Origin of the sequence: Pseudomonas sp. CCI1.1 (assembly GCF_034348165.1) — a bacterium.
Classification (GTDB): Bacteria; Pseudomonadota; Gammaproteobacteria; order Pseudomonadales; family Pseudomonadaceae; genus Aquipseudomonas; species Aquipseudomonas paracarnis.
The window spans coordinates 345306-575991 of the sequence record NZ_CP133780.1 but is presented as its reverse complement, the minus strand read 5'-3'; the positions used below and the strand labels follow the sequence as shown (position 1 = coordinate 575991).

Annotated in this window: 195 protein-coding genes and 5 pseudogenes (2 of these 200 only partly in view); 101 read left to right on the top strand and 99 right to left on the bottom strand. The window is 61.2% G+C overall.

The window, feature by feature from the left end:
* The 8 genes from uvrA to RHM69_RS02530 all read right to left on the bottom strand — a co-directional run.
* A protein-coding gene (gene uvrA, locus RHM69_RS02565; protein ID WP_200601235.1) for an excinuclease ABC subunit UvrA crosses the window boundary here: on the bottom strand, positions 1–784 show its 5' end (the start). 1736 nt of this gene lie to the left of the window's left edge; 784 of the gene's 2520 nt are visible here — the first part of the coding sequence; its start codon is at positions 782–784; the stop codon falls past the left edge of the window.
* Positions 781–2493 (bottom strand): ATP-binding protein, encoded by a 1713-nt coding sequence (locus RHM69_RS02560; protein WP_058410953.1) that lies wholly within the window; start codon positions 2491–2493, stop codon positions 781–783. Before RHM69_RS02560 ends, uvrA begins: the two co-directional genes overlap by 4 nt.
* A gap of 101 nt (positions 2494–2594) precedes the next feature.
* Positions 2595–5666: an error-prone DNA polymerase gene (locus RHM69_RS02555; RefSeq protein ID WP_038449907.1), complete on the bottom strand. Its 3072-nt coding sequence runs from the start codon at positions 5664–5666 to the stop codon at positions 2595–2597.
* A 35-nt stretch (positions 5667–5701) separates the two neighbouring features.
* Entirely contained in the window at positions 5702–7117 is a 1416-nt protein-coding gene (locus tag RHM69_RS02550; RefSeq protein WP_014718176.1) for a Y-family DNA polymerase, read from the bottom strand.
* 7 nt (positions 7118–7124) lie between these two features.
* Entirely contained in the window at positions 7125–7739 is a 615-nt protein-coding gene (gene imuA / locus RHM69_RS02545) for a translesion DNA synthesis-associated protein ImuA (RefSeq protein ID WP_003191873.1), read from the bottom strand.
* Complete coding sequence (gene lexA, locus RHM69_RS02540) at positions 7739–8356, bottom strand: transcriptional repressor LexA (protein WP_020301598.1); 618 nt, start codon at positions 8354–8356, stop codon at positions 7739–7741. Before lexA ends, imuA begins: the two co-directional genes overlap by 1 nt.
* Before the next feature lie 243 nt (positions 8357–8599).
* The gene (locus RHM69_RS02535; RefSeq protein WP_080643517.1) at positions 8600–9901 is read right to left on the bottom strand and encodes an IS4 family transposase; all 1302 of its coding nucleotides are present in this window, start codon (positions 9899–9901) and stop codon (positions 8600–8602) included.
* A gap of 481 nt (positions 9902–10382) precedes the next feature.
* The gene (locus RHM69_RS02530) at positions 10383–10970 is read right to left on the bottom strand and encodes an NUDIX domain-containing protein (RefSeq protein ID WP_034125680.1); all 588 of its coding nucleotides are present in this window, start codon (positions 10968–10970) and stop codon (positions 10383–10385) included.
* A gap of 165 nt (positions 10971–11135) precedes the next feature.
* Here RHM69_RS02530 and RHM69_RS02525 point away from each other — a divergent pair, with 165 nt between their 5' ends.
* Positions 11136–12062, top strand: a complete 927-nt coding sequence (locus tag RHM69_RS02525) for an alpha/beta hydrolase (protein ID WP_032903886.1) — start codon at positions 11136–11138, stop codon at positions 12060–12062.
* A 192-nt stretch (positions 12063–12254) separates the two neighbouring features.
* Here RHM69_RS02525 and RHM69_RS02520 read toward each other — a convergent pair whose 3' ends face one another.
* Positions 12255–13415, bottom strand: a complete 1161-nt coding sequence (locus tag RHM69_RS02520) for an alpha-hydroxy acid oxidase (RefSeq protein WP_020302077.1) — start codon at positions 13413–13415, stop codon at positions 12255–12257.
* 120 nt (positions 13416–13535) lie between these two features.
* Here RHM69_RS02520 and RHM69_RS02515 point away from each other — a divergent pair, with 120 nt between their 5' ends.
* Complete coding sequence (locus RHM69_RS02515; protein ID WP_014718171.1) at positions 13536–14321, top strand: DeoR/GlpR family DNA-binding transcription regulator; 786 nt, start codon at positions 13536–13538, stop codon at positions 14319–14321.
* 509 nt (positions 14322–14830) lie between these two features.
* Here RHM69_RS02515 and RHM69_RS02510 read toward each other — a convergent pair.
* Positions 14831–15736: a LysR family transcriptional regulator gene (locus RHM69_RS02510; protein ID WP_106111836.1), complete on the bottom strand. Its 906-nt coding sequence runs from the start codon at positions 15734–15736 to the stop codon at positions 14831–14833.
* A gap of 213 nt (positions 15737–15949) precedes the next feature.
* On the opposite strand from RHM69_RS02510, the gene RHM69_RS02505 reads away from it, so the two are divergent.
* From RHM69_RS02505 to RHM69_RS02490, 4 genes are all read left to right on the top strand, one after another.
* Complete coding sequence (locus RHM69_RS02505) at positions 15950–16561, top strand: cysteine dioxygenase (RefSeq protein WP_038449899.1); 612 nt, start codon at positions 15950–15952, stop codon at positions 16559–16561.
* Positions 16558–18141 (top strand): rhodanese-related sulfurtransferase, encoded by a 1584-nt coding sequence (locus tag RHM69_RS02500; RefSeq protein ID WP_200601269.1) that lies wholly within the window; start codon positions 16558–16560, stop codon positions 18139–18141. Before RHM69_RS02505 ends, RHM69_RS02500 begins: the two co-directional genes overlap by 4 nt.
* Before the next feature lie 82 nt (positions 18142–18223).
* Positions 18224–19198: an ABC transporter substrate-binding protein gene (locus RHM69_RS02495; protein WP_020302880.1), complete on the top strand. Its 975-nt coding sequence runs from the start codon at positions 18224–18226 to the stop codon at positions 19196–19198.
* Between the two features lie 10 nt (positions 19199–19208).
* Positions 19209–20549, top strand: coding sequence for an LLM class flavin-dependent oxidoreductase (locus tag RHM69_RS02490; RefSeq protein WP_014718167.1), 1341 nt, complete (start codon positions 19209–19211; stop codon positions 20547–20549).
* A gap of 446 nt (positions 20550–20995) precedes the next feature.
* Here the strand turns inward: RHM69_RS02490 and RHM69_RS02485 are convergent, their stop codons facing one another.
* The 6 genes from RHM69_RS02485 to RHM69_RS02460 form a co-directional block, all read right to left on the bottom strand.
* The gene (locus RHM69_RS02485) at positions 20996–21937 is read right to left on the bottom strand and encodes an IS110 family transposase (RefSeq protein WP_397388902.1); all 942 of its coding nucleotides are present in this window, start codon (positions 21935–21937) and stop codon (positions 20996–20998) included.
* Between the two features lie 858 nt (positions 21938–22795).
* Positions 22796–23551, bottom strand: a complete 756-nt coding sequence (locus RHM69_RS02480; RefSeq protein WP_014718166.1) for an energy transducer TonB — start codon at positions 23549–23551, stop codon at positions 22796–22798.
* Positions 23548–23994 (bottom strand): protein TolR, encoded by a 447-nt coding sequence (tolR, locus tag RHM69_RS02475; protein ID WP_014718165.1) that lies wholly within the window; start codon positions 23992–23994, stop codon positions 23548–23550. Before tolR ends, RHM69_RS02480 begins: the two co-directional genes overlap by 4 nt.
* A gap of 15 nt (positions 23995–24009) precedes the next feature.
* Positions 24010–24702: a protein TolQ gene (gene tolQ, locus RHM69_RS02470; RefSeq protein ID WP_014718164.1), complete on the bottom strand. Its 693-nt coding sequence runs from the start codon at positions 24700–24702 to the stop codon at positions 24010–24012.
* A 47-nt stretch (positions 24703–24749) separates the two neighbouring features.
* Positions 24750–26615, bottom strand: a complete 1866-nt coding sequence (locus RHM69_RS02465; protein ID WP_038449892.1) for a phytase — start codon at positions 26613–26615, stop codon at positions 24750–24752.
* 35 nt (positions 26616–26650) lie between these two features.
* A complete protein-coding gene (locus tag RHM69_RS02460; protein ID WP_032903517.1) occupies positions 26651–29161 on the bottom strand; it encodes a TonB-dependent receptor in 2511 nt (836 codons plus the stop codon).
* Positions 29162–30045: 884 nt separating this feature from the next.
* On the opposite strand from RHM69_RS02460, the gene RHM69_RS02455 reads away from it, so the two are divergent.
* Both RHM69_RS02455 and RHM69_RS02450 read left to right on the top strand, forming a co-directional pair.
* Entirely contained in the window at positions 30046–30960 is a 915-nt protein-coding gene (locus tag RHM69_RS02455; protein ID WP_137271605.1) for a GGDEF domain-containing protein, read from the top strand.
* Position 30961: 1 nt separating this feature from the next.
* A complete protein-coding gene (locus RHM69_RS02450) occupies positions 30962–31999 on the top strand; it encodes an AraC family transcriptional regulator (RefSeq protein WP_072434451.1) in 1038 nt (345 codons plus the stop codon).
* On the opposite strand, the gene RHM69_RS02445 is transcribed toward RHM69_RS02450, so the two are convergent.
* The 4 genes from RHM69_RS02445 to RHM69_RS02430 form a co-directional block, all read right to left on the bottom strand.
* Complete coding sequence (locus tag RHM69_RS02445) at positions 31986–32867, bottom strand: LysR family transcriptional regulator (RefSeq protein WP_200600871.1); 882 nt, start codon at positions 32865–32867, stop codon at positions 31986–31988. The two genes, RHM69_RS02450 and RHM69_RS02445, sit on opposite strands and share 14 nt — an antisense overlap.
* A 197-nt stretch (positions 32868–33064) precedes the next feature.
* Positions 33065–33682 (bottom strand): isochorismate family cysteine hydrolase YcaC, encoded by a 618-nt coding sequence (gene ycaC / locus RHM69_RS02440; RefSeq protein ID WP_003191905.1) that lies wholly within the window; start codon positions 33680–33682, stop codon positions 33065–33067.
* Between the two features lie 29 nt (positions 33683–33711).
* A complete protein-coding gene (locus RHM69_RS02435; protein ID WP_014718157.1) occupies positions 33712–35550 on the bottom strand; it encodes an amidohydrolase in 1839 nt (612 codons plus the stop codon).
* Positions 35547–36137 carry an antibiotic biosynthesis monooxygenase gene (locus tag RHM69_RS02430; protein ID WP_200600874.1) on the bottom strand — a complete coding sequence of 197 codons (591 nt, stop codon included), beginning with the start codon at positions 36135–36137 and terminating at the stop codon, positions 35547–35549. The genes RHM69_RS02435 and RHM69_RS02430 overlap by 4 nt, the downstream gene beginning before the upstream one ends.
* Before the next feature lie 178 nt (positions 36138–36315).
* Here RHM69_RS02430 and RHM69_RS02425 point away from each other — a divergent pair, with 178 nt between their 5' ends.
* The 4 genes from RHM69_RS02425 to argE are packed head-to-tail and all read left to right on the top strand — an operon-like array spanning position 36316 to position 39912.
* A complete protein-coding gene (locus RHM69_RS02425) occupies positions 36316–37647 on the top strand; it encodes a flavin-containing monooxygenase (protein WP_161981182.1) in 1332 nt (443 codons plus the stop codon).
* A 23-nt stretch (positions 37648–37670) separates the two neighbouring features.
* Positions 37671–38081 carry a RidA family protein gene (locus RHM69_RS02420; protein WP_014718154.1) on the top strand — a complete coding sequence of 137 codons (411 nt, stop codon included), beginning with the start codon at positions 37671–37673 and terminating at the stop codon, positions 38079–38081.
* A gap of 11 nt (positions 38082–38092) precedes the next feature.
* Positions 38093–38770, top strand: a complete 678-nt coding sequence (locus RHM69_RS02415) for a DUF1028 domain-containing protein (protein WP_014718153.1) — start codon at positions 38093–38095, stop codon at positions 38768–38770.
* A complete protein-coding gene (gene argE / locus RHM69_RS02410) occupies positions 38767–39912 on the top strand; it encodes an acetylornithine deacetylase (RefSeq protein ID WP_200600876.1) in 1146 nt (381 codons plus the stop codon). Before RHM69_RS02415 ends, argE begins: the two co-directional genes overlap by 4 nt.
* Positions 39913–40125: 213 nt before the next feature.
* Here argE and RHM69_RS02405 read toward each other — a convergent pair whose 3' ends face one another.
* The gene (locus tag RHM69_RS02405; RefSeq protein WP_014718151.1) at positions 40126–41037 is read right to left on the bottom strand and encodes a LysR substrate-binding domain-containing protein; all 912 of its coding nucleotides are present in this window, start codon (positions 41035–41037) and stop codon (positions 40126–40128) included.
* A gap of 250 nt (positions 41038–41287) precedes the next feature.
* Between RHM69_RS02405 and RHM69_RS02400 the strand changes: the two genes are divergently transcribed.
* From RHM69_RS02400 to RHM69_RS02385, 4 genes and pseudogenes are all read left to right on the top strand, one after another.
* Positions 41288–42703 carry a purine-cytosine permease family protein gene (locus RHM69_RS02400; protein WP_014718150.1) on the top strand — a complete coding sequence of 472 codons (1416 nt, stop codon included), beginning with the start codon at positions 41288–41290 and terminating at the stop codon, positions 42701–42703.
* Between the two features lie 82 nt (positions 42704–42785).
* A pseudogene (locus RHM69_RS02395) lies at positions 42786–42881 on the top strand (fructose-bisphosphate aldolase); the annotation flags it as partial.
* 639 nt (positions 42882–43520) lie between these two features.
* Positions 43521–44012, top strand: coding sequence for a GNAT family N-acetyltransferase (locus tag RHM69_RS02390; RefSeq protein ID WP_014718149.1), 492 nt, complete (start codon positions 43521–43523; stop codon positions 44010–44012).
* 329 nt (positions 44013–44341) lie between these two features.
* On the top strand, positions 44342–44740 hold the full coding sequence (locus tag RHM69_RS02385) for a hypothetical protein (RefSeq protein WP_014718148.1): 399 nt from the start codon (positions 44342–44344) through the stop codon (positions 44738–44740).
* A gap of 121 nt (positions 44741–44861) precedes the next feature.
* On the opposite strand, the gene RHM69_RS02380 is transcribed toward RHM69_RS02385, so the two are convergent.
* A complete protein-coding gene (locus RHM69_RS02380; protein WP_020301862.1) occupies positions 44862–46055 on the bottom strand; it encodes a TPM domain-containing protein in 1194 nt (397 codons plus the stop codon).
* A gap of 132 nt (positions 46056–46187) precedes the next feature.
* On the opposite strand from RHM69_RS02380, the gene RHM69_RS02375 reads away from it, so the two are divergent.
* Together RHM69_RS02375 and RHM69_RS02370 are read left to right on the top strand one after the other, a co-directional pair.
* Positions 46188–47003 carry an alpha/beta fold hydrolase gene (locus tag RHM69_RS02375; RefSeq protein WP_014718146.1) on the top strand — a complete coding sequence of 272 codons (816 nt, stop codon included), beginning with the start codon at positions 46188–46190 and terminating at the stop codon, positions 47001–47003.
* Positions 46993–48129, top strand: coding sequence for a PAS domain-containing sensor histidine kinase (locus tag RHM69_RS02370; RefSeq protein ID WP_014718145.1), 1137 nt, complete (start codon positions 46993–46995; stop codon positions 48127–48129). Before RHM69_RS02375 ends, RHM69_RS02370 begins: the two co-directional genes overlap by 11 nt.
* Here RHM69_RS02370 and dapF read toward each other — a convergent pair.
* A complete protein-coding gene (gene dapF, locus RHM69_RS02365; protein ID WP_032903523.1) occupies positions 48126–48929 on the bottom strand; it encodes a diaminopimelate epimerase in 804 nt (267 codons plus the stop codon). The two genes, RHM69_RS02370 and dapF, sit on opposite strands and share 4 nt — an antisense overlap.
* Positions 48930–49085: 156 nt before the next feature.
* Between dapF and RHM69_RS02360 the strand changes: the two genes are divergently transcribed.
* Positions 49086–49583: an AAA family ATPase gene (locus RHM69_RS02360; protein ID WP_014718143.1), complete on the top strand. Its 498-nt coding sequence runs from the start codon at positions 49086–49088 to the stop codon at positions 49581–49583.
* Positions 49584–49625: 42 nt separating this feature from the next.
* On the opposite strand, the gene RHM69_RS02355 is transcribed toward RHM69_RS02360, so the two are convergent.
* The 3 genes from RHM69_RS02355 to RHM69_RS02345 are packed head-to-tail and all read right to left on the bottom strand — an operon-like array spanning position 49626 to position 51881.
* Positions 49626–50036 (bottom strand): SRPBCC family protein, encoded by a 411-nt coding sequence (locus RHM69_RS02355; RefSeq protein WP_032903525.1) that lies wholly within the window; start codon positions 50034–50036, stop codon positions 49626–49628.
* A 25-nt stretch (positions 50037–50061) separates the two neighbouring features.
* Complete coding sequence (locus RHM69_RS02350) at positions 50062–50859, bottom strand: SDR family NAD(P)-dependent oxidoreductase (RefSeq protein WP_020301857.1); 798 nt, start codon at positions 50857–50859, stop codon at positions 50062–50064.
* Positions 50860–50870: 11 nt separating this feature from the next.
* Complete coding sequence (locus tag RHM69_RS02345; protein WP_200600878.1) at positions 50871–51881, bottom strand: aldo/keto reductase; 1011 nt, start codon at positions 51879–51881, stop codon at positions 50871–50873.
* Between the two features lie 112 nt (positions 51882–51993).
* Here RHM69_RS02345 and RHM69_RS02340 point away from each other — a divergent pair, with 112 nt between their 5' ends.
* On the top strand, positions 51994–52890 hold the full coding sequence (locus RHM69_RS02340) for a LysR substrate-binding domain-containing protein (protein ID WP_200600880.1): 897 nt from the start codon (positions 51994–51996) through the stop codon (positions 52888–52890).
* Between the two features lie 159 nt (positions 52891–53049).
* Here RHM69_RS02340 and RHM69_RS02335 read toward each other — a convergent pair whose 3' ends face one another.
* Genes RHM69_RS02335 through RHM69_RS02325 form a run of 3 tightly spaced genes read right to left on the bottom strand, consistent with a single transcriptional unit; the run spans position 53050 to position 56811 of the window.
* Positions 53050–54342 (bottom strand): NAD(P)/FAD-dependent oxidoreductase, encoded by a 1293-nt coding sequence (locus RHM69_RS02335; protein WP_014718138.1) that lies wholly within the window; start codon positions 54340–54342, stop codon positions 53050–53052.
* On the bottom strand, positions 54339–55427 hold the full coding sequence (locus RHM69_RS02330) for a polyamine ABC transporter substrate-binding protein (RefSeq protein ID WP_200600882.1): 1089 nt from the start codon (positions 55425–55427) through the stop codon (positions 54339–54341). The genes RHM69_RS02335 and RHM69_RS02330 overlap by 4 nt, the downstream gene beginning before the upstream one ends.
* Before the next feature lie 25 nt (positions 55428–55452).
* The gene (locus RHM69_RS02325) at positions 55453–56811 is read right to left on the bottom strand and encodes a glutamine synthetase family protein (protein ID WP_200600886.1); all 1359 of its coding nucleotides are present in this window, start codon (positions 56809–56811) and stop codon (positions 55453–55455) included.
* Between the two features lie 137 nt (positions 56812–56948).
* Here RHM69_RS02325 and RHM69_RS02320 point away from each other — a divergent pair, with 137 nt between their 5' ends.
* Positions 56949–57845: a helix-turn-helix domain-containing protein gene (locus tag RHM69_RS02320; protein ID WP_200600888.1), complete on the top strand. Its 897-nt coding sequence runs from the start codon at positions 56949–56951 to the stop codon at positions 57843–57845.
* Positions 57846–58047: 202 nt separating this feature from the next.
* Entirely contained in the window at positions 58048–60210 is a 2163-nt protein-coding gene (locus RHM69_RS02315) for a TonB-dependent siderophore receptor (RefSeq protein ID WP_200600890.1), read from the top strand.
* Here RHM69_RS02315 and RHM69_RS02310 read toward each other — a convergent pair.
* A complete protein-coding gene (locus RHM69_RS02310) occupies positions 60200–61330 on the bottom strand; it encodes an MFS transporter (RefSeq protein ID WP_072434438.1) in 1131 nt (376 codons plus the stop codon). The two genes, RHM69_RS02315 and RHM69_RS02310, sit on opposite strands and share 11 nt — an antisense overlap.
* Before the next feature lie 98 nt (positions 61331–61428).
* Between RHM69_RS02310 and RHM69_RS02305 the strand changes: the two genes are divergently transcribed.
* The gene (locus tag RHM69_RS02305; protein ID WP_038449861.1) at positions 61429–62199 is read left to right on the top strand and encodes an AraC family transcriptional regulator; all 771 of its coding nucleotides are present in this window, start codon (positions 61429–61431) and stop codon (positions 62197–62199) included.
* A gap of 5 nt (positions 62200–62204) precedes the next feature.
* Here the strand turns inward: RHM69_RS02305 and RHM69_RS02300 are convergent, their stop codons facing one another.
* The 4 genes from RHM69_RS02300 to RHM69_RS02285 all read right to left on the bottom strand — a co-directional run bounded on the left by RHM69_RS02300 (position 62205) and on the right by RHM69_RS02285 (position 66496).
* The gene (locus RHM69_RS02300) at positions 62205–62642 is read right to left on the bottom strand and encodes a carboxymuconolactone decarboxylase family protein (protein ID WP_019817347.1); all 438 of its coding nucleotides are present in this window, start codon (positions 62640–62642) and stop codon (positions 62205–62207) included.
* A gap of 93 nt (positions 62643–62735) precedes the next feature.
* The gene (locus RHM69_RS02295; RefSeq protein WP_032903534.1) at positions 62736–64181 is read right to left on the bottom strand and encodes a mechanosensitive ion channel family protein; all 1446 of its coding nucleotides are present in this window, start codon (positions 64179–64181) and stop codon (positions 62736–62738) included.
* A 166-nt stretch (positions 64182–64347) separates the two neighbouring features.
* A complete protein-coding gene (locus RHM69_RS02290) occupies positions 64348–65214 on the bottom strand; it encodes a pirin family protein (RefSeq protein ID WP_014718126.1) in 867 nt (288 codons plus the stop codon).
* 76 nt (positions 65215–65290) lie between these two features.
* Positions 65291–66496 carry a multidrug effflux MFS transporter gene (locus RHM69_RS02285; protein ID WP_014718125.1) on the bottom strand — a complete coding sequence of 402 codons (1206 nt, stop codon included), beginning with the start codon at positions 66494–66496 and terminating at the stop codon, positions 65291–65293.
* Between the two features lie 100 nt (positions 66497–66596).
* Here RHM69_RS02285 and RHM69_RS02280 point away from each other — a divergent pair, with 100 nt between their 5' ends.
* The 3 genes and pseudogenes from RHM69_RS02280 to RHM69_RS02270 form a co-directional block, all read left to right on the top strand.
* Positions 66597–67703, top strand: a complete 1107-nt coding sequence (locus tag RHM69_RS02280) for an efflux RND transporter periplasmic adaptor subunit (protein ID WP_200600892.1) — start codon at positions 66597–66599, stop codon at positions 67701–67703.
* Positions 67704–67705: 2 nt separating this feature from the next.
* Positions 67706–70780, top strand: a complete 3075-nt coding sequence (locus RHM69_RS02275) for an efflux RND transporter permease subunit (protein ID WP_200600894.1) — start codon at positions 67706–67708, stop codon at positions 70778–70780.
* A gap of 110 nt (positions 70781–70890) precedes the next feature.
* A pseudogene (locus RHM69_RS02270) lies at positions 70891–75300 on the top strand (RHS repeat-associated core domain-containing protein); the annotation flags it as partial.
* Between the two features lie 148 nt (positions 75301–75448).
* Here the strand turns inward: RHM69_RS02270 and RHM69_RS02265 are convergent.
* Positions 75449–76426, bottom strand: a complete 978-nt coding sequence (locus RHM69_RS02265; RefSeq protein ID WP_033902000.1) for an IS5 family transposase — start codon at positions 76424–76426, stop codon at positions 75449–75451.
* A 100-nt stretch (positions 76427–76526) separates the two neighbouring features.
* On the opposite strand from RHM69_RS02265, the gene RHM69_RS02260 reads away from it, so the two are divergent.
* From RHM69_RS02260 to RHM69_RS02250, 3 genes are all read left to right on the top strand, one after another.
* Positions 76527–76931 carry a hypothetical protein gene (locus RHM69_RS02260; RefSeq protein ID WP_259642953.1) on the top strand — a complete coding sequence of 135 codons (405 nt, stop codon included), beginning with the start codon at positions 76527–76529 and terminating at the stop codon, positions 76929–76931.
* 196 nt (positions 76932–77127) lie between these two features.
* Positions 77128–78090, top strand: a complete 963-nt coding sequence (locus RHM69_RS02255) for an IS30-like element ISPpu17 family transposase (RefSeq protein ID WP_004577240.1) — start codon at positions 77128–77130, stop codon at positions 78088–78090.
* A 122-nt stretch (positions 78091–78212) separates the two neighbouring features.
* Positions 78213–78422: a hypothetical protein gene (locus RHM69_RS02250; protein WP_322255469.1), complete on the top strand. Its 210-nt coding sequence runs from the start codon at positions 78213–78215 to the stop codon at positions 78420–78422.
* Between the two features lie 244 nt (positions 78423–78666).
* Here the strand turns inward: RHM69_RS02250 and RHM69_RS02245 are convergent, their stop codons facing one another.
* From RHM69_RS02245 to RHM69_RS02225, 5 genes are all read right to left on the bottom strand, one after another.
* Positions 78667–79896, bottom strand: a complete 1230-nt coding sequence (locus tag RHM69_RS02245; RefSeq protein ID WP_020303175.1) for a M20/M25/M40 family metallo-hydrolase — start codon at positions 79894–79896, stop codon at positions 78667–78669.
* Between the two features lie 48 nt (positions 79897–79944).
* The gene (locus RHM69_RS02240; protein ID WP_014718118.1) at positions 79945–81003 is read right to left on the bottom strand and encodes a diguanylate cyclase; all 1059 of its coding nucleotides are present in this window, start codon (positions 81001–81003) and stop codon (positions 79945–79947) included.
* A 79-nt stretch (positions 81004–81082) separates the two neighbouring features.
* Positions 81083–81715: a LysE family translocator gene (locus tag RHM69_RS02235; RefSeq protein WP_014718117.1), complete on the bottom strand. Its 633-nt coding sequence runs from the start codon at positions 81713–81715 to the stop codon at positions 81083–81085.
* A gap of 69 nt (positions 81716–81784) precedes the next feature.
* Positions 81785–82654 (bottom strand): sugar phosphate isomerase/epimerase family protein, encoded by an 870-nt coding sequence (locus RHM69_RS02230; RefSeq protein WP_014718116.1) that lies wholly within the window; start codon positions 82652–82654, stop codon positions 81785–81787.
* Between the two features lie 27 nt (positions 82655–82681).
* Complete coding sequence (locus RHM69_RS02225; RefSeq protein WP_014718115.1) at positions 82682–82864, bottom strand: rubredoxin; 183 nt, start codon at positions 82862–82864, stop codon at positions 82682–82684.
* 158 nt (positions 82865–83022) lie between these two features.
* Between RHM69_RS02225 and RHM69_RS02220 the strand changes: the two genes are divergently transcribed.
* Complete coding sequence (locus tag RHM69_RS02220) at positions 83023–84453, top strand: PLP-dependent aminotransferase family protein (RefSeq protein ID WP_019817295.1); 1431 nt, start codon at positions 83023–83025, stop codon at positions 84451–84453.
* A 493-nt stretch (positions 84454–84946) separates the two neighbouring features.
* Here RHM69_RS02220 and RHM69_RS02215 read toward each other — a convergent pair whose 3' ends face one another.
* On the bottom strand, positions 84947–85417 hold the full coding sequence (locus RHM69_RS02215; RefSeq protein ID WP_014718112.1) for an Lrp/AsnC family transcriptional regulator: 471 nt from the start codon (positions 85415–85417) through the stop codon (positions 84947–84949).
* Positions 85418–85540: 123 nt separating this feature from the next.
* Here RHM69_RS02215 and RHM69_RS02210 point away from each other — a divergent pair, with 123 nt between their 5' ends.
* Positions 85541–86785, top strand: a complete 1245-nt coding sequence (locus RHM69_RS02210; protein WP_106111773.1) for a methionine gamma-lyase — start codon at positions 85541–85543, stop codon at positions 86783–86785.
* A gap of 230 nt (positions 86786–87015) precedes the next feature.
* Complete coding sequence (locus RHM69_RS02205) at positions 87016–87687, top strand: helix-turn-helix domain-containing protein (protein ID WP_072435738.1); 672 nt, start codon at positions 87016–87018, stop codon at positions 87685–87687.
* A gap of 141 nt (positions 87688–87828) precedes the next feature.
* Here the strand turns inward: RHM69_RS02205 and ltrA (RHM69_RS02200) are convergent, their stop codons facing one another.
* Together ltrA (RHM69_RS02200) and RHM69_RS02195 are read right to left on the bottom strand one after the other, a co-directional pair.
* The gene (gene ltrA, locus RHM69_RS02200) at positions 87829–89250 is read right to left on the bottom strand and encodes a group II intron reverse transcriptase/maturase (RefSeq protein ID WP_011805433.1); all 1422 of its coding nucleotides are present in this window, start codon (positions 89248–89250) and stop codon (positions 87829–87831) included.
* Between the two features lie 473 nt (positions 89251–89723).
* Entirely contained in the window at positions 89724–101111 is an 11388-nt protein-coding gene (locus RHM69_RS02195; RefSeq protein ID WP_200600138.1) for an autotransporter-associated beta strand repeat-containing protein, read from the bottom strand.
* Between the two features lie 271 nt (positions 101112–101382).
* Here RHM69_RS02195 and RHM69_RS31010 point away from each other — a divergent pair.
* From RHM69_RS31010 to RHM69_RS02185, 3 genes and pseudogenes are all read left to right on the top strand, one after another.
* A pseudogene (locus RHM69_RS31010) lies at positions 101383–101496 on the top strand (outer membrane lipoprotein carrier protein LolA); the annotation flags it as partial.
* 26 nt (positions 101497–101522) lie between these two features.
* Entirely contained in the window at positions 101523–103334 is a 1812-nt protein-coding gene (locus RHM69_RS02190) for a monovalent cation:proton antiporter-2 (CPA2) family protein (protein ID WP_038449849.1), read from the top strand.
* Between the two features lie 72 nt (positions 103335–103406).
* Positions 103407–103961 (top strand): hypothetical protein, encoded by a 555-nt coding sequence (locus tag RHM69_RS02185; protein WP_014718107.1) that lies wholly within the window; start codon positions 103407–103409, stop codon positions 103959–103961.
* A gap of 647 nt (positions 103962–104608) precedes the next feature.
* Here RHM69_RS02185 and RHM69_RS02180 read toward each other — a convergent pair.
* The 8 genes from RHM69_RS02180 to RHM69_RS02145 form a co-directional block, all read right to left on the bottom strand.
* The gene (locus RHM69_RS02180) at positions 104609–105325 is read right to left on the bottom strand and encodes an alpha/beta hydrolase (RefSeq protein WP_019817300.1); all 717 of its coding nucleotides are present in this window, start codon (positions 105323–105325) and stop codon (positions 104609–104611) included.
* 10 nt (positions 105326–105335) lie between these two features.
* Complete coding sequence (cobF, locus tag RHM69_RS02175; RefSeq protein ID WP_019817301.1) at positions 105336–106091, bottom strand: precorrin-6A synthase (deacetylating); 756 nt, start codon at positions 106089–106091, stop codon at positions 105336–105338.
* Positions 106092–106149: 58 nt separating this feature from the next.
* A complete protein-coding gene (locus RHM69_RS02170; protein WP_019817302.1) occupies positions 106150–107100 on the bottom strand; it encodes a hypothetical protein in 951 nt (316 codons plus the stop codon).
* Positions 107097–108584 (bottom strand): AAA family ATPase, encoded by a 1488-nt coding sequence (locus tag RHM69_RS02165; RefSeq protein WP_130175625.1) that lies wholly within the window; start codon positions 108582–108584, stop codon positions 107097–107099. The genes RHM69_RS02170 and RHM69_RS02165 overlap by 4 nt, the downstream gene beginning before the upstream one ends.
* A 135-nt stretch (positions 108585–108719) precedes the next feature.
* Entirely contained in the window at positions 108720–109268 is a 549-nt protein-coding gene (locus RHM69_RS02160; RefSeq protein ID WP_019817304.1) for a histidine phosphatase family protein, read from the bottom strand.
* A 143-nt stretch (positions 109269–109411) separates the two neighbouring features.
* Positions 109412–110731, bottom strand: a complete 1320-nt coding sequence (locus tag RHM69_RS02155) for an MFS transporter (RefSeq protein WP_137271403.1) — start codon at positions 110729–110731, stop codon at positions 109412–109414.
* 33 nt (positions 110732–110764) lie between these two features.
* Positions 110765–112294: a class I adenylate-forming enzyme family protein gene (locus RHM69_RS02150; protein WP_200600137.1), complete on the bottom strand. Its 1530-nt coding sequence runs from the start codon at positions 112292–112294 to the stop codon at positions 110765–110767.
* Between the two features lie 3 nt (positions 112295–112297).
* Positions 112298–113476, bottom strand: coding sequence for an acetyl-CoA acetyltransferase (locus tag RHM69_RS02145; protein WP_200600136.1), 1179 nt, complete (start codon positions 113474–113476; stop codon positions 112298–112300).
* A gap of 130 nt (positions 113477–113606) precedes the next feature.
* On the opposite strand from RHM69_RS02145, the gene RHM69_RS02140 reads away from it, so the two are divergent.
* From RHM69_RS02140 to ltrA (RHM69_RS02120), 5 genes are all read left to right on the top strand, one after another.
* On the top strand, positions 113607–114179 hold the full coding sequence (locus tag RHM69_RS02140; RefSeq protein WP_019817306.1) for a LuxR C-terminal-related transcriptional regulator: 573 nt from the start codon (positions 113607–113609) through the stop codon (positions 114177–114179).
* Positions 114180–114417: 238 nt separating this feature from the next.
* Positions 114418–115314: a VOC family protein gene (locus RHM69_RS02135; protein ID WP_019817307.1), complete on the top strand. Its 897-nt coding sequence runs from the start codon at positions 114418–114420 to the stop codon at positions 115312–115314.
* Entirely contained in the window at positions 115311–116702 is a 1392-nt protein-coding gene (locus tag RHM69_RS02130) for an alginate export family protein (protein ID WP_137271405.1), read from the top strand. Before RHM69_RS02135 ends, RHM69_RS02130 begins: the two co-directional genes overlap by 4 nt.
* 93 nt (positions 116703–116795) lie before the next feature.
* The gene (locus RHM69_RS02125; protein ID WP_014718098.1) at positions 116796–117614 is read left to right on the top strand and encodes an alpha/beta fold hydrolase; all 819 of its coding nucleotides are present in this window, start codon (positions 116796–116798) and stop codon (positions 117612–117614) included.
* 478 nt (positions 117615–118092) lie between these two features.
* Positions 118093–119514, top strand: a complete 1422-nt coding sequence (gene ltrA / locus RHM69_RS02120) for a group II intron reverse transcriptase/maturase (protein WP_011805433.1) — start codon at positions 118093–118095, stop codon at positions 119512–119514.
* Positions 119515–119586: 72 nt separating this feature from the next.
* Here ltrA (RHM69_RS02120) and RHM69_RS02115 read toward each other — a convergent pair whose 3' ends face one another.
* The gene (locus tag RHM69_RS02115) at positions 119587–119973 is read right to left on the bottom strand and encodes a DoxX family protein (protein WP_014718097.1); all 387 of its coding nucleotides are present in this window, start codon (positions 119971–119973) and stop codon (positions 119587–119589) included.
* Positions 119974–120156: 183 nt separating this feature from the next.
* On the opposite strand from RHM69_RS02115, the gene RHM69_RS02110 reads away from it, so the two are divergent.
* Positions 120157–121155, top strand: coding sequence for an NAD(P)H-quinone oxidoreductase (locus tag RHM69_RS02110; RefSeq protein ID WP_032903454.1), 999 nt, complete (start codon positions 120157–120159; stop codon positions 121153–121155).
* 185 nt (positions 121156–121340) lie between these two features.
* Here the strand turns inward: RHM69_RS02110 and RHM69_RS02105 are convergent, their stop codons facing one another.
* Positions 121341–122471 (bottom strand): alkene reductase, encoded by a 1131-nt coding sequence (locus tag RHM69_RS02105; protein WP_058410443.1) that lies wholly within the window; start codon positions 122469–122471, stop codon positions 121341–121343.
* A 78-nt stretch (positions 122472–122549) separates the two neighbouring features.
* Positions 122550–123227 carry a type 1 glutamine amidotransferase domain-containing protein gene (locus tag RHM69_RS02100; RefSeq protein ID WP_019817311.1) on the bottom strand — a complete coding sequence of 226 codons (678 nt, stop codon included), beginning with the start codon at positions 123225–123227 and terminating at the stop codon, positions 122550–122552.
* 166 nt (positions 123228–123393) lie between these two features.
* Between RHM69_RS02100 and RHM69_RS02095 the strand changes: the two genes are divergently transcribed.
* The gene (locus tag RHM69_RS02095) at positions 123394–124338 is read left to right on the top strand and encodes a GlxA family transcriptional regulator (protein WP_019817312.1); all 945 of its coding nucleotides are present in this window, start codon (positions 123394–123396) and stop codon (positions 124336–124338) included.
* On the opposite strand, the gene RHM69_RS02090 is transcribed toward RHM69_RS02095, so the two are convergent.
* On the bottom strand, positions 124316–124954 hold the full coding sequence (locus tag RHM69_RS02090) for a GNAT family N-acetyltransferase (protein WP_137271406.1): 639 nt from the start codon (positions 124952–124954) through the stop codon (positions 124316–124318). The two genes, RHM69_RS02095 and RHM69_RS02090, sit on opposite strands and share 23 nt — an antisense overlap.
* A 47-nt stretch (positions 124955–125001) precedes the next feature.
* On the opposite strand from RHM69_RS02090, the gene RHM69_RS02085 reads away from it, so the two are divergent.
* Positions 125002–125874 (top strand): undecaprenyl-diphosphate phosphatase, encoded by an 873-nt coding sequence (locus RHM69_RS02085; protein ID WP_014718091.1) that lies wholly within the window; start codon positions 125002–125004, stop codon positions 125872–125874.
* Here the strand turns inward: RHM69_RS02085 and RHM69_RS02080 are convergent.
* From RHM69_RS02080 to RHM69_RS02060, 5 genes are read right to left on the bottom strand one after another with little or no spacing between them, the layout of a single operon-like run.
* On the bottom strand, positions 125871–126833 hold the full coding sequence (locus tag RHM69_RS02080) for a Dyp-type peroxidase (RefSeq protein ID WP_019817314.1): 963 nt from the start codon (positions 126831–126833) through the stop codon (positions 125871–125873). The two genes, RHM69_RS02085 and RHM69_RS02080, sit on opposite strands and share 4 nt — an antisense overlap.
* A 48-nt stretch (positions 126834–126881) precedes the next feature.
* Complete coding sequence (locus tag RHM69_RS02075) at positions 126882–127700, bottom strand: sugar phosphate isomerase/epimerase family protein (protein ID WP_020303161.1); 819 nt, start codon at positions 127698–127700, stop codon at positions 126882–126884.
* 2 nt (positions 127701–127702) lie between these two features.
* Positions 127703–128902: an NAD(P)/FAD-dependent oxidoreductase gene (locus tag RHM69_RS02070; RefSeq protein WP_200600134.1), complete on the bottom strand. Its 1200-nt coding sequence runs from the start codon at positions 128900–128902 to the stop codon at positions 127703–127705.
* Positions 128899–129225, bottom strand: coding sequence for a MocE family 2Fe-2S type ferredoxin (locus RHM69_RS02065; RefSeq protein WP_019817317.1), 327 nt, complete (start codon positions 129223–129225; stop codon positions 128899–128901). The genes RHM69_RS02070 and RHM69_RS02065 overlap by 4 nt, the downstream gene beginning before the upstream one ends.
* Positions 129222–130316: a fatty acid desaturase family protein gene (locus RHM69_RS02060; RefSeq protein ID WP_014718086.1), complete on the bottom strand. Its 1095-nt coding sequence runs from the start codon at positions 130314–130316 to the stop codon at positions 129222–129224. Before RHM69_RS02060 ends, RHM69_RS02065 begins: the two co-directional genes overlap by 4 nt.
* Before the next feature lie 161 nt (positions 130317–130477).
* On the opposite strand from RHM69_RS02060, the gene RHM69_RS02055 reads away from it, so the two are divergent.
* On the top strand, positions 130478–131527 hold the full coding sequence (locus tag RHM69_RS02055) for a LacI family DNA-binding transcriptional regulator (RefSeq protein WP_038449824.1): 1050 nt from the start codon (positions 130478–130480) through the stop codon (positions 131525–131527).
* Between the two features lie 18 nt (positions 131528–131545).
* On the opposite strand, the gene RHM69_RS02050 is transcribed toward RHM69_RS02055, so the two are convergent.
* Positions 131546–133507 carry a sigma-54 interaction domain-containing protein gene (locus tag RHM69_RS02050; RefSeq protein ID WP_200600132.1) on the bottom strand — a complete coding sequence of 654 codons (1962 nt, stop codon included), beginning with the start codon at positions 133505–133507 and terminating at the stop codon, positions 131546–131548.
* 187 nt (positions 133508–133694) lie between these two features.
* Between RHM69_RS02050 and RHM69_RS02045 the strand changes: the two genes are divergently transcribed.
* From RHM69_RS02045 to RHM69_RS02035, 3 genes are read left to right on the top strand one after another with little or no spacing between them, the layout of a single operon-like run.
* On the top strand, positions 133695–134714 hold the full coding sequence (locus RHM69_RS02045) for a Gfo/Idh/MocA family oxidoreductase (protein WP_019817321.1): 1020 nt from the start codon (positions 133695–133697) through the stop codon (positions 134712–134714).
* Positions 134711–135490 carry a TIM barrel protein gene (locus RHM69_RS02040; RefSeq protein ID WP_014718082.1) on the top strand — a complete coding sequence of 260 codons (780 nt, stop codon included), beginning with the start codon at positions 134711–134713 and terminating at the stop codon, positions 135488–135490. The genes RHM69_RS02045 and RHM69_RS02040 overlap by 4 nt, the downstream gene beginning before the upstream one ends.
* Before the next feature lie 19 nt (positions 135491–135509).
* Entirely contained in the window at positions 135510–136436 is a 927-nt protein-coding gene (locus RHM69_RS02035; protein WP_019817323.1) for a sugar ABC transporter substrate-binding protein, read from the top strand.
* 122 nt (positions 136437–136558) lie between these two features.
* On the opposite strand, the gene yghU is transcribed toward RHM69_RS02035, so the two are convergent.
* Positions 136559–137389 carry a glutathione-dependent disulfide-bond oxidoreductase gene (yghU, locus tag RHM69_RS02030; RefSeq protein ID WP_020303155.1) on the bottom strand — a complete coding sequence of 277 codons (831 nt, stop codon included), beginning with the start codon at positions 137387–137389 and terminating at the stop codon, positions 136559–136561.
* Positions 137390–137484: 95 nt separating this feature from the next.
* Here yghU and mug point away from each other — a divergent pair, with 95 nt between their 5' ends.
* A complete protein-coding gene (mug, locus tag RHM69_RS02025; protein ID WP_102666798.1) occupies positions 137485–138018 on the top strand; it encodes a G/U mismatch-specific DNA glycosylase in 534 nt (177 codons plus the stop codon).
* Positions 138019–138048: 30 nt separating this feature from the next.
* Positions 138049–138645 (top strand): glutathione S-transferase family protein, encoded by a 597-nt coding sequence (locus tag RHM69_RS02020; protein WP_038449817.1) that lies wholly within the window; start codon positions 138049–138051, stop codon positions 138643–138645.
* A 134-nt stretch (positions 138646–138779) separates the two neighbouring features.
* Here the strand turns inward: RHM69_RS02020 and RHM69_RS02015 are convergent, their stop codons facing one another.
* On the bottom strand, positions 138780–139547 hold the full coding sequence (locus RHM69_RS02015) for an SDR family NAD(P)-dependent oxidoreductase (RefSeq protein WP_014718077.1): 768 nt from the start codon (positions 139545–139547) through the stop codon (positions 138780–138782).
* A 138-nt stretch (positions 139548–139685) separates the two neighbouring features.
* Between RHM69_RS02015 and RHM69_RS02010 the strand changes: the two genes are divergently transcribed.
* On the top strand, positions 139686–140834 hold the full coding sequence (locus tag RHM69_RS02010; RefSeq protein WP_073454270.1) for an aldose epimerase family protein: 1149 nt from the start codon (positions 139686–139688) through the stop codon (positions 140832–140834).
* Between the two features lie 115 nt (positions 140835–140949).
* On the opposite strand, the gene araH is transcribed toward RHM69_RS02010, so the two are convergent.
* The 7 genes from araH to RHM69_RS01975 are packed head-to-tail and all read right to left on the bottom strand — an operon-like array spanning position 140950 to position 149255.
* Positions 140950–141918 carry an L-arabinose ABC transporter permease AraH gene (gene araH / locus RHM69_RS02005; protein ID WP_014718075.1) on the bottom strand — a complete coding sequence of 323 codons (969 nt, stop codon included), beginning with the start codon at positions 141916–141918 and terminating at the stop codon, positions 140950–140952.
* A 9-nt stretch (positions 141919–141927) separates the two neighbouring features.
* Positions 141928–143430 (bottom strand): L-arabinose ABC transporter ATP-binding protein AraG, encoded by a 1503-nt coding sequence (gene araG, locus RHM69_RS02000; protein WP_200600130.1) that lies wholly within the window; start codon positions 143428–143430, stop codon positions 141928–141930.
* Positions 143427–144413 (bottom strand): substrate-binding domain-containing protein, encoded by a 987-nt coding sequence (locus RHM69_RS01995; RefSeq protein ID WP_038449809.1) that lies wholly within the window; start codon positions 144411–144413, stop codon positions 143427–143429. Before RHM69_RS01995 ends, araG begins: the two co-directional genes overlap by 4 nt.
* Before the next feature lie 39 nt (positions 144414–144452).
* Entirely contained in the window at positions 144453–145316 is an 864-nt protein-coding gene (locus RHM69_RS01990) for an SMP-30/gluconolactonase/LRE family protein (protein WP_038449806.1), read from the bottom strand.
* A gap of 16 nt (positions 145317–145332) precedes the next feature.
* On the bottom strand, positions 145333–146913 hold the full coding sequence (locus RHM69_RS01985) for an aldehyde dehydrogenase (NADP(+)) (RefSeq protein ID WP_020302091.1): 1581 nt from the start codon (positions 146911–146913) through the stop codon (positions 145333–145335).
* Between the two features lie 10 nt (positions 146914–146923).
* A complete protein-coding gene (gene araD1 / locus RHM69_RS01980) occupies positions 146924–147916 on the bottom strand; it encodes an AraD1 family protein (RefSeq protein ID WP_014718070.1) in 993 nt (330 codons plus the stop codon).
* A gap of 16 nt (positions 147917–147932) precedes the next feature.
* Positions 147933–149255: an MFS transporter gene (locus tag RHM69_RS01975; protein ID WP_003190554.1), complete on the bottom strand. Its 1323-nt coding sequence runs from the start codon at positions 149253–149255 to the stop codon at positions 147933–147935.
* Positions 149256–149446: 191 nt separating this feature from the next.
* Between RHM69_RS01975 and RHM69_RS01970 the strand changes: the two genes are divergently transcribed.
* Complete coding sequence (locus RHM69_RS01970; protein ID WP_019817288.1) at positions 149447–151183, top strand: IlvD/Edd family dehydratase; 1737 nt, start codon at positions 149447–149449, stop codon at positions 151181–151183.
* A gap of 48 nt (positions 151184–151231) precedes the next feature.
* A complete protein-coding gene (locus RHM69_RS01965; RefSeq protein ID WP_003190551.1) occupies positions 151232–151954 on the top strand; it encodes a FadR/GntR family transcriptional regulator in 723 nt (240 codons plus the stop codon).
* 490 nt (positions 151955–152444) lie between these two features.
* Here the strand turns inward: RHM69_RS01965 and RHM69_RS01960 are convergent, their stop codons facing one another.
* On the bottom strand, positions 152445–154574 hold the full coding sequence (locus tag RHM69_RS01960; RefSeq protein WP_200600128.1) for a TonB-dependent siderophore receptor: 2130 nt from the start codon (positions 154572–154574) through the stop codon (positions 152445–152447).
* Positions 154575–154762: 188 nt separating this feature from the next.
* On the bottom strand, positions 154763–155854 hold the full coding sequence (locus RHM69_RS01955; protein WP_014718067.1) for an NADH:flavin oxidoreductase/NADH oxidase: 1092 nt from the start codon (positions 155852–155854) through the stop codon (positions 154763–154765).
* A gap of 90 nt (positions 155855–155944) precedes the next feature.
* Here RHM69_RS01955 and RHM69_RS01950 point away from each other — a divergent pair, with 90 nt between their 5' ends.
* The gene (locus RHM69_RS01950; RefSeq protein ID WP_003190545.1) at positions 155945–156244 is read left to right on the top strand and encodes an ArsR/SmtB family transcription factor; all 300 of its coding nucleotides are present in this window, start codon (positions 155945–155947) and stop codon (positions 156242–156244) included.
* A gap of 10 nt (positions 156245–156254) precedes the next feature.
* Here RHM69_RS01950 and RHM69_RS01945 read toward each other — a convergent pair whose 3' ends face one another.
* Complete coding sequence (locus RHM69_RS01945) at positions 156255–157283, bottom strand: GGDEF domain-containing protein (protein ID WP_014718066.1); 1029 nt, start codon at positions 157281–157283, stop codon at positions 156255–156257.
* Between the two features lie 2 nt (positions 157284–157285).
* A complete protein-coding gene (locus tag RHM69_RS01940; RefSeq protein ID WP_172832686.1) occupies positions 157286–158137 on the bottom strand; it encodes a hypothetical protein in 852 nt (283 codons plus the stop codon).
* A gap of 329 nt (positions 158138–158466) precedes the next feature.
* On the opposite strand from RHM69_RS01940, the gene RHM69_RS01935 reads away from it, so the two are divergent.
* The 5 genes and pseudogenes from RHM69_RS01935 to RHM69_RS01920 all read left to right on the top strand — a co-directional run bounded on the left by RHM69_RS01935 (position 158467) and on the right by RHM69_RS01920 (position 165458).
* Entirely contained in the window at positions 158467–159357 is an 891-nt protein-coding gene (locus RHM69_RS01935; protein WP_003190542.1) for a bestrophin family protein, read from the top strand.
* 138 nt (positions 159358–159495) lie between these two features.
* Positions 159496–160575: pseudogene (locus RHM69_RS31005) on the top strand (cache domain-containing protein); the annotation flags it as partial.
* 327 nt (positions 160576–160902) lie between these two features.
* A pseudogene (locus tag RHM69_RS31000) lies at positions 160903–161439 on the top strand (methyl-accepting chemotaxis protein); the annotation flags it as partial.
* A 290-nt stretch (positions 161440–161729) separates the two neighbouring features.
* Positions 161730–164138 (top strand): glucose/quinate/shikimate family membrane-bound PQQ-dependent dehydrogenase, encoded by a 2409-nt coding sequence (locus tag RHM69_RS01925; protein ID WP_019817284.1) that lies wholly within the window; start codon positions 161730–161732, stop codon positions 164136–164138.
* 57 nt (positions 164139–164195) lie between these two features.
* A complete protein-coding gene (locus RHM69_RS01920; RefSeq protein ID WP_019817283.1) occupies positions 164196–165458 on the top strand; it encodes a carbohydrate porin in 1263 nt (420 codons plus the stop codon).
* Here RHM69_RS01920 and RHM69_RS01915 read toward each other — a convergent pair.
* A complete protein-coding gene (locus tag RHM69_RS01915) occupies positions 165455–166630 on the bottom strand; it encodes a XylR family transcriptional regulator (protein ID WP_019817282.1) in 1176 nt (391 codons plus the stop codon). The two genes, RHM69_RS01920 and RHM69_RS01915, sit on opposite strands and share 4 nt — an antisense overlap.
* Before the next feature lie 139 nt (positions 166631–166769).
* Between RHM69_RS01915 and xylA the strand changes: the two genes are divergently transcribed.
* From xylA to RHM69_RS01880, 7 genes are all read left to right on the top strand, one after another.
* Positions 166770–168086, top strand: a complete 1317-nt coding sequence (xylA, locus tag RHM69_RS01910) for a xylose isomerase (RefSeq protein ID WP_014718060.1) — start codon at positions 166770–166772, stop codon at positions 168084–168086.
* Positions 168087–168187: 101 nt separating this feature from the next.
* Entirely contained in the window at positions 168188–169189 is a 1002-nt protein-coding gene (gene xylF, locus RHM69_RS01905; protein WP_200600126.1) for a D-xylose ABC transporter substrate-binding protein, read from the top strand.
* A complete protein-coding gene (gene xylG / locus RHM69_RS01900) occupies positions 169186–170739 on the top strand; it encodes a D-xylose ABC transporter ATP-binding protein (protein WP_200600124.1) in 1554 nt (517 codons plus the stop codon). The genes xylF and xylG overlap by 4 nt, the downstream gene beginning before the upstream one ends.
* Positions 170740–171876 (top strand): sugar ABC transporter permease, encoded by a 1137-nt coding sequence (locus RHM69_RS01895; protein WP_014718057.1) that lies wholly within the window; start codon positions 170740–170742, stop codon positions 171874–171876.
* A gap of 224 nt (positions 171877–172100) precedes the next feature.
* Complete coding sequence (locus RHM69_RS01890) at positions 172101–173048, top strand: ornithine cyclodeaminase family protein (RefSeq protein WP_122299648.1); 948 nt, start codon at positions 172101–172103, stop codon at positions 173046–173048.
* Positions 173049–173061: 13 nt separating this feature from the next.
* Positions 173062–174195, top strand: a complete 1134-nt coding sequence (locus tag RHM69_RS01885) for an NAD(P)/FAD-dependent oxidoreductase (protein ID WP_122299650.1) — start codon at positions 173062–173064, stop codon at positions 174193–174195.
* Positions 174195–174821, top strand: a complete 627-nt coding sequence (locus tag RHM69_RS01880) for a helix-turn-helix transcriptional regulator (RefSeq protein WP_003190517.1) — start codon at positions 174195–174197, stop codon at positions 174819–174821. The genes RHM69_RS01885 and RHM69_RS01880 overlap by 1 nt, the downstream gene beginning before the upstream one ends.
* 155 nt (positions 174822–174976) lie before the next feature.
* Here RHM69_RS01880 and RHM69_RS01875 read toward each other — a convergent pair whose 3' ends face one another.
* Both RHM69_RS01875 and RHM69_RS01870 read right to left on the bottom strand, forming a co-directional pair.
* Entirely contained in the window at positions 174977–175753 is a 777-nt protein-coding gene (locus tag RHM69_RS01875; RefSeq protein WP_014718054.1) for an ABC transporter substrate-binding protein, read from the bottom strand.
* Positions 175754–175927: 174 nt separating this feature from the next.
* Positions 175928–177427 carry a CoA-acylating methylmalonate-semialdehyde dehydrogenase gene (locus tag RHM69_RS01870; RefSeq protein WP_020303231.1) on the bottom strand — a complete coding sequence of 500 codons (1500 nt, stop codon included), beginning with the start codon at positions 177425–177427 and terminating at the stop codon, positions 175928–175930.
* A 108-nt stretch (positions 177428–177535) separates the two neighbouring features.
* Here RHM69_RS01870 and RHM69_RS01865 point away from each other — a divergent pair, with 108 nt between their 5' ends.
* Entirely contained in the window at positions 177536–178465 is a 930-nt protein-coding gene (locus RHM69_RS01865; protein WP_019817276.1) for a LysR family transcriptional regulator, read from the top strand.
* 9 nt (positions 178466–178474) lie between these two features.
* Here the strand turns inward: RHM69_RS01865 and RHM69_RS01860 are convergent, their stop codons facing one another.
* Entirely contained in the window at positions 178475–180640 is a 2166-nt protein-coding gene (locus RHM69_RS01860) for a TonB-dependent receptor (protein ID WP_003190512.1), read from the bottom strand.
* Between the two features lie 109 nt (positions 180641–180749).
* Between RHM69_RS01860 and RHM69_RS01855 the strand changes: the two genes are divergently transcribed.
* The 11 genes from RHM69_RS01855 to RHM69_RS01805 all read left to right on the top strand — a co-directional run bounded on the left by RHM69_RS01855 (position 180750) and on the right by RHM69_RS01805 (position 194832).
* The gene (locus RHM69_RS01855) at positions 180750–181922 is read left to right on the top strand and encodes an MFS transporter (protein ID WP_014718051.1); all 1173 of its coding nucleotides are present in this window, start codon (positions 180750–180752) and stop codon (positions 181920–181922) included.
* 36 nt (positions 181923–181958) lie between these two features.
* Positions 181959–182474, top strand: coding sequence for a sigma-70 family RNA polymerase sigma factor (locus tag RHM69_RS01850; protein WP_003190510.1), 516 nt, complete (start codon positions 181959–181961; stop codon positions 182472–182474).
* Complete coding sequence (locus tag RHM69_RS01845) at positions 182475–183443, top strand: FecR domain-containing protein (RefSeq protein WP_014718050.1); 969 nt, start codon at positions 182475–182477, stop codon at positions 183441–183443. It abuts the gene before it with no gap.
* A gap of 100 nt (positions 183444–183543) precedes the next feature.
* Positions 183544–185907: a TonB-dependent receptor gene (locus tag RHM69_RS01840; RefSeq protein WP_200600122.1), complete on the top strand. Its 2364-nt coding sequence runs from the start codon at positions 183544–183546 to the stop codon at positions 185905–185907.
* Between the two features lie 20 nt (positions 185908–185927).
* Positions 185928–187067, top strand: coding sequence for an ABC transporter substrate-binding protein (locus RHM69_RS01835; protein ID WP_322255468.1), 1140 nt, complete (start codon positions 185928–185930; stop codon positions 187065–187067).
* Positions 187064–188098 (top strand): FecCD family ABC transporter permease, encoded by a 1035-nt coding sequence (locus RHM69_RS01830; RefSeq protein WP_003190501.1) that lies wholly within the window; start codon positions 187064–187066, stop codon positions 188096–188098. The genes RHM69_RS01835 and RHM69_RS01830 overlap by 4 nt, the downstream gene beginning before the upstream one ends.
* A complete protein-coding gene (locus RHM69_RS01825) occupies positions 188092–188847 on the top strand; it encodes an ABC transporter ATP-binding protein (RefSeq protein ID WP_014718047.1) in 756 nt (251 codons plus the stop codon). Before RHM69_RS01830 ends, RHM69_RS01825 begins: the two co-directional genes overlap by 7 nt.
* A 610-nt stretch (positions 188848–189457) precedes the next feature.
* Positions 189458–190399 carry an IS110 family transposase gene (locus RHM69_RS01820; RefSeq protein WP_172832683.1) on the top strand — a complete coding sequence of 314 codons (942 nt, stop codon included), beginning with the start codon at positions 189458–189460 and terminating at the stop codon, positions 190397–190399.
* A gap of 380 nt (positions 190400–190779) precedes the next feature.
* The gene (locus RHM69_RS01815) at positions 190780–191238 is read left to right on the top strand and encodes a (2Fe-2S)-binding protein (protein ID WP_014718046.1); all 459 of its coding nucleotides are present in this window, start codon (positions 190780–190782) and stop codon (positions 191236–191238) included.
* Positions 191238–193475: a xanthine dehydrogenase family protein molybdopterin-binding subunit gene (locus RHM69_RS01810; protein WP_060767475.1), complete on the top strand. Its 2238-nt coding sequence runs from the start codon at positions 191238–191240 to the stop codon at positions 193473–193475. Before RHM69_RS01815 ends, RHM69_RS01810 begins: the two co-directional genes overlap by 1 nt.
* A gap of 16 nt (positions 193476–193491) precedes the next feature.
* On the top strand, positions 193492–194832 hold the full coding sequence (locus RHM69_RS01805; protein WP_032905029.1) for a c-type cytochrome: 1341 nt from the start codon (positions 193492–193494) through the stop codon (positions 194830–194832).
* Between the two features lie 282 nt (positions 194833–195114).
* Here RHM69_RS01805 and RHM69_RS01800 read toward each other — a convergent pair whose 3' ends face one another.
* Positions 195115–195264 (bottom strand): hypothetical protein, encoded by a 150-nt coding sequence (locus RHM69_RS01800; protein ID WP_019821498.1) that lies wholly within the window; start codon positions 195262–195264, stop codon positions 195115–195117.
* A 134-nt stretch (positions 195265–195398) separates the two neighbouring features.
* A complete protein-coding gene (locus RHM69_RS01795) occupies positions 195399–195842 on the bottom strand; it encodes a DUF421 domain-containing protein (RefSeq protein ID WP_014718042.1) in 444 nt (147 codons plus the stop codon).
* A 235-nt stretch (positions 195843–196077) separates the two neighbouring features.
* Between RHM69_RS01795 and RHM69_RS01790 the strand changes: the two genes are divergently transcribed.
* Positions 196078–196296, top strand: coding sequence for a hypothetical protein (locus tag RHM69_RS01790; protein WP_073454008.1), 219 nt, complete (start codon positions 196078–196080; stop codon positions 196294–196296).
* Positions 196297–196299: 3 nt separating this feature from the next.
* Here RHM69_RS01790 and RHM69_RS01785 read toward each other — a convergent pair whose 3' ends face one another.
* Positions 196300–197139 (bottom strand): DNA/RNA non-specific endonuclease, encoded by an 840-nt coding sequence (locus tag RHM69_RS01785; protein WP_200599421.1) that lies wholly within the window; start codon positions 197137–197139, stop codon positions 196300–196302.
* A gap of 250 nt (positions 197140–197389) precedes the next feature.
* On the opposite strand from RHM69_RS01785, the gene RHM69_RS01780 reads away from it, so the two are divergent.
* A complete protein-coding gene (locus RHM69_RS01780) occupies positions 197390–197845 on the top strand; it encodes a GNAT family N-acetyltransferase (RefSeq protein ID WP_003190483.1) in 456 nt (151 codons plus the stop codon).
* Between the two features lie 90 nt (positions 197846–197935).
* On the top strand, positions 197936–198085 hold the full coding sequence (locus RHM69_RS01775) for a hypothetical protein (RefSeq protein ID WP_019821496.1): 150 nt from the start codon (positions 197936–197938) through the stop codon (positions 198083–198085).
* A gap of 27 nt (positions 198086–198112) precedes the next feature.
* On the opposite strand, the gene RHM69_RS01770 is transcribed toward RHM69_RS01775, so the two are convergent.
* Positions 198113–199636, bottom strand: a complete 1524-nt coding sequence (locus RHM69_RS01770) for a sensor domain-containing diguanylate cyclase (protein ID WP_191949209.1) — start codon at positions 199634–199636, stop codon at positions 198113–198115.
* Positions 199637–200055: 419 nt separating this feature from the next.
* On the opposite strand from RHM69_RS01770, the gene RHM69_RS01765 reads away from it, so the two are divergent.
* From RHM69_RS01765 to RHM69_RS01745, 5 genes are all read left to right on the top strand, one after another.
* Complete coding sequence (locus RHM69_RS01765; RefSeq protein WP_014718037.1) at positions 200056–200232, top strand: general stress protein; 177 nt, start codon at positions 200056–200058, stop codon at positions 200230–200232.
* A gap of 328 nt (positions 200233–200560) precedes the next feature.
* Positions 200561–200911, top strand: a complete 351-nt coding sequence (locus RHM69_RS01760; RefSeq protein WP_019821493.1) for a general stress protein — start codon at positions 200561–200563, stop codon at positions 200909–200911.
* 53 nt (positions 200912–200964) lie between these two features.
* Positions 200965–201516, top strand: coding sequence for an ATP-dependent Clp protease proteolytic subunit (locus tag RHM69_RS01755; protein WP_019821492.1), 552 nt, complete (start codon positions 200965–200967; stop codon positions 201514–201516).
* 29 nt (positions 201517–201545) lie between these two features.
* A complete protein-coding gene (locus RHM69_RS01750; RefSeq protein ID WP_019821490.1) occupies positions 201546–201779 on the top strand; it encodes a DUF2934 domain-containing protein in 234 nt (77 codons plus the stop codon).
* A gap of 211 nt (positions 201780–201990) precedes the next feature.
* Positions 201991–202200 (top strand): hypothetical protein, encoded by a 210-nt coding sequence (locus RHM69_RS01745; RefSeq protein WP_072435627.1) that lies wholly within the window; start codon positions 201991–201993, stop codon positions 202198–202200.
* Positions 202201–202255: 55 nt separating this feature from the next.
* On the opposite strand, the gene RHM69_RS01740 is transcribed toward RHM69_RS01745, so the two are convergent.
* Positions 202256–202525 (bottom strand): DUF6555 family protein, encoded by a 270-nt coding sequence (locus RHM69_RS01740; RefSeq protein WP_003190473.1) that lies wholly within the window; start codon positions 202523–202525, stop codon positions 202256–202258.
* Positions 202526–202998: 473 nt separating this feature from the next.
* The gene (locus RHM69_RS01735) at positions 202999–203313 is read right to left on the bottom strand and encodes a hypothetical protein (RefSeq protein WP_034127106.1); all 315 of its coding nucleotides are present in this window, start codon (positions 203311–203313) and stop codon (positions 202999–203001) included.
* Between the two features lie 397 nt (positions 203314–203710).
* Here RHM69_RS01735 and cyoA point away from each other — a divergent pair, with 397 nt between their 5' ends.
* From cyoA to cyoE, 5 genes are read left to right on the top strand one after another with little or no spacing between them, the layout of a single operon-like run.
* Positions 203711–204634, top strand: coding sequence for a ubiquinol oxidase subunit II (cyoA, locus tag RHM69_RS01730; protein ID WP_014718031.1), 924 nt, complete (start codon positions 203711–203713; stop codon positions 204632–204634).
* Between the two features lie 2 nt (positions 204635–204636).
* Positions 204637–206610, top strand: coding sequence for a cytochrome o ubiquinol oxidase subunit I (gene cyoB, locus RHM69_RS01725; protein WP_014718030.1), 1974 nt, complete (start codon positions 204637–204639; stop codon positions 206608–206610).
* A 3-nt stretch (positions 206611–206613) separates the two neighbouring features.
* On the top strand, positions 206614–207228 hold the full coding sequence (cyoC, locus tag RHM69_RS01720) for a cytochrome o ubiquinol oxidase subunit III (protein WP_058410192.1): 615 nt from the start codon (positions 206614–206616) through the stop codon (positions 207226–207228).
* A gap of 1 nt (position 207229) precedes the next feature.
* Positions 207230–207568, top strand: coding sequence for a cytochrome o ubiquinol oxidase subunit IV (gene cyoD, locus RHM69_RS01715; protein WP_019821483.1), 339 nt, complete (start codon positions 207230–207232; stop codon positions 207566–207568).
* Complete coding sequence (cyoE, locus tag RHM69_RS01710) at positions 207526–208422, top strand: heme o synthase (RefSeq protein ID WP_019821482.1); 897 nt, start codon at positions 207526–207528, stop codon at positions 208420–208422. The genes cyoD and cyoE overlap by 43 nt, the downstream gene beginning before the upstream one ends.
* A gap of 165 nt (positions 208423–208587) precedes the next feature.
* On the opposite strand, the gene RHM69_RS01705 is transcribed toward cyoE, so the two are convergent.
* The 4 genes from RHM69_RS01705 to RHM69_RS01690 form a co-directional block, all read right to left on the bottom strand.
* Complete coding sequence (locus RHM69_RS01705) at positions 208588–210165, bottom strand: histidine kinase famiy protein (RefSeq protein WP_183144161.1); 1578 nt, start codon at positions 210163–210165, stop codon at positions 208588–208590.
* A 108-nt stretch (positions 210166–210273) separates the two neighbouring features.
* On the bottom strand, positions 210274–210783 hold the full coding sequence (locus RHM69_RS01700) for a ferritin-like domain-containing protein (protein ID WP_019821478.1): 510 nt from the start codon (positions 210781–210783) through the stop codon (positions 210274–210276).
* 63 nt (positions 210784–210846) lie between these two features.
* Positions 210847–211731 (bottom strand): manganese catalase family protein, encoded by an 885-nt coding sequence (locus RHM69_RS01695; RefSeq protein WP_014718025.1) that lies wholly within the window; start codon positions 211729–211731, stop codon positions 210847–210849.
* Positions 211732–211896: 165 nt separating this feature from the next.
* Positions 211897–212127, bottom strand: coding sequence for a hypothetical protein (locus RHM69_RS01690; protein WP_014718024.1), 231 nt, complete (start codon positions 212125–212127; stop codon positions 211897–211899).
* A 310-nt stretch (positions 212128–212437) separates the two neighbouring features.
* Here RHM69_RS01690 and RHM69_RS01685 point away from each other — a divergent pair, with 310 nt between their 5' ends.
* The 3 genes from RHM69_RS01685 to RHM69_RS01675 all read left to right on the top strand — a co-directional run bounded on the left by RHM69_RS01685 (position 212438) and on the right by RHM69_RS01675 (position 213407).
* Positions 212438–212620, top strand: a complete 183-nt coding sequence (locus RHM69_RS01685) for a general stress protein (RefSeq protein WP_003190457.1) — start codon at positions 212438–212440, stop codon at positions 212618–212620.
* 248 nt (positions 212621–212868) lie between these two features.
* Positions 212869–213123: a hypothetical protein gene (locus tag RHM69_RS01680; protein WP_014718023.1), complete on the top strand. Its 255-nt coding sequence runs from the start codon at positions 212869–212871 to the stop codon at positions 213121–213123.
* Between the two features lie 5 nt (positions 213124–213128).
* Positions 213129–213407, top strand: coding sequence for a hypothetical protein (locus RHM69_RS01675; RefSeq protein WP_020303212.1), 279 nt, complete (start codon positions 213129–213131; stop codon positions 213405–213407).
* Between the two features lie 19 nt (positions 213408–213426).
* On the opposite strand, the gene RHM69_RS01670 is transcribed toward RHM69_RS01675, so the two are convergent.
* On the bottom strand, positions 213427–213927 hold the full coding sequence (locus tag RHM69_RS01670) for a CinA family protein (protein ID WP_019821476.1): 501 nt from the start codon (positions 213925–213927) through the stop codon (positions 213427–213429).
* A 122-nt stretch (positions 213928–214049) separates the two neighbouring features.
* Here RHM69_RS01670 and RHM69_RS01665 point away from each other — a divergent pair, with 122 nt between their 5' ends.
* Positions 214050–214448, top strand: a complete 399-nt coding sequence (locus tag RHM69_RS01665; RefSeq protein WP_060767481.1) for a low affinity iron permease family protein — start codon at positions 214050–214052, stop codon at positions 214446–214448.
* A 32-nt stretch (positions 214449–214480) separates the two neighbouring features.
* Here the strand turns inward: RHM69_RS01665 and RHM69_RS01660 are convergent, their stop codons facing one another.
* Positions 214481–215542 (bottom strand): M28 family peptidase, encoded by a 1062-nt coding sequence (locus RHM69_RS01660; RefSeq protein WP_200599417.1) that lies wholly within the window; start codon positions 215540–215542, stop codon positions 214481–214483.
* 192 nt (positions 215543–215734) lie between these two features.
* On the opposite strand from RHM69_RS01660, the gene RHM69_RS01655 reads away from it, so the two are divergent.
* From RHM69_RS01655 to RHM69_RS01635, 5 genes are all read left to right on the top strand, one after another.
* Positions 215735–216499 (top strand): OBAP family protein, encoded by a 765-nt coding sequence (locus tag RHM69_RS01655; protein WP_014718018.1) that lies wholly within the window; start codon positions 215735–215737, stop codon positions 216497–216499.
* 81 nt (positions 216500–216580) lie between these two features.
* Positions 216581–217870 carry an SDR family oxidoreductase gene (locus tag RHM69_RS01650; protein WP_200599427.1) on the top strand — a complete coding sequence of 430 codons (1290 nt, stop codon included), beginning with the start codon at positions 216581–216583 and terminating at the stop codon, positions 217868–217870.
* A 173-nt stretch (positions 217871–218043) separates the two neighbouring features.
* A complete protein-coding gene (locus tag RHM69_RS01645; RefSeq protein WP_073842821.1) occupies positions 218044–218325 on the top strand; it encodes a hypothetical protein in 282 nt (93 codons plus the stop codon).
* A 102-nt stretch (positions 218326–218427) separates the two neighbouring features.
* Positions 218428–218685 carry a DUF6555 family protein gene (locus tag RHM69_RS01640; RefSeq protein WP_102666061.1) on the top strand — a complete coding sequence of 86 codons (258 nt, stop codon included), beginning with the start codon at positions 218428–218430 and terminating at the stop codon, positions 218683–218685.
* Complete coding sequence (locus RHM69_RS01635) at positions 218682–218921, top strand: hypothetical protein (protein ID WP_166406311.1); 240 nt, start codon at positions 218682–218684, stop codon at positions 218919–218921. Before RHM69_RS01640 ends, RHM69_RS01635 begins: the two co-directional genes overlap by 4 nt.
* Positions 218922–219179: 258 nt before the next feature.
* Here the strand turns inward: RHM69_RS01635 and RHM69_RS01630 are convergent, their stop codons facing one another.
* Complete coding sequence (locus RHM69_RS01630; RefSeq protein WP_014718015.1) at positions 219180–220037, bottom strand: SDR family oxidoreductase; 858 nt, start codon at positions 220035–220037, stop codon at positions 219180–219182.
* 308 nt (positions 220038–220345) lie between these two features.
* Here RHM69_RS01630 and RHM69_RS01625 point away from each other — a divergent pair, with 308 nt between their 5' ends.
* Positions 220346–224491 (top strand): CheR family methyltransferase, encoded by a 4146-nt coding sequence (locus RHM69_RS01625; protein ID WP_200599415.1) that lies wholly within the window; start codon positions 220346–220348, stop codon positions 224489–224491.
* A 15-nt stretch (positions 224492–224506) separates the two neighbouring features.
* On the opposite strand, the gene RHM69_RS01620 is transcribed toward RHM69_RS01625, so the two are convergent.
* The 8 genes from RHM69_RS01620 to RHM69_RS01585 form a co-directional block, all read right to left on the bottom strand.
* A complete protein-coding gene (locus tag RHM69_RS01620) occupies positions 224507–225022 on the bottom strand; it encodes a hypothetical protein (RefSeq protein ID WP_060763616.1) in 516 nt (171 codons plus the stop codon).
* 14 nt (positions 225023–225036) lie between these two features.
* Positions 225037–225258: a PLDc N-terminal domain-containing protein gene (locus RHM69_RS01615; RefSeq protein ID WP_003190416.1), complete on the bottom strand. Its 222-nt coding sequence runs from the start codon at positions 225256–225258 to the stop codon at positions 225037–225039.
* Positions 225259–225571: 313 nt separating this feature from the next.
* Positions 225572–225958 carry a nuclear transport factor 2 family protein gene (locus tag RHM69_RS01610; RefSeq protein WP_014718012.1) on the bottom strand — a complete coding sequence of 129 codons (387 nt, stop codon included), beginning with the start codon at positions 225956–225958 and terminating at the stop codon, positions 225572–225574.
* Positions 225959–226050: 92 nt separating this feature from the next.
* Complete coding sequence (locus RHM69_RS01605) at positions 226051–226794, bottom strand: SDR family oxidoreductase (RefSeq protein WP_019821463.1); 744 nt, start codon at positions 226792–226794, stop codon at positions 226051–226053.
* 44 nt (positions 226795–226838) lie between these two features.
* Positions 226839–227966 carry an alkene reductase gene (locus RHM69_RS01600; RefSeq protein ID WP_200599414.1) on the bottom strand — a complete coding sequence of 376 codons (1128 nt, stop codon included), beginning with the start codon at positions 227964–227966 and terminating at the stop codon, positions 226839–226841.
* Positions 227967–228022: 56 nt separating this feature from the next.
* Positions 228023–228604: a TetR/AcrR family transcriptional regulator gene (locus tag RHM69_RS01595; RefSeq protein ID WP_072435642.1), complete on the bottom strand. Its 582-nt coding sequence runs from the start codon at positions 228602–228604 to the stop codon at positions 228023–228025.
* A 104-nt stretch (positions 228605–228708) separates the two neighbouring features.
* Complete coding sequence (locus RHM69_RS01590; RefSeq protein ID WP_122299505.1) at positions 228709–229965, bottom strand: cation:dicarboxylate symporter family transporter; 1257 nt, start codon at positions 229963–229965, stop codon at positions 228709–228711.
* Positions 229966–230077: 112 nt separating this feature from the next.
* Positions 230078–230503, bottom strand: coding sequence for a VOC family protein (locus tag RHM69_RS01585; protein ID WP_014718007.1), 426 nt, complete (start codon positions 230501–230503; stop codon positions 230078–230080).
* Positions 230504–230658: 155 nt separating this feature from the next.
* Here RHM69_RS01585 and RHM69_RS01580 point away from each other — a divergent pair, with 155 nt between their 5' ends.
* Positions 230659–230686, top strand: partial view of a LysR family transcriptional regulator gene (locus RHM69_RS01580; RefSeq protein ID WP_020303199.1) — the beginning only. 851 nt of this gene lie beyond the right edge of the window; the window shows 28 of its 879 coding nt (coding positions 1–28); its start codon is at positions 230659–230661; the stop codon falls past the right edge of the window.

The following is a 230686-nucleotide window of genomic DNA, read 5'->3' as shown; positions in this document are numbered from 1 at the left end:
GCCGAGCGCCGCTGAAGGTGCCTTGGTAGCTGGGTTCGAGCTTGCGTTTCAACGCCTCGCGGGCCTGCTGCGGGGTGAAGCCGGCGTACACCGGTACGGTGGGGGTTTCTTCGGTGAACAGAATCCAGTCGCGCTGCTTTTTCGGCAAGTCGCGCCATGGGATGTCCACGTCATAGCCCAGCGTCACAAGGATGTCGCGCAGGTTCTGGCCCTGCCACGCCAACGGCCAGGACGCCACTGCACGTTGGCGGATGGTCAATGACGGATCGGGCACCATCAGCGCCTCGGTCACTTCATACACACGGCCCAGGCCATGGCATTGCGGGCACGCGCCCTGGGGCAGGTTCGGCGAGAAGTCCTCGGCGTACAACATGGCCTGCCCTTTCGGATAACGGCCGGCGCGGGAATAGAGCATGCGGATCAAGCTCGACAAGGTGGTGACACTGCCCACCGACGAGCGCGCACTGGGTGTACCGCGTTGCTGTTGCAGGGCCACGGCAGGCGGCAAGCCTTCGATGCTGTCTACATCCGGCACGCCGACCTGGTCGATCAAGCGCCGCGCATAGGGCGCCACCGATTCGAAATAGCGGCGCTGGGCCTCGGCATACACTGTGGAAAACGCCAGGGACGATTTGCCGGAGCCAGACACGCCGGTAAACACCACTAGGGCGTCCCGGGGAATATCCACATCGACATTACGCAAGTTATGTTCACGGGCGCCACGCACCCTGACAAAGCCCGCTTGCCGGGCGGTGAGCGGTGGGATGTTGCGCTGTGAAGTCATGGGCAACCTTGTCTTGCGCTTAGCACCCTGCGCACGCGTTGGGTCAGGGCATCGGGGCTGTAGGGTTTGCTCAGCAGGTGGATATCGGCGCTGAGCAGATGATTGGAAGACAGAATGTCGCGGGTATGGCCTGAGGTAAACAGCACCGGCACCGGCGGGTTCTGCGCGCGGGCCCAGGTGGCCAGATCGGTGCTCTTGACCCGACCGGGCATCACCACATCGGTGAAGATCAGGTCCGGCGACACGCCGCGCTGCAACACTTGCATCGCGCGGTCGCCATCCTCGGCAATCAGTACGGTATAGCCCGACTGCTGCAGCAACTCGACCACCGTCAGGCGTACGCCTTCATTGTCCTCGACCACCAGGATGGTTTCCTGGCCGCCGCCTTGCAGGTCCGCATCACTGTAGTCGTCGAAGCATTCAGGCTCCAGGCAGTGGGGGAAATACATCTGCACCACCGAGCCCTTGCCCTCCTCGCTCCACATGTCCACGTGCCCGCCACTTTGGCGCACAAAACCGAACACCATGCTCAGGCCCAGGCCGGTGCCGTGGCCTTCGCGCTTGGTGGTAAAAAAGGGTTCGAATGCGCGCTTGAGGGTCGCCTCGGACATGCCCACGCCGGTGTCGGCCACTGCCAGGCGCACGTACTCGCCGGGCTTGATGCTTTTACCGATGCAATCGTCCGGGTTGAGGATGACGTTTTCTCCGGTGATACGAATCACACCCTCGCCCTGCATGGCATCGCGGGCGTTGATCGCCAGGTTGAGCAGCGCGTTTTCCAGCTGGTTGCGGTCGACATTGATGCACCAGGAGTCCTGGGGCAGTTGCACGTCGATATGAATGGTTTCCCCCAACGCCCGTTGCAACAACTCGCCCAGGCCAGCGTAGATGCGCTGCGGGTTGTACACCGCCGGAGACAAGGGCTGGCGACGCGCAAAGGCCAGCAGTTGCGACGACAGCTTGGCCCCACGTTCCACGGCGGCGATGGCCGCGGTGACGCGACGTTGCACCTGGGGGTTGTCCGGTTCATGCCTGGCGAGCAAATGCAGGTTGCCGGCGATCACTTGCAGCAAGTTATTGAAGTCATGGGCCACGCCCCCGGTCAGGCCGCCAATCGCTTCCAGCTTCTGTGACTGGCGCAACTGGTCTTCTGCGGCCGACCGCGCCTGCACTTCAGCGGCTACGCGTTGCTCCAGATTATGGGTGAGCTCCTGGCGCACCCGCTCGGACTTCACCAGTTCGGTGGTTTCCACCACGATCGCCAGCACCCCGGCCGGCTGTTGGTTGTCACCGGCCACGGGGCTGTAATAGAGGTCCAGCCATACGCTTTCCGGTTGGCCGTGACGCGATAGCACCAGCTCCTTGTTATTGAACGACAAGGTGCCGCCCGCCAGGCACGTATCCACCACATGCCGATTGAACTCGGCCACCTCCGGCCAGCCCAGTTCGACCGGAGTGCCCAAGAGGTAGGGATGGCGCCCGCCGGCAAATACCGAATAGCTGTCGTTGTAGATCATGTACCCCGCCCGCCCCCACAGCATCACCATCGGCACAGGTGAGGCGAGCATCATTTGCACGGTGCAAGCCAGGCTCGTGGACCACTGATCCAAGGGGCCAAGGTCGGTACTTGACCAGTCAAACGTGCGAATCCGCTGGGCCATTTCGCCGGCCCAGCCTTCACAGCCATGGGGGTTGGATAAAAATTGCATGATTGGGCTCTGTGCAGGGACAAGACAGTCGCAAGTTTTGGAGCGCGCCAGCGGTGGATGGTTTCATCCTGAACACAGAGGAATGCATAAACCCCTGGAACTCAATGAAAATCCCGGCTGCGCACCACCATTCCATCCAGCAGCGGCGTCAAATCGGTGAGGCGCCCCGCGATCAAATGCCGCACCTCACCCACCGCCTCCCAACGGCCGTCCACCTTGAGCAAACGCGAGCCCACCAGCGCCTGGCGCTGCCGCTCGGCCAGGTCGCGCCAGACCACCACATTGAGGTTGCCGAACTCATCTTCCAGGGTGACAAAGGTTACGCCGCTCGCCGTGCCTGGGCGTTGGCGCCCTGTGACCAGCCCGGCGATGCTCACGTTGCGCCCATGTTCCACCGCCAGCAACTCCTGGGAACTGCGGCAGCGGCGCCGGCGTAACTCGGCGCGCAACAACGCCAGGGGATGGGGCCCCAGGGTGGTACCGAGGGTGGCGTAATCGGCGTGCAAATCTTCGCCTACCGTGGGCTCGGGCAATGCCACCCGCGTCTCATCGGGGCTCGGCAGGCCGGCAAACAAGCCCAGTTGCTGATGCACACCGGCTACGTCCCAGCGCGCCTGATGGCGGTTGCCGGCCAGGGCGCGCAAGGCCCCGGCATCCGCCAGCAGCGCCTGGGCACGCGTATCCAGGCCGGCGCGCGCGTCCAGGTCAGCGATGTCGTTGAACCGCCGCTGCTGCCTCGCCGCTTCGATACGCCGCCCGTCTTCCTCGCGAAACCCCGAGATCATGCGCAAGCCCAAGCGAATCGCCGGTTGCTGGCCGTCGATGGGCTCCAGGCTGCACTCCCAGTCACTGGCCTGCACATCCACCGGGCGGATCTGCAAGCGATGGCGCCGGGCGTCCTGCAGGATCTGGTCCGGGCTGTAGAAGCCCATGGGCCAGCTGTTGATCAGGGCGCAGGCGAAGGCCGCTGGCTCATGGCATTTGAGCCAGCAACTGGCATAGGTCAGCAAGGCGAAACTGGCGGCGTGGGACTCAGGGAAACCATAGCTGCCAAAGCCCTTGATCTGCTCGAAAATCTGCGCGGCAAAGGCTTCGGTGTAGCCGTTTTTCAGCATGCCGGTGCGCAGGCGTTGCTGATGCGGCTCCAGGCCACCGTGGCGTTTCCAGGCGGCCATGGAGCGGCGCAACTGGTCGGCCTCGCCGGGGCTGTAGTCGGCGGCGACCATGGCGATTTGCATCACCTGTTCCTGGAACAGCGGGATGCCCAGGGTGCGTTCCAGCACGGCTTTCAATTGCGGCGACGGATAGGTCGTGGGCTCTTCATTATTCCGTCGACGCAAGTACGGATGCACCATGCCGCCCTGGATCGGCCCAGGCCGTACGATGGCGACCTCGATCACCAGGTCATAAAACGTCTGCGGCTTGAGCCGGGGCAACATCGACATCTGTGCCCGCGACTCGATCTGGAATACACCGATGGTGTCGGCCTTGCTGATCATGGCGTAGGTGGCCGGGTCTTCTTTGGGAATCGTGGCCAGGCTCAAGTCCCGGTGGCGATGCCGGCGCAGCAAATCGAAACAGCGGCGGATCGCGCTGAGCATCCCCAGGGCGAGGATGTCCACCTTGAGCAAGCCGACGGCATCGAGGTCGTCCTTGTCCCACTGGATAATGGTGCGCTCGGCCATGGCCGCATTTTCCACCGGCACCAGGGTGTCCAGCGGGTATTCGCTGATCACAAAGCCGCCAGGGTGCTGGGACAGGTGCCGCGGAAAACCGATCAGTTGCTGGGTCAACGTCAAGACACGCCGCAGCAGTGGGCTGTCCGGGTCGAAGCCGCTTTCACGCAGGCGCTCCAACGGCGGCGCCTCATCGCTCCAGCGCCCGCAGCAATCGGCCAAGGCGTTGATCTGGTCCGGCGGCAGCCCGAGGGCCTTGGCCACATCACGTACCGCGCCCGTGGCGTGGTAACTGCTGACCACCGCCGTCAAGGCTGCACGGGTGCGGCCATAGCGCTGGAACACGTATTGCAGCACCTCTTCGCGGCGTTCGTGCTCAAAATCCACGTCGATGTCCGGCGGCTCGTTGCGCTCCTTGGACAGGAAGCGCTCGAACAGCAGGTTGGTCAGGCTCGGGTTGATTTCGGTGATGCCCAAGGCAAAACACACCGCCGAGTTAGCCGCCGAACCACGGCCTTGGCACAAAATCGAACGGCTGCGGGCGAAACGCACGATGTCATGCACCGTAAGAAAATAGCTTTCGTAACCCAGCTCGCTGATCAGCTGCAGTTCACGATGGATTTGCTGCAAGGTCTTGTCGTCGATGCCTTCGGGCCAGCGCTGGGCGATGCCTTCTTCGGTGAGGGTGCGCAGCCAGGATTGGGCGTCATGCCCCGCGGGTACCAGCTCGCGTGGATAGTGATAGCGCAACTGGCCGAGGTCGAAGGTGCAGCGCCGCGCGATGGCGAGGGTTTCATCCAGTAAGGCCTGGGGATACAGCGCCGCCAGCGCATCGAGGCTACGCAGGTGGCGTTCGCCATTGGGGTGCAGGCGCGTGCCGGCTTCGGCCACCGGCACGTGGTGGCGGATGGCGGTCATGGTGTCTTGCAGGGCCCGGCGGCCCCGCGCATGCATATGCACATCGCCGCAGGCCACGGCAGGGATTTGCAGGCTGTGGGCCAGTTGCAAGCGCTGTTGCAGATGGCGCGCATCGTCCTGGCCGCAATGCAGATGCACCGCCAGCCACAGGCGCTGGTCGAAGGTGCGGCGCAGCCAGTCGAGGCTGGCCTGGGTGTCGCTGTCTTGCGCTACCCACAACGCCAAAAGACCGGGCAACGGTTGCTCGAAATCTTCCTGTAGCAGGCGATAGCGGCCCTTTTCAGCCCGCCGCCGGGCCAGGGTGATCAGCCGGCACAGGTGCTGGTAACCGCTCAGGCTCTCTACCAGCAGCACCAGTTTCGGGCCGTTTTCGATGTGCATTTCGCTGCCGATAATCAACGGCAAGTCTACGGCTTTGGCGGCTTGCCAAGCGCGCACGATGCCCGACAGCGTGCATTCATCGGTAATCGCCAGGGCGCTGTAGCCTTGGCGCTTGGCGCGCTCGAAAAGCTCCAGCGCACTGGAGGCGCCACGCTGGAAACTGAAATTGGACAGGCAGTGCAGCTCGGCGTAACTCATGCACCCTCCTACAGTAGGTGGCGGCCCAAGGGTTTTCATGCAAACCACCCTTGCAACCACAGCCCATCGCCTTGCCCCACCGTGCGATAGGCCCACCCCTGCTGGCCGGCGCGGGTCTGGACCAGGTAATAGTCGCGGCGCACATCGGCGCCATCCCACCAGCCGGATTCAATGCGCTCCGGGCCCATCAGGATCTGTACGCCGTGTTCGGCCAGCAAGGTCGGTTGCGGCAATAACCAGCCTGGGCGGCGGACCTTGTTCAAGCTCGGGCACGCCTGGTGGTCGGTCGTGGCCTGCCAGGCGCATTCGGGGCGATGGTCGGCCTGAAAACGCAGGCCCTGCACCGCCTCATCCCCCAGACGTGCACGCAGGCGTTCGCGCAACTGTTCCCACGGCAGGGTTTGTTGCGGGCGGTCGTCGAACAGGTCCTGGCGTTGCGGCACGAACACCGGCAAGTCCTCGGCCACCAGGCGCACCCCCCGCACCGGCGCGGTGACCTGTACCTGCTCCAGGCGCCCACGGGCCAGTTCGAACAACATCGAAGGCTCGCGCTCGGCACTGAGCAGGCCCACCTTGATCACGCTGTCGTGTGCCTGGGCGTGTTCCAGGTGCAGGTCAAAGCGCTGCACGCCACTGTCACGCCCGCACAGGAAAGCGGACAGATCGCCGGTCAAGCGCCGCAAGGGGAACAACAGCGCCTGGTGGGATTGCACGTCAAAATTCAACTCGATGCGTGCATCGAACTGGTCGGGCGGTTGATAAAAATCCAAGGCCAATGGCCGCTGCCCGCTCAGGGCGTCGAGGTGCTTGAGCAGGCTGGCGTCAAAGCGTCTCGCCAGGGTATGCCGTGGCAAGGCCTGCACCTGGGCCAGGCTGCGCAGGCCCATGCGCGACAAGGCGGTGGCGGCCTGGGGTTCAAGGCCCGCGCGGTCGATAGGCAACGATGCCAGGGCCTGCATCAGGGCGCGGTCATCGGCCACGGCCAGGCCGTCGTAGCCGTTTGCCAATATCCGCGCCGCCGCCGGGTTGGGCGCAGCGACGATGCGATGGCGAAAGCCAAGTTCGGTCAGCTCTTTGCGCAAACGCGCCTCGAGGTGCGGCCAGGGCCCGAACAGGCCCAGGCTCGATTCGATCTCGAACAACAAAGCCCGTGGGTAATACAGGCTGACCTGGGAGCTGAAACGATAGGCCCAGGCGGCCAGAAACTGCTGCAGCCGCTCGATCTCCAACGGGTCGTATTCGACACAGGCAAAGTGCTTGACCAGGGCATGGGCCGCCGTCAACGATTGCCCGGGGCGCAGGCCCAAGGCGCGGGCGGCGGCGTTGACGGTTTGCAGTACACGCCGCTGCGGCGTGCCGGCCAGCAGCGCCAGCGGCTGCTCGGGTTCGGGGTGCACACGCTGTGCCCCGTCCAGCGCCAATTGCGGGAAGACAATACACACCCAACGCATGGCAACCTCAATGCCCCGCCAGGGCAATCGGCGCCGGATGGGCCAGCCCGCCACGGCACTTGAGCACCCGCACTTGCGCGGGCCTGGCCTCGACCGCCAAGCGCAGGGCGGCGGGCGAGGCATTGATCGCCTCGCTCAAGGAGCGCCAGGCAAACGCCAGGGTCTGCCCGGTTTCCGCCGCTACCTGCAAACGCCGCAAGGCACGATCATCGGCCTTGCGCGGCCAACACAACACCGCCCCGCAACTGCCCGAACGCAGGCATTGCTCCACCGCCCACAGCGCGTCACGCTCCTCGGCCCGGATGATGGACAACTGGCGCACATCCACCCCGGCGTTCTGCCACGCATGGGGATAGGGGGTATAGGGCGGCGCCACCAGCACAATGCGCTCGCCCAGGGCCGACAAGCGCGCCAGTGTGGGCAGCACCAGTTGCAACTCGCCCACCCCGTCCTGGGCCATCAGGATTTCACTCAAGGCCGATTCCGGCCAGCCGCCACTGGGCAGCACCGCATCCAGCGCCGCCAGCCCCGTGGGATGTACGCTGGCCGGGGGCGCGGCGGGCCGGCCCTTCCAGACTCGCCCGCCATTGAACAGCGAGTCCAGGGCAACCACGGCGCCCATCAGCCTTGCCTCACCAGGCCGCAGAACACGCCTTCGATGGCCAGGTCCTGCTCGGGCCCGACCACGATGGGTTGATACGCCGGGTTGCGCGGCAACAGGCGAACCCTGTCGCCGTGGCGCTCGAATCGCTTGATGGTGACGTCGCCGTCCAGGCGCGCCACCACAATCTGCCCGTTCAAGGCTTCGGCAGTGCGGCGTACGCCCACCAGGTCGCCATCGAGAATGCCATCTTCAATCATCGAATCGCCCTGCACTCGCAGCAGGTAGTCGGGGGTTTTGGCGAAGGTGGCGGGGTCCAGTTGCAAGCGGCTGTGCACCTCGGCATCGGCGCCAATCGGCCGACCGGCCGCTACACGGCCGAGCACCGGTACATCCAGCCACTCGGGACGCGCAGGTTGATTGAGCAAGCGAATGCCACGGGCCTGGTTGGGGTTGACCTCGATAAAGCCGGCTTCGGTCAGCGCCACCACATGCTTGCGGGCGACGCTGCGCGAGGCGAAGCCGAACGCCTCGGCGATCTCGGCGAGGCTGGGAGGCTGGCCTTGTTGCGCGATGCGCTCGCGAATGAAGGTCAGGATGGCGGTGCGGCGGGGAGTCAGGTTTGTCATGGAGTACATTTGTACTCCTGTGGGAAATTTCTGACAATAACCGTCAGTCGGGGCTGGGTGTTACACCTGTGGGAGGGGGCGTGCCCCCGTGACGGCCTGACAGTCGACGCCCGCCTACCTGACACCCCATGATTCAACTGTGGGAGCTGGCTTGCCTGCGATGGCGGCCTGAAAGCCGACGCAGTTATACCGAGTACATATCCATTGCTGCGGTAACGGCCACTTAGGGTTCCGCTTTTACAGCCAGCCCTTTCAAGGTCTTTTCGTCTTGGCAGCCTTGATTATCCGGTCCGTTGAAACATGCGCATTCACCGCGGTGCCTTTAACCCATGTTTTGGGCTTGGGTACCTTGGGGCCACGGGGGCTTTTCGCAACTTGTTTAGGTTGGATATTTCTGGCAAGCGCCAATAAGTGCTGAGCCAGTTTTTCCAACGGAATGACAGGAAAATGTTCCGAGGGCAGCGCAATCTGCATTCCCTCATATCCACTCCTGACCTGAACCGCTAAATGGTAAATCGAGGCTTCCCATCCTTCAGGCTGGGTATCCCGATGAGCTTGTTCAACACTGCGTTTGAGAACAGCCAGGACGTTGTAAGCCAATACCGCCGTTGCAAACCCCAGTAAGGCAGCCTTTGGGCTGCCAAGGGTTTCGATCTCACTTTCCAGGATCGCTTCCAGTCGCTGGAACATACCTTCAATGCTCCAGCGGCGGCGATACAGTTCGGCGATCTGTTGCGCACTGACGCTCTCAGGCAGGTTGCTCCAGAACATCAAGCTGCTGTCGCCGGAGTCCGTTGGCGAATGAAGCGTCAGTTCGACACGCCGACATTGGTAACCGCCTTTGACCTGGATGATCTGCTCACGCACAGTGCCAGTTTCCACAGGTACTGGCTCTTGCCACTCACCCTCTTGAATCAAGCGTGGATGCTTGGCTTGCTGACGAATGACAAAGCAAGTTTGGACTTGCTCACAAGCCTCCATAACCGGGAGCGTGCAATAAAGCCGGTCAGCCAGCCACACTTGGCCTGGCTCGGCATTGGCCAATAAAGGCAGCACACAAACGCGCTCGCTTGCGTAGGCATCCTCACACGCCTGAAGGTCGACGACCTGATCCAGATCGGGATCGTATGCAACAACCGAAAAACCGGGACGAGCGGCGCCGCGCTCGTTGCGTAAAGCTCCCAGACGTTTTTCAGTGGATGCCAGGTGATTACCGTCCACTACCCGAACCTGCCAACCCGGCAGCATCGCCGTGCAGCCCAGCTCCCGGATGGTTGGAGCCAGGCGCTGTGCACAGCCCGTAATCAGGGCGCGCAACAGAGCAGGCTCGGTACGACTGATCTTGTCGTAGAGAGCCGCCAGGCTGACCGGAAGGTCCTCCAGTTGTCGCGCGGCGGCGTGCAGAGATGGCCTCAAGCCCAATGAAACAAGGGACATTAGCTTGATGATGGTCGAGAACAATAGCTCACGAGAATACTGCCGTTGCCGGTGTTCTTCGAAAACCTGATCAATCCACTCGGGGGCAATAGCCTGCTGCAGCGCCAGTTTGGCCATGACACTGGCAGGTGCTTTTTTTTCGAAACGCGCTAGAACTTCCGCCCACATCGTTTAGGTACCCCCTGAATGAATTTCAGGGGATTTTACAGAAGACCTTGAAAGGGCTGGCTTTTACAGCGGGTCACTTTTGGAAAAGAGCCCCAAAAGTAACCAAAAGGGCTCTTGCCCCACCACTCGGCACCTCGCTTGGGCTCGGTGTGCCCGTAATCCGCCAGTGATTTGGGGGGCCGCCGCCACGCGCCATCCATGGCGCGGGGCGGCTAAACCGGCATCCCTGCCGGTTTACCCCCCAAATCCCTGTCGAATTCCGGCCAGCGTGGTTTAACGGGGCGCCTAAGATCAAAAGCAGATCAAGAGCAAGATCAAGATCAAGAGCGGCTCGCTTCGCATCGTGGTTACCGTTGGCTGCTACAACCTCCAACGTTGTGTAGATCCCTCCCACCTCGGCCCGCGCTCATCAGCAGAGTTCCCAAGCGTCTCACCACCCCTCTTTCAACATCCGCAACTCCAGATGCTGCAACAACATGATCGTCTTGCCATCCACAATCTCCCCGCTCTGCACCATCGCCAGTGCCTGCTCAAAGCCCAGTTCCAGCACCTCGATATCCTCGCCCTCTTCTTCCAGGCCACCGCCCGCCCCCACTCGGTCGCCTGGCTGGTATTCACCGATAAAAAAGTGAATCCGCTCCGTCACCGATCCCGGGCTCATGAACGCCGCGTAGATTTTCTCCACATGCCCCACGCGATAGCCGGTCTCTTCTTCGGCCTCCAGGCGGATGCGTTCTTCGGCGCTGGCGTTATCGAGCAAACCGGCCGCCGCTTCAATCAGGTAGCCGGGGTAATCGTTGACGAACGTGGGCATGCGGAACTGGCGAATCAGCAAGACTGTGCGTTGCTCACGGTTGTACAACAGGATGGTCGCACCGTTGCCCCGGTCATACACCTCGCGGGTCTGGGCTTGCCAACTGCCGTCGCGACGGCGCAGGTCGAAGCTGTATTTCTTCAGCAGGTACCAGTTGTCCGAGAGGGTTTCTTCGGCGGTGATGCGCACGGGGCTGTTGTTCATGTGTGGGCCTTTGCAGGTAGGGCAGGTTCAAGCCGTCCACCCTATCAACCCGCACGAGGATTGTTCAATGCTGTAACACTTTCATCCGTCACAGCCGTCGCATTAATGCCTACCCGCCCAGGCCATCTGGTAAAACCCGTGCTTCATCTTTGTTCTGGAACCTTCATGTCTTCTGCTTCTATGCCCCGCCGGGGCCTGCGCTGGTTTGTCTGGCTGTGCATGGCCGTGTTGATTGTCGGCCTGCCGGTCGGTTGCGCCGTGTTGCAACACAAGGAGCGCGAACTTGTGTTTCGCATCGAGCCGGGAACCGCCGGCTGGTACACCGGCCTGCCCAAGGCGGTGCAGGAATTCGAACTCAAGCCCGCCAGTTTCAAAGCAGGGCAGAACATTCATGGCTGGTGGTACCCGGCAGCCAACAAAGACGCGCCCGCCATCCTCTACCTGCACGGGGTACGCTGGAACCTCACGGGCCAATTGTTTCGCATCGAGCAATTGCATGCCCTGGGCTTTTCGGTCCTGGCCATCGACTATCGCGGCTTTGGCCAAAGCCAGGGCGACTTGCCCTCGGAAGCCACGGTGTACGAGGACGCTCGCATTGCCTGGGAGCGTTTCCAGACCCTGCAACCAGACCCCGGCAAGCGCCTGATCTACGGGCACTCCCTGGGTGGCGCGGTCGCCATCGACCTCGCTGCCGAGTTGGGCAAGCAGGTGCCATTGCCGGTGCGCGGGCTGGTGATCGAGTCCACGTTCACCTCCCTGGCGGATGTCGCCACGGCCGTTGCCAACACCTCATTGCCGGTGCGCTGGTTGCTGTCGCAGAAGTTCGATTCCATCGACAAGATTGCCGACATCCACATGCCGCTGCTGGTGGTCCACGGCCTCGACGACCGCTACGTACCACCGCGCTTCAGCCAGCAGTTATTCGAAGCCGCCCAGCAACCCAAACACCTGTTGCTGGTGCCCGGTGCCAGCCATAACAACAGCATGAACCTCGCCGGACGCAGCTATGGCCAGGCGCTGGAAAACCTGATGCGCACGAAGATGCCTGCCCAGGTGGTGACACACTCCACAGGCCGCGATAACGCCTCGTAAATACGCTTTTCGACACTGGGTTCGCGCTTGGCTGTCAAGCGCAAACCCTGGCCATGTTGGCCCGAAATACAAGTTGATCAAATAATGATCTTCGCTGAAATCGCCAACGCTGCCGGGCCTTCGCAAAGTTATCCACAGAGATACCCACGGTTTTCGTGGACAACTCTTTTTATATTTTTACGTTTTTTTTGCTCAAGCCGTGCTTCCAGGAAAGGTACCGGGCAACAGGATTTCGCGATTTACTTCGCGTATATCCTTATAGCCACAGAGCGCCATCGACACGTCCAGTTCGCGGGCGATGATATCAAGCGCCTTGGTCACCCCCGCCTCGCCCATCGCCCCCAACCCATACAAGTGCGGGCGGCCAATCATGGTGCCCTTGGCGCCCAGCGCCATGGCCTTGAGCACGTCCTGGCCGGAACGAATACCCCCGTCGAGCCACACTTCAATGCGGTTGCCCACGGCCTCGACAATCGCCGGCAATTGGCTGATGCTCGACGGCGCGCCATCAAGCTGCCGGCCACCGTGGTTACTCACCACCAACGCATCGGCACCGCAATCGGCCGCCAAGCGCGCATCCTCCACATCGAGAATGCCCTTGATGATCAGCTTGCCGCCCCAGCACCGCTTGATCCACGCCACATCGTCCCAGCTCAGGCGCGGGTCAAATTGCTGGGCGGTCCACGACGACAGCGAACTCATGTCGGCCACCCCCTTCACATGCCCGACGATATTGCCGAAACCACGCCGCTGGGTACCCAGCATGCCCATCACCCAGCGCGGCTTGGTCATCATGTTGAGAATGTTCGGCAGGGTCAGCTTGGGCGGCGCGGACAAACCATTGATCAAGTCCTTGTGGCGCTGCCCCAGAATCTGCAAATCCAGGGTCAGCACCAATGCATCCACCCCGGCCGCCTTGGCGCGCTCGATCAACTGCTCGATAAAACCGCGATCGCGCATCACATACAGCTGGAACCAGAACGGCTGGCCGACGTGCTCGGCGATGTCTTCCAGCGAACAGATACTCATGGTCGACAAGGTGTAGCGCAGCCCGAACGCAGCAGCGGCACGGGCAGTGAGGATTTCGCCATCGGCATGCTGCATGCCCGCCAGTCCAGTCGGCGCCAGCGCCACGGGCATGGCCATGTCCTGGCCAATCATACTGGCGCGGATCGAACGCTCGTCGATATTGCGCGCCACCCGTTGACGGAACTTGATACGCGCAAAATCAGTTTCGTTGGCGCGGTAGGTGCTCTCAGTCCAGGAGCCGGAATCGGCGTAGTCGTAGAACATGCGGGGGACACGTTTTTGCGCCAGCTTGCGTAAGTCTTCGATGGTTGTGATCAACGGCATCGGGTCACCTCTCCCTGAACTGAACACAGAGAGTAACCGGCAGGAGCGTGGGCAACCAGCCGTTGCGTTTAGATGGACTGATGATTAATCTCGCACAAACCCGCAATAAAGCGCACAAACATGCATAACACTCATCAAGCCATCGACCTGCCTTCCCTGCGCAAACAAAAGATCTTGTTGCTGCTGGAACGCGACGGCAAGGTCACCGCATCTGAGTTGGTCGAGCATTTCGCCGTGTCCCAGGACACCATCCGCCGCGACCTTGGCGAACTCGCTGCCGCCGGCCTGTTGCAACGCGTACACGGCGGCGCCCTGCCCCGGCCCAAGGACACCGGCAAGGATTTCTTTACCCGTGTCGGCGAGACCAACGAGGTCAAGCGCCACCTCGCCCGCGTGGCGGCGGAGCGGGTTGAAGACGGCCAGATCGTGCTGTTCGATTCTGGCTCCACCACCTTGCAGATCGCGCAGTGCTTGCCCCATGCACTGCACCTGACCGTGGTCACGCCATCCCCCATGATCGCCATCGCCCTGGCCGACCATCCGCATATAAAAGTGATCCTGGCCGGCGGCCAACTCAACCCTGCTACGCTCTCCACCGGCGGCCATGAAGCGGTGCGCCTGATCCAGAGCGTCAAGGCCGACCTGTTGTTCACCGGAGTGTGCGCATTGCACCCGCAAGTGGGCATCACCTCGCTGCATTTTGGTGAAGTGGCCGTCAAGCAAGCCTTGCTCGACAGCGCGTCCCACGTCATCGCCGTGACCACCTCAGACAAACTCGGCGCGGTGGAACCCTTTGTGGTGGCGCCATGCAGCCGTATTCATACGCTGATTACCGAGTGGGATGCACCGGATGTGCAGGCATATAAACAGTTGGGGTTGCAGGTGCAGCGGGTGGACGTGCAGTGATACAAACCACGATGCGAAGCGAGCCGCTCTTGATCTTGATCTGCTTTTGATCTGCTTTTGATCTTGATCTTAGGCGCCCCGTTAAACCACGCTGGCCGGAATTCGACAGGGATTTGGGGGGTAAACCGGCAGGGATGCCGGTTTAGCCGCCCCGCGCCATGGATGGCGCGTGGCGGCGGCCCCCCAAATCACTGGCGGATTACGGGCACACCGAGCCTGGGCGAGGTGCCGAGTGGTGGGGCAAGAGCGTTTTGCTTACTTTTGCGCTTTTCAAAAGTGAGCCGCTGTAAAAGCGGAACCCTAAGTGGCCGTTACCGCAGGAATGGATATGTACTCGGTATAACTGTATCGACTATCAGGCCGCTATCGCAGGCAAGCCAGCTCCCACAGTTGGATTGCGGGGGTGTCTGGTAGGTAAATGTCGGCTGTCAGGCCGTCATCGCAGGCAAGCCAGCTCCCACATTGGGTTCGCCGGGGGGTCAGGTGGATAAGCGTCGGCTGGCAGAGCGTCAGGCAGCGCTGCGGATCTTGTGCAAAGCGTCTGCCACCCATTGACCAAAAGCATCCACCGGCCCTTGCAGGTTGCCGAGAAAATGCGGATAGATCAGCCACAAATCCATCACCGGCTTGAAGTCCTTGAGGGGCATCGCCGCCAACTGCTCGCGATGAGCACTGCGTTCCAGCAACGGACGTGGCACCAGGCCAAGGCCGAGGCCGTCGGCCACCAGGCCCAGTTGCAGTTCAGTGCCAAAGGTTTCCAGGTTTACCCGCAGCGCCAGGCCCTGGTCAGACAAGGTGCGCTGCAACCCCGCACGGAACCCGCAGCCGTCCGGGTTGAGGATCCAACCGCTCTGGTACACGTTCGCCAGCTTGCAAGGCTTCTTCGGCAATTGCGCCTTGGCACAGACCACCACCAACTCCATCTTGCCGATGGACTCACCGACCAGGTTGTCCGGAAAGATCTTGCCCGCGGGGAACAACGCCACCGCCGCATCCAGTTCGCCGCGTTCGATCTTGCCGACCAATTGGCTGCCCCAGCCGGTGGCAACCTGGGCACGCAAGTCGGCGTATTCGCTGCGCAGGTGTTTGAGTGCGTCCAGCAGCACCACATCGCCGATGGTCTGCGGTACGCCCAGGCGCAGCACGCCGGTAGGCGGTGCATCGGTGGCCACCAGTTCGCGCAGGGCATCCATCTCGCGCAGGATCAACCGGCATTGCTCATAGACACGCGTACCGATCAGCGTTGGCTTGAGGGGCTTGGTGTTGCGGTCGAACAGTTCCACTCCCAGAGCCTGCTCGAAGTTCTGCACGCGGCGGGTGATGGCTGGCTGGGTCAGCTGCAACGACGCGGCGGCATGGCTGATGGACTGGCAACGAATCACTTCGACAAAGGCATCGATATCGTCAATTTTCATTTGGGCCGCACATACAGATCAGTCATTAAGATGTGCGTGAAGCATAGTGGCCGCACACAGGTCTGGATAGCCCAGCCAGTGATCAATAACGTCTAACCCTATTCAAACCGGTTCTAAATTACCTCCGGCTATAAGCTAATCATTAAAAAATAGCATATTAAAAACAAACATTATGCTTAGATAAAAATACACCAACAGCCCGATGGAATGGTCATGACCCAGGCCCGACACCCCGAGAGACTCAGAGCCTTCATAGGCGCCCTGGCGGAATTGATCGACGGCAACCCGCGTGAAGGCGACCTGCTGCACCGTGGCGGCAAGTTGCTGGCGCAATTGGTCAGCCACGATGATTGGCTGCCCGACGAATTCGCCCAGCCCGACCCCGAGCGCTACCAGCAATTCTTGCTACATGCCGATTCGCGCCAGCGATTCAGCGTGGTCAGCTTTGTGTGGGGGCCAGGGCAACGCACGCCGATTCATGACCACCGGGTGTGGGGGCTGATCGGTATGTTGCGCGGCGCGGAGGTTTCCCAGGGGTTTGCCCGGGCACCGGGCGGCAGCCTGGTAGCGCTAGGCGAACCCGTGCAATTGCTGCCGGGCCAGGTCGAGGCGGTGTCGCCCAAAGTCGGCGATATCCATCAGGTCAGCAATGCCCACGGCGACCAAGTGTCCATCAGCATCCACGTATACGGCGCCAATATCGGCGCGGTGCGCCGGGCGGTGTATCAACCCGACGGCAGCGAGAAACTGTTTATCTCCGGTTATTCCAACGCCTATCTCCCGAACATCTGGGACCTGTCCAAAGAAAAGAGCCCTGCCCTATGACCACCCTATCGACCCGCAGCTTTGCGCAGATTCGCCAGGCCCTGTTGGCACGCGAAGAAGTCGCGCTGATCGACGTACGCGAAGAAGCCCCCTTTGCCGAGGCCCACCCTCTGTTCGCCGCGAATATCCCTTTGTCCAAGCTTGAACTGGAGGTGTACGCGCGCATTCCACGCCGCGATACCCAAGTCACCCTGTACGACAACGGCGAAGGGCTGGCCCAGCGCGCCGCCGAACACCTGGTTGCACTGGGCTACACCCAGGTCAGCCTGCTGGAGGATGGGCTGGACGGTTGGCGTCGGGCCGGTGGCGAGCTGTTTATCGACGTCAATGTACCCAGCAAGGCGTTTGGCGAGCTGGTGGAGAACCAGCGTCACACGCCGTCCCTGGCCGCCGAAGAGGTCCAGGCCCTGCTCGACAGCCAGGCCGATGTGGTGGTGCTCGATGCGCGCCGTTTCGACGAATACCAGACCATGAGCATCCCCACCGGCATCAGTGTGCCGGGGGCCGAGTTGGTGTTGCGCGCCCGTGAGCTGGCGCCCGATCCAGCCACGCGCATCATCGTCAATTGCGCCGGGCGCACCCGCAGCATTATCGGCACCCAGTCGTTGATCAACGCCGGCCTCCCCAACCCGGTGGCAGCCCTGCGCAACGGCACCATCGGCTGGACCTTGGCCGGGCAGACCCTCGCCCATGGCCAGGCGCGCCGCTTTGCGCCGACCTCGGAAAACCATCGCCAGCTCGCCGCCCAAAAGGCACGTGGTGTTGCCGATAAAGCCGGGGTCAAGCGTGCGACGCTCAATGACCTGCACCGCTGGCAACAGGACGCGACCCGCACCACCTACCTGTTCGATGTGCGCACCGTAGAAGAATTCGAAGCCGGCCACCTGCCGGGCGCCCGCGCCACCCCGGGCGGGCAACTGGTGCAGGAAACCGATCACGTCGCCAGTGTGCGCGGTGCGCGCCTGGTACTGGTGGACGACGACGGCGTGCGCGCCAATATGTCCGCATCGTGGCTGGCCCAGTTGGGCTGGCAGGTGTACGTATTGGATGACCTGCAAGCGGAGCACTTCAGCGAGCGCGGCGCATGGGTCGCGCCAGTACCGCCGCCGCCCCAGGCCGAACTGATCAGCCCCCACACCCTTGCCGACTGGCTCAGCCATGGCGACACGCAGGTGCTGGACTTCACGGCCAGCGCCAACTACGTGAAACGTCATATCCCCGGCGCCTGGTGGGTGCTGCGCGCGCAACTGCCCGAGGCCCTGAGCAAGGTACCGAGCGCCCAGCGCTATGTGTTGACCTGCGGCAGCAGCCAACTGGCGCGCCTGGCCGTGCCGGAAGTCGAGGCCCTCACCGGCAAGCCGGTCTTTTTGCTGCAGGACGGCACGGCCGGCTGGATCCAAGCGCAACTGCCCCTTGAGTCAGGCGAAAGCCACCTGGCGTCCCCGCGTATCGACCGCTACCGCCGCCCTTACGAAGGCACCGACAACCCTCGGGAAGCCATGCAGGCTTACCTGGATTGGGAGTTCGGCCTCGTGGAACAACTGGCCCGCGACGGCACCCATGGCTTCTACGTGATCTGATTCACCGCTGCACCGTTTCGCCCAACCGACCCCTTCTCCAGGCGGAGGTACTTTCCTTTACCTAACGCCTGGAGTTTTTCCCATGCTGTACGCCATTCCATTCAAACGCCTGTTGCTGGGCGCTGCCCTCGCCCTCGGCCTGCTTTCCACCGTCCAGGCTGGCGACCTGCAACCGCTGCGCGTGGCCAACCAGAAATCCACGATCAAGGCGCTGCTGGAAGCCTCGGGCGAAAGCCAGAACGTGCCCTACGAGATCAAATGGTCGGAATTCCCCTCGGCCTCGCCCCTGGGCGAAGCGCTGAACGCCGGCGCTGTGGATGTCGGCGCCCTGGGCGATGCCCCTTATGTGTTCGCCCTCGGCGCCGGTGCCTCGATCAAGGTGATCAGCATCATCCATGCCGAAGGCCGTAACACCACGGCGCTGCTGGTGCCCAAGGATTCACCGATCAAGACCGCGGCCGACCTCAAGGGCAAGAAGATCGTCACCGGGCGCGGCTCCATCGGGCACTACCTGGCGATCAAGGCCCTGAACGATGCCGGGCTGACCACCCAGGATGTGCAGTTCATCTTCCTGCTGCCCGCCGAGTCCCGGTTGGTACTCGACAACGGCACCGCCGATGCCTGGGCGACGTGGGACCCTTACACCACCGTGGTCACCTCACAGAGCAATGCTCGCGTGCTGGTGAGCGGCAAGCACCTGCTGAGCAATCATCTGTACTTCGCCGCTACCGGCCAGGCCATTGCCGACAAACGTGTGCAACTGGACGACTTTGTCGCCCGCATTGATCGCGCCTACGCCTGGGCCAATACCCATCCCGAGCAATACGCAGCTGCCCAAGCCAAGATCACTGGCCTGCCACTGGCCGTGCATATCGAAGTGGCCAAGGACACCCATCTTTCCCCGGTCACGATTGACGATACGGTGATCCATGGCCTGCAAGCCACCGCCGACACCTATGTAAAAGAAGGCCTGCTGAGCAAACACATCGACGTCTCCCAGGGCTTCGATTCCAGCTTCAACGCCAAGCGTATCCCCCTCGAACAAGCCTCGCGCTAAGGAGCAGAACATGAGCAAGCCACGTCAATTGAAACTCGGTGCCATGGTGCACGGTGTCGGCCACGGTTGGGGCGAATGGCGCCACCCGCAGGCACAACCCGACGCCAGCACCAATTTCGGCTTCTACAAGCAGCAGACCGCACTGGCCGAAGCCGCCCGGTTCGACTTCGTGTTCATCGCCGACAGCCTGCATATCCACCCCAAGTCCAGCCCCCATTACCTCAACCGTTTCGAGCCGCTGACGATCCTCTCGGCCTTGGCCGCGCTGACCACTCACATCGGCCTGGTCGCCACCGTGACCGTCAGCTACACCGAGCCTTACCAGGTAGCACGCCAGTTCGCCTCCCTGGACCACATCAGCGGCGGCCGCGCTGGCTGGAACGTAGTCACCTCGTGGCTGAGCGGCACCGCCGATAATTTCGGCAAGGCCGAACACCCGCCCCACGCCGTGCGTTACCGCATCGCCAAGGAGCATTTGAATGTGGTCAAGGGCCTATGGGATTCCTGGGAGGACGACGCCTTTGCCTATAACAAACACAGCGGCGAATTCTTCACCCCAGGCAAGTTGCATGCGCTTAACCACAAGGGCGAATTCTTCTCGGTCAAAGGCCCGCTGAACATCGCGCGTTCGCGCCAGGGCCAACCGGTGATTTTCCAGGCGGGCACTTCGCAGGATGGGCGTAACTTTGCCGCTGAAAACGCCGATGCGATTTTTGTGCACGTGGAAACTATCGACGAGGCCAAGGCCTACAGCGCCGATTTGAAACGCCGCGCCAAGGGCTTTGGCCGCGACCCGGACAGCCTGTCGATCCTGCCGGGTATCCGCCCGATTGTCGGGCGCGATGCCGCCGAAGTGGAAAGCCGCTACCAGCAAGCCGTGGCGCTGGTCACTGTGGAGGACGCCATCGTCGCCCTCGGCCGACCGTTCAACGACCATGATTTCAGCCAGTACCCGCTGGATGCGCCCTTTCCCGAACTGGGCGACCTGGGCGCCAACAGCCAGAAAGGTGGCTCCGAGCGTATCAAGCAACTGGCCCGTGACGAAGGCCTGACCCTGCGCGAAGTAGCCCTGCGTTTCTCACGGCCCCTGCGCGACTTTGTCGGCACCCCGCAACAGGTCGCGGATGCGATCCAAACCTGGTTCGAGAGCGGTGCCAGCGATGGTTTCATTATCAATTCGGTACTGCCGGATGGCTTGCAGTATTTCACTGAGTGGGTGGTGCCGGTGCTTCAACAGCGGGGGTTGTTCCGTACCGAGTACAGCGGCCACACCCTACGGGACAATCTCGGCCTGGAAGTGCCAGCGAACCGCTACAGCGTGATCGAACCCCACGAGAAAGCGCTGGCCTGAACACATTCCACTGTGGGAGCGGGCTTGCCCGCGATAGCGGTGTGTCAGTCACTGAATCTTCAACTGGACCACCGCTATCGCAGGCAAGCCAGCTCCCACATTGGTCATGTATTGCCCACAAAATCAGCGCCTGGCACAGATCCCCTGTGGAAGCGGGCTTGCCCGCGAAGGCGGTGTGTCAGTCACTGAATATTCAACTGAGCCACCGCTTTCGCAGGCAAGCCAGCTCCCACATTGGTCATGTATTGCCCACAAAATCAGCGCCCGGCACAGATCCCCTGTGGAAGCGGGCTTGCCCGCGAAGGCGGTGTGTCAGTCACTGAATATTCAATTGAGCCACCGCTTTCGCAGGCAAGCCAGCTCCCACACTAGTCATGCATTGCCCACAAAAAATCAGCGCCCGGCACAGATCCCCTGTGGGAGATTCTATGGTTGAGGGGCAACCCTCAACCAACCTTTGGCTGATATTCGCTTTGCCCTTTCAGTAGAGCGAATACCACCCGAGCAAGCTTGCGAGCCAATATTACCAACGCTTGAGTGGTGCTATAGCCTCGTGCCCTCTGTGCTTGATAAAACGCTTTCCATGTCTCTGTTCGGCTAGCCGCCATCGCGGCGTTATGCAGCAGGCGCCGGGCCTCTGAGTCGCCGCGCTTACTTAAACTACGACGACCATCTTTCTGTCCTGACTTGTTGACGCGCAAATCCATACCAAGAAAGGCGATAAACGCGTCTGAATTCCTGAATTCTCCCCGTTGGAAGGTGGCAATCAAGCGCGCGCCAGTCAAAAAGCCGATGCCTTCGACCTTCAAGCAACGCTTCAACTGCCCCAGCAAACCTGCCTCTTTCAGGCAATCACTGATCATCTTTTCAATTAACCCTTCAAGTCTCTGCATCGACTTCACCTGCTCGGCAAACGAGGCCTTAAGCAGTGGTTCATTCGCCCAGCTTTGCGTCAGGCTGACGCGCGCCTGAACCAAGGCTGCGCGCCGACGAAACAGGCTTAGAAGGTGGCGATACAGCGGCGATGGCGGTGTCCAGGGACGCAGTTCGTCTGCCTCCTTTCTCAAATAGCGGGCGAGCAACTGGGCATCCAAAGCATCGGTCTTGGCCCGGATCTTCAAACTTTCGCGGTAATGCTTGAGCTCATAACCTCCAACCATGTAAACCACGCAACCAGCTTCATGGGCTAGATCGGCAAACTCCAAGTGGTAGATGTTGGTGGCTTCAATTGCGATGGCCACTTTGCAGGACAGCGTTTTCAGCCATTTTTTGATAGCAGCTTTGTTGTTTGCGATCGTTTCCAGTAGATCGGCTTCAGCGTGATAAATCACCAGCTCATTCTTAGCGACATCAACGCCTACGATCGGCTTTGAGACAGAAACTGGCATTGCCATGGGGGCTTCCTCCGGGCTATGTTTTTGAGCACTTGAAGGGCTCACCCAGAGGCGCAGGCTTGTTCCTATCGTCGGTCATAGCCAGATGCATTCTTTATCGGCGCTTGGGTGAAAGGAGGAGGGGTGAAATCTCCCACGGTCTGTACTGCGTCAACAGTCAGAATCGGGCTTCGTCCCTTCTCCTCCCTTCAAGTCCTAGCATACAAGCGGGCTTGCCCGCGAAGGCGGTGTGTCAGTCACTGAATATTCAACTGAGCCACCGCTTTCGCAGGCAAGCCAGCTCCCACACTAGTCATGTATTGCCCACAAAAAATCAGCGCCTGGCACAGATCCCCTGTGGGAGCGGGCTTGCCCGCGAAGGCGGTGTGTCAGTCACTGAATATTCAACTGAGCCACCGCTATCGCAGGCAAGCCAGCTCCCACACTAGTCATGTATTGCCCACAAAATCAGCGCCTGGCACAGATCCCCTGTGGAAGCGGGCTTGCCCGCGAAGGCGGTGTGTCAGTCACTGAATATTCAACTGAGCCACCGCTATCGCAGGCAGGCCAGCTCCCACATTGGTCATGTATTGCCCACAAAATCAGCGCCTGGCACAGATCCCCTGTGGGAGCGGGCTTGCCCGCGAAGGCGGTGTGTCAGTCACTGAATCTTCAACTGGACCACCGCTATCGCAGGCAAGCCAGCTCCCACACTAGTCATGTATTGCCCACAAAATCAGCGCCTGGCACAGATCCCCTGTGGGAGCGGGCTTGCCCGCGAAGGCGGTGTGTCAGTCACTGAATATTCAACTGAGCCACCGCTATCGCAGGCAGGCCAGCTCCCACAGGTTTTGGGGAGGTGGCTGGAGAAGCTCATTTGATGCGGTAGTGGAAGGTGTTGCGCACTGCCGGTACGGCAACAGCCTTGCCATCGACGATTCTCGGCTGGTAGCGAAAAGTATTGGCCGCCGCCAATGAGGGCCGAATGAACAACGGGTGACAGCCGTCCAGCACCTTGGGGTTTTCCACGTGGCCCTGGGTGTTGACGGTGTACTCCACCGAACAGTCGCCTTCGATGTTCTTGTCCAAGGCGCGTTCGGGGTAGTCGGGGGCGGCCTTGCTCAAGGGTTGGTACTGGCGGCTGTCGAATGCAGGGGTAGGCACAGGCACGGCGGCTCGGGCTTTTTCCGAAGCGGCACGCGCCTGACTCAGACGCTGCTGTTCCAACGCCTGATTGCGCTGCTCGGTCGCCATGCGCTGCTGTTGTTGCTCGAGTTTCTTTTCTTCCACCCGCTTGCGCGCCAGCGCGGCTTTCTCGAGCTTTTGCGCCTGGACCTGCGGATCGACCGTCGGTTTGGTTGGTACCGGGATGGCAACAGGTTCTGGCAGTGCGGCAGCGACGGGTTCAGGTGTCGGCGCAGGCGCCGGCGCGGGTAAAACCACCCACTGCGTGTGCATCACCCGTGGCGCTGGCACCCCCGGTCGCTCCGTTGACCAGCCCAGCATCAACGCCACTGCCACCGCACCATGCAGCGCCACGGCCAGGCTCGCTGCCAGGCTTTTACGCCAGAAACCATCGCTGTCAGGCGCCAAGGCCAGTGCCGGACTGTGCATGATCATCACCGTCATTGTGGGGCCTCTGTCACCAGCCCAAGATTGCTGATGCCGCCCTTCTGCAGCACCGCCATGGCCGCCACCACACGGCCATAACCGGCATTGTCATCAGCGCGGATATACACCTGGGTATCGCTGCGCGCCGCCACCACCTGCATGACCTTGGCGCTCATTTCTTCCAGGGTCACCGCGCTGTCGGTCTGCTGGCGGGTATCCAGTTCGCCCCCCAGGTTCCAGTAGTAGCCACCGTCCGCCTTCACCGATAACGTCAGGATCTGCTGGCGCGTATCGGTGGCCAACGCCTCGGCGGCGACCTTGGGCAGTTCGATCTTCACGCCCTGGGTGAGCATGGGCGCGGTGACCATGAAAATCACCAGCAGCACCAGCATCACGTCGATGTAGGGCACCACATTCATCTCGGCCTTGGGCCCGTGCTTGCGTTGCGGCCTGATCAACATCGCTTTGCTCCTTGTTCAGGCGGCCACGGCCAGGTTGTTCGAGGTACCGCGCAGTGTGCGGTGCAGGTGCACTTGCAGCTCATTGCCAAAAGCGTAGTAGCGCGTGAGCAAGGTCTGGCTGCGTGCCGCAAAGCGGTTATAGGCGACCACTGCCGGAATCGCCGCAAACAGGCCAATGGCCGTGGCAATCAAGGCTTCTGCAATACCCGGTGCTACGGTCGATAGGGTGGCCTGTTGCACCTGGGACAAGCCGAGGAACGAATTCATGATGCCCCACACGGTCCCGAACAGGCCGATGTAGGGGCTGACCGACCCCACCGTGGCCAGAAACTGCAAGCCCTTTTCCAGCTCCAGCTCCTGCTCGGTGATCGCTACCTGCAAGGCGCGCTCCACACCCTCGAGCACTGCCGGATCGTGGTGGTGCAAGTGCTGGTATTCCTGCATGCCGGCAATAAAGATCGGCGCCACACCGCCCTCGCCCGCCTGCACGGTTTCGCGATACAAGGGTTGCAGGTCCGACGCCACGCGAAAGCGCGCCAGGAAGCCGTCAAGCTGGCGTTCCAGACCACGCAGCACACTGCTGCGCTGAATGATCAGGTACCAACTGAGCAAGGACGCCAGCAGCAAAGTGACCATCACAGCCTTGACCAACAGGCTGGCGTCGCTGATCAAGCTCCAGATCGTCATATGTTCCATCGTCGCGTGCATGGTGAAGCTCCTATTCGATTAAAAACGGATGACTGCGTGATGACAGCTCAGGGTAATTTCAACGCACGGCTCACCTCGGCCCAGGGCACGAACTTGAAGTTCTGGGCTTGCTCGGGCATGCGCTTGCGCCCGTCCTGCACCACCAGCATGCCTTGGCTCCATGGCCCGCCGAGGTTGACGGCAGTGACCTCCAGGCCATCGGTTTCCGAGGCGCCATCAATGCCGGCGGCCGCATTGAGGCCAACGCGCAAGGCGCCGCGCACAGCGAATGGCGGCTCGGCGTCCAGCACCAGGTAGCTGTCATTGCCTTGGCTGGAGATCACCAGGTAATCCCGTGCGGGGCTTTGATACAGCGCTAGGCCTTCGACATCCGCATGCAGTTGCGGGCCGACGTTGATCACCGAAGTGAGCATGGCCGGTTGGTCGGCACGGGCATCCATCGCCCACACGCCGACATCTTCCTCACCGATAAACAAGCGTTGGCGCTGGTCATCGGCCACACAGCCCTCGGGTTGGCTGTCGACCTTGAACTGACGCACCAACTCGCCCTGCACACGGCCAGCCGGTGCACTCAGGCGGTATTGCAGGAAGGTGCCATCCTTGTCATTGGCGAACGCGTAGAGCTCACCGCTGGCGGGCTGGTACAGGCAGATGCCGTAGATGTCCTTGAGTGGCGTGGAGACCTCACCGGCTTCACGCAGCTCGCCGCTCTGACGGTCGATGCTGAACAGGCTCAAGCTGTTGCGGTCGCGGTTACTCGCCACGGCCAGGTCGACGGTGTGCGTACCCAGTTTGAAGCCTGGGCGTAGGTCGACATTGTTCAGGCGCCCCACTGCCAGTTCCTGCAGCAGCTTGCCGTCGAGATCGTAGGCCAGCAGGCCCTGTTTCTTGTTGGTCCCCAGCACACGGCTTTTGGCCGGTGTTTCCGGGTGAATCCAGATGGCCGGGTCATCCGCCGCGTCGCCCTGGCGACCCACGGGTTCGGTCTGGCGCAGTGCAGCGACTTGGGCAAGTATCGGCGCAACCGGCACCGGCGTGGCTTGCCAGTCGAGACGGCCCTGATAGAGCTGGCCGCTGTTGTCGTCCCGCACCAGCACCTGCCGGCCCTGTATCGCCAGTTGCTCCGGTTCTTTGAGGCCCGGCAAGGCCAGGCTGGATTGCCCGACCCAACGCTCCCCGACTTGCTGGAACAGGTACAACTGCGCGGTTTTCGGGTCCAGCGCGAGCATCCCGCCCGGCACCAGCGCCATGACGCCGGCTTCGCGCTGGGGATCGTCGAACAGCGCCACGGGCGTGCGCTTCACCTCGGCTTCCGGGTGCGCCGGGTAGGCCCACCAGCCGACGTTTTGCTCATTCACCACCAATCGCTCGGTCGCATCGTCCACTTGGCAGTATTGCGCCGATGGCGGCAGTGGCAGGCTGCGAACACGCTGCGCCTGGGCCAACAGGGTCGCACCATTGCCCACCAGCCACTGTTCGCCCTTGCCCTCTTCACCGACCAGAAACACAAACAGGTTGGCCGTCGCATCGCGATAGAGGCACAGGCTGTTTACCGCAAAGTCGCGGGGCGGCAGGTACAGCGGCGTACCCCAGGTTTTGCCGGCGCCATCGAGGCCGATCAGCAAGGCCTGCTGGCGGTCGTTGTCGAGGCTGGCGATCAGCGATTGAGTGCCGGCAGTGCGTGTGTCGAGGCTGCTGAAACGGCCTTTGAAGCGGGCCAGTTCGACGCCGTTATCGTCGAGCAGCAGCAGGCCGTCGCGGGCACTGGCCGCTACGCGCTGGGTGCCGCCGGGCAGGAAGGCAACGGCTTGGGCGTTAAGGCTCGGTGCCCACGGGGTCAACGGTAGGTCAGTGGCGAACGCATTGGCGCTGCTAACCAGTACGACCAGCAGGCACAGCTTGGAAATTCTCATGAACAGACAAATCCTTCAGGATGCACGCGTTATCGTTAGAAATGGGTGAATGTCAGGCCCAGCTTGTAGGTGGGGCCGTACTCTTCGTACTGGCCGTTGTAGCTACGGTGGCCGGTGTAGACGAAGTACGACTCGTCGGTGAGGTTCTGTGCCTCGAAGCTGACCTGCAGGTTCTTGGTCAGTGAGTAGCGCGCGCTGAAATCGACGAAGGTTTGCGCGTCGACGTGCAGGTCATGGGCCTTGTCATTGATCGACGCCAACTCGTACAAATAGGCCGATTTGTAATTGGCCGACAGGCGCAGGCTGAGGGTGTCGTCTTCCCAACCGAGCATCAGGTTGCCGACCGTGTCCGATTGGTTGGGCAGGCTGATATTGCGCTTGCGATTGCGCCCGCTGGCACTGTCGAAGCCCTCGATGTCCGCGCTGGAACGGCTGAAGGTGCTGTTGGCACCGATCATCAGGCCGTTCCATGGCGCAGGCAGCCAGTCGAACTTCTGTGAGTAGGCCAACTCCAGGCCATAGAGTTTGGCGCTGTCGCCGTTGGCAAAGGTGTGCGCCTCGGCGAAGTTGGCCCAGGCCCCGGTACCGGCGACATCGGTGTTGTAGACGAAGTTCTGGATGTCTTTGTAGAACACGAATGCCGACACGGTACCGGCACGGCCCATGAAATGTTCGATGCCCAGGTCCAGGTTGCTCGACTCCAGAGGCTTGAGGTCCGGGTTGCCGAAGGTGGCTTCGTCATCGTCGATCACAAAACCTGGGGCCAGTTGGCCAAAGGTCGGACGCACCACCGATTTGGTCCAGGCGGCGCGCACTTGGGTGTTCTTGTCAATCTGGTAGCGCGCATGCAAGCCCGGCAGCCAATGGTGATAACGACGCTTGGTCTCGGTGGCGCTGAACTGGCCGTCCGTGGCGCCGGTGCCCTTGGCTTCGAATTCAGTCCCCTCGTAACGCATGCCGGCAATGAAGCGCCAGTCGTCAATATCGACGGTGTTCATCAGGTAGCCGGCGTTGATGTCTTCGCGGATGGTGAAGTCGTTGACCGTGGATTCGGTGGGGTCATAGAAGTCATCGCGATTGAGGCCGCCGATCAACTGGCGGATATTGCTCGCGCTGATGCCTGGGCCAAAGCGGCCGAGACGGTAGTCGACGCTGCCCTTCTGGAACTGAGTGAGGTTGAGTTGTTCATCGCTCAAGCCCTCTTCATCCAGGTCCTTGTAGACCCAGGCCTCCAGGTCATTGTCCTTGTGGCGTCGGCTGACTTTGCCGCCGAACTTGAACTGGGATGCGTAACCGCGCAGGTCGTAGTCGCGCGCCAGGTCCAGGCGCAGGTTTTTCTCGGTGTCCTGGGTGTGCTGTTTTTCCCAGTCGACTTTGTCGAGGCTGAAATTGGCGGGGTCGTAAAAACCACTGCCAACGATGGGCCGCGGCTTGGCCTTGTCGTAAAAGCCGCTGTCGGCAAAATCACCGCCATCGAAGGTCGCACCGGCAATATGCCCCGGGCTGTCTTCGCTGGAACGGCTGTAACCGGCCTGGCCGCTCAAGGTCCACAGGCCGAGCAGGCGTTCACCGCCCAATACGTAGGACTGGATTTGCTGGGTTTCCTCGCGGTTCTTGAGCTTGCGTTTGCCCTCGGCTTCGCCCAATTCACCGGGCGCTTGCGGGTCAGCGAACTCGAGGCTGGCGGCGTTGCGGGTTTCGGTGTCCTTGTAGCGGCTGTAGAGGGTGCGCAGATAGTAGCTGCTCAGGTCATCGGGCTTGTAATCAAAGTTAAGGCCACCACCGGCGCGTTCACGGCTGATGTCGTAGTCGCGCTGCTCGAATTCGTTGAGCCGGGCGCCGTTGGTGAAGTCCCAGGCGCCGCCAGTTTCGACGTTGTCCGAGCCGAAATCACGCTTCTGCCAACTGAGCGCCGCGGCCACGCCAAAGTTGTCGATACCGTCGCCGAGGCTGAACCGGTTACTGGCGGCGCCGGAGAATTTCGGGCTGGTCTGGTGCGTGTTCTTGTCATAACTGGCCTCGGTGCTGCCGGTGTAGAACAGGCCCTTGTGGTCGAACGCCGAGAGGCTCTTCACATCGACAGTGCCGCCGAGGGAGTTGGCGTCCATGTCCGGTGTGAGCGTCTTGATCACCGACAGCGACTGCACCAATTCCGAGGGCAGAACATCGAGGGCCACGGCGCGGCGTTCGCTCTCGGGGGATGGCACCAGGGTGCCGTTGATGGTCACGCTGTTGAGGTCCGGGCCCAGGCCGCGCACGCTGACAAAGCGGCCTTCGCCCTGGTCACGTTCAACGCTGATGCCCGGCAAGCGCTGCACCGCCTCGGCAACATTCTCATCCGGCAACTGGGCGACGCCGTCGGCATGCACCACGCTTTTGATACTGTCGGAAGAGCGTTGCTCCTTGAGGGCGCTGTCGATCGCAGCGGCTTGGCCGACCACATCGACATGCTCGGTCGCCGCTTCGGCGGCGTTGAGCCGCTCGCAGGCTATCGCCAGAGCCAAGGCGGTAAGCGTAAAGCTGACGAGCCCGGTGCGCTTGTACATGAAACCCTCCCCAAGAATCCGTTGGCGCCAGGCAAGGGGCCCGGCAACTGGGAGGGCAAGCTAGGGATGAGGCGTGACGGTTCTGTGACAGGGTTGCGGGCAGAGCCTGTCAAAGCGGGGTTTACAGGCTTCTGGAGGGTACAAATGAGCTGAAATGACCTCGGCCAGATGCGGGAGCAAGCGGGCTTGCCTGCGATAGCGGCCGGACAGCCGATGCTTATCTCTCTGACACCCCACAGTCCAAATGTGGGAGCTGGCTTGCCTGCGAAGACGGCAGTTCAATCGACAGAGAAGTCGAATGTGCCGCCCAGGTAACCACGATGCGAAGCGAGCCGCTCTTGATCTGCTCTTGATCTTGATCTTAGGCGCCCCGTCAAACCACGCTGGCCGGAATTCGACAGTGATTTGGGGGGTAAACCGGCAGGGATGCCGGTTTAGCCGCCCCGCGCCATGGATGGCGCGTGGCGGCGGCCCCCCAAATCACTGGCGGATTACGGGCACACCGAGCCTAAGCGAGGTGCCGAGTGGTGGGGCAAGAGCGTTTTGCTTACTTTTGCGCTTTTCAAAAGTGAGCCGCTGTAAAAGCGGAACCCTAAGTGGCCGTTACCGCAGGAATGGATATGTACTCGGTATAAACAGTGTCGCCTGTCAGGTCGCCATCGCAGGCAAGCCAGCTCCCACATTTGGAACGCTGACCGTCAGATAGATAGAGGCCGGCTGCCAGGCCGTCTTCGCAGGCAAGCCAGCTCCCACATGGGCTCTATGTCCAGCTAAAAAATAGGCCAAGGGCATGAGCTGATTCGACCCTCCCCGCCCGTCATCCAACCGTCACATCCATCTGCTGTGCTGGCGCCCATTACTCATTTGCCCAAGGACCCGTGGCCATGTTTTCCGTGCTCAAACCCCACCGCTGGAAACTCGCGTTGCTCCTGATCGCCGCCAACCTCGGGCTGCTCCTGCACCTGGCCTGCGGCGAGCTCAAGAGCGTCAGCGAATGGGTGTGGCTGGATATCATCGGCGAAGGCGGTTCGGCGCTGCTCGCGCTGATCTGGCTGGGCCTGGTGTTGAAAAGCCGCCCCGCCGGACGGGTCACCCAATACCTGGCGCTGGGGCTGTCGTGCATCTTTTTTTCCTGGTGGATCGACAGCCTCGACGAATTCATCCGCCTGCCTGATAGCGTGTCCTGGGATCACTGGCTGGAGTCAGGGCCAATGCCGGTGGGCATGATCCTGCTGACGATTGGCATTTATCACTGGCACCACGAACAACTGGCGATCAGCGCGCAAATGGAAAAACGCGAGCGGTTGTTTCGCGAGCACCGGCTATTCGACAAACTCACGCCCCTGGCCGGCGCCGACTACCTCAAGCGCCAACTCATCGACAGCCTGCGCGACAGCCAAGCGCAGCAACAACCACTGTCGTTGCTCGCCCTGGACCTGGATAACTTCGCCACCATCAACCAGGTCTACGGGCATGCCGAGGGCGATGCGGTGCTACAGGCGGTCAGCCACGTGCTGCTGCTCAACCTGCGCCGCCAAGACCTGTTGTGCCGCCTGGCGGGCGATCGTTTCGTGGTGCTGCTGCCCAATACCGGCGAGCGTCAGGCCCAGGGCCTGGCGCTGGAGTTGCAACACGCGGTGCAGAGCCTGGCCCACAAGACCCGGCAACAGGGCGAACGCCTGCAACTGGCGGCGACCACGGCGGTGGCAATGGCCTTGCAAGAGTCCCCCCACGAGCTGCTCACGCGGCTGAATATGGGCCTGGCCCGGGCCAAGCAACCCCTTACGAAAAGCGCCTGAAATGGCCGTGAAAACCAGCTGGTATGAAAACGACAGCCGCTTCATCCCCGGTCACTATCAACCCGCCACGTTGATCGACCTGGGCTTGTCCCGGGACATCGACAGCCATCGCCTGCTGCGGGGCACCGGCCTGTTCCACGAAGACATCCTGGCCGGCAACGCGCGGTTGAGCCCGCAACAGTTTCTGGGCTTGATCGGCAACAGCCGCAAACTACTGGACGCCGATGACAGCAGTTTCCTGTTTGGCCAACGCCTGCTGCCCGGCTACTACGGCGCCGCCAGCCATGCGCTGGGGCATGCACAGAACCTTCATCAGGCCCTGGACATCCTGATCCAGCAACAAGTGCTGCTCAGCCCGCTGGCCACGCTGCAACTGGAACTGGATGAGCACCACGCTTACCTGTATTGGTTGGACAGTTGCGGCGCCGGCGAACACTGGCGCTTTCTGCTCGAAGCCAGCATGACCTCGCTGGTTGCCATGAGCCAATGGCTCAGCGGCCAGCGCTTGCCATGGGTGTGCAGTTTCAACCATGCCGAACCTCGGTATGTCGAGCAATACTGGGTGCATCTGGGCGAGCACACGCGCTTCGAACGCCCGCTGGATATGATGTGCATCCCCCGTGAATACCTCACCCACAACTGGCCGGGCGCTTCGGCCACGGCGGGCCAGGTCGCGCGCCAGCAAGCCCTTGAACAAATCGAGCAACTGGGCTTTGCCACAAGTTTTCTGGACTGCCTCTATGCCTACCTGCGCGAACATGTGCGCCAACCACCCAGCCTGGAACAGGCCGCGCACATTTTCGCCATGAGCCCGGCCACGCTAAAGCGCAAGTTGCAACGGCACGACACCGGTTTTCAGCAACAGGTCGACCGGGTGCGCAAGCATGTGGCGTTGCACCTGTACCTGGCCAAGGGCTTAAGTAACGAGGAAGTCGCGGCGTACCTGAACTTCAACGATGCGGCGAATTTTCGGCGTTCGTTCAAGCGGTGGACGGGCAGCACGCCCAACCTGATCCGCCAACTGTTCAGCAGCCGCTAGCGAGGCGTTCGCGCAGGAACTCCACCAGCGCTTGCACCGGGCGTGAACTCTGTCGGTGCTGCGGGTACACGGCCGACAGGGTCAAGGCCTCTGGGGCGAAGTCTTCCAATACCTTGACCAAGCGACCGTCCTTCAAGGCGTCGCTGACAATGAACGTCGGTAGATAGGTAACGCCCAGACCGGCAATCGCGGTATCGCGCAGCAGGTCACCGTTATTGACGCGCATGCGCCCACTGACGCTCAAGGCTTGCACCTTGCCTTTGAAGCGCCAGTGCACCTGGCGGCCGTGGCCGTAGGGCAGGCAGTCGTGCGTGGTTAAATCCTCGGGTTTCGAAGGCGTACCCCGCAACGCCAGGTAGTCGGGGCTGGCGCAATACACCCGCTCGATAGCGGCGATCCGTCGGGCGATCAGGGTGGAATCTTCCAGGGTGCCGATGCGTAGCACCAGGTCGTAGCCTTCGCCGATCAAGTCCACCGGGCGGTCGCTCAGGTCAACTTCAACGCAGACCTGCGGATGCTGACGCAGAAACAACGGCAACAGGCAACCCAGGTGCGCCATGGCGAACGACAAGGGTGCACTGAGGCGAATGGTGCCTCGGGGCTCGCTGTTCTGGCCAGCGATGCCCTGCTCCACTTGTTCCACCTCACCGAGCAGGCGCAAGGCCGACTCGTAGTAACTCTGGCCCAGCGGCGTGACGTCCAGGCGCCGTGTGGAGCGGTTAAGCAAGCGCACGCCCAGGCGGTCTTCCAGTTGGATCAGGCGGCGGCTGACGAATTGCTTGGACAAGCCCAATTGCTCGGCGGCGGCGGTGAAACTGCCGGATTCCATGACCTGGCAGAACAGGCGCATGTCTTCGAAGGGGTTCATTGTCGCTTCTCAGGGGACGATGGGCTGTTTTATAGCCTGTCAGTGGTCACACCACAAACCAAAATGTGAACACAATCAAATGTGGGAGCTGGCTTGCCTGCGATAGCGGTGTATCAGCCAGCAATGCTGTTGACTGATGCACCGCTATCGCAAGCAAGCCAGCTCCCACAGGGTTTTGCGGTGTTTTACCGACCAGGTTACTTGGCAGCGAACGCCGAGTAGCTGTTCATCAGGTTGCGGTAGTTGGGAATGCGCGGCGAGAGCAGGTTGGCCAGGCCTTCCATGTCGTTGCGCCAGTCCACTTGCAGCTCGCAAGCCACCGAGAACCAGTTGACCAGTTGTGCACCGGCGGCGGTCATACGCGCCCAGGCGGCTTGTTGCACGGTTTCGTTGAAGGTGCCGGAAGCGTCGGTGACCACGAAGACCTCAAAGCCTTCGTCAAGGGCACACAGGGTCGGGAACGCCACGCACACGTCGGTCACCACACCGGCAATGATGATTTGCTTGCGGCCGGTGGCCTTGACGGCCTTGACGAAATCTTCGTTGTCCCACGCGTTGATCTGGCCAGGGCGCGGAATGTACGGCGCGTCGGGGAACAGTTCTTTGAGCTCAGGCACCAATGGGCCGTTGGGGCCGCTTTCAAAGCTGGTGGTCAGGATGGTCGGCAGGTTGAAGAACTTCGCCACGTCGGCCAGGGCCAGCACGTTGTTCTTGAACTCGTTGGGGGAGAAATCCTGCACCAGGGAGATCAGGCCGGTCTGGTGATCAACCAACAAAACAACAGCATCGTCTTTGTTCAAGCGCTTGTAAGTCATGGGTAACTCCTTTAGGGATGGGGTGTTCTTCAAAAGGCAAAGCAGGAGCAGCCGAACGCACCCCAGAAACCCTGGAAGTCGCTGACCGGCACGCTGGAAAGGCGCGCTTTTTCATGGCTATGGGCATGCACGCCACAGGGGCCGCTGCACTGGTGAACCTGGGCCTGCATCGGCGACGTGGGGCGCCAGTGCCCCGGCACCTTGACCACCGGCGACCAGTCCGGCAGCACCGGTACCCGTGGCGGTGCGAAATCTTCGAAGTCGCCAGCGCCGTACACGACCTTGCCGCCGACCACGGTCAGCACCGACTCGATCCACTTGATGGCTTCTTCTTCGACGCTGAAAAAGTCCGCCGACAACGCGGCGACATCCGCCAGTTGACCGACCTTGATCTGGCCTTTCTTGCCCTGCTCGGAGGAGAACCAGGCGCTGCCGTGGGTGAACAGCTCCAATGCGGTAAGGCGCGGCAAGCCCTCGGCGTGCAGCTCCAGGCCACCGACGGTGCGGCCGCTGACCATCCAATACAGCGAGGTCCAGGGGTTGTAGCTCGACACGCGGGTGGCATCGGTGCCCGCCCCTACCGGCACGCCTTCGGCCAGCATGCGCTTGATCGGCGGCGTGGCTTCGGCGGCCTTGGCGCCGTAGCGCTCGACGAAGTATTCGCCCTGGAACGCCATGCGATCCTGAATCGCAATACCGCCACCGAGGGCACGCACGCGTTCGATGTTTTTCGGGGTGATGGTTTCGGCGTGGTCGAAGAACCACGGCAAGCCATTGAACGGAATATCGCGGTTGACCTTCTCGAACACGTCGAGCATGCGCGAGATGGACTCGTCGTAAGTGGCGTGCAGACGGAACGGCCAGCGCTGTTCCACCAGGTGGCGTACCACCGGTTCCAGCTCCTGTTCCATGGTCAGCGGCAGGTCCGGGCGGGGTTCGAGGAAGTCTTCGAAATCCGCCGCCGAGAACACCAGCATCTCGCCGGCACCGTTATGGCGCAGGTAGTCATCGCCCTGGTGCAGGGTGACGCTGCCGGTCCAATGCTTGAAGTCGCTGAGCTCTTCCTTGGGCTTCTGGGTGAACAGGTTGTAGGCGATGCGCACCGTCAACTGTTGATCCTTGGCCAGTTGCTCGATCACCGCATAGTCATCGGGGTAGTTCTGGAAGCCGCCGCCGGCATCGATGGCGCTGGTCAGGCCCAGGCGATTGAGTTCCCGCATGAACTGGCGGGTGGAGTTGACCTGATATTCCAAAGGCAGTTTCGGGCCTTTGGCCAAGGTCGAGTACAAGATCATCGCGTTGGGCCGCGCCACCAGCATGCCGGTGGGGTTGCCGTTGCTGTCGCGTACGATCTCACCGCCCGGCGGGTTCGGCGTGTCCTTGGTGTAGCCCGCCACCCGCAGGGCTGCGCGGTTGAGCAAGGCGCGGTCGTACAGGTGCAGCACGAACACCGGGGTGTCCGGGGCGGCCTGGTTGAGCTCTTCCAGGGTGGGCATGCGCTTTTCGGCGAACTGGAATTCGTTCCAGCCGCCCACCACGCGCACCCATTGCGGCGTGGGCGTGCGGTCGGCCTGGTCTTTGAGCATGCGCAAGGCATCGGCCAGGGACGGCACGCCTTCCCAGCGCAGTTCAAGGTTGTAGTTCAAACCGCCACGAATCAGGTGCAAGTGCGAGTCGTTGAGGCCGGGAATCACGGTGCGGCCCTTGAGGTCGATGACCTGGGTGCCGCTGCCGCGCAGGGCCATGGCTTCGCCGTCGGTACCGACGGCGACAAAGCGCCCTTGGTGGATGGCCACGGCGGTGGCGCGTGGGTTTTCCCGGTCCACGGTGTGGAACTGGCCATTGAACAGAATCAGATCGGCGTTCATAGGGTTTCCTTTACAGAGGCTTCAAGCCAGGGAGCGAACAGGCGGGTGGCCGCCGGCATCAGCAGGTACACCACCAGCAACACGATGGTCAGGGTGACCAGGAAGGTGGAGACCACGTAGTTGGACAAAAACGGGTGCAACCGCAGGATCGGCCCCCAGATAAACGGCAGCAGCAGGGTTTGCGGCAGGATCACAAACAGGCTGACCACCGCCTGCTTCCAGCGCGGCGGCTTGGCACCGCCCTCGGCCTGGGGCGTGAACCAGAATTCATTGGCCGCGCCGATTTCCGTCTGGTCGCCATCCGCGAGCATGGGCGCGGCTTCGTCGATCAGGGCCTGGCGTTGCGGGGAGCCGAGCCACAGCTCAAGGGCGTTGGTGGAGCTATAGCGCAGCACGCAAGTGAACAGCACCATGCCGTTTTGCTGGCTGCGCACCACGTCAACGCCAAGGTGCCCAGGGCGTTCGCCCGCGATGCGCACGATGCGGCGCAGCCAGGCTTCGTACTCGACTTCAAAGCCGGGTTTGACCCGGTGCTTGACGACCAGGGTGACGACTTCGTCGGGGCGGGTGTTGGCGGTTGATTCCATGGCTGGGTGTTTCCCCGGAGCATTGAGCGATGGGGAGAGTGTGGCCGGTTGGCAGGTGTGGGGAATTGCATGTATGTGCTGTCTGGCAGGCATTCGCCGGCTCTGCATCCGATATTTATGCTCACTTCCCAACTTAATAATATTTTATTAATCCCCCCCCGCCGCCTAACTTGACGTCATGCCCGAGCTGAATCCAACTGCATTACGCAAGGATAGAGACATGACTGTAGCGATAACAAAAATAGACACGCTGGTGGTTGGCGCAGGTCAAGCTGGCGTGGCCATGAGCGAGCATTTGAGCAAGCAAGGCGTGCCGCACCTGGTGCTGGAACGCAGCCGTATTGCCGAGCGCTGGCGCACCGGCCGCTGGGACTCATTGGTCGCCAACGGCCCGGCCTGGCATGACCGCTTCCCCGGCCTGCATTTCGATGACGTCCCCGCCGATGGGTTCGCACCCAAAGAGCGCGTCGCCGATTACTTCGAAGCCTATGCCCGTAAATTCAACGCGCCGATCCGCACCGGCGTGGACGTCACCTCAGTAGTACGCAACGAGGGGCGCCCCGGCTTTACCGTGCACACCAGCGAAGGCGTGATCGAAGCCAACCGCGTGGTAGCCGCCACCGGGCCCTTTCAGAAGCCTGTGATTCCCGCTATCGCGCCTAAAGACACCGCGCTGCACCAGATCCATTCCGCCGACTATCGCAACCCTGGGCAACTGCCAGCCGGCGCTGTGCTGGTGGTGGGCGCCGGCTCGTCCGGGGTGCAAATTGCCGATGAATTGCAGCGTTCCGGTCGCCAGGTGTACCTGTCGGTCGGCGCCCATGACCGCCCTCCTCGCGCCTATCGCAACCGCGACTTCTGCTGGTGGTTGGGCGTATTGGGCGAGTGGGACCAGGCGGCGATGAAACCCGGCCGCGAGCACGTCACCATTGCCGTGAGTGGCGCCCACGGCGGCAAGACCATCGACTTTCGCGAGCTGGCCCAGCAAGGCATGACCCTGGTCGGCCTGACTCACGCCTTCGACGGCACGGTGGCAACGTTCCAACCCAACCTGGTGGAGAACCTGGCGCGCGGTGATGAAAACTACCTGGCCTTGCTGGATGCGGCCGACGCCTATATCGAGCGCAACGGCCTCGACCTGCCCCTGGAGCCCGAGGCACGTCGCGTGTTCCCCGACGCTGAATGCATCAAGCAGCCGATCCTGACACTGGACCTGGCGGAGGCTGGCATCACTTCGATCATCTGGGCCACCGGATTTGCCGTGGACTACAGCTGGTTGCAGGTAGACGCCTTCGACGCCGCTGGCAAGCCGCAACACCAGCGCGGTGTCTCCAGCGAAGCGGGCATCTACTTCCTTGGGTTGCCATGGCAATCGCGGCGTGGCTCGTCGTTTATCTGGGGCGTGTGGCACGACGCCAAATACGTGGCCGACCATATCGCCATCCAGCGTCAGTACCTTGAGTACCGCGAAGCCGCCCCGGTTGCCCGCCAGTCCCCTGTCAGCGCCTGATCATTTTTCCCAGGAGTTTTTTGATGCCTACTCACACTCGCATTCGCATGTTCAACACCAAAGAAACCTATCCCAACCAGAGCCTGGACAACGACCTATGCCAGGCCGTGCGCGCCGGCAACACCGTGTACGTACGCGGCCAGGTGGGCACTGATTTCGACGGCAACCTGGTCGGCCTCGGCGACCCACGGGCCCAGGCCGAGCAGGCGATGAAGAACGTCAAGCAACTGCTGGAAGAAGCCGGCAGCGACCTCAGCCATATCGTCAAAACCACCACCTATTTGATCGACCCACGCTATCGCGAGCCGGTGTACCAGGAAGTCGGCAAGTGGCTCAAGGGCGTGTTCCCGATTTCCACCGGGCTGGTGGTTTCGGCCCTGGGCCAGCCGCAGTGGCTGATGGAAATTGATGTGATCGCGGTTATCCCAGAGTAAGGAGGCTAGCCATGACCTTTTCTATCGTCGGCCGTTGTGCAGAGACCGGCCAACTGGGCATTGCCATCAGCTCATCGAGCATCGCCGTGGGCGCCCGCTGCCCGTGGCTGCGGCCCGGTGTGGGCGCCGTGTCGACCCAGAACATCACCTTGCCGGCCCTCGGCCCGGACGTCCTCGACGGGCTGGAACAGGGCCTGGCTCCCGCCGACGCCGTCGATAAAGCGCTCACCCGCAACGGCTACAGCCAGTACCGGCAACTGACGGCGATTGACCATCTGGGCCGCAGCGTGCATTTCAGCGGCAGTCAGACCCTGGGTACCCATCACGCGGTATCGGGCGAGCAATGCGTGGCGGCGGGCAATATGCTCGCCGCCCCTGAAGTGATCACCGCGATGGTCACGGCCTTCGAACAGGGCGAAGGCCAGCTCGCAGACCGTCTTCTGGCCGCGATGCATGCCGCCATCGCCGCCGGTGGCGAAGCCGGCCCGGTGCACTCCGCCGCGCTGGTGGTGGTGGGCGAGTTGACTTGGCCGATTATCAACTTGCGCGTGGATTGGGCCGACGAGGCGCCGATTGGCGAATTGCAAAAACTCTGGGATGCCTACCGCCCACAGGTGCAGGACTATATCGATCGCGCCCTCGCCCCCGACCGCTCCCCCGGCTACGGTGTGGCCGGAGACGACCGATGAGCCGCAGCCGCGACCTGCTGGAAACCCTGGTGGGCTTCGACACCACCAGCCGCGAGTCCAACCTGCAATTGATCGAGTATGTGCGCGATTACCTGGCCGGGCTTGGCGTCACCAGCGAGCTGGTCTACAACGCGCAACGCAGCAAGGCCAACCTGTTTGCCAGCATCGGCCCGGTGGAACTGCCAGGTATCGTGCTGTCGGGGCATACCGACGTGGTGCCGGTGGATGGGCAACCCTGGAGCCTGCCGCCGTTCACGCTGACCGAGCGCGACGGCAAGCTGTTCGGGCGCGGCACCGCCGACATGAAGGGGTATATCGCCTGCGTGCTGGCGTTGGTGCCAGCGCTGGTCAAGGCGTCATTGCGCCTGCCGGTGCACATCGCCCTGTCCTACGATGAGGAAGTCGGCTGCCTGGGCGTGCGCTCGCTGCTCGCCGTTCTTGAACAGCGTTCGGTCAAGCCGATGTTGTGCATCATCGGCGAGCCGACCGAGCTCAAGCCGGTGCTGGGCCACAAGGGGAAGTTGGCGATGCGCTGCGATGTTCAGGGCCAGGCGTGCCACTCGGCCTATGCGCCCTCGGGTGTGAATGCGATTGAACACGCCGCCGAGTTGATCGGTGAACTGGGGCGCATTGGCCAACGGCTGCGCGCGCGTCAGGACCCACGTTTTGACCCGCCGTTCAGCACGGTACAGACCGGCATGATCAACGGCGGCAAGGCCTTGAATATCGTGCCGGCCGACTGCCGCTTTGACTTTGAGGTGCGCGCCCTGCCCTCCATGGACCCGGGCGAAGTAGCTGAAGAGCTGCAGGCCTACGCGCGGCAGCAGGTGTTGCCGCGCATGCAGGCGGTCAGCAAGCAGAGTTCGATTCGGTTCACCGAGTTGTCGGCCTACCCAGGGCTGGTCACGGATGAGCGCAGCCAGGCGGCGCAATTGATTGCGACGTTTTGCGACTCGCAGGCATTCGGCACCGTAGCGTTTGGTACCGAGGGCGGGCTGTTCGATGCGGTGGGTATTCCCACCGTGGTATGCGGGCCAGGCAGCATGGACCAAGGGCATAAGCCCGATGAGTTTGTGAGCCTGGAGCAGCTCGATGGCTGCGATGCGATGTTGCAGCGGTTGCTAGGCTTTATCAGTACCTGAAGATATCGCACCACCTATGTGGGAGGGGCCAGCCCCAATGCCGATCAGTTAAGCGCAAATCCCTGTGGGAGCGGGCTTGCCCGCGAAGGCGGTGTGTCAATCACTGCATCGGTTACTGCACGACCGCTTTCGCAGGCAAGCCAGCTCCCACCTTTGAGCTTCGTTGCGTTGAGCACTGTGTTCGCTTAACTGATCGGCATTGGGGTTTGGTGTTCAGCCCAGTAGTCGCGCCAACTCTTCGCGGCAGTAGTCGACAAACAACTGCACCGGTTTGGTCAAGGGTGCGCGGCGTAGCCAGACGGCGGACAACCCCGACCCCGTGACCGTTTCCACCAAGGGAATGCACACCACTTTCTGCCCATCATAGGTGTACTCGCTGAACGGTTTGGTCACCAGGATCGAGAACCCGAACCCCCGCCCCACCATGCCCCGCACCATTTCGATGGAGGGCGAGCTAAATACAATATTCGGGGTCAGCCCGCGCTCTTCGAAGATGCTCACGAAGTAGGTACGGCTGGGCAACACGTCCAGCAAAATCATCGGCTCCAGCACCAGGTCGGCCAGGGACACCTTGGCCTGTTGGGCAAAGCGGTGGTCGGCCGGCAGCAACGCATAGGGCTGTTGCGGCGGCATCAGCGGCGTGGTCTCGATGGTGCTGCCCAGGTCGTGCTCAAACAGCATCGCCACGTCGATACTGCCCGCCGTCAGCGCCTGCACCAGCTCCTGCTGCTCGCCATCGCGGATACGGATCTCCACGCCCGGCCAGCGCGCCTTGAAACCGGCGATCAAGCGTGGCAAGTACAACGGTGCCACGGTTTCAAAACAACCGATGTCAATCTGCCCGGCCACCACATCGTTATCGGCCAGGGCGTTCTGCTCGAACTCATGGGCTACCCGCAACAGCTCCAACGCCTTGCGATAAAAGCGCGCGCCGCTGGGCGTGAGGGAAACGCCCTGGGCGTGATGGCGGATAAACAGTTGCACGCCAAAGCTGTCTTCCAGTTGCTTGATCGCCGTGGAAACCGACGGCTGGGCGATATACAGCTTGCGCGACGCCTCGGCAACGCTGCCGCATTCGGCCGTGGTCACAAAATATCTGAGCTGACGCAGGTTATAGGCTGCCATCGGCACCTCCCTAAACGTGGTTTTTTGCCCCAAACAAGTGCGCAGAAACACCGGTTTTTCAAGCCATTGACGTGCATGCAACATACCGGAGCAAAAAACCTCACGAGATACTTTTTTTAAGGTCTATAGCAACAAACTTACTAATTTACCTGCCTGCGCCCATTGCAGATGATCACTCCAACAACAAAGCGGTGCCCATGCGCCGCACAGCGAAGTACGCCCACGTACTCACCTTGCCTTGGAGCTCGTCATGGTTACCACTGCAACATCCTCCGCCCCGCTCATCGAAAAACACACGATTGGATACGTGCCCCCGGAAGATCGCCATGGAAAGGTAAGAGACCTGTTCACCCTGTGGTTCGGCGGCAACATCGCGCCGTTGCCGATCGTCACTGGCGCACTGGGTGTGCAACTGTTCCACCTCAACCTGGTGTGGGGCATTGTCGCCATCCTTGTCGGCCATTTGGTCGGCGGTGTGTTGATGGCATTGCACTCGGCCCAGGGCCCGCAAATGGGTATCCCGCAGATGATCCAGAGTCGTGCACAGTTCGGCTCCCTCGGCGCATTGCTGGTGGTGGTGATTGCCGGGGTGATGTACATCGGCTTCTTCGCCTCCAACATCGTGCTGGCCGGTAAATCCCTGCATGGCGTGGTGGACGCCGTGCCGGTGCCGGTGGGCATCGTTATCGGCGCCATCGGTTCCGGGATCATCGGCATCATCGGCTACCGCTTCATCCACGTACTCAACCGCATCGGTACCTGGGTCCTCGGCGCAGGCATCGTGCTGGGCTTTGGCTACATCTTCACCCATGTGCAGACCACCGATTTCCTCACCCGTGGCAGCTTCAACATCTCCGGTTGGCTGGCCACTGTTTCCCTGGCTGCACTGTGGCAAATCGCGTTTGCGCCCTACGTGTCGGACTACTCCCGCTACCTGCCCGCCGACGTGCCGGTAGCCGCCACCTTCTGGACCACCTACCTGGGCTCGGCGCTGGGGTCGAGCCTGGCGTTCATCTTCGGCGCCGTGGCAGTGCTCGCCACGCCGGTAGGCATGGACACCATGGACGCCGTCAAACTCGCCACCGGCGCCATCGGCCCGTTGATGCTGGTGCTGTTCCTGCTCAGCGTGATCAGCCACAACGCCCTCAACCTGTACGGCGCGGTGCTGTCGATCATCACCCTGGTACAGACCTTCGCCTACCGCTGGATCCCGACCGCGAAAAGCCGTGCGGTGATCTCCATCATCGTGCTGGCCGCCTGTTCGATTGCGGCGGTGTTTGCCTCCCAAGACTTCATCGGCCACTTCGTTGACATGGTGCTGGTGCTGCTGGTGGTGCTGGTGCCCTGGACGGCGATCAACCTGATCGACTTCTATGCCATTCACAAAGGCCAATACGACATCGCCTCGATCTTCCGCGTGGATGGCGGCATCTACGGCAAGTACAACCCCCAGGCGCTGCTGGCCTATGCGGTGGGGATCGTGGTGCAGATTCCGTTCATGAACACGCCGCTGTACGTGGGGCCGATTTCGCAGCACATCAACGGCGCGGACTTCTCGTGGGTGGTGGGGTTGGTGGTGACGTCGCCGTTGTACTTCTGGTTGGCGAGTCGGGACAGTGCGTATAAGCGCCGGATGGACAGTGGGAAGTTGGTGGGTGGGGTTTGATGCATCCTGTCGGTATGGCGGCTGTGCGTGGGAGACCTTCGGGTCTGCCGGGGGTGATTCTTCCTGGTATGCGAACCCGCGCACAGTTGCCAATACCGCCCGGATCATGGTCCAGGATGTGGCGGATGTGTTTACGGTGATTGAAAAACATGGCCTTGATTCGCCTGCTGTGCAGTAAGTTGTGAGAAAACCCGCCTCGGCGGGTTTTCTGGTTTTTGCGAAACTCAATCCTACCCGCTCCTACCCAGGCGGTAACCACGATGCGAAGCGAGCCGCTCTTGATCTGCTTTTGATCTTGCTTTTGATCTCAGGCGCCCCGTTAAACCACGCTGGCCGGAATTCGACAGGGATTTGGGGGGTAAACCGGCAGGGATGCCGGTTTAGCCGCCCCGCGCCATGGATGGCGCGTGGCGGCGGCCCCCCAAATCACTGGCGGATTACGGGCACACCGAGCCCAAGCGAGGTGCCGAGTGGTGGGGCGAGGACCTTTTGGTTACTTTTGGGTCCTTCCAAAAGTGACCCGCTGTAAAAGCGGAACCCTAAGTGGCCGTTACCGCAGGAATGGATATGTACACGGTCCAACTGTGTTGACTGTTAGGCCGTCTTCGCAGGCAAGCCAGCTCCCACATTTGGATCGCGTAGGGTCAGATAGATAGGTGTCGGCCTTCAGGCCGTCATCGCAGGCAAGCCCCACAGTTTGATTGCGCAGCACCAAAGTTGAACCTCACGCTTCACCCGTCAGGGCCGGCCTTGCGGTGCCAAAGGTGCAACGTTTCTCTATGATGTGGCCTTTCACTGAAAATCTCTGGAACGGCCCATGCCCACCCTCACCCTGCGCAACGCCCTGCCCACCGACGCAGCACGCTGCTTTGAAATCGAAACCAGCGCCTACGAGGGCGACGAAGCCGCCACGCTTGAAAAGATCACCACGCGTATCGCGCAGTATCCCGAGGGCTTTTTGATCCTGGAGGAAGATGGCGCAGTGGTGGGCTTCATCAACTCAGGGTGCGCCCATGAAGTGGTAATGTCGGACGAGGCCTTCAAGGAGTTGGTGGGCCATGTGGCCGAGGCACCGAATGTGGTGATCATGTCGGTGGTGGTCGACCCGGCCCATCAAGGCAAGGGCTATGCGAAACGGCTGATGACTGAGTTCGTGCAACGCATGCAGGCAATGGGCAAGCGCACCCTCCACCTGATGTGCAAGGCGCAGCATGTGCCGTTGTACCGAGCAATGGGCTACACCTACGTGCGCCCTTCGCCGTCGGATCATGGGGGTATGGCGTGGCATGAGATGGTGAAGACGCTTTAATGCAAGCCGTTGCACGAGTGATTGCAAAAGTGTTTCCAAGCGTGAGGCAACCAAAAGACCTGCAACGACCGAATGTGTTTCGGTGAGTGAAAAGCTGGCACTGCGCTGCGCTATCTGACAGCCAGCCTGACTTTTCGGAGCGTGGGCCGGACTGCGCCTATAGCCTTTTGACTCACTCGAAAACCAACACCTGATGCGGTTTCACGTTGTTACATCCAGCCAAAACAGACCTCGTTGAGCGCCTGCCCCAGGCGCTGTAGCCTGCGAAACGCCCTGTCAGGGCCACCCTCTGACAGGGTCAATTTCCAAGCAATCAGAGAGGTGCAATCATGTCTTCAATCAATGGCTCCGCCCCATTCGTACCCGCGTACCAGCCCGCTGCCAAACACCCTATCGATAATGATGTACCGAGGAAAAACTCTCTGGACAAACAGGCTGGAGAAGATGCCGAAGTGTCCAATGGCAAGGGCGGCTGGAAAAACATTGGCAATGCGACGCGCGACCACGCCAACCGCACTCGGCTGGATCGCAATTTCTTGCCTTCAGACAAAAAGACCGTCGATGACGCCCAGGTCAATACTAGGGCTGGATATCACGGCACCGGCACCCTGCCCGCCTTCCCAACTTGGGATGACAAGGCCTTAAACGACTCCGCGTCCAATGCCCTGCGTCAACCGATCGACTTCGAAATAAAACCTGACGGCAACGGCGGTTGGACCAAGGCGTGACAACTCCACTGTCTAAGCCGCTTTAGCACTCAGGGCTTTGCCGAACAACCAGTACCCAGGGGCTTCACCCTCAAAGGTACAGTTCAGCGGTTGTTCCGCTATGGGACAGCCGCCGAGTCATCTACCAACTGCCGGAAGCCCCCCCGCCACCGCTGGAACCGCCACCGCCCGACGAACTGCTGCTGGTGCTGGAGCCGCTGGAACCTGAGCTGGACCCGCCGCCGGAGCCAGAACCTTCGCCGACCTTGCCAAAGATAATCAGCGCAACAAACGATGCGATAGGAAATGCCAGCAACCAGGCGTCGCGATCGCCGTCCATCACCTGCCCCGCCACCCCATACACGGCCACCGCCGCCAGCAGTCGTACGCTAAAACCTGCGCGGCTGGTGCGCCAGGTCTGCCTCATGAGCAGCACCAGCACCAGGTACAACCCCAGCACCACCAAGACGCCCAGGGGCCACAGCAACCAGTGGGTGAAACTGACGTCTACGTAATGGTTTGCCACCACCAACCCGAGGATATAACCCAGCAGCCCGATCACGCCGTAAAACAGCGTGCGCACCTGCCACAACGCGCCGAATAGCGCGCCGCCAATCAACAAGGTCAGCGGCATTGCAACGAGGAACATCGGCCAGTCCCGACCACCGGCCAATACCGTCAGCAACAGCGTGGCCGCAACTGCGATGATCAAAGCTCTGCGCCAGTGCAACTTGCCAGCGGCGATCAGTGTACCGGCGAGCGCCCCCAGGACAAACGCCGCCAATATCGCGAAAAATTGGGGGTTGATCCCCGGCCCGGCCACTTCAGGCAGGTCGCCGCCGTCCACCAGGACCACCAGCGCGCTCACGCCTTGCTGGATGCCACCGGCAAAATCGCCCTGACGAAACGCTGGAGTGAGACGTTCTTCAATGATGCGATGGGCCAGCAGGTCAGTGACGATGCCTTCCAGGCCATAACCCACCTCGATGCGCACTGTGCGGTCGGCTTTGGCCACCACCAGCAGGATGCCGTCGTTGACGTCCTTGCGCCCCAGCTTCCAGGCGCGGAACAGTTGGTTGGCATAGTCTTCGATGCCGCTGCTGCCGGTGGTCGGCACCAGCAATACGGCCACTTGCGCGCCTTTGCGTTGTTCAAGGTCGGCGAGTTGTTGCTTGAGGCGCAGCACGGTGCCCGAGTCGAGGGTATTGGTCAGGTCAATAACCCGCTGATCAAGGGCAACCCCAATCGGCGAGGTGTCCGCATGAGCGGCGATGAACAGGCTGGAAAACACCAGGGCCAGTAGGCTGAACACCGATTGCCGCACAAGCACGATCATGTATGGTTACCTGAAGTCTCTCCCTGAAGACGCCGACTTTACCTTATCTGCACGCAAACGCGTGACCCAGGGCCTGCGACTATCTAAACTGCCCGCTAAGCTGCATAGCAATTAGCCATCCACGAGAACCCCATGGACCTACGTCACCGCAACAATATACATGTGATGGGCCACGGTCCCTCGACGCTGGTGTTTTCCCACGGCTTTGGTTGCAACCAGGCCATGTGGAATGCCTTGGCACCGCACTTTCTCGAGCGCTTTCGCGTGGTGCTGTATGACCTGGTCGGCGCCGGCCTGTCGGACTTGAGTGCGTTCGACAAAACCAAATACAGCCGCCTGGATGGCTATGCCCATGACCTGAACGAGATTATCGACGCCTATGCCCAAGGCCCGGTGATTCTGGTGGGCCACTCGGTCAGCGCGATGATCGGCACCCTCGCCGACCGTTTCCTCCCGGGCCGCATTGCCGCACACGTGATGATTGGCCCATCGCCACGCTATATCGATACCGAGGAATATGTCGGCGGTTTCCAGCGCGACGACATCGACGACCTGCTCGACACCCTCGACAGCAACTACCTGGGCTGGTCCAGCGCCATGGCCCCGGTGATCATGGGCGCCCCGACGCAGCCGCACCTGAGCGAGGCGCTCACCGAGAGCTTCTGCCGCACCGAGCCGGACATCGCCAAGCAGTTCGCCCGCGTGACCTTCCTCTCGGATAACCGCCAGGATGTGTTCGGCCTGACCACCCCGGTACTCATTCTGCAATCGACCGACGACCTGATCGCCCCCGTGGCCGTGGGTGAATACCTGCACGCCGTACTACCTAACAGCACTTATTGCCTGGTCGAGAATGTCGGCCATTGCCCGCATATGAGCGCCCCCCAGGCGTGTGCAACGGCGATGGACCGGTTCCTGGCCCCTTGGGCGGCTGCCGATGCCCGTTGACCCGCTGTTTGACAGCGCGGCGTGTGCCCTGGCGGTGACCCAGGAAGATGGCACGATCCTGCACGTCAACCCGCGCTTGTGCGACTGGCTGGGCTTTACTGCGGCCCAGCTGCTGGGCCGGCGTTTCCAGGACCTGCTGGCCATGGGCGGGCGGATTTTTTACCAGACGCACCTGGCGCCGATGCTGCGTATGCATGGCAGCGTCACCGAGGTGAAGCTCGACATCCGTCATTGCAACGGGCACAAAGTCACGGTCTTGCTCAACGCCAACCGGCGCCAGCAGCCCGACGGCGTGGTGTATGACTTGGCGCTGTTCGGCACCACCGACCGTGACAAGTACGAGCGTGAGCTGCTCAATGCCCACAAGCAGGCTGAAGCCCTGCTGCAGGAAAAAACTGCTACGGAACTGGCCCTGCAACAGGCCCAGGCCGAACTGAGCGAGGCCTATGCCATTGCCCAGCGCCGGGCGTTGTTTGCCGAGCAGATGGTGGCGATTGTCAGCCATGACCTGAAAAACCCACTCACCGCGATCCGCATGGCCTCCGACTTTCTCCAGCGTGGCGAGCGCACGGCCAAGGAGCGCCAGTTGTTGGGGCACATCGGCCAGTCGTCCGAACGCGCCCACCGCATGATCGCCGACCTGCTGGACTTCACCCAGGCCCGGGTCGGCCAGGGCATTACCATCAAGCCGCAACCGCTGGACCTGCACAGCGTTATTCATCGCAGCGTCGACGAACTGCGGGTGGCCTTCCCCAAGGCCACGCTGGTGCATCACGCCGAGGGCCAGGGCGACGCGTGCCTGGACGCCGACCGCGTGCAACAGATGATCGGTAACCTGGTGGCCAACAGCGTGGCCTATGGCGACTTGCTGCAGCCGATCACCATTACCTCGCGCCTGGGCGATAACACCTGCGCGGTCGCGGTGCACAACCACGGCCCGGCGATTCCCCAAACCCTGCTGGCCGGATTGTTCGAACCCATGACCCGCGGCACCGACCAGGGCAGCGACGTGCGCAGCGTAGGCCTGGGCCTGTATATCGTGCGCGAACTGGCCAGAGTACATGGCGGCGACGTGGCGGTGAGTTCATGTGCGAGCGCCGGCACCACGTTTACCGTGAAATTCTAGTACAGGTACGCGGTGCCCTGCATGATCGGCTCGACCCGGCCGGTCAATATCACCCCGCCCCGCCCGTCCCATTGCACCGTGACCGCGCCGCCGTCGCACTGGACCTCCACACGCTCATCGAGCAGCCCTCGCCGGATGCCGTTGACGACCGCCGCGCAACAGCATGAACCGGACCCCAGCGGCACACCTCCGCCACGCTCCCAGATACGCAGGCGGATATGGCCGCGGTCCAGCACTTGCACGAAATGCACATTGGTCCTGGCCGGAAACAGCGGGTGAACTTCCAGGCTCGGGCCCATGGCTTCAATATCGAGCGCCGTCACATCCTCCACAAAAAACGTGCAATGCGGGTTGCCCATGCTGCACGCCGCCGGCTGGCCGTCGATAGGCAACACGCAGGTGTCCATCGCCCTGGCCAAGGGTACCGACGCCCAGTCCAGCGAGGGTGGGCCCATATCCACCGACACGCGCTGCCCATCAGCACGTGTGCATGTCAGCAAGCCACGGTCGCTGCCCAGCACGATGCTTTGGGTGCCAGCCTCATGCATCAGGCGATCCGCCACGCCACGCGTCGCGCTGCCGCAGGTTTGCAAGCGTGTTCCGTCCGGGTTCCAGAACTGAACGCGCGCAGCAGCCTCCTCACAGTCGAGCACCACCGCCAGCTGATTGAAACCGATGCCGGTGCGGCGGTTACCCAAGTGGCGGGCAATCTGCGCAGTAATAGGGTTATCCTCGCCACGGCGGTCAATGATAATGAAGTCGTCGCCGTGGGCGTGCATCTTCACGAACGGCAGGGTCATGGGCGCTCCTGTGGGTGAAATGAGTCAAGCGGTTCTAATACCACTGTAGGAGCGAGGTTGCTCGCGAAAAACTCACAGGCGCCGCGTTTATTCAGGGAGTGCGCGTTATGGTTGGCGTTTTTCGCGAGCAGCGCGCCTACAAAGGGTTGAAGGGTCATGCTTATTGTATTCAGCGGCTTGCCCGGCAGTGGCAAGACCACGATTGCCAGGGAGCTGGCGCGACAGTTGGGCGCGGTTTACCTGCGTATCGATGTGATTGAGCAGGCGCTGCGGGAGGCTGCGGTGTTGGTAGGCGATGTGGGGGCCAGCGGCTACGCGGTGGCGAATGCGCTGGCGCTGAGTAACCTGCGCCTGGGGCAGCGGGTGATCGCCGATTGTGTGAACCCCGTGAAGGAAAGCCGCGATGCCTGGCAAGCGGTGGCGACAGCGGCCGGTGTGGCGCTGAGCAATATCGAGGTGGTGTGTACCGATCAGCAGGCGCATCGGCGTCGAGTCGAAGGGCGTGTGGGCGATATTCCCGGGCTGGTGCCGCCGACCTGGGAATCGGTGCAGGCGCATGAGTACGAACGCTGGGAAACCCCACCGTTCAGGCTGGATACGGCGCAGATGACGCCGGCAGAGGCTGTCGCGGCAGCCTTGCTCCATATAGGCTAAAACCCACCTGTGGCGAGGGAGCTTGCTCCCTCACCACATTCTTTAGAAGTTACCGCGCAACGCCTCAAGCCCGCCTTCGTAGACACCGGCAAACAATGCCTCGACTTGCGCCTCGGTGGTACCCGCTGCCGGCGTGAACACGCCGGACCAGGTCACTTTCGCCGAGGTGTCCGTCAGCGCTTCAACCTGCAAGGTCGCCAAGTAAGCACTCACCGGAAACGGCGACGCTTCAATGGTGTAGCTGTAGGTGCGCGCCACGTTGTCGAAGGTCTGCAAACGCTCGACAATCGCGCCGCCGTCAGCGGTGGTCAGGTGACGCACACGGCCACCCTCGCTCGGCTCGCTCTTGGCAATCAAAGGCAGCCAGTCAGGCAGGCTGTTGAAGCCGCCAATCAGTTGCCAGACCTGGTCGGCCGACACCGCAATTTCAATCACAGAAGACGCTGTTGCCACGATCAATACTCCAGTCAGGAAAAAATCAGATTGCCATGCTGTCGACAACGCCACCGTCGACCCGCAGCGCGGCACCGGTCGTCGCCGAAGACAGCGGTGAAGCAATGTACGCCACCAGGTTCGCCACTTCATCCACATTGGCCGCGCGCTGGATGATCGAGGTGGGCCGCGCATGGCGCACAAATACATCCGCTTCCTCTCGGGCACTGCGCCCGGATTCGGCCGTGGCGTCCTTGAGCATGTGTTCCAGGCCATCGGTAAAGGTCGGCCCCGGCAAGATAGCATTCACCGTCACCCCAGTACCCGCCAGGCGCTTGGCCAGGCCGTGGGACACCGCCAGGTTGGCGCTTTTGGTCACCCCGTAGTTGATCATGTCGGCCGGCGTCGCCACGCCAGACTCCGACGACACGAAGATCACCCGGCCCCAGCCCTGCTCGACCATACCCGGCACATAATGCCGCGCCAGGCGCACGCCGGAGATCACATTGACCTCATAGAAGCGCGCCCACTCACTGTCCGGCGCGTCGAAGAAATCCACCGCGTCGAAGATGCCCAGGTTGTTGACCAGAATGTCGGCGCGGGGTTCGGCGGCGAAAAGTTTCTGTGCGCCTTCAACGGTGCCGAGGTCGGCCACCACACCACGCAGTTGAGCAGCCGGAACCGCTTGGCGAATGCTGGCCAAGGCGTCGTCCACCTTGCCTGCATCCCGCCCGATCACCACCACCGTGGCACCGGATTGCGCCAGGGCCTGGCTGATACCCAGGCCAATCCCGGCGGTGCTGCCGCTGACAATAGCCACTTTGCCACTTACATCAATTTTCATGCTCAAGCTCCTTAACGTGAGAGAGGCAAAGGTGCACGGTCCGAGATCAAGCGGGCCTCGCGCAACGCCTGCCAGAAGGCTGCTGGAATCTGTTCAGACAACGCCGCGACGTCTTCGGCAATCCGCCCCGGACGACTGGCGCCAGGAATCACCGCTGCCACTGCCGGATGGGCCAGTGAAAACTGTAGCGCAGCGGCCTTGATACTGACGCCAAACGCCTGGGCAATTGCCTTGATCTGCTCGACCTTGGCAATGATCGCCGGGCCGGCTTGCTGGTATTCAAAGTGCGCACCGCCAGCGAGGATGCCGGAGCTGTACGGGCCACCGACAACGATCTCGACCTGCTGGGCGTGGGCCGCGTCCATCAGGCGCTGCAAGGCGCGGTCGTGGTCCAGCAGCGTATAGCGACCCGCCAGCAGAAAACCATCAGGCTGGGCTTCGGCCAGGTCCAGGGTCAACTCGCAAGGCTCGACACGATTGACGCCCAGCCCCCAGGCCTTGATCACTCCTTGCTCGCGCAAACGGGTGAGTACTTTGAAGGCACCAGTGCGGGCCTGGTTGAAGTATTCCAGCCATTGGTCGCCGTAAAAATCCTGGGCGATGTCGTGAACCCACACGATGTCCAGGCGATCGGTTTGCAGGCGTGTCAGGCTGTCTTCAATGGAGCGCAGGGTGGCGTCGGCGCTGTAGTCATTGATTATTTTATTGGGCCGGCCGTTTTCGAATACGCCGCTTTTTTCGCCAAGGTCACGGGCGGTTTCTTCGACTTCATCGAGAATCACCCGGCCGACCTTGGTGCTGAGCACGTAGTCGTCGCGGTGATAGTTGGACAGCGCTTGGCCCAGGCGAATTTCCGACAGGCCCGAGCCGTAGAACGGCGCGGTATCGAAGTAACGCACGCCCTGGTTCCAGGCGGCCTGGACGGTGGCCTGGGCTTCTGCTTCGGGGATGGCGCGGAACATATTGCCCAAGGGGGCGGTGCCAAAGCCCAGTACGCCGGGCAGTGTGTCTTTCAAGCTCATGGTGGTTCCTCAATCGGTGCGAGGTCGCTGTGACCGTTGAGCAGATGCTAGATTGCGCAGATCAGACCGTCCAAGACATACTGCGACCAACTTGAGTCCTTGAAGGTCTTACATGATTGATCTACGCCAGTTGCGCTACTTCGAAGTGGTGGCCGAAGAAGAACACGTCGGCCGCGCCGCCGAGCGCTTGCACATTTCCCAATCGCCCCTGAGTCGGCAGATCGCCCAGCTCGAGGAACGCCTGGGCCTGACCCTGTTCGAGCGCAGCCAGCAGCGCATCCGCCTGACCCGCGACGGCCAGACCTTCCTGGCCGAAACCAAGGCCCTGCTGACCCACGCCAACCGCCTGGAGTTCCTGGGCAAGCGCCTGGGCCGTGGTGAAGAAGGCGGTTTGTGCATCGGTTATATCGAGAACGCCATGCACGCCGGTGTCCTGCCCAATGCCTTGCGCATACTGCGCGACGATAGGCCCGCCGTGCACATCAAGCTGTATAACCTGCCCTCCCTGGAACAACTCGAAGGTTTGCGCCAACGCAGCCTGGACATCGCCCTGGTGGGCGAACCACCTGCCGCCGACGACCCGGACCTGACCGCCTGGCAAGTCCTCGATGACCCGATGCTGCTGGCCCTGCCCGAACAGCATCCGCTGGTTCAACAACATGAACTGTTACCCGAGCACCTGGCCGACCAACAATGGATCGGCGTGCAGCGCAAACCTGGCGCCAACCCGGCCGATGATTTCGTCGCCGCCTGTATCCGTGCCGGTTTCACCCCGCAAATCCCCATGGAGGCCAGCGAGCCCTTTACCGCACTGGGCCTGGTGGCGTCCGGGCTGGGGGTGGCGATGGTGCAAAAAGGCCTGAGCCGCAACGCACCGCCAGGCGTAGTGTTGCGCGAGCTGCCGTGGCTGGACTACACCACACCGCTGTGGGCGGCATGGCACCGCGTCAACTTGAGGCCGTTGGTGGAAACCTTTCGCAAAGTGCTGACCGAACCTGAGGCTATCTGACTGACGTCTCACAGGGTGTCTATGCCGGGTGATGATTTTGTGAGCAACGCAGAACCAGTGTGGGAGCTGGCTTGCCTGCGATAGCGGTGGTTCAGTTGAAGATTCAGTGACTGACACACCGCCTTCGCGGGCAAGCCCCCTCCCACATTGGGTCAGGAATCAGAGTGCTTCGCGCAACCGATACCACAACATCCCCAACGCCAGCAGTGGCGAGCGCAGCGCCTTGCCACCGGGAAAGGTCATGTGCGGCACCTGGCTGAAGATATCCAGGCCCTGGCTTGCACCCGCATGTACCCCTTCGGCCAGCAGCCGTGCGCACCAATGCGTCACGTTCAAGCCGTGACCGGAATAGCCTTGGGCATAGAACACATTGGGGTACTGCTTGAGCCGCCCGACCTGGGGAAAGCGGTTGGCGGTGATGCCAATCTTGCCACCCCACTGGAACTCGATAGCCGTGTTGGCCAACTGTGGGAACACCTTGAGCATTTTCGGGCGCATGTACGCGGCGATGTCCTGGGGGTCGCGCCCCGAGTAGTGGCAGGCACCGCCGAACAACAGGCGCCGGTCGGCAGTCAGCCGGTAGTAATCCAGGCCGACTTTCTGGTCGCACAGCGCCAGGTTCCGCGGGATCAACTGCTGGGCTACTGGTTCAGGCAGTGGCTCGGTGGCGATGATGTAGCTGCCCGCCGGCAGCACCTTGCCGCTCAAGCGCGGCTCCAGTTCCTCAAGATGGGCATTGCATGCCAGCACCAGGTTGGCTGCGCGCACGCTGCCGCCTGCGCAGCGCACTTGCACCGTCTCGCCATGGATCAGCTCCAGCACCGGGCTGTGCTCAAAGATGCGCACCCCAAGGGCCTCGGCCGCACGCGCTTCACCCAAAACTAGGTTAAGCGGGTGCAGATGCCCGGAACCCATGTCGACCAGGCCGCCGGCATACACCGTAGAGCCCACCACCTGTGCCATGTCTTGTGGGCCGACCAGCCGCGTTTCATGGGCATACCCCATGGCCGCCAGGTGCGCCTGTTCGCCCTTGAACGCGGCAAACTGCGCCGGGGTGTTAGCCAGTTCGCAAAAGCCCCAGCGCAGGTCACAGTCGATGCCGTGCTCGGCAATGCGCTGGCCCACCAGAGCGACCGAGTCGATACCGGCCCGCTCCATATAGCGCACGCCCTCCTCGCCCACGTATTTGGCAAACCCGGAGACATCATGGCCGATACCCCGAATTAATTGCCCGCCATTGCGCCCGCTGGCGCCCCAACCGATGCGGCGCGCCTCCAGCAGGATCACCGAAAGCCCGCGCTGGGCCAGTTCAATGGCGGTGTTGACCCCGGTGAAACCGCCGCCGATCACACACACATCGGCGCTCAGGTCTGCCTCAAGTGCGGGCCGCTGCACCATGGCATTCGCCGAAGCGCGGTAATAGGACGGGGCATGTTCATTGGACTGCATCATCGGTTGGACTTCACTTTGCTCCAGGCGCGGGTCATCACGCGCATGGTCGCCGGCGTGGGCGTGGTGGAAATATAGAGTTTGTCGAGAACCTCCTGGGGCGGATACACCTCAGGGTTGTTCACCAGTTCCGGTGCCATGAACGGCTTGGCGGCCGGGTTGGCGTTGGCATAGCCCACCGAGGCGCTGACCTTGGCAATCACCTCAGGCTCCAGCAGGTCGTTGATGAACGCATGGGCTTCTTTAGGGTTGCTCGCGTCGGCCGGAATCGCCAACAGGTCGAACCACAGGTTGGAGCCTTCCTTGGGGATCGAATACGCAATGTTCACCCCGTTCTTGGCTTCCTTGGCGCGGTTGGCGGCCTGGAACACATCGCCGGAATAACCGAAGGCCACGCAGATATTGCCGTTGGCAAGGTCGGAGATGTACTTGGAAGAGTGGAAATAGGTGATGTACGGCCGCAGCGTGAGCAACTTGGCTTCGGCCTGCTTGTAGTCCTCGGCATTCTCGCTGCGTGGGTCCTTGCCCATGTAGTTGAGGATCGCCGGGAACAGCTCATCCGCTGAATCGAGGAAGGCCACGCCGCACTCATGCAGCTTCTTGATGTTTTCCGGCTCGAACAACACCGCCCACGAGTCGATGCGGTCGATGCCCAGCACTTGCTTGACCTTGTCGACGTTGTAGCCAATGCCATTGGTGCCCCACAGGTACGGCACCGAGTGCGCATTACCGGGGTCGTTCTGTTCCAGTAACTTGAGCAGCTTGGGGTCCAGGTTCTTGAAGTTGGGCAACTGCGCGCGGTCAAGCTTGAGGAACGCGCCGGCCTTCACCTGGCGCGCCAGGAAGTGGTTGGACGGCACCACCACGTCATACCCGGTGCGCCCGGCCAGCAATTTGCCCTCCAGGGTTTCGTTGGAGTCGAACACATCGTAGATCACCTTGATGCCGGTCTTGGCCTGGAAATCCGCCGAGGTGGTCTCGCCAATGTAATCGGTCCAGTTGTAGACACTCACCGTCGGCGCCGCCTGACCGGCACCGCTGAACGCCGCGACCAGGGCCAGTGGAAGAAGCTTGTTCACAAGACGCATATCGTCACCCCTCTTATGCTTGTTTTCAGACGCTCAACAGCAGGAACTCGCGCTCCCAGGAACTGATCACCCGCTTGAAATTCTCATGCTCGGCGCGCTTGACCGCGACGTAGCCGCGCACGAATTTTTCGCCCAGGTACTGCTTGACCGGGTCGCAATCCTCCATGCGCGCCAGCGCATCTTCGAGGGTGAACGGCAGGCGCAGGTTGCGGCGTTCATAGGCGCGGCCTTCCACCGGGGCACTGGGTTCGATGTGCTCGATCATGCCCAGATAACCGCACAACAGGCTCGCGGCAATGGCCAGGTACGGGTTTGCATCGGCCCCTGGCAGGCGGTTTTCCACGCGCATCGCCTCCGGGCTGGACGTGGGTACGCGCAGGCCGACGGTGCGATTTTCTTCGCCCCATTCGACGTTGACCGGCGCCGAGGTGTCCGGCAAAAAACGCCGAAACGAGTTCACGTTGGGGGCAAACATCGGCAGCAGCTTGGGGATGTACTTCTGCAGGCCGCCGATGTGATGCAGGAACAACGGGCTCATGTTGCCGTCGGCATCGACGAACACCGGTTTGCCGGTAGCGATTTCGACCACGCTCTGGTGCAGGTGCATGGCGCTGCCGGGCTCGTCGGCCACCGGCTTGGCCATGAAGGTGGCGGCGACGTTGTGCTTGAGAGCGGCCTCGCGCAAGGTGCGCTTGAACACCGTGATCTGGTCGGCCAGGTCCAGGGCGTCGCCATGGCGAAAGTTGATTTCCATCTGCGCGGGGCCGTCTTCGTGGATCAGGGTGTCGAGGTCCAGGCCCTGGGCTTCGCACCAGTCATAGACATCTTCGAACAGCGGGTCGAATTCGTTGGCGGCATCGATGGAAAACGACTGGCGCCCGGTTTCAGCACGGCCAGAACGGCCAATCGGGGTTTTCAAGGGCAGGTCCGGATCTTCGCAGCGCTGGGTCAGGTAGAACTCCATTTCCGGCGCGACAATCGGCTGCCAGCCTTGGTCGGTATAGAGCTGCAGGACTTTCTTCAACACATTGCGCGGCGACAGTTCGATGGGGTTGCCCTGCTTGTCGAAGGTGTCGTGGATCACGATGGCGGTGGGCTCGATGGCCCACGGCACTACGTAAGTGGCGTTGGCGACCGGGCGGCAAATCATGTCGATATCGGCCGGGTCCAGCAGGTCGTAATAGATATCGTCGTCGACAAAGTCCCCGGTTACCGTTTGCAGCAACACACTTTCCGGCAGGCGCATGCCTCGCTCATGCAGGAACTTGTTGGTGGGTGCGATCTTGCCGCGTGCGATGCCAGTCAAGTCACTGATCACGCATTCGACTTCGGTAATCTTGTGTTCTTTCAGCCAGGTGGACAGCTGATCGAAGGGGGCGTTCATAAGGACCTCGTCTTGGGTGGGATGCGACGCTGGGTTGTACTCCCAGCGCATTGAGGTCTATCTTGGGCCAGCCTTGAAACGGCATCTATCCACTTTGCACGCGGCACAACGCACCAATAGAGTGCGCACGGATCACTATGACACAGGCAACCGCTTTGCGCGTACAGGCCTTCGCCACCGGCGATGTGGCCGCCCAATGCAGTGCGACACCCGGCTGGGTGCAGCAGTACCAGCAGATGTCCCCCGGGCATTTTGCCGGGCAGGTGCGCTACCTCGACCTGCACGGGGTGCAGGTGTACGAAGAGTGCATGAACACCCGGGTGGAGCAGCATTTCAACGCACCTGCCGGCGCCCTGGCGTTCTGTTTCGACGCCAGTGACAACGCGCTGTACCTGCTCAATGGCGAAAGCCGCAACACCTGGATCACCCCGGTAAACTACCGCGAAGTGGCCGTGGTGTTCGGCCCGCAGTTCGTCCAGCGCCAGGGCCTGGATATAGCCAAACTCGAAGGCTTGTTCATGGCACCGCTGACCTGTCGGCAAAATGCGCTGTTCACTCGCTGGCTGAGCGGCACCCTTACGCGCCTGTCGGCACTGACCGACCCCATCAGCCGCGATGCCCTCACCCAGCAACTGCTCGACGACTGCCTGTTTATCCTCGATAACGCCTGCGTGTGCCTGGACGGCAGTTCATTGCAAAAGCGCAATGAAGAACGCCAATTGATGGCGCGCATCGGCGAATGGGCGGCGGATGCACCGGATGAAACCGCCAACCTGTTGGAACTGGCGCAGATTGCGGGTGTGCCGTTGCGCCAATTGCAGCAAGGGTTCAAGACCTATACGGGAATGAGCCCGGCGCAGTGGTTAAGGTTGCGTCGGTTGAATGGGGCACGGCGTGAGTTGCTCAGTGGCGCTGATACCACCGTAGCCGAGGTGGCGATGAATTGGTCGTTCTGGCATTTGGGGCGGTTTTCCAACAGCTATCGTGCTTTGTTCCGGGAGCTGCCCAGCGAGACCCTGAAGCGCTTTGGTTGAAGTCCAATCCCCTGTGGGAGCTGGCTTGCCTGCGATAGCGGTGGTTCAGGCAATAATTCAGCGACTGACACGCCGCTATCGCAGGCAAGCCAGCTCCCACATTCGATTAGCGGTGTGGCAGAGCCCTGCTGCATAACTTGTAAAATCCCGCCGTTATGCCTAGCTTATGCGCCCCCCGCCCAACGCTTTAAGGCCTTTACCCATGGTTTTGCGTTTTCGCCCCGTCGTCACTTCACGTTTCGCCCTCGGCCTGTTGCTCAGTGGCGGCATCGGCAGCAGCCTGGCCGCCGAGATCGAGTTGCCGACGGTAAAGGTTCAGGGCCAGGATGAGTCGGGCTACCGCAGTGAAACCGCGTCGGTGGGCGGCTTTGATGAAGCGCCGCTGTTGGACACCCCCGCCTCGATCACCGTGATCAACGCCGCGCTGATCAAGGACCAGCAGGCACGCTTGCTCAGTGAAGTGCTGCGCAACGATGCCTCAGTGGGCGACAGTTATGCGCCTATCGGTTATTACGAGAATTTCGTGGTGCGTGGCTTTTCGCTGAACGCGGCCAGCAGTTACAAGATCAATGGGCGCACCATCACCGGCGAGCAGAACGTCGCGCTGGAAAACAAGCAGCAGGTGGAAGTGCTCAAGGGCCTGGCCGGTTTGCAGAGCGGTATTTCCGAGCCCAGCGGGGTGATCAATTACGTGACCAAACGCCCCCAGGATGTGCGCTCGGTGACGGTGTCCACCGATGATCGCGGCAGCGGTTATATCGCCACCGATGTCGGCGGCTGGTTTGGCAGCGAGCAGCAGTTCGGCCTGCGTGCCAACGTCGCCCATGAAGACCTCAACTCCTATGTGGAACACGCCAACGGCCAGCGCGATTTCGTGTCCCTGGCCTTTGACTGGAACATCAGCCCCGACGCCGTGCTGCAACTGGACGCCGAATACCAGAACAAGCAACAGCGTTCGGTACCGGGGTATCAACTGTTGGGCGGCACCGAAGTGCCCCACGGTGCTTCACCGAAGAAGCTGCTGGGGCACCAGACGGGCGGCAAGCAGGTGGGGATTGATTCGCTGAACCTCAACGGCAAGTTCGAGTACCGTTTCAGCGATCAGTGGAAAGGCAGTGTCAGCGCGGCGCGTAGCAAGGTGGTGATTGATGACTACAGCTCGTTTGCCTGGGGTTGCTATGGTTCGGCCAGTTGCAGTGCCGCCAGCGTGCCGAACTACTTCAGCCCCGAAGGCAATTACGACGTCTACGACTACCGCAGCCCGGACGACACTCGCCGCGACGACGAAATCCAGGCGGCCATGACCGGCCTCTTCGACACCGCCGGCATCGGCCACGAACTGACCTTTGGCACCAGCGCGTTTCGCCGGGTGATCGACAAACGCAAGTCGGTCAACGAATTCATCGGCACCGCCAATATCAACGAAGAGGTGCCGAGCTTTCCCCCGACCGACAAGCCGTTGAACGACAGCCACCGCAACCTCGACAGCCGCCAGTACGGGCTGTTCGTCACCGACCGCATCCGCTTCAACGAGCAATGGCAAACCATCCTCGGCGGCCGTGAAGTGCGCCTGGACGAAAAAGCCTTCGACGGTGTGACCGGCAACCAGACGCGCCACACCCAGCAATACGTGTTCCTGCCCCAGGCCTCGTTGATCTACAAGCCAGTGGACAACGTTTCGCTGTACACCAGCTACAGCAAGGGCCTGTCCCTGGGCGGCACCGCGCCGTGGTTCGCAAACAATGCGGATGAAACACTCGCCCCCACTGTCTCGCGCCAGCTCGAAGCCGGGGTGAAATACGACTGGCGCCGTATCAGCTTCGCCGCCGCCGTGTTCCAGACGCGCCAGGCTTACCAGTACGCCAAACCCGAAGGTGACACGTTCAACTACGTGCAGCAGGGCCAGCAAAAAAACACCGGCATTGAATTGTCCGCCAACGGCTGGGCCACCGACCGTCTGCAGATCGCCACCAGCGTGGCCGCGATCCGAGCGCGGGTGAGCGGCAGCGGCACGCCGGCGTACGAAGGCCATCAGGCGATCAACGTGCCCAAGCTGCGCGCCAGCGTGTACGCCGACTACGCCCTGCCCTGGGTCAACGGCCTGGCGGTATTGGGCGGCGTGCAATACAGCGCCAAGAAGTCCGCCAATCGCACCGGCAATGTGGAAGTGGGCGACTACGCGGTGGTCAACGTCGGTAGCCGCTACACCACCAAGGTCGATGGCTACGAAACGGTGTTTCGCCTGAGCGTCGATAACCTGTTCGACAAGCGCTACTGGCGCGACGCCGGCGAATACATGGGTGATGACTACCTGTTCCAGGGCGCACCGTTGACCGCGCGCCTGAGCGCGTCGGTCAACTTCTGAATAGCCGCGACGTGGCCAGCCACAACGCCGCTAAAGCGCACACCAACAGGCTCCAGCCAAGATCCTGGGACCAGGTCACCAAAGCCAGCCCGCCACCAATCACCAGGTAGTACAGCAAGCCAAACAGGGCGGCGGCGGTGCCGAGGCGGTCACGGTAATCGACCAGGGCCGCCCCCAGCACGTTGGGAATCGCCATGCCGAAGGCCAGCACCACCAACAGCATCGGCCACACCAACAGCCAACTGTGCTGCAGGGCCAACACCAACAGACTCCCCACCACGGTCACCGCGGCGGCGACAACCACCAACCGCTCGCCGCTCCACCCATGCTTGAGCAAGGCTTTGTTCAGCCATGCACCCGAGCCGGAGCCCAGCGCCAGCAGCACACCGCTGTAACCAAACTCGGCGGTGGAACGCCCCTGCTGCGCGAAGATAAACGGCCCCACGCTGTAATAGCTGAACAGCGCAATATTGAACGCCGCGACCAACCCGACCGAGCGCCATACTCCGGCATCCTTGAGCATCAGGCCGAGCGTCTGGCCAAGGGCGGCGGTGGGCAGCGATGCCGGACGGGTCTCCGGTAAGGCCCACCAACACCAGCCCCATAACACCCCCGCGAGCATCAGCAACGTGCAGAGCACACCGCGGTAACCGAAAAACTCCACCAGGCTCGCACCGCTGAACAAGCCGATAGCAGGACTGGCGGCCAGCGCAACGCCCATCACGGAAAACACCTGGGCCAGTTCGGCACCGTGGAAACGGTCACGCAGCACTGTCTGCGTGACCACCGACCCCACGGCCGCACCCAATGCCGCGCAGGCCTGGGCCAGCAGCAAGGCGTTGAATGTCGTCGCAGTCAAGGCCAGCGCCGAAGCGCCCACATAGACTGCCAGCCCCATCAGCATCACCGGCCGCCGCCCCAAACGATCACTCAACCGGCCCCACACCACCACGCCCAGGGCGAAGGCGAGGAAATACACCGACAAGGTCTGCCCCGCTCGCTCGGGCGCGACATCAAAGGCCCGGCCGATATCGCCCAAGGCCGGGCTGTAAAGGGTCTGGGCCAACTGCGGGAACATCAGCAGGGCCATGGTCAGCGCCAGCAATTTTTTAAACGTCATCACAAGATCCCTCCATAAACACAACGGACGGATTCTAGGGCGCGCCAGCTGGGCTATTATCCAGACTTCGACACTTTATCCATCAAATCGGACAACCCATGGCCTGGCTTGCCGCTACCGCGTCTTTCAACCCCGATGTTTACTCAGCTCCCGTGATCGGCATCGCGGCGGTGTTGGGCAATCACGATTCGGGCCTGCATGTGCACCAGCGCGGGCAACTGCTGTTCACCCAGCAAGGTTGCACGCGCATCACCCTGGACAATCAACTGTGCCTGTTGCCACCTAGCCGCGCAGCCTGGATCCCCAGCGGCCTACCCCATCGTGCGGTGATGCAGCAGGCGGTGGACTATCGGTCGGTGTATGTGAGTGCGGCCCTGGCCGAGCAATTACCGGCCCAGGTGCGGGTGATCGAAGTGAGTGCCTTGCTCAGGGCAGTGCTGGAGCCCATGGCCCTGGCGCCGTTCGAGACTGATTGGCAGGCGGGTCGCTATGCCCATTTGTTGGGGCTGTGCCTGGATGAAATCCGCCACGCAGCCGCACAACCCATGCTGCTGCCGTTGCCACGGGACAAGCGCCTGGCGCCGCTGCTAGCCCAGCTCGACCGCCTGCCCCCCACGCTGCAGGACCTGGAACAGCACATTGGCGCCAGCACCAAGACCATCGGCCGGATTTTCCTCAAGGAAACCGGCCTGGGGTATCAGCAATGGCGCCAACAGTGGCGTCTGATGCGGGTGATCGAACTGCTCGCCACCGGGCGCAGCCTGGGCTACTGCGCCTTTGAACTGGGCTTTGCCAGCGACAGTGCACTGATCGCCTTTTTCAAAGGCATGACCGGCACCACGCCGCGCAGCTATTTCAAAGCCAACTGAAGGCCTTACTTGGGCATCTTGCGAAAACCCACCGCCAGGCGGTTCCAGCTGTTGATGGTGGCGATGGCGACGCTCAGGTCGACTTGTTCCTGGGGGCTGAATTGGGCGGCCAGTGCGTCGAAGTCTCCATCCGGGGCGTGGGTCTGGCTGAGTAGGGTCAGGCTTTCGGCCCAAGCCAGGGCGGCGCGCTCGCGCGGGGTGAAGAACGGGGTTTCACGCCAGGCCGACACGGTGTACAGGCGCCGCTCGGTTTCGCCGCCCTTGCGTGCATCGGCGGTGTGCATGTCCAGGCAGAACGCGCAGCCGTTGATCTGCGATACGCGCAGGCGCACCAGTTCCAGCAGTGGCAGTTCGATGGAGAGTTTGCCGACTGCCGCTTCCAGGGCGAGCATGGCTTTCATGGCGTCTGGGGAAGCGGTGTAGAAATCGGTACGGGTTTGCATGGTGTTGCTCCAGGACAGTGGGATTGGTGAGCAGGTTAGTCACCCCGGCGTCCTGGAGAAATAGCCAATCCGGGCGAAGAACAGGTGACCAATCTACAGGCCGCGGTTCCTCAGCCACTGGATGAAGCCCTTCTTGACCGGTACCACGGGCGCGTCTTCAGTCAGGGCCTGGGCGGCATGGCGGCGGAAGTCCAGCAGCGCCTTCATGGCTTCACCGATATCATGCCGGGCGTCGAGGCACGGCTTGAGGTATTCGTTTTCGATGCGGTAGAGCGTGCAGTAGGTCTTGGCCGAAAAATCCGCCAGCGCCGCCTGGTCGGAGAGAATGCCGGACTCACCGATCACCTCCCCCGGGCCCATGCGCCCTGCCTCGAACGTGTGCCCGTCCTTGATCAACAGCACCGAGACCACGCCGGACTCGATGATGAACAGGTGATCGCTGACCTCCCCCGCCGCCAGGATCATCTCACCGGCGCGGTAGGTGTGCAGGGTCATGTTCTGGCTGAAGGTGTCTTTTTCTTCCTGGCGCAAGGTGGAGAAGATCGTCGAGCGCTCCAGCAAGGCGCGGGCGCCAGACACCGCAGGCGGCGTGCTGCCTTCGGTGGCGGACAACAGGCCCACGCCCGCCGCCTGCAAATGCCGGTAGGCCAGGTCGTAAAGCTGGTTGCGGGTTTCGCGCTTGAGGCCCATGGCCGGCACAAAGCCGCTGATCTCATACTCCACGCCACTGCCGGTGGACGCCTTGAACGCGACGCTGGGCGCCGGTTGGGCCAGCAACGGCCGGCAGCCCTGCATCGCACGTTCCAGCGCTTCGATCACGGTTTGCGGGCGCGCATGGGGGCTCACTTGCAGGCTGACCGCCAAGCCGAACATGTCTGCCGGGCGCGAGAAGTTGATGATCTTGGCCTTGGCCGCCAGGGAGTTGGGGATCACCGCCAGGCTGCCCTGGGAGGTTTGCAGGCGCGTGGCGCGCCAGTCGATGTCGGTGACGCGGCCTTCGGTGCCGTCGATGGAGATCCAGTCATCGATCTGGTAAGGCTTGGTGGTATTGAGGACGATCCCGGAAAACACATCGCTCAGAGTGCTTTGCAAGGCCAGGCCGACGATGATCGCCACGGCGCCCGAGGTGGCCAGCACGCCCTTGACCGGCAGGTCGAGCACGTAGGCCATGGCGGCGATGATCGCAATGAGGAAAATCACCGCGCCCATCAGGTCCTGCAACAAGCGCCCGGTATGGCCGACCCGCTGCATCATCACTGCGCCGAGCAATACCGTGAGGGTGCGCGCCGCAAACAGCCACCAGCCGATCTGCAATGCCGTGGCGGCCAGGTGCAAGGTGGTGTCATCGGCATAGGGCGCCGCCTGCATGGGGTTCATGCCGTCGTTGAACAATACGACACTGAACACCGCAAAGATCACTAGCCGCGCTGCGAGTTTCCAGTTGGCAAGGTTTGGGGAAATAAGGCGCCACACGGCGATGTCGATCAGGATCAACGCCACGGCGCACAGCATCGGGTGATCAGCGATAAATGAGGGCATCCAGGCGACTCCAGGGCGAATGCCGAGAAGATCGCATGAAATCAGAACCCTGGAAACAAAATGTGGGAGCTGGCTTGCCTGCGATGCACACACCGCGGTGTATCAGCTACACCATGATGATGCTATCGCAGGCAAGCCAGCTCCCACAGGGGGTGGCGGTGAACCGTCAGGCGTGCATCTGCCCGAATTTTCCCGACTGGAAGTCGGCAAATGCCTGGTGAATCTCCTGCTCGGTATTCATCACGAACGGACCGTGGCCGACGATGGGCTCGTCGATGGGTTCGCCGCTGAGCAGCAGCACCTTGGCGTCGTCGTTGGACTCCAGGGTCAGTTGCTTACCGTCGCGCTCGAACAGCGCCAACTGCCCCTGGCGTGCGACCTCCTCGCCGTTGATCAACAACGTGCCGCTGAGCACCACCAAAGCGGTGTTACGCCCGGCGTGCAGGTCCAGCGTGACCGCTTTACCGGCGTTGAGGCGCAAGTCCCACACGTCTATCGGCGTGAAGGTGCGGGCCGGGCCTTGAGTACCGGCAAATTCCCCGGCGATCAGGCGCAGGTGGCCAGCGTCGTTCGCCAATGGCAGCACCGGAATGTCACCATCGACGATGGTCTGGTAACCGGCATCCGCCATTTTGTCCTTGGCCGGCAGGTTGACCCACAGTTGCACCATCTCCAGTGCGCCGCCGCGACGGGCGAAGTCTGTGGAGTGGAACTCCTCGTGAAGAATGCCCTTGGCCGCAGTCATCCATTGCACATCACCTGGGCCGATTTTGCCGCCGGCACCGGTGGAATCGCGGTGCTCGACTTCGCCGTCATAGACGATAGTCACGGTTTCAAAACCGCGATGCGGGTGCTGGCCGACGCCGCGACGTTGTTCAGTCGGGGTGAATTCGGCCGGACCTGCGTGATCCAGCAACAGGAATGGGCTGATGTGCTTGCCCATGGTGTCGTAGGAAAACAGCGTGCGTACCGGAAAGCCATCGCCGACCCAGTGGGCGCGGGGGCTGGTGTAGATACCAATCAGCTTTTTCATGGTGTACCTCCAAAGTGAGTACACCTTAAATCGCCTCACCCTTGAGCACTAGCCGGTAAAAATGGCCCTGATTGTTCTATATATAGGACAGCGTTTTAACCTGGCGTTGGCGCAGCAGTTGAAAGGCAACCAGTGCCGACAGTGCAAGCCCGGCCTGGATAATGATCATCGGCGCGGCACTGCCATCGCGTAACTGGCTCAGCAGCAACCCGCTGCACGTGGCGCCGAACATCTGTGCAAATCCCATGAGCCCGGCGGCTAAACCCGCACGGTGCGCATTGGGCATCACGGCCCCGGTAACGGATCCCGGCAGCACCAGGCCGCCGCCGAGCGTGACCAGGGCGATGGGAATATCCAGCCCCACTACCGACAACCCGAACACTAGGTAAATCGCCAGGGCTGCCACCCCGCCCACCGCCACCATCGTCACACCCATCGCCACAATGCGCTGCGGCCCCAGGCGCTGAATGTTACGCCGGGTGTAGGTGGAGCCGACGATCAGCATCGACACAATCAGCCCGAAGTTGAGCCCGTACTCAAGGCTGCTGAACCCCAGCAGATTGATAAACACCGCCGATGAACCCGCGATCACCGCAAACATCGCGCCATAGGTACACGCCAGGGCCACCGCGTAAGCACGGTACTGGCGCCCCTTGAGCAGATCCAGATACTGCCCGCCGAGGGTGCGCCAGTGTGCGGCCCTGGGATCGAGGTGATGATTGCTCTCGCGAAAGAACAGCAGCGCCAGCAATAACACCAGGCTGCCGATCACCAACGCCAGGGCGATGGGCGCACGCCACCCCAGTAATTTGATCAGCAAGCCCCCTGCTATCGGCGCAACGACGATGGCATACAACATGCCGATCATCGTCAGCGCCAGGGCCGGGCCTGCCTCGGCTTTCCACACATCGCGCACCACGGTGCGCGCTAGTACCAGCGCGGCGCACGCGCCCAGGCCTTGCAACACCCGAGCGGCGATAAACTGCTGGATGTCGGTGACCAGCAGCATCGCCAGCGTCGCCACTACGTAGAGCGCCAGGCCCCCGATCAAGACTGGCCGCCGGCCGATGCGATCCGACAGCGGCCCGAACAGTAGCTGCCCCAGGCCAAACGCAGCAACGAACGCCGACAGCGCCATCAGTGCCGAGCCTTGCGGCGCCTGCAGCGCGTGCTCGATGGCACCCAGGCCGGGGATGATCAGTTGCGTCGAGACTTCACCCAATGCGGTGAGGGCAACCAGCAAGAACAGCAAGCTGCGTGAGGGTGCCGGGGCGTTTGCCATGGGGAATATCCGGGGGCTGGATTAATTTATATTTCGACCATAATATGAGCAAAAAATTATGTCCATAATTTTTTGCCCTATGGTCACCCTGGAGTTCGTCATGCCCCCTCTCCCCCTGCGCCTTCTCACGCCCCTGGCTCTGCTGGTGGTCCTCAGTGGTTGTAACAGCAAGGCCGACAGCGCCGCCCAGGCGCCCACATCGCGCCCGGTGCTGGTCGTCAAAGTCGAAGCAGCCGGCACCCAGCAAAGCGCTTATACCGGCGTGGTGGCGGCACGCACTGAAAGTGACCTGGGCTTTCGGGTCAGCGGCAAGGTGATCGAGCGCAAGGTCGACCCCGGCCAGCACGTCTTCCGTGGTGACACCCTGTTGGTGCTGGACATCGGCGACTTCGAACTGGCGCTGCGCTCGGCCAAGAACCGCGTCAACGCCGCCCAGGCCCAACTGCGCCAGCGCCGTGATGATGAAAACCGTTACCAGCGCCTGGCCAGTACCGGCGCGGTGTCGCGGCAGATCTTCGACCAGTCGGCCACCAACCTGCGCGTCGCCCAGGCCGAACTGGCCGCGGCGCAATCGGACGCCAGCCAGATCGAAAACCGTCGCACTTATTCGGTCCTCAAGGCCGATGGCGACGGCATCATCACCGACGTACTGGCCGATCGCGGCCAAGTGGTGGCCGAAGGGCAAATCGTGGCGCGCCTGGCCCATGACGGCGCCCGCGAAGCCATCGTCAACCTGCCGGAGAACCGGCGTGACCTGGCCGCGCAAAAAGCCCTGGCGCTTCCCTTTGGCGCAGCGGACCAGGCCGTGACCGCCACCCTGCGCGAACTGTCCGCCAGCGCCGACCCGGTCACCCGCACCTACCGCGCACGTTATGTGCTGCAGGGTCCGGTCGAGCGGTTCGCCCTCGGCTCCACCATCACCGTACGCCTGCAAGGCAATGGCCAGCCGCTGCAAACCCGCGTGCCGATTGGCGCCTTGCAGGATGCGGGGCAAGGCACGGGCGTCTGGCTGATTGGCGATGACCAAAAGATCAGCTTCGCACCAGTGAAGGTCGCCAGCCTCGGCCAGGAAGACGCCTTGCTCGACAGCGGCCTAACACCCGGCCAAACCATCGTCGCCCTCGGCGCTCACCTGCTGCACAGCGGCGACACGGTGCGCTTGCTGCCCGCCCAGGCCCTGGCCCTCAACCGTCAGCAGGACCAATGAGTATGCGCGGGATCAACCTCTCCGAACTGGCCGTCAAACACCGCGCCGTCACCTTGTTCTTGCTGATTGCGATCCTCGTCGCCGGGGTCTTCGCGTTCGGCAAGCTGGGGCGCGCCGAAGACCCTTCGTTTACCGTCAAGGTCATGACCATCACCGCCGCCTGGCCCGGCGCCACCGCCCAGGAGATGCAGGAGCAAGTGGCCGACCGCCTGGAAAAACGCCTGCAGGAACTGGACTACTACGACCGCGTCGAGACCATCGCCCAGCCAGGCTTTGTGTCGATGCGCATGACCTTCCTGGAGTCCACACGCCCGAGCGAAATCCAGGAACTGTTCTACCAGACCCGCAAAAAACTCAGCGACGAAGCCACGCGCCTGCCCAAGGGCGTGATCGGGCCGTTTTTCAACGATGAATATTCCGACGTGTACTTTGCGTTGTACGCCCTGGAAGCCGAACACCTGCCCCATCGCCAACAAGTGCAAATGGCCGAGGAGCTGCGCCAGGGTTTGCTCAACCTGCCAGGGGTGAAGAAGGTCAATATCCTTGGCGAACAGGCCCAACGCGTGTTTGTGGAGTTTTCCTATGAGCGCCTGGCAACCCTGGGCATCAAGCCCGAACAGATCTTCACCGCCCTCGCCGCACAAAACGCCGTGGCGCCCTCAGGCTTCGTCGAAACGGCGGGCGCCCGCGCTTATATCCGCATCGACGGCGCGTTCGACAGCCTGGCCTTGATCGAGAACGTGCCCCTGCAAGTCAATGGCCGCGTATTGCGCATCGCCGATGTGGCCACCGTGAGCCGCGGTTATGAAGACCCGCCCAGTTATCGCATCCGCCATCAGGGCGACCCGGCGTTGATGCTGGGCGTGATCATGGAGAAGCACTGGAACGGCCTGGAATTGGACAAGAGCCTGCAAGCCGAAGAAGCGCGGATTCAGGCCGACCTGCCCCTGGGCGTGAACTTCGCCAAGGTCTCCGACCAGGCGAAAAACATCAGCCTGGCAGTCAATGAATTCATGCTCAAATTCTTCGTCGCCCTGGCGGTGGTGATGCTGATCAGCCTATTGGCCCTGGGCTTTCGCGTGGGGCTGGTGGTGGCGGCGGCCGTGCCGCTGACGCTGTCGATCGTGTTCGTGATCATGCTGGTCACGGGCCGCGAATTCGACCGCGTGACCCTCGGGGCATTGATCATCTCCCTGGGCCTGTTGGTGGACGACGCGATCATTGCCATCGAGATGATGGTGGTCAAACTCGAAGAAGGCTTTGACCGCATCCACGCGGCCACCTACGCCTGGAGCTCCACGGCGGCGCCGATGCTGACCGGCACCCTGGTCACCATTATCGGCTTTCTGCCGGTTGGGTTTGCGCGCTCCGGGGCGGGTGAATACGCCGGCAATATCTTCTGGATCGTGGGTTTCGCGCTGATTTCATCCTGGCTGGTGGCCGTGGTGTTCACGCCCTACCTGGGCGTGAAGTTGTTGCCGCAGATCAAGCCAGTGCCCGGCGGGCATGATGCGATTTATGCCGGGCGCTACTACCAGAAACTGCGCAGCCTGGTGGAGGCTTGCGTGCGCGGGCGCTGGCTGGTGACCGGGCTGGTGGTGGCCGCGTTCGTGGCGTGCGGCCTGGGTATGGCGGTGGTGAAGAAACAGTTCTTCCCGGACTCCGACCGCTCGGAACTGATTCTGGAAGTGTATATGCCACCCGGCAGCGCCTTCAAAAGCACCGAAGCCGTGGCGGCGCAGGTGGAGAAGGCGCTGTTGCAAGAGCCGCAGACCAGTATGGTCGACACCTATGTGGGGGGCGGTGCACCGCGGTTTTTCCTGTCGTTGAACCCTGAAATGCCCGACCCGGCGTTTGCCAAATTGATTGTGCAAACCCCGGATTCGCACGCCCGCGACGCACTGAAACTGCGGATGCGCGAGCGCATTGCAGCAGGCGAATTTTCGTCGGCGCGGGTACGGGTCACGCAGCTCGTCTTCGGACCGCCGGTGCCGTTCCCGGTGGTGTTCCGCGTCTCCGGGCCGGACCTGAATGTGCTGCGCGGGCTGTCGGAAGACGTGCGTCAGGTTGTGGCTGGCAACACGCTGACCAGGGACACCTTCCTCGAATGGGGCGAACGCGCCAGCGGTTATCGCCTGGTGCTGGACCAGGATCGCTTGCGCTTGCTGGGTTTTACCCCCGACGAGGTCAAGTCCCAACTCAACGCCCTGCTCAGCGGCAACCCGATCACCGAAGTGCGCGAAGGTAACCGCACCGTCTCAGTGGTGGCCCGCGCCCAAGGCAGCCAACGCGAAGACCTGGCCAATCTCAACAACATGACGCTGACCAACAGCGCCGGTACGTCGGTGCCGCTGGCCCAGGTCGGGCATTTCCAGGCGGTAATGGAAGAGCCGATCCTCAAGCGCCGCGACCGCGCCACCACCGTGGAAGTGCGCGCCGACATCATCGACGGCGTACAACCGCCCGATGTGGAAATGGCCGTGTACAAAGACCTGCAGCCACTGATCGCCAAACTGCCCAGCGGGTACAAAATCGACATCGGCGGCCCGGTTGAGGAAAGCGCCAAGGCCAACGTCGCCCTGGCGGCGCTGTTCCCGATCATGATCCTGCTGACCCTCACGGTGATCATGTTCCAGGTGCGCTCGTTCGGCGTGATGTTCATGGTGTTCGCTACCGCGCCTTTGGGCCTGATTGGCGCAGTGCCGACCTTGTTGCTGTTCAACCAGCCGTTCGGCTTCAACGCGATCCTGGGCCTGATTGGCATCGGCGGCATTCTGATGCGCAATACGCTGATCTTCACCGACCAGATCCGCCAGAACCAGGACCACGGCATGGCAATTCGCGAGGCCATCATCGAAGCCACGGTACGGCGCGCGCGGCCGGTGATCCTTACCGCACTGGCGGCGGCGCTGGCGTTTATTCCGTTGACGTTGTCGGTATTCTGGTCGTCCCTGGCCTATGTGCTGATTGGCGGCGTATTGGTGGGCACGGTGTTGACGCTGTTGTTTTTGCCCGCACTGTGCAGTCTGGTGCTGCGCGATAAGGTTACTGAAACGTCCCACGTAACTGCCGGATAAGCTCTACTCCCCTCCTCTTTCAACCGCTGCAAAGTCCCTCGCCTGATCAAACAGTGCGAGGGATTGCAGATGGTGGTGTTCGTTAGAGCCCTGATGAATGGGGCTGTCTCTTGATCTCGGTGCTGGCCAACCTGGTGCTAGTGCCCATGGATCCCGAAGCGCCGAAGGTTGAGCGCGTATTCGCGGACTTCCGCACCTGCCTGAATACCTTTGATACGTGGGCCGACAGCTTCTTAAGTGGTTCGGCACTTAGCGTGGAGCAGGTATTCAAGGTGGGAGAACAGGTCGCACTGGTCGCGCCGGCTTCTTCCAAAAAACCCAGTCGCACGGTCGCTCAATGCAAAGCCCAGGGCGGGCTGACCTTGGTACATCTGTTCGAAAGCACGCAGTTCGTGCCTATCGGCAACACGCCCGTGAGGCTGCAAGCCGTTGCACAGGACGGCAGCCCGGTAGGCGCGCCACTGCATCGGACCATTGGCCCCAGCGGCATTCTTGAAGTCAGCGACTGTAGCCGCGACCAACAGTACGAAATCACCTTTTACCCCACTGTTTCCAAGGCTCACGTCCAGGCGCTGTATGCGTCCTATGAGTCTGTGATCGCCGGGCTGGAAGCGGATTTGCGCACGGCATGGGCCGAGCACTTCAAGCCTCGATGGGCAGACTTTGCCAAAGCGCCAGCCTACAAGCGTAGCGGCATTCAGGGCATTGCCTTTGCGACCGGGCTGGGCAAGGCGCTTTACAACCTGTGGGACAACATCACCGAGCTGTACGACCTGCTCGCCAACCTCAAGTCCAACAGCGAAACGTTGCTGAAATACCTGTCCCAGGCCGAGCTGGATGCACTGCTCAAGCTGGGCAAAGACACGCTGGCCAAGGGGTTGCTGGTACTCAGTGATGAGCCGCTGTTGTTTATCTACCTGTCGGCGCTGGTGGCCTGGGTACGCATGCTGCCGCCACCCGACATGTACGAACTGCTGGGTGAAATCACCGGCGAAGTGTTGATCAATCTGCTGCTGATCTGGGCCACGCGGGGTATTGGAGTACAGCTGCGCCTGGGTGCTCAGGTGCTCAGTGGCGTCAAATCCGGGCGTGCGCGGGCGTTGTTGGAATTGCTGGCCAAGCAGGTGGCGGGGCCTCGGTTGGAAACCCATGTCGAGGCCGCCAAGCCGGTGTTGCTGAGCAGTGCGGCGACGCCGATTAAGACGGTGCCGGCTGTGCCGTTGAAGGCGGGCGATACGCTGGTTTCGAACCCGGTGCCGATGGTGCGCGGCAAGGCCCAGCGCACGACGTTGGTTCGTCAGGAGCCTGTCGATGATGTGCCGGCCATGGCTTCAAATCCGAAGGGGGACGCGGCGGCGCCAGCGGACAAGACCATTACCCACGGTTGCCCGGTGTCGATGGTCACTGGCGAGGAATTGCTGACCCTCACCGATGGCGTGCTGGATGGGATCTTGCCGTTTGAGTGGACGAGGCTGTACCGCACCAGTGCGGTGGACATTGATTGTGGGTTGGGGTTTGGCTGGAGTCATGCGCTGGCTCATCGGCTGGTGGTGTCGGGCGATTTGGTGGTGTGGACTGACCATGAGAACCGCTCGACTACCCTGCCCTTGCCCACCGACTCTCGGCCCGCGATTACCAATAGCCTGGCTGAAGCGGCGATCTATTTGGGTTCGGCGCCTGACGAGTTGGTGCTGGCCCAGGCCTCGCGTTTTTATCACTTTCGCGACGGTGTGCTGGTCTCGATCAGCGACGCGTATGACAACCGCCTGCGCCTTTGCCGGGATCGTTCAGGGCGGATTGAGCGGCTGGATAACGGCGCCGGTCGTTCGTTGCTGCTGCGTTATGAGTTGGGTCGCATCGTCGCGGTGGACTATCAGGTGCATCGCGCCAAAGGGCGTGAGCCCTACGTGTGGGAGACCGAGCAGAACCTTGTTTCCTACGCCTATGACGAACACGGACGACTGGTCTGCGCGACCAATGCTGTCGGGGAAAGCGAGCGTTATCGCTACGACGATCAGCACGTCATTCTTGAGCGGCAGTTGGCCGGTGGGGCGAGTTTCTTCTGGGCGTGGGAACGGTCTGGCAAGGCGGCGCGTTGCGTCCGGCATTGGGCGAGCTTCTCGCAGATGGACACGCGTTATGCCTGGGGCGATGACGACCACGTCACCGTGCATAACGCCGATGGTAGCCAGGAAGTCTATGTCCATGACGACCGGGCGCGCTTGGTGCAGCGCATCGATCCGGATGGCGCTCAGCATTACAAATCCTACGATGCCAAGGGCCGGCTGACCGTCGAGCAAGACCCGATGGGCGCGGTGACGGCCTATCAGTACGACGATGCCGGACGCTTGGTGGCGTTGTTTCCGGGGGATGATGAGCCGACTTCCTACGAACATGACAACGGTTTTGTTCGGGTTGTCAGGCGTGGGGAGGCGGTCTGGAAATATGAGCGCAATGTTCAGGGCGATGTCATCCGCAAGATTGACCCGGATGGCAATTCGACTGACTACAGCTATGACAAACATGGGCAATTAGTTGGGGTTTGGTATCCCGACAGCAGTTGCCAGCGGCTGGTGTGGAACGAACGCGGGCAACTGCTTGAGGAGCAATTGCCCAATGGTGGGCTCAAGCGTTATCGCTATGACGATCTGGGGCGTCAAGTTGCCTGTGAGGATGAGCATGGTGCGCTGACGCAATATCACTGGGACTGCGTCGGCAGGTTGATTCGTCTTGTATTGCCAGGCGGTGGTTGTAGGGAATTCAGCTACAACCCCTACGGCAAAATCATCGCCGAACGCGACGAACTCGGCCACGTCACCCGCTACGAATACGCCGACGGCCTGCACCTGATCAGCCGCCGCCTCAACGCCGACGGCACCCAGATCAAGTACCGCTACGACAACACTCGGCTGCTGCTCACCGAGATCGAAAACGAAACCGGCGAAACCTACCAACTCGACTACCACCCCAACGGCCTGATCCGCCAGGAAACCGGCTTCGACGGCCAGCGCACCGCCTACGCCTACGACCTCAACGGCAACCTGCTGGAAAAGACCGAATACGGCGACGATAACAGTCAGCTAATCACCCGTTACGAGCGCGACCACGCCGGGCGCCTCATACGAAAAACCCTGCCCGATGCCAGCGTTGTCGACTATGCCTACGACCGCCAAGGCAACCTCCTCAGCGTCGAAGACGGCCACTGGGCGTTGGCCTACGAATACGACCGCCAAAACCGCCTCACCGCCGAACACCAAGGCTGGGGCACCCTGCGCTACGGCTACGACGCCTGCGGGCAGCTTAAAACCTTGTGCCTGCCGGACAACAACCGCGTCACCTTCAACCACAACAAAGGCGGCCACCTCGCCACGGTCGAACTCAACGGTGAAGTACTCACCTCACATCTGTTCAAGAGCGGCCGCGAACACCAGCGCCAGCAAGGCCAACTGCTCAGCCACTACCACTACGACGACCAGAGCCGCCTACACGCCCATGCGGTAACCCAACAGCAAAACCATTTTTACCAACGCCAGTACGACTACGACAAATCCGACAACCTCACCCGCCTGCTCGACACCCGCAAAGGCGAACACCGCTACCACTACGACCCCCTCGCCCGCCTGACCCGCGCCGACCACTCCCAAGACGTACAGGAACGCTTCGGCCACAACCCGGCGGGCAACCTGCTCATGCAAGACCGCCCCGGCCCCGACATCGTCGCGGCCAACCGCCTGATGATCCAGGGCGACCGCCACTACGACTACGACGCCTTCGGCAACCTCATCCGCGAACGACGCGGCAAAAGCCAGCAACTCGTTACTGAGTACCGCTACGACTGCCAGCATCGGTTAATCAGCATCACAAAACCGAACGGCGAAACCGCCAGCTATCGCTATGACCCATTTGGACGCCGCATCAGCAAAACCGTGGACGACAAAACCACCGAGTTTTTCTGGCAAGGCGACAAGCTGATTGCCGAACATCATGCAGAGCGCCATCGCAGCTACCTCTACGAGCCCGGCAGCTTCCGCCCATTAGCACTATTGGAAGGTTTCGGTCCAAAAGAAACCAAGCCCTACCACTACCAACTCGACCACCTCGGCACCCCGCAGGAACTGACCAACCCCGAGGGAGAAATCGTCTGGTCCGCCCACTACCGCGCCTACGGCCAGATCGCCCGGCTCGACGTGGGCAAAGTCGACAATCCACTGCGGTTTCAAGGCCAGTATTTCGATGCGGAAAGCGGCCTGCACTACAACCGTCATCGCTACTACAATCCGGATATTGGTCGTTACCTGACACCGGACCCGGTGAAGTTGGCGGGGGGGATCAATGGGTACCGGTATGTGCCCAATCCCACGGGGTGGGTGGATCAGCTAGGCCTAAATACATGCCCCGGTAGCAATGGGTGTAAGCCTACAACCTCACAAGATAATCCAATTGAGAACGCACGAGTTGATGAGGGACAACCGTCAGCACCTCAGACGGCTGGTGAGCAGAGACGAGCTAAGATAGAGGAGCTAAGGAAGGTCTGAAGTAAGCAGCCGTTTTTAACGGCCTCGCTGTCTGAGGTTCAAAAAACACCGACTTAATCGAAAATCAGACCTTTCCTCCTGTCAGTTCACTGTTTTTTGCGGAATAGCACCTTTTCAGGGCTCATTGTCCACATCACAGGCGCACCTCGCCTGCATTCAACAGTCGTTTTCGCATCATCCACAGGTTCGATAAGGCAAACAGTGTGGTCTGCTGCGCGGTGTTTTTCACCAAGCCTCGGAAGCGGACTTTCGTATAACCAAACTGGCGCTTGATCACCCTGAATGGATGCTCAACCTTGGCCCGGACTTGAGCTTTCGCGTATTCGATTTTGCGGCGCATGCGACCGATCAGGCTCTTTTTTGCATGCTTCTTATAGCTGCTGGGGCGCGCTGCGATCGACCAGATCATCTGGCGATGTTGATGCTCCGCACGCTTCTCCACGCCGGTGTAACCGGCATCGCCAGAGACGTAAGTTTCCTCGCCATGCAGCAACTGATCGACCTGAGTCACGTCCGCCACATTCGCCGCCGTGCCCACCACGCTATGTACCAGACCGGATTCAACATCGACACCGATGTGCGATTTCATCCCGAAATAGTACTGATTTCCTTTCTTTGTCTGGTGCATTTCGGGGTCGCGTTTACCGTCCTTGTTCTTGGTCGAACTGGGCGCATGAATGATCGTCGCATCGACCACAGTTCCCTGACGCAGCAGCAAACCTCGGTCGCCCAAATAGCCGTTGATGACCTGCAAAATCCCACCGGCCAGCTCATGTTTTTCCAACAGCCGGCGGAAGTTGAGGATCGTGGTTTCATCCGGAATCCGATCCAAATGCAGCCCGGCAAACTGGCGCAGAATCGTGGTTTCGTAGAGGGACTCTTCCATCGCCGGATCGCTGTAGCCGAACCAGTTTTGCATCAGATGAACCCGCAGCATGGCCATCAACGGATACGCCGGACGACCGCCTTCACCCTTCGGATAATGCGGCTCGATCAACGCAATCAGGCCTTTCCAGGGCACGACCTGATCCATCTCAATCAGGAAACGCTCACGGCGGGTCTGCTTACGTTTGCCTGCGTACTCGGCATCAGCGAAAGACATTTGCTTCATCGGGGCTCAACCGTTCAGTTCGTGGGACAGCCGTATCTCACCAGATTTGGAAGTCTTTTTCAGAGTTTCCCTAAGTGAGGCGAATGCGAAGCGTCGAATTTTGGAATATGAAAAAAAGTACGACATGCATATGGTTGGCAAGCATGGACCAGAAGTTGAGTCATCTAAAGTGAGCCAGCGCTCAATAGATGGGAAAGATCCAATAACGGGCAAATTACCGCCCAAGAAAAAAGGGACTCCCAGCTCACAATTCAACAGTTGGAAGCTTCAACTTCAAGCATGGACCAAAGCAACATCAAGGGTTGAACGAGGACTTTCGCGCTATACCGGAATAGATGGCAACAAGAATGATATTGTCCAACTAGAACTGCCAGGTGCTGGACGTGGTTACAGACCAAACAAGACGGATCCGAACCATCCACATTTCAACCCTTCAATGAATGGTGCCGAAATGAAGTTTCGTAAAGACGGCACACCTTTTACCTTGTTCCCGATTAAGGAGTAAAAATGTTATTTCATCCATCCTCCGAGCACATCCCTTTCGACGCAAGCCTGCGCTATTTCGTAGGAATTTTTGACATCTACGACAGAGAAGAATCAAAGGGCCTGAATTCATAGAATAAGCGCAACGCTTGAAACGAGAGGCAGAGAGCCAGCCACCGGTAGAATCCAGGCTCTCACACCGAAGGATTCAAGCGCAGATGACTACGCATTACCGGCAGCTGACTCAGGGACAACGTTACCAGATTGAGGCTGGCTTGAGCGCCGCAGAGAGCCAGGCGAGCATTGCAAAGCGGGTCGGCGTGCATCCCTCGACGATCAGTCGCGAGGTTCGCCGCAACAGCACCCAGAATATCTACAAGGCTGTTTCTGCGGCCCATGAAAGTGATGCTCGTCGAGCGGGTGCGCGCAAGTTTTGCAAGCCGGCGACATGGCTCAGCCATCATCTCCCGGTGTGGCTCAAGCATGGCATGAGTCCGGAGCAGATCGCCCAGCGGTTGAAGCAGGAGCAGCCAAGCCGGGCGGTCAGCCATGAGTGGATTTATCGGTTCATTGCCGCCGAACAGCGCGCCGGTGGTGAGCTTTATACCTATCTGCGACATCGCCGAAAGCGCTACCGGAAACGCTATGGAAGCCACGATCGGCGCGGGCAGCTGCGTAATCGCGTGTCAATCAGTGAACGCCCAGCCGAGGTCGAAAGCCGCGAGCGCCTGGGGGACTGGGAGGGCGATACGGTACATGGACTGGGCGGTAACCTGGTGACCCTGGTTGATCGCAAAAGCGGCTATCTGAGCGCCTATCCGGTCAAGCGCAGAACGCGCCGGCAGGTAACGCGGGCGATCAATCTGATGCTTCAGGGCCATGCCGCTCACACGCTGACGCTGGATAACGGAAGGGAGTTTGCCGGGCATGAACGCATCGCGCTACGGAGCCAGTGCCAGGTCTTTTTTGCAGACCCCTATTCATCCTGGCAACGTGGCACCAATGAAAACACCAACGGTCTGCTCCGCCAGTATTTCCCCAAGGGCAGCGACTTCAGCAAGCTGACCGTCGAAGCCGTCAATCGGACAGTAGCGAGGATCAATCTACGCCCGCGCAAGCGCTTGGGCTGGAAGACGCCGTACGAAGTGCATACAGGGGTGAGCGTTGCACTTATGTGTTGAATTCAGGGGGAGAAGAACTGCACGCCTACAACCCTAACAACCAGAAAGATCGAGAAGCTTTGATCCTAAGATACTGCCTGGATCCTTACAACGAATTCTCCCACCGCCACAAATATAAGCTGATGGAAAATTTGTCCTTCGCTCTAAATACTGAAAATTTTGACTTTAGCTCGTTCTTTGAAGACGACCCCGATGAGTATTCAACGATGGCCTGGGACGAAACAGAAATAGCCGACCCCCGAGGCTTCTTTGCAGACATTTATCGACTGGCCAACGAGGTCTGGAAAGACGACCTCCAAAAAGCCAGTCTCGAAGACCCTTCCACATGGTGACTTTCACATTGAATGCAGTACTCGATGTCGGAGGGGCTGACCCCAATGCGAGTCAACCAAGCAAACACAACGCTCAAATCAACAAAGATCAAATGTGGGAGCTGGCTTGCCTGCGAAAGCGGTAGTGCAGTAACACATGCAGCGACTGACACACCGCCTTCGCGGGCAAGCCCGCTCCCATAGGAGATCTGCGTTTACCTGACTGGCATTCCTCCCACACTCAAACCCGCTTCGTTCGATCTGATCAGCGCTTGGACAACTCCATAATCATCCGACTCAACAAATAAACCCGCGGCACCACACTCTCCACTTCGGCATATTCCTCCGCCGTGTGAATATTGCCCCCCACTATCCCAAACCCATCCAGCGTCGGCGTGCCTACACCGGCGGACAAGCTGGCATCCGCCGCGCCGCCGCTGCCTTCGATGGTCAACTTGCGTCCCAGTTCGCCATAAATCCCTTGGGCCATCGCCACCAACTTATCCGACTCGGCCGTCTGCGGCATCGGTGGCAGGCCGCGCTGCAGGCTGGTGTTCACTTCGGTTTCCGGGATCAATTTGTTGGCTGAAACCCGGGCCAGGTCTTTCTCGATCCGGTCGAACTCTTCCGGCAAGGCCGCACGCACGTCGGCCTTGGCGGTGGCTTGGTCAGGGATGACGTTGGTGCGGTCACCGGCCTTGAGCACGGTGAAGTTGATGGTGGTTTTCTTGTCTTCATCGCCAAGTTTGCCCAGTTGCAGGATCTGGTGCGCGGCTTCCATGGCGGCGTTGCGTCCCAGTTCCGGGGCGACGCCGGCGTGGGCGGCCTTGCCTTTGACTTCGACCACGGCGGTGGCGCTGCCTTTGCGCCACACCACCAGGCCGTCGGCGGGGCGGCCGGGTTCCAGGTTCAGGGTCACGTCGTGGCCCTTGGCAGTGTTGCGGATCAGTTCGGAGGCGGCGTCGGAGCCGGTTTCTTCGCTGGCGTCGAGCAGGAAGGTGATCTGCGCGTAGTCCTTGAAACCCTGGCTTTTGAGGACTTTGAGCGCATAGATGCCCGCGACGATGCCGCCCTTGTCATCCATCACGCCGGGGCCGTAGGCGCGGCCGTCCTTGATGTGGAAGGGGCGCTCGGCAGCCGAGCCTTCCTTGAATACGGTGTCCATATGGGCCATCAGCAGGATCTTGGCCTTGCCGGTGCCTTTGAGGGTGGCGACCACATGGCTGTTGTTGGCGGCTTTATCCGGCACCAATTCGATGGTGAAACCCAACTGTTTCAACTCGTCCACGGCGATATCGCGCACTTGGGTCAGGCCCGGCTCGTAGCCTGAGCCCGAGTCGATATTCACCAGGCGCTCCAGCAGCTTCAAGGCTTGGGCCTTGTATTGTTCGGCCTGTTGCTGGATCTGTTTATGAGGCTCGGCGCTGTAGGCCGGCAGGCTGAAAGACAAGGCCAGGGTAGCGGCCAACAGGGTACGCGGGAAGGTGAAGAACATGGACCGATCCTTGTTTTTTGTTGGAGGGTGCCCCGCCACCCTACCCCACTAAACTGACCGCAACCAACTGCCCTGTACCGAGCTGACCCGGTTGCGCCCGCTGCTCTTGGCTTCATACAGCGCCTGGTCGGCATCGTTGAGCCAACTGATGGAGTCGGCGTGGCTCGGCTGATACGGCGCCAGGCCGATGCTCAGGCTCACTCGCAGTGTTGGGTCCTGGGCGTAGGCCAAGGCGTTGAAGCGACCGCGCAAGGCCTCCATCACCTCGGTGGCACGGTTGAGGGGCATATCGGGCAGGATCACGCAGAACTCATCACCGCCATAACGGCCGGCCAGGTCGGTGGTGCGCAGGTTCTGGCGCAGCACCTTGCTCAGTTGGCGCAGGACGATATCGCCGGTCACATGGCCGTAGGTGTCGTTGATGGTCTTGAAGTGGTCGATGTCGATCAACGCGATGGCGGCACCGGCCGGGCCACGGCGGCAACGTTGAAATTCGAGGTCCAGATGGTCCTTCCAGGCGCCGTGGTTGAGCAGGCCCGACAGGCTGTCGGTGCGGCTCAAGGCCAGCAGTTCACGTTTGTGCCGGGCCAAGGTGACGGCCTGGCGATAGCAGATCCAGCCCAGGGCCAGGGGATACAGCATCAGGATCGGCAGGCAGGCATACAGCTGGGCCTGGGTGGTCAGGGCGACAAACCCAGGTGTGAACAGCAACAACGCGGTGCCCAGTCCCAGTGCCTGCGCCACCCAACCCGCGAACAGGAAGCGCGGCCCGCCGATGGCGACGTTGTTCATGCTCATCATCGACAGGGTGGTGACGCTGGGCAGCGGGTTGAAGTGCATCGCGCCAACCCAGAACCCACCGCAAAAGGAATCGAACAGCAGGCTGCGGCGTTCGCTGCGCAAGGTATTGGCCGAGCGCAACGAGCATTGAAAAGCCAGGTGCGGCCACGCAAAGGCATTGACCAGCATCCAAGCCCATACCCACAGAGAGGGGTTCAACGGATACATGCCGAACGCCACGCACACAAAGCCGAGCGTCAGCCCCAGCAGGCGAGATTTGTACAAGCGCAAAGCGAGCGGAAGTCCTTTTCCTCCGACGGCTGGCATGGTGGGGGCGATCCTGGGTGAATGCCTGGAGTCTAACAGGGCGACGTCAAATCGCCACTACCGCTTATTGGCTAATACTTCAGTGCGAAAACCCGCGTGCCAGCATCAAGGCGACGCCCAGCAGCAAGACGGCCGTGACCCGCTGCAACAACACCCGGCGCTTGGGGTTTTCCAGCACGTGCTTGATGCGCTGGCCGAAATAGCAATACAGGCAGCCGCTGGCAAATTGCAGCAGCAGGAAGGTCAGGCCAAGGATGGCGATGTCCGCCGCCGAACTGTGTTCACCGGCGCCGGCAAACTGCGGGAACACGGCGCTGAACATGATGATGGTCTTGGGGTTGGAAAACCCGGTCAACAGCCCTTTGCCAAACAGGCTGCGCGAACCCTCCACGGCACCTGCGTTGTTGATCGACACGCCGCTGCTGGTCCACTGCTTGTAGGCCAGGTAGAGAATATAGGCCACACCGACAAACTGGATGGTCTGGGTAATGGCAAGGTTGCCCTTGATCAGTTCCGAGAAGCCCACGGCAAAGATCAGGATGGAAATCAGGTAAGACACACTGGCGCCGATCTGCGCGGGGATCGAACTGCGCAGGCCGTCCTTCAGGCCCAGGCTCAACAACAACAAGGTCATGGGGCCGGGGCTGAAGGTCATGGTGGCGCAAAACAGCAAAAAGTAGAGAAACGACGACAGGGTTAACGCACTTGTCATGGCCAGGGACCTTGAATTAAGAGAACAACAGCAACGAGGCGAGCGCCTCAAGCGCCCGCCCCAGGCCGGTCAGGCGACGGCGATTTCAGTCGTCAGGGACTCGCGGTACATCACCGCAAGGTCAGCCAGCGCGGCCTTGGCGGTCTGGTTACGGGTTTCAAACGCCACCAGGCCCTTCCAGTTGGTCTCGACAATGGCCTGCACCACATCGGCGTAATCACAGTTACCGTCATGGATGCCGAAGTGCTGGTCTTGCACGCCGTTGTTATTGCTGAAAGAGATGCCCTTGATCAGGTGGTGATACTTGCGCACCACTTCTGCCGGCAGGCCGTTCTCGATGTTGGCATGGCCGGCGTCGAGGAAGAAGTACACATTGCTGTGGGCTTGCAGGCGCTCGAACACAAAAGCGTATTCCGCTTCATGGGTAAAGATGTAGTGGAACGGCCGATAGTTGACGTAGTTGGACAGGTTCTCCAGGTAGATATCCGTGCCCTTGGCCTCGGCGTAGCGCGCCAGTTCCTGCACCGACTTGAGGTAATGCTCCAGGGCAACCTTCTTGGCCATCAGCACCATTTTCGGCTCGACGATGCAACCGCCGTGAATGATCAACGGCGCGCCCAGGCGGCTGGCGATGTCGATTTCCTTTTTCACATACTCCACGGCAGCGCTGCGGAAGGCTTCTACATCACTGCCCAACGGTGCCTTGAAGTTGCCGTGGAAAACCGGCTTGACCCCAGTCGCCGTGATTTGCGCCTGCAGGCTTTCGATACGCGCCTCGGTCCAGTCATCGACCATTTCGCCGAACAGGCTGCCGTCGATGTACCAGTGGGTGCAGTCACCTTCGATGGCGGTTTGCAGGCCCTTTTCGGCGCCCAGGTATTTCTGGTGGGCCACACCGGTGCAGAACGGGACGGTGGCGTTGATCAGTTTGCTTTCCATGGAGCGATTCCTTTCGTTGATGGAGTGTCAGGCGAATTGACGTTCAGGAAGATTGATGGCCATGAAGTCGGCCTTGGTCACGCCGCAATCCGGGCATGTCCAGTCTTCAGGCACCTCTTCCCAAGGGGTGCCTGCGGGAATTCCGTCCTCCGGAATACCCAGTTCTTCTACGTACATAAAACCGCAGGGTGCGCACATATAAGTCTTCATGGAAATGCAGAATCCATTGCTCAGGTGTAGGAAATATCGCCATCTCCAGGCGAGATGCCGCGCAGTCTAGGGGAGTGGCATTGCGCAAGGCAGGTAAAGTGATGCCTAATCCGGCCTCACTTCACCGGTAAAATCACCTGCAAACACAAGGACGCGTCATGTTTGTATCCGCCATCGCTTTCGTAGAAGGCACGCCCAAGGTCCAGCAGATCGTCGAGGCGTTCAGCCACGCCATCGAAAATGGCGAATGGGCACCGGGCAGCAAACTGCCATCCGTGCGTGAGCTGACCCAGATCCTCGGCGTCAGCAAGTTCACCCTCAATGAGGCTCTGGACCGCCTGCGCGGTCGCCACCTGCTGACCTCGAGCCAGGGCCGCGGCTACTTCGTGGCGATGGACAGCACACGCCCTGCTTCGGCGACCTGGGTCGATCTACTGCCCCAAGACCTGCTCAGCGTATTGCGCCGGCCCTTGGCCACCGCCAGTGGCGAACTGCGGCCCGGTGGCGGGCACCTGCCGGAGGACTGGCTCAATGGCGAAGCGATCCGCCAGGCCATGCGCAGCGTGGTGCGTGCGCCGTCGCTGCGCATCGCCGGGCTGGGCACGCCGGCGGGGCTGTTGCCGTTGCGCCAGGCGCTGCAACAGAAACTGCATGGCGAAGGCTTGTCGGTGCCGGTGGAGCAAATCATCACAACCCCCAACACCGTGCAGGGCCTGGACATGCTCATGCGCCTGCTTGCACGCCCCGGCGACACGGTGTTGCTCGACGCGCCGTGCTATTTCAACTTCCACGCCAACCTGGCGCTGCATGGGGTCAAGGTCGTTACCATTGAGCGCCGCCCCGATGGGTTCGATTTCGCGGCCCTCGAACAGTTGCTGGCCGAACACCGCCCCAGCCTTTACCTGACCACTAGCGTTCTGCATAACCCCACCGGGCATTCCTTCAGCCCCAGCCAGGCGTTTCGGCTGCTGCAACTGACCCAGCACTATCACTGCCATATCGTCGAGGATGATCTTTATGGCGACCTGCATCCCAACCCTCCTCCACGCCTGGCCGCCGTCGCCGGGCTGGAGCAGGTCACCTACTTGTCGGGGTTCTCCAAGAGCCTCAGCGCCAACACCCGCGTCAGCTACGTCGTGGCCGCGCCGCAACTGGCCGCCAACCTCACCAATATGAAATTGATGAGCGGCGGCGTCACCTCCGAACTGTTCGAACAAATCGTCTACCGTATGCTCAGCGAAGGCAGCTATGCCAAGCATCGCAAGCGCATGGTGCAACGCCTGATGGAGGCCGGAGGGCGCGTCGAACAATGGCTCAAGCGCTGCGGGTGCGAACTGCCGATGGCGTATGAAGGCGGGATGTTCATCTGGGCACGCCTGCCGCCTGGCGTGAACGGCGAACTCCTGGCTCAGCAAGCCCTGAAACGCAGCATGGTGCTGGCGCCCGGTGCGCTGTTTGGCTATGACCCGGCCCATCGCGACTCGATGCGCTTCAATGTGGCCCACAGTGATGAGCCACGGGTGCAGCGGGTATTTGAGGCGCTGTTGTTGCATGGGGTGGCACACAAAAGCAAAAGCGGCCCAACGTAACCACGATGCGAAGCGAGTAGCTCTTGCTCTTGCTCTGATTTTGATCTCAGGCGCCCCGTTAAACCACGCTGGCCGGAATTCGACAGGGATTTGGGGGCTAAACCGGCAGGGATGCCGGTTTAGCCGCCCCGCGCCATGGATGGCGCGTGGCGGCGGCCCCCCAAATCACTGGCGGATTACGGGCACACCGAGCCTAAGCGAGGTGCCGAGTGGTGGGGCAAGAGCCCTTTGGTTACTTTGGGGCTTTTCCAAAGTGACCCGCCGTAAGGGCGGACCCCTAGGTGGCCGTTACCGCAGGAATGGATATGTACTCGGTATAACTGCGTCGGCTGTCAGGCCGCCTTCGCAGGCAAGCCAGCTCCCACAAATTGATCGCGGGGCGTCAGGTAGATAGGTGTCGGCTGGCAGGCCGCCATCGCAGGCAAGCCAGCTCCCACAGTTGGATCGCGGGGCGTCGGGTGGATACGCATCGGCTCGCGCCGTAAGCCTCCCGTCAACCCGGCAACGGAATCACCCGCAACGGCCGCACCGACTTGTAGGAAAAGCTCGAATAGATCTCCTTGACGCAGGGCAACGTCTGCAAAACCTCGCGGGCAAACTCGCCAAACGATTCCAGGTCTTTGGCCACCACTTCCAGCAAAAAGTCATAGCGCCCCGAGACGTTATGGCACGCCACAATCTCCGGAATCGCCAACAGGCGCTGCTCGAACGCGCGGGCGATTTCCTGGGTGTGGCTTTCCATCATGATGCTGACAAACGCGGTCACCCCATAACCCAGCGCCTTGGGAGAAAGGATCGCCTGGTAGCCACTGATCACCCCGCTCTCCTCCAGGGTGCGCACCCGGCGCCAGCACGGTGAGGTGGTGAGGGCCACCCGCTCTGCCAACTCGGCCACGGTCAGGCGGGCGTTGCCTTGCAACGCGTTTAAAAGGGCTTTGTCCGTACGGTCCAGCTTGATGGGCATAACGTGCCTCTAATCATTATTTTTATCGATGTTTGATCCACAAACGCGGGTTTTTGCAGGCTTTTTCGCAAAGTTCATCTGTGGTTATGAGCATAGCATTGTAGGAAATAAGGAGCGCCCGACATGCACACTCAACACACCAGCTTCGGCTTTTGCACCCGTGCCATTCACCATGGCTATGACCCTGTTGACCATCACGGCGCCCTCGTTCCGCCCATCTACTTGTCTGCCACCTTCGCCTTCCCCACCGTCGAATACGGCGCCGCCTGCTTTGCCGGCGAAGCCAGCGGCCACTTCTATACGCGCATTTCCAACCCCACCCTGGCCCTGCTGGAGTCACGCATGGCCAGCCTGGAAAACGGCGAGGCCGCCGTAGCATTCAGCTCCGGCATGGGCGCGATTGCCGCAACGTTCTGGACCCTGTTGCGCCCGGGCGACGAGATCATCGTCAGCCAGACCCTCTATGGCTGTACCTTCGCCCTGTTGCACCATGGCCTGGGCGAATTCGGTATCAAGGTGCGGCATGTCGACCTGACCGACCTGGCCGCCCTGCAAGCAGCATTCTCCCCGGCCACGCGCATGCTCTACTGCGAGACGCCGGCCAACCCCAACCTGCGCCTGATCGACATCGCCGCCGTGGCCGAGTTGGCCCATCAACAGCCGAATGTCACCGTGGTGGTCGATAACACTTATTGCACGCCCTATCTGCAACGCCCCCTGGAACTGGGTGCCGATGTGGTGGTGCACTCGGCCACCAAATACCTCAGCGGCCACGGCGACATCACCGCAGGTGTTGCGGTGAGCAACCAGGCGCTGGCACAGCGCATCCGCCTGCAAGGGCTCAAGGACCTGACCGGCGCAGTGATGTCACCCCAGGACGCGTCGTTGCTGATGCGCGGCCTCAAGACCCTGGCCCTGCGCATGGACCGTCATTGCAGCAATGCCCAGGCGCTGGCCGAAGCCTTGCAGGCGCACCCGGCCGTGGAGAGTGTGATCTACCCCGGGCTGCGTTCCTTCCCCCAGTACGAACTGGCGACCCGGCAAATGAAACTGCCCGGCGGCATGATTGCCTTTGAACTCAAGGGTGGGATCGAGACGGGCCGGCGCTTTATGAACGCACTGCAACTGTTCACCCGTGCGGTCAGCCTGGGAGATGCCGAATCACTGGCCCAACACCCGGCGAGCATGACCCACTCCACCTACACCCCCGAGCAACTTGCGCAGCACGGTATCAGCGAGGGCCTGGTGCGTTTGTCGGTGGGGCTTGAAGACGTTGCCGACCTGCTGACGGATATCCAACAGGCCCTGGCCAAGTGCAGCGGTGCCAACCTGCGGCCAGCCCCCACAGCGGTTTATGCGATGAAATAGCGCATCAAGCCGTACGTTTTGCGGTGCCTGGGCGGCGGTCGGAAGGATCCGACTGCCGTTCTACATGTTTAATGCTTTTTTTTCGCAGATTGGATCCCCCTCCTTTAGCCAGCCTGTACTAGCATGTCTGCAGCGGGACGCACTATCACTGCAGGTTATTCACATTCGTTACCTTCTTAACCCCCGTCGCTATAAGACCGAATACCTGCACGAAACTCACGGACGAATTGATGAACTCACACCTGTTCCCACAGATAGGCAAGGTCATCGCCAGCACCGGCAGCCGCCATTTTCCACGCATGCTGCATGACCTGATCCTCACCCAACTGGCAGTGGACGCCACCCATATCACCCAATTGCACGTCAGCCGCGAAGGCCTTGGCCGCCGCAAGATCAGCCCGGTGTACACCGATTCGGTGGCGGCCTTGGGCAGCGAGCAACTCGCCGCACAACTGCACCTCACGGGCCGCAAGGACGATGTGCGCTATGTACTGTCGGTGTATCGCTCGCACCCGTCCGACAGCTTTTCCGCGCAAGAACGCAGCATGCTCCAAGACTTCTCCGCGCTGTTGCTGCCCATGGTGGAAAAACACATCACCGCGCTGCAGCCATCGCTCCCAGACAGCCCGTGCGCAGTGCCCCAACATCAGGGCATCGACACCTTGCACCGACGCATTCAGGAGCGCCTGGTGCAATCGGGGCTGACCCTGTCCAACCGTGAACTGCAAGTGTGCGTAGGCCTGCTGGCCGGGCGCACCGCGCCGGAGTTGGCCGAACAACTGGCGTTGAAGGTCAACACCATCGAGAGCTACCTCAAGCGTGCGGCGATCAAGTTGGGGATCAGCGGGCGGCATTCGTTGTTGCGGTGGATGTACTCGACCGAAGACGGCACCCGTTTCTGAGCTCACGCCAATCAAACTGTGGGAGCACGCTCGCTTCTACACGGGGTATTCGAGCAAGCCCAGCTTTCAGATCGAGTAGGAGGCGGATTCACATCCGCCGTCCTCTCACACCACCGTACGTACGGTTCCGTATACGGCGGTTCAGGTTATACGGTTAAGTCGGTTTATCGTATCCAGTATCGAGACCAGCCCGAGGCGGTCCCACAGCTTCTTCGGCAACGCCTGATTCATATGGGGCGCTCCCGAGTTCCACCATGGGCCTCGGCCATTGACTGCCGATTTCCACGCCCGCGCCGCATTAAGTCCCAAGCGTATCAAGTTGCGCGCCCTCGTAGAGGGCCGCTTCCATTGACGCCAGACGATACAGCGAAGCTTGTGACGCACCCAGCCGTCCAATTCCTCAAGTGGCCGTCTGCTCTGGCTCAGCTTGAAGTAGCCCGCCCATCCGCGCAGCACGGGGTTTATCCGCTCGATGACAGTCGCCACCTTGTGGCCCCGCGCTTTACGTAGCAGCTCTCTGAGCCGGTCGCGCAAGCGACCCAGGCTCATCGTCGCCACTCTCAGTCTCGGTTGCTGATGCCAGCTCATCCCGTAACCCAAGTAATCACACATCCAAGACCCGGCTACTCGGCTCTTATCCCGATTCAGCGTTAGTTTCAGGCGCTGATTCAGGAAGCGCTCAACACTGGCCATCACTCGTTCGCCAGCACGAGGGCTGCGCACATAGATGTTCGCATCGTCGGCATAACGCACGAAGCGATGACCCCGCCGTTCCAGCTCGCGGTCGAGTTCGTTGAGCAGGATGTTCGACAGCAACGGCGAGAGCGGGCCGCCTTGCGGCGTCCCTTCCTGCCGTCGGCTGGCGATCCCACCCGACATCTCACCGGCTTGGAGGTACCGCCGGATCAGTCTGAGCACGCGTTTATCTACGATTTGGCGCGCCACGTACGCCATCAGGAGATCGTGGTTGACCCGGTCAAAGAATTTCTCAAGATCGAGTTCCACGCACCAGCGATGCCCTGCCGCCACATGGGCGCGGGCTGTCTCGATGGCTTGGTGGGCGCTTCTGCCCGGACGGAAGCCGTAGCTGTAATCCGAAAACAGCGGGTCGAAGATCGGCGTGAGCTGTTGCAGCAGTGCCTGTTGGATCAGGCGATCCACGACGCAGGGAATGCCCAGTTGTCGGGTGCCGCCTTTGGGTTTGGGGATGTCGACGGCGCGTACACCTTGCGGGTGGTATTCGCCGGCCAGCAACCTCCTCTGGAGGATCGGCCAATACTGATTCACGTAGTCCGCCAAGTCGTCGACCGTCATGCCATCGGCACCCGGCGCGCCCTTGTTGCTGACCACGCGCTGATACGCACGTCTGAGGTTGGCCGGTGCAAGCACCCGCGCCATCAGCGTGTCCGGCTCCGCGTTCGTCCACGTCACAGATGCCGTCGATACCTTTGCGCTGTCAGCCGTCATCCTCGGATTCTGTCCGGGACTCGGAGTCACAGTCTTCTCTTGGAGAAATTTCTGCATTTCGGTATTCAACGAGACTCTGACGCCTACTGGCGGCATAACCTGTTCGGCCCTTGGTGGCGCGGTTATTCGCCACTTACTACGGCTTCGGCTGACTTCTGCACGCTCATCCCATCGCCTCTCGACGCTCGGTAGCACACTGGCAAACGTGCAGATCTCCCAGGGTAATTCGCGCGACCTTCCTGCTTATGCCTGTCGGATCTACGTCACAGCGTTCCGTGCAAGTATTGGGCTTTGAAGATTTTGGCCTTCTTACCCCGCTGCGCCGCCTCTATCCGCTTCCTGTTCGTCAGGCCAGCATTTTGCCTCGGGCTTCCTTCAGATTCGCAGTCACCCGCGACACCCTTGCCTCTGGCTAACACTTCCCCTTGCCGGGTGTGTAGAGGACTTTCACCTCCCAGTCACCAGCGTGGCCACCACAGCCAAGCTGGTTGCGCTTGCGCGCAACGCGCCATGCCTGGCGCACCAAAAAAAACCGCCCTTGCGGGCGGTTCAAAAAAACTCGGCCTTGATCAGAAACCGAGGGAGAAACTCACCGTCACGGCGTGGTCCTTGTCGTTGCGCGAGAGTTGGCCGGAATAGCCCAGGCCCAGTCTGCCGTTCTGGCTGATCTGGTAATCCAGGCCCGCTTCCACCACCGCGCTGTCCTTGGCAATCGGCACGCCCTGGGTGCTGAACGAGCCACCGCCATTGATAAAGCTCAGGTCGGCGTCGGGCTTGGTGTCACCGAAGGCATGGCGCCAGCCGATGCTGCCCCGTGGGGTGATTTTCGAGCCGTTGCCCAGGGTGATGGTCTGGCCAATGCGCACGCCCAAGGTCGAGTAGGTGATGTCCTGGTCGGCATCGCCACGCAGGGCTGCCGAGCCGCCTTTTTCCTTGATGGTGTCGCTGTCATAGTTGACGTAGGCCAGGCCGGCGAACGGTTCCAGGGCCACGGTAGGGGTTTGAATGGTGTAGCCGACTTCACCGAACACCTGCGCACTGCGTGCCTTGTAATCGGCTTTGAGGCGTTGGCCTTCGCCACCGACGGCCACGTTGCGTTTGCTTTCAACGTCATGCCAGCTGTACGCCACGCCCATGCGTGCGGCGAAGGCTTCTTGCTGGTAGGCGGTGTAGGCCATCAGGTGGTAGCTGTCCACATCGGCGCTCGAGTTGCGGCGCTTGGCGTCCAGGTCGCTGCGGGTATAGCCGGCGGCCACGCCCACGCGCCAGGCGTCGTCCACTTGCTTGTCGGTACCGAGCAGGAAGCCGCTGAGGTTGCGGTCCAGCTTGGCGCTGTTGCTGTCACCGCCCATGTGGCCCCAGGTGCCGAGCACGCGCATCCAGCCGACCATCTCGCCGTGGCAACCGGCGCTGCTCAGGTGGTTTTCGCTGGGTGCCAGGGCATTGCGCGGGTCGTCCTCGCGGTAGCAACCGGGTTGGCGCAGGCGCTCGTTGACCGCATCACGCACGTAACGCGAGTCTTCAAGCATGGCGCTGGCGGTGCTGGCGTGGATTTCGCCGGACAAGCTGTCGAAGGCCGCACGTGCCGCCCCTGCATCACCGTTAAGCAGTGCATTTTGCACCGCTGCGCCACCGACTGCGGTGCCTGTGCCCAACGCCGCCGCTACGCCGCGCTGGTTACCGGTGGCCGCCACGCTGGCGTAGCTGACGTCGTTGCGGCTGACCGCCAGGGCCACTTGGGTTGGGCTGTAGTTCAACGCGGTAGTGAGGAATGCCAGGTTCTCCAGGTTGGTGGTGGCAAAGGTGCCGTTGACCGCGCCCGCCGTCAGCAGGGTGTAGGTGGTGGCGCCGGCATAGGGTGCCAGGTTGACCACATTCAAGGTGCCGCCCAGGTTGGCGGTGCCGCCCACGGCCAGGGAGCCGGTGGTGGATGGGGTGATCACCAGGTTCAGCGCACCGGTGCTGGCGTTGGTGAAGTTGCCGGCAACGGTCAGCTTGCCACCGTCGGGCGTCACCGAGCCGTTGTTGACCAGCGAACCGACACTGCCGTTACCGGTCAGCCCCGCACCGTTGGCCACAGTGACTTGGCCGCCAAGCACCGCGCCTGGGTTGGCCGCGTTACCCACTTGCAACACGCCCTCTTCCACCGCCACGGTGCCACTGAACGGCTGGTTGCCGGTCAGCAACAGCGCGCCTGCGCCTTGCTTGATCAGCGCACCGGTGCCGCTCAAGGTGCCGCTGAACTGGCCATTGGTGCGCTGGGTAAACAACAACCGCGCGTTGTTGAGGATCCTGCCACGCAGGCTGGTGGTGGTGCCCGCCAGCGTACCGCCACTGACGGTGGTGCCGCCGGTGTAGGTATTGGCGCCAGTCAGCAGCAAGGTGCCCGCATCCAGCTTGTTGATGCCGCCGGTTCCCACCAGCGGTGCATCAATCTGAGCGGTCACGCCGGAATTGACGCGCACTGGCGCCAGGCTGCCATCGGCCGCATTGGTCGGGCTCAAGCTACCGCCTGCGCCGGCGACCAGCGTGTAGCCGGCGTCCAGCACTTGCAGTCCAGTGAAGCCTTGGTTGCCAACTACGGTCACGGTGCCGCCCTGCCCGCCAAATACCGCGAACTGATTGGTGGACGCCTGCCCTTGAGTGCCGGTGGGGTCGGTCCAGTTGGTGCCTGGGCCCCAGGTACCACTGCCGCCGGTGATGCTGCCATCGGGGTTGGTGGTGCCGCCGTTCCAGAACTGGATCTGCCCTGGGGTGGTTTGCACCACCAGGTTGAGCTGGTTGGCCAGCGCCGTTTGCAGGCTCAGGTTACCCAGTGCCACCGGCAAGGTGCCAAAGGTGAGGCCGTTATCGGTCAAGCTGCCGCCGTAGCGGAACAGCTGGTACACGCCGACACCGAAGCCGCCGGTATCGCTGACGTTGAGGGTGCCGTCCAGGGTCAGGTTGCCCGCCACGTTCACCGCTGTACTGGAGGCACCCGGCGCACCGAGGGCGAAGTCCAGGGTGGTGCCCGATGACAAGGCCAGCGAACCCACCGACAGCGGCGTCGCGGCACCGGCCTGGAGCACCGAGCCGTCAGCCATGTTCACCGCACCGCCCAGGGTACCGCTGCCGCCGAGGGTCGCGCCGCTGGCGACTTGCACTGCGGCGCTGTTCAAGGTGCCGTTGACCAGCAGGCTGCCGGTGTTGACGTTGGTGTTGCCGGTAAAGGTGTTGTTGCCGCTGAGCAACAACGCGCCGGTGCCGGTTTTGTTCAACACACCGGTACCGGTGAGGTTGCCGGTGTAGGTGCCGTCGATGGCTTGCTCAAAGGTCAACGCCGCGTTGTTGGCGATAGCGCCTTGCAGGCTGGTGGTGTTGCCCGTGGTGCTGCCGCCGTTGAGCGTGGTACCGCCGCTGTAGGTGTTGGCCGCGGTCAGCAACAAGTCGCCGTTGCCATTTTTCACCAGGCCGCCGCTGCCGCTGACCACGCCGTTGAGGGCTAGGTCGTGGCTGCCGGCCAGGGTCAGCGCGCCACCCAGGTTGAGGGTATTGGCCAGTTGCAGGTCGGTGCTGCCATCCAGTTGCGCCGCGCCGCCGACCGTCAAGGCACCACTGCCCAGGGCAGCATTATTGCCAAGGATCAATTGACCGGCGTTCAGGCCAGTGCCGCCGCTGTAGCTGTTGACGCCATTGAGCGTCAGCGCTGCCGCACCGTTTTTCACCAGGCTGCCGCTGCCGCTGACAACCCCATCAAGGGTCAGCGCGTTGCTGCCTGCCACCGCCAAGGCACCGTTGAGCACGGCCGCATTGGCCAGGCTGACCGCCGCGTTGCTGTCCAGGGTAGTACCACCGGCCGCCGTCAGAGCGCCTGTGCCCAGGGCACTGTTATTACCCACCACCAGGGTGCCGCCATTGAGCGCGGTACCGCCGGTGTAGCCATTATTGCCGTTGAGTACCAGGGTGCCGCTGTCGAGCTTGGCCAGGGTGCCAGCGCCGTTGAGGGTCACGCCCAGGGTCGCGGTGGCGTTGGGGTCGACGCGTACCGCGGTGTTGCCGGTGCCGCCATTGACCAGGTTGAGCACGCCCGCCGTGCCGGAGCCCAGGGTGTAGCCATCAGTGACGAACTGCATGCCGGTGATGTTTTGCGTACCGTCCACCGTCACGTTGCCCGCCGCGCCTTGGAACACCGCGAAGCTGTTGGCCCAGCCTTGGTTGAGGGTGCCGTCGACATTGGTCCAGTTGGTATTGCCGGCGTTCCAGGTGCCGTTGCCGCCGTCAATCGCACCGTTGCCGATCAGGCTGTTGCCATCCCAGAACTGCACGGTGGTGTTGGGCGCAGTCACCAGCAGGTTGACCTTGTTGGTGATCGCGGTCTGCACTTGCAGGTCGCCCGGCACCACGCTGCCTGGCAGTGTGCCAAGAGCCAGGCCGTTATCGGTCAAGGCCCCGGTGTAGTTGATAAGGTTGTAGACGCCGCTGCCAAAGCCGCCGATATCAGTGACATTGAGGTTGCCGTCCAGGGTCAGATTGCCGCCGACATTCAGCAGGCCTGTGCCGCCACCCAGCACCGGAGTGCCGAGACCGACATCCAGGTTCGAGTTGCCACCCAGCACCAACGAGCCCACCGACAGCGTGCTGCCGGTGGCCAAGCCGATGTGCCCACCGTCGGCCACGGTCACCGCGCCGGCCAATGAGCCGATGCCGGCCAGGGTTGCGCCGCTGTTCACCGCCACTGTGCCGCTGGCCAGGGAACCGGTGACATTCAAGGTGCCGCCGTTGACGTTGGCCGCACCGCTGATGGCATTGGTGCCGCTCAGGTTGAGCACCCCGCTGCCGTTTTTATCCAGGTTGCCGGCACCGTTGAGCGCACCGCCAAAGCTGTTATCCAGGTTGCTGCCACCCACCGCCAGCGTGTTGCCGCCAGCCACCTGTACCACGCCGTTGCCGGCCAGGCTGTTGAGGTTGGCGTTGCCACCCAGGTTGAGGCTGGCGCCGCTGCCGACAGTGACGCCGGAGGTGGTGCCTAGCGCACCATTACCCGTCGTGGTCACGCTGCCCGCCGCCACGGTGAGTGGGCCGCTGAAGCTGTTGTTGCCGGTCAGCAGCAGGTCCGCCGCGCCATTCTTGATCAGCGCTGCATTGCCAGCGAGTACACCGGCCAGGGTCAGGTTGTTGCTGCCTGCGACAGTGAGGTCGCCATTGAGGTTGACCGCATTGGCCAACACCAACGGCGTGCTGTTGGCCAGGGTCGCCGTACCGCCGACGGTCAATGCGCCCGAGCCCAGGGCCGTGGTGCTGCCGACGGTCAGCGTGCCGGCATTGAGGGCCGTGCCGCCGCTGTAGGTATTGGTGCCGTTGAGGGTCAGGTTGGCGCCACCGGCCTTGGTCAACGAACCACTGCCGTCCACTACACCGTTGAGGCTCAGATCGTTGCTGCCGCCGACGGTGAGCGCGGCGTTCAGGCTGGTGTTATTGGCCAGGGCCAACGCCGTGTTGGTGTCCAGGGTGGTTGCCCCATTGACCGCCAAGGCACCGCTGCCCAGGGCTGACGCATTGCCTAGGGTCAAGGAACCGGCATTCAATTGCGTGCCACCCAGGTAGGCATTGGCACCGTTGAGCGTCAGGTTGCCCGCACCGGTTTTGGTCAGCCCACCGCTACCGCTGACCAAGCCGTTCAGGCTCAGGTCGGCGGTGCCCAGAATGCCCAGGTTGCCGGCCAGATTCACCGTGTTGGCCAGGGCGACCGCCGTGCTGCTGTCGAGGGTGGTGCCGGCGGCCGCGTTCAGGGCACCACTGCCCAGGGCCGAATTGGAGGCCAGGATCAGGCCGCCTGCGTTGAGTGCGGTTGGGCCAGCATAGGTGTTGTTGCCACTGAGGGTCAGGTTGGCGATGCCATTCTTGATCAGGCTGCCCGTGCCCGCCACCGTGCCGGCCAGGGTCAGGGCATTGCTGCCGCCGAGGGTGAGGCTGCCGTTGACGTTGAGTGCATTGGCCAGGCTGACCGCGGTGTTGCTGTCCAGGGTGGTGCCGTTGGCGGTGGTCAAGAGGCCGCTGCCCAGGGCACTGTTATTGCCGACCACCAGGGTGCCGCCATCCAGGGCAGTGCCGCCGGTGTAGCTGTTGGCGCCGTTGAGCACCAGGGTGCCGGTGTCGAGCTTGGCCAGGGTGCCGCCTCCGTTAAGCGCCACGCCCAAGGTGGCAGTGACGCCGGGATCGACACGTACGGCGGTGTTGCCGCCCACGCCATTGAACAGGGTCAGGGCGCCCGCTGCCCCGCCGGCCAGGTTGTAGCCATCGGTGACGAACTGCAAACCAGTGATGGCTTGCGCGCCGTCAACCGTGACGGTGCCCGCCGTGCCTTGGAACACGGCAAAGCTGTTGGGCGTCCAGGCTGTATTGAATGCACCATTGACGCCGGTCCATTGGCTGCCGCCTGCACTCCAGGTGCCGCTGCCGCCTTCGATGGTGCCATTGCCCGTGGTTTGACTGCCGTCCCAGAACTGCACGTTGGTGCTGCCGTTGACCAGCAGGTTGATCTGGTTGCCGATCGCGGTTTGCAGGTCCAAGTCGCTGGCCGGAATGTTCACCGGCAGGCTGCCCAATAGCAGGCCGTTGTTGGTCAGGCCACCGGTGTAATCGATCAGGCGGTAGATACCCGCACCGAAGCCGCCGATATCGGTGACGTTGAGGGTACCGTCCAGGGTCAGGTTGCCGTTGACCTGCACCAGCGCGGTGCCGCCCGTCGCGGGCGCGCCGAGGCCCGCATCCAGGTTGGCGTTGGCATTGAGCAGCAGCGAACCGGTGGTCAGGGTCGCGCCGGAATTGACGGCCAGGTGGCCGCCGTCGGCGATGCTCACGTTGCCCAACAAAGTACCGGTACCACCGAGGGTGGCACCACTGCCCACCGCCACGTTGGCGCTGGCCAGGGAACCATTGACGAGCAAGCTGCCGGCGTTGACCTGGGCGTCCCCGGTCACCACGCTGAGGCCACCGAGGGTCAAGGCGCCTGTGCCGTCTTTGGCCAGGTTACCGAGGCCTGCCACGACGCCGTTGAAGGTGCTGTCCAGATTATTGTTGCCGACGCTCAAGGTGCTGCCGGCCCCTACGGTTGCAAGCCCGGTACCCGTGAGTGCGCCCAGGCTGGCGCTGCCGCCCAGGTTGAGGGAAGTACCGCTCGCCAGGTTGACCCCGGCGCCGACACCCAGTGCTCCGTTGCCCAGCGTGGTGAGGCTGCCTGATTGCACATCGAACAGGCCGTTGAAGGTGTTAGTACCGGTCAGGCTCACATCCGCCGTGCCGGTTTTGACCAGGCTGCCGCTGCCGGCCAGCACGCCGGCCAGGGTCAGGTTGTTGTTGAGACCGCCCACGGTCAGCCCAGCGTTGAGGTTGACCGCATTGGCCAATACCAGCGGTGTGCTGTTGGCCAGAGTAGCTGCACCGTTTACGTTCAAGGCGCCGGTACCCAGGGCTGCTGCCGTGCCCAGGGTCAGCGTGCCGGCGTTGAGGCTGGTGCCGCCTTGGAAGGTGTTGACGCCATTGAGGGTCAGGTTGGCCGCGCCGTCTTTGCTCAGGCCAGCCGTGCCGGTGACCAGGCCACCCAGGGTCAGGTCGTTGCTGCCGGTGACGGCGAGGTTGGCGTCAAGCACGACGCCATTGCCCACACTCAGCGCTGCCGTGTTATCCAGGGTCGCCGCGCCGCCAACGGTGAGGTTGCCCAGGCCAAGGGCGGTGGCGCTGCCCAAGGTCAGCGTACCGGCGTTCAGGGTGGTGCCACCCAGGTAGGCGTTGGCGCCGCTGAGGATCAGATTGGCCGTGCCCTCCTTGGTCAGGCTGCCTGCACCGTTGATTGCGCCGCCGAGGGTCAGGTCAGCGGTGCCGCCGATGCCCAGGTTGCCCGCCAGATTGATCGCGTTGGTGGTGGCGACCGCCGTGCTCGCGTCCAAGGTGGTACCGCCTGCGGCATTCAACACGCCCGCGCCCAGCGCCGTATTGCTGGCCAGGATCAGCCCGCCTGCGTTCAAGGCCACAGGGCCCAGGAAGGTATTGGTGCCGCCGAGTGTCAGGCCTGCCGTGCCATTCTTGACCAGGCCACCGGTGCCGCTGATGGCGCCATTGAGCGCCAATGCGTTGCTGCCGCCGACCGTCAGGCTGCCGTTGAGTACCGCATCATTGCCCAGGGTTACAGAGGCGTTGCTGTCCAGGGTGGTGCCCGCCGCAGCGGTCAGCGTGCCAGTGCCCAGCGCGGTGTTGCTGCCGACCACCACCGTACCGCCATTGAGCAAGGTGCCGCCGGTGTAGCTGTTGGCGCCATTGAGCACCAGCGTGCCGGTATCGAGTTTGTTCAGCATGCCCGCGCCGGTGATATCGACGCCGAGGGTGGCAGTCGCCAGTGGGTCGACGCGCACGGCGAAGTTGCCGCTGCCGGTGCTCAACTGCCCACCGGTGCCATTGACCAGGCTGTAGCCATCGGTGACGAATTGCAGACCGGTGATGGTTTGTACGCCATCCACGCTGACAGTGCCCGCAGCACCTTGGAACACCGCAAAGCCACCGCCCCAGGTCTGGTTGGAAAGGCCGTCGGCCGACGTCCAGTTGGTGCCCCCCGCTGTCCAGGTGCCGCTGCCACCGTCAACAGTGCCGTTGGCAAGGATGTTGCTGCCGTCCCAGAAACGAATATTCGGCGCCGCTACCACCAGGTTGACCTGGCTGCCCACTGAGGTCTGTACCAGCAGATCACCCAGGCCATAACCCAGCGGCACCGTGTTGACGTCCAATGCGCCGGTCAAGCCGCCGGTGTAGTTGATCAAGCGATACACACCAGCGCCAAAGCCACCGGCATCGCTCACATTAAGGTCGCCGGCCAGATTCACGTTGCCACCGACATTCATCAGCGAGGTCAGCGACGGTGCGCCAAGCGCCACATCCAGACTGGCCCCGGCACTCATGTTCAGGCCAGCGGCCGACAAGGTCGTGCCACTGCCCAGCGCCAGGTGCCCGCCGCTATTGATATTCGCCGTACCCAAGAGCGAGCCACTGCCGGTGAGGGTGCCGCCGCTGTTCACGTTGACCAACGCGCTGCCCAGAGAACCATCGACATCCAGAGTGCCCGCGTTGATCGCCGTGTTACCCGTGATGCCATTGATTCCGTTGAGCGTGAGCGTGCCGGTACCCACTTTAATCAAGCTGCCCGCGCCGCTGAGGTCACCGTCAAAAGTACTGCTGGTGTTCACCCCTCCCACGGTGAGATTCAAACCGCCGCCGACTGCCACGCCACCCGCACCGCTGAGGCCGGCCAGGCTGGAATCGACGCCCAGGTTCAGTGCGGCGCCGGTGCTGACATTGACGCCAGAGGTGTTGCCCAATGCACCGGTGCTGCCGGTGGTGACGCTGCCGGAGATAATATTCAATGGCCCGGTGAAAGTGTTGTCGCCGCTCAAGGTCAGGTCAGCCAAGCCATTTTTGATCAGCGCACTGGCGCCGCTGAGCACGCCGCTGAGGTTCAGGTCATTGTTGCCCGCGAGCGTCAGGTCGCCATTCAAGGCAATCCCGTTGCCCAGGGTAAGGGCCGCACTGTTATCCAGGGTTGCCGCACCGCCGACCGTCAAGGGGCCTGCGCCCAATGCGCCTGCCGTGCCCAAGGTCAACGTACCGGCGTTGAGGCTGGTGCCACCGGTGAACGTGTTGATGCCGTTAAGGGTCAGGTTGGCCAGGCCATCCTTGATCAGCGCACCCGCGCCGCTGACCACACCGCCCAGGGTCAGCCCATTGGTGCCGCCGACGGTCAGCCCGGCGTTGAGGGCGATACCATTGCCCAACGCCACCGCCGAGGTGCTGTCCAGGGTGGCGGCGCCGCCGACGGTCAAGTTGCCCAGGCCAAGCGCCGTGTTGCTGCCGACGGTCAGCGTGCCGGCATTCAGCGTGGTGCCACCCAGGAAGTTATTGCTGCCGCTCAGTGTCAGGCCGGCTGTGCCGTTCTTGGTCAGGCTGCCTGCACCGTTGACTGTGCCGCCCAGGGTCAGGTTGGCGCTGCCACCGATTCCAAGGTTACCGGCCAGGTTGATCGCGTTAGTCAGCGTGGCACTGGTGCTGGCGTCCAGGGTCGTGCCTGCGGCTGCATTCAACGTACCCGCACCCAAGGCACCGGTAGCGCCAATCACCAGCTTGCCGCTGTTGAGCGCCGTGTTGCCCAGGTAAGTGTTCGCTTGATTGAGGATCAGATCCGCCGGGCCGTTCTTGATCAACCCACCAAGGCCCGCCACCACACCGCCAAGGGTCAGCGCGTTGCTGCCGCCAAGGGTCAGGTTACCGCCCAGGTTGAGGTTATTGCCCAGGCTCACTGCTGCACTGGCATCCAACGTGGTACCCGCCGAGGCGTTCAACACACTGGCGCCGAGCGCAGTATTGGAGCCCACCACCAGCGAACCGGCGTTGAGGGCCGTGGCGCCGGTGTAAGTATTGTTGCCCGTAAGCGCCAGGCTCGATACGCCCTCCTTGATCAACCCGGAACCACCGCTGACAACCCCGCCAAGGGTCAGCGGGTTCACGCCGTCCACGGTCAGATTGGCGTTCAAGGCGATTGCATTGCTGGTGGTCAAGGCTGCATTGCTCTGCAACGTACTCGCACCCGCAACGGTCAAGGCACCGGTACCTAGCGCCGCGGCATTGCCCAATGTAAGCGTGCCGGCGTTCAAGGTGGTACCACCCTGGAAGGTGTTGGTGCCACTGAGGATCAATTCGCCGGTACCCGCTTTGCTCACACCCGCGGCGCCCGAGATCACACCACTCAGGTTCAGCCCGGTCGAGGCGCCCTGTACCGTTAAACCACCGGTACCCAGGGTCATCAGGTTGGCCAGTGTCAGGCCGTTGCCGGTGGCCTCGATAGCGCCGCCGTTGGACGTGAGCACACCGCTGCCAAATGTCGCGTTGTTATTGAATTGCGCCACACCGCCATTGAGCGTAGTGCTGCCGCTGACCAACGGCCCCTGCAACGTCCAGGTGCCACTATTGATGGCCAGGTTGTTGAAGTTGACATAGTTGGCGCTTGAAGCCGTGCCGGTGCCTGTACTGCCACCACCCACGCCCGTCGTGTTTTCAAGGATCAGCGAGTTGCTGCCGCCTGCGCCGCCGTCCACCTGGCCGGTGGGCGCGAACGTCAGGTTCACGCCGATCAGTCCGCCAAGGCTTAAGCCGAGGCCGCCGCCGTTGGTCACTTGCGAGCCCGTGACTGCCGTAAAGGTGTTGGTACTGGCGGCCCCCATCGACACGCCGCCAGAGATAGTGCCGGTGTTGCGGAACGTGTTCCCTGTAGTGGAGCTCTCGAACGCCACGCGCCCGGTCAGGGTGCCGTTATTCGTCATATTGACCTGCCCGCCACCCTGTACCGCCACCACCGGGGTGTCGGAGGAAAGCAGCGAAAGGCCGAGCAAGAAAGACGAACCAATGGTGCCGTCGTTGACAATCGTGGTGGTGCCGCCTACGCCGTTGGTGGCATTGAGTGCCATGCCGCCCAGCGAGGCCAGGTTCAACCCAAGCAGCGCGCCGGTACCGTTAATAACGCCGGTGGCCGCGTTGGTGATGTTCAGCGCATTGGCTGTCGAGTTGCCGATCACCACACCACCGCTCAGGGCTGAAACCAACCCAAGTACTGCCGGGTCAATGGTGCCGGCGTTGTTCAATGTCGTGTTGTTGCCCGTCAGGCTCAGCGCGACACCACCCACCAATGTATTGAGCTTCGTCCCGGCGGTGACGTTGACCGTGAGGGTGTTGACAGCGCTGTTGAAGGTGTTGGGAATCAGCAGCAATGTCGGCACACCCGTACAGGTCACCGTCGCTCCAGCGGTGGGACTCGCCGGGCTACAGGCGGCGAACACATCCGGGCTCGCCAGCCCCATCACCAGCCCGGCCACGCCCAGGCGGATCGCAAGAGAAAGCGCAGAAATACGAGGTAAAGCGGCAGTCGCAAGTCTTCTATCCACGTTCTACTCCTTGTGGTCCAAGCCTTTCATCCGTGACTGCGTGCACGCCTTGTTTCAACGATCCACACGCATCGAATTCGAAACACCTGACCGTGGTGACTACTGGTTCAGTTTTTCGAAACGTTAGTAGACCTGCGCGAAAGCCATTGAATTAAATGGTATTAATACTTTCGTAAAACCGGTGTAAGAATGGGATGAGCGCCAACATCCATTGACTGTCGCGTCAAAAATACAAGTTTCCAAATGTGAAAAAGCGCTCTAATAGCGCCCTATCCTCCCCACCGTAGGAGCGAGCCTGCTCGCGAAAATCCTCAACGATGACGCGACAAACCAGACACAACGCGGTGCCCTTGCGTTCTTCGCAAGCAAGCTCGCTCCTACCGTTGATCGATGCAAATGCTGGAGTTCGTAATGCCCCATGAAGGCAACCTGTTACAAGCAGCCGTGGTGTTCCTGTTCGCCGCCGTGCTGACCGTGCCCCTGGCCAAGCGCCTGCAATTGGGCGCGGTGCTGGGCTATCTGTTTGCCGGTGTGATCATCGGCCCGTCTGTTCTCGGCCTGATCGGCAACCCGCAAAGCGTGGCGCAGTTTTCTGAACTGGGCGTGGTGCTGTTGCTGTTCATCATCGGCCTGGAATTGTCACCCAAACGTTTATGGGTGATGCGCAAGGCGGTGTTCGGCGTCGGTCTGGCCCAGGTCCTGCTCACCGGTGTGGTGATGGGCGCGGTCGCGCTGTGGCTGTTTGGCCAGTCGTGGAACAGCGCCATCGTGCTGGGCCTTGGCCTGGCACTATCCTCCACGGCGTTTGGCCTGCAAAGCCTGGCCGAACGCAAGGAACTCAACCAACCCCACGGGCGCCTGGCCTTTGCCATCCTGTTGTTCCAGGACATCGCCGCCATCCCGCTGATCGCCATGGTGCCGTTGCTGGCCGGCAGCGATCATCCGACCACCGAGGCCCAAGGCCTGCAACATGTGCTGCAGATCCTGGGCAGCATCGCCGTGGTGATCATCGGCGGGCGCTACCTGTTGCGCCCGGTGTTTCGCATTGTCGCCAAGACCGGCCTGCGCGAAGTGTCCACCGCCACCGCGTTGCTGGTGGTGATCGGCACCGCCTGGCTGATGGAGTTGGTGGGCGTGTCCATGGCCTTGGGGGCCTTCCTCGCCGGCCTGCTGCTGGCGGATTCGGAATACCGCCACGAACTGGAGTCCCAGATCGAGCCGTTCAAGGGTCTGCTGCTGGGCCTGTTTTTTATCAGCGTGGGCATGGGCGCCAACCTCAGTCTGCTGCTCAGCACACCGCTGGTGGTGATCGGCCTGACCCTGCTGCTGATCGGCTTGAAGCTGCCGCTGCTGTACGCCGTCGGGCGGATGGTGGGCGACCTCAACCGCGAAAGCGCTTTACGCCTGGGCGTGGTGCTGGCGGCGGGGGGTGAGTTCGCCTTTGTGGTGTTCAAGATCGGCCGCGACCAGGGCCTGTTCGAACCGCAGTTGTACGACGTGCTGGTGCTCACCATCACGCTGTCCATGGCCGTGACCCCGCTGCTGTTGCTGGTGTGCCCGAAGCTGTTCAAGCCCAAGGTCAAGCCGGTGGAAGTACCCGAGGAATACCGCGCCATCGAAAGCGATGCGCCCCGCGTGGTCATCGCCGGCATGGGCCGTATGGGCCAGATCGTGGCGCGCATCCTGCGCGCGCAGAACATCTCGTTCATCGCCCTCGACACCTCGGTGGAAACCATCGAGCTGACCCGCAGTTTCGGCGGTATGCCGGTGTTCTACGGCGACCCCCAGCGCCCGGAAATCCTCCACGCGGCCAAAGTCGATCAGGCGGAATTCTTCGTGATCGCCATGGACGACCCAGAGATCAACATCAAGACCGCCGAGTTGGTGCGCAACCTCTACCCGCACATGAAGATCATCGCCCGTGCGCGTAACCGCCAGCACGTACACCGCCTGGTGGACCTGGACGCTTCACCGGTGCGCGAAACCTTCTACTCCAGCCTGGAAATGAGCCGCCGTACCCTGGTCGGCCTCGGTTTGAGCCAGGCCCAGGCCGATGCGCGCATCAACCGCTTCAAGACCCACGACCAGCAGGTACTCGCCGCCCAACACGCGGTGTACGACGACGCGGCCAAGGTCATGCAAACCGCCCAGGAAGCCCGTGCGGAACTGGCGCGCCTGTTTGAAATGGACAGGATTGAGGAAGAGTCTTCCGACAAAGTGTGACGGGGCCGATGAACGAGATTGCGAATTTTCTGACAGAATACGCCGCAATTTCGTTCATCCCCGGAGTGCTTCATGGCCACGTTCACCAAGACCGCAATGCTGCTGGCCCTCGCGCTCACCGCCGGCAGCGTATTCGCTGCTGCAAAGCCCACCACCCAGACCATCTCCACCTTGGGTGGCAAGTTCACCTTCAAACTGCCCAAGGCCTACAGCGCCGACACCCTGCCCTCCGGCACAGCGCAAGACGGCACCGCTGACACCCAAGGCACCCTGTACGCTAACTCGACGACGAAAAGTGTGGTGATCGTCGCCGAAACCGTGCGCAACGATGGGGCAACTATCCAGGATAACGACCCGCAGTTCCTAGACGGCGCCGTGGCCGATTTCGTCAAGGACCAGAGCGCTGCCCTGCCTGACTTCAAGAAACTGGGCGAGAAGAAACTCACCTACAAGGGCCTGGGCCTGCGCCAAGTGGACAGCAGCGCCACCCAAGGTGGTGGCAAGACCTTGAACTCCACATTCCTGGGTGGTTCGGGCAACCATTTGCTGGTGATTCAGGCCATTTCCCGGGCGGATGATGTGAAGGGGCATGCGCAGTTGGTGAAGCAGATTACAGGCGGCAAGTAGCCCCCTCTTCCAGCCAACACAAAACCCATGTGGGAGCGGGTTTGCCTACGATGGCGGTGTGTCAGTCACTGAATCTTTTACTGAGCCACCGCTATCGCAGCATAGGCATCTACATAACTCTGTAAGCTCAACGGTAACCACGATGCGAAGCGAGCCACTCTTGATCTTGCTCTTGATCTGAAGCGCCCCGTCAAACCACGCTGGCCGGAATTCGACAGGGATTTGGGGGGTAAACCGGCAGGGATGCCGGTTTAGCCGCCCCGCGCCATGGATGGCGCGTGGCGGCGGCCCCCCAAATCACTGGCGGATTACGGGCACACCGAGCCTAGGCGAGGTGCCGAGTGGTGGGGCAAGAGCGTTTTGCTTACTTTGCCGCTTTTGCAAAGTGAGCCGCCGTAAGGGCGGAACCCTAAGTGGCCGTTACCGCAGGAATGGATATGTACACGGTCCAACTGTGTTGACTGCCAGGCCGTCTTCGCAGGCAAGCCAGCTCCCACATTGGATCGCGGGGCATCAGTTATATCTGTGTCGGCTGCCAGGCCGTCACGGGAGCAAGCTCCCTCGCCACAGATTTAGCGTCGTGCCGAAGTTGTGTAGATACCTATGGCTATCGCAGGCAAGCCAGCTCCCACATTTTTAACCGCATTTCACTTCAGGCTTTTCTCAAGCCAGGCTTTTAAGTCCTGGATTTCCGCTTCGCTGATGGTGTGATTCATCCCCGGGTACTCATGAAACTCCGGCTTGAGCCCCAACCCTGTCAGCACCTTGTTCGCCTGCGTGGCCGAGCTGAAGGGCAGCGCCTGGTCCAAGGTGCCATGGCCGATAAAGATCGCCAGCTTGCCCATGGACGCATCCGGTTTCAGCGCAGACCTGAGCCCCGGTAGCACGCTGCCACTGAGTGCGGCGATACCGCGCACCCACTCGGGTTCACGCAAGGCCACCTCGTAAGACATGATCGCGCCCTGGCTGAACCCCACCAGGAACACCCGATCACTTTGGGTGCGGTACTTGGCGGTGGCCTTGAGCACAAAGTCCTTGATCAGACGGGCGCTGCTGAACAGTTCATCGGTCTCGCCGTTGTACTCAGGCTCATCGGTCTTGGTAAACCAACGATACCCCTGCGGCTCCACCGGCAGTGGCGCACGCACTGATAGGTAGGTCCAGGTAGACGGTAACGCGTCCTTGATGCCAAACAAATCTTCCTCGTTGCTGCCAAACCCATGCAGGAAGATCACCAGCGGCTGGTTGCGCGCATCGCCCTGGGTCTGTTCCAGGTAGGACAACGGCAAGTCGGTGTGCAAGCCGGTGTCGGCATGAGCGGCGCCGGCCACCAGGGCCAAGGCGAGGGCAAGCTGTTTGAGCATCGGGTTTACCTCAGGGTTTGCGCAGCAAATAGGTGTCCATGATCCAGCCGTTTTCCAGGCGCGCCGCCTTGCGTACCCGTTCGATCTCTTCTGCCACGTGCGCCACTTTACCGCTGATCAGGATCTCGTCCGGCGTGCCCAGGTAGGCGCCCCAGTAAATATCCAGGTCCTGATCCGCTACGCTGCGGTAGGAATCTTCGGCGTCGAGCATCACCACCAGGGTATCGGCATCACTCGCCTGTCCCGCCGCCAGCCGTCGCCCAGTGGTGATTTCGATGGACTTGCCGATACGGTTGAGCGGCACCTTATGCTGCGCCGCCAGGGCCTGCACGCTGGTGATACCGGGGATCACTTCAAACTCGAACACACAGCGACCGCTGGCAAGAATCGCCTGCAAGATACGAATGGTGCTGTCGTACAGCGCCGGGTCGCCCCAGGCCAAAAACGCCCCGACTTCGCCGTCGGCCATTTCTTCGTTGATCATGCGTTCGAAGGTCTGCTGCTTATCGCGGTTGAGGTCTTGCACGGCGGTGGTGTAGTCGATTTCACCACGCACCCGCTCCGGGCAATCGGCCTCGACAAAACGGTAGCCGGGTTCGGTGATGTAGGTGTCGCAGATTTCCCGGCGCAGGTCGATCAGCTTGTCCTTGCTCTGGCCCTTGTCCATCAGGAAGAACACGTCGGTACGGTTCAGCGCCTTCACGGCCTGCATCGTGATGTAGTCAGGGTTGCCGGCGCCAATGCCAATGATCAGGATGCGTTTCATGGGGTGCTCTCAGTACAGGGCGTGAAATGTTGCCATGTTACTGGGTTGCCCTGCTGGGTCAAATCACCTTGAACTGCCGGGCGATGTCAAGTTTGAGCTTACCTGCGATCACATTTTTATAACTGTCGTTCGTTTCATCAAAGCCCAAGGGGTGTTTGTCAGAGAAATTCAACTTTGTCAGTATCTTGGTCAACATCCTATATCTGCCCCCCAGTCTGGAGCGTTTCGCCACTAATAGCGCATCGGGTACACAGACTTGATAACGAGGGACTAAGCGAAAGGTCGCAATTGAATTATCCACTTTCAGGCATGTGCCATTGGTTGCCATCACCTCAATTTCGTAGGACGTACTGTCAGCCTGAAGTCTCAATTTATTCAAGTCTAGCCCCCCGCCCTTATATGCAAGCCTGAAAGATATATTCTCCGCATCCACCAAGGGGTGCAGATGAGGTGTCAAGTCAAACCGGGTAGTGCCTTTCATTTGTGGCCCGTTACACTTTTCGCAGCAGGGGATGAAATTCCCCATGGTTAACGCTAGTAAAGGAAATTCGGCCTGCGGGTAATAATGATCAATATTTGGCCTGTACGCTTTCAACCCATCAGGACTTACATAAGTGTCAATGGGCGTTATATGGCAATAAGGGCAAATTTTCGATCGGATGGATGTACACAATGCATAGGCGTCCCATCTTTTTAACAGGACCACCCTCTCTTTAGCTGAAAACTCCTTATAGCACAGATACTTTTTGAAAAAACCATTCAAATAGTCAATATCAACAACACGGGCAAAAGTCTGACTAAAGGCAACAATCACACCCGGCAGCGCCAACGGGTCACACCCACATATGGCCTCCCTGTGTTTATCCAAGAACTCGACAAGACGATGCTGAGTCATGGCCGGCCCGACGAATCCTTTTAAGGCATCAGTCAGTCCTTGCAGCTTCCATAGCATGAATAATTTGTGCCTGACTGCGATGTCCTCCCACACCCGCGCGATGTTAACAATCATGAATATCGCCTCTCCGGAGCACGATATAACGCTTCCTTGATGCCAATATCGCCAATGCTCTCAAGCAATAATTTATCCAAGGCCGAAGAAATGCCCTGTTCAAGACGCTGATGGAGTGCATTTATCTTTTCCGCCGCAAACTCACCAATGGCAGCAGTCCCAAAAGAGTTCAGGATAATGTCTTCCAATGGAGCTGCAAACGTATTCTGAGGTGTGACCCTGTCATCCAGGTTAGTTACCATGCACGCTGGAAAATCACCCGTTATCACAGGGGAGTGCGTGGCAACCACTACCTGCACAATCTTCATGTCAAACTCCGCTTTCACCCCTGCCAGGAATTTATTCAGCAAGGAAATATAACGGCGCTGCCACTCAAGATGAAGATAGGCATCGCCCTCATCGATAAGCACCATGACGTGCTTTAATTTCTTTCCCGCCATGGTTACAAAACCTTGGCGGAGCAAAAAAAACTGGTCAACCAGGGCCCTTACACCCGAGCTTTGATCTGTCCAACGCACTTCGACTGCAGCGGTCGACATTTTTATCTGCTTGATTTCCTCTGCCGAGCCTATAGCAAATGAATAGGACCGGGGGTGTTTGCGGATATCATCCTTCGCCCCAACCTTTATAAAATTGAGCGTGGCACGATAAGTCATCATCAGCAAATCGAACACTTCCTTATCTTCGTCGTAACGTCCATCGCTGGCGAGTTCAAAAAAATTAAAGAAAAATCGCCCAATACGATCATGATCAGGGATTTTTTTTGCCACCGACGTTAAGGCAGCGAGCATTACTAACTTATTGCTTTTACCACGGGGAAGTTTCGATAGAGCAAAACGCTCCAACCTGAGCACGCAGGTATCAAGCAAACGCTCAATCTGGATGTTCAAACGTTCATTCTCATAGTAATCCGAGCTTACAAACTGGCGCTTTTTTTGAATTTTCGCGTATTCAGATAAAAATGTAATCACCGGCTTGTGCGCCGTTTGAAACCCGGCAAGATTGCTCATGACGACAAGCGCAGGCGCCAACACGGTCTTGAACAGCTCAAATTCATAACATACTTCTGCCCTCAAACTTGCGTTCAATTCCAGATCGCTGGCCACTTGGTAGAACTGCTCGGCTCGCGCAGAATTCTCTACCTTTCCAAACCGAGGAGAAGCATCGACGAATCGGTTACGAAAAGGTAGCCGGCGCCGGTAGGGAACGGGAGAGAAGTAAATTACACCAATACGTTCAAGCTCTTCGTCAGACAGTTTCTCCGAAGATGTTTCGCGATCATCATAAACGGCTCTTCGAGGGGTAGAGACAGGCGATGAAATATACGCTGCCATGTCACACAACAAGGCAGTTTTACCAGAACCGTTATTACCCAGAATCAAACGAATCGTGTCCACATCAAAAAAGCCATTCCATTTCAGGCTCTCTTGATTTTCGAATTCAAATTTATTCGTACCTGTCTTGACCGCAATCAACTTGTTCATCTGCATAGAATCCCTTACGCAGCCCGTCAATCATTAGGGCAATTCAAAAAGTCGTGTGTCGTGGGCCAGACAATGGCACCAACAAGTGATGCCATTTTGCCACATGTCTGTGCCCTGCGGTAAGGCATGCGTACTTCACGCCATTAACCGCAACCGCCAATACCCATTGAACCGCAACTCCACCGACGATAATGGCTCAACATCAATCCGGTAGAACATCAAGACAGGCAACTGCATGACGTACAGCATCGCCGCGCGGATGACGAACGGGTGGGTCACGGCGATGACATGGCCGGGTTGGGTTTCGAGGGATTTAAGCCATTGGCCGACCCGCATGCACAACTGACCCACCGACTCGCCGCCGTGGGCTGCGCTGGTGCTGTCGGTGGCCCAGGTGTTCAAGGTTTCGCTGTCGAGCTGGCCGATAGCCTGGCCTTTCCATATGCCGACATCCAGGTCGCGTAAGGCGGGTTCGACCTGGGCGTTATTGCCGAACAAGCCCGCGGTTTGACGGGCTCTCACTTCAGGGCCGCACACCAGGCGTGCCTGTTGTTTGTAGCGCCCGGCCAGGGACAGGGCCGCGCCCTGCCAGTCCATCGTGACGGATTCGTCATCAGAGAAACGCCCCTGCTTTTGCAGGGGCGTGATGGCGTGGCAGATCAGGGTCAAGCGGGTGGCCGGCATGGCAATTCTCTGTACCTGTAGGAGCGAGGGGGACGCCTAGTTCTTGCTCGCGAAGAACCTCAACGATAACGCGTGCTGCCTGAATAAGCGCGGCGCCTATGAGTTTTTCGCGAGCAAGCTCGCTCCTACGGGGTGTTCGTGCTTCAAGCCAACGCAGCGCTGGCAGGCACGGTTGTCGAGTGACCGCTGGCGACAAAATCCTCCTTGCGCAACACCACCAACGCCAGCAACGACACCACCCCGGTCGCCACGTAGAAATACCACGGCGAGGTAATGTCGCCTGTCACCTTGATCAGCCAGGTGGAAATCAACGGTGCGCTGCCGCCAAATACCGCCACCGGCACGTTATAGGCCACCGCAATCCCGGTGGAACGAATGCGCGTGGGCAGCAGTTCACTCATCAGCGCATAGGTTGACGACGCGTACAGCCCGAACAAAATCGCCACCGCCATCAACGGCGCGAAGAAGGTCGCCGGGGTGGCGGTGGGGGCGGATTTGAACAGCCAGAACATCGCCAGGGTCGCCAAGGTGCCGATCACCATCAGGAACGGCTTGCGCCCGTATTTATCGGTAAAGGCCCCGCCAAATGGCATCACGAAAGCCGCCGAGAAGCTGGCGACGAACACGTACAGCAAGGTGGTGCCGCTGTCGAACTTGAGGATCTTGGCCATGTAGGTCGAGGCAAAGGTCAGCACCAGGTAGAAAATCGAGCTGTGCAAAGTGATGATAAAGAACACTAGGGCGATCGCACGCTTCCACTGCCAGACCTCGCGCAGCGGCGCCCGCGACGTTTGCCCGGCGCGTTGCAGGGCCAGGAACTCGGGGCTGTCTTCGAGCTTGAGGCGGATGTACATGGAGATAAAGCCCAGGGGCGCGGCGATCAGGAACGGTACGCGCCAGGCCCATTCCTGCATGACCTCGGCGCCCAGCCCCCAGGTCATGCCGTTGGCCACAGCGCCGCCGAGCAGCAGGCCGAGTACGGCGGTAACCATCAGCCAGCAGGTGGCAAAGCCGCGGCGACCGGGGCCGGCGTATTCAGAGATAAAGCTGGTGACGGTGCCGATTTCGCCGCCCGCCGAGAAGCCCTGTACGCAGCGCACCAGAATCAACAGGATCGGTGCGGCGATGCCCAGGCTGGCGTAGGTCGGCAACAGGCCCAGCATCACCGTGGAGCCGGTCATCATCACCAGCGCCATGATCAGGGTTTTGCGCCGGCCGATCTTGTCCGCCAGCGGGCCAAAGAACAGCCCACCCAGAGGGCGGATAAAGAAGCTCAGTGCAAACGCGGCAAAGCTGGCCAACAGGCTGGTGGTGGGGTCATCGGAGACGAAGAACGCCTGGCCGATATAGACCGCGAGAAAGCCATACACGCCGTAGTCGTACCACTCGATCAAGTGGCCGGAGGTGGCGCCCAGAAACGCACGGCGGCGCTTGCGGACGGTGTCTTGTGCGGGATTGCCCATCGTCGGGACTCCTTGTCTGATTATCGATCCATGTTAAAGCGCGGCGATACTCGCGGTTTGCAGCCAATGCCGCAAGTCGGTCTTGAGAATCTTGCCGTAGCTGTTCTTCGGCAAATCGCTGCGCCACACATATTTTTTCGGCTTTTTGAACGAGGCCATGCGCGCCAGGAACCAGGCCGTCAGCTCGCTTTCGTCCAGCGGCTGGCCGCTGCGCGTCACGACAAAGGCCACCACCGACTCACCCCATTGCGCGTCCGGCTCGCCCACCACGCACACTTCGAACACCTCGGGATGCTGGGCCAGCACTTCCTCGACTTCACGCGGGTACACGTTGCTGCCGCCACTGATGATCACGTCCTTGGAGCGATCCGTCAGGGTCAGGTAGCCGGCCGGGTCGAGGTAGCCGATGTCGCCGGTCAGCAGCCAGCCGTCCACCAGCGTCTGGCGCGTGGCCTGCGGGTTGCGCCAATAGCCTTGCATCACCGTGGCGCCACGCACCGCGATTTCACCGCGCTCGCCGGTGGGCAGTGGCTGGTGCTCGGAATCAAGAATGCGGATCTCGACACAGGCTTGCGCGTGGCCCACCGAGGCGGCCAAGGTGGCCCAGTCGGGACGCTGGCGCTCGGCGATCAAGGCGCGTGGCAAGACGCTGATGGTCATCGGGCTCTCGCCCTGGCCGTAGATCTGCACCAGGCGCGGGCCGAAGGTGTCGACTGCTTCGCGCAGGTCGGCCAGGTACATGGGGCCGCCGCCGTAGACGATGGTCTTGATGCCGGCGCCGTGATAATCCTGGCGCCGCGCCTGCTCGACCATGCGTTTGACCATGGTCGGCGCAGCAAACAACGACACATCGCCCATGTGCTCGGCCAGCCCGAACAGCTCGGCGGCATCGAAGCCATGGGAGGCCGGCACCACATGGCGGGCGCCGCAGCGCACATGGATGAAGTTGTACAGGCCGGCGCCGTGGGACATGGGCGCGGCATACAGCGCCGCATCGTCGGCACTCACTTGATCGACATCCGTGGCGTAGCACAGCGACATGGCGATCAAGTTGCCGTGGGACAGCATCACGCCCTTGGAACGCCCGGTGGTGCCGGAGGTGTAGAACAGCCAGGCGAGGTCGTGATCCTGGCGGGGCACCGGCTGCTCCAGGCTGGGCCAACCATGGCTGGGCGGCAGCGGGTGGCCGTCCAGTTCCGTGCAATGCGCGGGCAAATCCCGCGATGAAAATACCTGGCCGCCGTCGGTAAAGATCAACCGCGCCTCGGCATTATCGGCAATCCAAGCCGCTTCGCTGGGGTGCAGCTTGGCGTTGATCGGCACCGCCACGCCGCCCATCCACCAGATGGCGTAGAGCAGTTCCAGGTAGTCGCAGCTGTTTTTCATCAGCAGCGCCACCGCGTCTCCCGGCACTAGGCCATGCTGCTCCACCAGGTGCGCGGCGCGTTGGCGCACGTGGGCGGCGAAGGTGGCGTAGTCGGCCACTTGCACGCTGCCGTCGAACAAGGCCGGGCGTTGCGGGGCCCGGCGCTGGGTGTCGTGCAGCCAGTTGGCAATGTTCATGGCTCAGCTCCGGCGTGCCTGCAGGACCGAGGCGTAGTTGGCCACCGCCATGCCGCCCATATTGAACACCAGGCCAAACTCCGGGTTGGGCACCGCCAGGCCAATCGGTTCGCCGGTCAATTGCCGGAACGCCAAGGCATGCATGGACACCCCCGTGGCACCGACGGGGTGCCCCTTGGCCTTGAGCCCGCCGGAAAGGTTCACCGGCAAGCGCCCGCCGGCGCGCACCACGCCGCTGTCGAGCACGCGATGGCCTTCGCCCTTGGGCGCCAGGCCCATGGCTTCGTAGATCAGCAACTCGGCAATGGTGAAGCAGTCGTGCACTTCGGCGAAGCTCAGGTCGGCCAGGGTCACATTTGCGCCGCGCAATGCTGAGTGAATCGCCCGCTGCGGGCCCTCGAAGGCGAGGATGTCGCGTTGGGCGATGGGCAGCGTGTCGTTGACCTGGGTCATTGCACGTATCTGCACCTCGCGACGAAACGCCCGCGCACGTTTGGGCGAGGCGAGGATGATGGCGGCGGCGCCATCGCTGATCAACGAGCAATCGGTCAGGCGCAGGGACTCGGCCACGAACGGGTTGCTTTGGGAGACGTTATTGCAGTGCTCGAAATTCATCTCCCGATGCATCTGCGCCAAGGGGTTGGCCATGGCATTGGAGTGGTTTTTGGTGGCGATGGCCGCCATCGAGCCCAGCGGGCAGTGGTAACGCTCGGCGTATTGGCGGGCGGCGCGGCCGAACAACTGCGGGAAACTCAGACCGGCTTCGGCCGGATCGTTCTGGTAACCGGCCCCGGCCAAGGCTTGGGTGACTGCGGCGGTGCTGGTGTGGGTCATCTTCTCGGCGCCCACTACCAATACCAGCTCGGCGCTGCCGGAGAGAATCGCATTGACCCCCGCCTGGATCGCTGCCGAGCCGGACGCACAGGCGTTTTCACAGCGGGTGGCAGGTTTGAAGCGCAGACCGGGGTCGGCTTGCAATAGCAATGAGGCGGCAAACCCGTCGGGCACCAGCCCCGAGTTGAAATGACCGAGGAACAACGCATCGATTTGCGACGCGTCAATCTCGGCGTCGCTCAGGGCTTCCCGGGTCACCTGGACGATCAGGTCTTCCAGCGTCATGCCTTCCAGGCGACCAAAGCGGGAGTGACCAGCGGCAACAATGGAGACGCAATCAGCAGGCATAATCAATTTCTTCTGTTCTTGATTCGGACTTTACTTACAATGACCCACCCCTGATCGTGCGCCAATTCGTGTAACTACTTACACGGGTAAGTAGCGCCCCAGGGCATTGAACAACGAGGCAGGATGCCCCATGACCGCGCTAGCCCAGCAATTTCCCGACCTCGAACGCCTGGCGTTCAAGCTGTCCCCTGCCCCGCAGATCGTCACCAGCGACCGCGTGATTCTCGACTGCAACGACGCTTTTCTGAAGCTGTTCGGCTACGCGCGCGATGCACTGGTCAACCAACTAACCCTGCTGATCTACCCGTCCCAGGCCGACTACCACGCCATCGGCAAGCGCAGCCATGACTGGCTGCTCGACAGCGACAACGGCTTTTATTCCGATGAACGCTTCATGCAGCACCACAACGGCGAAGTGTTCTGGGCCAAGTCCCACGGTTACACCCTCACCCCCAAAGACCCATTCAAACTGATGATCTGGCACTTCGAACGCCTGGACCGCATGCACCAGGGCACCGGCGACCTCACGCCCCGTGAGCGGGAAATTGCCATGCACATCGTCAACGGCTTCAAATCCAAGGAAATCGCCCTGCGCCTGGCGATCTCCCACCGCACCGTTGAGGTGCACCGGGCGCGGTTGATGAAGAAACTGCAGGCCAAGACGGTGGTGGAATTGGTATCGAAGATCATCATGGTGGCCTGACCGCAATGCCCAAAGCAGCGAAGATCAAATGTGGGAGCTGGCTTGCCTGCGAAAGCGGTCGTGCAGTCATAGATGCAGTGACTGACACGCCGTCATCGCAGGCAAGCCAGCTCCCACATTTAAATTGAGGGGCGTCAGGTAGCTGAAACGTTCAACCGAGCACGTCCATACAATTCCCCACCGCCCTGCCCCCCTAACCTCACGGCTTTCGAACCCTCAGAAGCGCTGGAGAACGGGCATGGGTAACACAACAACCAAGGTATCGCTGGCATTGACGCTGCTGGCAAGCGCGATGATGAACAGCGCGTTCGCCGCCACCCCAAGCGTGGCCGTGGCGCCGCAATACGACACCAGCCATGTGTATGTGGCACCGGCCGATGTGGACCGTTTTGCCCAGAGTTTCCTCGCCACCTTCGGCGGCAAAAGCACGCCACAGGTCGTGGTCAATGTGCTGCCGGTACCGAGCAGCACCACCTCGCAACTGCTGCAAACCCCGGCGGGTACGGTGTCGTTGTTCGGCTTTACCACCCCCGTACCCCACCCGTTCGGCCAGGAACGCAACGGCTATCTGGTCAAGGACATGGACGTGGCCCTCAAGGCCGCGCGGGAAAATGGCGCCGATGTGATCGTCAGCGATTTCCCCGACCCCATCGGCCGTGATGCCGTGGTGCAGTGGCCGGGTGGTGTGAACATGCAGCTCTACTGGCACACCAAGACCCCGGATTACACCGCCTTCGACACCGTGCCGGAAAACCGTGTGTATGTGTCTCACGACAGCGCCGAGCGGTTTATCAAGGCGTTCCTGGGTTTCTCCCACGGCAAGGTAGTGAGCGACGACAAGCACGCCCCAGGGGTTGATGTCGGCCAGGCCGGCGGCCACTACCGCCGCGTGGATATCGAATCGCCGTTCGGGCGCATGGCGGTGCTGGTCACCAACGGCCAACTGCCCTACCCGTTCGGCCACGACACCACCGGTTATCAGGTCAACGACCTCGCCGCCACCCTGGGCAAGGCCACCGGGTCTGGTGCCACCGTGCTGGTGCCGGCGTTCGACAGCAAAGGTCGGCGCAGTGCGTTGGTGGAGTTCCCCGGCGGTTATGTCGCAGAAATCCACCAACTCAGCGCGGCAAAATGATTCGTCACGCAGGCTGGAGCCTGGCGGTGCTGTGGCCGTTGCTTGCTGGCAGCGTGCAGGCCGACGATCCGCCGGTACGCCCGGTGATCAAGGCCAACCGCTGGCAGGAGGACTGGTCTGTGCTCAAGGACCCGGCGTTGCGCACGCAACCGCTGGACAACCTCAAGTACATCCCACTGTCCGCCGCCAACCCGTTCACCTACTTGTCGTTGGGCGCAACCTTGCGTGAACGCTTCGAGATGAACGACGCCAGCGGGTTCGGCGTGCGGGATGTACCGCGTGACCGCTACCTGATCCAGCGCTTTCAGGTGCACGCCGACTTGCACCTGAACGAACACTGGCGGCTGTTCACCCAGCTGGAAGATGTGCGGGCCTATGACAAGACCACGATTGGCGGTGCCGACCAGAACCGCGTCGACCTGCGCCTGGCCTTTGCCGAATACGTGAAGACCTTCAGCGCCGGCACCTTCAAGGCAAGGGCTGGCCGCCAGGATTTCGCCTTCGACTTGCAGCGTTTCATCTCGTCACGGGACGGGCCGAATGTGCGGCAGTCCTTCGATGCGTTGTGGGCGGACTGGGAAACGTCGCAATGGCGCTTTATCGGGATCGCCAGCCAACCGGTGCAGTATCAGGATGGCCGGCATTTCGACGACAAGTCCAACAGCGACGCGCGCTTCCACATGCTGCGGGTCGAGCGGCTGGTGGGCGGCACCAATGAGCTGTCGGCCTATTACGGCGTGTACGAGCGCAGCGCCGCTCATTACCTGGACGCCGACGGCGAAGAGACGCGCCAGTTGCTGGACGCCCGCCTCGGTGGCGCAGCCCAGGGTTTCGACTGGGACGTCGAAGCCATGCTGCAACGGGGCTCGGTGGGTAGCAAGACGATTCGCGCCTGGGCCGGTGGCAGCCGCACCGGCTACACCTTTGACACGCTGGCCTGGAAGCCGCGTATCGGCCTGCAACTGGATATCGCTTCCGGTGACCGCCAGGCCGGTGACGGCCGGGTCGGCACCTTCAACCCGCTGTTCCCCAATGGCTATTACTTTTCCCTGGCGGGCTATACCGGCTACAGCAACCTGATCCACGTCAAGCCGTCGATTACCGTCAAGCCCCTCGCCAAGCTCAGCGTGCAAACCGCCGTCGGCCTGCTGTGGCGGCAGACCACCGCAGACGCCGTCTACACCCAGCCCAACCTGCCCGTGGCTGGCACGGCGGGCCAAGGTGAGCGCTGGACCGGCGCCTACGGTCAACTGCGCACCGACTACGCCTTTACGCCCAACCTCAGCGGTGCGGTCGAGGCCGTGCACTACGCGGTCGGCCAGACCCTGCGTGATGCCGGTGGGCACGACAGCAATTATCTGGGCATGGAGCTCAAGTTCAGTTGGTGAGACAAGCACACCCATACAAGCCTCGGCTCAGGTTTACGGCAATAGTGATGCGGTTTTTTCACCGCCCTTTTTCAGCCCTGCAAGGAGTTTCAGATGAGCACATTCGTTGCCAAAGACGGTACCCAGATCTACTTCAAGGACTGGGGCAGCGGTAAGCCCGTGCTGTTCAGCCACGGCTGGCCGCTGGATGCGGACATGTGGGAATACCAGATGGAATACCTGAGCAGCCGTGGCTTTCGCACCATTGCCTTTGACCGTCGTGGTTTTGGCCGCTCGGACCAGCCCTGGACCGGTAACGACTACGACACCTTCGCTGACGATATCGCCCAGTTGATCGAACACCTGGACCTGCAGGACGTGACCCTGGTGGGCTTCTCCATGGGTGGCGGTGACGTGGCGCGCTACATCGCCCGCCACGGCAGTGCCCGTGTCGCCGGCCTGGTGTTGTTGGGCGCGGTCACGCCGATCTTCGGCCAGCAAGCCGACTACCCCCAAGGCGTGCCTGGTGAGGTGTTCGATGGCATCAAGGCCGGCCTGTTGAAGGATCGTGCGCAGTTCATCAGCGACTTCAACACGCCGTTCTTCGGTCTCAATAAAGGCCAGCACGTTTCAGAGGGTGTGCTCAGCCAGACCCTGCAGATCGCCATGCTTGCCTCGCTCAAGTCGACCGTGGATTGCGTCACCGCGTTCTCGCAAACCGACTTCCGCCCGGACATGGCCAAGATCGACGTACCGACCCTGGTGATCCATGGCGACGGCGACCAGATCGTGCCGTTCGACACCACCGGCAAAGTCGCGGCGCAGATGATCGAGGGCGCACAACTGAAAGTGTACAAGGATGCGCCGCACGGGTTTGCCGTGACCCACGCTCAACAGCTCAATGAAGACCTGTTGGGGTTCCTGAACCGCTGAACCTTGAAACATCCTCTCCTTGTTTGGCCGGGCTCGCCCGGCCTTTTTTTGGTGCGCCAGGCATGGCGCGTTGCGCGCAAGCGCAACCAGCTTGGCTGTGGTGGCCACGCTGGTGACTGGGAGGTGAAAGTCCTCTACACACCCGGCAAGGGGAAGTGTTAGCCAGAGGCAAGGGTGTCGCGGGTGACTGCGAATCTGAAGGAAGCCCGAGGCAAAATGCTGGCCTGACGAACAGGAAGCGGATAGAGGCGGCGCAGCGGGGTAAGAAGGCCAAAATCTTCAAAGCCCAATACTTGCACGGAACGCTGTGACGTAGATCCGACAGGCATAAGCAGGAAGGTCGCGCGAATTACCCTGGGAGATCTGCACGTTTGCCAGTGTGCTACCGAGCGTCGAGAGGCGATGGGATGAGCGTGCAGAAGTCAGCCGAAGCCGTAGTAAGTGGCGAATAACCGCGCCACCAAGGGCCGAACAGGTTATGCCGCCAGTAGGCGTCAGAGTCTCGTTGAATACCGAAATGCAGAAATTTCTCCAAGAGAAGACTGTGACTCCGAGTCCCGGACAGAATCCGAGGATGACGGCTGACAGCGCAAAGGTATCGACGGCATCTGTGACGTGGACGAACGCGGAGCCGGACACGCTGATGGCGCGGGTGCTTGCACCGGCCAACCTCAGACGTGCGTATCAGCGCGTGGTCAGCAACAAGGGCGCGCCGGGTGCCGATGGCATGACGGTCGACGACTTGGCGGACTACGTGAATCAGTATTGGCCGATCCTCCAGAGGAGGTTGCTGGCCGGCGAATACCACCCGCAAGGTGTACGCGCCGTCGACATCCCCAAACCCAAAGGCGGCACCCGACAACTGGGCATTCCCTGCGTCGTGGATCGCCTGATCCAACAGGCACTGCTGCAACAGCTCACGCCGATCTTCGACCCGCTGTTTTCGGATTACAGCTACGGCTTCCGTCCGGGCAGAAGCGCCCACCAAGCCATCGAGACAGCCCGCGCCCATGTGGCGGCAGGGCATCGCTGGTGCGTGGAACTCGATCTTGAGAAATTCTTTGACCGGGTCAACCACGATCTCCTGATGGCGTACGTGGCGCGCCAAATCGTAGATAAACGCGTGCTCAGACTGATCCGGCGGTACCTCCAAGCCGGTGAGATGTCGGGTGGGATCGCCAGCCGACGGCAGGAAGGGACGCCGCAAGGCGGCCCGCTCTCGCCGTTGCTGTCGAACATCCTGCTCAACGAACTCGACCGCGAGCTGGAACGGCGGGGTCATCGCTTCGTGCGTTATGCCGACGATGCGAACATCTATGTGCGCAGCCCTCGTGCTGGCGAACGAGTGATGGCCAGTGTTGAGCGCTTCCTGAATCAGCGCCTGAAACTAACGCTGAATCGGGATAAGAGCCGAGTAGCCGGGTCTTGGATGTGTGATTACTTGGGTTACGGGATGAGCTGGCATCAGCAACCGAGACTGAGAGTGGCGACGATGAGCCTGGGTCGCTTGCGCGACCGGCTCAGAGAGCTGCTACGTAAAGCGCGGGGCCACAAGGTGGCGACTGTCATCGAGCGGATAAACCCCGTGCTGCGCGGATGGGCGGGCTACTTCAAGCTGAGCCAGAGCAGACGGCCACTTGAGGAATTGGACGGCTGGGTGCGTCACAAGCTTCGCTGTATCGTCTGGCGTCAATGGAAGCGGCCCTCTACGAGGGCGCGCAACTTGATACGCTTGGGACTTAATGCGGCGCGGGCGTGGAAATCGGCAGTCAATGGCCGAGGCCCATGGTGGAACTCGGGAGCGCCCCATATGAATCAGGCGTTGCCGAAGAAGCTGTGGGACCGCCTCGGGCTGGTCTCGATACTGGATACGATAAACCGACTTAACCGTATAACCTGAACCGCCGTATACGGAACCGTACGTACGGTGGTGTGAGAGGACGGCGGATGTGAATCCGCCTCCTACTCGATTTCAAGCAAAGCGCTGAGCCAATACCAGCCGGCCCGGCCCGGCAATGAGGATGCTGGTAAAGATGATCAACAGCAGCCAGCCGAACTGACCTTCGAACAGCGTCCACTCCGGGTGCACCACCAGCAACGCGATGACCAGCACCGCCAGGATCGGCAGGCACGCCAGGCGCACCAGCACGCCCGCGATGATCAGCAGCGGGCACAGCACCTCGGCAAAGATCGCCAGCAGCAACGTGACATGGGCGCCCAGGTGAAACGGGTCCTCGATCAGCTTCAATTGCTCGCTGTAGTGGAACAACTTGGGCAACCCATGCACCCACAGCAGGAACAACGCCCCGCTGACCCGCAGAAACAACAGCCCGATATCCTGATTTCTTGCTTGGTTCATATGCCACCTGTTTGCGTCGAAAATGACCGGCAGTCAGTGTGTCCAACGTCGCGTCGCCGCACTTGCAGGCTTGTGCTGAAATCCTGCGTTTGCATTGCCCAAAGAACCCGGCATGATCTTGCTGAACTGCCGACCCCGCGCTACGGTCCCAACCCATACGCTCATCGCTACAGGAATTTTTCCATGACGCTTCCCCAAGAAATGACCCTGATCGAAATCACCACCCCTGGCGGGCCCGAGGTCTTGCAGCCGCGCAGCGCCGACGTGCCAGTGGCCGGGCCAGGCGAGATTCTGATTCGCGTGCACGCCGCCGGGGTCAACCGCCCAGACGCCTTGCAGCGCGCGGGCAAATACCCGATGAAGCCCGGCATGAGCCCGATTCCGGGGTTGGAAGTGGCCGGTGAAGTGGTGGCGCTGGGCACTGGCGTGAACGAATACAGCCTGGGCGACAAGGTTTGCGCCCTGACCAATGGCGGCGGCTATGCGCAGTATTGCGCGGTGCCGGCCAGCCAGGCGCTGCCGATCCCTGCGGGCATGGACTGGATTCAGGCCGCTGCCGTGCCGGAAACGTTCTTCACGGTCTGGGCCAACCTGTTCGGCCTCGGCGGTGCCCATAAGGGCCAGCGCGCATTGATCCACGGCGGTACCAGTGGCATCGGTACCACCGCGTTGATGCTCTGCCAGGAGTTCGGCATCCAGGCATTCGCCACGGCGGGCAGCGCCGACAAATGCGCGGCGATTGCCAAGCTCGGTGCCGAGCCGATCAACTACCGCGAACAGGACTTTGCCGAGGTCATCGCCAAACAGACCGACGGCAAAGGCGTCAACGTGATCCTCGACATCATGGGTGCCTCATACCTGAACAATAACCTCAAGGCCCTGGGCATGGACGGCCACCTGGTGATCCTCGGCTTCCTCGGTGGCGGCAAGGCCAACGACGTCGACCTGCTGACCATCCTCGGCAAACGCGCGGTGATCACCGGCTCACTGCTGCGCGCCCGCACCCGGGAAGAAAAAGCCGAGATTGCCCAGCAACTGCGCGAACACGTGTGGCCGGTACTCAGTGCCGGGCGCTGCCTACCGATGATCGACCAGGTCTACGCCTACACCGACGCCGCCCAGGCCCATGCGCGGATGGAAGGTGGGGACCATATCGGCAAGATTGTGTTGCGGGTGAAGTGAGGCGATTCGACTTGCTCGCGAAGGTGGTGTGTCAGTCACTGTATCTGTTACTGCACGACCGCTTTCGCAGGCAAGCCAGCTCCCACATTTGATCTTCATTGCTTCGAGCATAGCGTTCGTTTAACTGACCGGCGTTAGGGCAAGCCTCCTCCCACACTGGATAAAACACAGGCCATCATGGGCTATCACGGCTGTTGGGCATACACCGGATAGTCCACATACCCCGCCTCTGTCCCGCCATACAAGCCTTCGGCCTTCAACGCATTCAATGGCCAGCCATTGAACAGCCGCTGGGGCAAGTCCGGGTTGGCAATGAAGGGCCGTCCAAAGGCGATCAGGTCCGCCAACCCGGTCTCTACCAGCCGTGCGCCGCGCTCGGCGGTGTAGCGGCCGGCGTAGATGATCCTGCCGCTGAAGGTGCGGCGCACGGCCTGGCGGAAAGTCTCGGGCAGGTCGGGCGCGTTGTCCCAGTCGGCTTCGGCGATGGACACATAGGCGATGCCCGACGCTTCCAGCACTTTGATCGCTTCGATATAGGTAAGGTGCGGGTCTTCTTCCACCAGGCCGATGTAGACCCGGTCCTGGTCGGTGCCACTGAACAGCGGCGAAAAGCGCACGCCCAGGCGCTCCGGCCCCACCACCTTGCACACCGCTTCGACAATCTCGCGCAGCAAGCGCAGGCGATTGTCCAGCGAGCCGCCGTACTCATCCTCACGCAGGTTGGAATGGGCCGAGATGAACTGGTTGACCAGGTAGCCGTTGGCCGCGTGGATTTCCACACCGTCGAACCCGGCGTCCAGGGCATTGCGTGCAGCCTGGGCGTAGTGCCCCACCAGCTCTTCGATTTCCAGCGCGGTCAAGGCGCGGGGTACCGGTGGCTGCACCAGTTCACCCACACCCGGCCCGGTTTCAATGAAGGCTTTGGCTTGCAACGCCGCCAGTGCAGACGGCCCCACCGGTGCACCACCGTCGGGTTGCAGCGCGTGATGGGACACCCGCCCCACATGCCATAGCTGGGCGAAGATCACACCGCCCTCGTCATGCACCGCTGCGGTGACTTTGCGCCAACCCTGGATTTGCGCCGGTGTATGGATACCCGGCGTCCACGCGTAGCCCTGGCCCCGGGGTTCGATCTGCGTCCCCTCGCTGACCATGAACCCGGCACTGGCCCGCTGACGGTAATACTCGGCCATCAGGTCGGTGGCGATATTACCCGGCTGGGCGCTGCGCTGGCGGGTCAGCGGCGGCAGTACGACACGGTTGTTCAAGCGGTGATGCCCCAGCTTGATCGGGGTGTTCAGGATGCAGTCAGGCACGGCGATATTCCAAATTCAGGACGAACGAAAACCGTGGCAACTCCTGGGAGTCGCCACCGTGTAGATCGGTTGATTAACTTAAGCGCAGAGTGTCAGCAGGGCCTTGGCCACTTCGCTGGAGCTGCCTGGGTTTTGCCCAGTCACCAGCAAGCCATCGACGAGGACGAAGGATTGCCAGTCAGCGCCCTTCTCATACTGGCCGCCCAGTTTTTTGAATTCATCTTCAATCAGGAACGGCACGACTTCAGTCAACTGCACAGCGGCCTCTTCCGAGTTGGAGAACCCGGTGACGCGGCGGCCCTTGATCAACGGCTCACCGTTAACCGCCTTGACGTGACGCAAGGCACCCGGTGCATGGCACACAAAGCCGATGGGCTTGCCGGCCCGCTCGAAGGCTTCGATCAGCGCGATGGACACCGGCGACTCCGCCAGGTCCCACAGCGGGCCGTGGCCGCCTGGGTAGAACACGGTGTCGAAGTCGGCGGCGTTGACCGAGTCCAGCTTCACGGTGGTCGCCAAGGCTTGCTGCGCAGCCGAGTCTTTACCGAAGCGCTCGGTCTGCTCGGTTTGCGCATCCGGTTCATCGCTCTTGGGGTCCAGCGGCGGCTGGCCGCCGGCCGGGGAAGCCAACACTACTTCGGCGCCAGCGTCCTTGAACGCGTAATAAGGTGCGGCGAATTCTTCGAGCCAGAAGCCGGTCTTGCGCCCGGTATCGCCAAGCTGGTCGTGAGAGGTCAGTACCATTAATACTTTCATTTTCCAGTGCCTCGGTCGGTGTGAATAACAGTTGTCTCATGTTAGGCAGCGAGGCAGTGGCTCACAATGTCATATCCGCAAGGATTGCGGACATGCACCAAAGTCGGTTGCCGTTTGCCGGGCACGCGCCGACAATCGCCTCTCCCCCGCCCCTTGGAGAGATGCAATGCACAGCGTTGCGCTGATGGTTTACCCGAATTTCCAGTCGTTGAGCCTCAGCCTGGGCTCGGTGTTCGAGTGCGCCAACCTGCTGCGCGGCGAGCCGGCCTATGAGTTTCACCTGGTGTCGGAAAGCGGCGGCGCCGTGATGACCTCCCAGGGTTTTTCGGTGAACACCAGCGCGCTGCGCCCAGAGGGCTATGACACCTTGATTGTCAGCGGCTACCTGGAGTTTCGCCTGCCCGAAGCCAACCTGCTGGAGCTGGTCAAGGCCGCGTCCGCGCAGTCGCGCCGGGTGGCGTCCTTATGCATGGGCATCTTTGTACTGGCCGAGGCAGGCCTGCTGGCGGGCAAGCGCACCACCACCCACTGGATCCATGCGCCGGCATTTCGCAAACGCTATCCGGATATCCACCTGGAAGAAGACAAGTTGTTCATTGTCGACGGCCAGGTGTGGACCGGTGCGGGCATGAGCGCCGGGGTCGACCTGGCGCTGGCGATGGTGGAGGACGACCTGGGCAGCGGCCTGGCCCGGCGCATTGCACGCAAGCTGGTGATTGCCCAGCGCCGCGGCAGCGAGCAGTCGCAACTGTCGGCCTTGCTGGAACTGGACCCAAAGTCCGACCGCGTGCAGTTGGCCCTGGCCTATGCCCGTGAAAACCTCACCCATGATTTGTCGGTGGACGCCCTGGCCGACGTTGCCCGGCTCAGCCCCCGCCAGTTCAGCCGGGTGTTTCGCGAAGAAACCGGTCAAACCCCAGCCAAAGCCATCGAAGCCCTGCGGGTGGAAGCTGCGCGGGCGATGATGGAAATCAGCCGTCACCCGGTAGAGGTGGTGGCCCGCGAAACCGGGTTTGGTGATCGCGAACGCATGCGCCAGGCGTTCCTCAGGGCCTTCGGGCAGCCGCCCCAGGCGATGCAGCAGGCTTTTAATGCAGCGATGCCCGGGTAATCAGGTAGTTCACCAACTGCGGGTCATCGTCCAATTCAATGCTCTGCACCGGGCGCGGCAGGTTATCCAGCACGGCGCGCCAGAACGCCTGGGACACCTCGTCCTGATCATAGAATCGCACCAGCCAATTAGCCGCGCCGCTGCACAGCACCTGGCTGGCGATGGCGCGGCCGATGCCCTTGCGGCGGTAGCGCTTGAGGATGAACAGGTCGGCCAGTTCCAGGGCGTCGATGCCAGGCAGTTCGCTGCCTTCGATCAACAGGAAGCCGGCGATGTAGCCGTCTACCAGCAGCAGGTTGGCGCTCCATTGCGGGTCGCTCCAGTAGCGGGCCAAGTGTTCGTCATGGATGTAGAAACGCCCATCGGCCTCGACATCTTCCTGTTCCCAGTCCGAAGACTCATAGGCGTAGTACTGGTAAAGATTGCGGATCAGTTCGGCTTCTTCGGGGCCGGTCTGGATCAATTCGACGGTGGTTTCAGGCATGGGGCTCTCGGTGGAAAAACGCAGGGCGCCATTGTTCACAAAAGTGCTGCCCACGCCAATGGCCTGGCGAATCCTTTCTATTGGCTGAACCGATTGCAAATAGCGGTTGCCCTGGCCGAAATCCTGAAACATTTAGAATAAACTTCGCCGGTTCCCCCTTTTGCTCAAGGACACGTATTTTGACCAACGTCTGTACCGCCGGCCTGGATGTGGGCTTTGCCTCCCTGGATTACCTGCAAATCTTCATCCTTGGGGTGATCCAGGGCATTACTGAATTGCTGCCGGTGTCATCCACCGCCCATATGCGCGTGGTACCCGCCCTGCTCGGCTGGCAAGACCCTGGCTCGGCGTTTTCCGCAGCCATGCAATTGGCAGCGTTGGCAGCAGTGGTCAGTTACTTCTGGCGCGATGTGCGCCAGGTCACCACGGGCAGCATCAGTGCGGTGCGCCGCGGCGACTACAACGACCGCTGGTTCAAGCTCGCCGTGGCAATTGTGCTGGCAACCGTCCCGATTGGCATCGCCGGGCTGGCGTTGTCGTCGACCTTGAATGCCTGCAACTCGCCATTGCGCGGGCTGATGGTGATCGGCATTTCCTGCGTGGTGATGGCGGTGCTGCTGGCAGTGGCCGAACTGCGTGCCCGGCATACACGCGACGTGAGCCAAATGCGCCTGCGCGATGCCCTGATCGTGGGGGTTGCACAGATTGGCGCGTTGATACCGGGCGTATCGCGTTCGGGCTCCACGTTGACCGCGGCGCTGTTCCTGAATTTCAAACGCGAAGAAGCGGCGCGGTTTTCTTTCCTGTTAGGCTTGCCGGCCATCGCCCTGGCCGGTTTGAAAGAGTTATGGGTGCTGCTGCGCGCCGACCTGCCCGCCCACGCCTGGCCGCACTTGATCTTTGGCCTGGTGGTGGCCAGCGTCTCGGCGTTCTTTGCCATCTGGGGCCTGATGAAATTTCTGGAGCGTTTCTCCACCTGGCCGTTCGTGATCTACCGTGCGCTGCTGGGGATCTTCCTGATTGTGGCGGTCAGCACCGGGTTGTTGAGTTAAGCCACCGGTTCGCGGTCGGCCAGCGCTTCGAGCAAGTCGGCCGAGGGCACGAAGAACAGGCCGCCGGTCACGGCCGTGCTGAAGTCGAGCAAGCGGTCGTAGTTGCCGGCCGGGCGGCCGACGAACATGTTCTCCAGCATCTGCTCCAACGGCTGCGGCGAGCGTGCATAGCCGATGAAGTAGGTGCCGAACTCCCCGGCACCAGGGCGGCCGAAGGGCATGTTGTCGCGCAGGATCTTCACCTCCTCGCCGTCCTCGTCAGTGATCACTGTCAGGGCGCTGTGGGAGTTGCTCGGCTTGGCGTCGTCGTCCAGTTCGATGTCCGACAATTTGGTGCGCCCGATCACCTTCTCTTGAGCCTCCACCGTCAAGCCATTCCACGCGGTCATGTTGTGCAGGTATTTCTGCACCAGCACATAGCTGCCGCCTTCGAACTCAGGGTCTTCATCGCCCACCAGGGTGAAGGCCTCGGCCTTGCGCCCCACCGGGTTCTCGGTGCCGTCGACGAAACCGATAATGCTGCGCATATCGAAGTAGCGAAAGCCCTGGACCTCATCGACCACCTTCACGCTATCACCCAGGGCGGCCATCAGTTGGGTTGCCAGCTCGAAACACAGGTCCATCTGCTCGGCACGGATGTGCAGCAGGATGTCACCTGGGGTCGACACCGCCTTGCGCCCTTGCACACCGAACTCGCGAAACGGATGCAAGGCCGCCGGGCGCGGCGCGCCGAACAGGCGGTCCCAGGCATCCGAGCCAAACCCGCAAACGCACGTCAGGTTGCCCGAGGGCACGCGCTTGCCTACCGAGCGCACCAGGCCTGCGATGTCGGCGCACCAGGCCCGCACGTTTTCAACCGCATCAGGCGCCAGGGTGGCGACCATGAAGATCGCGCTGCTGGTGATCGGGTGACACACCGATTGCGGTTCGAGCGGGGGACGGACGGGGCAGGTTTTCATGGGCATTCCACAGGCTGAGGGCGGTTTGAACCCGCGCAGATTAGCAGATCATCGATGGCAACTGGCCCACACCTGGCGAATCAGGGCTTTGAGCTTGAGCGCCTCGGCCCAGCGATCGGTGAGTTCGCGCCCCTGTGCGTCGGTAATCGCATAGGGTGGCGGGCCCAACTCGCAAGTGAAGGACAGGCTCTGCGGGGTGTCAGCGCGGCCCAGCCAGTGTTCGACCCCATAGCGCCACCAGCCGGTAAATCGCTCGACCCACGGTTGGTGCTGGGGAAAATCCAGGCCAACCTGCACCTGTTCGCTGCTGGCGATGCGGCCATGAAAGCCCCAGCTGTGACGCAGGATGGTGCGTATCTGTTCGTCGTCTTCCACACTGCCGGGCTCGGGCAACTCGCGGCCAACCACGTAGTGGGACAGGTCAGCGAGCAGTTTCAGATCGGGCATCTGTGCCAGCAGGTCGAGGGTGAACAACAGGTCGTTGGTGAGCCGATAACGGTGGGTTTCCAGCAAAATCTGGAAGTCCACCTGTTCGGCCAGGCGTTGCCAGCCGTCGATCAGCCTGGCCGCCTCGGCCTGGGTACGTGGGCGCACGTCGGCTTGCAAGGTGAGGTGGTGACAGCCGTAACGGCTGATCACCTCCAATGCCCTGGCCAGATCATCCACCGATTGCGGGAACAGTTGCCCTTCAATCTGCAGGCCACTGGCCGTGGCCGCCGCGTGCAGGCGCTGCACCGATGCCGGCGCCCAGTAATGCTCGGTGATGCCGTCATAACCGGCGGCGGCGATGCGGTCCAATTGCGCTTCGAGGCTGCCGGGCTCGGTTTGCATGGCCCACATCGATTGGAATACTAACAACTGGCGCATGGTCAGCCTCGCAATAACAGCTTCAGGGATACCTCGGGGTCGGCCAGGCTGGCCGGGTTAAGCGGGATGTGGGCGGTGATCAAGTGCTCGCACAGCTTGATGTCCTTGGCTGCGCGGTGACCCATGGCCCAACCGCAGGCGCCTTGCAAACGGTGATGGTCGTCAAGGTAGAACAGCAGCAGGCCGCCGTCGGGCAATTGCCGGCGGACCATCAGTGCAGTCATCACCCCGACGGTGTGCAAGCCCCACGCGTATTGATCGGACCAGAAACCCGGGATCATCTCGAACGCCAACGCCTGCCCCAGCAGGTTCAACGCCGCGAGACGGCCCTGGGCTTCGGCGTTGCGCCAGGTTTCCTGGCGCTGATAAAGGCCCGCCAGGCGAAACTCGCACACATCCCCCGCCGCGTAGATATCCGCCGCACTGGTGCGCAACTGCGCGTCGACACGAATGCCCTGCCCGACGTCCAAGCCCGCCGCCGCGGCCAACTCGATGTTGGGCTGCATGCCAATGCCGACCACCACCAGGTCGCAGGGCAGCCGCTGCCCGTCGACCAGTTGCACGGCGTCGGCGTGGATGCACTCCAGGGCGACGTTCAAACGCACGTCCACACCCTGCTCACGGTGCAATGCCAGCAACGCGTCACTGATCACCGGCGGCAACACCCGCCCTGCCAGCCGTGGCCCGGCTTCCAGTAGCGTCACCTCGCAGCCCAGGCCCCGCGCCGTCGCTGCCACCTCCAGGCCGATAAAACCACCGCCAACCACCACCAGCCTGGCGCCTGGCTTTAATTCATTGCGCAAGACCAACGCGTCATCATGGGTGCGCAGGTAAAACACGTTGGCCTGCTCTTGGGGCAAACGCCGCGCCCGGCCTCCGGTGGCCAGCAGCAGGCCGGCATAGCTCAACCACTGGCCGTCGGCCAATTGCAACCGGTGGTGCTGCGGCTCCAGGCGGCTGACCGGGTTGGCGGCGATATGCTCTACCTCGAGCGCCGCCAACTGCTGGCTGTCGCACAGGCTGCATTGCGCCAAGTCGGTCGAGCCTTGCAGCAAGCCCTTGGACAACGGTGGCCGCTCGTAGGGCAAGTGCGCTTCATCGCCAATCAGGATCAGGCGCCCGCTGTAACCTTCGTCACGCAGGGTCAGTGCCGCACGGCCACCAGCATGGCCGGCGCCGACGATGATCAGGGGAGCGTTCATTCTTCGGCCGTGACGGCGAGCAGTACCCGCCCCGCATCTACCCGCACGGGGTAGGTCTTGAGGTTGACGCACACCGGCGCGCCCAGGGCCTTGCCGGTGCGGTAATCAAAGCGTCCGTTGTGCTTGGGGCATTCGATCACATGGTCCATCACCAGGCCGTCGGCCAGGTGGATTTTCTCGTGGGTGCACAGGCCGGCGGTGGCGAAGAATTCGTTATCGGCTGAACGGAACACCGCGTAGGTCTGCGCGCCGTGGTCGAAGCGCAGCACGTCTTCTGCTTCTATTTCGCCCACGGCGCAGACGTCGATCCATTGATCGTTCATGCATTTATCTCCAATGACTGGCTTTCAGTCTGTGGCGAGCGAGCTTGCTCGCCACGGGTAGGGCGCTGGACGAAATAGCTGGGGTCTCTGCGCTGGCGCCAGATCGTCGGAATGATTTCCTGGTAGGCCTGCCACAGGTTGGCATACGGCGGCGGGCAGTCGCTGCGGATCTCTTCGTGCAGTTGACTGAGCGCGTGGTAAGGCACCATCGGGTACATGTGGTGTTCGAGGTGGTAGTTCATGTTCATGTAGATAAAGCGCAACACGCGGTTCATGTAGATGGTGCGGCAATTGCTACGGTGGTCGAGCACATCTTCGGCCAGGCCCACGTGTTGGCTGAGACCAAACAGGTAGCCGAGCCACGCGCCGTAGAGGCTGGGCAGGCCCACCAGCATCAGCGGCAACCCGCTGTGCAGGTACAGCGCGGTGCCGATGATCAGGGCGTAGATGCCGACCCAGATACGCGCATCTCGGTACACCTTGGGCCACTCGGATTCGGGGATGAAGTCCTGCTCCTGGGCACTCATTCGCCCGAACGTATGGCGGGCCACGCCGCTGAAGGTCTTCCAGGCCAGGGGCAGGTTGAACAGACTGAGGGCCATCATCCATAAGCTCGGCGGGCGCGGTTCAACGATCTCCGGGTCGCGACCGACGACGATGGTGTCGGTGTGATGGCGGGCATGGCTCCAGCGCCACACGTGGGGTTCGAAGAGGCACATGAAGCTCGCCACCTGATACAGCGCATCGTTCATCCAGCGGGTCTTGAACGCCGTGCCGTGGCCGGTTTCGTGCCAGCGCGGGTTGGAGGCCGTGCCGTAGAGCACACCGTAGGCGATGAAGAATGGCACGCAGGCCCAACTGCCCCAGAACCAGTAGCCGCCGACACCGGTGGCCAACAACGCTGAGAACCACAGGGCGGTGTCGAGCAACGCCGGAGCGTCGCGGCGTTGCATCAGGGCTTTCATGCGATTGCGCGGGATGGGCGACTGGTACCAACGGGCCGAGACCAGGCCCTTGTCGGCGGCCCGGGCGGCTTCGGGGCCGGTGAGGCTGTAATCGCGCCGAGCGCGGTGAGCGGTGTGTCCAGGCATTGTTATTGTTCTCCGCAAGCGTGGGTTTCAGGGGCTTTGCGAAACCAACGATAGAGTGCGGCTAAATCACCCTCAAGGCCTTGAATCCATTCCCTATCAAGCTATCATCCAGGCCCAGCGGGGCTTGATAGTTTTCTATCAAGACGCTCAAGGGGCCTGCCATGCACAACAACAAACGCCCAACCATCGCCACCGTCGCCGCCCATGCGGGGCTCAGCGTAGCCACCGTCGACCGCGTATTGAACGCCCGCGCGCCGGTCAACCCCGGCACCGCCGAACAGGTGTTTCAGGCCGCCGAAGCGGTGGGCTATTTCGCCGCACGGCTGATCGGCCAGCGCATTCGCGAACGTCGGCCCACCTACCGTTTCGGCGTGCTGTTGCTGGGGACCGCCCAAGCCTTCTATGCGCAGTTGGCCCACGCCATTAGCGAGGCAGCGCAGCATCACGCCACCGCTAACCTGAGCTGCCAGTTCGACTACATCAACGACCGCACGCCCGGCGTCATCGTCGCGCAAATCGAACAACTGGCCGTGCAGTGCGACGCCCTCGCGGTGGTCAGCTTCGCCCATCCGTTGATCAACGCCTGCCTGGCGCAGATCCGTGAAGCAGGCGTGCCGGTGGTTGCCCTGCTTTCGGATATCCATGAACACGCTGGCGAACCCTATGTAGGCCAGAACAACCACGTGGTCGGGCGCACCATGGGCTGGCTGCTGGCGCGCACCTGCGGCGCACGCAAAGGCAGCGTGGGCATCCTGTTGGGCGGCCATCGTTTCCTCGGCCATCAGGCACGGGTCGAAGGCTTGCACAGCTACCTGGCCGAACACGCGCCGGGGCTCAAACCGTTGGAGCCGCTGATCAACCTGGACAACTGCGACATCACCGAAGAAGCCACCCTCGATCTGCTCAGCCGCCATACCGATTTGCGTGGGTTATGTGTGGTCGGCGGTGGTGGCGACGGCGTGATCAACGCCCTGGCGCAACTGCCCAAGCGCCCGGCGCTGTGCTGCATCCTGCAAGAGTCCACGCCGTTGTCGCGTCAGGCACTGAGCAACGGCTTGATTGATGTGGTGATGGACTCGCAGCCACGGCAAACGGCCGTGGCGCTGGTGGAGTTGCTGGTGCGCTTGCAGAGTGATGAGGGGTTTGACCCATTGAGGCACCGCGTGCATATACCGCCGCAGATAGTGACCCCGGAAAACCTGTGCAGCTGATCGGTTTGGCTTGAGGTTTCAGCGCTCACGGAAATCGGCGGCGCTCAAGCCAAACCGGCTCATCTTGTTGTACAGCCCGCCCCGCGACACATCCAGTTGCTGTGCGGCCAGGCGAATGTTGCCGCGGGTGCTGGTGAGCGCGGCAACGATGGCGTGCCTTTCATGGCTGCTCAAATCCTGCGCGGGCTGGGGCTGGTAGGCGCGCAACATCGGGCGTTGCTGGGTTTCCAACGGCAAGTCGGCCGATTGAATCAGCTCGCCCATCGCCAGGTTGGTCGCTCGTTCGATAACGTTCTCCAGTTCCCGCACGTTGCCCGGCCAACCATGGGCTGACAGCAACGCTAACGCATCCGGCGCGAAACCTTGCACCGTTTTACGTAGCGAGCGGGCACAGCGCTGCAGGAAGTGCCGCGCCAGCAATGGGATATCGTCACGGCGCATACGCAGTGGCGGCACGCTCAGGTTCAGCACGTTGAGTCGGTAGTAAAGGTCTTCACGAAACGCGCCCTCGGCCACCGCCTGGCTCAGGTTGCGATGGGTGGCGGCGATGATGCGCACGTCGACTTGCCGCGATTGCTTGGCCCCGACGCGGGTGATCTCACCCTCCTGCAAAACCCGTAGCAGACTGACCTGGGCGTCGAAGGACATGTCGCCGATTTCATCCAGGAAGATGGTGCCGCCATCCGCCAGTTCGAACTTGCCTGCCGCCCCACCCCGCGCCGAGCCGGTGAACGCGCCTTCGACGTGGCCAAACAGTTCACTCTGCACCAGGTCCCGTGGGATCGCGCCGCAGTTGACCGCCACAAACGGGCCGTTGCAACGCTCGCTGCCGTTGTGAATGGCCTGGGCAAACAGCTCCTTGCCGGTGCCGCTTTCGCCGAGGATCAAGGTGGTGGACTCGCTGCGACTGGCGATACGCCCCAAGTGCAGTGCGTCTTGTATGGCCCGCGAGGTGCCCAGGATGGTCTCGAAGGTATAGCGGGCCTGGGTGCCGATAATGCGCCGGGTAATCTCGCGGATACGGCGGTTTTCGCGCACCGACACGATCACCCCACCCTGCTCCAGTGGGCATACCGAAACCAGGCAGGCGAGTTGGCTGCCGTCGTGCAAGTGGAAGGTGCAATCGCGGTCGCGCACAGGCTCACCCAGCGCGTCGCTCAGTTCACTGCGGCCCAGGCGCTGGAAAGGACTGCCGATCAACTCACGCCCTACCCCGAACAATTGCCGCGCATAACGGTTGAGCGCCTTGATGCAGCCACGCTCATCGAGCACCACCAAGCCTTCGTTGAGCACTTCGAGTACGGCCTGTTGTTCTTCCAGCAACACCTGCAGCGCCATCTGCCGCGACACCGCCTCGGCCGCCGCTTGAACGGTGCCCAGGGTATGGAAATGAAACCAGCCGGGCTCGGCGGTCAGGGTGAGCATGGCCAGGGTCTGGCCTTGGGCATCTTTGATCGGCGCGGCGGCGCAGTGCATGTGGCGCTGGCGCAGGCCGCTGGCGAAATTTTCTTCAGCCAGCACATACACCAGGCGATCTTCGGCCAGGGCCAGGCCGGTGCAGTTGGTGCCTTGCACCGATTCGAGCAAGCGACTGCCCACCGGGGTGATGTCCACCCCGCAAAAATACAGCGTCGTGCCCTCGGCATCCGTGAGGTTGATATGCCCGCGCGGGTTGTAAGCCAGCAATCCATGCATGACTTGCGCGGCAGCGGCGATCAGGGCGCGATGGTGGGCCAGGGTCGCCGCCAGCGCATGAGGCGCAACAAAGCGGTAGTCGCTGTTACCGGGCTCGATACCCGCCTCGACACTGCGTCGCCAGGAATCCCAGATGACCTGGCGCACCCCGTCCGGACGCACGACTTTGCCAGCCAGGCACTCTCGCCACGCCTGTTCCAACGCGGCGATGGGCCCATCGTTCAGCGCGGCAGGCCCCAGGTTCGTGAGGTATTCGAGGTCTTGCACACTGAACGCCTGGGTCATTGCGGTTATCCATGTTCACATTTCCGACATGTAAGTATAGACATGTCGTGAAAATGAACACTTTTAGTTTGATTAAAATAATAAGCCTTTATAAATCAGCTATTTATAAATTGGCATAGGCCTTGCTCCCGCCCCTGTGTCACCTAGGACGGTCCTGGGGGCCCACAACAACAAAAGGGGTCGTTTCATGAGCACACACAACATCCGCCTGGGTTTGATCGGTGCCGGTCGCATGGGCAGCTTCCATGGCCTTACCGCTGCACGCCATATCCCCGGTGCCTGCCTCGCCGCCATCGCCGATCCGGTTCCAGGCCAGGCCGCTCGCCTGGCAGCAGAACTGGGGGTGGACAAGGCCTACACCGACCCGCAACAGCTGCTGGACGACCCGGACATCGACGGCGTACTCATCGCCGCACCTGCCCGTAGCCATGCCGAGCTGGTGATCAAGGCCGCACGTGCCGGCAAGGGCATCTTCTGCGAAAAGCCCATGGCGATCACGCTGGACGAAGCCGACCGCGCCATCGCCGCCGCTGTCGATGCACGGGTGCCGTTGCAGGTCGGCTTCAATCGGCGCTTCGCCAGAAGCTTTCGCACAGCGCACCTCGACGTCGTCGCTGGACGTATTGGCACGCCGCAGCTGCTACGCTCGCTGACCCGCGACCCGGCGCTGAACAACCCGGCCAACTCGCCGCAATGGGTGATCTTCCTCGAAACCCTGATCCACGACTTCGACACCCTGCGCTACCTCAACCCTGGGGCCGAAGTGGTACAGGTGCAGGTGATGGCCGACGCGCTGATTGCCCCGCAATTCAAAAGCCAAGGTTTGCTCGATACCGCCGTGGTCACCCTGCGCTTTGACAACGGCGCCATTGCCACCGCCGAAGCCAGCTTCCAGGCCGTGTATGGCTACGACGTGCGCGGCGAAGTGTTCGGCAGCAAGGGCATGCTGAGCATGGGCAGCCTTAACGACTGCGACCTGGTGCGCTACCTGGCCGAGGGCATCCAGGCAGACACCCAGCGGATGGACACCGACCTGTTGCGCGACGCCTACATCGCCGAGCTCAACCACTTTGTCGACTGCCTGCGCAGCGGCGCCAAGCCCCTGGCCAGCGGTGAAGATGCGCGCGCAGCCCTGGCAATTGCCCGTGCCTGCATTGAGTCGTACCAAACCGGCAAGGCCGTGGCCGTACAAGGAGCCCGCGAATGATGCCGTTCAAATTGGCCGTCAGCGCCGAAATGGTGTTCCTCGAGTTGCCCTTCATCGAACGGGTCAAACGTATACATGCCCTGGGTTTCAGCACCGAAATCTGGGGTTGGGCCGATAAGGACATTCAGGCCTTGGCGGCGACCGGCGCGGACTTCACCTCGATGACCGGCTACCTCAGCGGCACCCTCACCGACCCCGACGGCATCCGCCAATTGCTCGACAGCGCCCGTGAGTCCCTGGGCATTGCCGAGCGCCTCAATTGCCCCAGCCTCAACCTGCATGGCACGGGCCTGGGTGAAGGCGGCCTGCCCGTGCAGGCCGTCAGCCACACCAACGGGCGCATGTGGCTGAGCGCTTGCAAGAGCCTGGAGAAAATCGCGCGCCTGGGGGAAGACGCCGGCCGCGTGTTCCTGCTGGAAAACCTCAACACCGCCGTCGACCACCCAGGTACACCGTTCGCACGTGCCGACGACACCCTGGCCCTGATCGAAGCCGTCGGCAGCCCGCATCTGAAAATGAACCTGGACCTGTACCACGCGCAGATTGGCGAAGGTAACCTCATCGAATTGATCCAGCGCGCTGGCAGCGCCATCGGCGAAATCCAGGTCGCTGATGTGCCTGGGCGCAAAGAGCCCGGCACGGGCGAAATCCACTACCCGGCCATTGCCCGGGCCTTGCACGCCATGGGTTACACCGGTGTGGTCGGCCTGGAGGGCTGGGCCAGCGGCGACAGCGAGTCGGCTCTGGAGCGTTTCCGCCAGGCATTCACCCTATAACAATAAAAGGAACAGCCTCATGCACCGTTATTCATTACTAGTGGCCGCGCTGTTGTTGATGTTCAGCCAGTGGTCCTTCGCCGCCTATCGCATCGGCGTGAGCATTGCCCGGGTGGACGATAACTTCATGACCTACGTGCGCACCGGCCTGGAGGCGGCAGCCAAACACCAGGACGTGCAGATCCAATTTGAAGACGCCCAGGGCGATGTGGTGCGCCAGCTCAATCAAGTCGAAGGTTTTCTCAACCAGAAGGTCGATGCGGTGATCGTGCTGCCGGTCGACACCGCCGCCACTGCCAACATCACCCGCGCCGCCGTGGCGGCGAAGACACCGCTGGTGTACGTCAACCGCCACCCGGATGAGCGTACGCTGCCTGCGGGCGTGGTCACGGTGGCCTCCAACGACATCGAAGCGGGGCAATTGCAGATGCGCTACCTCGCCCAAAAACTGGGCGGCAAGGGCAATGTGGCGATCATCATGGGCGACCTTGCACAGAACGCCACCCATGACCGTACCGAAGGCGCCAGGCAGGTGCTCAAGGACTTTCCCGGTATCAAGATCGTCGAGCAGCAAAGCGCCGAGTGGCAACGCAACAAAGGCATGGACCTCACCAGCAACTGGCTGCTGGCAGGTACACAGTTCGATGCCATTGTCGCCAACAATGATGAAATGGCAATCGGTGCGGCCATGGCGTTGCAGCAAGCCGGCAAGGCCAAGGGCGAGATTGCGATCGTCGGCATCGACGGCTTGCCCGACGGTTTGGCAGCGATCAAGCGTGGGCTGCTTGCTGCCTCAGTGTTCCAGGACCCCAAGGCCCAGGCGACCCAGGCGGTGCAAGCGGCGATCAAGATGATCAAGGGCGAGCCGATTGAAGCCCAAGTGTGGGTGCCGTTTGAACTGATCAAGCCCGAACAGGTGGCGGTATTCGAACAACGCTACAAATAAATCGAAGCGAAGGAAAACTAAATGTGGGAGGGGGCTTGCTCCCGATGAGAGTGGATCAGTTGTTACATCTGTGACTGATTCACCGCCATCGGGGGCAAGCCCCCTCCCACACTGGATCTGAATCAATCCAGGTCACTTGCATCATGCCGTTCTGGCAACTGCTCCTCACCCGACACCCGGTTCACCCGCCGCCCGCGCTGCACCGCCGGCCGGGCGTCAATTGCGTCGGCCCAGCGCAGCACGTGCTTGTATTCATGCACAGAGAGAAACTCCGCCGAGTCGCCATACAAGCGGCCTTTGACCAACCCACCGTACCAAGGCCATATCGCGATGTCGGCAATGGTGTATTCATCCCCGGCGATGTATTGGCTGACCGCCAGGCGCTTATCCAGCACATCCAGTTGGCGCTTGGTCTCCATGGCGAAGCGGTTGATCGGGTATTCCATCTTGCTCGGCGCATAGGCATAGAAATGCCCGAAGCCGCCCCCCAGGTAAGGCGCGCTGCCCATCTGCCAGAACAGCCACGACAGGCATTCAGCCCGGGCCGCAGGCTCCGTGGGCAGGAACGCACCGAACTTCTCGGCCAGGTACTGCAGAATCGCGCCCGATTCGAACACGCGAATCGGCGTGGCGCCGCTGTGGTCCATCAGCGCTGGAATCTTCGAGTTCGGGTTCACCGCCACAAAGCCACTGCCGAACTGGTCGCCGTCGCCGATCTTGATCAGCCAGGCATCGTATTCGGCGCCGCTGTGCCCCAGGGCCAGCAGTTCTTCCAGCAGGATCGTGACCTTCTGCCCATTGGGCGTGGCCAGGGAGTATAACTGCAGCGGGTGCTTGCCCACCGGCAGCGGCTTTTCGTGGGTGGCGCCGGCGATGGGCCGGTTGATGCTGGCGAAGGTGCCGCCGCTTTCGGTGTCCCAGGTCCAGACTTTGGCAGGTACGTACTCGGTCATAATCAATGCTCCAGAGGCGCTTGTGATCCACTAAGCGTTCCAGACTAAACCAAAGGTTGATGACTCGTCACACCTATCAGCATGGAAGATCCGGCATGAACGAGCGACTCGACGACCTCCTCGCCGACCACTTGCACGTACTGTTCTGCGGCATCAACCCTGGCAAGGGCTCGGCAGCCCTCGGCCTGCATTTTGCCAATCGCAGCAACCGCTTCTGGCGCACCGTGCATCTGGCCGGTTTCACGCCCCATGAAATTCGCCCGCAAGACGGCGCCACCTTGCTGCACTACGGTTGCGGATTGACCACCTTGGTGGCACGGCCAACGGCCAGTGCAGGCGAGTTGGCGCGGCATGAATTCCAGGACGCGGCGGCGGCGTTCGAACACAAGATCCGCCGCCATGCCCCGCGTTTCGTGGCGTTCCTCGGCAAGCCCGGCTATAGCGCGCTGAGCGGCCAGCGCGAGGTCGCCTGGGGTTTGCAAGCGCAGCCACTGGGCGACGCCTCGGTCTGGGTACTGCCCAACCCCAGCGGGCGCAACCTGGCGTTCAGCCTCGATCAATTGGTGCAAGCGTATCGGCTGCTGCACAACGCCGTTGCGCACGCCCGGCCCGTGCCCGTAATCTTTTGAGCCCAACACCCTGTAAGCAATGGAGGCTGCATGAAACTGGTCGGAATGCTGGACTCGCCCTACGTACGCCGCGTGGCTGTTTCCCTGGAGTTATACGGGGTGGACTTTGTGCATGAACCGCTGTCGGTGTTCAGCACTTACGCTGAATTTGCCCAGATCAACCCCGTAGTCAAGGCCCCTACCCTGGTGCTGGACGATGGGACGGTGCTGATGGATTCGAGCCTGATCCTCGATTACCTGGAAACGCTGGCGCCGGCTGACAAGAAGCTGCTGCCCCAACAACCGGCGGCACGTGCCCGTGACCTGCAATTGCTTGGGCTCGCGCTGGCGGCATGCGAGAAAAGCGTGCAGATCGTCTATGAACACAACCTTCGCCCCGCTGAAAAATTGCATGCGCCGTGGCTTGAGCGCGTTACCGGGCAACTGCTGGCGGCTTATGCGCTGCTGGACAAGCAGCTGGCAGGCAATGAAGCGCTGACCCAGGCGTCGATTACCGCAGCGGTCGCCTGGTCGTTCAGCCAGTTCACCGTGCCCTCGGTGGTGAAAGCCGATGCGTTCCCCAACCTCAAGCGCCATGCTGAACGCCTGGAGCAGCACCCGGCGTTCAAGCGTTACCCCATCGAGTAAGCACCACCATTTAACTGTGGGAGCGGGCTTGCTCGCGAAGGCGGTGTGTCAGAACCTAATAAGTTCACTGGCACACCGCCTTCGCTAGCAAGCCCGCTCCCACACTCGATGTGCATCATTCTGAAAATCGCGTTTTATACCCACCCGCCGTCGACGATAAAGTTCTGCGCCGAGCACATCGCCGAGGCATCCGAGGCCAAAAACAGCGCCATGTTGGCGATGTGTTCTGGCATCACGCTGCCGGGCAGGCACTGGCTGCGGGCGATGAGTTCCTTGGCGGCGTCGTCGACCCACATGGCCAGTTGTTTTTCGGTCATCACCCAACCCGGCACCAAGGTGTTGACGCGAATACGGTTGGGCCCCAGCTCACGCGCCAGGGCTCGGGTCATGCCGTGGGCGGCGGCCTTGCTGGCGGCGTATACGGGGTAGCCGGCCGAGGCCATCATCCAGCCCACCGAGCCCAGGTTGATGATCGAGCCGCTACCGGCCTCCTTCATCATGGGCACCACCGCCTTGGCGGCAAAGAAGGCGTGCTTGAGGTTGACCGCAATCAGCTGGTCGAACATGTGCGAGTCGATTTCTTCCAGGCTGTGGCGCACATCGTTCGCTGCGTTGTTGACCAGTACCGTGATCGGCCCCAGGGAATGCTCGAAGCGCCCGATCGCCGCGCGGTAGCCGATCTCGTCGGTGATATCGCAGCACTCGAACTCGACACTGTGCCCTTTGGAGTTGAGCAGCGCCGCCAAGCGTTCACCCTGGCTCTGTGCACGGTCCACAAACGCCACCTTGGCACCCTGCGCGGCGAAGGCCCGCACCATGAACTCGCCAATCCCCGAAGCCCCGCCGGAAACCAGCACGGTTTTGTCCTTGAGGTCGGGATAAATCGCTTGCTGGGTAGTCATAACAATCAGTGCTCCGCTTAATTAGTCTTATTTTATTTTGCAAGAACGGCGTTAAAGGCTATAAATCTGCTGTCATATCGACAAAATATCTCAAATTAGTAGAACTATTCCAGCAAAACAACAAAAGGAAGTTCGACCATGAAGCACCCTCGATACCTGCTGTCCGGCCTCGCGCTGTCCATGCTGATCGCCAGCGGTGGCGCGCACGCCGCCGGCCTTAGCAGCGAACACAAACCCTTCGGCAAAACCAACGATGGCACCGCCGTCGAACAGTACGTGTTGCGTAACAGCCATGGCATGCAAGCCACGGTGATCACCTACGGCGGCGTGCTGCAGTCGCTAAAAGTGCCAGACAAACACGGCAAGCTCGACGACGTGGTGCTGGGCTTCGATGACGTGCAAGGCTATCAAGGCGGTACCGCGTTTTTCGGCGCGACCATTGGCCGCTTCGGCAACCGCCTGGCCGGCGGCGCCTTCGAACTCGACGGCAAACGCTACCAGGTACCGCTCAACGACGGCCCTAACTCATTGCATGGCGGCGCCCAGGGCTTCGACAAGCAGGTGTGGCAAGCCAAATCGGTCAAGGACAAGGATTCGGTGGGCGTCACCCTCACCTACCTGTCCAAAGATGGGGAAATGGGCTTTCCGGGCAACTTGAAAACCGAGGTCACCTACCGCCTCAACGACCACAACGAACTGCACATCGACTACACCGCCACCACCGACAAACCGACGGTGCTCAACCTCACCAACCACAGCTACTTCAACCTGGCCGGCGCGGGCAACGGCGACATTCTCAAGCAGGTCGCCACCTTGCACGCCAGCCACTACACACCGGTGAATGCCACCTTGATTCCCACCGGCGAACTGGCGCCGGTCAAGGGCACGCCCATGGACTTCCTGAAGCCCACACCCATCGGCCAGCACATCAAGGCAGACCATCCGCAGCTCAAATTCGCCGAGCCCAAGCAAGGTGGCTTCGACTTCAACTGGGCGCTGGATACCAAAGGCGACGTCAAGCAACTGGCCGCCGAGGTGCATGATCCTGAATCAGGCCGACGTTTGCAGCTCTACACCACAGAGCCTGGCGTGCAGTTCTATACCAGCAACTTCCTGGACGGTTCGGTGAAGGGCAAAGGCGGCAAGACGTACCAGCACTGGAGTGGGTTTACCTTGGAGACCCAGCATTTTCCGGATGCGCCTAACCAGCCGAGCTTTGCCTCAACGCGTTTGAATCCAGGGCAGACTTACACCCAACACACTATTTTCAAGTTCACCGCTGATTAAATTGTGGGAGCTGGCTTGCCTGCGATGGCGGTGGCACAGGCTACTCAATTATTGCCTGAACCAACGCTATCGCAGGCAAGCCAGCTCCCACATTGGTTTTTCACAGCGCCTGGGTTCAGCGTTGTTTCATGCGGTCGATGACCACGGCCAACAGCAGGATCGAACCGCGGATCACATACTGGTAAAAGGTATCGATGTTCTTCAGGTTCATCGCATTCTCGATGATCGCCAGAATCAACACCCCGGCGATCACATGGCGGATCATGCCGATGCCGCCGCTCAGCGACACCCCACCCAGCACGCAGGCCGAGATCACCGTGAGCTCGAAACCCTGGCCGATCATCGGTTGGCCAGAGGTCATGCGCGAAGCCAGGATCACCCCGGCCAAGGCGCCGATCAGGCCATGGATGGCGAAGATCAGGATCTTGGTGCGGTCAACGTTCACGCCCGCCAGCAGCGCCGCCTCCGGGTTACCGCCGATGGCCATGGTGTTGCGCCCATAGGTGGTGTAGTTGAGCAGCCAGCCGAAGAACAGGAAGCAGACAATGGTGATCAGGATCGGCACCGGCACGCCGAACAATTGGCCGTTGCCGAACACGAAAAATTGCTCCTGGGACACGCCTACCGCCTTGCCGTCGGCAAAGATGTAAGCCAGGCCGCGCACGATCTGCATGGTCGCCAGCGTAGTAATCAAGGCGTTGACCCGCAGCTTGGCGATCACGATGCCGTTGATCAGCCCCACCATCAGGCCCATCAGCAGCGCTGCACCAATGCCCAGCATCACGCTGTCGGTATCGCGCATTACAATCGCCGCAACTACCCCGGCGCAGGCGATCACCGAGCCTACCGACAGGTCGAAGTGCCCCGAGGCCAGGCAGAACAGCATGGTGCATGCGGCAATACCGACAGTCGAAATCGCCAGGCCCAAGCCGCGCATGTTGAGCGGAGAGAGGAAGTTATCGATCAGCAGCGCGCACAGTACGAAGATGCCCACCGCCGCCAAGAGCATCGCCCAGTTATCGAGCAATGCACGCATATCGAGGGGTTTGCGTGCCGAGGGCAACGCGTTGTTTTGAATGGTCATGGTCGTCTCTCAGTTCGCCAGGCCGCGTGGCAAGGCCAGCTGCAGCAGGTTGGATTCAGTCGCGTGCTCGCGCAGTTGTTCGCCGCGCAGGGCGCCTTCGCACAGCACCAGGATGCGGTCAGAGATGCCCATCACCTCCATCAGGTCGCTGGACACCACGATCACCGCAATGCCACTGGCCGCCAGGTTATGGATGATCTGGTAGATCTCCGACTTGGCGCCGATGTCGATACCGCGAGTGGGTTCGTCGAGCAGCAACACCTTCATCGGCATCGACAGCCAGCGGCCAAGAATGGCTTTCTGTTGGTTGCCGCCGGACAGGTACAGGATCTTCTGCGCCGCGTTCGGCGTTTTGACCCGCATCGCCTGGATCTGTCGGTCGGCGTTGCCTTTCTCCCAGCCTTCGCGCAACAGCCAGCCAAAGGTGGAATGGGCGCCACGGGCGCTGATGTTGATGTTTTCAGCGACGCTGCCCAGCGGGATGATGCCCTCTTTCTTGCGATCCTCCGGACACAGCAATACCCCGGCGGCGATGGCGTCCCGGGGTGAGCGCAGTTGCAGCGCTTGCCCGCACAGTTCCAGGCTGCCGGCACTGGCGCGCTCTAGCCCACTGAGCAGGCGAAACAGCTCGGTACGCCCCGCCCCCACCAGCCCGAACAGGCCCAGGATCTCGCCCTTGCGCACCTGGAAACTGATCGGTTCACGCAGGCCCGGGCCGAGCAAGCCGTCCACCTTGAGCGCCACTTCGCCTTGCTCGCGCGGGCGGTAATCGTAGATGTCCTGAATATCGCGACCGACCATGCAGGTCACCAACTGGTCGTGAGTCAGCGTGCTCATGTCCTCGAAAGTACGCACGTAGCGGCCGTCCTTGAACACCGTCACCGCATCGCAGATACGGAACACTTCTTCCATACGGTGCGACACGTAGAGCACCACTTTGCCCTCGTCGCGCAGGCGCGTGATGATCGCCATCAAGCGGTCGATTTCCCGCGCCGATAAACTGCTGGTGGGTTCATCAAAGGCGATCACGTTGGCGCCGCGAGACAGCGCCTTGGCGATTTCCACCAGTTGGCGCTGGCCCAGGGACAGGCGCCCGAGTTTCTCGTCGGGGTCGATTTCATCGGCCAGCCCCTTGAGACACGCCAGGGCCTGCTTACGCAGCAGGCTCCGGTTGACCACGCCAAAGCGCGTGGGCAAATGCCCGAGGAACAGGTTCTCGGCCACGCTCATTTCCGGCACCAGGTGCAGCTCTTGGTGAATCACCGCCACACCGCTGGCGATGCTGTCGGCGGCGCATTTGAAGGCCATGGTCTGCGCGCCGATCTGCACCGTGCCGCTGGATGGAATGTAGGCGCCGCCGAGGATCTTCAGCAGGGTCGACTTGCCTGCGCCGTTCTCGCCCATCAACGCGTGCACCTGCCCGGGGTGGGCGGTGAAGCAAATGCCGTCCAGCGCCTTGACCCCGGGAAAGGTCTTGCCGATGCCGTCAAACCGCAGGGCCGCAGCGGTCATTTCCACAGCCCGATCTTGGTCAGTTCCGCCTGGAAGTTTTCACGGGTGATCAGCGTCACTTCGTCCATGGCCGTGTATTTCGGCGGCTCGGTGCCTTGGGTAACCCACTCGTACATCATCTCAGCGGTTTTGTAGCCTTCAATGTGCGGGCTGGGCAGCATTGAGCCGAAGAAGCCGCTGTTGGCTTTCTTCAATTCGCCGATGGCGTCGGTGCCATTGATGCCGATACCGATCACGTTGGCTGCGGCGAAACCGGCACTTTCGGTGGCACGCACGCCGCCGAGCACGGTGTTGTCGTTCATGCCGCCGATGATCAGGTTCTTCGCCCCACTCGGCAGCTTGACCAGGGCCGAGTTGGTGGCGTCCATGCTGCCAGGTACGTCGAGGGTTTTGAGCGCGGCGGTGAGGATGTGGTCCTTGGGAATCCCGGCTTCCTCCAGGGATTTGATCGAGCCGTCGGTGCGTTTCTTGCCGGTGTCGAGTTCGTTGAAGGTATTGATCACCGCGTAGGTGTCCTTCCAGTCCCAACCACGTTTTTTCGCTTCGGCGGCCATGGCGGCGCCTTGCTTCTGGCCGACTTCAAACGCGGCCATGCCCAGGTACGGCACGTCTTCCATGAAGTTGCCCTTGGCATCGACAAAGCGGTCATCCACGGCCATCACTTTCAAACCGTTGACCTTGGCCTTGGCGACAATCGCAGGGCCCAGGGACACGTCCGGCGGGCAGATCACGAAGCCTTTGGCGCCGTTGGCGGCCAGGCTGTCGATGGCCGAGAGGGTTTTCTCGCCGTCGGGCACCGCGATCTTGATGAGTTTGAAGCCTTTGTCCTGGGCGGCTTTTTCCGCAAACGCCCACTCCGTCTGGAACCAGGGCTCTTCGGCCTGCTTGACCAGAAAGCCGATCTTCACGTCTTCAGCGGATACGATGCTGCTGAGGCTGCTTAACGCAACAGCGGCAGCCAGAACGCGTAGAACCTTTTTCATGAACGACACCTCTTGTTGTTGTTTTTTTAAGTCTTGGGTTTAACCGGCGAAACGATGGCAAGGCTTGCCAGGAACATCGACTTCAATGGCCAATACCGCACCATCAAGGGGGTGATCCAAGGGACTCGCCGCGCTGGTGATGTACAGCGTGGTGAGCTCGGGCCCACCGAACACGCAACTGGTGGGACGGCTGACCGGCAGTTCGATAATGCGATCCACCTCACCTGAAGGCGTCAGACGCAGCAGGCAACTGCCGTCCCAGCGCGCATTCCAGATGTAGCCGTCGGCGTCCATGGCCGAGCCATCCGGCCCGCCGCGTGTGTGCGGCCCGAACCAGGCCTGGGCGGCACCGAGTTGACCGTCAGCCTGGATCGAATGCTGATAGAGCGTGCCGTCCATGCTGTCGCCGAAATGCACCTGGCTGCCCTCCTCGTTCCAGAGCAGGGTGTTGGGAATGCCCAGGCCCGCCAGCAACGGCGTGACCCGCGCATCGGCATCGATGCGAAACAGGCCACCGGAGCGCCGGGTAATCGGCAGGTCTTCGCCCTGCTCGCCGATGTTGTTCTGCATGGTGCCCAACCACAGCCGGCCCTGGGCATCGCAGCGTGCTTCATTGCCGCGGTTGCCCGTTTGCGGGTCGGCTACGCACAGCAGGGTCAAGGCTTCGGTGGCCAGGTCCAGGCGATATACGCCGCTGCTCAAGGTCACCAGCGCATCACCGCTTTGACAGGGGATGAACGCCGAGACGTGCTCAGGCAATTGCCACACCTGCAACTGCCCACCCATCAGACGCAGCGCCTGGCGGGCGGCGATATCCACCCAATACAGGGCCTGGGTCGGTACATCCCAGAACGGCCCTTCGCCCAACCGGGCACGGTGCGGGGTGACTGCGCTCAACGACATGAAGCCTCCTGATCAGTTACAGCGATTCGCGCGATGGCGTGCCATTTACCAGGCGCTGAATACGCAAGGGGTTGGCGTTTTTCAACGCGTCGGGCAGCAGGCTATCAGGGTAGTTCTGGAAGCACACCGGGCGCAGGAAACGGTCGATGGCCAGCGTGCCGACCGAGGTGCCACGGGCGTCGGAAGTCGCCGGGTACGGCCCGCCGTGAACCATGGAATCGCACACCTCCACGCCAGTGGGGTAACCGTTGAGCAGGATGCGCCCGACTTTCTGTTCCAGCAGCGGCGTGAGTTCGGCGAACTGGTGCAGGTCGGTCGGTTCGCCGATGAGCGTGGCGGTCAACTGCCCGTGCAGCCCCTGCAGGGCGGCGCTGAGTTGGGCCTGGTCGGCCACTTCGACGAACACCGTGGTGGGGCCGAACACTTCCTCTTGCAGCACTTCGTCGCCGTCAATCAACAGACGTACATCCGCCTTGAACAGCTGCGGTTGCGCCTGGTTGCCCGATTGCGCGCTGCCCGCCAGATGCTGGATGCCCGGGTGAGAGCGGAGTTTTTCCAGGCCCTTGCCGTAGCTGCCCAGGGTGCCGGCATTCAGCATGGTTTGCGCCGGTTGCTCGCCAATCAATTGCGCGACCTGCTGAGTGAACGCGGTGAACGCAGGCGAAGCGATACCGATCACCAGACCTGGGTTGGTGCAGAACTGGCCGCAGCCTTGCACCACCGAGGCGGTCAGGTCGCGGGCGATGCTCTCGGCGCGGGCGTGCAGCGCCTGGGGCAGCACGATCACCGGGTTGATGCTCGACATTTCGGCAAACACCGGGATCGGTTGCGGGCGCGCCGCGGCCATGTCGCATAGGGCGCGGCCGCCTTTGAGTGAGCCGGTAAAGCCAACCGCCTGGATCGCCGGGTGCTTGACCAGCGCCTCACCGACGCCGCCGCCAAAAATCATGTTGAACACGCCGGCCGGCATCTCGGTGGCCTCGGCGGCACGAATGATCGCATCGGCCACGCGCTCGGCGGTCGCCATGTGGCCGCTGTGGGCCTTGAACACCACCGGGCAACCGGCGGCCAATGCAGCCGCCGTGTCACCGCCGGCGGTGGAGAATGCCAGGGGGAAGTTACTGGCACCAAAGACCGCCACCGGACCGAGGCCGATGCGGTATTGGCGCAGGTCTGGGCGCGGCAACGGCTGGCGCTCTGGCAGGGCCTTGTCGATACGCGCGCCGTAGAAGTCACCGCGGCGCAGCACGGTGGCGAACAAACGCATCTGGCCGCTGGTGCGCCCGCGTTCGCCTTTGATGCGTGCGGCCGGCAATGCGGTTTCGCGGCAGACCAGTTCGACGAAGTCATCGCCCAAGGCGTCCAGCTCATCGGCCACCGCATCCAGAAACTGCGCACGTCGTGCGGCGCTCAAGGCGCGATAGGCCGGGTACGCCTGGGCCGCGGCCTGGGCGGCGGCGTCCACTTCCTGGGCGGTGGCCTGGTAGAAATCCTGGGGCAAGGCTTCGCCGGTGGTGGCGTCGATGCTTTGCAGCTTAGTGCTACCGTTGGCGCTGCGCTGGCCGCCGATGTAGTTGTGGCCGAGGAACGGGGTCATGTTGATCTCCTTAAAGGGGGGTGACTTGGCCGGGTTCAAATGCCGCATCGCTGCTGCCGATACCGTTGATCAACGGCGCGCCGAATTCAGCCTGGCTGATCTCGAACACATCGCCCGGCTGGGTACGTATACCGTCGGCGAATGACAAGGTGGCGGTGCCGAAGAAGTGAATGTGCACATCACCCGGCTTGAGGAACTGGCTGTATTTGAAGTGGTGGTATTCGAGGTTTTCCAGGCTGTGGCACATATTGGCCTCGCCACTGAGGAATTCGTTCTGCCAGATGACCTCGCCGTTGCGCAGGATGCGGCTGGTGCCCGCCAGATGCTCGGGCAGTTCGCCCACGCGCAGCTCCGGGCCGTAACTGCAACTGCGCAGCTTGGAATGGGCCAGGTACAGGTAATTCTTGCGCTCCATCACATGGTCGGAGAACTCGTTGCCCACCGCAAAACCCAGGCGATAGGGCTTACGGTCATGCCCGATCACATAGAGGCCACCGATTTCTGGTTCTTCGCCGGCATCTTCGGCAAACGGCGGCACCGGGAAGGCCTGGCCCGGGCGCACGACGATGCTGCCATCGCCTTTGTAAAACCACTCCGGTTGCACACCGGCCTGGCCGGCGCCTGGTTTGCCGCCCTCCACGCCCCATTTGAAGATGCGCATGGTGTCGGTCATCGCGCTGTCGTCGCCGGCCTGCTGGTGCATCTTGTCGCGGGCCGAGGCACTGCCCAGGTGGGTGAGGCCGGTGCCGCTGATCAGCATGTGGGCCGGGTCGGGGTGGTCCAGCGGGGGCAGGATTTTGTGGTCCGCCAACAAAGCGGTGTAGTCATGGCTGGCGCCCAGGCCGAGGGCTTGCACCTGTTGCTGCAACTTGCCGCCGGCTTCGATGGCGGCCAGCGCCAGTTCACGCACGCTGTGGGCGCCGCGCACTTCGCGTACCTGGTTGCCTTCTACCACGCCGACGCGGCGCTCACCGTTGCTCAACTCGAACTGAACTAAACGCATGCAGGTTCTCCTGGATTTAAGTGCGTGTGGCGCCACGGGCGCTGGCGGCGAATTGGTCGACGGGCAGCACGTGCTTGCGTTCCAACAAGCGGTAGACCACGAGGGTCAGCAGCAACCCGAACACCATCACACCGGATAAGAAATACAAGCCTGAGGCCAGGTTGCCGGTGTACTCCTTGAGCGCACCGATCACGAACGGGCCGATATAGCCGCCGAGGTTGCCCACCGAGTTGATCAAGGCAATACCGGCCGCCGCACTGGCGCCGGCAAAGAAGCGCCCCGGCAGGGTCCAGAACACGGCGGTGCAGGAAAACATTGCAAACGCCGCCAGGCACAGCGCGGCCATTTGCAGCACTGGCACCGTGAGCCAGGCGCTGCAGAACAGGCCGATGGCGCCCAGCACATAGAGCACGGCGAGATGGCCGTAACGGTCGTTCAAACGGTCGGAACTGCGCGGGATGATCAACAGGCCGATGATGCCGAAGATATAGGGCACGGCGGAGATGAAGCCGGTGGTAAGGTCGCTGCCGCCAAACTGCTTGATCAGGGTCGGCAGCCACAGGCCGAGGCCGTAGATGCTCAGGGTCACCGGCAGGTAGAACAGCGCCAGCAACAACACGCGCTTGTCCTTGAGCGCATGCAAGGGGTTGCCATGGCGTGTCTGGCCGTAGGCTTGCAGATCTTTGTGCAGCTCGCCGGTGAGCCAGGCTTTTTCTTCCTCGCTCATCCAGTTGACCTTCTGGGGGCCGTCCGGCAGGTAACGCAGCACCGGCCAGGTCAGCAGGATCGCCGGGGTACCGATCACGATAAACAGCCACTGCCAGCCATGCAGGCCGAGAATGCCGTCCATGCCGAGCAGACCGCCGGACACTGGACCTGTGATCATCATTGCAATCGGTTGGGAGAGGATGAACAGCCCGAGGATCTTGCCGCGATGGCGCACCGGGAACCATTGGGTGATGTAGTACAGCACGCCGGGAAAGAACCCCGCCTCCGCCGCGCCCAGCAGAAAACGCATCACATAGAAGCTGTGCGGCCCTTGCACGAACGCCATGCCGATGGTGATGGCGCCCCAGGTGATCATGATGCGCGCAAACCAGCGCCGCGCGCCGAAGCGGTCGAGCATCAGGTTGCTGGGAATCTCGAACAGGAAATAGCCAATGAAGAACAACCCGGCACCGAGGCCATAGGCGGCGTCGCCGATGCCCACGTCAGCGCCCATGTGCAGCTTGGCGAACCCTACGGCGGAACGGTCCACGTAGGCGATCAGGTACAGCAGGATCAGGAACGGAATCAGTTTCAGCGTGATGCGCCGAATAAGCCGCAGTTCCTGGCTCATGGGGTCGATCTCCGATTGTTGTTTTTATAGAAGCTCGGGGGACGCCTCTGACGAAATCCGCCAGGGCCATACCTCAGTTAAGACCGACTATATAGTATGACTATTTGCAAAACAACACTTCCAAAGCGGCGATTTTGCGCTTATGTTTAAGCACGCATAGAACATATAGTCATACAATAAGAGAATCGATCATGCCTGACAAAAAGCCCGGCCTACGCTCTGCCCAGTGGTTCGGTACTGCCGACAAGAACGGCTTCATGTACCGCAGCTGGATGAAGAACCAAGGCATTGCCGACCATCAGTTCCATGGCAAGCCGATCATCGGCATCTGCAACACCTGGTCGGAGCTGACGCCGTGCAACGCGCACTTCCGTCAGATAGCCGAACACGTCAAGCGTGGCGTGATCGAGGCCGGAGGCTTCCCGGTGGAGTTCCCGGTGTTTTCCAATGGCGAATCCAACCTGCGCCCTACCGCCATGCTCACGCGCAACCTGGCGAGCATGGATGTGGAAGAAGCGATTCGCGGTAATCCGATTGATGGCGTGGTACTGCTCACCGGCTGCGACAAGACCACCCCAGCGCTGCTGATGGGCGCCGCCAGTTGTGATGTGCCGGCCATCGTGGTCACTGGCGGGCCGATGCTCAACGGCAAGCACAAGGGCCAGGACATCGGCTCGGGGACGGTGGTGTGGCAGCTCAGCGAACAGGTCAAGGCCGGCACCATCACCCTGGATGATTTCCTCGCGGCCGAGGGCGGCATGTCGCGCTCGGCGGGCACCTGCAACACCATGGGCACGGCCTCGACCATGGCCTGCATGGCCGAGGCGCTGGGCACGTCCCTGCCCCACAACGCGGCGATTCCGGCGGTGGATGCGCGGCGATATGTGCTGGCGCATATGTCCGGTATGCGTGCGGTCGAGATGGTGCGCGAAGACTTGAAGCTGTCGAAGATCCTCACCAAAGAAGCGTTTGAAAACGCGATTCGCGTAAACGCAGCTATCGGTGGTTCGACCAACGCGGTGATCCACCTGAAAGCCATCGCCGGGCGCATCGGCGTGGAGTTGGACCTGGATGACTGGACCCGCATCGGGCGCGGTATGCCGACCATCGTCGACCTGCAACCCTCGGGGCGCTTCTTGATGGAAGAGTTCTACTACGCCGGCGGCCTGCCCGCGGTGCTGCGTCGCCTGGGTGAGGCCAACCTGATCCCCCACCCGAACGCCTTGACGGTCAACGGCAAGTCCCTGGGCGAGAACACCCAGGATTCGCCGATCTACGGCCAGGACGAAGTGATCCGCACCCTGGACAACCCGATCCGCGCCGACGGCGGCATCTGCGTGCTGCGTGGCAACCTCGCGCCCCTGGGCGCGGTGCTCAAGCCTTCGGCAGCGAGCCCCGAACTGATGCAGCACCGTGGCCGCGCCGTGGTGTTCGAGAACTTCGACATGTACAAGGCACGCATCAACGACCCGGAGCTGGACGTGGATGCCAACTCGATCCTGGTCATGAAAAACTGCGGCCCCAAGGGTTACCCCGGCATGGCCGAAGTCGGCAACATGGGCCTGCCGGCCAAGCTGCTGGCCCAGGGCGTGACGGACATGGTGCGCATTTCCGATGCGCGCATGAGCGGCACCGCCTACGGCACCGTGGTGTTGCACGTGGCCCCGGAAGCCGCTGCCGGCGGGCCGTTGGCAACAGTGAAGGAAGGTGACTGGATCGAACTCGATTGCGCCAATGGCCGCCTGCACCTGGACATTCCAGACGCCGAGCTGGCAGCGCGCATGGCCGACCTGCCCCCAGCACAAAACCTCATCGTCGGCGGCTATCGCCAGCTGTACATCGACCATGTGCTGCAGGCCGACCAAGGCTGTGACTTTGACTTCCTGGTGGGCTGTCGCGGGGCAGAAGTCCCACGGCATTCCCACTAATTGGGATGCTATGATGCGGCGAATCTAAGCCAGAGCCTGCCCGTCGTTATGGATCACCAGCCGCCCAAGCCGCGCAAGAGCCAGCATGCCCAGATCGTTCAGGATCTGGGCATGCACATCGTTTCCGGTCGTTTCAAGCCTGAAGAACGCTTGCCCATGGAAGCTACGCTGTGCGAGGAATACCAGGTCAGCCGCTCGGTATTGCGCGAAGCCACGCGGGTGCTCAGCGCCAAGGGCCTGGTGTATTCCAAGCCACGGGTGGGCGCGGTGGTGCGGCCACGCTTGAAATGGCACCTGCTCGACCCGGACGTGCTGTCCTGGTTGATGCAGTCCACGCCCCACAGCGAGTTCTTCAACACCCTGGCCGGGGTGCGCCGCATCCTCGAACCGGAAATCGCCGCGATGGCCGCGACCACCGCCACCGATGAAGACATCGCCACTATCGAACACGCCTACCAAGGCATGGAAACCGCCAAGACCCACGAGGAGCTGCTACAGGCCGACCTGGACTTCCACCGTGCGATTGCCGACGCCACCCGCAACGACCTGCTCGCCTATATGTGCAACATGCTCTCGCTGCCGTTGCGCGAGTCGATCAACATCACCAACCGCCGTCCGGATATCCAGGGCCTGAGTCTGCCTCGGCACAAAGCGATCCTCACGGCGATCCAGAACCGCGATGCCCTGGGTGCGCGGCATGCGTCGCTGGTGCAACTGGATGACACGCGGGTCGCGCTGGACACGGTGATGAATGTGTTGACGCCGTTGTAACCCCGCGTCATTCCTGACTGTTAACTTTCGCCCAGCTCACGATGCGAAGCGAGCCGCTCGTGCTCTTGCTCTGCTTTTGATCTTGATCTTAGGCGCCCCCCCAAATCACTGGCGGATTACGGGCACACCGAGCCTAGGCGAGGTGCCGAGTGGTGGGGCAAGAGCCCTTTTGGTTACTTTTGGCTGGGCCGGCATTCCGGGCTCTTTTCCAAAAGTGACCCGCTGTAAAAGCGGAACCCTGAGCAGCCGTTACCGCAGGAATGGATATGTACTCGGTCTGACACCCTGTGTCGGCTGGCAGGCCGCCATCGCAGGCAAGCCAGCTCCCACAGTTGGATTGCGGGGCGTCAGGTAGAAATGCGTCGGCTGGCAGGCCGTCTTCGCAGGCAAGCCAGCTCCCACAGTTGGAACGCGGGGCGTCAGGTAGATAGGCGCCGTGGCGGGAGCAAGCTCCCTCGCCACAGGCCCTGCGTGGTACCGCAGCTGTTCATCACAGGGTGTAGGCGATGCCCACCTGCACAGTTCGCGGTGCACCGGGGTAAGCGTAGATATTGCCGAACGCGCCCTCTTCATATTCACGGTTGAACAGGTTCTTCACATCGAGGTTCAAGCGCACACGCTCATTGACCTTGTAGTAACCGAGCAGGTCGACCACGGTATAGGCGTCCATGGAGAATGCCGTATTGGCGGTCTGGCCGGCGCGCTGGTCGACGTACTTGCCGCCGGCGCCCAGGCCCAGGCCTTTGAGCGCGCCGTCCTGGAACTCGTAGACGTTGAGCAGGCTGAAGCTGTTGCGCGGGATGTTCATCAAGCGAGTGCCGGAGCGCAGAGTGTTATCACGGGTGACTTCTGCATCTACATAGGCGTAACCGCCGATCACGCGCCATTCGGGCGTGAGGTTGCCCGCCACATTGAGATCGAAGCCCCGACTGCGCACCTGGCCGGCCGCAACACTGAAGGTATTGTCCACGGGGTCGGTGGTCAGCACGTTCTTCTTCTCGATCTGATAGATCGCCGCATCCACGCTCAACTGCCGGTCCAGCGCCTCCCACTTGATGCCCATCTCATAGGACTTGCCTTTCTCCGGCGCAAAACCACCACCTTCGCGGCTGGCGCCAGTGTTGGGTTTGAACGAACGTGCGGCGTCAGCATAGACCGCGACGGTGTCGGTGAGGTCGTAGATCACACCCACGCGCGGGGTGACGGCGTTGTCGGCGGCCTGCCAGCTTTTACCTACATAGTTCTGGTAGTCATGCTCGAAACGCTCGAAGCGGGCACCGGCCAGTACTTTCAGCCGTTCAGTGAGGGCGACCTGGTCCTGTACGAAAGCGGCGTAGGTCTTGAGGTTTTCCTTATCGTGGGTCGGCGTTCGGGTCAGCGCCGGGCGGGTTTGACCGTACACCGGATCAAAGATATCGATTGGGTAGGTGCCCGCCGCGGCGCTGGAACGCTGGATAATCGACTTGTAGTCGTAGTCCTCGTACTCGATACCGGTAAGCAAGGTGTGATCGAACCCGCCGGTGGAGAAGTGCCCGGTCAGGTTGAGCTGATAGTCCTTGTCGGTCCATTCCAGCTTGCGGTAGTTGAAGTTGCGTTGCAGGGTCCGGCCATCGGCGCCCAGGCTACCCGGCCCATTGGCCTCAATGGCGTTGCCCTTCAGGCTGCCGTCCAACCATTGAAAACCGCCGCCCAGGGTCCAGTTGTCGTTAAGCACGTGCTCGAAACGCAACTGCGCCATGTTGTTGTCGTTGTGCAGCTTGCCGGCATCCTTGTCGCCCCAGAACGTATCGCGCGAGGGGGTGCCACGCTGGTTGGGGAAACGCGTCAGGCCGCGGTCCAGCGGGTGGTTGTTGCGCATGAAATCGCCTTCGAAGGTCACCTTGGTGTCATCGGTGGCCTGCCAGGTGATCACCGGCATCACGCCGTAGCGTTCCGTCTCGACGTGATCTCGGAAGGTGTCGCCGCCCTCGCCCACCACGTTCAGGCGATAGGCCAGGCGGCCTTCCTCGTCCAGCGGGCCGGAGGCATCCAGGGTGCCGCGCTTCATGCCCTGGTCATTGAGCTGGCTGCCCAGGGTGACGGTGCGTTCAGCCAGCGGCTGCTTGGACACCACGTTGAAGGTACCGCCTGGGTCGCCACGGCCGTAGAGCATGGTCGCAGGGCCGCGCAGCACTTCAAGACGCTCGATGGTGTTGGCGTCCGGCATGTTCGGGTAACCGCGGTTGATCGGGAAACCGTTGCGGTAGAACTCACCGGTGGTGAAGCCGCGCACGGTAAAGGTGGTCAGGCCCTGGCCGCCGAAATTGTTGGCGCGGCCCACGCTGCCCGCGTAATCGAGGGCATCCTGCAGGCGCGTTGCACCGAGGTCTTCGACCACGTCCTTGGACACTACGCTGATGGACTGTGGAGTTTCATGAATGGCGGTGTCGGTGCGCGTCGCACTGGCTGAACGTGTGGCGTGGTAGCCCTGCACGGGGCCTTGGGCCGACTCAAGGTCCGCGGTGGCGGTGACATTGGTCGCTTGCAGCTCGATACTGGCGTTCTCGGCAGGTGCCTGCTCTGCCCACGCGAAGGGGGAAAACGCCTGGAGCACACAGATGGAAATCAGGGTACGACGCATGGGTGTAGAACCTAGTGAATGAGCCAGATGGGACGGCAAACCTGCCAAGAATTCGCGGCGCATCATATATCAGCGGATTCTCGTTTGACATCGATTCTCATTTGTTATTTTTCACCGCGTAGGTCGCGAAAAGCGACAGGCGAAAAAAAGCCACTCAATCGAGTGGCTCATGCACGCGCAGGCGTACCTCAGCGATAGCGTTCCAGCCAATGCGCGTAAGGCGCCGGCAAGGTCCAGGAGGACTTGTCCACGCCCAGCTCCTTGGCAGCAAAGTAGGCCCAATGCGGGTCGGCCAGATGCGCACGCCCTACCGAAACCAGGTCCAGGTGCCCGGCCTGCAAAGCGCCTTGGGCCAGTTGCGGCGTGCCGAAGCCCCAGGCCGAGGTCACCGGAATACCGGCTTCACGGCGTACACGCTCGGCAATCGGGCCCATGAAGGCCGGGCCCCATGGGATGTTGGTGTCAGGAATGGTAAAGCCGACGCTGACGCTCAACAGGTCCAGGCCCCCGTCCTTGAAACGGCGCGCCAGTTCAATGGACTCGGTGAGGGTCTGCTCATCACGACCGTCGTATTCGATCACGCCGAACCGGGCGGTGAGCGGCAGGTTTTCCGGCCAGACTTCACGCACCGCAGCCAGGGTTTCGAGGAGGAAGCGGCTGCGGTTGTCGAAGCTGCCACCGTAGGCATCGGTACGCTGGTTGGAATGCTCGGAGAAAAAGCTCTGGCCCAGGTAACCGTGGGCGAAGTGCAGTTCGATCCATTCAAAACCGGCATCGCGGGCGCGACGGGCCGCGTCGACGAAGTCCTGCTGCACACGGGCGATGTCTTCCAGGGTCATGGCACGCGGTACGTTGGGCAGGTTGGCACCGAACGCAATGGCCGACGGCGCGATGGTTTCCCAGCTACGGGCATCAGAGGCCGGGATGTGGTCATCACCTTCCCAGGGGCGATTGGCACTGGCTTTGCGACCGGCGTGGGCGATCTGGATGCCCGGCACCGAACCTGCGGCCTTGATGGCTTTGACCATGGGCACGAATGCCTGGGCGTGGGCGTCGCTCCAGATCCCAGCGCAGCCTGGGGTGATGCGTCCTTCAGGGGCGACCGCGGTGGCCTCGACCACCAGCAGGCCGGCACCGCCACGGGCCATGCCGGCCAGGTGGACGTGGTGCCAGTCGTTGACCATGCCGTCTTCGGCCATGTATTGGCACATCGGGGGGATAGCAATGCGATTGCGCAAGGTCACATCTTTGAGTTTGAACGGTTCGAACAAAGCCGACATTGAGAACTCCAGGAAGGGGTGGGTGATTCGATAGTTCGATGGTAATCGAACTATGGTATTGAACGCTACCCCCCTGTTATGATCCGCCCCATGCGAGCCTTCAAACACCCTACCCCCCAAGAATTGACGCTTGAGCGTGTGCTGTACGCCTTGAGCGACCCCGTGCGCCTGGACATCGTGCGCTACCTGGCCAACGTGCCAGAGGCCACCTGTGGCGAACTCGACGGGGGGCGGCCCAAATCCAGCATGTCCCATCACTTCCGGGTATTGCGCGATGCCGGCCTGGTGCACACGCGCAATGTGGGCACCACCCATATGAACTCGTTGCGCCGTGACGAGCTGGAAAGCCGCTTCCCTGGGTTGCTGGCGAGCGTTCTGTCACAGCACTAGACGGCACGCGTCAGGACAAGACCGCCTGTAGCAATGCGCCGTCCAGGTGCACACAGTCCTTGCCATTGCGCTTGGCGCCGTACAGGTTCTTGTCCGCCATCTTGAGTACGGCCGACAACTCGTCGCCTGGCGAAAAACGCGCCATCCCCGCACTGCAGGTGTAATGGTGGGGCGCAGGCACGCTGCTGCGGATCGCCTGCAACAAGTCCAGGGCATAATCACAGGCCACCTCCACATCGTCGCCCTGCAATAACACGCCGAACTCTTCCCCGCCGATTCGTCCGAAGCTGTGGCTGCCCTTGGCGTTTTTCAGGCACAGCGCCATGGCGCGCAGAATCTTGTCCCCCACGTCGTGGCCATACAGGTCGTTTTTTTCCTTGAAACTGTCGATATCCAACATGATGAAGTAGCCGCCCCGCTCCCCACCGAGCAACTTCTCAAAGCTCTGCATAAAGGCGCGCCGGTTGAGGATGGACGTCAGGTAGTCGGTCTCGGCCAAGGCGCGAAACTCGCTTTCCACCAGCAATACCGAACGCAGGTTCTTCAAGTAGGAATAACTCAAGATAAACCCGATGGACACCGACGCCGCGCAGAACAGCAGCAAATACACCTCGGTGCCGGCGTATATATCCGCCTGCATGGGCGGCCACAGGATCAGCCAGATCAATAGCGCATCGGCCAGATAATCCTGGACACTGATAAACAAGATCGCACTGCCCACCACCAGGGTCACCGCCAACGGCAAGCCATAGATACGCAACTCTGCGTGCATATGAATCAGATAAGCGAAGCCGACGGACAACAACACCATATAGGTGACTCCCAGCACTCGCCAGAGCAGAAAGTTCGTGGTGGTGGCATGTACCCGGCAAACAATCAGCAGGCCCACCGTGACGGCCAACATATAAAAATCCAACTTCAGGGCCGCAGGAATCAGGAGCATGCCGACCCAGGCAATAATCCCGACCCATTCGGCTTGGGTCACCGCAGGTGACAACAAACTGCGCATTCTGGGCCGCAACTTCAAGTTAGCAGGCATCCTTACGCTCCCATCTCAATAGCATGCAGGCCCATCGCAAATGAAAAGGCCATGAACCGCTTTACCAGGCTGGCAAAGGGTGGCAGAACTTCCAGCCGGGTTTTGGAGTGGGCTTTGAAATAACCCTTTTCGACCCCCTCCTGCACCATACGGATAATGTGGGTCTTGGACACGGAAAGTTGCTTGGCCAAGGCCAGGTAGGAAGACGACCGGAAGGTGGCGCGGTCGTTCTCAGGGGCAAAGGCATCGTTGTAGATCGCCAGCATCAACAGATGGCCGGCATCGCGTTTCACCAGCCAATAACATTCGGGCAGCAAGACATCCACCGTCAACTCGGCCGCGAGAATCATGGCAAAACCTTTGAAATAGAGCGCCAGGAACTCACGGTCATCCAAGTCACGCATCTGCCGGAACACTTCCCGTTCGGGGTAGAGCAGCGCCAACGACTCCGTGAGGGCGGTGAGCATCAACCGCGCTTCGCGGCAGGCTTCATCCGAGGGTGCATACACCCTGAAGCGACTGTCTTCGGGGTGCGGCGCAACCTCCATGAAACCCAGGGCCCGGAATAGCAAAAAAATCGATTCCAGGCTGTTTTTCGAACAATATTTGCGCGTTACGCACAAGGCTTTAACTTCTGCCAACAACGGAAGCGGTGTGGAAAAGTATTGGCTCAATAATGCAAACGACACCATCAAGCGGCTGTATTTAAGGGCACTCTTGTAGAAAAACGGTCGTTTTGAATAGGGCACGAGCAGCACGTGGTAATGCGCTCTCATGCACGATTCAAAATCCTTATGACGTTCGAGCGCTTGCGCGGTATTACACATAGCCAACTTCAACGAACTGACACGCATGAAAGAGCCCTGATCATCCAACTTGATGCCACTGATCTCAGCTACGAAATCCCTGCAGCCCGGCCCCAAAACAAATCACTTCAAAATTCCTGCCATTAATGGCTTTTTGCCTCGAACGCAATGTACAGCGATTGCCGGACAAGACGTCATCAGTACCAAAGTTGTTCCACCGTCAAATGCCCCGTAGCACACACTTACGCGCAACCTTTGGTTACATTCTCTCCGCCTGGCGGTTAGAGGACTAATCGATTCAGCACACTGCGAACCTTCCTTCCTCGACGGCGTCGTAACAGGGGATTGTTGCCAACCGCCCGCCGCGAGGTTCTCGTTTGAAAGCTGCCCTTCTGAAGAAATACCGCCTGATCATCAAGACCATGGGCTATGTGGGCTGGGCGTTGTTCTGGCTGTTGTTGTGGGATGTGGCGGTGACGGTGGATTTCATGCTGTTTCTCACCGCCAAGATCAATTTGCCGCTGATGCCCCTGACCTTGCTCGGCTCGGCACTGGTGGTGCTGATCAGTTTTCGCAACAGCAGCGCCTATAACCGCTGGTGGGAAGCACGCACGCTGTGGGGTGCGATGGTCAACAACTCGCGCAGTTTTGCCCGGCAAGTGTTGACCCTGCTCGATGACGCCCCCGGTGAGGTGAACCCGGTGAAGTCGACGCTGTTGCGCCGTCACGTGGCTTACGTCAACTGCCTGGCTGCGCACCTCAAGGGCCAGCCGTGCCCGGAGGAAGTGCGAGCCTTTATCCCCGCCGAAGAATTTGCGCGCAACGGCGCCACCAATAACTTCGCCAATGACATCCTCACCGGCTCAGCCTCGTTGCTGGCGCGCGAATACCAGGCCGGGCGCCTGGACAGCATCCGCCTGGCGCGGTTGGAGTCGACCCTGGTGGACCTCTCCAACGCCCAGGGCGGCATGGAGCGGATTGCCAACACGCCACTGCCCTACCCTTACGTGTACTTCCCGCGGCTATTCATTTCGCTGTTCTGCCTGATCGTACCGGTGGGCCTGGTGGAATCCCTCGGTTGGTTCACGCCGCTGGCTTCCACAGTCGTGGGCTTCATGCTGCTGGCCATCGAACGCATCGGCACCGACCTGCAAAGCCCGTTCAATTCCAGCGAACACCAGATCCAGATGGAAAGCATCTGCGAAACCATCGAGAAGAACCTGCAGTCGATGCGCCGCGATGCCCTGGTCGGTGACCCGATCGCCTGATTCCCCCTGCTCAAGTGCCAACTCCCTCGGCCGATATACCGAGGGTACGCATGGCCTCGCCTCTCACAAAAACGCCTGCGACACGCAGCACTAATTTTTCTCCCCTTGCCAAAACTATAAATACCCGCGGGTGAAGTCATGAATATCAAGCAGAAGCTGACATGGGCGTTTGCGGCCATCGCGTGCGTGCCGGTCATCCTGGTCGCCATTATCGTGGTGCTGAATCTGCGCGAGGGTGCGCTGGCCAACTTCCTCGACAGCAGCGGCCGCGAGATCCGCCAGATCGACAATGGCATGCAGCAGTTTTTCGACGGCATCAGCCAGAATGTCGACTTCGTCGCCAAGGACCCGCGCGTGATCGCGGCCAAGAACCTCAAAAGCTATGCCGGCGCCGATGCCGCGCAAATCCCGCTTACGCCGACCAACACAGAGCTGCTGGCGATTTTCGATCAGTTCGCCAAAAGCCACCCCAGCACCGCCTACCTGTCCCTGGGACTGAGCGATGGCGGCTACGCCAGTTGGCCAGACGACGCCAAACTGACGCAATACGACCCGCGCACCCGCCCCTGGTACCAGGCCGCCATCGCAGCGCCAGGCAAGACCGTGCGCACAGGCGCCTACTACTGGGCCCCGGACGATGTGGTGCTGATCGGCACCGTGCGCACCGTGGCAGATGCCACGGGCAATGTGCTTGGGGTGGTTGGCCTGGACGTGTCGCTCAAGCAACTGACCGAGTTGGTGCGCACCATCAAGCTGGGCGACAGCGGCTACCTGATGCTGGTGGAAGCCGACGGCAACGTGCTGGTGGACCCCAGCGATGCCACGCACAATTTCAAGCCCCTGGCGGGCCTGGGCGCGAACTACGCCGAACTGGCCAAGCACGGCGATGGCGTGACCGAGGTGAGCATCGACGGCGTGGCCTACATGGCTAACGTGGTCAGTTCCAAAGACCTGGGCTGGCGCTTTATCGGCCTGATCAAGCGCGACGAAGTGATGGCCGGCGCCACCCGCCTGACGTGGTTGATCGCGGCGATTGCCGCCGTATTGGCCGTGGTGTTCGCGATAGTAGGCGCTAGTTTCGCCCGTGTGATCGTGCGTCCCATTCGCGGTGTGGCCGACGGCCTGCAGGAAATCGCCGAAGGTGAAGGCGACCTCACGCGCCAGCTCAAAGTGCAAGGCAAGGACGAAACCGCCAGCCTGGCCGGCTGGTTCAACCAGTTCCTGAGCATGATCGCGCAATTGGTGCAGCGCATCGGCAACGCCTCCTCAGACCTGCAAACCGCCGCCGCCGACACCAGCGCCGTGGCCAACAATATGAACCAGGCCGCCGGCCGCCAGCGCGAAGCCGTGGAACTGGTTAGCACTGCGTTCAACGAGATGGTTGCCACCGCCAACGAAGTCGCGCGTTCATGCAGCGCCGCCGCCACGAGTGCCGATGAGGGCTATCGCGACGTGCACACCGGCCAGCAGCACATCGGCGAAGCCACCGGCAGCGTGCTCAAGCTCAGCGAAGACCTGCAAAAATCCACACAGACCATGCAGTTGCTCGAGCAAGACAGCCAGAACATCAACACCATCCTCGATACCATCCGTTCGATAGCCGAACAGACCAACCTGCTGGCGCTCAACGCCGCGATCGAAGCTGCCCGCGCTGGCGACCAGGGCCGCGGCTTTGCGGTGGTCGCCGATGAAGTGCGTGCACTGGCGCGTCGCACCGCCGACTCCACCGGCGAAATCGACAGCCTGCTGGGCAACCTCGCCCGCCGCACCCAGGAAGTCACCCAGCAGATGCAAGGCAGCTTGCTGGTGTCCAACACCAGCGTGGAGCGCATCCAGCAGGCCCGTGACAGCTTTGACAAGATCCGCGGCTCGGTGGATTCGATTCGCGACCAGAACACTCAGATCGCCACCGCCGCCGAAGAGCAGCACCAGGTGGCCGAAGAGATCAACCGGCATATCGCGCAGATCCACGCTGACGCGCAGTTGGTGGAAGGCTTTGCGCATTCGGCGCAGACCGGTTCAGGGCGGCTGACGGATATTTCCGGCCAGCTCAATGGGCTGGTGGGGCGCTTCAAGTTCTGATGCCCGCCCAATAAAGGCAGCGCTGTACCGTGGCGAGGGAGCTTGCTCCCGCTGGAGTGCGTAGCAGTCCCAGTCTTTTAAAATAGGAGCGGGGCCGCTTCGCGCCCCAGCGGGAGCAAGCTCCCTCGCCACAGGGTACGCGTCGCCGGGTCCATCTATGCCGCCTCAGAGGCGGCCCTGCCCATCATCGCAGTACCTGCAACAGTCTATTGCAGGACTCAAATGTACTAACTGGTTACTTATCTTGCTAAAATCGCGTCTTTGCCCTCTCTCACTCGAGTCCATTCGACATGAAACGAGCATCGCGCGCCGCTGGCGTCTCTAGATTCTTACTCCTGGGCCTGGGCGTCGTCATCGCCCTGCTCGGCCTTGCGCTGGCCGTCGGCGGCGCCAAACTGGTCAGCCTGGGAGGCTCCTGGTACTTCCTGCTCGGCGGCGTGGCCATGGCCATTTCCGGGCTGTTGATTGCCCGCTGCAAGCCTGCCGGCGCCTGGTTGTTCGCCGCGTTTCTAGTGGCTACTGCCGTGTGGGCGGTGGCCGACGTGGGCCTGGAATACTGGCCGCTGTTCTCGCGACTGTTCATGTTTGCGGTGATTGGCGTGGTTGTGGCGCTGGTGTATCCATTGCTGGCCGGCAAACCGGCGCGGGGTGCCTATGGCGTCGCCGCCGTGTTGGCGCTGGGCGTGGCGGTGGCGGCGGGCAATATGTTTGTCGCGCACCCAAGCGTTGCGCCCACCGGTGCAGGCCCGGGCATGACCCCGGTGGCGGCGGCCGATGCGCAGAAAGATTGGGCCCACTACGGTAATACCGAAGGTGGCAGCCGTTTCGCCGCGCTGGACCAGATCAACCGCGACAACATCGACAAGCTCAAAGTCGCCTGGACCTACCACACCGGCGACGTGGCCATCAGCGACGGCAACGGTGCCGAAGACCAGCTGACGCCCCTGCAGGTCGGCAACAAAGTGTTTATCTGCACCCCGCACAACAACCTGATCGCGTTGGATGCCGACACCGGCAAAGAACTGTGGAAGAACGAAGTCAACGCCAAGTCGGCAGTGTGGCAGCGTTGCCGGGGCATGGCGTATTTCGACGCCAGCGCACCGATTGCCCAGCCGACCCAGCCCAACAGCTCGCCGATCCTGACCGCCAGCGTGCCTGTCGGTGCGCAGTGCCAGCGTCGCCTGCTGACCAACACCATTGATGCACGCCTGATCGCCGTAGACGCCGACACCGGCAAGTTCTGCGAAGACTTTGGCACCCATGGTCAGGTGGACCTCAAGGCCGGTCTGGGCAATGTGCCGGACAGCTACTATCAACTGTCCTCGGCGCCGCTGATGGCCGGCACCACCGTGGTGGTCGGCGGTCGCGTGGCAGACAACGTGCAGACCGATATGCCCGGTGGCGTGATCCGTGGCTTTGACGTGATCACGGGTCAAATGCGCTGGGCGTTCGACCCAGGCAACCCTGAAGACAAGCAGGCCCCGACGGGCGACGCCACCTACGTGCGCAGCACCCCGAACAGTTGGGCGCCGATGTCTTACGACCCACTGATGAACACGGTCTTCCTGCCGATGGGCAGCTCGTCCACCGATATCTACGGTGTGGAGCGCACCCAGCTCAACCACAAATACGGTGCTTCGGTGCTGGCACTCGACGCCTCCACCGGTGCCGAGAAGTGGGTGTACCAGACGGTCCACAACGACCTCTGGGACTTCGACCTGCCGATGCAGCCCAGCCTGATCGACTTCACCCCGCCAGGCAGCGACAAGGCTGTACCCGCCGTAGTCATCGGCACCAAGGCCGGGCAGATCTATGTGCTCGACCGCGCCACGGGCAAGCCGCTGACGGACGTGCAGGAAGTTCCGGTCAAAGCCGCGAACATTCCCAACGAGCCGTATTCCCTGACCCAGCCGAAATCCGTGGGCATGCCGCAGATCGGCGCGCAAACCCTGACCGAGTCGGACATGTGGGGCGCGACGCCGTATGACCAGTTGCTGTGCCGCATCGACTTCAAGGGCATGCGCTACGACGGCCTGTACACCGCGCCGGGCACCGATAAATCCCTGAGCTTCCCGGGTTCCCTGGGCGGCATGAACTGGGGCAGCATTTCCACCGACCCGGTGCACGGTTTTATCTTCGTCAACGACATGCGCCTGGGCCTGTGGATCCAGATGATACCGTCGCAGAACAAGGCCCAGGCCTCTTCCGGTGGTGAAGCGCTGAACACCGGCATGGGCGCCGTGCCGCTCAAGGGTACGCCGTATGCGGTGAACAAAAACCGCTTCCTGTCGGTGGCCGGCATTCCGTGCCAGGCGCCGCCGTTCGGTACCTTGACCGCCATCGACATGAAGACGCAAAAGGTCGCCTGGCAAGTACCGGTGGGCACCGTTGAAGACACCGGCCCCCTGGGTATCCGCATGCACCTGCCGATCAAGGTGGGCCTGCCGACCCTGGGCGGTACGCTGTCCACCCAAGGCGGCCTGATCTTTATTGCCGGCACCCAGGACTTCTACCTGCGCGCCTTCAACAGCGGCAATGGCGATGAAATCTGGAAAGCCCGCCTGCCCGTCGGCAGCCAGGGTGGGCCGATGACCTACGTGTCGCCGAAAACCGGCAAGCAATACATCGTTGTCACCGCCGGCGGCGCACGCCAGTCCACCGACCGTGGCGACTACGTGATCGCCTACGCCCTGCCGTAACCGCGCTCTGTTCGCGCGGTGCTCCGGCACCGCGCTTTGTGTTTGGAAAGATCCCCCATGACCCCTACTCCTCATACCGCCTGGCGCCTGGCGCTGGGCCTGGCCTTTGCGGCCGCCCTGCCCGTTCAAGCCGACGACACCACCCTGACCGGCGACTGGGGCGGCCTGCGCCGCGAACTCGACGCGCAAGGTGTGCGCTTTACCGGTGACTACAGCGGCGAGACCGCCTACAACGCCCACGGCGGCCAGCATCGTTCGGCGCGCTACTCGCAAAACGTCAAGCTCGGCGTGCAGTTCGACCTGGGCAAGCTCTACGGTTTTACCAACGGCGACCGCATCCAGCTGACCATCAACGACCGACGCGGCAACAGCGCCTCCGAGGACCTGGTGGGCAACCGCCTGCCGATCCAGGAAAACTACGGTGGCCTCTACACGCGCCTCACCGAACTGAGCTACGAGCGCACGCTGTTCACCCCGGCGCTGAACCTCAAGCTGGGCTATATGGCCATGGGCAATGACCTCGGCGGTCTGGACAGCGGCATCCTGTGCAACTTCATGAACGCCGGCTTCTGCGGGCATCCGCTGAACATGTCCGGCGGCAGTGGCTGGGCCAACTACCCGAATGCGCACCTCGGTGCCCGGTTGAAGTACGACTTTTCGCCCAACTGGCAGCTGCGCGTGGCGGCGTTCAATGTCGACCCGTCCAGCAACGGCAACTCCAGCCGTGCCTGGCACCTGGGACCCAAGCACACCACCGGCACCGTGGTGCCCATCGAGCTTATCTACAAGCATGCGGGCGCACTGCCCGGGGAATACAAGCTCGGGTATTACTACGACAGTTCCGATGTAAAACGCATTGGCAGCAACAAGGACGTCAGCGGACGCGGCGGTCACTACCTCTTGATCGACCAGGCTGTGTGGGCCTCACAATCATCCCAAGGCCGTAGCCTGCACGCCTTCGGCCAGTACTCTGCCGCCAGCCAAGCGGCCTCGCCGTTCACCAAGTGGTATGGCGCAGGCGTGGTGCTGTACAAACCGTTCGAAGGTCGCCCGCGCGATACCGTCGCCCTGGGCTACGGCCGTGCGGTGCCGAACCCGCGCAGCCGTGATGTGCAAGAGTTGACTGCGTTCAACGCCGGGACGGCCTATCCCGACCTGGACACGGCCGAACAGCTGATCGAGCTCAGTTATGGCTACCAGGCCACGCCTTGGCTGACCTTGCGCCCGGATGTGCAATACATCATCGAGCCGGGAGCTTTTTCCGGGGAGAGCATCGACAATGCGCTGGTGCTGGGCTTGCAGGTCAAAGCGGTGTTCTAGTTCGTGCCCTGCTGATACTGACGCGGCGTACAGCCAAATTCGCGGCGAAACACCGTATGCAGGTACTGCGCAGAGGTGAAGCCACAGCGTGCAGCAATGTCGGCAATCGCAAGGCTGTGGTTTTCCAGGCCTTTGGCGGCAGCGACAAGTTTGAAGCGCAGAATCTCATCATGCACGCTGCAGCCGCGGGCCTTGCGAAAATGCGCTTCCAGGGACGAGCGGGAAACACCGACATAAGCCGCGACCTGATCGGTCTTGATGCCCTGGCAGGCGTACTGGCGGATAAACAACAAGGCCTGCATCACGTAAGGATTGCCCAGGGGTTGATGCAGGCTGGAGGCCTGCACGTTGATGGCGTCCGGCGGCACCAGCACCTGCGTGCCCGTGCAGGGTTTGCCGTGCAGCATCTGATGCAACAGCGCCGCAGCGGTGCGGCCCATGGTCTCGGTGCCCTGGATCACCGAACTGAGCGGCACCCGCGTGAGGGTACGGGTCAGCGGGTCGTTATCGATGCCGATCAACGCCACCTCCTCCGGCACCGCAATACCCGCCGTCAGGCAGGCTTGCAGCAATTGCCGAGCGCGGGCATCGGTCACCGCGATGATGCCGATAGGCTTGGGCAAACTGTGCAGCCAGGCAATCTGCTGCTCCACCGCGCTGTCCCACAACGGCGCACTGGTGCCCAGGCCGCGATACACCTCTACCTGCAAGCCATCGCGCTGCATCAAGCGGCGAAAAGCTTTCTCACGCTCCTGGGCCCACCGATTGGCCTGGGCTTCGGGCAGGCTGAAACAGGCAAACCGCGTCAACCCCGCCTCCACCAGATGCTCGTAGGCCAGCTTCATCAGGGCATGGTTATCGGTGGCCACATAAGGAATGCCCTTGGGGTACTTGCTGACATCCTCATAAGAGCCACCCACCGCCACCACTGGAAGCCGACTGCCGGCCAGCGCCTCGCCAATCAGCGGGTCATCGAAGTCGGCAATGATGCCGTCCCCCTGCCAACGCTCGATACCGCGCAGGCGGCAGAGGAAGTCTTCTTCCAGGAACAGGTCCCAGGATGCGCGGGTGCTGCTCAGGTAATTGCCAATGCCGGCGATGATGCCGCGGTCGTAGATTTTGCTGCCGTTGAACAGCAAGGCGATGCGGTGAACGGGCGGTAGGGTTTTCATTGTTTTTGTCCTTAGGCCGGTAGGGACAGACTAACCCTCACCACTCAAAATCGCACTACACCTTGGTGATTTTCATAATCAGCCGCCCAGGTGCCATTGCTAGTATCCAGACACCGCCCAGAACAATAAGGAAAACCCCATGCCGTACTTCCCCGGTGTCGAGAAGGTGCGCTTCGAAGGCCCTGCCAGCACCTCTGCCCTCGCGTTTCGTCACTACGACGCCAACAAACTGATCCTCGGCAAACCCATGCGGGAGCACCTGCGCATGGCAGCCTGTTATTGGCATACCTTTGTGTGGCCGGGGGCGGATATGTTTGGGATGGGGACGTTCAAGCGCCCGTGGCAGCGCAGTGGCGATCCGATGGAGGTGGCCATCGGCAAGGCCGAGGCGGCGTTTGAGTTTTTTTCCAAGCTGGGCATCGACTACTACAGCTTTCACGACACCGATGTGGCGCCCGAAGGCAGCTCGCTCAAGGAGTACCGCAACCACTTCGCGCAGATGGTCGACCACTTGGAGCGCCATCAGGAACAGACCGGCATCAAGCTGCTGTGGGGCACTGCCAATTGCTTCAGCAACCCGCGTTTTGCCGCCGGGGCCGCGAGCAATCCAGACCCAGAGGTGTTCGCCTTCGCCGCCGCCCAGGTGTTCAGTGCAATGAATGCCACGCTGCGGCTCAAGGGCGCCAACTATGTGTTGTGGGGTGGTCGTGAGGGTTATGAAACCTTGCTCAACACCGACCTCAAGCGCGAGCGCGAACAGCTCGGGCGTTTTATGCGCATGGTGGTGGAGCACAAGCACAAGATCGGCTTTACGGGTGACCTGTTGATCGAGCCCAAGCCCCAGGAGCCGACCAAGCACCAATACGATTACGACAGCGCCACCGTGTTCGGCTTCCTGCATGAGTACGGCCTGGAACACGAAATCAAAGTGAACATCGAGGCCAACCACGCGACGCTGGCCGGGCACAGTTTTCATCATGAGATCGCCACCGCCGTGTCGTTGGGGATCTTCGGCAGCATCGACGCCAACCGCGGCGACCCGCAGAACGGTTGGGACACCGACCAGTTCCCCAATAGCGTGGAGGAAATGACCCTGGCCACCTATGAAATTCTCAAGGCGGGCGGGTTCAAGAACGGCGGCTATAACTTCGATTCCAAGGTGCGCCGCCAGAGCCTCGACGAGGTGGACCTGTTCCATGGGCATGTCGCCGCCATGGATGTGCTGGCCCTGGCGTTGGAGCGTGCGGCGGCGATGGTGCAGGACGACCGCTTGCAGCAGTTCAAGGACCAGCGCTATGCCGGCTGGAGCCAACCATTGGGCCAGGCGGTGTTGGCCGGTGAGTTCAGCCTGGAGTCATTGGCTGAACATGCCTTTGCCAACGCGCTGGACCCACAGGCGGTGAGTGGACGCCAGGAGATGCTTGAAGGCGTTGTGAATCGGTTTATCTATCGGTGACATTTGCACGACAAATCTCTGCACAGAGCGTCGAGTGACGCTCTACAGTTCAACCCGCACCACGCTGTGTCTTTCCAACAACAATAAAAGGACGCACCACCATGAAGTCATTCAAACCTGCCCTGCTCGCCGCAGCCCTGGCACTGCTCGCCCTGCCGGTGATGGCCGACCCTGCGCACCCCAAAATCGGTTTTTCCATCGACGACCTGCGCCTGGAGCGCTGGTCTCGTGACCGTGATTACTTTGTTGCCGCCGCGCAAAAGCTCGATGCCAAGGTGTTCGTGCAGTCTGCCGATGCCAACGAGCAGAAGCAGATTGCCCAGATCGAAAACCTGATCTCCCGGGGCGTCGATGTGATCGTGATCGTGCCGTTCAACGCCACGGTGCTGACCAACGCAGTGGCTGAAGCCAAGAAGGCCGGGATCAAGGTGGTGTCCTATGATCGCCTGATCCTCAATGCCGACATCGACGCCTATATTTCCTTCGATAACGAAAAAGTCGGCGAGATGCAGGCCAGCGGCGTGTTGCAAGCGGCGCCCAAGGGCAATTACTTCCTGCTGGGCGGCGCGCCGACGGACAACAACGCCAAGGTGCTGCGCGAAGGTCAGATGAAGGTGCTGCAACCGGCCATCGACAAAGGTGATATCAAGATCGTCGGCCAGCAATGGGTCAAGGAATGGAACCCCACCGAAGCCTTGAGCATCGTCGAAAACGCCCTGACCCGTAACGACAACAAGATCGACGCTATTGTCGCCTCCAACGACGCCACCGCCGGCGGTGCGATCCAGGCCCTGGCTGCGCAGAAGCTGGCGGGCAAGGTGCCGATCTCCGGCCAGGACGCTGACCTGGCGGCGATCAAGCGCGTGATCGACGGCACCCAGACCATGACCGTGTACAAGCCACTCAAGCTGATCGCCACCGAAGCGGCCAAGCTTTCGGTACAACTGGCCCGCAGTGAAAAGCCCACCTACAGCTCGCAATATGACAATGGCAGCAAGCAGGTGAATACTATCCTGCTCACGCCGACGCCGTTGACCAAAGCCAATATCGACCTGTTGGAAAAGGACGGTTTCTACACCAAAGAGCAGATCGCCGGGCAATGACCGTGGCCGCCGATTACCTGCTGCAAATGAACGGCATCGTCAAACGCTTTGGCGGTGTCAACGCCCTCAACGGCATCGATATCAAGGTCAAACCTGGGGAGTGTGTGGGCCTGTGCGGCGAGAACGGTGCGGGTAAATCCACCTTGATGAAGGTGCTGTCGGCGGTCTACCCGCACGGCACCTGGGAAGGGGAAATCCTCTGGGATGGGCAGCCGCTCAAGGCCCAGTCCATCCGCGAAACCGAGGCCGCCGGGATTGTCATCATTCATCAGGAACTGACCCTGGTGCCCGACCTGTCGGTGGCCGAGAACATTTTCATGGGCCACGAACTGACCCTGCCCGGTGGGCGCATGAACTACCCGGCGATGCTGCACCGCGCCGAGGCGTTGATGCGTGAACTCAAGGTGCCGGACATGAATGTGGCGCTGCCGGTGTCGCAGTATGGCGGCGGCTACCAGCAATTGGTGGAGATCGCCAAGGCGCTGAATAAACAGGCGCGCCTGTTGATCCTCGACGAGCCCTCCTCGGCCCTGACCCGTGGCGAAATCGAGGTGCTGCTGGACATTGTCCGGGGCCTAAAGGCCAAGGGCGTGGCCTGTGTGTACATCTCGCACAAGCTCGATGAAGTGGCGGCAGTGTGCGATACCATTGCCGTGATTCGCGACGGCAAGCACATCGCGACCACCGCCATGGCCGACATGGACATCCCCCGGATCATCACGCAGATGGTCGGCCGCGAAATGAGCAACCTCTACCCCACCGAGCCCCATGAGGTGGGCGAGGTAATTTTCGAGGCGCGTAACGTCACCTGCTACGACGTCGACAACCCCAAGCGAAAGCGCGTCGACGACATCTCCTTCGTGCTCAGGCGCGGTGAAATCCTTGGCATCGCCGGCTTGGTGGGGGCCGGGCGCACGGAGTTGGTGTCGGCGCTGTTCGGCGCCTACCCCGGGCGCTACAGCGCCGAGGTGTGGCTGGAGGGTCAGGTGATCGACACGCGCACGCCGCTCAAGTCGATCCGCGCCGGGCTGTGCATGGTGCCCGAAGATCGCAAGCGCCAAGGCATCATCCCCGACCTGGGCGTGGGCCAGAACATCACCCTGGCGGTGCTGGACACCTACGCGCACCTGACCCGCATCAACGCCGAGGCCGAACTGGGCAGCATCGACCAGCAAATCAGCCGCATGCACCTCAAGACCGCCAGCCCGTCGATGCCGATCACCAGCCTCTCAGGCGGCAACCAGCAAAAGGCCGTGCTGGCGAAAATGCTGATGACCCAGCCCAAGGTGCTGATCCTCGACGAACCTACACGTGGCGTGGACGTTGGGGCCAAGTACGAGATCTACAAACTGATGGGCGCGTTGGCGGCCGAAGGCGTGTCGATCATCATGGTGTCCTCGGAATTGGCCGAAGTGCTCGGCGTGTCCAACCGCGTACTGGTAATTGGTGACGGCCAGTTGCGCGGGGATTTCATCAATGACGGGCTCACCCAGGAACAGGTGCTCGCCGCTGCGCTCAGCCAAAACAATAACAATCGGAAGACCGCGTAGATGAATCAGGTCAAACACCTTTTTACCCGCTACAAGATGCTCGCGCTGGTGATCGCCGTGGCGTTCATCTGGTTGTTTTTCAGTTGGCAGACCGAGGGTGGTTTTCTCACCCCGCGCAACCTCTCCAACCTGCTGCGGCAGATGTCGATCACCGGGATATTGGCGTGCGGCATGGTGCTGGTGATTATCAGCGGCGAGATCGACTTGTCGGTGGGCTCGTTGCTCGGGCTGTTGGGCGGGCTGGCGGCGATTCTGGATGTGGTCTATCACGTGCCGCTATTGGCCAACCTGAGCCTGGTGGCGCTGTGCGGCTTGATGATCGGCTTGGCCAACGGCTACATGACCGCTTACCTGCGCATCCCCTCGTTCATCGTCGGCCTGGGCGGAATGTTGGCGTTTCGCGGGATTCTGCTGGGGATTACCGGCGGCACCACCATTGCGCCGGTGTCGCCGTCGCTGGTGTATGTGGGCCAGGGGTATTTGCCCCACAACGTCGGCATCGGGCTTGGCGTATTGTTGTTTGCCCTGACACTGTTCCTCACCTGGAAACAACGGCGTAACCGTGCGCTGCATGGGTTGGCCGCGCATTCACGGCTGCGCGATGCACTGCGCGTGGTGCTGATTGGCGCGGTGCTCGCAGGCTTTGTCACCACCCTCAACCGCTACGACGGCATCCCCGTGCCGGTGCTGCTGTTGCTGGCGCTGCTGGGGGTGTTCAGCTATGTCACGCACCAGACTGTGTTCGGCCGCCGGGTGTATGCGGTGGGCAGCAATATGGAGGCCACGCGGCTGTCGGGCATCAATGTGCAAGCGGTGAAACTGTGGATCTTCGGCATCATGGGCGTGATGTGCGCCCTCGCCGGCCTGGTCAACACCGCGCGCCTCGCGGCGGGCTCACCGTCGGCGGGCAACATGGGCGAACTCGACGCCATCGCCGCGTGCTTTATTGGTGGCACCTCGATGCGCGGTGGTTCGGGCACGGTGTATGGCGCGTTGCTTGGGGCATTGGTGATTACCAGTTTGGACAACGGCATGTCGATGCTGGATGTGGACAGCTACTGGCAGATGATCGTCAAGGGCAGCATTTTGGTGCTGGCGGTGTGGGTGGATGTGAGCACGCGCTCGGGCAGGCGGTAACTCGTCCTCCAGAACATCATCGATTACCTGTGGGAGCTGGCTTGCCTGCGATAGCGGCGGGTCAGCCACCTGATGGACCGACTGACACACCGCTATCGCAGGCAAGCCAGCTCCCACATTTGGTCTTCATGGCTCCCTCCACAATGATCTCATTTTTCCCCCCGGTTATTGCGGATAAAAACTAAAAGTCCATAATGGACAAATTAGTTTATCCGGAGAGCCCCATGTCCACGACGCCCCTCGTTATCGACCAGGTCCAGGCCCGCACCTTGCTGGCTCAAGTCGACGTGCCTTTGATCCTGAGCAAACTGTTCCGCGACCTCGCTGCCGGGCAAGCGGTGCAGCCGGCGCAACAGCTGGTGGCGTTTCCCGATGGCGCCGGGGACTTCATCAACTACCTGGGCGTATTGGCCGAAGACGGGGTGTACGGGCTCAAGACTTCGCCCTACATCGTGCGTGAACAAGGCCCCCTGGTGACGGCCTGGACCCTGTTGATGTCGATGCACAGCGGCCAGCCGTTGCTGTTGTGCGATGCTGCTGAATTGACCACCGCACGCACCGCCGCCACCACGGCCTTGGCGGTGGATGCGCTGGCCCCGGCGGCGGCGCAACGCCTGGCGATCATCGGCAGCGGCAAGGTCGCCCAGGCGCACCTGCATTATGTGCAGAACCTGCGCGACTGGCAGCAAATCCGCCTGTACTCGCCAAGCCTGGGCAGCGCCAGCGCCGAAACGCGTGCGCAGTTGGCCAGCCTGGACCCGCGCCTGAGCCTCGTCGCAAGTTGTGAGGCCGCCCTGGAAGACGCGGATGTGATCCTGCTGTGCACCTCCTCCGCCGGGCCGGTCATCGACCCCTCGCGCCTGAGCAAACCCGCGCTGATTACCTCCATCAGCACCAACGCGCCACGCGCCCATGAAGTGCCGCCGCACTGCCTTAACCAGATGCACGTGTTCTGCGACTACCGCCAGACCACCCCGGATTCGGCCGGTGAGATGCTGATCGCCAGCGAGCGGCACGGCTGGGACAAACGCACGATTGTCGGCGACCTGCCCGAATTGTTCAGCGACATGGCCCAACGCCCCGACTACGATCGTCACGTCTTTTTCCGCTCCATCGGCCTGGGCCTGGAAGACATCGCACTGGCCAATGCCCTGTACCAACGCCAACGCTAATCAGGAGAGTGTTATGCACCAGGCAGACTTCATCATTATCGGCGGCGGCATCGCCGGCGCGTCCACCGGGTTCTGGTTGTCGCAGCACGGCAAGGTTCTGGTGCTGGAGCGTGAAAATCACCCGGCCTATCACTCCACCGGGCGTTCGGCGGCGCTCTACACCGCCGCGTATGGCACCCCGCAAGTGCGGGCGCTGACCTTGGCCAGCCGGGCCTTCTTCGACCAGCCACCCGCAGGCTTTTGCGAACACCCACTGCTGACGCCCCGGGGCGAAATGACCGTGGATTTCAACGGTGACCCGGCCGAACTCGACAGCCAGTACCTGAGCGCCAAGGCCACCGTGGCGCAGGTGCAGCGCCTGACGGTCGATGAAGCCTGTGCACGCTTGCCGATCCTGCGCCGTGAAAAAGTCCACGGGGCAATCTACGACCCTACCGCCTGTGACATCGACACCGACGCCCTGCATCAAGGCTACCTGCGCGGTATCCGCCGCAACCAGGGCGAAGTGCGCACCGACAGCCATGTGCTGGGCTTGAGCCGCGACGCCGATGGCTTGTGGCAGGTGCGCACCCAGGCTGCAATCTTCAGCGCGCCGGTCATCATCAACGCCGCCGGTGCCTGGGCCGACCATATCGGCGGGCTGGCGGGCGCAGCGTCCATCGGCTTGCAGCCCAAGCGCCGCTCGGCCTTTGTCTTTGCTGGTCCCGAGGGCATGGACAGCCACGACTGGCCGATGTTGGTGGCCCTCGACGAAGCGTTCTACATGAAACCGGATGCCGGCATGTTCCTCGGCTCGCCGGCCAACGCCGACCCGGTAGAACCCCAGGATGTGCAACCCGAAGAGCTGGATATTGCCATGGGCATTTACCAGATCGAGGAAGCCACCACCCTGACCATCCGCCGCCCCACGCGCACCTGGGCCGGGCTGCGCAGTTTTGTGCAGGACGGTGATTTGCTGTCAGGCTTTGACCCGCAAGTATCGGGGCTGTTCTGGGTCGCGGCCCAGGGCGGCTATGGTATCCAGACCTCACCCGCCATGGGCCAGGCAAGCGCCGCCCTGGTGCGCGGCGAACCGCTGCCGGAGGCACTGACCCGGTTCGGCCTGGACGCTGGTATGCTCTCCCCGGTCCGCCTGGAGCCCCATTGATGAACACCGCCGAACAAGACAAGGTCATGCAGAACTTCCGCGCGATTGCCGATGCAATCGCCACGCTGTTCTTTCCCCATGCGGAAGTGGTGTTGCATGACCTGCGCACGCAAACCGTGGATTACATCGCCAATAACCTGTCCAAACGCAGCCTGGGTGACGACTCGTCCCTGGAGGACATGCTCGACGGTGACGTCAGCGAGGTGAATATCGGCCCTTACGAAAAGCTCAACTGGGATGGCCAGAAAATCCGCAGCCTGAGCACCGTGCTGCACGACCACAAAGGGCGCAGGCTGGCTGTGTTGTGCATCAACCTGAATATTTCAATGTTCGAAACAGCCAAGGCGGCGCTGGATTTATTCCTGTCGCCAAGCAAGCTGATCGCACAGCCGGACGCGCTGTTCCGTGATGACTGGCAGGAACGCATCAACACCTTCCTGCATGCCTGGCTGCGCGAGCGTCAGTTGAGCCTGAACCTGTTGACCCGCGACCACAAACGCGAACTGGTGCTGGCGCTGCATGCCGAAGGCGCATTCAAGGGCAAGAGCGCCTCCAACTATGTGGCCAATGTGCTGGGCATGGGGCGAGCGACGGTCTACAAGCACTTGAAGGAACTCAAGGGTTGAGCCCTTTCTGACCACGGCGCCGATTCCCTGTGGGAGCTGTCGAGCCCCGGCGAGGCTGCGAAGGGGCCGGCAAGGTCAACATTTGCACCGCCTGACCCACCGCTTTCGCAGCCTCGCTAAAGCTCGACAGCTCCCACATTGACCGCGTCTTTGCATCAGTCGCCGTAGATATCGGCCTTGAAGTACTGCTGTGAAATCTTCTGGTATTCGCCACTGGCGCGAATGCCGTCGATCGCCGCATTCAATTCGCTGACCAACTCGCCATTGCCCTTGCGTACTGCAATGCCGGCCCCCTCACCCACGTATTTCGGGTCCTTGAGCTCCGGGCCGACAAAGGCATAACCCTGCCCGCGCGGCATCGACAGGAAGTCGCTCAGGGGGATGGTGTCGGCAAAGATCGCATCCAGGCGCCCCGCTGCCAGGTCCATGTAGATTTCTTCGTTGTTGCTGTAGCGCTTGACGTTGATGCCCTTGGGTTCGAACACCTCGGTGGCATAGCGGTCGGTGGTGGTGGCGCGCTGTACACCGACGTTCTTGCCCTTGAGGCTGGCGTACTGATCATCCACCACGGCGCCGTCCTTCATCACCAGGCGCGACGAGGTGAAGTAGTACTTGTGGGTGAAATCCACCGACTTCTTGCGGTCTTCGTTGATGGTCATGGACGACAACGCCATGTCGATCTTCTTGACCTTGAGGGACGGAATCAGCCCGTCGAACTCCCCTTCGATCCACACGCACTTGACCTTCATTTGCGCGCACAGGGCGTTGCCGATGTCGTAGTCGAAACCGACGATCTTGCCGTCGCCGGTCTTGGAGGCGAACGGGGGGTAAGCCGCCTCGATACCGATACGCAGGGTTTTCTCGGCGGCCAGCAGGTGGCTGGAAGCAAACAGGCTCAGGGCCAGGGCGGGAAGGAGATGGCGTTTCTTCATGGAGGGGTTCTCGCAAGTTGTTGTTGGTTTGGCAAGAGTGAAGAAAAACGTGCAGCAGCTATTTTGTACTTATAATTCCATACTGGACTTTTATGTGTTTAACCGTCAACAGGCAAAAAAAATGTGGGAGGGCTTGAGCCTTCCCACATCAGATCCAGCAGCACAGCTTAAACCTTACTTGGACACCGGCATTGCAAACTCCGCGCCCTGCTCGATGCTCTCCGACCAGCGTTGCATGATCGACTTCTGCTTGGTGTAGAAGCGCACACCCTCGGTGCCGTAGGCATGCATGTCACCGAACAGGCTCTTCTTCCAGCCACCAAACCCGTGCCAGGCCATGGGCACCGGGATCGGCACGTTGATACCGACCATGCCCACCTCGATACGCCGCGCAAACTCACGAGCAATGTTGCCATCGCGAGTGAAGCAACTGACGCCGTTGCCAAACTCGTGGTCGTTGACCAACTTCACCGCTTCGGCAAAGTCGTTGACGCGCACACAGGCCAACACCGGGCCGAAGATTTCTTCGCGGTAGATGCTCATGTCCTGGGTCACGTGGTCGAACAAGGTCGCGCCGAGCCAGAAGCCGTTTTCCAGGCCGGGTTCGGTGGGCACGTAGTCACGGCCATCGAGCAGCAACTGCGCGCCGGCTTGTACACCCTGCTCAATGTAGCCACTGATGCGTTCCAGCGCGGCCCGCGACACGATCGGGCCCATCTCGGCTTTGAGATCGCGGCCATCGGTGATGCGCAGCAACTTGGCGCGTTCGGTCAAAGCGGCGATCACCTTGTCGCCCACATCACCCACCAGCACCGCCACCGAGATCGCCATGCAGCGCTCGCCGGCACTGCCGTAGGCGGCGCCCATCAGCGCATCCACGGTGCGTTCGATATCGGCGTCGGGCATCACCACCATATGGTTTTTCGCCCCGCCCAGGCCTTGCACGCGCTTGCCATTGCGGGCGCCGCTCTCGTAGATGTATTGGGCAATCGGCGTGGAGCCGACGAAGCTCACGGCCTTGACGTCCGGGTGTTCGATCAGCGCGTCCACCGATTCTTTATCACCCTGCACCACATTGAACACGCCTTTGGGCAGGCCGGCTTCATGCAGCAACTCGGCCATGAACAGCGACGCGCTCGGGTCAGTCGGGCTGGGCTTGAGAATAAAGGTGTTACCCGCCGCAATAGCGATGGGGTACATCCACATCGGTACCATCACCGGGAAGTTGAACGGCGTCACGCCGGCGACCACGCCCAGCGGCTGGCGCATCGTCCAGTTGTCCATGCCACGGGAGACCTGGTCGGAGTGTTCGCCCTTGAGCAGGTTGGGAATGCCGCAGGCAAATTCGAGAATGTCGATGCCACGGTCGACTTCGCCCTGGGCATCGGTGAACACCTTGCCGTGCTCGGCGACGATGATGCGCGCCAGGTCGTCCTTGCGTTCGCGCAGCAGGTGCAGGTATTGGAACAACACGCGGGCGCGACGGATCGGCGGGGTGTCGGCCCAGCCGGCAAACGCAGCCTGGGCGGCGGCGACGGCTTCGGCCACGGTCTGGCGGCTGGCCAGGGCCACACGGGCGGTGACTTCACCGGTGGCCGGGTTGTAGACGTCCTGATAACGGTCATCGCGGCTGACGCGCTGGTCGTTGATGTAGTGCTCGATGGTTGCAGTCATGGCAGTCGATCCAGATGGGTGGCGTTGGTCCACACGATAGGCTTTCGCTTTGTTCCGAACCAGAGCAGAATCCAGAACTTATTGTCCTTATATGCGAACAATACACCCATGGAAAAGGCTGAGATCGAAGGGTTGTGGACCCACATTCACTGGCTGTCAGTGCTGGAGGAACAAGGCACCTACACCGCTGCCGCCGCGCGCCTGGGGGTGAGTAAATCGGCGGTGAGCCAGCGCATTTCCGACCTGGAAAAGGCCACCGGCACGCGGCTGGTGACGCGCACCACCCGCAGCGTGCGGCTGACCGATGCGGGGCTGTCGTTGACCCGCGAAGTACGCAGCGCCTACGCGCAGATCGCCCGCAGTTTTTCCTCGGTGCGCGACTCGGTCGGGGAAATACGCGGGCTGGTGCGCCTGACCGCCCCCGTGGCGTTCGCCCGGCAACAACTGGTGCCGCACCTGTCCGGCTTTTTGCAGCTGTACCCTCAGGTGCGTATCCAATTGGACGTCTCCGATGCCTTAAGCTCATTGGCCGCCGAGGGTTACGACCTGGCGGTGCGCCACGGCTTCCAGGTGCCCGAAACCCACGTGGCCTGGAAGCTGTGCGACACCACTTCGGTGCTGGTCGCCACCCATGATTACCTGCAACGCCACGGCAAACCCCGGGAGCCGGGCGAGCTGTCGGCCCACAACTGCCTGTTTTACCCACGCGGCACCGACCAGCCCGCCTGGACCTTTGAACGCGGCAGCCAGCCCCTCGAGCGCCTCACCGTGCCTATCGCCGGCAGCTTCGCCACTAATAACAGCGAAGCCTTGCGCGACGCCGCACTCAACCACCTGGGCATCGCCCTGCTCCCGGACTTCAGCGCCCAGGCGGCGCTGGCCGCTGGTCAGTTGGTGCAGGTGCTCAAGGACTGGACCCTCAAGGGCGCGTTTGCCGATGAGATCTACCTGATTCGGCCCTACTCGCCCCATGTACCCAAGTCGGTGAGTGCGTTGGTCAACTACCTGAAGGACAAACTCTCGGGCGGGTTCCGCTAGGCGGCAGGGTTAAAAGTCCACCGTCGCCGACAGCTGCAAAGTACGTGGATACCCCGGCGAGAAGGCGCCGTAAGACGCGACGCCCGACCAGTACTCGCGGTCAAATACGTTCTGCACGGTGGCGCGCAAGGTGGTGGGCCGCCCTTCGATCTTGGTCGCGTAGCGGACGCCGGCATCAATGCGCGTCCAGGCATCCAGCTCCTGGGTGTTGGCCTGGTTGACATATTGGCTGTCGGTGTAGATCGCCCCGCCGGTGAGGGTAAAACCTTCCAGCCACGGGGTGTCGTACTCGGCCCACAGGTTGGCCTGGATATCGGGCACGCCGACCGGTTTGTTGCCTCGGTTGGCGGCGCTCGCCGACTGGGTCAGCTCGCCATCGAGGAAGGTCACGCCGCCCATCAAGCGCGTGCCAGGCGCCACTTCGCCGTATACGCTCAGCTCGACACCACGGTTGCGCTGCTCGGCCTGCACGGAGTACACACCGTTGGCGCCCAATTCGCCGCTGGGCTTCTCGATCTGGAATAACGCCAGGGTGGTCATGAGGGTGCCGTGTTCATACTTCACGCCCAGTTCGTGCTGCTTGGATTCATAAGGCGCGAAGGTTTCACCGGCATTGCTGGCCGTACCCGGCGCGATATCGCCTTTGCTCAACCCCTCGACATAGTTGTAGTAGAGCGACACGTCATCCCAGGGCTTGACCACCACGCCCACCAAAGGCGTGGTCGCAGCGTCCTTGTAGCGCGAACTCACCGCGCCTGCGGCGTTGTAGTTACGCGACTCGATGTCTTGGCGCCGCACGCCCAGGGTCAACTGGATGCGCTCATCGAGAAAGCCCAGGGTGTCGGTGAGCGCCACGCCGGACAGCTCCGATTCGGAGATGCGCAGCACTTTCGGCGCCCGCAGGTTTTGCTTGGGCGTGTCCACCGGGTGGTAGATGTTGGAGCGGATTTCGGTGCCGTTGTTGATGCCGCGAGACAGCTCATCCTGGTAACGGGTCGCCATCAGCGTGGTGGTGTGGGTGATCGGGCCGGTGGCGAACTGCGCACGCAGGCCCACATCGGCGGTGGAACGGTCGACGTTGAACTTGTAGTAACCCGGAATATTACTGGTGTCGCCAGCATCATTGAGGATGCGCGGCACCTGGTCCGACAGGCGCTTGACATCCGACCGCCCGCCGCCGGCATGGGCGAACACGGTGAGCGAATCGCTGAGGTCATATTCACCGCCGAGCAAGGCCGATTGCTCCTTGGTGTCCGACCAGCCCCACTTCTGCGGCAGGCTGGTGCGGCCATTCGGGGCCGAAGGCACCTGCACGCCCGGCGCCAGGGTGAACGGGCGCGAGGCGCCTTCAAAACTTTCTTTCTGGCTGATGTAGTCCAGGTTCAGGCGCAGGCGCTCGCCGCGATAATCCAGGGCAATGGCGCCCACCCCCACGTCGCGATGCTGATCGTCCACGGCGGTGTCGCCCCCTTGCAGGCTGCCGTTGAAGCGCACACCAAACTGGTTTTCCTCACCGAAACGGCGGCTGATATCCAGGTGACCGCCGACTTGGGTGTCGGAGGCATAACTGCCGGTAAAGCGCGTCAGGTCCTGGTCCAGCGGGCGCTTGGGCACGATATTGATCACACCGCCCACGCCGCTGTTGGGCGAGATGCCGTACATCAGCGCCCCCGGCCCCTTGAGCACTTCGACGCGCTCGGCGTACTCGGTGAATGCGCGGTAGTTGGGGGCCACGCCATACACGCCGTCATAGGCCAACTCGCCCAGGTTGCCCTCGCCAATCGCAAAACCCCGCACGAAAAACGAGTCGACAATACCGCCAGTCTGCCCGGTAGAACGCACCGAGGGGTCGCGCTCCAGGGCATCGGCCACGGTCACCGTCTGCAGGTCGGCGAGGGTCTTGGCAGTGTAGCTGGTCACGCTGAACGGCGTGTCCATCACGTCCTTGTTGCCCAGCATGCCCAGGCGCGCGCCACGGGCCACCTGGCCGCCAGCGAGCACCTCGGGCAGGTCGGTGGGGCCCAGATAGCGGGCGTTGACGTTCGTCGCGTCAAGGGTCAGGCTCTGCGCGCTGTCGTCGGTTGACTCGGCGGTGGCGGCCCAGGCGTTGCCACTGGCAGCAGCCAGCAACAGGGCGGTACGAATAGCGAGGGTTAACCGGCTGGCAACAGGCATGACGTCAGGGCCCTTTGATCAAGTGAAGTGAGAATTACGCTTGATGCCAGTCGACGCGTGAAAAAGTATCACCCCAGCCGCGACTTTTTTTGTATAGCGAGACTGCTCCATGCCACCCACCCGCGTCCTGATTGCCCTGCTGTTCACGATCCAGCTTGTGTCCATGGGCGCCATGGAAATGAGCGGGCCGTTCTGGCCGGTGCATTTACGCCAACTGACCGACTCCGACACGCTGTTCAGCTTCGCCAGCGTCGCCGTGTACGTGGGGCCGATGCTCGGCATTCTGTTGACCAGCGCGTTCTGGGGCCGCATCGGCGATCGCTACGGCCACAAGCTGATGATGATTCGCGCACTGGCGGGCCTGACCCTGACGCAACTGGGGCTGGCCTTGTTCAGCGACCTCTGGACTATTCTGGTGCTGCGTTTTCTGCAAGGCGCCTGTGCCGGCTACATCGCCCCGGCCCAGGCGTATGGCGTGAGTATCGAGGTGCCGTCACGGCGTGCACGGCTGTTCGCACTGCTGCAGATTTCCACCAACGTCGGCTCGCTGCTCGGCGCCGTGGTCGGCGGCTTGATCCTCGACCATGCGACGTTCTTCTGGATCAACCTCAGCGCCGCGGCGCTCTGTGCGGTGTGCACGGTGATTGCAGCGCTGACCTTGCCGAACGTGCCACCGGTGAAGAAAACCACAGCCCCCTCAACGGGCGGCACCTGGCAGGCCTCGGCCCTGCTGCCGCTGTTGACGGTGATGGGCATTCTGCTGCTGGCGCGGATGCTGCCGCAGACCTCGTTCGCGCTGTATGTGAGTACGACGTTCGCCGTCAGCAATGCCCTGGTCGGCCTGTGCTACGGCTTGCTGGCCCTGGGTTTTATCCTGTCGGCCACCGCCTGGGCGCGCCAGTTCGAAGGTCGCAGCCAGGCAGACAGCTTGCGCCGCCTCACCTGGGTGGTGGCCGGCTGCATCGCGCTGACAGCCCTCGCCGGCCTCACCCGCAACCCGCTGGTGTTTGTGCTCGCCTATTTTGTCTGGGGCGTATTGCTGGGCGCGACCACGCCGGTACTGATGGCGCTGGTTTCAAGGACCGCCGACAGCACGCAGCAAGGCCATGTGCTGGGGATCGCCCAGGGCACGGCGCAATTTGCCTCGATCGTGGGTATCTGCGCCGGCGGCTTGCTCAGCCAGGTCTATGGCTTGGCGTACACCTACCTGTTTGTGTGTGTGGCCTATGCCATGGCGCTGATTGCGATTCTCGCGTTGCGCAACCGACGGGTTTGCACTTAGCATTGGGAATACTTCTCAATTGCACGGTTGCGCGCCATGAGCGAAAGCCTTCCCGCCGATAACACCCCTCACCTGCGCGCAATCGAGGCGCTGTACAGCGGCCATCACGGCTGGCTGTACGCCACGCTCAAACGCAAACTCGGCAATGCCATGGATGCGGCGGACCTGGCCCAGGACACCTTCACCCGCATCCTGGCCTCGCAGGTCACGGTGATTGACCAGCCACGCGCCTACCTGAGCTGCGTGGCCAAGGGCATCCTGGTCAACTGGTACCAGCGCAAGGCCCTGGAACGTGCCTATCTGGAAGCGCTCGCCAGCGTGCCGGCCCACGAGGTGCCGTCGCCGGAAGCGCACTTTCTGGTGCTGGAGACCCTGCACGAAATCGACGCAATGCTTGACGCGCTGCCGCCGCTGGTCAAGCGTGCGTTCCTGCTGTCGCAGCTCAACGGCCTCAAATACCAGGACATCGCCGAGCAATTGGGCGTGTCGCTGATTACCGTCAAGCGTTACATGAAACAGGCACTCGTCCAGTGCCTGATGCGGGTGGAATAAGTGCTCAGCCTGGGCAAGGAACCGCCGCTGCCCACCGACGCCCTTGAAGAGGCCGCCGAATGGCTGATGCGCCTGAGCGAGAACGAATTGAGCGCCAGCGAACGCGCCGAGTGGGAGCGCTGGAAGGTCAGCAGCCCTGAGCGTGGCCGGGCTTGGGCGCGCGCGCAATTGCTGCAAAGCAAGCTCGGTGGCCTGCCGCCGTCCCTGGCGATGTCGGCGCTGGACCGCCCGAGCAACCCCCAACGCCGCGAAGCCCTGGGCAAACTGGCCTTGTTGCTGGCGGTAATGCCGGTGGGCTGGGGCAGCTGGAAACTGGCGCAGTCCCAGCAATGGAGCGCCGACTACCGCACCCGCATCGGCGAACGTCGCGAACTGACCCTGGCCGACGGCTCGCGCCTGACCCTCAACACCGAGACCGCCATCGACGTGCGGTTCGACACCCAGCAACGCCTGGTGAGCCTGCGCGAAGGTGAAATACTGGTGCAGACCGCACAGGATGCATCCCGCCCGTTCCTGGTCAGCACCCGCCAGGGCCATATGCACGCCCTGGGCACGCGTTTTACCGTACGCGAACGGGGCGCACGCACGCATCTGGCGGTGCTTGAGGGCGCGGTCAAAGTGAAGCTGGCCGACAATAGCCAGAGCGCGCCACTGATCGTCAGCGCCGGGCAACGCACGGATTTTTCCGCGCAACAGTTCGGCGCGCTCACCCCCGCCGACCGCAATATCAGCGCCTGGACCCAAGGCATGCTGATGGCCGACAACATGCGCCTGGCAGACTTTGTCGCGGAACTGACCCGCTATCGGCGTGGCTTCGTGCGCTACGACCCGGCCATTGCAAACCTGCGTATTTCCGGGGCCTTCCCCATCGCCGATACCCAGCGCACCTTGAACATGCTGGTGCAGACCTACCCGGTGCGCGCCAGCGGCCATTTGAACGGTTATTGGGTCAGCCTGTCGCCGGCTTGAGGCGGCGCCAAAATAAAACGCGCCGCGGGTGATACTTTTTTCGCGCTCGGCTGGCAAACACTCATACCCCTTTTCCCTTTCGTCCATAGGGCTGCCCTCCATGCTTGTGATTCGCAGCGCGCTGCTCAGCCTGGCCCTGGCCGGTGCCGCCCTGGCGGACGTGCCGGCGCAATGGGACAGCGTGACGGTGCGCACCTACCACATCGACCCCGGCCCGCTCGGCGCCACGTTGTCGAGCTTTGCCGTGGACGCCGGTATTGCCCTGTCATTTCTCCCGGCACTCACCGAGGGCCTGACCAGCCCAGGCTTATCCGGCCGTTACTCGCCCCAGGAAGCGGTCACGCGGCTGTTGGCCGGCAGCGGCCTGGACATGGTGCAGCGCAGCGACGGCAGCTACACCCTGGTGCCGGGTCAAGTCACGCTTTCGGACATCACCGTCAGCGCCCCCGAGCCACGCGCCAGCGACCTGCCGCCGCTGTATGCCGGCGGCCAGGCAGCCACCGGCGCGCGCCTGGGCATGCTGGGCAATACCGACGTGATAGATGCGCCGTTCAGTGTCAGCGCCTACACCGCCGCGCTGATCCAGGACCAGCAGGCAACCACGGTCGGCAATGTGCTGGAGCGTGATTCCTCGGTGCGCTCCACCGGGCAGACGGGCGGGATTGTCGACTCGTTCTTCATCCGCGGTTTCCCGGTGGGTGAAGGCAACCTGGGAGAACTGGCGTTCGACGGCGTGTACGGCGTGGCCTCCAACTACCGGGTGTTTACCGACTACGCCGAGCGCATCGAAGTGGTCAAAGGCCCCGGTGCGCTGCTGTACGGCATGTCACCCAACAGCGCGGTAGGCGGCGTGATCAACGTGGTGCCCAAGCGCTCCCTGGATGAAGACCTGACCCGCTACACCGCCAGCTACACCCAGGACGCGCAGGTCGGCAGCCACCTCGATATCAGCCGGCGCTTTGGCGACGAGCGCCGCTTCGGCGTACGCCTCAACGGTAGCCTGCAGAACGGTGACACGGTGATCGACCAGCAGTCGCGCGATATAGGCATTGGCGCGCTGTCCCTGGACTACCAGGGCGAACGCCTGCGCACCAGCCTTGATCTGATTTCCCAGCAGGAGAAACTCGACGCCGCCTCGCGCCCCTTCCTGATTGCTGCCGGCGTCGACGTCCCCTCCGCCGCCAACGGCCGCACCAACGTCAGCCAGGACTGGGGCTGGTCGCGCACGCGAGATAAATCCGCGCTGCTGAACGGTGAATACGACCTCACCGACGCGCTCACACTGTTTGCCCATGCCGGTGGCGGCAAATCGGCAGTAGCGCGGATGTCCGACCAGACGCCGACCCTCATCAACGCTGCCGGCGACACGTCTTCGATCCCCGGTTATTACCGTTTCGATGTGCAGCGCTACACGGTCGACGCCGGTGCGCGGCTGCGCTTCGAAACCGGACCGATCAGCCACAGCGCCACCGTGCAGGCCAGCCGTTATCGCGACGAGCTGTCGCGGGGGATTATTTCCGGGGCCCCGGTGCTGTCCAATCTCTACCATCCGGTGGACCGGCCCAAGCCTGCGATCGCCAAGCCCGCCACGCCGAAAGTATCAGCCAGCGAACTGTCTGGCGTAGCCATCGCCGATACGTTGTCGGTGCTCGACCAACGCGTGCAAGTCACCGTCGGCCTGCGCCAGCAGCGTATCCAGTCCAGCAACTACAACAGCGCCGGCGTGGCCACCAGCACCTACGACGACAGCAAGGTCACGCCGCTGTTCGGCGCAGTGCTCAAGCCCTGGGAGCATGTGGCGTTCTACTACAACTACCTTGAAGGGTTGAGCAAGGGTGACGTGGCGCCTTCCAACGCCGCCAACGCCGGCGAGGTGTTTGCGCCTTACGTGTCCAAACAGCATGAGATCGGGGTCAAGGTCGACTACGGCACCTTCATGGCGACCCTGGCGCTGTTCCAGATCCACAAGCCCAGCGGCGAACTGGCCGCCGGGCGCTTCTCGGTACAGGGCGAACAGCGCAACCGTGGCCTGGAGTTCAGTGTGTTGGGCGAAGTCGCCCACGGCACGCGCCTGCTCGGTGGCGTGACCCTGCTGGATGCCCAACTGACCAAAACCGCGATTGCCGCCAACACCGGCAACACACCGGTGGGCGTGCCCGACGTGCAAGCCAACCTGTGGGCCGAATGGGACACCTCATGGGTCGAGGGCCTGACGCTCACCACAGGCGCCATCTACACCGGCAGCCAGTACGTCAACCAGGCCAACACCCAACAGCTCGATGCGTGGACCCGCTTCGACATCGGCGCACGCTACAGCACGCGTATCGCCGAGCACCCGACCACCCTGCGCGCCACGGTGCAGAACCTGTTCGACCGCGAGTATTGGTCAGGCGTCGCCTCCTACGGTGCGTTTTCCCAAGGCTCGCCGCGCACCCTCCTCCTCTCGGCCACGGTCGATTTCTGACACCTGCAAGGGCTTGATTCATGATCTGCATTGTTCGACGTTGCCACCTTCTAGCGGCGCTGCTGTTCACCGGGTTGTTGGGGGCTAGCCTGCCGAGCATGGCGGCGCTGACCACCGTCACCGATCTGCTTGGGCGCCAGGTCAAGGTCAAGCTGCCGGTGCAGCGGGTGATTCTTGGCGAGGGCCGCCAGCTGTACCTGGTGGCGGCGCTGGACACGCAAAACCCGATTGAACGGATCGTTGGCTGGCGCAAGGACCTGATCCAGTCCGACCCGGACACCTACAACGCCTACCTGCGCGCGTTTCCCGCCATCGCCAAGATCCCCACCTTCGGCGGCTTTGAAGACGGCACCTTTGATATCGAGCAGGCCATCTCCCAACGCCCCGACGTAATCATCCTCAATATCGAGGCGCAGCATGCCACCGAGGATGCGCGCTATATCGAGAAGCTCGATGCCTTGGGCATCCCGGTGGTGTACGTGGATTTTCGCAACCAACCGATGACCAACACCGAGCCGACCATGCGCCTGTTCGGCCAGTTGTTCGGCAAAGAGCAACGGGCCGAGGATTTCATTGCGTTTCGCAACCAGCAGATCCGCCGCGTGACCGACGTGATTGCGGCGCAGCAACCGGCGCGCCCGTCAGTGTTTATCGAGCGTATCGGTGGCTACACCGACGACTGCTGCCTGAGTTTTGGCAATGAAAACTTCGGCCTGTTCGTGCAGATGGCCGGCGGCGACAACATCGCCAAAGGCATTATTTCCACCACCTTTGGCCAGTTGAACCCCGAACAGGTGATCGTGGCCAACCCCGACCAGGTCGTTGTCACCAGCGCCAATTGGGAGGCGTTTGCCCCCGGCGGGCATTGGGTTGGCGTGGGGCCGGGCGCCGACATGGCCCAGGCCCGAGCCAAGCTGGCGTGGTACACCCAGCGCCCCGCCTATGCCGGTATCAAGGCCCAGGGCCCGCAAGCCTTCCACGCCATCTGGCATCAGTTCTACAACAGCCCGTATCAGTTCGTGGCGATCCAGCAACTGGCCAAGTGGTTTCATCCCGACCTGTTTGCCGACCTGGACCCGGACGCTGCGTTTCGAGAACTGCACGAACGCTTCCTGCCCGTCCCTTATGAGTCGGGTTACTTCGTGAGCCTCAAGCCATGAGCGCCCCGACCTACCGCAACCTGGTGATACGCAAACGCCTGATCCTCCTTGCCCTGGCATTGCTGTTGTTGTGCAGCGTGCTGCTCGACCTGGCCCTGGGCCCGGCCAGCTACAGCCTCAGCGAAGTGCTCGGCGCCCTGTTCTCGCCCGACAGTGCCGCGCCGCAAGTGCGTGTGGTGATGTGGGACATCCGCCTGCCCGTCGCCCTGATGGCGGTCGCCGTTGGCGCGGCGTTGTCCCTGGCCGGGGCGCAGATGCAGACCATCCTCAACAACCCGCTGGCCAGCCCCTTTACCCTGGGCATTTCTGCCGCCGCCAGTTTCGGTGCGGCCATGGGCCTGGCGTTTGGAGTGGCGTTGTTTCCGCTGGCGGCGCAGTACATGGTGCCGGTCAACGCGTTCATCATGGCGATGCTCTCGGCGCTGCTGATCCACTTCCTGAGCCTGCGCCGTGGGGTGACGGCCGAAACCATTGTGCTGCTGGGCATTGCCCTGGTCTTTACCTTCAACGCGCTGCTGGCCCTGGTACAGTTTTTCGCCACCGAACAAGCCGTGGCAGCCGTGGTGTTCTGGACCATGGGCAGCCTGACCAAAGCCACCTGGCCCAAGCTGGGGGTGATCTGCCTGATCATCCTGGTCACCCTGCCGATTTTCGCCAAGCGCGCCTGGGCCCTCACCGCACTGCGCATGGGTGACGACAAGGCCGCCAGCTTCGGCATCAACGTGCGCAGCCTGCGCTTTCAAACGTTGATCATGGTCAGCCTGCTCGCCTCGTTCCCGGTCGCCTTTGTCGGCACCATCGGCTTTATCGGCCTGGTGGGCCCGCACATCGCACGCATGTTGATTGGCGAGGACCAGCGCTTCTTCCTGCCCGCCTCGCTGCTCACCGGCGCGTTGATTCTGTCAGCCAGCTCGGTGGTCAGCAAAACCCTGATTCCGGGGGCGATTTTCCCAATAGGCGTGGTTACGTCACTGATCGGCGTGCCGTTCTTTATATCCCTGATCCTGGGCGGCAAGAAAAACTCATGGTAAGTCTCCAGTTGAAAGACCTCGGCGCCCGCTACGGCCAGCGCACCATCATCCGCGAAGTGAACACCGCAGCCTTTGTCGGCGGCCAGGTGGTGGCGGTGGTCGGGCCCAACGCTGCCGGTAAATCCACCCTGTTCAAGCGCATGGCCGGGCTGATCGACGGGCCAGGCGAGGTGCTGCTGCAGGGCTCGCAAAAAGGTGCACAAGCCATCAGCTACATGCCCCAAGGACTGAACGCCAGCGCCCGGTTGACGGTGTACGAATCGGTACTGCTGGCGCGTAAACAACTGACGCCGGGGTGGGTGGTACAAGACGACGAGTTGAACTTGGTCGACGAAATGCTCAGCGCCCTGGGCATCACCGGCCTGGCCTTTCGCAACCTCGGTGAACTCAGCGGCGGCCAACAACAGCTGGTGTCCATCGCCCAGACGCTGGTGCGCGAACCCGACGTACTGCTGATGGACGAACCCACCAGCGCCCTCGATATGCATCGCCAGGTACAAGTACTGGATTTCATGCGCACCCTGGCGCGCAAACGCGAGGTGATTGTGTTCATCGCACTGCATGACCTGAACCAGGCACTGCGCTTTGCCGACCAGGTGCTGGTCATCGCCGACGGCACAGCCCAGGGCAGCGGGCCGAGCCACGCGGTGATCAACGAAGCGATGCTGCGCGAGGTTTACCAGGTGCAGGCACGCATCGAGCGCTGCAGCCGCGGGCAGGCGCATATTTTGATTGATGGGGTTGTGTGAAAGCAGAGATATTTACTCAATTGTGTAGCGATCAACGGTAACCACGATGCGAAGCGAGCCGCTGTTGATCTTGATCTGCTTTTGATCTTAGGCGCCCCGTTAAACCACGCTGGCCGAACGCAGGCTTGAATTCGTGGGTAACCCGGCAGGACGCCGGGTTAGCCGCCCCGCGCCATGGATGGCGCGTGGCGGCGGCCCACGAATTCAAGCCTGCGTTCGGGCACACCGAGCCCAAGCGAGGTGCCGAGTGGTGGGGCAAGAGCCCTTTGGTTACTTTGGGGCTCTTTTCCAAAGTGACCCGCCGTCAGGGCGGAACCCTAAGTGGCCGTTACCGCAGCAATGGATATGTACCCAATCCAACTGTGTTGCCTGCCAGGCCGCCTTCGCGCGCAAGCCCGCTTGTATGCTAGGACTTGAAGGGAGGAGAAGGGACAAAGCCCGATTCTGACTGTTGACGCAGTACAGACCGTGGGAGATTTCGCCCCTCCTCCTTTCACCCAAGCGCCGATAAAGAATGCATCTGGCTATGACCGACGATAGGAACAAGCCTGCGCCTCTGGGTGAGCCCTTCAAGTGCTCAAAACCTTAGCCCGGAGGAAGCCCCATGGCAATGCCAGTTTCTGTCTCAAAGCCAATCGTAGGCGTCGATGTCGCTAAGAATGAACTGGTGATTTATCACGCTGAAGTCGATCTGTTAGAAACAATCCCAAACACCAAAGCCGCTATCAAAAAATGGCTGAAGGCCTTGTCCTGCAAAGTGGCCATCGCAATTGAAGCCACCAATATCTACCACTTGGAGTTTGCTGATCTAGCTCATGAAGCTGGTTGCGTGGTTTACATGGTTGGAGGTTATGAGCTCAAGCATTACCGCGAAAGCGTGAAGATCCGGGCCAAGACCGATGCTTTGGATGCCAAGCTGCTCGTCCGCTATTTGAGAAAGGAGGCAGACGAACTGCGTCCCTGGACACCTCCATCACCGCTGTATCGCCATCTTCTAAGCCTGTTTCGTCGGCGCGCAGCCTTGGTTCAGGCGCGCGTCAGCCTGACGCAAAGCTGGGCGAACGAGCCGCTTCTTAAGGCCTCGTTTGCCGAGCAGGTGAAGTCGATGCAGAGACTGGAAGGGTTAATCGAAAAAATGATCAGTGACTGCCTGAAAGAAGCAGGTTTACTGGGTCAGTTGAAGCGTTGCTTGAAAGTCGAAGGCATCGGTTTTTTGACTGGCGCGCGTTTGATTGCCACCTTCCAACGGGGAGAGTTCAGGAATTCGGACGCGTTTATCGCCTTTCTTGGTATGGATTTGCGCGTCAACAAGTCAGGACAGAAGGATGGTCGTCGTAGTTTAAGTAAGCGCGGCGACTCAGAAGCTCGGCGCCTGCTGCATAACGCAGCGATGGCGGCTAGCCGAACAGAGACATGGAAAGCGTTTTATCAAGCACAGAGGGCGCGAGGCTATAGCACCACACAGGCGCTGGTAATACTGGCCCGCAAGCTTGCTAGGGTGGTGTTCGCTCTGCTGAAAGGGCAAAGCGAATATCAGCCAAAAGTTGGTTGAGGGTTGCCCCTCAACCATAGAATCTCCCACAGTAGGATCGCGGGGTGTCAGATAGAGAAGCATCGCCTGTCAGGCCGTCATCGCAGGCAAGCCAGCTCCCACAGAAGATCACGGCACATCAGCCAAAATCTCGGATCAGCCACTGCTTCTATCGCTCAATCCTCGCGAATACTTGCCTGATCCTCCGACTTATCGCCTGCCGGGATAGATACCCCTTGCGCCGTGGTCTAGAGTCCAACCATGCGCGCGTGGCCAAGATGAAACAGGTTCTCAACCCCGCCGCCATAACCCGTCGCCCATGAGCGACACCAGGGTATGCCACCGAGCACGTCCCTGATAAGAAAAAGCACCACCAACCGATGATCAGCAGGTGAGCCCGCATGGAATTACGTATCAACCAAAAGGCCTATCAGGTCGATGCCGAAGCCGACACCCCGTTGTTGTGGGTGATCCGCGATAACCTGGGCATGACCGGCACCAAATACGGCTGCGGCCTGGCCCAGTGCGGCGCCTGTTCGGTGCTGGTGGACGGCAATGTGGTGCGCGCCTGCGTGACGCCCGTGGCCGGCGTGGTCGGTCGCGAGATCACCACCATCGAGGCCGTCGAGGCCGATGACGTGGGCAAGCGTGTGGTGGCGGCCTGGGTCGAACATCAAGTAGCGCAATGCGGTTACTGCCAGTCCGGGCAGGTGATGGCGGCCACGGCGCTGCTCAAGCACACCCCCGCGCCGACCAAGGCGCAGATCGACGCGGCGATGGTCAACCTCTGCCGTTGCGGCACCTACAACGCCATCCATGCCGCCATGGATGCCTTGGCCGCCGGGAAGGAGACCGCCTGATGAACACCAACGAGATCATTCCCGGCGTGCCCCTGGGCGAACCGATCAACCTGTCCCGTCGCCGCTTCCTGGCCAGCACCGCGGTGGGCGCGTTGGTGATCGGTTTCGGCTTGCCACTGGGCACCTCCCGCGTGCAAGCCGCGACTGGCGCCGCCGCTGAACGCGGCACTCAAGTACCCGCCTTCCTGGAAATTCGCCCCGACGGCAGCGTGCGCCTGCTCAGCCCCTTCATGGAAGGCGGCCAAGGCACTCACACCGCCATGGCGCAGATCGTCGGTGAAGAATTGGATGCCGACCCGGCCACGTTCATTGTCGAAGCGGCCCCGCCCGGCGAAGCCTATGTGGTGATGGAAAATGGCCTGCGCATCACCGGCGGCAGTATGTCGGTGCGCATGAGCTACCCGACCATGCGCCGCCTCGGCGCCCTCGCCCGCGCGATGCTGATGCAAGCCGGCGCCGAGCAACTGCGCGTACCGCTCAGCGAGCTGACCACACAACCCGGTCGCGTGGTGCACGCCGCTTCCGGCCGCTCCCTGGGCTACGGCGAACTGGCAGGTGCCGCCCTGGATATGCCGGTGCCCGACCCGGCCAGCATCACCCTGCGCGACCCGAGCCAGTTCCGCTGGATCGGCAAGCCGGTCAAGCGCCTGGATGCCTATGACAAATCCACCGGCAAGGCGCAGTACACCATCGACCTGAAAATCGACGGCATGCTCCACGCTGCCGTCCAGCATGCGCCACGCCTGGGCATGACCGTGGGCAGCCTGCGCAACCAGGCGCAGGTGCAAGCCATGAAAGGCGTGCATTCGGTTCACACCCTGCCCGGCGCCGTGGCCGTGGTAGCCGAGCGTTGGTGGCATGCCAAGCGGGCCGTCGAAGCCATCCAGGTCGAATGGCTTGAAGCCGCCGCCGACTCCACCGTGCGGGCGATGCCGGCGGATTTTTCCAGCGACAAGTACCGCGACTTCCTCGCCGCCCAGCAAGGCCCGGCCCGCGATGACGAAAACGAAGGCGATGTGGCCGGCGCACTGGCCAGCGCCAAAACCCGCGTCGAAGCCACCTACCACAACCAGTACCTCAACCATGCCCAGCTGGAACCGCCTTCAGCCCTGGCACGCTTTAACCCCGACGGCACGCTGGAGGTGTGGCTGCCTAACCAGGCGCCGGATATGTTCCGTGCCGACATCGCCAAGCGCACCGGCCTGAGCACTGAGCAAATCACCCTGCACTCACCGTTGCTGGGCGGCTTTTTCGGCCGGCATTTCCTGTATGACTCGGCAAACCCTTACCCGCAAGCCATTGCGTTGGCCAAGGCGGTGGGCCGGCCGATCAAGCTGATCTGGAGCCGTGAAGAAGAATTCGTGCGCGATGTATTGCGCCCCGTCGCCGTGGTCAAGTTCCGCGCCGCACTGGATGACAAAGGCCTGCCGGTGGCCATCGAAGCGGTCAGCGCCACCGAAGGCCCCACCGAAGCCATCGCCGGCAAACAGGGCGACGCTATCGACCCTACTGCCCTGGAAGGCTTGTCGGGCAAGAGCTATGCGATCCCCAACAAACGCATTGCGCAGATCTACGTCAAAGGTCCCGCCATGCTCGGTTACTGGCGTTCGGTGGGTAACTCGCTCAATGACTTTTTCTACGAAGCCTTCCTGGACGAACTGGCCGACAAAGGCGGCCATGACCCCTATGAACTGCGCCTGCACCTGCTGCGCGACAACCCGCGCCTGACCACCCTGCTGCAAGCGGCCGCCGAGCTGTCTGGCGGTTGGAAGCGTGGGCCCTACACCGCCGAAGACGGCACCCGCCGTGCACGCGGCGTGGCCATGGCCTCGCCGTTTGGCTCCCATGCAGCGGTGGTGGCCGAGGTGTCGATCGAGAACGGTCAGGTCAAGGTTCATCACATCTGGGAAGCGATTGACCCGGGCAGCATCGTCAACCCGGCGATTGTAGAGGCGCAGGTCAACGGTGCCGTGGCCTTGGGCCTGTCGCAAACCTTGTTGGAGGAAGCGGTGTACGTGGATGGCAAGCCACGGGCGCGCAACTATGACCTTTATCCGGTGCTGCCGCCTTCCCGTATGGCGCAGGTCCACGTGAAGATCGTGGAGAGCGGAGAAAAAATGGGCGGTATCGGCGAACCGCCGTTGCCGGCTGTGGCCCCGGCCGTGGCGAATGCCGTGGCGCAGCTGACCGGCCAACGCATCCGCAGTCTGCCTTTGAGCCGTTACACCTTCAGCTAACCGACAGGGAATGCCCATGAATAACCGCCGATTCGCAAGAACCGCAGGGTGGCTGGTGCTGCCCTGCGTGGTCGCCGCCGGCCTGCTGGCCTGGTATGTCACCCGCGAGCCTGCCTCGCCTTTTGAACAGCAACAGGCCACGAGTTTCGACCCCGCCTTGGTCAGCCGCGGCGAATACGTCGCCCGCGTAAGTGACTGCGTGGCCTGCCACAGCCTGCCAGGCAAGACGCCCTTCGCCGGGGGCCTGGAAATGGCCACGCCGCTGGGGGCGATCCACGCCACGAACGTCACCCCCGACCGCGAGCATGGCATCGGTGCCTATAGCCTGGCCGACTTCGACCGCGCCGTACGCCACGGCGTAGCACCCGGCGGGCGACGGCTCTACCCGGCCATGCCCTACCCGTCTTATGTGAAGCTCAGCGACGATGACATCCAGGCGCTGTACGCATTTTTCATGAAAGGCGTGCAACCGGCCAACCAGCCTAATATCCCCAGCGACATTCCCTGGCCGCTCAACCTGCGTTGGCCCATCGCCCTGTGGAACGGTGTGTTTGCACCGACCGCGACCTATGCCGCCAAGCCCGGCCAGGACGCACTGTGGAACCGGGGCGCCTATATCGTCCAAGGTCCCGGCCACTGCGGCAGTTGCCACACGCCTCGGGGGCTGGCGTTCAACGAAAAGGCCCTGGACGAATCCGGCGCGCCGTTCCTGGCCGGTGCTCTGCTCGACGGCTGGTACGCCCCCAGCTTGCGCCAGGACCACAACACCGGCCTGGGGCGCTGGAGTGAGGAACAGATCGTGCAGTTCCTCAAGACCGGTCGCAACCAGCATGCCGTGGTCTACGGGTCGATGACCGAGGCCTTCAACAACTCCACGCAGTTCATGCAGGACGATGACCTGGCCGCGATCGCTCGCTACCTCAAGTCACTGCCCGGCGACCCGCAGCGTGACGGCAGCCCTTGGCAATATCAGCCGGTAACGGCGCGCTCGGATGTCCCCGGTGCCCACACGTACGCCACCCGCTGCGCCTCCTGCCATGGGCTCGACGGCAAAGGCCAGCCCGACTGGATGCCGCCCCTGGCCGGCGCCACCTCGGCCCTAGCCACGGAAAACGCCTCCGCGATCAACATCACCCTCAACGGCTCACAACGCGTGGTCACCGCCGGGATGCCAGACGCCTACCGCATGCCCGCGTTTCGTGAGCAATTGTCCGACCAGGAAATCGCCGACGTGCTGAGCTACGTGCGCGGTACCTGGGGCAACCACGGCGGCGCGGTCGATGCGAAGGCCGTGGGCAAGTTGCGCGGGCATACTGACCCTGCGAGCAGTAGCCCGATTATTTTGCATATGCGTTGATAGGTCGCGATCAACGGTGGGAGCTGGCTTGCCTGCGATGCAAGCACCTCGGTTCATCAGGTAAACCGAGTCGATCCATTCGCAGGCCAGCCAGCTCCCACGCTGGCCATGCATTGCCCACAAAATCAGCGCCTGGCACAGGTCCCCTGTGGGAGCGGGCTTGCCCGCGAAGGCGGACTGTCAGTCACTGCATCGTTAACTGAACCACCGCTATCGCAGGCAAGCTAGCTCCCACATTCGGCAATGAGCATCAATGATATAAGCGGCGGCTGGCAGGCCGCTCTATTTGCTCTCGTCCGCCTTGCCTTCCTGCATCTGCACCGACGACTGGGTGCCACTGTTGTTGTCTTTAGTGGCGTTGTCAGCGTTGTCAAAACAGCCGTGCAGCAGGAACGCGCTGCACAGGCCCACGCACATATAAAGCTTCTTCATGATCGTTCACCTGTTGGCAAGTGTGTGTTATCGGCGTGACGAAAGCAGAATTCGTCCGCCCATGATCTATCTGTCTGGAACAGAAGCGCTGGCGTTCAAAAAATAGCCCCTTGGCTGACGAATGGGGCCGCGTGTTATTCAAACGGGATCACCGAAATCTTGCCGTTGCGCTCAAGAATCGCGAAGCGGATCTGCTTGAGTTCGACAAGCCCTTGGGTAGACCGGGCCGCCTCAAGAATGTCGCCCTCGTCCAGGCGCGCATGCTTGAGCCTTTTATGCAGCACCTGGCCTTGCTCGACCAGCACCGTCGGCCCGCCATCGAGCACCCGTGCGAACCAGGCTGAACGCTGCTTGGCCAGCGAGAAGCCAATGTCGATGGCAATGAGGGTGGCGATGACCAGCACGGCGTTGGTCATCGAGAAATCTTCGCCCAGCAACGCCTGTTGGGTGGCTTCGCCGATGACCATCAACAACACCAGGTCAAAGGTGGTGAGCTCGGCCAGCGTGCGCCTGCCGGCAACTTTGAACAGCACCAGCAGCACCAGGTAAATCGCCACAGCCCGCAGTACAGAGTCCATGGTTGCCCCCTCGGATCATTGAATGGGAAACGACCGATTCATACGGATTAGGTGACCACCGCGCCGCGGTGGTTCATTCTTTCGACACGTCTCGACCACCATCTAAAAAGATGATGGTTTCAGCGCAACTGAATCGTTGAAATGATCGAAATTTCGGCAATAACCCAGTTGATACCGGTGCGTTGGCAGCGGGTCACAGCTCTATATCGATCACGCTGAAGAAGGAACCCCTGTCATGAACGACTCACAACGCGCCTGGGAACTGGCTATGGTGCTGATTGCCAATGGCCGGATCCCCTTCGACCCCGCCAACCCGAGTGGGTCGGTGAAAATCCTTTCCAAGCATCTGCAAGCGCTCGAAGAAGCACTGCGTGAACAGGCCACAGACGTCGCCACGCATGAGCGCCTGGGCAAGAACAACAGCCGCAGGCCCTCGTTGGTGTGTGCCGACTAGGCGTCAGGCTTTGGTTCGGTTACAGCCGATCCGACTCGGCAACTGGCCCTGCCTGGCCTTCAGTGTGGCTTGCAGCGCTTGCGGCAAGGTGCTCCAGAACGTCAGCCCGGAGCGCTCTTCGATGTGATCCACGGTGACCTGGTAATCACAGAAGTCTGCGCCCTTGGGGGTTTCCTGGTTCAACACGAATGAGGCGTACAGGCCCGTTTCCGGCGAACTGCCGACCACGATGATTTTCCAATAGCCACTGGGGATGGTGTGCACTTTGTTCGTGCCCGGCAACGAGCCGACAAAATGTTCATACAACGGGCCGGTAGCCACATACACCTGATCGACGCCTGGTTCCTTGCTGAGGTTGCGCTCCTGGTCTTCCAGGCGCGCCCAGGGCCCCTGGTTGAGCTCGGCCTTTTGCGGGGTGATGTTCGACAAGTAGTTGAGCGTTTGCCAATCGGCCACCCCGGCCATCGAAGCCAGGTTGGCCTGATGCCCACGGTCGATTTTGAGCGCGACGTTGGCGCCGTTGTAATCCACCGGGTCCAGGGTTTCCCCGGCTGGAATATCCGGGTCGGTGCGCCAGTCACGGGCGCGCCCGCTGGCCGCCGTGGCCTTGGTGATCTTGTAGGACACCCAATTGGCAAACTTGGTCGAACCGTTGTTGTTCAACGTGTAGGCCTGGCGGTTCAACGTCACTGGGCTGCCGCCGGTGGGGCAGCCAACCGCGCAGTTATCCAACGGCAAGGCTGGCGCAGGGAGGACGGCGGACTGGCGTGTGGGCGTGGTACAGGCGGCAATCAACGGGATCAACGAAAACGCCAGGTACTTGAACGATGTGCTTCCTTGCATGGTGTTACTCCTTGGGATGTATCTGTTAAAAGACTGAATGGCCTCGGCCGATGCGCTTCCTGCGCAAGTCGAGATAACCATTGGGACACATAAACATTTCTAAACAACGACCGCAACCAGGCCAACAAACGTAACCCCTTCGCACCCTGTAACTGTGCTATAGCGGGCGATAGCATCGCCTCATCAATGCACAAGGGACTGTCATCAAGCACGTGGGGGCAAATGTTCAAACAGAGGATGCTCCACGACCATGGCTGAATACCTTCTTCCTCCCGCTGCCCCACACTGGCTGATCCGCCAAGCCACCCCCGACGATGTGCATGCCTTGGTCGCACTGGATGCCTACGCAACCGAGCATGCCAGCCGTCGTGTGTTTATCTATGACGCCGTGGTTCGCCAGCAATGCTTGGTAGCCGCCGACGCTAACGTGTGCGCCGGCTACCTGGTGCTCACCCACGACTTTTTCAACCATGGGTTTATTGCGCTGGTGGTGGTTTCACCGCTGTACCAGCGCCAAGGCGTCGCCCTTCGTCTGCTGTCAGCGGCCGAAGCAGCCTGCAAGACGCCCAAGCTGTTCGCATCGACCAATGCCTCCAACGGCGCGTCCCAGGCCCTGCTGACGAAAGCCGGCTTTATTCCCAGCGGGCAGATCGAGAATCTGGACGATAACGACCCTGAACGTGTGTACGTCAGGTTCATTCGCTGAGCTCCATAAGGTGCCTTCTGCGCGGGCGGGAACCTTTTCTCGAACGCACAATCTGTGGTTCACCCTTTTGAACCGATTGAGACCCTGCGCATGCTTGTGAAAAAAGCCGTCCTCTGCCTGGCACTGCTAAGTGCCGGCTTCATCGCAGGCTATGCGGCCAAACCCACCCCGCAGCTGCAAGTCACCGCTGGCCAACTGATGGAGTGCGGCGAACTCATGATCCCGACGCTTGGGATGTGAGCCGCGCATACCCAGGTAAAAGCCGTTTCAGCCGCTCGACGTCACGTGCGCAGGATGCACGTTGAACCCATTGCGCCCCGCCGCCTTCGCACCGTAAAGCGCTGCATCGGCCGCCTCGACCAAACCCAACACCGGCTCCAGCCGTGAGCCCATGCCCGTCGCAACGCCGATACTCACGCTCACGCGCCCGAAGGGGCTGCCTGGGTGTGTGATGTTCTCCTGCTGTAGGCGCGAAAGAATGCGTTGCGCGACCACCGCAGCGCCTGTGCTGTCAGTCGCGGGCAGGATGATCGCCATTTCTTCTCCGCCATAGCGCGCCACCAGGTCCGACGGGCGCCGCACGCACGTTTCCAATAACGTGCTGACTGCCTGCAAGCACGCATCTCCCGCGACGTGACCAAAGGCATCGTTAAAGCGTTTGAAATGGTCGATATCGAGCATCAGCAATGCCAGCGACGTACCTTCGCGCTGCGCCCGACGCGCTTCCACGGCCAGCGTTTCGTCAAAACAGCGGCGGTTGGCGAGGCCGGTCAGCGCGTCCTTCTTCGCCAAGAGTGCCAACTGCCGATTGGAGTCGAGCAACTGTTGCTGGGCGACACGCAATGCCTCTTCCGCCGCCGTACGCCTGCGGATATCCAGGATCAGAAACCAGCCGATCAGTCCCGTCAGCCCCAGCAGCCCCGCCACCACGACCGCTGACAGTGCCGCCTCGATGCGCCACGCCGCGAGGGCTTCGTGCTTGCCCAACGCGACCGTGGTGATCAGCGGCAGGGTTTCGCTTTTGCGAAAGGCATAGAGTCGCTCTACCCCGTCCAGGCTGGAGGTATAGGCCGCAGTGCCCACAGGCTGGTCGACGAGGTACTTGGAATAAATAGGCGAGGTGGAAAAGTTGCGGCCCATGTCCTGCTCGCGGAAGGGGTAACGCACCAGCAACGTGCCGTCGGCGTAGGACAGGCCGATGGCGCCCTCCTGGCCTACATCGAGCTTGCCGAATACCCGCAGAAAGTTTTCCACCCCCAGGGTCACAGCGACCACGCCAGCGAAGTTGCCGGCCGCGTCGTTGAAACGGCGGCTGATGGTCACCACCCATTCATGGTTGGCGCGGCTTTGAATCGGCGGGCCAATAAAAGGTTCAGCGCTCGGATCGTCGCGATGGTGGATGAAATAGACCCGATCACTGCTATTGGCGCCCTCCGGAATCGCACGATTGGAAGACAGCAGCCACCGGCCCTGATGATCATAAATGGTGATGCCGCTGAGCTGCGGCATCAGCGGCTGCTGTAGGTTGATCAGCGTGCTGATTCGCTGGATTTGCACCGGGCCACTGCCTTCGGTTTCCAGGCGCTCAACCAGCCCCAGCAACAGCAACGAGCTTTGCCGCACGATGCCTTCGGTATAGGTGTTAAGGGCCTGGGTCAGGTTCAAGCCATGCACGTCCACTTCCGCCAGCGCACGGTCGCGGGAAGACAGGACTTTCCAAATCGTCAGCGAAGTCAGGGAACAGCCGATCACCAACAGCAAGAGCATCACAAGACGGGTATCACGCTTCACGTCAGCACCTTAAGGAAGTCCGGTTTCCGTTCCAGCCATCATTCGAACGTCGGTACTCACAGGGGCAACCGGTTCCAGAGTGCCAGCATACAAGCAGTCTGTGCGGGCTGCAGCAACAGAGTGTGCGGCTGAGCGCCGGCCAGAGGAGCCAGCGCCTTTAATGACCACTATCAAAACAGGGTATTGAATGCTAAACCAACCGTTAAGGTCGCTATTAATTCAATATCAATCGACGCAGAAAAACTTATACGAAGCGGCACTTTCTGAGCCTACTTGTACAAGTTTCATCTGCCACTCTACCGTTCATCGCCCTTTTTAAAAAATTTCAAAACATCTGCGCACTTTCCCTTATCAGAAAAGATGTCCGTTGCATAAACGGGCAACTAGCGAAACGACATTTCAAAACTGGGAGTATTGTTATGACGACGAGCAATAAAAACCCTGGAAACTTTGCCAACGATCGCGAAAAAGCATCAGAGGCGGGAAAGAAAGGTGGACAGGCCTCTGGCGGCAATTTCGCCAACGACCGCGAGAAAGCCGCGGAAGCCGGGCGTAAAGGCGGCCAGAACAGTCATGGTGGGGGGCGTAAGTCCTGACCACACGGGCAGTACCGCTGTTCCGTTCGTTAACAAAGGGCATTCATCATGCGTGCGTCCATTGATAATCAGCGCGGCGAGCCAGCTCGCAGGCCGATTGTAGAAGTGCAAACTAAAGCAAGGACCGGCCTGCGTTCTAATACGTCTGCGTGTTACGAACATCAGCAACTTGCTGAACAAGCCGAAGCCACGATAAGTGCATCTAAAACGCCACCCTTGTGTGAAAGGCACTTGTAATCGTGCAGCTTGATGCCCGCGACCAAGTGCACGCTTCAAGCACAATCGAAGTGAACGTTACATTACCGACATAACGACGAGGTAACTGAACATGACTACTCAAGACAAGCAAGGCAACATGAGCGTCAGCGAAGCCGGTAAAAAAGGCGGCGAAGCCACTTCTGCGTCCCATGACAAAGAGTTCTACCAGGAGATCGGCAGCAAAGGTGGCCAAAACAGTGGCGGGAACTTCAAGAATGATCCCGAGCGCGCCGCTGAAGCCGGCAGCAAAGGCGGCCAGAACAGCGGGGGCAATTTCAAGAATGACCCCGAACGCGCCGCCGAGGCGGGCAGCAAAGGCGGCCAGAACAGTGGCGGCAATTTTGCCAACGACCGTGAAAAAGCTTCCGAAGCCGGGCGTAAAGGTGGCGAACACAGCCACGGCGGCGGACGCAAAAGCTGATGTGCTTGATGCAGGGGAGCCATGCTCCCCTGCTTTCATTGATGAGGGACACCATGCCTTTACACATTATCAACTTCACCGCACCGGTCACCGCTTCTACGTGCAGCCAACTGATTGAAAAAGCCTCGTTGGCCGTACAACAAGATGCCCAGGGCCTGGTACTGAATATCGCCACCATGGGTGGTGAATGCAGCTACGGCTTTACGATGTACAACTTTTTATTGTCCCTGCCGATTCCGGTGCATACCCATAACCTCGGCACCGTGGAATCCATGGGCAATATCATCTTTCTGGCTGGTGAGCGCAGGACCGCCTGCAAGCACAGCAAATTCCTGTTCCACCCCTTCCACTGGCATGTGCAAGGCGCGGTTGACCATTCGCGCATGTCCGAATACGCGATGAGCCTCGATTACGACTTGCAGTTGTACGCACGCATCGTGGCCGAGCGCACCGCCGATGCCGTCGAAAAACTGGAGACCGAAAAGTACCTGATCGCCGCGCCCCGCATTCTTGATCCGCAACAAGCGCTGACCGCCGGCTTGATCCATGGGATCGAACTGCCCGTGATCAAGGCGGAGTTCGTGAGCAGCTTCATTCACTCCTAGCACCTTTTATTCAATAGGGGAGCCTCACAATGGACGAAGAAACGATCCGACTCACCGCGTACCGCATTTGGGAACAGCAAGGGAAGCCTGACGGTCAGGATTTCGTGCACTGGTTACAAGCCAGGGAGGAGCTGACAACCCCGCCGACTGACGGCCTGGCAGGCTCGATAGAAAGTAGCGTCACCCCGCCCAACCCGGACCGATCAAAGCGCCAGGCGACCGCCGCCGGGCAAAAAACCCGCAGCAGAAAACCCAACAGTTGAACCCACAGAGCCGAGAGTGAGGACGCGCCTGTCGATAAACCTGCCAGGGTTCTAAAACATCGGCAGCCGTCCAAGCGTCATCCCCGCCCCGCCGACTCTCGATACTGGCATTAAAACATCAACTAATCGCTTGTTTGAATTCTTCCTTTTTAGCAGTTGAAAACGCCCATTTCTTAATCGAGAGTGGCCGTTCATTCAGGGAGGAATCGATGTGATCCATCTACAAGCGAACCGAAGTTGCCTGCAATGCAAACAACCCTACGAATCGACGCTGGATGACCCCGACTTTCTGGTGTCGTCGGCCTCTGACATGCTCTGCCCGGCCTGCAAGCAACACTATGCAGCCGACCTGATGAAAGAGGCACTTCAACGCAGCGTGCAAAAGTTGTGCATGTTGCAGGAGCGACGCAAACAACAGTAAACACGCGCCTCGCCCCTACCGCCAACCGCATGGACACCGTCCATTAAAAATACATTCATTCGGGTGGCGGCGGCACATAAGGCTTTGCAATAAACGGGATACTCCCAGACGGGCGCCATCTTACATTCTCAAGACCGTAGCGCTCGGCCAGCGGTTTACTGATGCGTTTGATCTTTTCATTACGCGACCTGGGAATAATGCCAATGCCTGCATCGCAACAGGCCCAATGCCACGCCTCTGCGTTATTCATCACCTCCGCTCTTATAATGAAAGACTTAGGCTCGTGGTGGTATTCGTATTCGATGACATATAAAGAATTTTTCATAACCTCTCCTTCTGATTTTTTTGTTATTTGCTCAGAACGAAGGTTCAGAAATTTTAATGTTTTAATGACGACGATCACGCACTTGCTGTTGCACTACCGTTCGTCGGCCTCGCATTAAAAAAATAAAACTGCTCATGCTTCTTTTGTTTCTTAATACTGAGTCTGTTCACTCCAGGCTCTTGGTAAAAACTCCTGTCTTGCCCGCACTCTGTGCGGGCTTTTTTATTTTGCCGCACGCTACACCCTATGGCGAGGGAGCTTGCTCCCGTGACGGCCGGGCAGCCGACGCTTGTCCAACCGACGCACCGAGGTCCAAGCTTGCCTGTCGGACCAAAATCCTCGTCGGCTGTCAGGCTGCCTTCGCGAGCAAGCCCGCTCCCACATTTGGATCGTTTGGGATCAGGAAGATAGGCGCCGGCTGTCGGCCGTCATCGCAGGCAAGCCAGCTCCCACATTCAAGATCGCGGAGCCACTCAATCGTCGTCGTGCACGTGAGCGTCAGCACAGGGCAGTCGGCCGGACTCACCTCCGGCAATCCGTTCCGCCTGGTCAATACCGCGTTTGAGCGCGTCATTCACCGTCCATTCGGCACCCGGCAACTGCTTGATGCGTTCAACCACACATTGTCCCGTCGCGGTATAAACACAGAGCAGCACTTCAATATCAGCATCGTCCCGCTCTCGGGCCCTGACTTCGATATGGCAGCCGTTTTCGACTTCCCGGGTGAAGCATTTTTCTTCCAGTGCTTTTGAGACCCAGGCTTTATAGGTGTTGCCACGTATAAACATAGCGCTTCTCCAAAACCGTTAGTGGGGTTGGCCATCAACTAACGACTGAAATCCCTAACCAGAATTCAGACTTTCTGCAAGGCCACCTCCATCATGCACCGATAAAAACCCTTTACCGTTTCGCCTGTTAAACCGTTCGTCAGGCGAGGAAACAAATTGTTAAACCAACCCATCGGGCTCTATTCAAAATGTTCGGGAGCGCGGCGAAATGCGCCCTGCAGAGTGGCAGAAAAAGTCAATAAAACCGGGCAGTAGAAGCACTTTATCTACTGACGGCACCTTATTGCCGAGTGTTTAACACCTGACGGCTCCTGAGGTTAACAAGCGCTTCGCTTAGTTAACGATTGAGCACTGATTCGGCACAGCAAAACGCAAGTTTCCAATACAGGAGCAAGGCATGAAACGAGCGATGGGTTATTGCCTGGTCACTATCACCAGCCTCTTCTTACTCACCAGTTGCAACCTGGTGGTATTCAACCCCAAGGGGCAAGTAGCAACCGATGAGCGCGACCTGATTATTCTCGCTACGGGCCTGATGCTGCTGGTGGTCGTTCCGGTGATTGTGATGATGTTTGTCTTCGCCTACCGCTACCGCGCCACCAATAAAAAAGCGCGTTACTCCCCCCGCTGGGCCAGTTCGCACAAAATCGAAGCGGTGGTATGGGGCGTTCCCCTGCTGATCATCATCGTCCTGGGGTGGGTGACGTGGGAGACCACCCACGCACTCGACCCCTATCGCCCGCTGGAGTCAGACACCCCGCCGATCAATGTGCAGGTGGTGGCCACCGACTGGAAATGGCTGTTTATCTACCCTGACCTGGGCATCGCCAGCGTCAACGAACTGGCCCTGCCGGTACACACGCCGGTGAGTTTCACCGTCACCTCCGACGCGGCCATGACCTCGTTCTTTATTCCCGCACTCGGCGGGCAGATCTACGCCATGGCCGGCATGCAGACCAAGTTGCACCTGATCGCCAACGAAACCGGTGAGTTCAGAGGGATTGCCGCCAACTACAACGGCCCCGGTTTTTCCGACATGCACTTCACCACGCTGTCCCTGAGCACTGCCGACTTTCAAACCTGGGTGACAAAGGTCAAGGGCGCGGCCACCTCTCTGGACCACAGCACTTACGCGCAATTGGCCAAGCCGACCCTCAAGCACCCGGTGACCTATTACTCGGCGGTACAGGAGCGCTTGTTCCTGGACATCGTCGATAAATACGAAGGCATGAACAAGGCCAATAAACCCCGGCGCTCGCCATTGAGCGACGCTGCACAACGCACCGATCAACACCCAAGTCTGCTGGCTGAGGAGCGGTAACCATGTTCGGAAAACTGTCGTGGGACGCGATCCCAACCACTGAACCCATTGTGATGTACACCCTGGCCATCGTCGGCCTGATCGGGGTGGCGTTGGTGGGCTCGATTACCTGGAAACGCAAGTGGGGCTATTTGTGGCGCGAATGGTTCACCTCGGTGGACCACAAGAAGATCGGTTGCATGTACATCATCGTCGCCCTGGTGATGCTGCTACGTGGGTTTTCTGATGCGATCATGATGCGCACCCAACAAGCCATGGCCGCCAGCGGCGGGCCGGGTTACCTGCCGCCGGAACATTACGACCAGATCTTCACCGCCCACGGCGTGATCATGATCTTCTTCATGGCTATGCCCTTCGTGGTCGGCTTGATGAACATCGTCGTGCCGTTGCAGATCGGCGCTCGGGATGTGGCCTATCCGTTTCTCAACGCCCTGAGTTTCTGGCTGTTCGTGGTGGGTGCGGCGCTGGTGAACATTTCGCTGGGGGTCGGTGAGTTCGCGCGCACCGGCTGGGTCGCGTATCCGCCGTTATCCGAGCTGGGCTACAGCCCCGGCGTCGGCGTGGATTACTACATCTGGTCATTGCAGATATCCGGCATCGGCACGCTGCTCACGGGGGTGAATTTCTTCGTCACCATCCTGAAGATGCGCACCGAAGGCATGACGCTGTTCAAGATGCCGGTGTTCACCTGGAATGCGCTGTGCACGTCGGTGCTGATCCTGGCGGCATTCCCGATCCTCACCGCCACCCTGTTGATGCTGACCCTGGACCGTTACCTGGGTATGCATTTTTTCACCAACGAGGCCGGCGGCAACCCGATGATGTACGTGAACCTCATCTGGGCCTGGGGGCATCCGGAGGTGTACATCCTGATCCTGCCCGCGTTCGGGGTGTTTTCCGAGATTGCCGCCACCTTCAGCAGCAAGCGGCTGTTCGGCTACGTGTCGCTGGTATGGGCGACCATCGCGATCACCGTGTTGTCGTTCATCGTGTGGCTGCATCACTTTTTCACCATGGGCGCGGGGGGCAACGTCAACGCGTTCTTCGGCATCATGACGATGATCATCGCGGTGCCGACCGGGGTGAAAATCTTCACCTGGTTGTTCACCATGTACCGCGGCCGCGTGCGCTTCGAAACGCCCATGCTGTGGACCCTGGGCTTTATCGTGACCTTCAGCATCGGCGGCATGACCGGGGTGCTGCTGGCGGTGCCGGGGGCCGATTTCCTGCTGCACAACAGCCTGTTCCTGATCGCGCACTTTCACAACGTGATCATCGGCGGCGCGGTGTTCGGCTATATGGCCGGCCTGACGTATTGGTTCCCCAAAGCGTTCGGTTTCCGCTTGAACGACAAGCTGGGGCGCATCGCTTTCTGGTGCTGGCTGGTGGGCTTTTACTTCGCGTTCATGCCCTCCTACGTGCTGGGTTTCATGGGCATGACGCGCCGCCTCAATCATTTCGACAACCCCGAATGGCGGCCCTGGCTGCTGCTGGAGTTGGTGGGAGTGGCAATCATCCTCTGCGGCGTGGCGGCGCAAGCCTTGCAATTGTTTGTCAGCATCCGCAACCGTCATCAATACCGCGACCTCACCGGCGACCCGTGGGACGGGCGCACCCTGGAATGGGCCACCGCGTCCCCGCCGCCGCTGTACAACTTCGCCGAGCAGCCCAAGGTCAATGACCTGGACGCGTACTGGGGCATGAAGGAGCGCGGCGTCAGCACCCTCAGCCACACCGACTATCGCAGCATCCACATGCCGCGCAATACCGCGTCGGGCCTGGTGATCAGCCTGTTTGCGCTGGTCTGCAGCTTTGCGTTGGTGTGGCACATCTGGTGGATGGCGGCGTTCGGCCTGGTGGCCTCGGTGGTGGCGTTCGTGGTGCGCAGCTACGACGAAGACACCGATTACTTCGTGCCCGCGCAGGAAGTCGCGCGCATCGAAACGGCACGTCTCAAAGACCTGGCAGAGGCTTGACCCATGTCCAATATCGTTATGGAAAAAGACATCGCCCACACCCACGAACAAGGGCATGAAGACGCCGGTTCCCTGAGCCTGTTCGGGTTCTGGATCTACCTGATGACCGACTGCATCCTGTTCGCGACCTTGTTCGCCGGCTACGCCGTGTTGCGCGACAGCGTGGCGGGCGGGCCGTCGAGCATGGATATTTTCGAACTGCCCTATGTGCTCGCCGAAACCATGCTGCTGCTGTTGAGCAGTATCACCTACGGCTACGCCATGCTCGCCATGAACCACGGCAAGCAACGCGATGTGCTGCGCTGGCTGGGGCTCACGTTCGTGTTGGGCGCGGGCTTCATCGCCATGGAGATCAACGAATTCCACCACTTGATCGCAGAAGGCTACGGGCCGAACCGCAGCGGCTTCCTGACGGCCTTCTTCACCCTCGTCGGCACCCACGGCGCGCACGTGTTAACCGGGTTGATCTGGATGGCGGTGCTGATGGTCCAGGTCAAGCAACGCGGCCTGACCAGCACCAACGCCACCCGGCTCAGTTGCCTGAGCCTGTTCTGGCACTTTTTGGACGTGGTGTGGATCTGCGTCTTTACCGTGGTCTATCTGTTGGGGGTGGTGTGACATGTACAAGCAAAGCTCGCTTCACAGCAGTGCCGGTACCAGCCATGGCAGCAGTCGCTCCTATCTGGTCGGGTTCCTGGTGTCAGTACTGCTCACCCTGATCCCGTTCGGCCTGGTGATGTTCCCGTCACTGCCGCGCACCTTCACCGCCTGGCTTGTGGTGGCGTTGGGCGCAATACAAATCGTGGTCCACCTCAAGTTCTTCCTGCACCTGGACACGGCCGAAGAACAACGCTGGAACCTGATTGCGCTGATTTTCTCGGCGGTCATCATTCTTCTGTTGGTGGGGCTTTCGCTATGGATCATGGACAGTATTCATCACAACATGCTGGCGCACTGAAACACTGGCGGGGGCTGTTCAATACCGCCATCGAGCTCACCAAGCCGGGCATTATTGTCGGTAACCTGGCCTCGGTGCTGGGCGGTTACCTGCTCGCTGCCAGCGGGCATATGGCATCGGTGACACACGGGCTGGCCACCCTGCTCGGCACCGCCCTGGTGATCGGGTGCGGTTGTGTCATCAACAACTGCATTGACCGCGACATCGACCGGCGCATGGTGCGTACCTGTCATCGGCCATTGGCATTGCGCGCCATCAGGGTGTCCACTGCCGCAGGCTATGGGATCGTCCTGGGCGCCTGCGGTTTTGGCTTGCTGTGGGCCGGCAGCAATGCGCTGGCGTGTGGGCTGGCAATGGTCGGGCTGGTGATCTATGCGGGGGTCTACACCTACTGGCTCAAGCGGCGTTCCCACTGGGCCACCTTGATCGGCAGCGTCTCCGGGGCGATGCCCCCGGTGATCGGCTATTGCGCGGTCACCGGGCGGTTTGACCTCACGGCCATGCTGCTGATCGTGGTGTTCTGTTGTTGGCAGATGCCGCATTCACACGCCATCACCGTGATGCGCCGCGAGGATTTCCGCGCCGCAGGCTTGCCGCTGTTGAGCCTGGCCCAAGCCCATCGGCAGATCCAGGCGTACATGCTGGCCTTTCTCGCTAGCGCCCTGATGCTGGGCGCGGTGGCGCAGATGGCGGCGCTGTATTTTGTGGTGATGCTCGGGCTTGGGGGGTATTGGCTCAACCTGGCGGCCAGCAGTACACGGCTGACTGATCCGACCGGCTGGGCGCGCAGGATATTCGGGTTTTCAATTGTGCTGGTGCTGGCCCTTAACCTGGCGTTGGCGGTGCTGAGGTAGCTCTGCGGGCGGGCACCCGTGGAATGCAATGCTCAAAGCAACGAAGATCAACTGTGGGAGCTGGCTTGCCTGCGAAAGCGGTCGTGTTGTAACAGATGCAGTGACGGACACACCGCCTTCGCGGGCAAGCCAGCTCCCACATTTTGAGCGCATTGGCCTGCTCGATCAGGCATCGAGCACCGCCCGGATTTTGCGCGGCAAATCAGCAGGCTGATACGGCTTGGGAATCAACTCGAACTCATGCACCTCTATCTCCGCGCGGGCCAACGCGTCTTTCGCATAGCCGGTAGTCAGCAAGATCCTGATGTGCGGATACAAGCGCGACACCTCCCGCGCCAACGCCGCGCCATTCATCGCGCCGGGCATGATCAAGTCACTGAACACCAAGTCATACGTCGCCTGTTTGAGCATGCCCAATGCCTCGGCGGCATTGAGGGCGATGTCCGTGTGGTAACCGTAGTCAGACAGGATCACCTGCGCCAACTCGGCCACCTCGGGCCGGTCCTCTACAATCAGGATGCGTTCGTTACCTTGCGGTGAGATGGCTGTGGGTGTCTGCTCGACCCACAGCTGGCTGTCATCTGCAGGAAAGTACAAGCGAATGGTCGTACCGATGCCCGGGTCTGAATGAATCCGCGCCGTGCCGCCCGATTGCTTGACGAAGCCATACACCATCGACAACCCCAGGCCTGAGCCCTGGCCTTCTTCCTTGGTGGTGAAGAACGGCTGCATGACTTTGTCCTGAATACCTGCGTCGATGCCGTTGCCGTTATCCGAGACCGAAATACTCACGTAACAGCCCTCGGTCAACCCATCCCGCTCGGCACCGACATCGCCCGGTACCTGGACGTTGCAGGTCTGGACGGTTACCGCTGGGTCCGCACGCCCGCGCAAAGCATCCTGGGCATTCGATAACAGGTGCTGCACTGCCAGCTCCGCCTGGACAGGGTCGATGCGGCAGTTCCACAGATCTTCGGCAAGTTCTACATGCAACTCGACGCCCTGCAGCGCACGTGCCATGAATTCGGGGCGGCTGAGCAAGCTGTTCAAGTTGATCACCCGACTGTCGAGCCGTTGCTTGCGCGAAAACGCCAGCAACTGCTGGGTCAGGGTCTGAGCTTTTTCCGCCGCTGCCCTGGCACGGCTGGCACTGTTGACGATGCGCTGCGGATCGCTACCGGGGCGCTTGGCGCTCTGCTGGATCAAGTCCAGATAACCCATCATCACTTGCAGCAGGTTATTGAAGTCATGGGCAATGCCACCGGTCAGTTGCCCCAGCGCTTCCAGGTCTTGCGCGCGACGCACGCGCTGTTCTGCGTCGTGGCGCCGGCTCACGTCCAACTGCGATGCGAAAAAATACACCAGTTGCCCTCGTTCGTTGAACAACGGCGAAATGAACAGCTCGTTCCAGAAGGTCGAGCCATCCTTGCGGTAGTTGAGCACCTCGACACAGGCCTCATGGTGCTGCTCAACCGCGCGCTGCACTTGGTGCAGCGCGTTTTTGTCGGTTTGAGGCCCCTGCAGGAACCTGCAATTACGTCCGATCACTTCGTCCAGTTCAAAGCCTGTCAGGGTTAGGAACGCCTGGTTGGCAAAGATGATCGGGTTATCAGGCCCCGCGGGGTCGGTCACGATCATTGCACTGTGGCTGGCTTGCATGGCCGCAAAGAACAGGTCTTTGCGGCTGGTAGACAGCATTGCCAATTCCATACCGTCGACCACAGGCTTCTTCTTTGTCGCCAAGGTTCACCTCCAGATACGTGGTACGTGTTCCATGGACCGTGAAAACGCTGCGCAGTGCCATCTTGTGCCGAGCGGACGCGGCGCCCCCCAAGGGCACCGCACGTGTCATTAACGCTTGGCTTGTGTGTCAGGCGCCTCAGAGCGTTGCAAAAACGCTTGCGTAAGCTCTGGCAAGTGCTCGAGCAACCACTGAGCCATGGCGACTTCCTGGGGTAGAATCTTTTCGCACGCCGCTTGTGTCTCGGCATCACCCGCTGCCTTCGCGGCCGCGATGAGCACCGTGTAGCTGGCCACTTCCATATTTTCAAACACGTAGCCGGCCATCGCGCCCTTGATCACCTCGTCACTCATCAGCGAGCCACCGACCGCCTGACCGAAAGCCATCAGCTTGCCGCCCACGTCTTTAAGGGTCGAAGCACTGCCTCCCAAACGCGTCAGGCATTCGTCAATCAGTTGCTGCTGCCCAAGGGTTTCCTCAATGTGCTCGTCAATTCGCGCCTTTAGTTGGGGGTAATTCTCCAGGCGCTCGGACTGTGCCTTGAGCATTTTCTCGGCCTGTTGCTCCATCGCATGGGCATCACGTAGCCAGTCGAGCAGGTTTTCCTGTGGGGTTGCCATGTCGTTGTCCTCGTCAAGAAAGTCGAAAGCACCGCACGCCCTTCAGCGTGCGGCTGTTCTCAATCAAAGGTCGGGCTTGGGCTTGAGGCCCGCCCCCAGGTCAGCGCCGGTGGTGGGGTCGCTGGTGGGGTCCGAGAGCGTGCGGATTTTCATCGCGCTCAGCACCGCTTCATCGTCGGCGTCCAACTGCACGCTGGCGGTGCCGTCACCGCCATCGACCGCCGGTTGTGGGTTTTCCACAAACTCCCAACCGTCACCCTGGTTCCAGGGCCCGCGCAGGTTCTCCGCGCCTTGGGACATGTTGAAGTACACCTGGGTGAACTCCGGTTTGCCCGGCAACTTGCCCTGGGGAAAATTCGGCTGGATCGCATGCAGCGCTTTTTCGAAGGATATCTGGTGAGCGATTTCCCGCGTCATCAAAAACCCCAGCGCATCTTTTACACCCGGGTCATCGGTGACGTTCATCAACCGCTCATAGACAATTTTGGCCCGGGCTTCGGCGGCGATATTCGAGCGCATGTCTGCGGTGGGTTCACCAATAGTGTCGATGTAGGCGGCGGTCCACGGCACGCCGGCAGAGTTGGTCAAAGGCGAACCCGCCCCGTACAGCAGGCTGGTGATATGCGAGTCATTGCCGGCGCCATTGAGGGCACGATACAACTCGCCCTCCTCTTCCACGCCTTCGGCCATTCGCCCCTTGGCGCCCTTGTTGAGCATGACAATGATGGAGCCGACGATCTCCAGATGGCTGAGTTCTTCGGTGGCGATGTCCATCAGCAAATCTTTGCGCCCCGGGTCGTCTTCCGCCAAGGCTTGGGTGAAGTAACGGGACGCGGCGGCCAACTCACCTTGAGCGCCGCCAAACTGTTCGAGCAAAAGGTTAGCCAGGCCCGGGTTGGGCTCGGCGACACGCACGGTGTATTGAAGTCGCTTGTTATGTAGAAACATGAACAAATCTCCTCAGGCTTACGGAAAAAGGCGCCCTGCTGGAATGCGCGCCTACCTTGCATGGGAAGTGGCCTGCGCGTGGAAAATTTCAAAATAAACCGGCGCCTCACGACCAGCGGTAATGCGCTGCAGGCCAAGCGAAACGGCACTTGTAGCGCAGTTCTCTCAATTGGCGCCGTGGTTTTCCGACTCGGGCACGGCGTCGATGCCGGGCGTACCGCTGGCGGGTTTGATGGTGGCGTCAGCGGGTGTTGCGGCGCTGTCGGGATGGTCCCAATCGGTAGTCGCGTTGGGGTCTTCGTCGCGCCCGGCAGTGCCGATGACGCAACCGTCTTCATTGGGTGCGTCTGGATGCTCGAGCGGCCGGTACTGTGGGTTGGATGGGTTGTGTTTCATGGCTGAAAAGCTCCCGTTCACAGGTTAGGAACCACACCCTTTTTTAGAGTGCGACGAAAAAGACGAATGGCAGGACCGCTAACTAAACCAGCCGTTTCGATCTGATTAATATCAAAGCGCTGGCCGGCAATAAAAGTTATACGAAGCGGCGCATCAACCGCATCTTTGTATAACTTTTTTCAACCAAATTACCGTTCGTCGCCGGTTAGAAAAATCGGTAAAACATTTTTCAAAAAGCCAATATCGGAATAAGTGTCCGTTGCGAAACGGCCAACTAACGAAACGCAAACTTAGCGACTGGAGAACTATCATGACTACAGGTAATAAAAACCCGGGCAACTTTGCCAATGATCGCGAAAAAGCCTCCGAAGCCGGTAAAAAAGGCGGCCAGGCGTCGGGCGGCAACTTCGCCAACGACCGTGAAAAAGCCTCGGAAGCCGGCCGTAAAGGTGGGCAGCACAGCCATGGCGGCGGTCGGAAGTCGGGTTCTTGAGTAACGGTGGGAGGGGCAGCCTGGCTGCCCCTTCAAACCCAATAGTTTGAACAGGCTACACCTTATAATCCCCCCTCATCCTGCCCGCTTGATTTAACAACGAGCGAACCTTCAGCCAAAGTTTCAAGTAGAGGCTTTCGACGCAAAGTTGTGGACGACCCTTCTTACAAAGCTATCACCTTGCCAGTATTTACGCCCCGTCATTATGAGCTAGCCTTACCGCGCTGAGTCCTTTATGCGGTGAACTCATGGATACGTTAACGAAAGCCGAAATCGAAACGGCCCTGTCCGCTCGCCTTCCCAAGTGCGCGGTCAAGTGCGCACTCAACGCGGACGGCAGCCTTTCAGTCACTGTAACGGCGCACGGTATGGACCAATTCACCATCGCCAACATCAACCGCGCCCACTACCACGGTGTTTCGGGGATCAACCGGCTTGTGCGGGAAATACGTGAAGAAATGGTCATCGCCAGACAGTCTTTCTGGCTGTCATCGGTGGGGTAACAGATATGCCAGACGCTACTGACGCAACGTTGCAACCGGTCAACATTCAATACCTGCATGACACGCTGTTCGGTGTGAACACGCTCGCCAGCGAATGCATGGGGCAACTTGTGCGCACTGCGCCCGGCGTGCAGTTGCGGCTTGCACCGCCATGGCCAAAGCTATTGCCGAAGGCCCACTGGATTAGCTTTGAATGGAATGGTCAGGCCTATCGTGGCGTGGTGCAGGAGGCTGAATCCTTGACCAACGGCGACTTGCTGATGGACATCGAACCGCAGCCGTAAACGCGCGCACTTGGCAGCATTAGGCGCGTTCACCGGCCATCGCCCGTTGGTGAAAATGCGGCAGCCATTTCAATGCATGAAGAGACGCGGCCAACTGCACCTGCTCACGAGAACCCATAAAGCGTTCCTTGCGACTGAACACACTCAGTGCCCCGCCGTTTCGATAGGCCCAGGCAAAACAGACAGTGCCTGGGGGAATGCCATCAATTCCATCCGGCCCCAGCAGGCCAGTGGTGGCGACCGCCACATCAGCGGGGCTGTCGCGCAGCGCGCCTTGGGCCATTTCCTGGGCGACCTCACAGCTGGTGAGATTGAAGGTATCGATGGTATAGCGACGCACGTTCAACAGCCGCTGTTTCGCTTCTGGCGAATACACCACGTACCCGCTTTCGATCCACGAACCGCTGCCGTCGACCTGCGAAAGCAAGGTGATGATCTTGCCTGCGGTACACGACTCCGCCGTCGTGATGACCAACTGATGGTGCTTGAGGTATTCAACGATAGAAGCAGCGACCGACATGCTGAGTACTCCTGTGCAAGAGGGATTTGCTCATTGATTTTTGTCAAAAAAAACGATTTGTAAAAAAGAATTTCGAAATTCTGCTGGGGTCTATAGAGGAACATCCCCCAGGAGACAGCACCATGAAGTTCGCGAAATTCTGCCAAAAACTCTCCAACCAGGCGGGCAGCTCAAAAACCTTTCTGACAGCCGTCAGCTTGATTGCTGTTTGGGCGCTCACCGGGCCTTACTTTCATTACAACGACACCTGGCAGTTAATCATCAACACCTCCACTACCATCATCACCTTCCTGATGGTGTTCCTGATCCAGAATACCCAGAACCGCGACAACGATATTCTTCATCTGAAACTGGACGAGCTGATTCGTGCCACCAAAGAAGCTCACAATGCGGCCTTAAGCCTGGATAAGCTTGGGTCGCGAGAGTTGCAAAAATTGCGCGAGCAATACAGCAAGCTGGGGCAACCCAATGCGGCCGATGACATCAGGCAGGAGACAGATTCTCCAAGCGGCCCAATCTGAGCCCCACCGGTCAGCGTACCTTGCACCGTCTATCAGGCTGCAAGGTACTCGGCCAATGTCGCGGCACAGGCCTGCACCGCCCCATCCAGAATCAATTCATAACCATGGGTATTTTCCGTTGGAATGGCCAGGCAGCCGGCGCGGGCGCAGGTCCCGTTACTCATGACCGCACTGGCATCCGAAGCGAAATCCACCAACAGCGCATATTGGGGGCTGTAGCCGCAGCGCTCTGCGGCAGCCGCCAGGTCGTTGACCACCGCCCGGGTGTAATAGCCTTTCTGGTCCCCCGTATTGATGATCGGGTCGACGGCCAGGCGCGTGCCGTATTCCTGCATGACCGGCCCCACCTCCACCGCGATGGTGGTGTCGCCGGGTAGCGTCGACGCGGCATACATTGCCCCGGCATTGCACTCCTCTTCGAGCGTGGTGAATACCAGATAGACATCCCTGGCCAACGCCTCCCGGCGCGAAGCCAGCAGCTGGGCTGTATGCAGAACGGCAGCAATCGGGGCGCGGTCATCCAGAAAATGCGCGGCAATGGCATCGCCCACTTGGAAGGGCTCACGCCAATGACGGCTCAGAACCACACGGCTTCCGGGCCGAATGCCGTACTCGCACAATGCCTGGGCAGTGCATCGCGTGATCACATGAACGTCGTTCCAGTGCACATCGCCCGAGAGCACATCAGCCCCTTGTGCCGTATTACTGGTGGCGTGCATCGAGCCAAAGGACAGCACGCCAGGAAGGATGCGTGCGTCCCCCAGGATATCCACCGGGCACACGCCAAAGTTGACCGGGTTGGCCCCACCCAGCGCCGTCACCCGCAACGTGCCATCCGCCTCGACGCGTTTAACCACCATGGCGATTTCATCCATATGTGCCATGACTTTAACCGCACCGGCAGGCTCGGCATCGTTGTGCTTGCCATTGATCAAACCCACCACATTACCCGCCCGATCGACCCAGGCCTCATCGCACAACGGCGTCAGGCTTTCCAGGCAAATGGCGCGCACCTCGTCTTCCTGACCGCCCGGCCCGCGTGCCCGGAGCAATTGGGTAAGCAGCGTCGACGCTCGATTTTCAGTCTTGTGCATGGGATGAACACCTCACTGGCAGGTAAGCAATTGCGCTGTCAGCGCCTCTATAAAAAACGACCTGATGAATGAGTGAGTGTTCAACTCAAAGCATTTTGAACGCCCTGTACGCGCGTCTTTCCAACGAGAACAGGATCAGCCCTGACGCAGATCCTCGAACGTGACCATACCGGCAACAGGAGGCAGCCGACCATGACTGACACCCCAACCCATCGAGTGACAAAATCCCTATCCGCCGCAGTTGCGCTGTCCCTGCTCAGCGCCTGCGCTGGCAACAACTCACCTTCGAATGTCGAGGCACCTGGGAAGCCGACAACGCCTTCGACCCGAACGCTGGAAGCCGGCGCCGCCCTGCTGCAATCACGCCCACCGATTGATGCCCTGAACGCCTACCTGGACGGTTTTCACTTCTACAACGGCCATCCCGATGTGCAAATGGAAGCCCATCACTACTGCGCAATCCTCAACGAGGAGGTCATCCAGTGTGTGATCTACGACGGCAACCGCAAGGATGCCAAGTTGATGGGCGTGGAGTACATCATCAGCGAGGCGCAGTTCAACACGCTGCCCGCGCCTGAAAAGGCGTTGTGGCATAGCCATGTGCATGAAGTGAAGTCAGGGCAACTGGTCGCGCCGGGCATTCCTGAGGCGGCGGAACATGCGCTGATGGAGAAGCTGGTGCACACCTACGGCAAGACCTGGCACACCTGGCATACCGATCTGGATAAACGCCTGCCGTTAGGCGTGCCTCAGTTGATGATGGGGTTTACCGCAGACGGCCAGGCTGACCCGCGTATGGTCGCCGAACGAGATAAACGACTGGGCATCGACAGTGCCGACAAGAAAAAGACGCGTGCCGATATCCCCGCGCCGCCCATCGCGCCCGGCGCGGACGCGTGGCGCCAGGGCACGGTTATCCAGATCGCCGACCCGACCCTCAAGGCCCATCAACATTGACACCGCCATTCAGTCATTTGGATTGAACGATCATTTGCGGGCCCTTCTCTACCCCAAGACCAGCCAAAGGAGGATGTCATGATGATTGATACCGCAACCGGAATGAGGCCTGGCGAGCGATACGCCCTGGAAAACCTGGAGCGCACACCGAACTTCAGCGGGTTTTTCCTGGACGGAAAGTACTACCTGGGCCCTGAACTGATGACAGCAGTCGGATGGCTTGAGGGCCAGACGTTTATCTATGATGAGCTCGACGCCACAGGCGAACCGGTATTTCCCGACCGCGTCGCTGGCACCCTCGAGAACCTGACCCTGGTACTGACTGACGGTACCCGCTTGCAACTGCACCCGGTGCCCGTCCACGTGCCCGAGGATTCGCCTGGCGTCATGCAGGCCAAGGGGAAACTGCACGGCAAGACCGTGGTGATCACCGGCGCCTCCAGTGGCATTGGTCGCGCGGCTGCTCACGCCTTTGCCGAGCAAAGTACCCGCTTGGTATTGGCGGCCCGAGATGAAAAGGCCTTGGGAGAGGTCGCCGAGGAATGCGCTGCGCGTGGCGCCGAGGCCATCGCCGTTAAAACCGATGTAACCCAGGGCGACCAGATGCGCGCCCTTGCCGAACAAGCGGCGGCCTTCGGCAATGGCCGCATCGATATCTGGATCAACAATGCCGGAGTAGGCGCCGTCGGCAGTTTCGAGGACACGCCCCTGGAAGCCCACGAACAGGTGCTGCAAACCGACCTGCTCGGGTACCTGCGCGGCGCCCACGTGGCGTGGCCCTATTTCAAAGCCCAGCACCGCGGCACTCTGATCAACACCTTGTCGCTGGGCAGTTGGGTAGCCCAGCCCTATGCCGTCGCCTACTCGGCCAGTAAATACGGCCTGCGCGGCCTGACTGAGGCACTGCGCGGCGAGCTGACTGACTACCCGGATATTCATGTGTGCGACATCTATCCCGCCGTGATGGACACACCGGGCTTTCGCGATGGCGGCAATTTTACCGGCCACGAGTTGACGCCACCGCCACCGGTCTACGACCCACATAAAGTCGCGCAAGCGATGGTGGCCTGTGCGCTGCAACCGAGGGACAGCACCACGGTAGGCAGCGCTGCCACCGTGGCCCGCGTCGCGCATTTTTTGCTGCCCGGCTTTGCCCGGTTATCCGGTTGGCTCACCCGCCTCGGCCTGGAGCGCAGCCAGCGCGCCGCGACCTCTACGGGCAACCTCTACACCCCGGCAAGCGGCGAACGTCGTGTCGAAGGCGGCTGGCGGCAAACCCGCCGTACGCCCTATGGGATGGTTGCAATAGGCGCAGCGCTGCTAGTGGGCGGCGTTGTCGTTGCGCGCAAATATTCGGCTCGTCACAAATGAAAACGGGGCAAACCCCGAATAGCAGCCAGTCAAGCACAACTCCTCTGTGGGAGCGGGCTTGCTCGCGAAGGCGTCGGTCCATTAAACATTGATGTGACTGATCCACCGCTTTCGCGAGCAAGCCCGCTCCCACATTTGATCTTCGTTGTTCCCTTTACATGAGGTAACCCAGCATGTCTTACGACTACCAAGGTATTGCCAGTGTCATCACTGCCTCGCGCCATCTTGGAACACCTTCAGATGAATGCCTTAACGAATCAAAAAACATCCAAATGACAAGTAGCGGTAAACCGACCATCGCGCGCCTGGACTTTGACACGCCAATGGATTGGCCAGGCAATCCCAACTTTATCACCGTCAATTTGCCCGACGGATCCTCCGTCAGCGGTGTCATCGCCGAGCTGCAACGCCCGGCCGATGGGCCCGGATGGGTCACCTTTACGGTAGATGATTAGGCTTCATCCATGCCTTGCGCCCAGTCATCGAATTGTCGGACAACTTATTTGAATTATTTTTGACGTCAAATATCTGTAGTTCATGAGTATCAAGGAGGCCTCATGAAACACAACGACCTATTCACTATCGAGTACCAGCTGCATGGCGAGCCCAAGTCCTTCATCGTGCGCGCACCGCGCATGGACAATGCCGAGGCTTGGCATTGGGCCAGTTGTGACGCTGGTGTGGCGGTGATCCCCAAATTTGGGCAACACACGTTCAAGCGTGTGTCCAAACCGATGGCGGAGAAATACGGCATTACCCAGGTGCGCTGGAGTGGCGCGACACAGATTCAATGGGCGGAGGGCCTCAGAGGATGAACAGTCAGACTCTTGGTTACACAACTACAAACAGGCGGGACGACGAGGTCACGCGAAACGCCGAGATGTTCTTCGAAGCGGATCGATTGGACGCGTTGGCGTACGAGATCATTGAGTCCTACAGCGGCGATGCGCATACGTGGGCGCGGTTTACCGAGGCGAAGAAACGTGCGGATGCGCAGCGCACAGTGGCCTATCGGGAGTGGATGCGAATTCATCGTTCCAAGCGCAAATAACGTCAGCCTGCGATAGCGGCCTGACAACCCATCAGGATGTCAGGCCGAGTGTGTACCCCCTCGCGTTCACGCCCCTGACTCAGGGTCTGTCGAAGGCCCTCCGGGAGCAACACCGCCTTGCTCCTTTGCCTGTTGTCCGCCTGCCGGTGCCTGCGATTTATCGTTTCGCTTAGCCGCCGGCGGGCGCACCTTGCGCTCAGAAGGATTCGGTTCGTGGTGCTTCGAGGCTTCGCTCATACTGCCCTCCTCAATCACTGATCAAAGTATCGGCTTGCCACCCGTCACGCCGTAGCGTTCGCCGGAGATGTAGCTGCCTTCATCCGACGCCAGCAGCACATAGATCGGCGCCACTTCCACTGGCTGGCCTGGGCGTCCCAATGGGGTGTTGCCGCCAAAGTTTTTCACCATGTCCGGCGTCATCGTCGAGACGATCAACGGCGTCCAGATAGGCCCGGGTGCCACGCTGTTGACGCGAATCCCCCGCTCGCCGAGCATCTGCGCCAGGCCGGCGGTGAAGTTGGCAATCGCGCCCTTGGTGGCCGCATAGGGCAACAGGCTGGGGTTGGGCATATCGGAGTTGACCGAGCTGGTGTTGATGATCGAACTGCCCTCGGCCATATGCGGCAGCGCGGCCTTGCAGATGCGAAACATCGCGGTGATGTTGACGTTGAAGGTTTTCACCCAGTCCTCGTCGGGGATGTCTTCCAGCGATTGATAGGTCATCTGGAACGCTGCGTTGTTGACCAGCACATCGATGCGGCCGAACTTCTCCACGGTGTCGTTGACGATGGCCGTGCACTGCGCCGCATCGCCCAGGTCGCCGGGCAGTAACAGGCATTGACGACCCGCCGCCTCGACCCAGCGTGCGGTCTCCTTGGCGTCTTCATGTTCATCCAGATACGACACCGCCACGTCCGCGCCTTCACGTGCGAAGGCAATGGCCACGGCCCGTCCGATGCCGCTGTCGGCCCCGGTGACCAAGGCGATTTTATTGGCGAGCCGGCCCGAGCCTTGGTATGACTGCTCACCGCAATCGGGCATCGGGTCCATCTTGCGCTGCTCACCGGGTACGGGCTGTTGCTGGGCGTTGAAGGGTGGTTTTGGGTAGCTGTTCATCAGAACGTCTCCTGGGTGGGTTTCTCTTTGCGAGGGTTCGCCAGGAAGCGAAGTTCAGACGGATTTTCAGAAAATCGGATAACCGTGCAACCGCGATGGCCACTCGTCAGTTTGATTAAACCTTCCGCAGGTTGCGCGCCTCAACCGGCAGTAAGTGGTCCGTCGAATGACCGGGTGGCTTCAAGGCTTTTTTTGTTGGCAGCAGGTTTTCAGCTATATTTCACTGTCGGTTCAGCCCTCGCCCACGTTGTTCAAGTTCTTCCCCCTACACCCGTCTTCCTGTGCGCCGTTATCCAAGGTTGGTATTTATGAAGTCTGCCCCCCCGCGGTCCCCCAACGTTCCGCAACGCAAAGATCTGACCCCCAGTAACTTGAATTTTCCGATGGTGGGTATCGGTGCCTCGGCGGGCGGGCTGCAAGCCGTGAAAGCGTTCTTCGAGCACATGCCCAAAGACTGCGGCATGGCCTTCGTGGTGGTCCTGCATCTTTCGCCCGACCATCAAAGCGTGGCAGACAAGATCATCCAGGAAACGACCCGCATGCCGGTGTCGCAGGTCAATGACGCCACGCCCATCGAAAAGAATCACGTGTACGTCATCTCCCCGGCGCAGCTCTTGAAGATGAACGATGGTTACCTGGCGGTCTCGCCTGCCGTGCGCGAAGGTGGATCGCACATTGCCATCGACCTGTTTTTTCGCGACCTGGCAGACACCCATAAAGAACGCGCGTTTTGCCTGATCCTGTCTGGTACCGGCTCAGACGGTGCGGTGGGGCTGTCGCGGATCAAAGAACAAGGCGGTATCACCCTGGTACAGGCGCCGGAAGACGCCGAGTACGATGGCATGCCGCTGGCGGCCATCGAAACCCAGATGGTCGATCTGGTGCTGCCGGTGGTGGAAATGCCGCAAAAGCTGCTGGAACTGTGGCGCAATGCCCAGTCGATTGTGCTGCCCACCGCCAACGACCCTGAGATCAAGACCACCCCACCCAGTACCGAACGCGATGCCGCCGTGGCCGAGCAGCTGTTGCTGGATATTCTAATCCAGTTGCGCGCCAGTACCGGGCATGACTTCAAGCATTACAAGCGCGCCACGGTGTTACGTCGTATCGAGCGGCGCTTGCAGGTCACGGCCCAACCCGACCTCGCCACCTATTACAACTTCCTCCAGGCCAACCCGGACGAAACCAAGGCTTTGCTGGGCGACATGCTGATTGGCGTGACCAACTTCTTCCGCGACCGCGAGGCCTTCGAAGCCCTTGAGCGGGACGTGATCCCCAACCTGGTGAAGTCACTGGAAGACAGCGTGCCGCACCGTGAGGAGGTGCGCATCTGGTCGGCGGGTTGCTCCACCGGCGAAGAGGCCTACAGCCTGGCGATGCTGGTGGCCGAGCAACTGGCGCTGGACGCCAGCGGTGCAAAGATGCAGGTGTTTGCCACCGATATAGATGAGCGGGCCATTACCCATGGCCGCAACGGCGTGTACCCCGAAGCGATCATCACCGACGTACCGCCTCAACGGTTGCGCCAGTACTTTGCCAAGGAGAAGAACCAGCACTACCGGGTGCGCAAGGAAATTCGCGAAAAGGTGCTGTTCGCCAAACACAGCCTGTTGGCCGACCCACCGTTCTCGCAGATCGACCTGATCGTGTGCCGCAACCTGTTGATCTACCTGGACCGCGAAGTGCAACGCGACATCCTGCAAATGTTCCACTTCGCGTTGCGTCCCGGTGGCTACCTGTTCCTCGGCTCCTCGGAGTCGGCCGACGGCTGCCTGGACCTGTTTGTACCGGTGGACAAGCGCAACCGCATTTTCAGGGTGCGTGCCGGCTCGTCCGCCGTGCGCCGCGCCCCGACCATGCCGCGAGGCGGCTATCTGCGCCCGAGCGCCACGACGCTGGCGATTGAAACCAAGGCGCCCAGCAAGGTCTCGTTCGCAGACATCCATCTGCGCGCCCTGGAAAAAGCCGCGCCGCCCAGCGTCATCGTGAATATGCAGGCCGATATCCTGCACATGAGCGAAGGCGCTGGTCGATTCCTGCGCTACGTGGCCGGCGAGGTGACGCACAACCTGGTCACGCTGGTGCACCCCGATTTGCGCCTGGATATTCGCACCACGCTGTTCCAGGTCCAGCAGTCGAATAACCCAGTGTCCTCACGCAAGATCCGCATCCAACGCGAGCAAGGCCCCTTCCTGGTGGACATCAGCGCCCGCCCCTACCGCGATGAAGCGACCGAAAACGACTACGTGCTGGTGATCTTCCAGGAAACCGCCGTCGACCCGTTGCTGCCCGACATCGACACCGTCACCCAGGCCGAAAACGCGATCATGAGCAACCTGGAGCGCGAGCTGCAACGCACCAAGTTGCACTTGCAGGACACCATCGAACAGGCGGAAGTCTCCAGCGAGGAACTCAAGGCCTCCAACGAAGAAATGCAGGCCGTCAACGAAGAACTGCGCTCGGCCACCGAGGAGCTGGAAACCAGCAAAGAAGAACTGCAGTCGATCAACGAGGAATTGCTGACCGTCAATTTCGAGCTCAAGACCAAGGTGGAAGAGACGGACAAGGTCAACGACTACCTGACCAACCTGATCGCGTCCACCGACATCGCCACGGTCTTCGTCGACCGCAACATGCGCATTCGCTGGTTCACACCGCGGGCCACGGATATTTTCAGCATGCTGCCGGTAGACACCGGGCGCTCGTTGCTGGACATCACCCATCGCCTCGATTACCCGCAAATGACCGAAGACGCCACCACCGTGTTTGAGTCCCTGAGCATGATCGAGCGGGAGATCAGCAGCAACGACGACCGCTGGTACATTGTGCGGTTGCTGCCCTACCGCTCCAGCGAAGATCACATTGATGGCACCGTGCTGACCTTCATTGATATCACCAAGCGGCGTCAGGCCGAAGAGGAACTGCGCCTGGGCGAGGAGCGCATGCGCCTGGTCGCCGAGAGCACCCATGACTTTGCCATCATCATCCTCGATGACCATGGCGCCATCACCGACTGGAACACCGGTGCCGAACTGATCTTCGGCTACACCAAGGACGAGGTGCTGGGCGCTTACTACGATCTGATTTTCTCCCCGGAAGACCGCACCGCTGGCGTGCCGGAGAAAGAACTGCGCACCGCCCGCGAACATGGGCGTGGCGAAGATGAACGCTGGCATGTGCGCAAGGACGGCAGCCGCTTCTATTGCAGCGGCGAGGTCACCCAGCTCAAGAGCAATAGTTTGCGCGGCTACGTCAAGATTGCCCGGGACCTTACCGGCCACAAACGCACCCAGGACGAACAGAATCAGCGCTTGAAGGAAACCCAGACCAACAGCCATCTCAAGGATGAGTTCTTCGCGGTGATGTCCCACGAACTCAAGCATCCGTTGAACCTGATCCAGCTGAACGCCGAACTGTTGCGGCGCTTGCCCGCCACCAAGGTCGCGGGCCCGGCCATCAAGGCGGTCAATACCATCTGCGAAGCGGTGTCCAGCCAGGCGCGGATCATTGACGACCTGCTGGATGTCGCCCGGGTTCGCACGGGCAAGCTGAAGCTGAAAAAGCAACCGATCGACCTGATTCGCACCCTCAAGGACATTCATAGCGTGGTGCTTGCCGACGGTCATCGTCGCCAGGTCAGCCTTCAAACCCCTTCGGTGCCGGGCCCGTTGATCGTTGACGTAGACCCGACGCGCATCGAGCAAGTGATCTGGAACCTGGTCAACAACGCCCTGAAATTCACCCCCGAAGACGGCCAGGTGCAGTTGGTGGTCAGCCGCTCGGACGGGCGCGCGCAACTGGACGTCATCGACAGCGGCGCGGGCCTGGCCCAAGAAAGCCTGGAAGAAATCTTCGACCTGTTCGGGCAAGCGGAAAACCAGCACCAGACTCACCAGCGCGAAGGCCTGGGGATTGGCTTGTCGTTGGTGCGGCAGCTGGTGGAGGCCCACGGCGGTTCGGTGAGCGTGCATTCGCGAGGGTTGGGCTTCGGTTGCACCTTTTCGATCTGGTTGCCGCTGTGCGAACAGCAGGATCATCTGCTGGATAGCGGCGCTACCCAGAACGAAGATCAGCGCCTCAATGGCCTCAAGGTGTTACTGGTCGATGATTCAGCCGAAGTCCTTGAGGTGCTGAACATGCTGCTGGAAATGGAAGGCGCCCAAGTGAGCGCCTTCAGCGACCCGTTAAGCGCGCTTGAAACAGCCCGGGATGCCCATTACGACGTGATTATTTCGGACATCGGCATGCCGAAAATGAATGGCCATGAGCTGATGCAGAAGCTGCGTAAAGTAGGCCACCTTCGACAGGCTCCCGCCATTGCATTGACCGGCTACGGCGCAGGCAATGACCAGAAAAAGGCGACTGAATCAGGCTTTAATGCGCATGTCAGCAAGCCCGTGGGCCATGATTCGTTGATCTCCTTGATCGAAAAACTGTGCCGCTCACGCCGTTAGGGTTTGGGCTGACGGTCAAGGGTAGATGAACTGAGAGAAGCGCACGGACGCCCCTGTTGGTCGCGACACCTGGGTATCCACGCTGCCCACCGTGTCGCTGCGCAAGGTCAGGTACAACACGGCCTGGCCGGCGCTGTCACTCAGCATCCAGACGCTTACACCCTCCCCGGCCGCCCTGGCCTTGAGCGGCTGCGGCTGGAGCGTCTCGATATTGAAACCGCGCAGCAGCTCACCGCTCAACTCGACCTCCAGGGGTTGTTGCGCCTTGCCTTGCACATGAATCACCAGCCCATCGGAGGCGCCATTGCGTAAAAAGCGTTGGTACTCCACGCGCAACTGCCCATCGGCACTGCGCACTTCGCGAGTGCTCAGCGGCCCGCTGGAAAACAGGCCCGCCAGGCTCAGCCCCATCAGCACCAGCAGCGCGTACCAACCCACCCTTTCAAAGCGCCAGACCTTGCGCTGCAAGGCCATATCTTCCGGTACCGGGTAGTTGCGGCTCTGTAAGTCGTCGGGGTCTGGGTTGTTCATAGCGCGGCCCGGACTCAGCCCTTGCTGTGCTCGGGAGAAGACGGCCCCTTGGTGACACCCCTTGGGCCGGCAATCGCCCATATCGCGGCGCCCAGGAACGGCAGGACCACGACTACCGCACTCCAGCCTGCCTTGCTCGCCGAGGCGTTATCGCTGCGCCAGATGCTGTTGATGATCCACGCATCAAGCAGTACGAGGATCACTGCCAGGCCTATCCAGAAGTAAGTGGTTTGCATGATGCACCTCCAGGTTATGTAACTTTGGGTGCACAGGCGCAGGCAGGGTTCATTATTTTTAAGGGCCTACCGTTGGACTCATCGACACTGAGCAAGCAGACACCCAACAGCCCCATCGGACTCGCCGTCTTCGAGGCTGCTTTTGACAATCGCAGGGTGCCATTGCTGGATCTCACCAAACTTCTTCATCACGCTTCAGGCGCGTTGTGCACGGCGTTCAAAACAGCGGAGAATTCAACCATTGGCATCGTATGACCCTTTGAATAGACAGCCCGGCGATCCCGGCATCAGGCGTGCCGGGATCGGTTGATGCTTACGCGTCGAACTGGTGATACACCTTGGCAATCACCTTCCAGACACCCTCAATTTTGATCAGTGTCAGGTAGTCGTTGTAATCGGCGCCAATCGCATCGTTTTCCATATCGACACGTACTACTGCGGTGCTCGGCGTAATTGCCAATACGTCAAGGCGAGTGGTGATTTGGGGTGCGCCGCCGTTCTTCGCAACGAAATCAAACAGCTTGTTGATCGGGCCGCCGAGCAACTCGCCATTGGTGAACCCATACATCACTGCGTCTTGATGGAAGGCTTGTGCAACGCTTTGAGCATTACCGGTACGCAGACCTTCCACGTACTGATTGGCTGTGGCGATGACAGCGTCGTACTCGTGGGTGGGTACTGCCTTGATATTCTTCGACATGCTTGTTTTTCCTTTCATGGGGGATGAGATGCCACACCGCTCGCCTGACATAGCCGAGGGGTCTTGCTGAATGAGTCAATGACCGCCGCCCGCTACCAATCCTGGCGCGTCGGCGAGATGATCAAGTCATTGACGGTGACGTTTTCCGGCTGGTTGAGCGCGTAAATCACTGCACGGGCGACATCGTCAGGCCCAATTGCAATCCGGTTCAGCGCCTGGGCAGCCTTGCGCCCCTGCGGATCACTGACCTTGTCCGCCCACCCTGTATTGATGACGCCAGGGCTGATCGTGTTAACGCGAATACCGTGCTGCACGCCAAGTTCTTTGCGCATGGACTCGGTCATGGCCTGGACGAAAAACTTGGTCGCACTGTAGACACCCGCAGACGGCCCTACCTGATGCCCTGCAACAGAGTCCATATTGAGAATCTGCCCGGACTTCTGTTCCAACATGAACGGCAATACTGCAGCCGTCATGTTGAGGTAACCCTTGATGTTCACATCGATCATCTTTTCCCAATCCTGCACGGCCAGATCAACCCAACGGGAAAAAAGCATCAGGCCAGCGTTGTTCACCAGAATGTCGATGGCGCCGTATGTTTCACGGGCAAACCTGGCAAGTGCCTGGGTTTGATCCGGTTGAGTCACATCAGTAGTAAACGCGACCACCTCACTTGCGGCCTCGCGCAGGTCGGCGACGAAAGACTCCAACGCCTCTCCATCAAGGGCGGCGGCAACCACACGCGCACCTTGCGCTACCAGCGCCCGGGTGGTTGCCGCGCCGATGCCTGAGGATGCGCCCGTGACGATGACTACCTTGTTTTGCAGGTAATTCATGTTCAATACCTTTTTGCAATGAATGCTATTGCGACGCCTGCGCCTTAATTAGCGCGGGACCTTGCTAGTGAGGCGTCAGCGGTTGGCCAATCGATGTAACCTTTTGCACCCCCGCCGTAGTAACTCTCGCGTGGAGCGATGGTCAGCTCAATACCGCGACGCAGACGCTCGACGAGGTCGGGGTTGGAAATGAACAAGCGACCAAATGCAACCGCATCGATCCGGCCCTGCGCCCGGCGTTCGATTGCCATCGCCAGGTCATAGTTGTTATTGCCTATGAATGGCCCTTCAAACTGGGCACTCAGTGCATCCAGGTCCACGCCTTCGGGCATGGTGCGGGAGGTCGCCGTGGCGCCCTCAACAAAATGCAGGTACGCCAGGTTCAATTGATTGAGCTGCTGGATCAGGTAGCCATAAGTCGCCATGACATTGCTGTCAGGAGGCGTATTACCGGCATCAGGGGTCACCGGTGAAAGGCGAATACCGACACGGTCGTTACCCCATATCGAAACCACGGCTTCGGTGACTTCCAAGGTCAGTCGCACCCGGTTCTCAATGGAGCCACCGTATTGATCGGTGCGTTTGTTCGTGGAATCACGCAGGAATTGATCGAGCAGATAGCTGTTGGCCGAATGCACTTCTACGCCATCAAAACCGGCTCGCTTGGCGTTCTCGGCGGCCCGCTTGTATTGCTCGATGATCCCCGGGATCTCCGAGGTTTGCAGCGCACGAGGCGTCGACACCTCGACAAAGCCATTTTCGGTGTAGGTGCTACCTTCAGCCTTGATCGCCGAAGGCGCTACCGGCGCTTCGCCGTTGGGTTGCAACTCGACACTGGAAAAACGTCCCACGTGCCACAACTGACTGACAATTTTGCCGCCCGCCGCGTGCACTGCGTCGGTGACCTTTTTCCAGCCGGCCACCTGTTCTTGCGACCAGATTCCCGGAGTCATGGCATAGCCACGTCCTTGGGCAGAAATGTTCGTCGCTTCGGCAATGATCAAGCCGGCACTGGCACGTTGAGCGTAGTAAGTGGCGTGCATTTCATTTGGCACACCGTCGTCGGCCATCCGGCTACGTGTGACGGGCGCCATGACTATCCGGTTAGCCAATTGCAGCGCCCCCAGATGCATGGGAGAAAAAAGGTCGGTATCCGTGGTGATATCGGTCATAAAGCCTCTCGATAAATTAGACCGGTCGTCTAGTAAAGTGGTAAAAAAAAACGCCCCTATGCCAGCAGGCGCTTACTCGTGTTCAGCGCTGTTTCGAAAGCAGCCGTTGTGTTTCGCACCTTCACTAACAGTGAAGCCCCAAGCCACAGTTGATACAACGATTCAGCCAATGTCTCGGCGTTCTGGGTCGACGTGATGGACCCGTCAGCCATCCCCTGTTCAATACACCGGGTGATCCTCTGGATAATCAGCGCGGTGCCCGCTTCAAGTACGCTGCGCATGTCCTCCGAGAGGTCGCACACTTCTGCGCCGAGTTTCACCACCAGGCATTTCTCCTCGGGATGATCGAACGCCTGTGTCTTCGCCCAGTAACTCAGGTAGCCAATCAGCCGCTCGGCGCCAGTCCCTTGCGCTGCCATGACGATGTCTACCCGACCGATATACTCTTGGAAATACTCTTCCAGTAGTGCCTGGCCGAACTCCTCCTTGGAGCGGAAGTAGTGATAAAACGAGCCCTTGGGCACGCCCGCCGTCGTCAATACTTCCATAAGACCGACGGCGGTATAGCCCTTGTGGGTCATCAGTGTCTTCGCTACATCGATGATGTGCTGTCGCATGTCCAGATTAGATTTTTTCATAATGACGAGAGCCTATCCAAAACTAGACCGGTCGTCTACAAAACATTAGCAATACCTGACGAATGACCTCCTGCGTTCTCGCCTATCGTTGCTCCTGCAAACGACTAGACCCGTGCGGCTGGATAATCCGTTGAAGGTCTGAGCTCGACCTTTTCCCACTTGGCGATGACTAACGGCGCAATGGCATTGCCCAACACGTTCAACGTAGTGGTACCACTGTCGATGATCCTGAAAATGCCAGCGATCAACGCGACGCCTTCCAGTGGAAGACCTGCTGAGGCCAATGTCGCTGACAAGATGATGATGGCGAAACCTGGCACCCCTGCTGCGCCCTTGGAAGTCAGCACCATGGTCACCACCAACAGGATCTGCTGGGATAACGACAGGTCGATGCCATGGAGTTGCGCGACAAAGATCGTCGCCACCCCAAGAAAAATCGACGCACCATCGAGGTTGAACGCATACCCCACCGGCACCACGAAGCTGACGATCCGACGCGGCACGCCGTAACTTTCCATCTTTGTCATCAACTGCGGCATCACTGCGGCTGAGGCGGCACTTGAGAAGGCGAGCATCAACTCATCGCGCAAGTACCCGATCAACTTGAAAATGTTTTCGCCTATCAAGTAACAAATACCGCCAAGTACCACCAACGCAAAAACAATCAGCGCCAGGTACACGACACCAATCAACTTGAGCAATGGCAACAAGGAAGCGAAACCAAACGTCGCCACGGTCGCGCCGATCATGCCGAACACACCCACAGGCGCATAAGCCATAACCATGGAGACAACCTTGAACATCGCATCGCAAACACTTTGAAGCAGTGCGATGACCGGTGCGTTTTTCTCTTTCGGCAAGGCGTTCAATGCCAGGCCGAACAGCACGGCAAAAAACAACACCGACAGCAACTTCCCCTCCGACATCGCAGCCAATACGTTATCGGGCACGATGTTCTGCAATATTACCAGCGCTCCTTTCGGCGGCTCCAGCGTGATGGATGCGGCACCGTGCGAAACACCGGAAATATCGGTACCTGTTCCCGGTTCGAAGAGATTTGCGAAACACAAGCCTATGACGACGGCCAGCGCGGTAATCGCAAAGAAATAACCGAGCGAGCGCACACCCATGCGGCCAAATGACTTGCTGTCTGGGCCACCGGCAATGCCCAGAATCATGCAGCAGAACACGATTGGCACAACGACCATCTTCATCATCTTGATAAAGATGTCACCAAGCGGTTTCAGAACCTGCACGCTGACCCATGCCTGATAGAGCGGATGGGTATTGAAGTACCAACCGACAAGCACGCCAAGCAACAGCCCGGCAACGATTTGCCACACCAAGGGAATACGTTTCATGTCTAGCCTTCTTGTTGGAATGAAAGGTCTGCGTTATCAGCAGTTGCTAGAGTCATGAGCTTGCAGCTCACGTGAGCCCCCATGGCACAGCTCAGCTGTGCCATGGGTGTTCTTATTTCGCGAAGAGCTGGCCCATATCCTTGAACGCCTTGAATTCAAGGGCATTGCCGCAAGGATCAAACAGGAACATGGTGGCTTGCTCGCCAACCTGACCTTTGAAACGAATGTACGGTTCGATCACAAATTCGGTACCAAACGACTTCAGTCGCTCGGCCAGCGCTTCCCATTGCTCCCAACCCAGAATGATGCCGAAGTGCGGAACAGGAACATCATGACCATCGACCGGATTGCTATGAACACTTTCTTGAGAGGCGGTTTTGGGATGCTCGTGAATCACCAGTTGATGACCATAGAAATTGAAATCGACCCATTGAGTGCTGGACCGCCCTTCTTCTAAACCAAAAACCTCACCGTAGAAGGTCCGTGTTGAAGCCAGGTCGTAAACAGGTATTGCGAGGTGGAATGGCGAGAGGCTCATCAGATCTCCAGTGCTTTTTTTGTGGGTTTGGCGAACATTCCCCCGTCATTGCCTCGCTTGGCTCAGCCGTTGCCGGGAATGGAAAACATCGTAGGACGGAAAACCCAACATAAAAATCAATATATATTTCTTAGAAACACAATTAATATTTATGAATGATCAAAGAACTCAAGACACTCATCG

Coding starts and splice junctions, on each gene's coding strand:
- RHM69_RS02560 (WP_058410953.1), bottom strand. CDS start 2,493: ATGCAATTTTTATCCAACCCCCATGGCTGTGAAGGCTGGGCCGGCGAA.
- RHM69_RS02555 (WP_038449907.1), bottom strand. CDS start 5,666: ATGAGTTACGCCGAGCTGCACTGCCTGTCCAATTTCAGTTTCCAGCGT.
- RHM69_RS02550 (WP_014718176.1), bottom strand. CDS start 7,117: ATGCGTTGGGTGTGTATTGTCTTCCCGCAATTGGCGCTGGACGGGGCA.
- imuA (WP_003191873.1), bottom strand. CDS start 7,739: ATGGGCGCCGTGGTTGCCCTGGACTCGCTGTTCAATGGCGGGCGAGTC.
- lexA (WP_020301598.1), bottom strand. CDS start 8,356: ATGTACTCCATGACAAACCTGACTCCCCGCCGCACCGCCATCCTGACC.
- RHM69_RS02535 (WP_080643517.1), bottom strand. CDS start 9,901: ATGGCCAAACTGGCGCTGCAGCAGGCTATTGCCCCCGAGTGGATTGAT.
- RHM69_RS02530 (WP_034125680.1), bottom strand. CDS start 10,970: ATGAACAACAGCCCCGTGCGCATCACCGCCGAAGAAACCCTCTCGGAC.
- RHM69_RS02525 (WP_032903886.1), top strand. CDS start 11,136: ATGTCTTCTGCTTCTATGCCCCGCCGGGGCCTGCGCTGGTTTGTCTGG.
- RHM69_RS02520 (WP_020302077.1), bottom strand. CDS start 13,415: ATGCCGTTGATCACAACCATCGAAGACTTACGCAAGCTGGCGCAAAAA.
- RHM69_RS02515 (WP_014718171.1), top strand. CDS start 13,536: ATGCATAACACTCATCAAGCCATCGACCTGCCTTCCCTGCGCAAACAA.
- RHM69_RS02510 (WP_106111836.1), bottom strand. CDS start 15,736: ATGAAAATTGACGATATCGATGCCTTTGTCGAAGTGATTCGTTGCCAG.
- RHM69_RS02505 (WP_038449899.1), top strand. CDS start 15,950: ATGACCCAGGCCCGACACCCCGAGAGACTCAGAGCCTTCATAGGCGCC.
- RHM69_RS02500 (WP_200601269.1), top strand. CDS start 16,558: ATGACCACCCTATCGACCCGCAGCTTTGCGCAGATTCGCCAGGCCCTG.
- RHM69_RS02495 (WP_020302880.1), top strand. CDS start 18,224: ATGCTGTACGCCATTCCATTCAAACGCCTGTTGCTGGGCGCTGCCCTC.
- RHM69_RS02490 (WP_014718167.1), top strand. CDS start 19,209: ATGAGCAAGCCACGTCAATTGAAACTCGGTGCCATGGTGCACGGTGTC.
- RHM69_RS02485 (WP_397388902.1), bottom strand. CDS start 21,937: ATGCCAGTTTCTGTCTCAAAGCCGATCGTAGGCGTTGATGTCGCTAAG.
- RHM69_RS02480 (WP_014718166.1), bottom strand. CDS start 23,551: ATGACGGTGATGATCATGCACAGTCCGGCACTGGCCTTGGCGCCTGAC.
- tolR (WP_014718165.1), bottom strand. CDS start 23,994: ATGTTGATCAGGCCGCAACGCAAGCACGGGCCCAAGGCCGAGATGAAT.
- tolQ (WP_014718164.1), bottom strand. CDS start 24,702: ATGCACGCGACGATGGAACATATGACGATCTGGAGCTTGATCAGCGAC.
- RHM69_RS02465 (WP_038449892.1), bottom strand. CDS start 26,615: ATGAGAATTTCCAAGCTGTGCCTGCTGGTCGTACTGGTTAGCAGCGCC.
- RHM69_RS02460 (WP_032903517.1), bottom strand. CDS start 29,161: ATGTACAAGCGCACCGGGCTCGTCAGCTTTACGCTTACCGCCTTGGCT.
- RHM69_RS02455 (WP_137271605.1), top strand. CDS start 30,046: ATGTTTTCCGTGCTCAAACCCCACCGCTGGAAACTCGCGTTGCTCCTG.
- RHM69_RS02450 (WP_072434451.1), top strand. CDS start 30,962: ATGGCCGTGAAAACCAGCTGGTATGAAAACGACAGCCGCTTCATCCCC.
- RHM69_RS02445 (WP_200600871.1), bottom strand. CDS start 32,867: ATGAACCCCTTCGAAGACATGCGCCTGTTCTGCCAGGTCATGGAATCC.
- ycaC (WP_003191905.1), bottom strand. CDS start 33,682: ATGACTTACAAGCGCTTGAACAAAGACGATGCTGTTGTTTTGTTGGTT.
- RHM69_RS02435 (WP_014718157.1), bottom strand. CDS start 35,550: ATGAACGCCGATCTGATTCTGTTCAATGGCCAGTTCCACACCGTGGAC.
- RHM69_RS02430 (WP_200600874.1), bottom strand. CDS start 36,137: ATGGAATCAACCGCCAACACCCGCCCCGACGAAGTCGTCACCCTGGTC.
- RHM69_RS02425 (WP_161981182.1), top strand. CDS start 36,316: ATGCCCGAGCTGAATCCAACTGCATTACGCAAGGATAGAGACATGACT.
- RHM69_RS02420 (WP_014718154.1), top strand. CDS start 37,671: ATGCCTACTCACACTCGCATTCGCATGTTCAACACCAAAGAAACCTAT.
- RHM69_RS02415 (WP_014718153.1), top strand. CDS start 38,093: ATGACCTTTTCTATCGTCGGCCGTTGTGCAGAGACCGGCCAACTGGGC.
- argE (WP_200600876.1), top strand. CDS start 38,767: ATGAGCCGCAGCCGCGACCTGCTGGAAACCCTGGTGGGCTTCGACACC.
- RHM69_RS02405 (WP_014718151.1), bottom strand. CDS start 41,037: ATGGCAGCCTATAACCTGCGTCAGCTCAGATATTTTGTGACCACGGCC.
- RHM69_RS02400 (WP_014718150.1), top strand. CDS start 41,288: ATGGTTACCACTGCAACATCCTCCGCCCCGCTCATCGAAAAACACACG.
- RHM69_RS02390 (WP_014718149.1), top strand. CDS start 43,521: ATGCCCACCCTCACCCTGCGCAACGCCCTGCCCACCGACGCAGCACGC.
- RHM69_RS02385 (WP_014718148.1), top strand. CDS start 44,342: ATGTCTTCAATCAATGGCTCCGCCCCATTCGTACCCGCGTACCAGCCC.
- RHM69_RS02380 (WP_020301862.1), bottom strand. CDS start 46,055: ATGATCGTGCTTGTGCGGCAATCGGTGTTCAGCCTACTGGCCCTGGTG.
- RHM69_RS02375 (WP_014718146.1), top strand. CDS start 46,188: ATGGACCTACGTCACCGCAACAATATACATGTGATGGGCCACGGTCCC.
- RHM69_RS02370 (WP_014718145.1), top strand. CDS start 46,993: ATGCCCGTTGACCCGCTGTTTGACAGCGCGGCGTGTGCCCTGGCGGTG.
- dapF (WP_032903523.1), bottom strand. CDS start 48,929: ATGACCCTGCCGTTCGTGAAGATGCACGCCCACGGCGACGACTTCATT.
- RHM69_RS02360 (WP_014718143.1), top strand. CDS start 49,086: ATGCTTATTGTATTCAGCGGCTTGCCCGGCAGTGGCAAGACCACGATT.
- RHM69_RS02350 (WP_020301857.1), bottom strand. CDS start 50,859: ATGAAAATTGATGTAAGTGGCAAAGTGGCTATTGTCAGCGGCAGCACC.
- RHM69_RS02345 (WP_200600878.1), bottom strand. CDS start 51,881: ATGAGCTTGAAAGACACACTGCCCGGCGTACTGGGCTTTGGCACCGCC.
- RHM69_RS02340 (WP_200600880.1), top strand. CDS start 51,994: ATGATTGATCTACGCCAGTTGCGCTACTTCGAAGTGGTGGCCGAAGAA.
- RHM69_RS02335 (WP_014718138.1), bottom strand. CDS start 54,342: ATGATGCAGTCCAATGAACATGCCCCGTCCTATTACCGCGCTTCGGCG.
- RHM69_RS02330 (WP_200600882.1), bottom strand. CDS start 55,427: ATGCGTCTTGTGAACAAGCTTCTTCCACTGGCCCTGGTCGCGGCGTTC.
- RHM69_RS02325 (WP_200600886.1), bottom strand. CDS start 56,811: ATGAACGCCCCCTTCGATCAGCTGTCCACCTGGCTGAAAGAACACAAG.
- RHM69_RS02320 (WP_200600888.1), top strand. CDS start 56,949: ATGACACAGGCAACCGCTTTGCGCGTACAGGCCTTCGCCACCGGCGAT.
- RHM69_RS02315 (WP_200600890.1), top strand. CDS start 58,048: ATGGTTTTGCGTTTTCGCCCCGTCGTCACTTCACGTTTCGCCCTCGGC.
- RHM69_RS02310 (WP_072434438.1), bottom strand. CDS start 61,330: ATGACGTTTAAAAAATTGCTGGCGCTGACCATGGCCCTGCTGATGTTC.
- RHM69_RS02305 (WP_038449861.1), top strand. CDS start 61,429: ATGGCCTGGCTTGCCGCTACCGCGTCTTTCAACCCCGATGTTTACTCA.
- RHM69_RS02300 (WP_019817347.1), bottom strand. CDS start 62,642: ATGCAAACCCGTACCGATTTCTACACCGCTTCCCCAGACGCCATGAAA.
- RHM69_RS02295 (WP_032903534.1), bottom strand. CDS start 64,181: ATGCCCTCATTTATCGCTGATCACCCGATGCTGTGCGCCGTGGCGTTG.
- RHM69_RS02290 (WP_014718126.1), bottom strand. CDS start 65,214: ATGAAAAAGCTGATTGGTATCTACACCAGCCCCCGCGCCCACTGGGTC.
- RHM69_RS02285 (WP_014718125.1), bottom strand. CDS start 66,496: ATGGCAAACGCCCCGGCACCCTCACGCAGCTTGCTGTTCTTGCTGGTT.
- RHM69_RS02280 (WP_200600892.1), top strand. CDS start 66,597: ATGCCCCCTCTCCCCCTGCGCCTTCTCACGCCCCTGGCTCTGCTGGTG.
- RHM69_RS02275 (WP_200600894.1), top strand. CDS start 67,706: ATGCGCGGGATCAACCTCTCCGAACTGGCCGTCAAACACCGCGCCGTC.
- RHM69_RS02265 (WP_033902000.1), bottom strand. CDS start 76,426: ATGAAGCAAATGTCTTTCGCTGATGCCGAGTACGCAGGCAAACGTAAG.
- RHM69_RS02255 (WP_004577240.1), top strand. CDS start 77,128: ATGACTACGCATTACCGGCAGCTGACTCAGGGACAACGTTACCAGATT.
- RHM69_RS02250 (WP_322255469.1), top strand. CDS start 78,213: ATGGAAAATTTGTCCTTCGCTCTAAATACTGAAAATTTTGACTTTAGC.
- RHM69_RS02245 (WP_020303175.1), bottom strand. CDS start 79,896: ATGTTCTTCACCTTCCCGCGTACCCTGTTGGCCGCTACCCTGGCCTTG.
- RHM69_RS02240 (WP_014718118.1), bottom strand. CDS start 81,003: ATGCCAGCCGTCGGAGGAAAAGGACTTCCGCTCGCTTTGCGCTTGTAC.
- RHM69_RS02235 (WP_014718117.1), bottom strand. CDS start 81,715: ATGACAAGTGCGTTAACCCTGTCGTCGTTTCTCTACTTTTTGCTGTTT.
- RHM69_RS02230 (WP_014718116.1), bottom strand. CDS start 82,654: ATGGAAAGCAAACTGATCAACGCCACCGTCCCGTTCTGCACCGGTGTG.
- RHM69_RS02225 (WP_014718115.1), bottom strand. CDS start 82,864: ATGAAGACTTATATGTGCGCACCCTGCGGTTTTATGTACGTAGAAGAA.
- RHM69_RS02220 (WP_019817295.1), top strand. CDS start 83,023: ATGTTTGTATCCGCCATCGCTTTCGTAGAAGGCACGCCCAAGGTCCAG.
- RHM69_RS02215 (WP_014718112.1), bottom strand. CDS start 85,417: ATGCCCATCAAGCTGGACCGTACGGACAAAGCCCTTTTAAACGCGTTG.
- RHM69_RS02210 (WP_106111773.1), top strand. CDS start 85,541: ATGCACACTCAACACACCAGCTTCGGCTTTTGCACCCGTGCCATTCAC.
- RHM69_RS02205 (WP_072435738.1), top strand. CDS start 87,016: ATGAACTCACACCTGTTCCCACAGATAGGCAAGGTCATCGCCAGCACC.
- ltrA (WP_011805433.1), bottom strand. CDS start 89,250: ATGCCGCCAGTAGGCGTCAGAGTCTCGTTGAATACCGAAATGCAGAAA.
- RHM69_RS02190 (WP_038449849.1), top strand. CDS start 101,523: ATGCCCCATGAAGGCAACCTGTTACAAGCAGCCGTGGTGTTCCTGTTC.
- RHM69_RS02185 (WP_014718107.1), top strand. CDS start 103,407: ATGGCCACGTTCACCAAGACCGCAATGCTGCTGGCCCTCGCGCTCACC.
- RHM69_RS02180 (WP_019817300.1), bottom strand. CDS start 105,325: ATGCTCAAACAGCTTGCCCTCGCCTTGGCCCTGGTGGCCGGCGCCGCT.
- cobF (WP_019817301.1), bottom strand. CDS start 106,091: ATGAAACGCATCCTGATCATTGGCATTGGCGCCGGCAACCCTGACTAC.
- RHM69_RS02170 (WP_019817302.1), bottom strand. CDS start 107,100: ATGATTGTTAACATCGCGCGGGTGTGGGAGGACATCGCAGTCAGGCAC.
- RHM69_RS02165 (WP_130175625.1), bottom strand. CDS start 108,584: ATGAACAAGTTGATTGCGGTCAAGACAGGTACGAATAAATTTGAATTC.
- RHM69_RS02160 (WP_019817304.1), bottom strand. CDS start 109,268: ATGCCGGCCACCCGCTTGACCCTGATCTGCCACGCCATCACGCCCCTG.
- RHM69_RS02155 (WP_137271403.1), bottom strand. CDS start 110,731: ATGGGCAATCCCGCACAAGACACCGTCCGCAAGCGCCGCCGTGCGTTT.
- RHM69_RS02150 (WP_200600137.1), bottom strand. CDS start 112,294: ATGAACATTGCCAACTGGCTGCACGACACCCAGCGCCGGGCCCCGCAA.
- RHM69_RS02145 (WP_200600136.1), bottom strand. CDS start 113,476: ATGCCTGCTGATTGCGTCTCCATTGTTGCCGCTGGTCACTCCCGCTTT.
- RHM69_RS02140 (WP_019817306.1), top strand. CDS start 113,607: ATGACCGCGCTAGCCCAGCAATTTCCCGACCTCGAACGCCTGGCGTTC.
- RHM69_RS02135 (WP_019817307.1), top strand. CDS start 114,418: ATGGGTAACACAACAACCAAGGTATCGCTGGCATTGACGCTGCTGGCA.
- RHM69_RS02130 (WP_137271405.1), top strand. CDS start 115,311: ATGATTCGTCACGCAGGCTGGAGCCTGGCGGTGCTGTGGCCGTTGCTT.
- RHM69_RS02125 (WP_014718098.1), top strand. CDS start 116,796: ATGAGCACATTCGTTGCCAAAGACGGTACCCAGATCTACTTCAAGGAC.
- ltrA (WP_011805433.1), top strand. CDS start 118,093: ATGCCGCCAGTAGGCGTCAGAGTCTCGTTGAATACCGAAATGCAGAAA.
- RHM69_RS02115 (WP_014718097.1), bottom strand. CDS start 119,973: ATGAACCAAGCAAGAAATCAGGATATCGGGCTGTTGTTTCTGCGGGTC.
- RHM69_RS02110 (WP_032903454.1), top strand. CDS start 120,157: ATGACGCTTCCCCAAGAAATGACCCTGATCGAAATCACCACCCCTGGC.
- RHM69_RS02100 (WP_019817311.1), bottom strand. CDS start 123,227: ATGAAAGTATTAATGGTACTGACCTCTCACGACCAGCTTGGCGATACC.
- RHM69_RS02095 (WP_019817312.1), top strand. CDS start 123,394: ATGCACAGCGTTGCGCTGATGGTTTACCCGAATTTCCAGTCGTTGAGC.
- RHM69_RS02090 (WP_137271406.1), bottom strand. CDS start 124,954: ATGTTTCAGGATTTCGGCCAGGGCAACCGCTATTTGCAATCGGTTCAG.
- RHM69_RS02080 (WP_019817314.1), bottom strand. CDS start 126,833: ATGAAAACCTGCCCCGTCCGTCCCCCGCTCGAACCGCAATCGGTGTGT.
- RHM69_RS02075 (WP_020303161.1), bottom strand. CDS start 127,700: ATGCGCCAGTTGTTAGTATTCCAATCGATGTGGGCCATGCAAACCGAG.
- RHM69_RS02070 (WP_200600134.1), bottom strand. CDS start 128,902: ATGAACGCTCCCCTGATCATCGTCGGCGCCGGCCATGCTGGTGGCCGT.
- RHM69_RS02065 (WP_019817317.1), bottom strand. CDS start 129,225: ATGAACGATCAATGGATCGACGTCTGCGCCGTGGGCGAAATAGAAGCA.
- RHM69_RS02060 (WP_014718086.1), bottom strand. CDS start 130,316: ATGCCTGGACACACCGCTCACCGCGCTCGGCGCGATTACAGCCTCACC.
- RHM69_RS02055 (WP_038449824.1), top strand. CDS start 130,478: ATGCACAACAACAAACGCCCAACCATCGCCACCGTCGCCGCCCATGCG.
- RHM69_RS02050 (WP_200600132.1), bottom strand. CDS start 133,507: ATGACCCAGGCGTTCAGTGTGCAAGACCTCGAATACCTCACGAACCTG.
- RHM69_RS02045 (WP_019817321.1), top strand. CDS start 133,695: ATGAGCACACACAACATCCGCCTGGGTTTGATCGGTGCCGGTCGCATG.
- RHM69_RS02040 (WP_014718082.1), top strand. CDS start 134,711: ATGATGCCGTTCAAATTGGCCGTCAGCGCCGAAATGGTGTTCCTCGAG.
- RHM69_RS02035 (WP_019817323.1), top strand. CDS start 135,510: ATGCACCGTTATTCATTACTAGTGGCCGCGCTGTTGTTGATGTTCAGC.
- yghU (WP_020303155.1), bottom strand. CDS start 137,389: ATGACCGAGTACGTACCTGCCAAAGTCTGGACCTGGGACACCGAAAGC.
- mug (WP_102666798.1), top strand. CDS start 137,485: ATGAACGAGCGACTCGACGACCTCCTCGCCGACCACTTGCACGTACTG.
- RHM69_RS02020 (WP_038449817.1), top strand. CDS start 138,049: ATGAAACTGGTCGGAATGCTGGACTCGCCCTACGTACGCCGCGTGGCT.
- RHM69_RS02015 (WP_014718077.1), bottom strand. CDS start 139,547: ATGACTACCCAGCAAGCGATTTATCCCGACCTCAAGGACAAAACCGTG.
- RHM69_RS02010 (WP_073454270.1), top strand. CDS start 139,686: ATGAAGCACCCTCGATACCTGCTGTCCGGCCTCGCGCTGTCCATGCTG.
- araH (WP_014718075.1), bottom strand. CDS start 141,918: ATGACCATTCAAAACAACGCGTTGCCCTCGGCACGCAAACCCCTCGAT.
- araG (WP_200600130.1), bottom strand. CDS start 143,430: ATGACCGCTGCGGCCCTGCGGTTTGACGGCATCGGCAAGACCTTTCCC.
- RHM69_RS01995 (WP_038449809.1), bottom strand. CDS start 144,413: ATGAAAAAGGTTCTACGCGTTCTGGCTGCCGCTGTTGCGTTAAGCAGC.
- RHM69_RS01990 (WP_038449806.1), bottom strand. CDS start 145,316: ATGTCGTTGAGCGCAGTCACCCCGCACCGTGCCCGGTTGGGCGAAGGG.
- RHM69_RS01985 (WP_020302091.1), bottom strand. CDS start 146,913: ATGACCCCGTTCCTCGGCCACAACTACATCGGCGGCCAGCGCAGCGCC.
- araD1 (WP_014718070.1), bottom strand. CDS start 147,916: ATGCGTTTAGTTCAGTTCGAGTTGAGCAACGGTGAGCGCCGCGTCGGC.
- RHM69_RS01975 (WP_003190554.1), bottom strand. CDS start 149,255: ATGAGCCAGGAACTGCGGCTTATTCGGCGCATCACGCTGAAACTGATT.
- RHM69_RS01970 (WP_019817288.1), top strand. CDS start 149,447: ATGCCTGACAAAAAGCCCGGCCTACGCTCTGCCCAGTGGTTCGGTACT.
- RHM69_RS01965 (WP_003190551.1), top strand. CDS start 151,232: ATGGATCACCAGCCGCCCAAGCCGCGCAAGAGCCAGCATGCCCAGATC.
- RHM69_RS01960 (WP_200600128.1), bottom strand. CDS start 154,574: ATGCGTCGTACCCTGATTTCCATCTGTGTGCTCCAGGCGTTTTCCCCC.
- RHM69_RS01955 (WP_014718067.1), bottom strand. CDS start 155,854: ATGTCGGCTTTGTTCGAACCGTTCAAACTCAAAGATGTGACCTTGCGC.
- RHM69_RS01950 (WP_003190545.1), top strand. CDS start 155,945: ATGCGAGCCTTCAAACACCCTACCCCCCAAGAATTGACGCTTGAGCGT.
- RHM69_RS01945 (WP_014718066.1), bottom strand. CDS start 157,283: ATGCCTGCTAACTTGAAGTTGCGGCCCAGAATGCGCAGTTTGTTGTCA.
- RHM69_RS01940 (WP_172832686.1), bottom strand. CDS start 158,137: ATGCGTGTCAGTTCGTTGAAGTTGGCTATGTGTAATACCGCGCAAGCG.
- RHM69_RS01925 (WP_019817284.1), top strand. CDS start 161,730: ATGAAACGAGCATCGCGCGCCGCTGGCGTCTCTAGATTCTTACTCCTG.
- RHM69_RS01920 (WP_019817283.1), top strand. CDS start 164,196: ATGACCCCTACTCCTCATACCGCCTGGCGCCTGGCGCTGGGCCTGGCC.
- RHM69_RS01915 (WP_019817282.1), bottom strand. CDS start 166,630: ATGAAAACCCTACCGCCCGTTCACCGCATCGCCTTGCTGTTCAACGGC.
- xylA (WP_014718060.1), top strand. CDS start 166,770: ATGCCGTACTTCCCCGGTGTCGAGAAGGTGCGCTTCGAAGGCCCTGCC.
- xylF (WP_200600126.1), top strand. CDS start 168,188: ATGAAGTCATTCAAACCTGCCCTGCTCGCCGCAGCCCTGGCACTGCTC.
- xylG (WP_200600124.1), top strand. CDS start 169,186: ATGACCGTGGCCGCCGATTACCTGCTGCAAATGAACGGCATCGTCAAA.
- RHM69_RS01895 (WP_014718057.1), top strand. CDS start 170,740: ATGAATCAGGTCAAACACCTTTTTACCCGCTACAAGATGCTCGCGCTG.
- RHM69_RS01890 (WP_122299648.1), top strand. CDS start 172,101: ATGTCCACGACGCCCCTCGTTATCGACCAGGTCCAGGCCCGCACCTTG.
- RHM69_RS01885 (WP_122299650.1), top strand. CDS start 173,062: ATGCACCAGGCAGACTTCATCATTATCGGCGGCGGCATCGCCGGCGCG.
- RHM69_RS01880 (WP_003190517.1), top strand. CDS start 174,195: ATGAACACCGCCGAACAAGACAAGGTCATGCAGAACTTCCGCGCGATT.
- RHM69_RS01875 (WP_014718054.1), bottom strand. CDS start 175,753: ATGAAGAAACGCCATCTCCTTCCCGCCCTGGCCCTGAGCCTGTTTGCT.
- RHM69_RS01870 (WP_020303231.1), bottom strand. CDS start 177,427: ATGACTGCAACCATCGAGCACTACATCAACGACCAGCGCGTCAGCCGC.
- RHM69_RS01865 (WP_019817276.1), top strand. CDS start 177,536: ATGGAAAAGGCTGAGATCGAAGGGTTGTGGACCCACATTCACTGGCTG.
- RHM69_RS01860 (WP_003190512.1), bottom strand. CDS start 180,640: ATGCCTGTTGCCAGCCGGTTAACCCTCGCTATTCGTACCGCCCTGTTG.
- RHM69_RS01855 (WP_014718051.1), top strand. CDS start 180,750: ATGCCACCCACCCGCGTCCTGATTGCCCTGCTGTTCACGATCCAGCTT.
- RHM69_RS01850 (WP_003190510.1), top strand. CDS start 181,959: ATGAGCGAAAGCCTTCCCGCCGATAACACCCCTCACCTGCGCGCAATC.
- RHM69_RS01840 (WP_200600122.1), top strand. CDS start 183,544: ATGCTTGTGATTCGCAGCGCGCTGCTCAGCCTGGCCCTGGCCGGTGCC.
- RHM69_RS01835 (WP_322255468.1), top strand. CDS start 185,928: ATGATCTGCATTGTTCGACGTTGCCACCTTCTAGCGGCGCTGCTGTTC.
- RHM69_RS01830 (WP_003190501.1), top strand. CDS start 187,064: ATGAGCGCCCCGACCTACCGCAACCTGGTGATACGCAAACGCCTGATC.
- RHM69_RS01825 (WP_014718047.1), top strand. CDS start 188,092: ATGGTAAGTCTCCAGTTGAAAGACCTCGGCGCCCGCTACGGCCAGCGC.
- RHM69_RS01820 (WP_172832683.1), top strand. CDS start 189,458: ATGCCAGTTTCTGTCTCAAAGCCAATCGTAGGCGTCGATGTCGCTAAG.
- RHM69_RS01815 (WP_014718046.1), top strand. CDS start 190,780: ATGGAATTACGTATCAACCAAAAGGCCTATCAGGTCGATGCCGAAGCC.
- RHM69_RS01810 (WP_060767475.1), top strand. CDS start 191,238: ATGAACACCAACGAGATCATTCCCGGCGTGCCCCTGGGCGAACCGATC.
- RHM69_RS01805 (WP_032905029.1), top strand. CDS start 193,492: ATGAATAACCGCCGATTCGCAAGAACCGCAGGGTGGCTGGTGCTGCCC.
- RHM69_RS01800 (WP_019821498.1), bottom strand. CDS start 195,264: ATGAAGAAGCTTTATATGTGCGTGGGCCTGTGCAGCGCGTTCCTGCTG.
- RHM69_RS01795 (WP_014718042.1), bottom strand. CDS start 195,842: ATGGACTCTGTACTGCGGGCTGTGGCGATTTACCTGGTGCTGCTGGTG.
- RHM69_RS01790 (WP_073454008.1), top strand. CDS start 196,078: ATGAACGACTCACAACGCGCCTGGGAACTGGCTATGGTGCTGATTGCC.
- RHM69_RS01785 (WP_200599421.1), bottom strand. CDS start 197,139: ATGCAAGGAAGCACATCGTTCAAGTACCTGGCGTTTTCGTTGATCCCG.
- RHM69_RS01780 (WP_003190483.1), top strand. CDS start 197,390: ATGGCTGAATACCTTCTTCCTCCCGCTGCCCCACACTGGCTGATCCGC.
- RHM69_RS01775 (WP_019821496.1), top strand. CDS start 197,936: ATGCTTGTGAAAAAAGCCGTCCTCTGCCTGGCACTGCTAAGTGCCGGC.
- RHM69_RS01765 (WP_014718037.1), top strand. CDS start 200,056: ATGACGACGAGCAATAAAAACCCTGGAAACTTTGCCAACGATCGCGAA.
- RHM69_RS01760 (WP_019821493.1), top strand. CDS start 200,561: ATGACTACTCAAGACAAGCAAGGCAACATGAGCGTCAGCGAAGCCGGT.
- RHM69_RS01755 (WP_019821492.1), top strand. CDS start 200,965: ATGCCTTTACACATTATCAACTTCACCGCACCGGTCACCGCTTCTACG.
- RHM69_RS01750 (WP_019821490.1), top strand. CDS start 201,546: ATGGACGAAGAAACGATCCGACTCACCGCGTACCGCATTTGGGAACAG.
- RHM69_RS01740 (WP_003190473.1), bottom strand. CDS start 202,525: ATGAAAAATTCTTTATATGTCATCGAATACGAATACCACCACGAGCCT.
- RHM69_RS01735 (WP_034127106.1), bottom strand. CDS start 203,313: ATGTTTATACGTGGCAACACCTATAAAGCCTGGGTCTCAAAAGCACTG.
- cyoA (WP_014718031.1), top strand. CDS start 203,711: ATGAAACGAGCGATGGGTTATTGCCTGGTCACTATCACCAGCCTCTTC.
- cyoB (WP_014718030.1), top strand. CDS start 204,637: ATGTTCGGAAAACTGTCGTGGGACGCGATCCCAACCACTGAACCCATT.
- cyoC (WP_058410192.1), top strand. CDS start 206,614: ATGTCCAATATCGTTATGGAAAAAGACATCGCCCACACCCACGAACAA.
- cyoD (WP_019821483.1), top strand. CDS start 207,230: ATGTACAAGCAAAGCTCGCTTCACAGCAGTGCCGGTACCAGCCATGGC.
- cyoE (WP_019821482.1), top strand. CDS start 207,526: ATGGATCATGGACAGTATTCATCACAACATGCTGGCGCACTGAAACAC.
- RHM69_RS01700 (WP_019821478.1), bottom strand. CDS start 210,783: ATGGCAACCCCACAGGAAAACCTGCTCGACTGGCTACGTGATGCCCAT.
- RHM69_RS01695 (WP_014718025.1), bottom strand. CDS start 211,731: ATGTTTCTACATAACAAGCGACTTCAATACACCGTGCGTGTCGCCGAG.
- RHM69_RS01690 (WP_014718024.1), bottom strand. CDS start 212,127: ATGAAACACAACCCATCCAACCCACAGTACCGGCCGCTCGAGCATCCA.
- RHM69_RS01685 (WP_003190457.1), top strand. CDS start 212,438: ATGACTACAGGTAATAAAAACCCGGGCAACTTTGCCAATGATCGCGAA.
- RHM69_RS01680 (WP_014718023.1), top strand. CDS start 212,869: ATGGATACGTTAACGAAAGCCGAAATCGAAACGGCCCTGTCCGCTCGC.
- RHM69_RS01675 (WP_020303212.1), top strand. CDS start 213,129: ATGCCAGACGCTACTGACGCAACGTTGCAACCGGTCAACATTCAATAC.
- RHM69_RS01670 (WP_019821476.1), bottom strand. CDS start 213,927: ATGTCGGTCGCTGCTTCTATCGTTGAATACCTCAAGCACCATCAGTTG.
- RHM69_RS01665 (WP_060767481.1), top strand. CDS start 214,050: ATGAAGTTCGCGAAATTCTGCCAAAAACTCTCCAACCAGGCGGGCAGC.
- RHM69_RS01660 (WP_200599417.1), bottom strand. CDS start 215,542: ATGCACAAGACTGAAAATCGAGCGTCGACGCTGCTTACCCAATTGCTC.
- RHM69_RS01655 (WP_014718018.1), top strand. CDS start 215,735: ATGACTGACACCCCAACCCATCGAGTGACAAAATCCCTATCCGCCGCA.
- RHM69_RS01650 (WP_200599427.1), top strand. CDS start 216,581: ATGATTGATACCGCAACCGGAATGAGGCCTGGCGAGCGATACGCCCTG.
- RHM69_RS01645 (WP_073842821.1), top strand. CDS start 218,044: ATGTCTTACGACTACCAAGGTATTGCCAGTGTCATCACTGCCTCGCGC.
- RHM69_RS01640 (WP_102666061.1), top strand. CDS start 218,428: ATGAAACACAACGACCTATTCACTATCGAGTACCAGCTGCATGGCGAG.
- RHM69_RS01635 (WP_166406311.1), top strand. CDS start 218,682: ATGAACAGTCAGACTCTTGGTTACACAACTACAAACAGGCGGGACGAC.
- RHM69_RS01630 (WP_014718015.1), bottom strand. CDS start 220,037: ATGAACAGCTACCCAAAACCACCCTTCAACGCCCAGCAACAGCCCGTA.
- RHM69_RS01625 (WP_200599415.1), top strand. CDS start 220,346: ATGAAGTCTGCCCCCCCGCGGTCCCCCAACGTTCCGCAACGCAAAGAT.
- RHM69_RS01620 (WP_060763616.1), bottom strand. CDS start 225,022: ATGAACAACCCAGACCCCGACGACTTACAGAGCCGCAACTACCCGGTA.
- RHM69_RS01615 (WP_003190416.1), bottom strand. CDS start 225,258: ATGCAAACCACTTACTTCTGGATAGGCCTGGCAGTGATCCTCGTACTG.
- RHM69_RS01610 (WP_014718012.1), bottom strand. CDS start 225,958: ATGTCGAAGAATATCAAGGCAGTACCCACCCACGAGTACGACGCTGTC.
- RHM69_RS01605 (WP_019821463.1), bottom strand. CDS start 226,794: ATGAATTACCTGCAAAACAAGGTAGTCATCGTCACGGGCGCATCCTCA.
- RHM69_RS01600 (WP_200599414.1), bottom strand. CDS start 227,966: ATGACCGATATCACCACGGATACCGACCTTTTTTCTCCCATGCATCTG.
- RHM69_RS01595 (WP_072435642.1), bottom strand. CDS start 228,604: ATGAAAAAATCTAATCTGGACATGCGACAGCACATCATCGATGTAGCG.
- RHM69_RS01590 (WP_122299505.1), bottom strand. CDS start 229,965: ATGAAACGTATTCCCTTGGTGTGGCAAATCGTTGCCGGGCTGTTGCTT.
- RHM69_RS01585 (WP_014718007.1), bottom strand. CDS start 230,503: ATGAGCCTCTCGCCATTCCACCTCGCAATACCTGTTTACGACCTGGCT.